The sequence below is a fragment of the Pseudomonas sp. R4-15 genome (assembly GCF_055768815.1).
Window position 1 is genome coordinate 895,076 of sequence record NZ_CM147293.1, and the last position, 222,265, is coordinate 1,117,340.

General features: G+C 65.5%; 219 protein-coding genes, 3 tRNA genes, 2 pseudogenes and 1 other annotated feature (2 of these 225 cut by a window edge). Of the genes and pseudogenes, 114 read left to right on the forward strand and 110 right to left on the reverse strand.

Annotation, left to right across the window (positions count from 1 at the left end; all coding sequences use genetic code 11):
- A protein-coding gene (locus ACYRGX_RS04235; RefSeq protein WP_473055367.1) for a secondary thiamine-phosphate synthase enzyme YjbQ crosses the window boundary here: on the forward strand, positions 1-127 show its 3' end. Its footprint begins 299 nt before the window's first position; only the last 127 of its 426 coding nucleotides appear in the window; its start codon lies off the left edge, out of view; its stop codon occupies positions 125-127.
- A gap of 62 nt (positions 128-189) precedes the next feature.
- Positions 190-504 (forward strand): transcriptional regulator SutA, encoded by a 315-nt coding sequence (sutA, locus tag ACYRGX_RS04240; RefSeq protein ID WP_473055368.1) that lies wholly within the window; start codon positions 190-192, stop codon positions 502-504.
- Positions 505-569: 65 nt separating this feature from the next.
- Here the strand turns inward: sutA and ACYRGX_RS04245 are convergent, their stop codons facing one another.
- From ACYRGX_RS04245 to lptM, 6 genes are read right to left on the reverse strand one after another with little or no spacing between them, the layout of a single operon-like run.
- Positions 570-1,283, reverse strand: a complete 714-nt coding sequence (locus ACYRGX_RS04245; RefSeq protein WP_473055369.1) for an HAD family hydrolase — start codon at positions 1,281-1,283, stop codon at positions 570-572.
- Complete coding sequence (gene xerC, locus ACYRGX_RS04250) at positions 1,280-2,176, reverse strand: tyrosine recombinase XerC (RefSeq protein WP_473056631.1); 897 nt, start codon at positions 2,174-2,176, stop codon at positions 1,280-1,282. Before xerC ends, ACYRGX_RS04245 begins: the two co-directional genes overlap by 4 nt.
- Before the next feature lie 29 nt (positions 2,177-2,205).
- Positions 2,206-2,889, reverse strand: coding sequence for a DUF484 family protein (locus ACYRGX_RS04255; RefSeq protein ID WP_473055370.1), 684 nt, complete (start codon positions 2,887-2,889; stop codon positions 2,206-2,208).
- Positions 2,886-3,716 carry a diaminopimelate epimerase gene (gene dapF, locus ACYRGX_RS04260; RefSeq protein WP_473055371.1) on the reverse strand — a complete coding sequence of 277 codons (831 nt, stop codon included), beginning with the start codon at positions 3,714-3,716 and terminating at the stop codon, positions 2,886-2,888. Before dapF ends, ACYRGX_RS04255 begins: the two co-directional genes overlap by 4 nt.
- 11 nt (positions 3,717-3,727) lie before the next feature.
- Positions 3,728-4,975 carry a diaminopimelate decarboxylase gene (lysA, locus tag ACYRGX_RS04265; RefSeq protein ID WP_473055372.1) on the reverse strand — a complete coding sequence of 416 codons (1,248 nt, stop codon included), beginning with the start codon at positions 4,973-4,975 and terminating at the stop codon, positions 3,728-3,730.
- A 42-nt stretch (positions 4,976-5,017) separates the two neighbouring features.
- The gene (gene lptM / locus ACYRGX_RS04270; protein ID WP_473055373.1) at positions 5,018-5,149 is read right to left on the reverse strand and encodes an LPS translocon maturation chaperone LptM; all 132 of its coding nucleotides are present in this window, start codon (positions 5,147-5,149) and stop codon (positions 5,018-5,020) included.
- Positions 5,150-5,311: 162 nt separating this feature from the next.
- On the opposite strand from lptM, the gene cyaY reads away from it, so the two are divergent.
- The 3 genes from cyaY (at position 5,312) to rnk (ending at position 6,451) form a co-directional block, all read left to right on the forward strand.
- A complete protein-coding gene (cyaY, locus tag ACYRGX_RS04275; protein ID WP_473055374.1) occupies positions 5,312-5,644 on the forward strand; it encodes an iron donor protein CyaY in 333 nt (110 codons plus the stop codon).
- Positions 5,616-5,819 carry a DUF1289 domain-containing protein gene (locus ACYRGX_RS04280; protein WP_473055375.1) on the forward strand — a complete coding sequence of 68 codons (204 nt, stop codon included), beginning with the start codon at positions 5,616-5,618 and terminating at the stop codon, positions 5,817-5,819. The genes cyaY and ACYRGX_RS04280 overlap by 29 nt, the downstream gene beginning before the upstream one ends.
- Before the next feature lie 227 nt (positions 5,820-6,046).
- The gene (gene rnk / locus ACYRGX_RS04285; protein WP_473055376.1) at positions 6,047-6,451 is read left to right on the forward strand and encodes a nucleoside diphosphate kinase regulator; all 405 of its coding nucleotides are present in this window, start codon (positions 6,047-6,049) and stop codon (positions 6,449-6,451) included.
- 176 nt (positions 6,452-6,627) lie between these two features.
- Here rnk and ACYRGX_RS04290 read toward each other — a convergent pair whose 3' ends face one another.
- Both ACYRGX_RS04290 and ACYRGX_RS04295 read right to left on the reverse strand, forming a co-directional pair.
- Positions 6,628-7,554: a substrate-binding periplasmic protein gene (locus ACYRGX_RS04290; protein WP_473055377.1), complete on the reverse strand. Its 927-nt coding sequence runs from the start codon at positions 7,552-7,554 to the stop codon at positions 6,628-6,630.
- Complete coding sequence (locus ACYRGX_RS04295) at positions 7,523-7,819, reverse strand: hypothetical protein (protein WP_473055378.1); 297 nt, start codon at positions 7,817-7,819, stop codon at positions 7,523-7,525. Before ACYRGX_RS04295 ends, ACYRGX_RS04290 begins: the two co-directional genes overlap by 32 nt.
- A 152-nt stretch (positions 7,820-7,971) precedes the next feature.
- On the opposite strand from ACYRGX_RS04295, the gene ACYRGX_RS04300 reads away from it, so the two are divergent.
- From ACYRGX_RS04300 to ACYRGX_RS04310, 3 genes are all read left to right on the forward strand, one after another.
- A complete protein-coding gene (locus ACYRGX_RS04300; protein ID WP_473055379.1) occupies positions 7,972-8,940 on the forward strand; it encodes a magnesium transporter CorA family protein in 969 nt (322 codons plus the stop codon).
- 149 nt (positions 8,941-9,089) lie between these two features.
- Entirely contained in the window at positions 9,090-9,914 is an 825-nt protein-coding gene (locus ACYRGX_RS04305; RefSeq protein WP_473055380.1) for an HDOD domain-containing protein, read from the forward strand.
- Positions 9,915-10,066: 152 nt separating this feature from the next.
- The gene (locus ACYRGX_RS04310; protein ID WP_473055381.1) at positions 10,067-10,309 is read left to right on the forward strand and encodes a DUF4282 domain-containing protein; all 243 of its coding nucleotides are present in this window, start codon (positions 10,067-10,069) and stop codon (positions 10,307-10,309) included.
- A gap of 78 nt (positions 10,310-10,387) precedes the next feature.
- On the opposite strand, the gene argH is transcribed toward ACYRGX_RS04310, so the two are convergent.
- Positions 10,388-11,782, reverse strand: coding sequence for an argininosuccinate lyase (argH, locus tag ACYRGX_RS04315; RefSeq protein ID WP_473055382.1), 1,395 nt, complete (start codon positions 11,780-11,782; stop codon positions 10,388-10,390).
- Positions 11,783-11,939: 157 nt separating this feature from the next.
- On the opposite strand from argH, the gene ACYRGX_RS04320 reads away from it, so the two are divergent.
- The 9 genes from ACYRGX_RS04320 (at position 11,940) to ACYRGX_RS04360 (ending at position 19,862) form a co-directional block, all read left to right on the forward strand.
- Positions 11,940-12,974 carry a sensor histidine kinase gene (locus ACYRGX_RS04320; protein ID WP_473055383.1) on the forward strand — a complete coding sequence of 345 codons (1,035 nt, stop codon included), beginning with the start codon at positions 11,940-11,942 and terminating at the stop codon, positions 12,972-12,974.
- 23 nt (positions 12,975-12,997) lie between these two features.
- On the forward strand, positions 12,998-13,744 hold the full coding sequence (locus tag ACYRGX_RS04325; RefSeq protein WP_473055384.1) for a LytR/AlgR family response regulator transcription factor: 747 nt from the start codon (positions 12,998-13,000) through the stop codon (positions 13,742-13,744).
- A 91-nt stretch (positions 13,745-13,835) separates the two neighbouring features.
- On the forward strand, positions 13,836-14,777 hold the full coding sequence (gene hemC / locus ACYRGX_RS04330; RefSeq protein ID WP_473055385.1) for a hydroxymethylbilane synthase: 942 nt from the start codon (positions 13,836-13,838) through the stop codon (positions 14,775-14,777).
- A complete protein-coding gene (locus ACYRGX_RS04335) occupies positions 14,774-15,529 on the forward strand; it encodes a uroporphyrinogen-III synthase (RefSeq protein WP_473055386.1) in 756 nt (251 codons plus the stop codon). The genes hemC and ACYRGX_RS04335 overlap by 4 nt, the downstream gene beginning before the upstream one ends.
- Positions 15,526-16,614: a uroporphyrinogen-III C-methyltransferase gene (locus ACYRGX_RS04340; RefSeq protein ID WP_473055387.1), complete on the forward strand. Its 1,089-nt coding sequence runs from the start codon at positions 15,526-15,528 to the stop codon at positions 16,612-16,614. The genes ACYRGX_RS04335 and ACYRGX_RS04340 overlap by 4 nt, the downstream gene beginning before the upstream one ends.
- The gene (locus ACYRGX_RS04345) at positions 16,611-17,813 is read left to right on the forward strand and encodes a heme biosynthesis HemY N-terminal domain-containing protein (RefSeq protein ID WP_473055388.1); all 1,203 of its coding nucleotides are present in this window, start codon (positions 16,611-16,613) and stop codon (positions 17,811-17,813) included. The genes ACYRGX_RS04340 and ACYRGX_RS04345 overlap by 4 nt, the downstream gene beginning before the upstream one ends.
- Positions 17,814-17,893: 80 nt before the next feature.
- Positions 17,894-18,385 (forward strand): disulfide bond formation protein B, encoded by a 492-nt coding sequence (locus tag ACYRGX_RS04350; RefSeq protein ID WP_473055389.1) that lies wholly within the window; start codon positions 17,894-17,896, stop codon positions 18,383-18,385.
- Positions 18,386-18,598: 213 nt separating this feature from the next.
- Positions 18,599-19,063 carry a sigma D regulator gene (gene rsd / locus ACYRGX_RS04355; RefSeq protein ID WP_473055390.1) on the forward strand — a complete coding sequence of 155 codons (465 nt, stop codon included), beginning with the start codon at positions 18,599-18,601 and terminating at the stop codon, positions 19,061-19,063.
- 64 nt (positions 19,064-19,127) lie between these two features.
- The gene (locus tag ACYRGX_RS04360; protein WP_473055391.1) at positions 19,128-19,862 is read left to right on the forward strand and encodes an AlgP family protein; all 735 of its coding nucleotides are present in this window, start codon (positions 19,128-19,130) and stop codon (positions 19,860-19,862) included.
- Here the strand turns inward: ACYRGX_RS04360 and ACYRGX_RS04365 are convergent.
- Complete coding sequence (locus ACYRGX_RS04365; protein ID WP_473055392.1) at positions 19,853-20,443, reverse strand: DUF6436 domain-containing protein; 591 nt, start codon at positions 20,441-20,443, stop codon at positions 19,853-19,855. The two genes, ACYRGX_RS04360 and ACYRGX_RS04365, sit on opposite strands and share 10 nt — an antisense overlap.
- A 96-nt stretch (positions 20,444-20,539) precedes the next feature.
- On the opposite strand from ACYRGX_RS04365, the gene bipL reads away from it, so the two are divergent.
- Positions 20,540-21,475, forward strand: a complete 936-nt coding sequence (gene bipL / locus ACYRGX_RS04370; RefSeq protein WP_473055393.1) for a phospholipase BipL — start codon at positions 20,540-20,542, stop codon at positions 21,473-21,475.
- On the opposite strand, the gene ACYRGX_RS04375 is transcribed toward bipL, so the two are convergent.
- Positions 21,476-22,207, reverse strand: coding sequence for a hypothetical protein (locus ACYRGX_RS04375; protein WP_473055394.1), 732 nt, complete (start codon positions 22,205-22,207; stop codon positions 21,476-21,478).
- A gap of 120 nt (positions 22,208-22,327) precedes the next feature.
- Here ACYRGX_RS04375 and ACYRGX_RS04380 point away from each other — a divergent pair, with 120 nt between their 5' ends.
- Both ACYRGX_RS04380 and ACYRGX_RS04385 read left to right on the forward strand, forming a co-directional pair.
- Positions 22,328-22,960: a 2OG-Fe(II) oxygenase gene (locus ACYRGX_RS04380; protein WP_473055395.1), complete on the forward strand. Its 633-nt coding sequence runs from the start codon at positions 22,328-22,330 to the stop codon at positions 22,958-22,960.
- 41 nt (positions 22,961-23,001) lie between these two features.
- Positions 23,002-23,499, forward strand: coding sequence for a 2-thiouracil desulfurase family protein (locus tag ACYRGX_RS04385; RefSeq protein ID WP_473055396.1), 498 nt, complete (start codon positions 23,002-23,004; stop codon positions 23,497-23,499).
- 841 nt (positions 23,500-24,340) lie between these two features.
- Here the strand turns inward: ACYRGX_RS04385 and ACYRGX_RS04390 are convergent.
- Positions 24,341-25,318, reverse strand: a complete 978-nt coding sequence (locus tag ACYRGX_RS04390) for an NADPH:quinone reductase (RefSeq protein ID WP_473055397.1) — start codon at positions 25,316-25,318, stop codon at positions 24,341-24,343.
- Between the two features lie 106 nt (positions 25,319-25,424).
- Here ACYRGX_RS04390 and hemF point away from each other — a divergent pair, with 106 nt between their 5' ends.
- The 7 genes from hemF (at position 25,425) to ACYRGX_RS04425 (ending at position 31,875) form a co-directional block, all read left to right on the forward strand.
- A complete protein-coding gene (gene hemF, locus ACYRGX_RS04395; RefSeq protein WP_473055398.1) occupies positions 25,425-26,336 on the forward strand; it encodes an oxygen-dependent coproporphyrinogen oxidase in 912 nt (303 codons plus the stop codon).
- Positions 26,337-26,365: 29 nt separating this feature from the next.
- Positions 26,366-27,190 (forward strand): shikimate dehydrogenase, encoded by an 825-nt coding sequence (gene aroE / locus ACYRGX_RS04400; protein WP_473055399.1) that lies wholly within the window; start codon positions 26,366-26,368, stop codon positions 27,188-27,190.
- A 68-nt stretch (positions 27,191-27,258) separates the two neighbouring features.
- Positions 27,259-27,492, forward strand: a complete 234-nt coding sequence (locus ACYRGX_RS04405; protein WP_473055400.1) for a hypothetical protein — start codon at positions 27,259-27,261, stop codon at positions 27,490-27,492.
- 176 nt (positions 27,493-27,668) lie between these two features.
- A complete protein-coding gene (gene coxB / locus ACYRGX_RS04410) occupies positions 27,669-28,799 on the forward strand; it encodes a cytochrome c oxidase subunit II (RefSeq protein WP_473055401.1) in 1,131 nt (376 codons plus the stop codon).
- A 10-nt stretch (positions 28,800-28,809) separates the two neighbouring features.
- The gene (ctaD, locus tag ACYRGX_RS04415) at positions 28,810-30,438 is read left to right on the forward strand and encodes a cytochrome c oxidase subunit I (protein ID WP_473055402.1); all 1,629 of its coding nucleotides are present in this window, start codon (positions 28,810-28,812) and stop codon (positions 30,436-30,438) included.
- Entirely contained in the window at positions 30,435-30,977 is a 543-nt protein-coding gene (locus ACYRGX_RS04420) for a cytochrome c oxidase assembly protein (RefSeq protein ID WP_473055403.1), read from the forward strand. The genes ctaD and ACYRGX_RS04420 overlap by 4 nt, the downstream gene beginning before the upstream one ends.
- A gap of 10 nt (positions 30,978-30,987) precedes the next feature.
- On the forward strand, positions 30,988-31,875 hold the full coding sequence (locus ACYRGX_RS04425; RefSeq protein WP_473055404.1) for a cytochrome c oxidase subunit 3: 888 nt from the start codon (positions 30,988-30,990) through the stop codon (positions 31,873-31,875).
- 6 nt (positions 31,876-31,881) lie between these two features.
- On the opposite strand, the gene ACYRGX_RS04430 is transcribed toward ACYRGX_RS04425, so the two are convergent.
- Entirely contained in the window at positions 31,882-32,085 is a 204-nt protein-coding gene (locus tag ACYRGX_RS04430) for a DUF2909 domain-containing protein (protein ID WP_473055405.1), read from the reverse strand.
- 28 nt (positions 32,086-32,113) lie between these two features.
- Between ACYRGX_RS04430 and ACYRGX_RS04435 the strand changes: the two genes are divergently transcribed.
- From ACYRGX_RS04435 to ACYRGX_RS04455, 5 genes are read left to right on the forward strand one after another with little or no spacing between them, the layout of a single operon-like run.
- The gene (locus ACYRGX_RS04435; RefSeq protein WP_473055406.1) at positions 32,114-32,845 is read left to right on the forward strand and encodes an SURF1 family protein; all 732 of its coding nucleotides are present in this window, start codon (positions 32,114-32,116) and stop codon (positions 32,843-32,845) included.
- Positions 32,842-33,417, forward strand: a complete 576-nt coding sequence (locus ACYRGX_RS04440; protein ID WP_473055407.1) for a hypothetical protein — start codon at positions 32,842-32,844, stop codon at positions 33,415-33,417. Before ACYRGX_RS04435 ends, ACYRGX_RS04440 begins: the two co-directional genes overlap by 4 nt.
- A 35-nt stretch (positions 33,418-33,452) precedes the next feature.
- Positions 33,453-34,493, forward strand: a complete 1,041-nt coding sequence (locus tag ACYRGX_RS04445) for a COX15/CtaA family protein (RefSeq protein WP_473055408.1) — start codon at positions 33,453-33,455, stop codon at positions 34,491-34,493.
- Positions 34,493-35,386: a heme o synthase gene (gene cyoE, locus ACYRGX_RS04450; RefSeq protein ID WP_473055409.1), complete on the forward strand. Its 894-nt coding sequence runs from the start codon at positions 34,493-34,495 to the stop codon at positions 35,384-35,386. Before ACYRGX_RS04445 ends, cyoE begins: the two co-directional genes overlap by 1 nt.
- The gene (locus ACYRGX_RS04455) at positions 35,383-36,018 is read left to right on the forward strand and encodes an SCO family protein (protein ID WP_473055410.1); all 636 of its coding nucleotides are present in this window, start codon (positions 35,383-35,385) and stop codon (positions 36,016-36,018) included. Before cyoE ends, ACYRGX_RS04455 begins: the two co-directional genes overlap by 4 nt.
- A gap of 1 nt (position 36,019) precedes the next feature.
- Here ACYRGX_RS04455 and ACYRGX_RS04460 read toward each other — a convergent pair whose 3' ends face one another.
- The 11 genes from ACYRGX_RS04460 to ACYRGX_RS04510 form a co-directional block, all read right to left on the reverse strand.
- Complete coding sequence (locus tag ACYRGX_RS04460) at positions 36,020-36,553, reverse strand: Mpo1 family 2-hydroxy fatty acid dioxygenase (protein WP_473055411.1); 534 nt, start codon at positions 36,551-36,553, stop codon at positions 36,020-36,022.
- Positions 36,554-36,654: 101 nt separating this feature from the next.
- Positions 36,655-37,968 (reverse strand): ATP-binding protein, encoded by a 1,314-nt coding sequence (locus ACYRGX_RS04465; protein WP_473056632.1) that lies wholly within the window; start codon positions 37,966-37,968, stop codon positions 36,655-36,657.
- Positions 37,969-38,028: 60 nt separating this feature from the next.
- Complete coding sequence (gene ompR / locus ACYRGX_RS04470) at positions 38,029-38,763, reverse strand: osmolarity response regulator transcription factor OmpR (RefSeq protein WP_473055412.1); 735 nt, start codon at positions 38,761-38,763, stop codon at positions 38,029-38,031.
- Positions 38,764-39,166: 403 nt separating this feature from the next.
- Positions 39,167-40,318 carry a radical SAM family heme chaperone HemW gene (gene hemW, locus ACYRGX_RS04475; protein WP_473055413.1) on the reverse strand — a complete coding sequence of 384 codons (1,152 nt, stop codon included), beginning with the start codon at positions 40,316-40,318 and terminating at the stop codon, positions 39,167-39,169.
- Entirely contained in the window at positions 40,315-40,911 is a 597-nt protein-coding gene (gene rdgB, locus ACYRGX_RS04480; RefSeq protein WP_473055414.1) for an RdgB/HAM1 family non-canonical purine NTP pyrophosphatase, read from the reverse strand. The genes hemW and rdgB overlap by 4 nt, the downstream gene beginning before the upstream one ends.
- Entirely contained in the window at positions 40,908-41,330 is a 423-nt protein-coding gene (locus ACYRGX_RS04485) for a DUF4426 domain-containing protein (RefSeq protein WP_473055415.1), read from the reverse strand. Before ACYRGX_RS04485 ends, rdgB begins: the two co-directional genes overlap by 4 nt.
- 13 nt (positions 41,331-41,343) lie before the next feature.
- On the reverse strand, positions 41,344-41,958 hold the full coding sequence (metW, locus tag ACYRGX_RS04490; RefSeq protein WP_473055416.1) for a methionine biosynthesis protein MetW: 615 nt from the start codon (positions 41,956-41,958) through the stop codon (positions 41,344-41,346).
- A gap of 2 nt (positions 41,959-41,960) precedes the next feature.
- A complete protein-coding gene (gene metX, locus ACYRGX_RS04495; RefSeq protein ID WP_473055417.1) occupies positions 41,961-43,100 on the reverse strand; it encodes a homoserine O-succinyltransferase MetX in 1,140 nt (379 codons plus the stop codon).
- A 72-nt stretch (positions 43,101-43,172) separates the two neighbouring features.
- A complete protein-coding gene (locus ACYRGX_RS04500) occupies positions 43,173-43,766 on the reverse strand; it encodes a YggT family protein (protein WP_473055418.1) in 594 nt (197 codons plus the stop codon).
- Between the two features lie 13 nt (positions 43,767-43,779).
- Positions 43,780-44,598, reverse strand: a complete 819-nt coding sequence (proC, locus tag ACYRGX_RS04505) for a pyrroline-5-carboxylate reductase (protein WP_473055419.1) — start codon at positions 44,596-44,598, stop codon at positions 43,780-43,782.
- 9 nt (positions 44,599-44,607) lie between these two features.
- Positions 44,608-45,303 carry a YggS family pyridoxal phosphate-dependent enzyme gene (locus tag ACYRGX_RS04510; protein ID WP_473055420.1) on the reverse strand — a complete coding sequence of 232 codons (696 nt, stop codon included), beginning with the start codon at positions 45,301-45,303 and terminating at the stop codon, positions 44,608-44,610.
- 70 nt (positions 45,304-45,373) lie between these two features.
- On the opposite strand from ACYRGX_RS04510, the gene pilT reads away from it, so the two are divergent.
- Positions 45,374-46,408, forward strand: coding sequence for a type IV pilus twitching motility protein PilT (gene pilT, locus ACYRGX_RS04515; protein WP_473055421.1), 1,035 nt, complete (start codon positions 45,374-45,376; stop codon positions 46,406-46,408).
- Between the two features lie 141 nt (positions 46,409-46,549).
- Positions 46,550-47,704 (forward strand): PilT/PilU family type 4a pilus ATPase, encoded by a 1,155-nt coding sequence (locus tag ACYRGX_RS04520; protein WP_473055422.1) that lies wholly within the window; start codon positions 46,550-46,552, stop codon positions 47,702-47,704.
- 5 nt (positions 47,705-47,709) lie between these two features.
- Here ACYRGX_RS04520 and ACYRGX_RS04525 read toward each other — a convergent pair whose 3' ends face one another.
- Positions 47,710-49,155, reverse strand: coding sequence for a UdgX family uracil-DNA binding protein (locus ACYRGX_RS04525; protein ID WP_473055423.1), 1,446 nt, complete (start codon positions 49,153-49,155; stop codon positions 47,710-47,712).
- Positions 49,152-50,363: a putative DNA modification/repair radical SAM protein gene (locus ACYRGX_RS04530; protein ID WP_473055424.1), complete on the reverse strand. Its 1,212-nt coding sequence runs from the start codon at positions 50,361-50,363 to the stop codon at positions 49,152-49,154. The genes ACYRGX_RS04525 and ACYRGX_RS04530 overlap by 4 nt, the downstream gene beginning before the upstream one ends.
- 98 nt (positions 50,364-50,461) lie before the next feature.
- On the opposite strand from ACYRGX_RS04530, the gene ACYRGX_RS04535 reads away from it, so the two are divergent.
- Entirely contained in the window at positions 50,462-50,863 is a 402-nt protein-coding gene (locus ACYRGX_RS04535) for an NINE protein (protein ID WP_473055425.1), read from the forward strand.
- A gap of 118 nt (positions 50,864-50,981) precedes the next feature.
- Here ACYRGX_RS04535 and pbpG read toward each other — a convergent pair whose 3' ends face one another.
- Positions 50,982-51,905, reverse strand: a complete 924-nt coding sequence (pbpG, locus tag ACYRGX_RS04540; protein ID WP_473055426.1) for a D-alanyl-D-alanine endopeptidase — start codon at positions 51,903-51,905, stop codon at positions 50,982-50,984.
- A 306-nt stretch (positions 51,906-52,211) separates the two neighbouring features.
- Here pbpG and ACYRGX_RS04545 point away from each other — a divergent pair, with 306 nt between their 5' ends.
- Together ACYRGX_RS04545 and ACYRGX_RS04550 are read left to right on the forward strand one after the other, a co-directional pair.
- Positions 52,212-52,526 carry an ElaB/YgaM/YqjD family protein gene (locus tag ACYRGX_RS04545; protein WP_473055427.1) on the forward strand — a complete coding sequence of 105 codons (315 nt, stop codon included), beginning with the start codon at positions 52,212-52,214 and terminating at the stop codon, positions 52,524-52,526.
- Positions 52,527-52,530: 4 nt separating this feature from the next.
- Positions 52,531-53,103: an NAD(P)H-binding protein gene (locus ACYRGX_RS04550; protein WP_473055428.1), complete on the forward strand. Its 573-nt coding sequence runs from the start codon at positions 52,531-52,533 to the stop codon at positions 53,101-53,103.
- Here the strand turns inward: ACYRGX_RS04550 and ACYRGX_RS04555 are convergent.
- Positions 53,097-54,014: a choline sulfate utilization transcriptional regulator gene (locus tag ACYRGX_RS04555; RefSeq protein WP_473055429.1), complete on the reverse strand. Its 918-nt coding sequence runs from the start codon at positions 54,012-54,014 to the stop codon at positions 53,097-53,099. The two genes, ACYRGX_RS04550 and ACYRGX_RS04555, sit on opposite strands and share 7 nt — an antisense overlap.
- A 101-nt stretch (positions 54,015-54,115) precedes the next feature.
- Here ACYRGX_RS04555 and betC point away from each other — a divergent pair, with 101 nt between their 5' ends.
- The gene (gene betC, locus ACYRGX_RS04560) at positions 54,116-55,660 is read left to right on the forward strand and encodes a choline-sulfatase (protein ID WP_473055430.1); all 1,545 of its coding nucleotides are present in this window, start codon (positions 54,116-54,118) and stop codon (positions 55,658-55,660) included.
- Positions 55,657-56,574 (forward strand): choline ABC transporter substrate-binding protein, encoded by a 918-nt coding sequence (choX, locus tag ACYRGX_RS04565; RefSeq protein ID WP_473055431.1) that lies wholly within the window; start codon positions 55,657-55,659, stop codon positions 56,572-56,574. The genes betC and choX (ACYRGX_RS04565) overlap by 4 nt, the downstream gene beginning before the upstream one ends.
- 36 nt (positions 56,575-56,610) lie before the next feature.
- On the opposite strand, the gene ACYRGX_RS04570 is transcribed toward choX (ACYRGX_RS04565), so the two are convergent.
- A complete protein-coding gene (locus tag ACYRGX_RS04570; RefSeq protein WP_473055432.1) occupies positions 56,611-57,036 on the reverse strand; it encodes an OsmC family protein in 426 nt (141 codons plus the stop codon).
- A gap of 175 nt (positions 57,037-57,211) precedes the next feature.
- Between ACYRGX_RS04570 and ACYRGX_RS04575 the strand changes: the two genes are divergently transcribed.
- The 6 genes from ACYRGX_RS04575 to ACYRGX_RS04600 all read left to right on the forward strand — a co-directional run bounded on the left by ACYRGX_RS04575 (position 57,212) and on the right by ACYRGX_RS04600 (position 66,384).
- Entirely contained in the window at positions 57,212-59,302 is a 2,091-nt protein-coding gene (locus tag ACYRGX_RS04575) for a type VI secretion system Vgr family protein (RefSeq protein ID WP_473055433.1), read from the forward strand.
- The gene (locus ACYRGX_RS04580; RefSeq protein ID WP_473055434.1) at positions 59,303-59,878 is read left to right on the forward strand and encodes a DUF4123 domain-containing protein; all 576 of its coding nucleotides are present in this window, start codon (positions 59,303-59,305) and stop codon (positions 59,876-59,878) included. It begins immediately after the preceding gene.
- Positions 59,875-62,556 carry a toxin VasX gene (locus tag ACYRGX_RS04585; RefSeq protein WP_473055435.1) on the forward strand — a complete coding sequence of 894 codons (2,682 nt, stop codon included), beginning with the start codon at positions 59,875-59,877 and terminating at the stop codon, positions 62,554-62,556. Before ACYRGX_RS04580 ends, ACYRGX_RS04585 begins: the two co-directional genes overlap by 4 nt.
- Positions 62,547-63,503: a hypothetical protein gene (locus ACYRGX_RS04590; protein ID WP_473055436.1), complete on the forward strand. Its 957-nt coding sequence runs from the start codon at positions 62,547-62,549 to the stop codon at positions 63,501-63,503. The genes ACYRGX_RS04585 and ACYRGX_RS04590 overlap by 10 nt, the downstream gene beginning before the upstream one ends.
- A 134-nt stretch (positions 63,504-63,637) precedes the next feature.
- A complete protein-coding gene (locus ACYRGX_RS04595) occupies positions 63,638-64,594 on the forward strand; it encodes a hypothetical protein (protein ID WP_473055437.1) in 957 nt (318 codons plus the stop codon).
- Between the two features lie 833 nt (positions 64,595-65,427).
- Entirely contained in the window at positions 65,428-66,384 is a 957-nt protein-coding gene (locus ACYRGX_RS04600; protein WP_473055438.1) for a hypothetical protein, read from the forward strand.
- 404 nt (positions 66,385-66,788) lie between these two features.
- On the opposite strand, the gene ACYRGX_RS04605 is transcribed toward ACYRGX_RS04600, so the two are convergent.
- Positions 66,789-68,011 (reverse strand): IS3 family transposase gene (locus ACYRGX_RS04605; protein WP_473055439.1). Its coding sequence is split into 2 segments (ribosomal slippage): positions 66,789-67,726 and positions 67,726-68,011, totalling 1,224 coding nucleotides; the frame shifts between segments, so codons are not numbered across the junction.
- Positions 67,617-67,733 (reverse strand) — a sequence feature (AL1L pseudoknot). (Overlaps the previous gene by 117 nt.)
- Positions 68,012-68,065: 54 nt before the next feature.
- Here ACYRGX_RS04605 and ACYRGX_RS04610 point away from each other — a divergent pair.
- On the forward strand, positions 68,066-68,791 hold the full coding sequence (locus tag ACYRGX_RS04610) for a hypothetical protein (RefSeq protein WP_473055440.1): 726 nt from the start codon (positions 68,066-68,068) through the stop codon (positions 68,789-68,791).
- Between the two features lie 17 nt (positions 68,792-68,808).
- Here the strand turns inward: ACYRGX_RS04610 and ACYRGX_RS04615 are convergent, their stop codons facing one another.
- The 5 genes from ACYRGX_RS04615 to ACYRGX_RS04635 form a co-directional block, all read right to left on the reverse strand.
- Positions 68,809-70,749 (reverse strand): DUF7844 domain-containing protein, encoded by a 1,941-nt coding sequence (locus ACYRGX_RS04615; protein ID WP_473056633.1) that lies wholly within the window; start codon positions 70,747-70,749, stop codon positions 68,809-68,811.
- 41 nt (positions 70,750-70,790) lie between these two features.
- Positions 70,791-71,108, reverse strand: a complete 318-nt coding sequence (locus tag ACYRGX_RS04620) for a DUF2388 domain-containing protein (RefSeq protein ID WP_473055441.1) — start codon at positions 71,106-71,108, stop codon at positions 70,791-70,793.
- A 21-nt stretch (positions 71,109-71,129) separates the two neighbouring features.
- Positions 71,130-71,423 carry a DUF2388 domain-containing protein gene (locus ACYRGX_RS04625; RefSeq protein WP_473055442.1) on the reverse strand — a complete coding sequence of 98 codons (294 nt, stop codon included), beginning with the start codon at positions 71,421-71,423 and terminating at the stop codon, positions 71,130-71,132.
- A gap of 148 nt (positions 71,424-71,571) precedes the next feature.
- Positions 71,572-71,784 (reverse strand): DUF1127 domain-containing protein, encoded by a 213-nt coding sequence (locus ACYRGX_RS04630; RefSeq protein ID WP_473055443.1) that lies wholly within the window; start codon positions 71,782-71,784, stop codon positions 71,572-71,574.
- A gap of 535 nt (positions 71,785-72,319) precedes the next feature.
- Positions 72,320-73,843 carry an acetyl-CoA hydrolase/transferase family protein gene (locus ACYRGX_RS04635; RefSeq protein ID WP_473055444.1) on the reverse strand — a complete coding sequence of 508 codons (1,524 nt, stop codon included), beginning with the start codon at positions 73,841-73,843 and terminating at the stop codon, positions 72,320-72,322.
- A 190-nt stretch (positions 73,844-74,033) separates the two neighbouring features.
- On the opposite strand from ACYRGX_RS04635, the gene ACYRGX_RS04640 reads away from it, so the two are divergent.
- A complete protein-coding gene (locus ACYRGX_RS04640; RefSeq protein ID WP_473055445.1) occupies positions 74,034-74,249 on the forward strand; it encodes a dodecin in 216 nt (71 codons plus the stop codon).
- A gap of 207 nt (positions 74,250-74,456) precedes the next feature.
- Here the strand turns inward: ACYRGX_RS04640 and ACYRGX_RS04645 are convergent, their stop codons facing one another.
- The 3 genes from ACYRGX_RS04645 to ACYRGX_RS04655 all read right to left on the reverse strand — a co-directional run bounded on the left by ACYRGX_RS04645 (position 74,457) and on the right by ACYRGX_RS04655 (position 76,394).
- Positions 74,457-75,458, reverse strand: coding sequence for an LLM class flavin-dependent oxidoreductase (locus tag ACYRGX_RS04645; protein ID WP_473055446.1), 1,002 nt, complete (start codon positions 75,456-75,458; stop codon positions 74,457-74,459).
- A 79-nt stretch (positions 75,459-75,537) separates the two neighbouring features.
- The gene (locus ACYRGX_RS04650) at positions 75,538-75,957 is read right to left on the reverse strand and encodes a PA0061/PA0062 family lipoprotein (protein ID WP_473055447.1); all 420 of its coding nucleotides are present in this window, start codon (positions 75,955-75,957) and stop codon (positions 75,538-75,540) included.
- A gap of 23 nt (positions 75,958-75,980) precedes the next feature.
- Complete coding sequence (locus ACYRGX_RS04655; RefSeq protein ID WP_473055448.1) at positions 75,981-76,394, reverse strand: PA0061/PA0062 family lipoprotein; 414 nt, start codon at positions 76,392-76,394, stop codon at positions 75,981-75,983.
- Between the two features lie 43 nt (positions 76,395-76,437).
- On the opposite strand from ACYRGX_RS04655, the gene ACYRGX_RS04660 reads away from it, so the two are divergent.
- The 13 genes from ACYRGX_RS04660 (at position 76,438) to ACYRGX_RS04720 (ending at position 92,915) form a co-directional block, all read left to right on the forward strand.
- Entirely contained in the window at positions 76,438-77,610 is a 1,173-nt protein-coding gene (locus tag ACYRGX_RS04660; RefSeq protein ID WP_473055449.1) for an aminopeptidase, read from the forward strand.
- A gap of 191 nt (positions 77,611-77,801) precedes the next feature.
- Positions 77,802-78,782: a FecR family protein gene (locus ACYRGX_RS04665; RefSeq protein WP_473055450.1), complete on the forward strand. Its 981-nt coding sequence runs from the start codon at positions 77,802-77,804 to the stop codon at positions 78,780-78,782.
- A gap of 162 nt (positions 78,783-78,944) precedes the next feature.
- Entirely contained in the window at positions 78,945-81,503 is a 2,559-nt protein-coding gene (locus ACYRGX_RS04670) for a TonB-dependent receptor (RefSeq protein ID WP_473055451.1), read from the forward strand.
- A gap of 47 nt (positions 81,504-81,550) precedes the next feature.
- Positions 81,551-82,084 carry a heme acquisition protein HasA gene (locus ACYRGX_RS04675; RefSeq protein ID WP_473055452.1) on the forward strand — a complete coding sequence of 178 codons (534 nt, stop codon included), beginning with the start codon at positions 81,551-81,553 and terminating at the stop codon, positions 82,082-82,084.
- Positions 82,085-82,183: 99 nt separating this feature from the next.
- Complete coding sequence (locus ACYRGX_RS04680; protein ID WP_473055453.1) at positions 82,184-82,684, forward strand: RNA polymerase sigma factor; 501 nt, start codon at positions 82,184-82,186, stop codon at positions 82,682-82,684.
- Positions 82,685-82,760: 76 nt separating this feature from the next.
- The gene (locus ACYRGX_RS04685; RefSeq protein WP_473055454.1) at positions 82,761-83,720 is read left to right on the forward strand and encodes a FecR family protein; all 960 of its coding nucleotides are present in this window, start codon (positions 82,761-82,763) and stop codon (positions 83,718-83,720) included.
- A 178-nt stretch (positions 83,721-83,898) separates the two neighbouring features.
- Positions 83,899-86,565, forward strand: a complete 2,667-nt coding sequence (locus ACYRGX_RS04690) for a TonB-dependent receptor (protein WP_473055455.1) — start codon at positions 83,899-83,901, stop codon at positions 86,563-86,565.
- A 100-nt stretch (positions 86,566-86,665) separates the two neighbouring features.
- Positions 86,666-87,289 carry a heme acquisition protein HasA gene (locus ACYRGX_RS04695; protein ID WP_473055456.1) on the forward strand — a complete coding sequence of 208 codons (624 nt, stop codon included), beginning with the start codon at positions 86,666-86,668 and terminating at the stop codon, positions 87,287-87,289.
- 152 nt (positions 87,290-87,441) lie between these two features.
- On the forward strand, positions 87,442-89,190 hold the full coding sequence (locus tag ACYRGX_RS04700; RefSeq protein WP_473055457.1) for a type I secretion system permease/ATPase: 1,749 nt from the start codon (positions 87,442-87,444) through the stop codon (positions 89,188-89,190).
- A gap of 77 nt (positions 89,191-89,267) precedes the next feature.
- Positions 89,268-90,524: an HlyD family type I secretion periplasmic adaptor subunit gene (locus ACYRGX_RS04705; protein WP_473056634.1), complete on the forward strand. Its 1,257-nt coding sequence runs from the start codon at positions 89,268-89,270 to the stop codon at positions 90,522-90,524.
- A 2-nt stretch (positions 90,525-90,526) separates the two neighbouring features.
- Complete coding sequence (locus ACYRGX_RS04710) at positions 90,527-91,852, forward strand: TolC family outer membrane protein (protein ID WP_473055458.1); 1,326 nt, start codon at positions 90,527-90,529, stop codon at positions 91,850-91,852.
- Between the two features lie 75 nt (positions 91,853-91,927).
- Positions 91,928-92,521, forward strand: a complete 594-nt coding sequence (locus ACYRGX_RS04715; RefSeq protein ID WP_473055459.1) for a biliverdin-producing heme oxygenase — start codon at positions 91,928-91,930, stop codon at positions 92,519-92,521.
- Positions 92,514-92,915, forward strand: a complete 402-nt coding sequence (locus ACYRGX_RS04720; protein ID WP_473055460.1) for a YbaN family protein — start codon at positions 92,514-92,516, stop codon at positions 92,913-92,915. Before ACYRGX_RS04715 ends, ACYRGX_RS04720 begins: the two co-directional genes overlap by 8 nt.
- A gap of 27 nt (positions 92,916-92,942) precedes the next feature.
- On the opposite strand, the gene ACYRGX_RS04725 is transcribed toward ACYRGX_RS04720, so the two are convergent.
- Complete coding sequence (locus ACYRGX_RS04725; protein ID WP_473055461.1) at positions 92,943-93,368, reverse strand: VOC family protein; 426 nt, start codon at positions 93,366-93,368, stop codon at positions 92,943-92,945.
- A gap of 104 nt (positions 93,369-93,472) precedes the next feature.
- Here ACYRGX_RS04725 and ACYRGX_RS04730 point away from each other — a divergent pair, with 104 nt between their 5' ends.
- Positions 93,473-94,399: a LysR family transcriptional regulator gene (locus tag ACYRGX_RS04730; RefSeq protein ID WP_473055462.1), complete on the forward strand. Its 927-nt coding sequence runs from the start codon at positions 93,473-93,475 to the stop codon at positions 94,397-94,399.
- Here ACYRGX_RS04730 and ACYRGX_RS04735 read toward each other — a convergent pair.
- From ACYRGX_RS04735 to ACYRGX_RS04780, 10 genes are all read right to left on the reverse strand, one after another.
- Entirely contained in the window at positions 94,349-96,679 is a 2,331-nt protein-coding gene (locus ACYRGX_RS04735) for an FdhF/YdeP family oxidoreductase (protein ID WP_473055463.1), read from the reverse strand. The two genes, ACYRGX_RS04730 and ACYRGX_RS04735, sit on opposite strands and share 51 nt — an antisense overlap.
- Before the next feature lie 29 nt (positions 96,680-96,708).
- Positions 96,709-97,503, reverse strand: coding sequence for a formate dehydrogenase accessory sulfurtransferase FdhD (fdhD, locus tag ACYRGX_RS04740; RefSeq protein WP_473055464.1), 795 nt, complete (start codon positions 97,501-97,503; stop codon positions 96,709-96,711).
- On the reverse strand, positions 97,500-97,697 hold the full coding sequence (locus ACYRGX_RS04745) for a hypothetical protein (protein ID WP_473055465.1): 198 nt from the start codon (positions 97,695-97,697) through the stop codon (positions 97,500-97,502). Before ACYRGX_RS04745 ends, fdhD begins: the two co-directional genes overlap by 4 nt.
- 64 nt (positions 97,698-97,761) lie before the next feature.
- On the reverse strand, positions 97,762-98,826 hold the full coding sequence (gene fba, locus ACYRGX_RS04750; RefSeq protein WP_473055466.1) for a class II fructose-bisphosphate aldolase: 1,065 nt from the start codon (positions 98,824-98,826) through the stop codon (positions 97,762-97,764).
- Positions 98,827-98,902: 76 nt separating this feature from the next.
- Entirely contained in the window at positions 98,903-99,220 is a 318-nt protein-coding gene (locus ACYRGX_RS04755) for an MliC family protein (RefSeq protein ID WP_473055467.1), read from the reverse strand.
- A 23-nt stretch (positions 99,221-99,243) separates the two neighbouring features.
- A complete protein-coding gene (locus ACYRGX_RS04760) occupies positions 99,244-99,438 on the reverse strand; it encodes a hypothetical protein (RefSeq protein WP_473055468.1) in 195 nt (64 codons plus the stop codon).
- A 70-nt stretch (positions 99,439-99,508) separates the two neighbouring features.
- Complete coding sequence (locus ACYRGX_RS04765; protein WP_473055469.1) at positions 99,509-100,672, reverse strand: phosphoglycerate kinase; 1,164 nt, start codon at positions 100,670-100,672, stop codon at positions 99,509-99,511.
- A 5-nt stretch (positions 100,673-100,677) separates the two neighbouring features.
- Positions 100,678-101,736 carry an erythrose-4-phosphate dehydrogenase gene (gene epd / locus ACYRGX_RS04770; RefSeq protein ID WP_473055470.1) on the reverse strand — a complete coding sequence of 353 codons (1,059 nt, stop codon included), beginning with the start codon at positions 101,734-101,736 and terminating at the stop codon, positions 100,678-100,680.
- Positions 101,737-101,810: 74 nt separating this feature from the next.
- Positions 101,811-103,808, reverse strand: a complete 1,998-nt coding sequence (gene tkt / locus ACYRGX_RS04775) for a transketolase (RefSeq protein WP_473055471.1) — start codon at positions 103,806-103,808, stop codon at positions 101,811-101,813.
- A gap of 65 nt (positions 103,809-103,873) precedes the next feature.
- Positions 103,874-105,016 carry a TDT family transporter gene (locus tag ACYRGX_RS04780; RefSeq protein WP_473055472.1) on the reverse strand — a complete coding sequence of 381 codons (1,143 nt, stop codon included), beginning with the start codon at positions 105,014-105,016 and terminating at the stop codon, positions 103,874-103,876.
- 107 nt (positions 105,017-105,123) lie between these two features.
- Here ACYRGX_RS04780 and ACYRGX_RS04785 point away from each other — a divergent pair, with 107 nt between their 5' ends.
- From ACYRGX_RS04785 to metK, 3 genes are read left to right on the forward strand one after another with little or no spacing between them, the layout of a single operon-like run.
- Positions 105,124-106,023, forward strand: a complete 900-nt coding sequence (locus ACYRGX_RS04785) for a LysR substrate-binding domain-containing protein (RefSeq protein WP_473055473.1) — start codon at positions 105,124-105,126, stop codon at positions 106,021-106,023.
- Positions 106,024-106,056: 33 nt separating this feature from the next.
- Positions 106,057-107,055 (forward strand): ArsR/SmtB family transcription factor, encoded by a 999-nt coding sequence (locus tag ACYRGX_RS04790; RefSeq protein WP_473055474.1) that lies wholly within the window; start codon positions 106,057-106,059, stop codon positions 107,053-107,055.
- Positions 107,056-107,067: 12 nt separating this feature from the next.
- Positions 107,068-108,258, forward strand: coding sequence for a methionine adenosyltransferase (gene metK, locus ACYRGX_RS04795; RefSeq protein ID WP_473055475.1), 1,191 nt, complete (start codon positions 107,068-107,070; stop codon positions 108,256-108,258).
- Positions 108,259-108,379: 121 nt separating this feature from the next.
- Here the strand turns inward: metK and ACYRGX_RS04800 are convergent, their stop codons facing one another.
- Together ACYRGX_RS04800 and ACYRGX_RS04805 are read right to left on the reverse strand one after the other, a co-directional pair.
- On the reverse strand, positions 108,380-109,144 hold the full coding sequence (locus ACYRGX_RS04800; RefSeq protein ID WP_473056635.1) for a methyl-accepting chemotaxis protein: 765 nt from the start codon (positions 109,142-109,144) through the stop codon (positions 108,380-108,382).
- A 90-nt stretch (positions 109,145-109,234) separates the two neighbouring features.
- Positions 109,235-110,275, reverse strand: a pseudogene (locus ACYRGX_RS04805) (HAMP domain-containing protein); the annotation flags it as partial.
- 235 nt (positions 110,276-110,510) lie between these two features.
- Here ACYRGX_RS04805 and ACYRGX_RS04810 point away from each other — a divergent pair.
- From ACYRGX_RS04810 to ACYRGX_RS04820, 3 genes are all read left to right on the forward strand, one after another.
- Positions 110,511-110,798: a hypothetical protein gene (locus tag ACYRGX_RS04810; protein ID WP_473055476.1), complete on the forward strand. Its 288-nt coding sequence runs from the start codon at positions 110,511-110,513 to the stop codon at positions 110,796-110,798.
- A 356-nt stretch (positions 110,799-111,154) separates the two neighbouring features.
- Positions 111,155-111,643, forward strand: a complete 489-nt coding sequence (locus ACYRGX_RS04815) for a DUF3015 domain-containing protein (protein WP_473055477.1) — start codon at positions 111,155-111,157, stop codon at positions 111,641-111,643.
- A 77-nt stretch (positions 111,644-111,720) separates the two neighbouring features.
- Positions 111,721-113,577, forward strand: coding sequence for an Lnb N-terminal periplasmic domain-containing protein (locus ACYRGX_RS04820; RefSeq protein WP_473055478.1), 1,857 nt, complete (start codon positions 111,721-111,723; stop codon positions 113,575-113,577).
- Between the two features lie 902 nt (positions 113,578-114,479).
- On the opposite strand, the gene ACYRGX_RS04825 is transcribed toward ACYRGX_RS04820, so the two are convergent.
- The 4 genes from ACYRGX_RS04825 to ACYRGX_RS04840 all read right to left on the reverse strand — a co-directional run bounded on the left by ACYRGX_RS04825 (position 114,480) and on the right by ACYRGX_RS04840 (position 118,229).
- Complete coding sequence (locus ACYRGX_RS04825) at positions 114,480-115,034, reverse strand: flavodoxin family protein (RefSeq protein WP_473055479.1); 555 nt, start codon at positions 115,032-115,034, stop codon at positions 114,480-114,482.
- A 141-nt stretch (positions 115,035-115,175) separates the two neighbouring features.
- On the reverse strand, positions 115,176-116,414 hold the full coding sequence (gene choV, locus ACYRGX_RS04830) for a choline ABC transporter ATP-binding protein (RefSeq protein WP_473055480.1): 1,239 nt from the start codon (positions 116,412-116,414) through the stop codon (positions 115,176-115,178).
- Positions 116,411-117,256, reverse strand: a complete 846-nt coding sequence (gene choW / locus ACYRGX_RS04835; protein ID WP_473055481.1) for a choline ABC transporter permease subunit — start codon at positions 117,254-117,256, stop codon at positions 116,411-116,413. Before choW ends, choV begins: the two co-directional genes overlap by 4 nt.
- 37 nt (positions 117,257-117,293) lie before the next feature.
- On the reverse strand, positions 117,294-118,229 hold the full coding sequence (locus tag ACYRGX_RS04840; protein WP_473055482.1) for a choline ABC transporter substrate-binding protein: 936 nt from the start codon (positions 118,227-118,229) through the stop codon (positions 117,294-117,296).
- Between the two features lie 421 nt (positions 118,230-118,650).
- Here ACYRGX_RS04840 and ACYRGX_RS04845 point away from each other — a divergent pair, with 421 nt between their 5' ends.
- Both ACYRGX_RS04845 and gbdR read left to right on the forward strand, forming a co-directional pair.
- Positions 118,651-120,027, forward strand: coding sequence for an L-serine ammonia-lyase (locus ACYRGX_RS04845; RefSeq protein ID WP_473055483.1), 1,377 nt, complete (start codon positions 118,651-118,653; stop codon positions 120,025-120,027).
- 270 nt (positions 120,028-120,297) lie between these two features.
- Positions 120,298-121,401, forward strand: coding sequence for a choline metabolism transcriptional regulator GbdR (gene gbdR / locus ACYRGX_RS04850; RefSeq protein ID WP_473055484.1), 1,104 nt, complete (start codon positions 120,298-120,300; stop codon positions 121,399-121,401).
- 49 nt (positions 121,402-121,450) lie between these two features.
- Here the strand turns inward: gbdR and ACYRGX_RS04855 are convergent, their stop codons facing one another.
- The 7 genes from ACYRGX_RS04855 to ACYRGX_RS04885 all read right to left on the reverse strand — a co-directional run bounded on the left by ACYRGX_RS04855 (position 121,451) and on the right by ACYRGX_RS04885 (position 127,912).
- Positions 121,451-122,746 carry an NAD(P)/FAD-dependent oxidoreductase gene (locus ACYRGX_RS04855; protein WP_473055485.1) on the reverse strand — a complete coding sequence of 432 codons (1,296 nt, stop codon included), beginning with the start codon at positions 122,744-122,746 and terminating at the stop codon, positions 121,451-121,453.
- Positions 122,747-122,756: 10 nt separating this feature from the next.
- The gene (locus ACYRGX_RS04860) at positions 122,757-123,488 is read right to left on the reverse strand and encodes an amino acid ABC transporter ATP-binding protein (protein WP_473055486.1); all 732 of its coding nucleotides are present in this window, start codon (positions 123,486-123,488) and stop codon (positions 122,757-122,759) included.
- Positions 123,485-124,135, reverse strand: a complete 651-nt coding sequence (locus ACYRGX_RS04865; protein ID WP_473055487.1) for an amino acid ABC transporter permease — start codon at positions 124,133-124,135, stop codon at positions 123,485-123,487. Before ACYRGX_RS04865 ends, ACYRGX_RS04860 begins: the two co-directional genes overlap by 4 nt.
- A 63-nt stretch (positions 124,136-124,198) precedes the next feature.
- Complete coding sequence (locus ACYRGX_RS04870) at positions 124,199-124,945, reverse strand: ABC transporter substrate-binding protein (RefSeq protein ID WP_473055488.1); 747 nt, start codon at positions 124,943-124,945, stop codon at positions 124,199-124,201.
- A 34-nt stretch (positions 124,946-124,979) separates the two neighbouring features.
- A complete protein-coding gene (locus ACYRGX_RS04875) occupies positions 124,980-125,609 on the reverse strand; it encodes a helix-turn-helix domain-containing protein (protein ID WP_473055489.1) in 630 nt (209 codons plus the stop codon).
- 227 nt (positions 125,610-125,836) lie between these two features.
- Positions 125,837-126,454 (reverse strand): helix-turn-helix domain-containing protein, encoded by a 618-nt coding sequence (locus tag ACYRGX_RS04880; RefSeq protein WP_473055490.1) that lies wholly within the window; start codon positions 126,452-126,454, stop codon positions 125,837-125,839.
- A gap of 42 nt (positions 126,455-126,496) precedes the next feature.
- Positions 126,497-127,912 carry an FAD-binding oxidoreductase gene (locus ACYRGX_RS04885; protein WP_473055491.1) on the reverse strand — a complete coding sequence of 472 codons (1,416 nt, stop codon included), beginning with the start codon at positions 127,910-127,912 and terminating at the stop codon, positions 126,497-126,499.
- A gap of 137 nt (positions 127,913-128,049) precedes the next feature.
- On the opposite strand from ACYRGX_RS04885, the gene ACYRGX_RS04890 reads away from it, so the two are divergent.
- Genes ACYRGX_RS04890 through dapA form a run of 4 tightly spaced genes read left to right on the forward strand, consistent with a single transcriptional unit; the run spans position 128,050 to position 133,017 of the window.
- Positions 128,050-129,141, forward strand: coding sequence for an ABC transporter substrate-binding protein (locus ACYRGX_RS04890; RefSeq protein ID WP_473055492.1), 1,092 nt, complete (start codon positions 128,050-128,052; stop codon positions 129,139-129,141).
- Positions 129,142-129,161: 20 nt separating this feature from the next.
- Entirely contained in the window at positions 129,162-130,277 is a 1,116-nt protein-coding gene (locus ACYRGX_RS04895; RefSeq protein ID WP_473055493.1) for an ABC transporter ATP-binding protein, read from the forward strand.
- Positions 130,274-132,082 (forward strand): ABC transporter permease subunit, encoded by a 1,809-nt coding sequence (locus tag ACYRGX_RS04900; RefSeq protein WP_473055494.1) that lies wholly within the window; start codon positions 130,274-130,276, stop codon positions 132,080-132,082. Before ACYRGX_RS04895 ends, ACYRGX_RS04900 begins: the two co-directional genes overlap by 4 nt.
- 32 nt (positions 132,083-132,114) lie before the next feature.
- A complete protein-coding gene (gene dapA, locus ACYRGX_RS04905) occupies positions 132,115-133,017 on the forward strand; it encodes a 4-hydroxy-tetrahydrodipicolinate synthase (protein WP_473055495.1) in 903 nt (300 codons plus the stop codon).
- Positions 133,018-133,087: 70 nt separating this feature from the next.
- Here the strand turns inward: dapA and ACYRGX_RS04910 are convergent, their stop codons facing one another.
- The 6 genes from ACYRGX_RS04910 to choX (ACYRGX_RS04935) all read right to left on the reverse strand — a co-directional run bounded on the left by ACYRGX_RS04910 (position 133,088) and on the right by choX (ACYRGX_RS04935) (position 137,713).
- Positions 133,088-133,339 carry a hypothetical protein gene (locus ACYRGX_RS04910; RefSeq protein ID WP_473055496.1) on the reverse strand — a complete coding sequence of 84 codons (252 nt, stop codon included), beginning with the start codon at positions 133,337-133,339 and terminating at the stop codon, positions 133,088-133,090.
- A 78-nt stretch (positions 133,340-133,417) separates the two neighbouring features.
- The gene (locus ACYRGX_RS04915; protein WP_473055497.1) at positions 133,418-134,344 is read right to left on the reverse strand and encodes an alpha/beta hydrolase; all 927 of its coding nucleotides are present in this window, start codon (positions 134,342-134,344) and stop codon (positions 133,418-133,420) included.
- On the reverse strand, positions 134,341-134,820 hold the full coding sequence (locus ACYRGX_RS04920) for a thioesterase family protein (protein ID WP_473055498.1): 480 nt from the start codon (positions 134,818-134,820) through the stop codon (positions 134,341-134,343). The genes ACYRGX_RS04915 and ACYRGX_RS04920 overlap by 4 nt, the downstream gene beginning before the upstream one ends.
- 2 nt (positions 134,821-134,822) lie before the next feature.
- A complete protein-coding gene (locus tag ACYRGX_RS04925; RefSeq protein ID WP_473055499.1) occupies positions 134,823-135,785 on the reverse strand; it encodes an L-carnitine dehydrogenase in 963 nt (320 codons plus the stop codon).
- 25 nt (positions 135,786-135,810) lie between these two features.
- Entirely contained in the window at positions 135,811-136,704 is an 894-nt protein-coding gene (gene cdhC / locus ACYRGX_RS04930) for a 3-dehydrocarnitine:acetyl-CoA trimethylamine transferase CdhC (RefSeq protein WP_473055500.1), read from the reverse strand.
- A 70-nt stretch (positions 136,705-136,774) separates the two neighbouring features.
- Positions 136,775-137,713: a choline ABC transporter substrate-binding protein gene (choX, locus tag ACYRGX_RS04935; RefSeq protein ID WP_473055501.1), complete on the reverse strand. Its 939-nt coding sequence runs from the start codon at positions 137,711-137,713 to the stop codon at positions 136,775-136,777.
- Between the two features lie 384 nt (positions 137,714-138,097).
- On the opposite strand from choX (ACYRGX_RS04935), the gene ACYRGX_RS04940 reads away from it, so the two are divergent.
- The 7 genes from ACYRGX_RS04940 (at position 138,098) to etfB (ending at position 147,467) form a co-directional block, all read left to right on the forward strand.
- Positions 138,098-139,081, forward strand: a complete 984-nt coding sequence (locus ACYRGX_RS04940) for a GlxA family transcriptional regulator (protein ID WP_473055502.1) — start codon at positions 138,098-138,100, stop codon at positions 139,079-139,081.
- Positions 139,082-139,246: 165 nt separating this feature from the next.
- A complete protein-coding gene (locus tag ACYRGX_RS04945) occupies positions 139,247-140,224 on the forward strand; it encodes a dipeptidase (RefSeq protein ID WP_473055503.1) in 978 nt (325 codons plus the stop codon).
- Positions 140,225-140,470: 246 nt separating this feature from the next.
- A complete protein-coding gene (locus ACYRGX_RS04950) occupies positions 140,471-141,001 on the forward strand; it encodes a DUF5943 domain-containing protein (RefSeq protein ID WP_473055504.1) in 531 nt (176 codons plus the stop codon).
- A 115-nt stretch (positions 141,002-141,116) separates the two neighbouring features.
- On the forward strand, positions 141,117-143,177 hold the full coding sequence (gene dgcA, locus ACYRGX_RS04955) for a dimethylglycine demethylation protein DgcA (protein WP_473055505.1): 2,061 nt from the start codon (positions 141,117-141,119) through the stop codon (positions 143,175-143,177).
- A 153-nt stretch (positions 143,178-143,330) separates the two neighbouring features.
- A complete protein-coding gene (dgcB, locus tag ACYRGX_RS04960; protein WP_473055506.1) occupies positions 143,331-145,304 on the forward strand; it encodes a dimethylglycine demethylation protein DgcB in 1,974 nt (657 codons plus the stop codon).
- 163 nt (positions 145,305-145,467) lie between these two features.
- Positions 145,468-146,694, forward strand: a complete 1,227-nt coding sequence (gene etfA, locus ACYRGX_RS04965) for an electron transfer flavoprotein subunit alpha (protein ID WP_473055507.1) — start codon at positions 145,468-145,470, stop codon at positions 146,692-146,694.
- 11 nt (positions 146,695-146,705) lie between these two features.
- Entirely contained in the window at positions 146,706-147,467 is a 762-nt protein-coding gene (gene etfB, locus ACYRGX_RS04970; RefSeq protein ID WP_473055508.1) for an electron transfer flavoprotein subunit beta, read from the forward strand.
- Positions 147,468-147,637: 170 nt separating this feature from the next.
- On the opposite strand, the gene rarD is transcribed toward etfB, so the two are convergent.
- The 3 genes from rarD to ACYRGX_RS04985 form a co-directional block, all read right to left on the reverse strand.
- Complete coding sequence (gene rarD / locus ACYRGX_RS04975; RefSeq protein ID WP_473055509.1) at positions 147,638-148,525, reverse strand: EamA family transporter RarD; 888 nt, start codon at positions 148,523-148,525, stop codon at positions 147,638-147,640.
- A gap of 46 nt (positions 148,526-148,571) precedes the next feature.
- Positions 148,572-149,543 carry a serine/threonine protein kinase gene (locus tag ACYRGX_RS04980; RefSeq protein ID WP_473055510.1) on the reverse strand — a complete coding sequence of 324 codons (972 nt, stop codon included), beginning with the start codon at positions 149,541-149,543 and terminating at the stop codon, positions 148,572-148,574.
- A 66-nt stretch (positions 149,544-149,609) separates the two neighbouring features.
- Complete coding sequence (locus ACYRGX_RS04985) at positions 149,610-150,344, reverse strand: ComF family protein (RefSeq protein ID WP_473055511.1); 735 nt, start codon at positions 150,342-150,344, stop codon at positions 149,610-149,612.
- Positions 150,345-150,421: 77 nt separating this feature from the next.
- Between ACYRGX_RS04985 and bioB the strand changes: the two genes are divergently transcribed.
- The 9 genes from bioB to ACYRGX_RS05030 all read left to right on the forward strand — a co-directional run bounded on the left by bioB (position 150,422) and on the right by ACYRGX_RS05030 (position 161,503).
- Entirely contained in the window at positions 150,422-151,477 is a 1,056-nt protein-coding gene (bioB, locus tag ACYRGX_RS04990) for a biotin synthase BioB (protein ID WP_473055512.1), read from the forward strand.
- 57 nt (positions 151,478-151,534) lie between these two features.
- Positions 151,535-152,704 carry an 8-amino-7-oxononanoate synthase gene (gene bioF / locus ACYRGX_RS04995; RefSeq protein WP_473055513.1) on the forward strand — a complete coding sequence of 390 codons (1,170 nt, stop codon included), beginning with the start codon at positions 151,535-151,537 and terminating at the stop codon, positions 152,702-152,704.
- On the forward strand, positions 152,697-153,395 hold the full coding sequence (locus tag ACYRGX_RS05000; RefSeq protein WP_473055514.1) for an alpha/beta fold hydrolase: 699 nt from the start codon (positions 152,697-152,699) through the stop codon (positions 153,393-153,395). Before bioF ends, ACYRGX_RS05000 begins: the two co-directional genes overlap by 8 nt.
- Positions 153,388-154,176, forward strand: coding sequence for a malonyl-ACP O-methyltransferase BioC (gene bioC, locus ACYRGX_RS05005; protein ID WP_473055515.1), 789 nt, complete (start codon positions 153,388-153,390; stop codon positions 154,174-154,176). The genes ACYRGX_RS05000 and bioC overlap by 8 nt, the downstream gene beginning before the upstream one ends.
- A gap of 779 nt (positions 154,177-154,955) precedes the next feature.
- Positions 154,956-155,633, forward strand: coding sequence for a dethiobiotin synthase (gene bioD, locus ACYRGX_RS05010; RefSeq protein ID WP_473055516.1), 678 nt, complete (start codon positions 154,956-154,958; stop codon positions 155,631-155,633).
- Positions 155,634-155,752: 119 nt separating this feature from the next.
- Positions 155,753-155,980: a hypothetical protein gene (locus ACYRGX_RS05015; RefSeq protein WP_473055517.1), complete on the forward strand. Its 228-nt coding sequence runs from the start codon at positions 155,753-155,755 to the stop codon at positions 155,978-155,980.
- Between the two features lie 442 nt (positions 155,981-156,422).
- On the forward strand, positions 156,423-158,228 hold the full coding sequence (locus tag ACYRGX_RS05020; RefSeq protein WP_473055518.1) for a phenylacyl-CoA dehydrogenase: 1,806 nt from the start codon (positions 156,423-156,425) through the stop codon (positions 158,226-158,228).
- A 110-nt stretch (positions 158,229-158,338) separates the two neighbouring features.
- On the forward strand, positions 158,339-159,628 hold the full coding sequence (locus ACYRGX_RS05025) for a GGDEF domain-containing protein (RefSeq protein ID WP_473055519.1): 1,290 nt from the start codon (positions 158,339-158,341) through the stop codon (positions 159,626-159,628).
- A 117-nt stretch (positions 159,629-159,745) separates the two neighbouring features.
- Positions 159,746-161,503, forward strand: a complete 1,758-nt coding sequence (locus tag ACYRGX_RS05030; protein WP_473055520.1) for an acyl-CoA dehydrogenase C-terminal domain-containing protein — start codon at positions 159,746-159,748, stop codon at positions 161,501-161,503.
- A 334-nt stretch (positions 161,504-161,837) separates the two neighbouring features.
- Here ACYRGX_RS05030 and dctM read toward each other — a convergent pair whose 3' ends face one another.
- From dctM to ACYRGX_RS05055, 5 genes are all read right to left on the reverse strand, one after another.
- Entirely contained in the window at positions 161,838-163,121 is a 1,284-nt protein-coding gene (gene dctM, locus ACYRGX_RS05035) for a C4-dicarboxylate TRAP transporter large permease protein DctM (protein WP_473055521.1), read from the reverse strand.
- Position 163,122: 1 nt separating this feature from the next.
- Positions 163,123-163,752: a TRAP transporter small permease gene (locus tag ACYRGX_RS05040; RefSeq protein ID WP_473055522.1), complete on the reverse strand. Its 630-nt coding sequence runs from the start codon at positions 163,750-163,752 to the stop codon at positions 163,123-163,125.
- A gap of 131 nt (positions 163,753-163,883) precedes the next feature.
- Positions 163,884-164,870, reverse strand: a complete 987-nt coding sequence (dctP, locus tag ACYRGX_RS05045) for a C4-dicarboxylate TRAP substrate-binding protein DctP (protein WP_473055523.1) — start codon at positions 164,868-164,870, stop codon at positions 163,884-163,886.
- A gap of 219 nt (positions 164,871-165,089) precedes the next feature.
- Positions 165,090-166,475 (reverse strand): sigma-54-dependent transcriptional regulator, encoded by a 1,386-nt coding sequence (locus tag ACYRGX_RS05050; protein ID WP_473055524.1) that lies wholly within the window; start codon positions 166,473-166,475, stop codon positions 165,090-165,092.
- The gene (locus ACYRGX_RS05055; protein WP_473055525.1) at positions 166,472-168,283 is read right to left on the reverse strand and encodes a sensor histidine kinase; all 1,812 of its coding nucleotides are present in this window, start codon (positions 168,281-168,283) and stop codon (positions 166,472-166,474) included. Before ACYRGX_RS05055 ends, ACYRGX_RS05050 begins: the two co-directional genes overlap by 4 nt.
- A gap of 139 nt (positions 168,284-168,422) precedes the next feature.
- Here ACYRGX_RS05055 and ACYRGX_RS05060 point away from each other — a divergent pair, with 139 nt between their 5' ends.
- Entirely contained in the window at positions 168,423-168,713 is a 291-nt protein-coding gene (locus ACYRGX_RS05060; protein WP_473055526.1) for a hypothetical protein, read from the forward strand.
- Positions 168,714-168,727: 14 nt separating this feature from the next.
- Here ACYRGX_RS05060 and ACYRGX_RS05065 read toward each other — a convergent pair whose 3' ends face one another.
- Positions 168,728-168,889, reverse strand: a complete 162-nt coding sequence (locus tag ACYRGX_RS05065; RefSeq protein ID WP_473055527.1) for a hypothetical protein — start codon at positions 168,887-168,889, stop codon at positions 168,728-168,730.
- Positions 168,890-169,084: 195 nt separating this feature from the next.
- Positions 169,085-169,603, reverse strand: coding sequence for a MarR family winged helix-turn-helix transcriptional regulator (locus ACYRGX_RS05070; protein WP_473055528.1), 519 nt, complete (start codon positions 169,601-169,603; stop codon positions 169,085-169,087).
- 668 nt (positions 169,604-170,271) lie between these two features.
- Here ACYRGX_RS05070 and ACYRGX_RS05075 point away from each other — a divergent pair.
- From ACYRGX_RS05075 to ACYRGX_RS05120, 10 genes are all read left to right on the forward strand, one after another.
- Positions 170,272-171,312, forward strand: coding sequence for a Rieske 2Fe-2S domain-containing protein (locus ACYRGX_RS05075; RefSeq protein WP_473055529.1), 1,041 nt, complete (start codon positions 170,272-170,274; stop codon positions 171,310-171,312).
- Positions 171,299-172,255 (forward strand): PDR/VanB family oxidoreductase, encoded by a 957-nt coding sequence (locus tag ACYRGX_RS05080; RefSeq protein ID WP_473055530.1) that lies wholly within the window; start codon positions 171,299-171,301, stop codon positions 172,253-172,255. The genes ACYRGX_RS05075 and ACYRGX_RS05080 overlap by 14 nt, the downstream gene beginning before the upstream one ends.
- Before the next feature lie 309 nt (positions 172,256-172,564).
- Complete coding sequence (locus ACYRGX_RS05085; protein ID WP_473055531.1) at positions 172,565-173,830, forward strand: amidohydrolase/deacetylase family metallohydrolase; 1,266 nt, start codon at positions 172,565-172,567, stop codon at positions 173,828-173,830.
- A 7-nt stretch (positions 173,831-173,837) separates the two neighbouring features.
- Positions 173,838-175,412: an oxalurate catabolism protein HpxZ gene (hpxZ, locus tag ACYRGX_RS05090; protein ID WP_473055532.1), complete on the forward strand. Its 1,575-nt coding sequence runs from the start codon at positions 173,838-173,840 to the stop codon at positions 175,410-175,412.
- Positions 175,409-176,608 (forward strand): amidase, encoded by a 1,200-nt coding sequence (locus ACYRGX_RS05095; RefSeq protein ID WP_473055533.1) that lies wholly within the window; start codon positions 175,409-175,411, stop codon positions 176,606-176,608. Before hpxZ ends, ACYRGX_RS05095 begins: the two co-directional genes overlap by 4 nt.
- A gap of 385 nt (positions 176,609-176,993) precedes the next feature.
- Positions 176,994-177,809, forward strand: coding sequence for a transporter substrate-binding domain-containing protein (locus tag ACYRGX_RS05100; protein WP_473055534.1), 816 nt, complete (start codon positions 176,994-176,996; stop codon positions 177,807-177,809).
- A gap of 9 nt (positions 177,810-177,818) precedes the next feature.
- Positions 177,819-178,463, forward strand: coding sequence for an amino acid ABC transporter permease (locus ACYRGX_RS05105; protein ID WP_473055535.1), 645 nt, complete (start codon positions 177,819-177,821; stop codon positions 178,461-178,463).
- Entirely contained in the window at positions 178,463-179,125 is a 663-nt protein-coding gene (locus ACYRGX_RS05110; RefSeq protein ID WP_473055536.1) for an amino acid ABC transporter permease, read from the forward strand. Before ACYRGX_RS05105 ends, ACYRGX_RS05110 begins: the two co-directional genes overlap by 1 nt.
- A complete protein-coding gene (locus ACYRGX_RS05115; protein ID WP_473055537.1) occupies positions 179,122-179,916 on the forward strand; it encodes an amino acid ABC transporter ATP-binding protein in 795 nt (264 codons plus the stop codon). Before ACYRGX_RS05110 ends, ACYRGX_RS05115 begins: the two co-directional genes overlap by 4 nt.
- Positions 179,917-180,035: 119 nt before the next feature.
- A complete protein-coding gene (locus ACYRGX_RS05120; RefSeq protein ID WP_473055538.1) occupies positions 180,036-181,241 on the forward strand; it encodes an N-acetylmuramoyl-L-alanine amidase in 1,206 nt (401 codons plus the stop codon).
- Between the two features lie 106 nt (positions 181,242-181,347).
- Here ACYRGX_RS05120 and ACYRGX_RS05125 read toward each other — a convergent pair.
- The 16 genes and pseudogenes from ACYRGX_RS05125 to ACYRGX_RS05200 form a co-directional block, all read right to left on the reverse strand.
- Positions 181,348-181,423 (reverse strand) — tRNA-Thr (locus tag ACYRGX_RS05125).
- 58 nt (positions 181,424-181,481) lie between these two features.
- Positions 181,482-183,014, reverse strand: coding sequence for a DHA2 family efflux MFS transporter permease subunit (locus ACYRGX_RS05130; protein ID WP_473055539.1), 1,533 nt, complete (start codon positions 183,012-183,014; stop codon positions 181,482-181,484).
- Between the two features lie 7 nt (positions 183,015-183,021).
- Complete coding sequence (locus tag ACYRGX_RS05135) at positions 183,022-184,212, reverse strand: EmrA/EmrK family multidrug efflux transporter periplasmic adaptor subunit (protein ID WP_473055540.1); 1,191 nt, start codon at positions 184,210-184,212, stop codon at positions 183,022-183,024.
- Complete coding sequence (locus tag ACYRGX_RS05140; RefSeq protein WP_473055541.1) at positions 184,205-185,698, reverse strand: efflux transporter outer membrane subunit; 1,494 nt, start codon at positions 185,696-185,698, stop codon at positions 184,205-184,207. The genes ACYRGX_RS05135 and ACYRGX_RS05140 overlap by 8 nt, the downstream gene beginning before the upstream one ends.
- The gene (locus tag ACYRGX_RS05145) at positions 185,695-186,168 is read right to left on the reverse strand and encodes a MarR family winged helix-turn-helix transcriptional regulator (RefSeq protein ID WP_473055542.1); all 474 of its coding nucleotides are present in this window, start codon (positions 186,166-186,168) and stop codon (positions 185,695-185,697) included. Before ACYRGX_RS05145 ends, ACYRGX_RS05140 begins: the two co-directional genes overlap by 4 nt.
- A 68-nt stretch (positions 186,169-186,236) precedes the next feature.
- A complete protein-coding gene (locus ACYRGX_RS05150; protein WP_473055543.1) occupies positions 186,237-187,448 on the reverse strand; it encodes a methyltransferase in 1,212 nt (403 codons plus the stop codon).
- Between the two features lie 7 nt (positions 187,449-187,455).
- On the reverse strand, positions 187,456-188,148 hold the full coding sequence (locus ACYRGX_RS05155; protein WP_473055544.1) for an ABC transporter permease: 693 nt from the start codon (positions 188,146-188,148) through the stop codon (positions 187,456-187,458).
- Positions 188,145-188,840 (reverse strand): ABC transporter permease, encoded by a 696-nt coding sequence (locus ACYRGX_RS05160; protein ID WP_473056636.1) that lies wholly within the window; start codon positions 188,838-188,840, stop codon positions 188,145-188,147. The genes ACYRGX_RS05155 and ACYRGX_RS05160 overlap by 4 nt, the downstream gene beginning before the upstream one ends.
- Before the next feature lie 65 nt (positions 188,841-188,905).
- Positions 188,906-189,658, reverse strand: a complete 753-nt coding sequence (locus ACYRGX_RS05165; protein ID WP_473055545.1) for an ABC transporter substrate-binding protein — start codon at positions 189,656-189,658, stop codon at positions 188,906-188,908.
- 13 nt (positions 189,659-189,671) lie between these two features.
- On the reverse strand, positions 189,672-190,445 hold the full coding sequence (locus tag ACYRGX_RS05170) for an ABC transporter ATP-binding protein (protein ID WP_473055546.1): 774 nt from the start codon (positions 190,443-190,445) through the stop codon (positions 189,672-189,674).
- A 255-nt stretch (positions 190,446-190,700) separates the two neighbouring features.
- Positions 190,701-190,768: transfer RNA gene (locus ACYRGX_RS05175), tRNA-Phe, on the reverse strand.
- A 180-nt stretch (positions 190,769-190,948) separates the two neighbouring features.
- Positions 190,949-191,875 (reverse strand): ImmA/IrrE family metallo-endopeptidase, encoded by a 927-nt coding sequence (locus ACYRGX_RS05180; protein ID WP_226915509.1) that lies wholly within the window; start codon positions 191,873-191,875, stop codon positions 190,949-190,951.
- Between the two features lie 135 nt (positions 191,876-192,010).
- Positions 192,011-192,151 (reverse strand): annotated as a pseudogene (locus ACYRGX_RS05185) (helix-turn-helix domain-containing protein); the annotation flags it as partial.
- Positions 192,148-192,795, reverse strand: a complete 648-nt coding sequence (locus tag ACYRGX_RS05190; RefSeq protein ID WP_473055547.1) for a hypothetical protein — start codon at positions 192,793-192,795, stop codon at positions 192,148-192,150. The gene ACYRGX_RS05190 and the pseudogene ACYRGX_RS05185, both read right to left, overlap by 4 nt.
- A gap of 143 nt (positions 192,796-192,938) precedes the next feature.
- Positions 192,939-193,766: a hypothetical protein gene (locus tag ACYRGX_RS05195; protein ID WP_016852236.1), complete on the reverse strand. Its 828-nt coding sequence runs from the start codon at positions 193,764-193,766 to the stop codon at positions 192,939-192,941.
- A 577-nt stretch (positions 193,767-194,343) separates the two neighbouring features.
- Complete coding sequence (locus ACYRGX_RS05200) at positions 194,344-194,565, reverse strand: hypothetical protein (RefSeq protein ID WP_123809162.1); 222 nt, start codon at positions 194,563-194,565, stop codon at positions 194,344-194,346.
- Between the two features lie 539 nt (positions 194,566-195,104).
- Here ACYRGX_RS05200 and ACYRGX_RS05205 point away from each other — a divergent pair.
- Positions 195,105-195,467: a hypothetical protein gene (locus ACYRGX_RS05205; protein WP_473055548.1), complete on the forward strand. Its 363-nt coding sequence runs from the start codon at positions 195,105-195,107 to the stop codon at positions 195,465-195,467.
- A gap of 298 nt (positions 195,468-195,765) precedes the next feature.
- On the forward strand, positions 195,766-198,030 hold the full coding sequence (locus ACYRGX_RS05210) for a DotA/TraY family protein (protein WP_473055549.1): 2,265 nt from the start codon (positions 195,766-195,768) through the stop codon (positions 198,028-198,030).
- Here ACYRGX_RS05210 and ACYRGX_RS05215 read toward each other — a convergent pair whose 3' ends face one another.
- Complete coding sequence (locus tag ACYRGX_RS05215) at positions 198,031-198,366, reverse strand: hypothetical protein (protein WP_473055550.1); 336 nt, start codon at positions 198,364-198,366, stop codon at positions 198,031-198,033.
- 268 nt (positions 198,367-198,634) lie between these two features.
- Between ACYRGX_RS05215 and ACYRGX_RS05220 the strand changes: the two genes are divergently transcribed.
- Entirely contained in the window at positions 198,635-199,678 is a 1,044-nt protein-coding gene (locus ACYRGX_RS05220) for a hypothetical protein (protein WP_473055551.1), read from the forward strand.
- 387 nt (positions 199,679-200,065) lie between these two features.
- Here ACYRGX_RS05220 and ACYRGX_RS05225 read toward each other — a convergent pair whose 3' ends face one another.
- The 10 genes from ACYRGX_RS05225 to ACYRGX_RS05270 form a co-directional block, all read right to left on the reverse strand.
- Positions 200,066-200,335, reverse strand: a complete 270-nt coding sequence (locus tag ACYRGX_RS05225) for a hypothetical protein (protein ID WP_473055552.1) — start codon at positions 200,333-200,335, stop codon at positions 200,066-200,068.
- A complete protein-coding gene (locus tag ACYRGX_RS05230; protein ID WP_473055553.1) occupies positions 200,335-200,556 on the reverse strand; it encodes a ribbon-helix-helix domain-containing protein in 222 nt (73 codons plus the stop codon). The genes ACYRGX_RS05225 and ACYRGX_RS05230 overlap by 1 nt, the downstream gene beginning before the upstream one ends.
- Positions 200,557-200,661: 105 nt before the next feature.
- Positions 200,662-201,042: a hypothetical protein gene (locus ACYRGX_RS05235; RefSeq protein ID WP_473055554.1), complete on the reverse strand. Its 381-nt coding sequence runs from the start codon at positions 201,040-201,042 to the stop codon at positions 200,662-200,664.
- 66 nt (positions 201,043-201,108) lie between these two features.
- Positions 201,109-201,468 carry a hypothetical protein gene (locus ACYRGX_RS05240; protein ID WP_473055555.1) on the reverse strand — a complete coding sequence of 120 codons (360 nt, stop codon included), beginning with the start codon at positions 201,466-201,468 and terminating at the stop codon, positions 201,109-201,111.
- On the reverse strand, positions 201,465-201,791 hold the full coding sequence (locus ACYRGX_RS05245) for a hypothetical protein (protein WP_473055556.1): 327 nt from the start codon (positions 201,789-201,791) through the stop codon (positions 201,465-201,467). Before ACYRGX_RS05245 ends, ACYRGX_RS05240 begins: the two co-directional genes overlap by 4 nt.
- Before the next feature lie 134 nt (positions 201,792-201,925).
- Positions 201,926-203,041: a site-specific integrase gene (locus ACYRGX_RS05250; protein ID WP_473055557.1), complete on the reverse strand. Its 1,116-nt coding sequence runs from the start codon at positions 203,039-203,041 to the stop codon at positions 201,926-201,928.
- 95 nt (positions 203,042-203,136) lie between these two features.
- A tRNA-Phe gene (locus tag ACYRGX_RS05255) sits at positions 203,137-203,212 on the reverse strand.
- 84 nt (positions 203,213-203,296) lie between these two features.
- A complete protein-coding gene (locus ACYRGX_RS05260; RefSeq protein ID WP_473055558.1) occupies positions 203,297-203,569 on the reverse strand; it encodes an oxidative damage protection protein in 273 nt (90 codons plus the stop codon).
- On the reverse strand, positions 203,566-204,633 hold the full coding sequence (gene mutY, locus ACYRGX_RS05265) for an A/G-specific adenine glycosylase (RefSeq protein WP_473055559.1): 1,068 nt from the start codon (positions 204,631-204,633) through the stop codon (positions 203,566-203,568). The genes ACYRGX_RS05260 and mutY overlap by 4 nt, the downstream gene beginning before the upstream one ends.
- Positions 204,630-206,843 (reverse strand): AsmA family protein, encoded by a 2,214-nt coding sequence (locus tag ACYRGX_RS05270; RefSeq protein ID WP_473055560.1) that lies wholly within the window; start codon positions 206,841-206,843, stop codon positions 204,630-204,632. The genes mutY and ACYRGX_RS05270 overlap by 4 nt, the downstream gene beginning before the upstream one ends.
- 272 nt (positions 206,844-207,115) lie before the next feature.
- Here ACYRGX_RS05270 and ACYRGX_RS05275 point away from each other — a divergent pair, with 272 nt between their 5' ends.
- The 6 genes from ACYRGX_RS05275 to hisF all read left to right on the forward strand — a co-directional run bounded on the left by ACYRGX_RS05275 (position 207,116) and on the right by hisF (position 211,998).
- Entirely contained in the window at positions 207,116-208,768 is a 1,653-nt protein-coding gene (locus tag ACYRGX_RS05275; protein WP_473055561.1) for an OFA family MFS transporter, read from the forward strand.
- Between the two features lie 103 nt (positions 208,769-208,871).
- The gene (hisB, locus tag ACYRGX_RS05280; RefSeq protein ID WP_473055562.1) at positions 208,872-209,465 is read left to right on the forward strand and encodes an imidazoleglycerol-phosphate dehydratase HisB; all 594 of its coding nucleotides are present in this window, start codon (positions 208,872-208,874) and stop codon (positions 209,463-209,465) included.
- The gene (gene hisH / locus ACYRGX_RS05285; RefSeq protein WP_473055563.1) at positions 209,465-210,103 is read left to right on the forward strand and encodes an imidazole glycerol phosphate synthase subunit HisH; all 639 of its coding nucleotides are present in this window, start codon (positions 209,465-209,467) and stop codon (positions 210,101-210,103) included. Before hisB ends, hisH begins: the two co-directional genes overlap by 1 nt.
- Positions 210,104-210,106: 3 nt before the next feature.
- Positions 210,107-210,364 (forward strand): DUF2164 domain-containing protein, encoded by a 258-nt coding sequence (locus tag ACYRGX_RS05290; protein ID WP_473055564.1) that lies wholly within the window; start codon positions 210,107-210,109, stop codon positions 210,362-210,364.
- Positions 210,365-210,399: 35 nt separating this feature from the next.
- Positions 210,400-211,143, forward strand: coding sequence for a 1-(5-phosphoribosyl)-5-[(5-phosphoribosylamino)methylideneamino]imidazole-4-carboxamide isomerase (hisA, locus tag ACYRGX_RS05295; RefSeq protein WP_473055565.1), 744 nt, complete (start codon positions 210,400-210,402; stop codon positions 211,141-211,143).
- 96 nt (positions 211,144-211,239) lie between these two features.
- A complete protein-coding gene (gene hisF / locus ACYRGX_RS05300) occupies positions 211,240-211,998 on the forward strand; it encodes an imidazole glycerol phosphate synthase subunit HisF (RefSeq protein WP_473055566.1) in 759 nt (252 codons plus the stop codon).
- A gap of 149 nt (positions 211,999-212,147) precedes the next feature.
- Here the strand turns inward: hisF and ACYRGX_RS05305 are convergent, their stop codons facing one another.
- On the reverse strand, positions 212,148-213,053 hold the full coding sequence (locus ACYRGX_RS05305; RefSeq protein WP_473055567.1) for a LysR family transcriptional regulator: 906 nt from the start codon (positions 213,051-213,053) through the stop codon (positions 212,148-212,150).
- Between the two features lie 100 nt (positions 213,054-213,153).
- On the opposite strand from ACYRGX_RS05305, the gene ACYRGX_RS05310 reads away from it, so the two are divergent.
- The 5 genes from ACYRGX_RS05310 to gcvH all read left to right on the forward strand — a co-directional run bounded on the left by ACYRGX_RS05310 (position 213,154) and on the right by gcvH (position 217,800).
- A complete protein-coding gene (locus ACYRGX_RS05310; RefSeq protein ID WP_473055568.1) occupies positions 213,154-213,912 on the forward strand; it encodes an MOSC domain-containing protein in 759 nt (252 codons plus the stop codon).
- Positions 213,905-215,089: an aspartate aminotransferase family protein gene (locus tag ACYRGX_RS05315; protein ID WP_473055569.1), complete on the forward strand. Its 1,185-nt coding sequence runs from the start codon at positions 213,905-213,907 to the stop codon at positions 215,087-215,089. The genes ACYRGX_RS05310 and ACYRGX_RS05315 overlap by 8 nt, the downstream gene beginning before the upstream one ends.
- On the forward strand, positions 215,089-215,796 hold the full coding sequence (locus ACYRGX_RS05320) for a type 1 glutamine amidotransferase (protein WP_473055570.1): 708 nt from the start codon (positions 215,089-215,091) through the stop codon (positions 215,794-215,796). The genes ACYRGX_RS05315 and ACYRGX_RS05320 overlap by 1 nt, the downstream gene beginning before the upstream one ends.
- Positions 215,797-216,117: 321 nt before the next feature.
- Complete coding sequence (gcvT, locus tag ACYRGX_RS05325) at positions 216,118-217,194, forward strand: glycine cleavage system aminomethyltransferase GcvT (protein WP_473055571.1); 1,077 nt, start codon at positions 216,118-216,120, stop codon at positions 217,192-217,194.
- 222 nt (positions 217,195-217,416) lie between these two features.
- Complete coding sequence (gcvH, locus tag ACYRGX_RS05330; protein ID WP_473055572.1) at positions 217,417-217,800, forward strand: glycine cleavage system protein GcvH; 384 nt, start codon at positions 217,417-217,419, stop codon at positions 217,798-217,800.
- Between the two features lie 68 nt (positions 217,801-217,868).
- Here the strand turns inward: gcvH and ACYRGX_RS05335 are convergent, their stop codons facing one another.
- From ACYRGX_RS05335 to ACYRGX_RS05350, 4 genes are all read right to left on the reverse strand, one after another.
- Entirely contained in the window at positions 217,869-218,186 is a 318-nt protein-coding gene (locus tag ACYRGX_RS05335) for a DUF2388 domain-containing protein (RefSeq protein WP_473055573.1), read from the reverse strand.
- A gap of 85 nt (positions 218,187-218,271) precedes the next feature.
- Entirely contained in the window at positions 218,272-220,053 is a 1,782-nt protein-coding gene (tfpB, locus tag ACYRGX_RS05340; protein WP_473055574.1) for a type IV pilus assembly ATPase TfpB, read from the reverse strand.
- A gap of 282 nt (positions 220,054-220,335) precedes the next feature.
- Positions 220,336-221,640, reverse strand: a complete 1,305-nt coding sequence (locus tag ACYRGX_RS05345; RefSeq protein ID WP_473055575.1) for an OprD family porin — start codon at positions 221,638-221,640, stop codon at positions 220,336-220,338.
- Between the two features lie 345 nt (positions 221,641-221,985).
- Positions 221,986-222,265: the final stretch of a CYTH domain-containing protein gene (locus ACYRGX_RS05350; protein ID WP_473055576.1), read on the reverse strand. Its footprint extends 1,073 nt past the window's final position; only the last 280 of its 1,353 coding nucleotides appear in the window; its start codon lies beyond the right edge, outside the window; the stop codon is at positions 221,986-221,988.

Here is a 222,265-nt window from a genome sequence, read left to right on the forward strand (position 1 = left end):
GCTCAGCCTGCCGGTGATGGACGGATCACTGACTCTGGGTACCTGGCAGGGCGTCTATCTCGGTGAGCATCGCGACCATGGCGGTGCCCGGCGGGTAGTCGCCACCCTGCATGGCGAAGGTTACTGACTTCCTCCGGCCGCCGTGGCCGGGCTATGACTAACCTGATTTTCGCGGATGCGAGGTCGAAGATGAGCGACGAAGAACTGGAAGACGATTTCGAAGGTGGCGAGGAAGATACCGAGGAGCTCGGTGCCGGCCCCGACAGCGACGAGGCTGAGGATGCCCAGGAGGGCGAGGAGGCGCCTGCCAAGAAAAAGGCCAAGGCCGCAGCCGAACCCGAGGAAGTCCCTAGCCTGGAGGCCAAGCAGCGCGAACGCGATGCCCTGGCGCGTGCCATGGAGGAATTCCTCGCACGGGGCGGCAAGGTGCAGGAGGTCGAGGACAACGTCGTCGCCGATCCGCCGAAGAAGCCGGACAACAAGTACGGCAGTCGTCCCATCTAGGGCCTGTTGCCTCTACGAAGACCCGCACTCGTGCGGGTCTTCGTGCATTCGGGCCGCGGATCGCCTCAGTCGTGCGCCGGGCCCGCGTTCCAGGCCTGCAGCAGCGCCGGCAATTCACCGAGGCGACGGATCTGCGCGTCCGGTGCGCCGTCGCCCTGCCAGGCGTGCCCCAGCGGGTTGAACCAGACCGCGCGCCAACCGGCGGCCTGGGCGCCGAGAATGTCGTCGCCGGGGTGGTCGCCGACGTGCACGGCCTGCGCCGCGCTCACCGCACCGCGGGCCAGTGCCTCGTCGAAGGGACGCCGGTCGGGCTTGCCGACACCCAGTTCCTCGGCACACAGGGCGAAGTCGAAATAATCCGCCAGGCCCAGGCGGCGTACATCCGCGTTGCCATTGGTGACCGCGCCCAGCAGGTAATACTGGGTGAGGTGCTCCAGGGTCGGCAGGGTATCCGGAAACAGATCGATGCGATGGCGGGCCTCGAGCATCGCCAGGAACGCCCCTTCGGCCAGTTGCGTGGCTTCGGCTTCCGGGTAGTCCAACTCCAGCAGCGCGCTGCGCAGGGTCAGCCGGCGCAGCGCGCTGAGGCGGTGGCGCAGCCCCGGGTCCTCGGCCAACACGCGGCGGCGTACCTGGGCATAGTGCTCCACCGGCAGTTCGCCCAGGCGTGGTGCGTGCAGTAGCAGCCAGTCGCGCATGGCCTGCTCGGCGGCGGCGATGACCGGGACGTTGTCCCACAGGGTGTCGTCCAGGTCGAAGGTGATCAGTGCGATGTTCATGAGTCCTCGCGGCGCCGGCGTGCCCGTGGATGGGCGCCATCGTAGACGCTGGCCAGGTGCTGGAAGTCCAGGTGGGTGTAGACCTGGGTGGTGGCGATATCGGCATGCCCGAGCAGTTCCTGCACGGCGCGCAGGTCGCCCGAGGATTCCAGCAGATGGCTGGCAAAGGAATGTCGGAGCATGTGCGGATGCAGGTGCTGGCCGAGTTCGCTGGCACCGGCCAGACGCACCCGTTCGCGTACCGCGCGGGCGCCCAGGCGACGGCCTTGGCGGCCGATGAACAGTGCCTCGTCTGCCGGGCCGGCCAGCCGGCGTAACGGCAGCCAGGCCTCTATGGCGGCGCGCGCCTTGCGCCCGACCGGCACTTCGCGGGTCTTGTTGCCCTTGCCGAGTACGCGGACCAGGCCGCCGCGCAGGTCCAGCGCCGGCAGGTCCAGGCCGACCAGTTCGGACAGGCGCAGCCCGGAGGAATACAGCAGTTCGAGCATGGCGTGATCGCGGCGGGCGAGGAATTCGTCCTCCACCGCGCCATCCAGCAGCTGTGCGGCGCGGTCCGTATCCAGGGTGCGCGGCAGGCGCTTCTCGCCCTTCGGGGGGCGCAGGCCGGCGGTGGGCTCGTGTTGTACGTCGCCGCGCTGACGCAGGAAGCCGTAGAGCCCGCGAATCGACGAGAGCAGGCGCGCCAGGCTGCGGCTGGAGAGGCCGGCGGCGTGGCGACGGGCGAGCAGGCGGCGCAGATCGCCGGGTTGCAGCCCCTGCAGGGTCAGGTGTTCATCCGTGAGAAAGCCGGCGAGCACGCGCAGGTCGCGGGCGTAGGCCTCCAGGGTGTGCGGCGAGACCTGTCGCTCGCGGCGCAGGTGCTCGAGGTAGGCGTCGATCCGGGCGAAGGGCATCGCTGCGTCCACGCGCCGCTCCCGTGCCGCTAGCGCAGCGCGCGGCGCGGGGCGCTGGCGTGGCGCGGCAACACCCGTGCGAGGACTTCGGCCAGATGGCTGAGGAACAGCGTACCGAAGCTGCTGCGGTAGTGCTGCGGGTCGTTGCTGCCCAGCGCGAGCAAGCCGTGGATGCCCTGGTGGCTGAGGGTGGCCACCGCCGCCGAGGCAACGCTGCTGGACTTGTCGCCGAAGAGGAATTCCAGCTCGTGGGGACGCAGGCTGCCGCACAGTGGCTTGCCGCCGCTGATCAGTCCGCCCGCGAGCTGTTGAGCCTCGCCCAGACTCAGGCTGCGACCGACGCCCAAGGGCGTGTCGCTGAACAGGATCAGGCTGACGAAAGGCACCTGGAAGTCATGCCGCAGGCTGTCCTCGACGGCGCCGACCAGCTCTTCCAGGCCGCTGGCGTCGAGGATGTCGAGGATCAGGCGGCGGCTCTTGTCGAACAGCCGGTCGTTGTCGCGGGCGACGTCCATCAACTGGGCCAGGCGCTGGCGTGCTTCCTCGTTGCGTGCGCGCAGCAGGCTGACCTGGCGCTGGACCAGGGAGACGGCGGTGCCGGATTCGTGGGGCAGACGCAGTTCCTCGAGCAGCGCGCTCTGCTGTTCGAAGAAGTCCGGATTCTGGCGCAGCCAGTCGGCGATCTGCGCGGCGTCCAGTGGGGTGTCGCTCATAAACGTACCTGGCCCTCGAAGACCCGGCTCGCCGGGCCTGTCATCATTACCGACTGGCCTTCGCCGGCCCATTCGATGTTCAGCTTGCCGCCGGGCAGCTCCAGTTGCACCGGGGAGTCCATCCAGCCCTGGCGGATCGCTGCGACCGCCGCGGCACAAGCCCCCGTGCCACAGGCGAGGGTTTCGCCCGCGCTCCGTTCCCACACGCGCAACCGCCCGCGCTTGCGGTCGAGCACCTGGAGGAAACCGACGTTGACCCGCTGCGGGAAGCGCGGGTGGTGCTCGATGCGCGGTCCCAGGGTCTGCACCGGTGCCTGGTCGAGGTCGTCGACACGCAGCACGGCGTGTGGGTTGCCCATCGACAGGGCCGCCAACCGGTGCTCCTGGCCGTCGACCTGCAGAGCGTAGCTCAAGGCCATCGCATCGGCCTGGAAGGGCACTTCGGCGGGCAGCAGGCGTGGTGCGCCCATGTCCACGGTGACCTGGCCGTCGTTGCGCACGTTGAGCTCGATGATGCCGCCGCGGGTTTCCACGCGGATGCGTTTCTTGCTGGTCAGGCGCTTGTCGATGACGAAGCGCGCGAAGCAGCGCGCCCCGTTGCCGCACTGTTCGACCTCGCTGCCGTCGGCATTGAAGATGCGGTAGCGGAAGTCCACATCCGGGTTGCTCGGCGGCTCGACGATCAGCAACTGGTCGAAACCCACACCGGTATGGCGGTCGGACCACTGCACCACGTGGCGCGGCTGGATGTGCGCGTGCTGGCTGACCAGGTCGAGGACCATGAAGTCGTTGCCGATGCCGTGCATCTTGGTGAAGCGCAGAAGCATGGTGCGCGCCCTCAGCTTGGCAGCAGGCTTTCGCCGGCGTAGAGCTCTTCGAGGGTTTCCCGGCGGCGTACTTCGTAGGCATTCGCGCCGTCCACCAGCACCTCCGCGGCGCGACCGCGGGTGTTGTAGTTGGAGCTCATGACGAAGCCATAGGCCCCGGCGGAACGCACGGCCAGCAGATCGCCCTCGGCCAGGCATAGCGAGCGGTCCTTGGCGAGGAAGTCGCCGGTCTCGCAGATCGGCCCGACCAGGTCGTAGTTGCGAGCCTCGCCATCGCGCGGCTGTACCGGCGAGACGTCCATCCAGGCCTGATAGAGCGCCGGACGGATCAGGTCGTTCATCGCCGCGTCGATCACGGCGAAGTCCTTGTGCGGGGTGTGCTTGAGGAACTCCACCTGGGTCAGCAGTACGCCGGCGTTGGCGACGATCGAGCGGCCCGGTTCGAACACCAGGGTCAGCTCGCGCCCGGCCAGGCGCTCGCGCACCGCGGCGATGTAGTCACCCGGCTGCGGCGGTTGCTCGTCGCGGTAGCGCACGCCCAGGCCGCCGCCGAGGTCCAGGTGGCGAATGACGATGCCGCGCGCGGCGAGGCGATCGACCAATTGCAGCAAGCGGTCCAGGGCATCGAGGAACGGTGCCTGGCTGGTCAGCTGCGAGCCGATGTGGCAATCGACGCCGACCACCGCCAGGTTCGGCAGCTCGGCGGCGCGGGCGTAGACCGCCTCGGCCTGCTCGATGTCGATGCCGAACTTGTTTTCCTTGAGGCCGGTGGAAATGTACGGATGGGTGCCGGCATCCACGTCGGGGTTCACCCGCAGCGACACGGCGGCGATCGCATCCTGCTCGGCGGCGACGTCCTGCAGGCGCTCGAGCTCTTCGCTCGACTCGACGTTGAAGCAGTGCACGCCGGCTTCCAGGGCCCGACGCATTTCGTCGCGGCTCTTGCCGACGCCGGAGAAGACCACCTTGGCCGGATCGCCGCCCGCGGCGATGACGCGCTCCAGCTCACCGGCGGAGACGATGTCGAAGCCCGCGCCGAGGCGCGCCAGCAGGTTCAGCACGGCCAGGTTGGAGTTGGCCTTGACCGCGTAGCAGACCAGATGCGGCACACCCGCGAGGGCGTCGGCGTAGGCGCGAAAACGCGCCTCGATGTGCGCGCGGGAATACACGTAGGTGGGGGTGCCGAAGCGCTCGGCGATCACCGACAGCGGCACGTCTTCCGCGAACAGCACGCCGTCGCGGTATTCAAAGGCTTCCATCATCTTCTCCTCGGACTGCGCCCGTGGACGCAGTGATACGGACTACAGCTCGAAACGGTCTTTGGCGTTGCCCGAGTGCGAGTCGTCCGGCAGGTACAGCGCGCCCTTCTGGCCGCAACCGGCAAGGCCGGCGAACAGCGTCAGGACGAGGAGGGGAAGCAGCAGGCGCTTCATGGGGGAGTCCTTGTTTCAAAGCGTGAATTGGTATCGAGTATACCGGCCACCCGGCGCCTTGCCTACGCAGGTGGACTCCCGCCCAGCGGGGCTTTGCAGGTAGCATGGCAGTCTGCACGCGCAGCATGCGCCTACCGTTTCCACTTAGATAAGGCTTATCCAATGACCCTTAGCGTCGCCCGCTACCACGACCTGATCGACAGCGCCCAGCAATACATCGAGGACGTGTTCGACGAAAGCGAGCTGGACGTCGACCTGGAGAACGCCGCCGGCGTGCTGACCATCGGCTTCGAAAACGGCAGCCAACTGATTCTCAGCCGCCAGGAACCGCTGCTGCAGCTGTGGCTGGCGGCGCGCTCCGATGGCTACCACCTCGACTACGACGAGGAAAACAAGCGCTGGCTGTGCGAGAACAGCGACGAGACCCTCGGCGAACTGCTCGCCCGGGCCGTGCGGGAGCAAAGCGGTGAAGAGATCGAGTTCGAAGAGCTCTGAAGACCTCCCGGCCTCGCCCTGCGTACGCAACTGCTGCCTGGACGGGCGCGACGTTTGCCTGGGCTGCGGTCGCCAGCTCGAAGAAATACTCGAATGGCACGCCGCCGACGGTCGGCGCCGCCTGGAAATTCTCGCCGCCGCCCGGGCTCGCCGGGCATCTCGCGGCAGGCCCTGAGCCGCTCCATGGGTTGCTTCTGCTGGCCGCTGTGGTAGGGTCGAGACATCGTTCGCCCATCGAACGTCGCAACCCCGCCGTTACCGATCCGTGCTGTTTTCGCCGCTGGCGCCGCAATGCGCCGCTCTTGTCGTTGCTGCGAAACGCCTAAGCACGGAGCCGCCCCGGCGGGGTTTTGCTTTTTTCGTTCCCCAGAAATGCTACGAGAACAGGAGAGCCGAAGCGCCATGAGCACCGCGCCCGCCATCACCATCACCCGTCCGGACCTGCAACGTCTGGAGAACCTGCTGGACAGTCTGGATTCCTTCGGACCTGCCGCCGAGGCCCTGGAGGAGGAGCTGTCGCGCGCGCAGATCGTCGAGCCGGAGGCGGTGCCGGCAGGCCTCGTGACCATGAATTCTCGAGTGCACTGCCGCGAAGAGACCAGTGGCAAGGATTATCACCTCACCCTGGTCTACCCCCACGAGGCAGGGCGCGATGGCACCGTCTCGGTGCTCGCGCCGATGGGCAGCGCACTGCTCGGCTTGTCCACCGGTCAGCACATCGACTGGCCCGGCCCCAGCGGCAAGACCCTGGTGCTGACCCTGCTGGCGGTCGAGTATCAGCCCGAGGCGGATGGCGTCAGGCACTGAGTTCGCTGTAGGTCCCCGCACGCCGGCCGGCCGTTGCCAGCCGGCGCGTTAGGGCACGTCGACTTGACCGGCCCGTGGGGGCCGACAGCAGCCATTCTCTTCGCCGCGCCTGCAGGTGGAGGCGCCGCTCAGCGTACTGACGGCCGCCGCTGCCTCGCCACGTTCGAGTCTCACTATCAGGTGCTGGGCTTGGTTGCCGGCCGAGTCTCCTGCGGCACGCCGTGTACCGCCTCCTGCCGATTGCCGGCGGCGTCTTCGACGTCCAGGCGGGTCGGCTGCGAATCGTCCAGTGGTTGCGCCAGGGTCGGGCCGCTATCGGGCAGGTGGTGCTGCCAGCGTTGCAGGATCGTGGCGTACTCGCCGTTGTCGTGCAGCGTGCGCAGGCCGGCGGCGAAGCGCTGGCGCAACCACTGGGCGTTGTCGAGGTGCCGGGAGAAGGACAGGTGCAGGTCCGTGCGCAGCAGGCGCGCCACGGGTACGAAGAGGCCCTGCAGGCCGGGGCGTTCGCGGAACAGTTGCTCGGCGGTGCCGCGATAGGCCGGGAAATAGTCCACCCGGTTGCGTGCCAGCATGAGAAAGCCGCTGATCTCACGGCGTACCGGCACCTTGTTCAGGTCTTCGCGGGCATCGAAGGCGGGGCCGTATTCGAAACCGATCACCGTCGCCACCGGATGCCCACGCAAGGCGTCCAGGCTCTGCAGCGTTTTTCCGTTCTCGCGGCGCGCCCAGAGCAGAATCTCGCCCTGGAACAGGGGTGGGGAGACCAGAAAACGCTGCAGCAGATCGGCATTGGGTGCGGTGTTGAAGCAGCCGGCCAGTTCGCCCCGTTCGGCCATGTGCATGCAGCGAGCATAGGGGTAGGCGACCAGCCTGACCGGAACTCCAGCAGCGTCGAAGGCCTCGCGGACGATGTCCACCGACATGCCGCGGACCACGCCGCCGCGCAGCGCGGTATAGGGATACCAGTCGTCCTCGGCGCCGATCAGGTAGGGCTCGGCCAGCGCCGGCAGGGCGCTCAGGGCCAGCAGCAGGCCTAGCCAGCGGCGTGCCCCGCCGCCGTGCGGCGGCGCGCTAGAGCGCCGCTTCGTCGTCGTCCACCGCATCTGGCAAGGTCGGTAGCGCGCGCAGGTTGCTCTCGTAGCTCGCCAGGTCGAAGGCGCGTTCGGTGGCGAGCATTTCACGGACTTCATGGGCTAGCACGCGGGCCATCAGCAATACGGCTTCCTCGCGGGCATAGCCGACCAGGGTCAGCTTGTTCAGCGTGGCCTGGGTGGCAGCCGGCTCGCCGGCTTCCAATTGGTTCTCAATGGCCTCGATCATCGCCGTTTCGGCGATCTCTTCGTCGGGACGTGAATCGTCGTCGTGCATGCTGCCTCCGTGGTTGTCCGGCAGTGTGCCATGAGTCACGCTGCGGCGGGATAGTCCTGCGTCGTCGGGCGCCGTGCTGGACGGGTGCTGGATGGCTCGTGAGCGGGCTTTCGTCCATGCTTGGCAGCAGTCCCGGATGCCGACGGTATTTCATGATCACTGCATATTTTCTGGAAGAGGGCGGCCTGCGCGCGCAGCCGCTGAACGATCTGCAGGCGCTAGGCGCCATCCAGCCGCTATGGCTGGACCTGTGCAATCCCAGCGAGGAAGAGGAGCGCGCGGTGGAACGCGCCCTGGGCGTGGACATCCCGGCTCGGGACGAACTCGCCGAGATCGAGGACACCTCACGCAACCGCCAGGTGGACGATGTGCTGTTCATGAGTTCTACCGTGATCAGCGGTATCGGCGAAGGGCGCCCGACCAGTGCAGTGGCCAGCTTCGTGCTCGCCCGCGAGTGGCTGGTCACGGTGCGCTATGCGCGCCTGAGCAGCTTCGACGGCTTCGCGGAGCGTAACGCCCGAAGCCTGCGGCATTGCAGTGCCGACCAGCTGTTGACGTTGCTGCTCGACGGGCTGATCGATCGCATCGCCGACACCGTGGAGGAACTGCAGGGGCAACTGGACAGCCTGTCGCGGCGCATCTTCGACGAATCCTCCAAGAGCGCCCAGCCTGCGGACCTGCAGCGGGTGCTCAAGCACCTGGGGCGCTGCAACGGCCTGCTCGCCCGGCTCAGCGAGAGCGCCCTGAGTCTGGGCCGGCTGATCGGCTATGCGCGGCAAAACGCGGCCTGGCTGGGCGACGCGGCGCGTGTCGGACTGAAGAGCGCCGAGCGTGACCTGCGCTCGCTGGGGGATTACCAAACGCGGATGTCCTCGGAGATCAGCTTCCTGCTCGACGCCACACTGGGGCTGATCAACATCGAGCAGAACTCGATCATCAAGGTCTTCTCCATCGCTGCGGTGCTGTTCCTGCCGCCGACCCTGGTGGGCACCGTCTATGGAATGAACTTCCGCCACATGCCGGAGCTGGATTGGCCCTGGGGCTATCCTCTGGCGATTGCCGCGATGTTCGGCTCGGCCGCGCTTTCCTACGCCTGGTTCAAGTTTCGCAATTGGTTGTAGCGCGTCGCTAGGGTCTGTTCCCGTTTCATTCGCGTCCCAATAGGCCTCGGCGCGGCCGTGACGGAAACGGCAACTGGTCCTAGGCTGCAACGAGGGCCGATTGAACGGCAGGACGGTCCTTCTTTCCCGTCGCGCGAAGAGGCGTTTCCATGGATATCGATTCGCTGTTTGCCAAGCTGCACAATCTGCCGACCATTCCCAAGGTCGCCCAGGATCTCATCCGCCAGTTCGATAACCCCTCCAGTAGCCTCGATCAGGTGGCGCACAATATCTCGCTGGACCCGGTGATCGCCGCCAAGGTGCTGCGCCTGGCCAACTCCGCGCGCTACCGGGGTACCCGCGAGTCCACCAGTGTGCAGGACGCGGCGATGCGCCTGGGCTTCGATACGCTGCGTACCCTGGTGCTGGCGTCGGCAGTGACCGGGGCCTTCCGCGGCACCGGTGATTACGACGTGCGCGGCTTCTGGGTACATGCCTTTCGCGTGGCCAGCATTTCCCGCGAAGTCGGCCGTCAGCATGGCATCGCTGCCGATACCGCCTTCACTTGCGGCATGCTGCACAACATCGGCGAACTGGTGATCGTGGTCGGCGCGCCGGACCTGGCGCCACGCCTGGGCGGCCTCGGCCAGGGGGGCGGTGCGCGCGCGGCCAGCGAGACGCTGCAACTGGGGTTCGGTTTTCCCGAGGTGGGCGCGGAGCTGGCGCGTCGTTGGCAGTTGCCGGCGAGCATCCAGCAGGCCATCGCCTTTCAGGGACGTCCGGGGCAGGCCCCCGAAGCGGGGCATGCGCTGGCACTGACCCTGGCCCAGGCCGGCGTCGTCGCCGATGCACTGGAGATGTCGGACGGCGAGATCGGCAAGGCTCGCGCCAGCTGTAACGGACCGCTGTTCGATGGCCTCGATCTGGACAGTCTGTTCGCCCGCCTGCCGGAAGTCCTGGAGGCCGACAAGGCGTTCGCCCAGGCACTCGTCTGATTCACTGCGAGGACCATTCCAGAGCCTCTGGCGTGGTAGTCTGAGGGCCGATCACGATGATCGGCCCCGGCGTGCGTGCGTCGGGAGACATTCGCCAGGAAGGCGTGCGTGTGCCGTGCGGTATCGCTTCCTGGCCCTTTCCAGGAGGCGTCATGCGCAATCTGTTCTTCTTCGACTCGATGCTCACCCCCAGCCTGATCGTGGTGATCTACTGGCTGGGTCTGGCGGGTGTGGTGATTTCCGGCTTCGGGATGATCTTCAGCCCCTATGGCTCGCTGCTCAGTGGCATCGCCACCCTGATCGGCGGAGCCATCGGCGTGCGCATCTGGTGCGAACTGCTGATCGTGGTGTTCAAGATCAACGAGAACCTGCAGAAGCTCGCCAACGACAAGTGAGCCGGGCTCCTGGCCTGGCGCCGGGAATCCGTGAACGAAACGGCCGCCCGCGGGCGGCCGTTTGCGTGGCGCCAACGCTCAGCGCGTGGCGAGGAGCTCGCGGCCGCGGGCGACGGCGGCGCGCACCTGGTTCGGTGCGGTGCCGCCGATGTGGTCACGGGCGCCCACCGAGCCTTCCAGGGTCAGCACGGCGAACACGTCGTCGTCGATCTGGTCGCTGAACTGGCGCAGTTCTTCGAGGCTCATCTCGGCCAGATCCTTGCCGCTGTCCACGCCGTATTTCACGGCATGGCCGACGATCTCGTGGCAGTCGCGGAACGGCAGGCCCTTGCGCACCAGGTAGTCGGCCAGATCCGTCGCGGTGGAGAACCCCCGCAGCGCCGCTTCGCGCATCATGGTCTTCTTCGGCTTGATCGCCGGGACCATGTCGGCGAAGGCGCGCAGGCTGTCGCGCAGGGTATCTGCGGCGTCGAACAGCGGCTCCTTGTCTTCCTGGTTGTCCTTGTTGTAGGCCAGCGGTTGGCCTTTCATCAGCGTCAGCAGGCCGGTCAGGGCGCCGAACACCCGGCCGGACTTGCCACGTACCAGTTCCGGCACGTCGGGGTTCTTCTTCTGCGGCATGATCGAGGAGCCGGTGCAGAAACGGTCCGGCAGGTCGATGAACTGGAATTGCGCTGAGGTCCACAGCACCAGCTCTTCGGAGAAGCGCGACAGGTGCATCATCGCCAGCGAGGCGGCGGCGCAGAATTCGATGGCGAAGTCGCGATCGGAAACGCCGTCCAGCGAGTTGCCGCCCACGGCGTCGAAGCCCAGCAACTGGCAGGTGATCTCGCGTTGGATCGGGTAGGTGGTGCCGGCCAGGGCCGCCGAGCCGAGTGGCATGCGGTTGACCCGTTTGCGGCAATCGACCAGGCGCTCGTAGTCGCGGCTGAGCATCTCGAACCAGGCCAGCAGGTGGTGGCCGAAAGTCACCGGCTGCGCGGTCTGCAGATGGGTGAAGCCGGGCATGATGGTGTCCGCTTCGGCTTCGGCCAGGCCCAGCAGGCCCTGCTGCAGGCGGGTGATCTCGGTGAGGATCAGGTCGATCTCGTCACGCAGCCAGAGGCGGATGTCGGTGGCCACCTGGTCGTTGCGCGAACGCCCGGTGTGCAGCTTCTTGCCGGTGATGCCGACGCGCTCGGTCAGGCGCGCCTCGATGTTCATGTGCACGTCTTCCAGGTCCACGCGCCAGTCGAATTGACCCGCCTCGATCTCGACCTGGATCTGTTGCAGGCCATCGATGATGGTGTCGCGCTCGGCATCGCTCAGTACGCCGACCTTGGCCAGCATCGTGGCGTGGGCGATGGAGCCCATGATGTCGTGGCGGTAGAGGCGCTTGTCGAAGTCGACGGAGGCGGTGAAGCGGGCGACGAAGGCGTCCACGGGTTCGCTGAAGCGGCCGCCCCAGGACTGGTTGGTTTTCTCGGCACTCATGGCATCTCTCGGCATGGGCAGGGCCCGGCGCGGCCGGGCGAGGAACGTGGCGGCGATGATACCAGCCCCGGCGCCGGCTGACTTCGGCCACGCCGGGGTGCCGGAATGATGAATGCCGGCTAGCATGATTACCGTTCGTCGGTCTTTCGGTAATCCCATGCCCCAGCGCAGCGCTAACGATCTTCCTGTCGATGACTTCTTCGTGCCCGCCCTGTGTGAGCCCGAAGCGTTGTTGACCCTGGTGCTGCTGGCCGAACTCCTGGTGCTGCTGCTGGTGCTTGCCGAGCCGATCCAGGGTGGTTTCGACTGGCTGCGTCTGGCGCTGTCCTCGCTCTACGTACAGTGGGTGGTGCTGCTCTCGGCGGCGCTGCTGTGCCGTCTCCGGCCTCTGCTGGCGCGGCTCTCGCCGCTGCGCGCGGGGGCCAGTTGTTGCAGCATCGTGGTCCTGCTGACCCTGGGCTGCAGTGCCGTGGCCGATCATTTCGGACTCGGTACCCGCGATGGCGAATTCAACCTCTACCTGCGCCACGGGCTGATCGCGCTGATCATTTCGGCGCTGCTGCTGCGCTATTTCTACCTGCAGAGCCAATGGCGGCGGCAGCAGCAAGCCGAGTTGCGTGCGCGGCTGGATGCCCTGCAATCACGCATTCGCCCGCATTTCCTGTTCAACAGCCTGAACAGCATCGCCAGCCTGGTGGCGCTGGATCCGCCCAAGGCGGAACAGGCCGTGCTCGATCTTTCCGACCTGTTCCGCGCCAGCCTGGCGCGCCCCGGCACGCTGGTCACCTGGAAGGACGAACTGGCTCTGGCGCGGGGCTACCTGTCCATCGAGCAATATCGGCTCGGCGATCGACTAAGGTTGAATTGGGCGGTCGACGAAGTGCCGGATGACCTGCCGATTCCGCAGTTGACTCTGCAGCCGTTGCTGGAGAACGCACTGCTGCATGGCATTCAGCCGCGGGTCGAGGGTGGCCTGGTGGAGGTTCGCGCGCATTGCCGGGGCGGCGTATTCGAGCTGTCCGTCAGCAATCCCTACGACATGACGGTCACGGCGCCCGCGGGACGGGGCACGCGACAGGCGCTGAACAACATCGAAGCGCGACTAACGGCACTTTTCGGTCCGGGTGCGAGTCTCAGCGTGGAACGCCGTGAAGGACGGCACACCACCTGCCTTCGCTATCCATGTGTATGACTCACGCAGGAAGCCAGAGCGATATGAATGTTCTTGTTGTCGATGACGAACCGCTCGCTCGCGAGCGGCTTAGCCGAATGATCGGCGAGCTCGACGGCTACAGCGCGCTCGAGCCCGCCGCCAGCAACGGGGAGCAGGCGCTGCAACTGATCGAGACCCTGAAGCCGGACATTGTCCTGCTGGATATCCGCATGCCGGGCCTGGACGGTCTGCAGGTCGCCGCCCGGCTGTGCGAGACGGATGCGCCTCCGGCGGTGATCTTCTGCACCGCCCATGATGAATTCGCCGTCGAGGCCTTCGAGGTGAGCGCGGTCGGCTACCTGGTCAAACCGGTACGTCCGGAAGCGCTGGCGGACGCCCTGAAAAAGGCCGAGCGGCCCAACCGCATGCAACTGGCGGCACTCTCACGCGGGCCAGTGGATACCGGCACCGGGCCGCGTAGCCACATCAGCGCGCGGACCCGCAAGGGCATCGAGCTGATTCCCCTGGACCAGGTGATGTTCTTCATCGCCGATCACAAGTACGTGACGCTGCGCCACGAGGGCGGTGAGGTGCTGCTCGACGAACCCCTCAAGGCGTTGGAGGACGAGTTCGGCGATCGCTTCGTGCGTATCCATCGCAACGCGCTGGTCGCCCGCGAGCGCATCGAGCGTCTGCAACGTACTCCGCTGGGGCATTTCCAGTTGCACTTGCGTGGACTGGAAGGCGATGCGTTGACGGTCAGCCGGCGCCACGTAGCCGGCGTACGCAAGCTGATGAACGCCCTCTGACGGCAGCGATCGCGGCGCAGGGACGCGCCGTCGCGTCGGCGCCCGGCAAAGCCCTGTTATTATCGCGGCTTTCCGTTTGCCGAGAGTCGCCATGTCGTTACGCGAAATTCGCATCGCCACCCGCAAGAGTGCCCTGGCCCTGTGGCAGGCCGAATACGTGAAGGCCTGCCTGGAGCAGGCTCACCCCGGCCTGCAGGTGAACCTGGTGCCGATGGTCAGCCGCGGCGACAAGCTGCTCGACGCACCGCTGGCGAAGATCGGCGGCAAGGGCCTGTTCGTCAAGGAGCTGGAAACCGCGCTGCTCGAGGGGGACGCCGATATCGCCGTGCACTCGATGAAAGACGTGCCCATGGACTTCCCCGAGGGGCTGGGCCTGTACTGCATCTGCGAGCGCGAGGATCCCCGCGATGCCTTCGTCTCCAACACCTTCGAGAGCCTCGACGCGCTGCCCGCCGGCAGTGTGGTCGGCACCTCCAGCCTGCGGCGCCAGGCGCAGTTGCTGGCGCGCCGGCCCGACCTGAAGATCCGGTTCCTGCGCGGTAACGTGAACACCCGCCTGGCCAAGCTGGATGCCGGTGACTACGACGCCATCATCCTCGCTGCCGCCGGCCTGATTCGCCTGGGCTTCGAGGCGCGTATCCGCTCGCGCATCAGCGTCGAGGACAGCCTGCCGGCCGGTGGCCAGGGCGCCGTGGGCATCGAGTGCCGCAGCGCCGATACCGAGCTGCATGCGCTGCTGGCGCCCCTGCACCACCGCGAGACCGCGTTGCGCGTGCAGGCGGAGCGGGCGATGAACAAGCACCTCAACGGCGGCTGTCAGGTGCCCATCGCCTGTTTCGCCGAGCTGGAGGGCGATGCCCTCTGGCTGCGTGGCCTGGTCGGTCAGCCCGACGGCACGCAGTTGCTGCGTGCGGAGTCGCGCGCAGCAGCGGTGGATGGTGAAGCGCTCGGCGTGAGCGTCGCCGAAGCGCTGCTCGCCCAGGGCGCCGGGGACATCCTGCGCGCGGTCTATGGCGAGGCCGGCGAGCCGTGAGCGAAGGCTGGCGCCTGTTGTTGACGCGCCCCCGCGAGGAGTGTGCGGCGAGCGCCGCGTTCCTCGCGGCCCACGGCGTGTACAGCGCCAGCCTGCCTTTGCTGGAAATCGAGCCGCTGGCCAAGGTCGCTCTGCCGCATCCATTGCACCGCTACGCAGCGTTGATCGTGGTGAGCAAGCCGGCTGCGCGTCTGGTCCTGGATCGGCTGGACGAAGCCGGGGCCAGCGACACGCCCTGGTTCTGCGTCGGCGCAGCCAGCGCGGCGATTCTCGCCGAGCGCGGCCTGCCCGTCGCGTATCCGGTCGATGGCGACGACAGCGAGGCGCTGCTGCGCCTGCCGGCCTTGCAGGCGGCACTGCGGGGCGCTGCGCCGCGGGTGCTGATCCTGCGGGGAGAAGGTGGGCGCGAGCTGCTCGCAGATACGCTGCGTGCCCGCGGCGTGACGGTCGACTACCTTGAACTCTACCGTCGGCGACTGCCCGAATACCCGCCGGGCACCCTCGCTGCGCGGGTTGCTGCGGAACGCCTGAACGGCCTGGTGGTCAGCAGTGGGCAGGGTTTCGAACACCTGCTGCGACTCGCTGGAGATGCCTGGGCCGGCCTGTCTCGACTACCCTTGTTCGTACCGAGCCCCCGCGTTGCCGAGTTGGCGCGCGCGGCAGGCGCGGGTCATGTCATGGATTGCCGCGGCGCCAGCGCCGAGGCCTTGCTGGCCACCCTTGGGCCGGCGCCAGAAAGGATCGACACGTGAGCGAAACCGACCTGCAAAACACCCCCACGCCGAAACCCGCCGAGGCTCGGGCAGAGTCCGCGCCGCGGCGTAGCCCGCTGGCCGCGCTGGCGCTATTGCTGGCCCTGGTGGCGCTCGCCCTGGGCGCCTGGAGCGCCTGGCAGGCCTACCATCAGCAGCAGGCTACCCAGAAGCTGGAAAGTACAGCCAGCGGTCGCCTGGCCGAGAGCGGAGAGCGCCTGGAGGCATTCTCCCGGCAGTTCGACGCGCGCTTGGCGGGCATGCCTCAGGCTGCGCAGATCGACGAACAGCGCCGCTTGCTCGCCGATCTGCAGAGCAACCAGCAGCGCCTGGCCGCGAACCTCGACAAGGTCCTCGGCGCCAGCCGCGAGGATTGGCGCCTGGCCGAGGCCGAACACCTGTTGCGCCTGGCCATGTTGCGCCTCTCGGCGATGCATGACATCGCGGGCGCCAAGGCCCTGCTGCAGGGCGCCGACGACATCCTCAAGGCGCAGCATGACCCGCTCGCCTTCGCCGCCCGGCAGGCGTTGATCGATGCGCTGGAGCGCCTGCGCGCATTGCCCGAGCCGGATCGCGAGGGCCTCTATCTGCAGCTCGCTGCCCTGCGCGAGCAGGCCTCCGCTCTCACGGCGCTGAACCCGAACTTCCGCCCGGCCGACGAGGACGCCGCCGCTCAGGCCGAGACCAGCCGTTGGCAGCGTTGGTGGCACAAGCTGTCGGGCTACCTGCGCATCGACCTGCACGCCGACCAGGACATCCACCCGCTGCTCGACGGGCAGCGTCTGGCAGAAGTGCGCCTGACGCTCGCGCTGACCCTGGAGCAAGCCCAGTGGGCAGCGCTGGAAGGCCAGGGTGAGGTCTATCGCACGGCGTTGGAGCAAGGGCAGCAAGTGCTCGGCGACTACTTCTCCGCGGAGAACCGTGAAGTCGCGGCACTGGGGCAGCGCCTGGGCGAACTCGCCGAGGAGCCCGTCGCGGTCGAAGTGCCCGATCTGCGTCCGGCGCTCGACGCCCTGCAGGGCTACCTGGCGCAGCGCCAGCGCGACCTGGGCGAGCCGGCGAAGGACGCGGAGGACGCGCAATGATTCGCCTGGTACTGCTCGCCGCCGTGGCCGTCGCTGCGGCAACGCTGCTGGGCCTGGCCATCGCCCATGGCAGCGGCTACGTGCTGATCGCCTATGGTGGCTTTCGTTTCGAGTCGAGCCTCTGGCTGTTCCTGTTGTGCCTGGCTTTGCTCTGGCTGGTGCTCTACCTGTTGCGCCAGGTATTGCGTGCGCTCGGCGTTTCCGGGCGTTGGCTGAATCCCTGGTCGCGTCGTCATCGCAGCCGCCGTCGGCGTCGCGCCGCCGAACGCGGGGTGCTGGAACTGGCGGAAGGTCGCTGGCAGGCTGCCCAGCAGCATCTGGCGAAGGCGGCGGCCGATGAGCCGCAGCCGTTGCTCTACTACTTTGGCGCGGCCCGCGCCGCCAACCGCCGTGGCGATCTGGAGGGGCGTGATCGACTGCTCACCGAGGCCCTGCGGCGTGAACCGCGCGCAGAGCTGGGCATTGCCTTGGAGCATGCCGAGCTGCAGCAGCAGGCCGGTGAGTTGGAGCGCGCGCGCGCGACCCTGGAAGTGATGCACGAGCGGCACCCCCAGCATGGCGAGGTCTTGCGACGTCTAGCGCAGGTGCTGCTGGCACTCGACGACCGTGACACGCTCGGCAGTCTGTTGCCCGAGCTGCGTCGCCAGCGGCTGTTCGACGAGGCGCGCCTGAGCGAACTGGAGCGTCAGGCGGCGCTGCGCCGCCTGGCTCGCGCGGACAGTACCGAAGGCCTGCAGCAGAACTGGAAGCAGCTCGCGGCCGCCCAGCGCGGCGACCCGCTGCTGCTGCGCGCTTACGCCGAGGCGTTGCAGCGCCTGGGAGCCGGTGCGCTCGCCGAGGAAGCGTTGCGCGGCAGCCTGCGCAAGCATTACGACCCCAGCCTGGTGGATCTTTACGGGCGCGTCGAGGGCAGCGATCCCGCCCGGCAACTGAGCACCGCTGAAGGTTGGCTGCGCGAGCACCCGGAAGATGCCCTGCTGTTGCGCTGCCTGGCGCGGCTGTCGGCGCGCAACCGGTTGTGGGGCAAGGCTCGCGACTATTACGAGGCAAGCCTGCGTTTCGCCCGCGATCCGCAGAGCTGCGCGGAATTGTCTCGGCTGCTCGATGAACTCGGCGAGAGCGAGCGTAGCCGGCAGCTGTTGCGCGAGAGTCTGCAACTGATCGGTACGCCTTCGCCCAATCTGCCGGTGCTTCGCTAGGGCGCTTTGCCTCGCTGCGTTGTTGAAACAGCGCAGCGTTATCCTCTACCGTATCGCGTCTTTTCTCCTCGGGTGTCCCCATGCCTTCGGCCAGTTCCCGCGCACTTTTCCTGCTCGCCTTCATCGCCTGCGTTCTGGTGATGGCCGGCGCGCTCTACCTCGAGCACGTGGTCGGTCTCGAACCCTGTCCCCTGTGCATCGTGCAGCGTATCTGCGTGATCGCCTTCGGTCTGGTCTGCCTGATCGCCGCGCTGCATGGTCCGGGCAAGCTGGGGCTGCGCGTCTACTCGGTACTGGCACTGCTCTGCGCCGTGGCCGGTGCCGGTACCGCGGCACGCCAGGTGTGGTTGCAGAGCGTGCCGCCGGACCAGCTAGATGCCTGCCTGCCCGGTCTCGAGTACATGATCGAGGCGTTTCCGTTGCAGGAAATCGTCAGCAAGGTATTTCGCGGCACGGCCGATTGCGCGGAGGTCAACTGGACGCTGTTGGGTCTCAGCCTGCCGGAGTGGAGCCTGCTGGCGTTCGCCGGATTGATCCTGTTCTCGCTGTTCCAGCTGCTGCGTCGCGACTGAGTGAGCGAAAGGGCGTGGACGAGTACTGAACGTCCGCGCCCGGCGTCGATCAGATACCCACCGGTCTGCCCATCTGGTACTTGATGGCGGACGACGGGCAGCTTAGCCTGAGCACGAGTGTCGGACTTGGCGCTCGTCGGCATACGGTCCCAAATCGTCCGCCGGCATGTTGTACTGGCGGCAATCGACGTATTCACGAGGGGAACGAGGATCATGCTGGAGAGCTGCAAGAGCGCCCAGGAACGTTGGGGAGGGGTGCACCGCCTGATCGATCGCTGGCTGCAGGATCGCAACGCACTGGTCGGTGCCTTCGACACCCTGCAACACGACCCGCACGCACGGACCTCGACGGCATTGCAGGACTTCTGCCAGTGCCTGGTGGACTACGTTTGCGCCGGACATTTCGAAATCTACGAGCAGTTGCTCGGTGAAGCCCGGGCTTTCAACGACCGAGGTGCGCTGGAGTTGGCCGACCAGGTATATCCGCGCCTGCAATCGCTCACCGAGTCCGCCCTGGCCTTCAATGACAGCTGCAACGACGGTGCCTGCGCCAGCGATCCGAGCCTGGGCCAGCGCCTGATCCAGCTCGGCGAGTTGCTACATGAGCGCTTCGAGCTGGAAGATTGTTTGATCGAGGTTCTGCATACGGCACACCAGGCTACAACTGCGGCGGTGTAGGTCGCGCCGTATCGCTAGCAGCCTGCTAACATCAAGGCTCTTCGCATTCATCGAGGAGCCAGTGATGGCCACCAAGAAGTCTCCAGTGCCGACCCCACTTCATCTGTTGCAGCAACTTTCCGCAAGCTTGCTCGAACATCTGCACAAGGCCTGCGAGCAGGCGCTGAGCGATGTCGAGGCCACCCTCGCCAAGCTCGAGAAGCAGCGCGCCAGGGGTCAGGAAAAACTCCAGCAAACCCAGGAAAAACTCGAAAAGGCCGCCAGTGCCGGCAAGGCCAAGGCGCAGGCCAAGGCGCGCGCGCGCGTCGAGGAGCTGGAAGCCACACTGGCCACTCTGCAGGTACGCAAGGCGCAGACCCTCGACTATCTCGCCGGCCTGCGCGCCAACGTGGCGCGTAGTCTGGAGCTTGCCGGTGGTGTCGATGCGGTGCGCAACTCGGCCAGCGAGGCGCTGGATACACCGCCCGCGCCCGCGACGAAAACCGCTGCACCGGCCCGCAAGCGTGCCACCGCCAAGCCGGCGAGCAAGGCCTCCAGCCCCGCCAATGCTGCGTCAAGCAGCCCGCGAGCGCGCAAACCGGCGGCCGCCAAGCCCGCTGCTGCCAAGTCGCCGAGCAAGCCCCGCGCAGCGGCGGCCAAGCCCGCGGCCAGTGCCAAGTCCGCATCGCGTCGTAGCGCGGCGGAAAAAGCCAGCGCGACCCCCGAGCCGGTCGCCGCGGCGCAAGCCGACAGTACGCCGCCCGCCAAGCCCACACGCAGTCGCCGCAAGCCGGCCGCCAAGCCTGCCGATCAGGGCTGAGTGGTGCCACGGGCTGCCTGCCAGTCGCAGTAGCAGCCCACCGCCAGGCCGCTGGCCGCTCGTACCGGGCGCCCGGCGGCCAGCGCCTCCAGTACCGGCTCGATGAAGCTGTTGCTCGATGAGCAGGTCGCGCCCTCGCTGTAGGGGCCGAAGTAGGCGAGTTTGCCTTGCGCGTCCCAGATGCCCACCGCCGGGCTCGCCGGCAGGTGCTCGCTACCCGGAAGCGACTCCAGTGGGGTGAGCGCCGACAAGTCATCCGGCAGTTTTGCGTGGCTTCCCGGACGCTGTACCGCATAGAAGCGCACACCCTGGGGCGCGAAGCGTTCGACCAGTTCCCGCAGGTGTTGCTGGTTGCCGACGTTGCAGGGGCAGGCCGGGTCCCAGAAATGCACCACGCGGATCGGCCCAGCACCGCCGAGCGCTGTCGGCAGGCGCAGTTCGCCGGCCTCGAAGACCAGCGCGCGATCGGCGAAAGGTCGCAGATAGCGCTCATGGAACCAGGTGAAGGCGGCGTACATCACCAGTAGCCAGGCGAGGCCCGCCAGGCCGTAGGCGAGAGGGTTGCGGTAGCGCTCGATCATCGTTGCGGACAGCTGGAAAAGGAACAACCGCTAGCTTGCCATGCGCGGCCCGTCGGCAGAACATGCCCGTATCCCTTTGCTGCGCCACGTCAATCGATGATCCTGCAACCCCCCTTTGCCGACGCCGTTTCCCCGCATCCGCTCTCGGCAGGTGCTGCCGAACCGCCGGGCATCGGCGTCTGGCGGCGCCACTACGGCCTAGACCTGGCCGGCCATCCGGCGGCCGCGCAGATGCGCAGCGGCAGCTTCCAGGCCGCGGGCTATCGCATCGCCGCGCACGCCTGGCTACCTGACGAACCGCGAGCGACCCTGCTCGTGTTGCATGGCTACTACGACCACATGGGGCTGTACCGCCACGTGATCGACTGGGGCCTGCAGATGAAGTTCGCGGTAGTCGCCTGCGACCTGCCAGGCCATGGCTTGTCGGAAGGTGCGCCGGCCAGCATCGGCGACTTTGCCGAGTACCAGGCGGTGCTCGACGGCCTGTTCGCCGAGGCGGCGGCACTGGACCTGCCACAGCCCTGGCATCTGCTCGGGCAGAGCACTGGCGGGGCGATTCTCATCGAACGCCTGCTGCTCGGCGAGACGCCGGCGCAACTTGGTCAGAGCATTCTGCTGGCGCCGTTGGTGCGCCCCCGTGACTGGTTCCGCGGCAAGCTCAGCTACCACCTGCTGTCGCCCTTCGTGCGGCAGATTCCCCGGCGTTTCAGCGTCAACTCGGGTGATCCGGCCTTCATCGACTTCGTCCAGCGCAACGATCCGCTGCAGCCGCGGGTGCTGCCGACCGCCTGGGTCGGCGCGCTGGCACGCTGGATTCCGCGCATCGAAGCGGCGCCGCGCAGCACCGCCAGTCCGTTGATCGTCCAGGGCGATGCGGATATGACGGTGGCCTGGCAGCACAACCTGAAGGTCTTGCAGGACAAGTTCGCGCAACCGCAGTTGCTGATGCTGCCGGGCGGGCAGCATCACCTGGTCAACGAGCGCGAGGCGCTACGCGCGCGCTACTTCGACTTCCTGCGTGAACGGCTCTGACTACTGCGCGCCGAGACCGGCGCGCAGGGCGGGCAGTGCGGCCTGGTAGTAGGCCTGGCCGGCGGGGGATTGGGCGAATTCCACGTATTCGTCGAGTTCGGGATCGGACAGCTCGCGATAGACGTAGAGCAGGGTGTTGTCCAGATCGTTGTCGATGCGTTGCACCAGGCGCTGGCGTTGGCCTTCCATCAGGCCATCGGCCTGGCCGTTGGCGAATAGCCCGGGAAGCATACCGCTGAGGCTGTCAGCGGCGATGCCGGCCAGCGCCAGGCTCACTTCCGCGCCGGCCTGGCTGAACGGCACGGCCTGGGCCAGACGGCGGATCAGCAGCGCGCGGGTGCTCTCGGCCTGGATGCGTGGCAGGCCATTGGCGTTGCGTGCCAGTTGGTCGGCACGGGTCGCGTTGAGTTCGGCGGCGACCACCTTGCGCCCCGTCGCCGAGCCGAAGAAGGCCAGCGCCGGCGCCGGGTCCGCCAGGTGTGCGCGCAGCGCCTGCTCGGCGCGCTCGTCCATCGCCGTCGCGGCGAAGCGCCGGTTGCTGTTGTCCACCAGGGCCTGATACACCGCCGGCGGCAGGCTCTGCCGGTAGCGCTGCTGCGCCGCCGAGAGCGCGTCGAGGAAATGTGCGCGCTGTTGCGGCCAGCCGGCCAGGCGATACAGATCGGCGTGTTCGTCGGCGCGCAGCGGCTGGCTTACGAACATGAATACGAGCAGGGCAAGAATGGCGCGCATGACGGCTCCTTGGGGACGTGAGGACTATTCTCTGCGGCGTTATGCAGCGTTGCTAGGGCCTCACGCGAAATTTTCTAATGATGACGGTGCAACGACTGGGCACTGCTAGACTCCGCCGCCATGTACGAACCCGATGACGAAAGCCTGCTGGTGCTGATCGACGACTTGGCCGAACACGGCTGGTCCTTGCGCCGCGATTTCCTGCCGCAGACTCTGACCGCGCAATTGGCGCGGGAGTGCCGCGCGCAGGCGGCTGCTGGTGAAATGAATCCGGCGGCCATTGGCCGCGCGGCCGGTCAGCAGATCGTCGAGGGCATCCGTGGCGACCAGATCCTGTGGATCGAACCCGGCCAGTCCGAGGCCTGCGACCGCTACCTGGCGCTCATGGACCGCGTGCGCCAGCAGCTCAACCGGCACCTGTTCCTCGGTCTCGAAGACCTCGAATGCCACTTCGCCTTCTACCCGCCGGGCGCCTTCTACCAGCGTCACCTGGATCGTTTCCGTGACGATGATTGCCGTACCGTCACCGTGGTGCTCTATCTCAACGAGGCGGACTGGAGCGACGCCGATGGCGGCGAGCTGCGCTTGTGGCTACGCGGCGGCGAGGTGCGTGAACTGAGCCCGCTGGGCGGCACCTTGGCCTGCTTCCTGTCCGGCGAATTTCCCCACGAGGTATTGCCGGCGCACCGCGATCGACTGTCACTGACCGGCTGGTTCCGCCGGCGCGCGGAAAACCCGCTGAACGCCGCCTGAGGGCGTGTAAGATCACGGCAGTCCTTGCCGTTGCGAGCCCCATGCAGAAGATCCTCGTCAGCCGTTGCCTGCTCGGCCATCCGGTGCGTTACGACGGCGGTGCCCACGGGCCCTTCGATCGGCTTGCCCGCTGGCAGGCGGAAGGTCGTGTGGTGGCGCTCTGTCCGGAGGTGGCCGGTGGGCTGCCGACCCCGCGACCGCCCGCGGAAATCCCTGGCGGCCAAGGCGCGGCGGTGCTCGATGGCGTGCTGCCGGTGCTCGACATCGATGGTGTGGACGTCTCCGCGCAGTTCGTCGCCGGTGCACGCCGCGCCGAGGCGCTGGTGCGCGAGCTGGGCCTGCGCCTGGCCGTACTCAAGGCGCGCAGCCCCTCCTGCGGCAACCTGGAAAACTACGACGGCACCTTCAGCGGCACCCGCGTAGCGGGCGAGGGCGTCACCGCCGCGGCGTTGCGGCGCCTGGGCGTGCAGGTGTTCAACGAGTCTCAGCTGGAGCAGACCGCTGAGGCGCTGGCGCGCTTGGAGGCGGAGCCAGATTAGGCGTGCGGATTGAGGTGTTAGTGTTGCGCTGGTCTTTTGGCCCTGAAGGCCCGCTGCACCGGCTCTAATCCTGAGCCGCAGCCTGTGGTCTCTGTGGCTTGTGGTTTTCTGCCTGGGCGTGGGAGCGTGGCGCTTTCCTCGGGTGGGACTACAGGTTTCGCCTTGCACGGCGAGTCACTTTCTCTTGTCTCGCCAAGAGAAAAGTAACCAAAGAGAAGGCGACCCCAGCATCCGGCCCCAACCGCTGCGCGGCTGGGGTTCCCTCGCTCCGGCGTTGCTCCGGGGGCCGGCCCGTACGGTCCCTCCCTGGACCGCACAGGCCTCTCGCCGCCGTCCTGGCGGCTCACTCCCCTACGCAACACCTGCACTCGGCCTCCTGAAGGGGCCCCGGGTGCAAGCCGCACCGTCAGTGATCGCTCTGGCTCTGGCTTTTCTTGCGCGGACTTGCAGACGGCGCCGAAGCGCCCCGTTGGTCCGGGTGAACGGAATCGTCGTGTAGGGGGGTGAGCGGCCAGGACGGCCGCGAAAGCCGCGAAGGGGCAGGACGCCCCTTGGCGGCGACCCCCGGAGCGGCGATGGAGTGAACGCACCCCGTCCGCGACAGCGGGCGGGGCCGGATCGCCGGGGCAGGAGTTTTGGCTACTTTTGCGATCAAAAGTAGCTCGCCCAGGAGGGCGAAACCGGGAGTCTCGGAGGAATGCCGACAACCGTCTTTTGGCACCGAAGGCCTGGTGCACTGGAGACGCGGAGCGTCTCGGGAGGCATGCCCACGCGGGAGCATGGGCACGATCAAAATCGCCGGGGAACACCGGGCGGTTCGGACGTATACCGACAGCAGCCTTTAGGGCAGCAGAATCGTCGAGCCGGTGGTACGCCGCTCGGCCAGGTCGGTCTGTGCGCGGGCGGCGTCGGCAAGGGCGTAGCGCTGGCCGATCTCGACCTTCACCTGGCCGCTGGCGATCACCTCGAAGAGTTCGTCGGCCATCATCTGCAGGCGCTCGGCGGTGTCCGCGTAGCCAGCCAGCACCGGGCGGGTGACGTACAGCGAGCCTTTCTGCGCCAGGCTGGCGAGGTTGACGCCAGTGACCGCACCGGAGGCGTTGCCGAAGCTGACCAGCAGGCCGCGCGGGGCCACGCAGTCCAGCGAGACCTCCCAGGTGTCCTTGCCGACCGAGTCGTAGACCACCGGGCATTTCTTGCCGTCGGTGAGCTCCAGCACCCGCGCGCGGATGTCTTCGTGGCTGTAGTCGATCACCTGCCAGGCGCCCAGGGCGCGCGCGCGTTCGGCCTTTTCCGGCGAGCCGACGACGCCGATCAGGCGCGCGCCGAGGGCGTTCGCCCACTGGCAGGCGAAGGAGCCAACACCGCCGGCGGCGGCATGGAACAGCACGGTTTCGCCGGCTTGCAGGCGATGCGTCTGGCGCAGCAGGTATTGCGTGGTGAGGCCCTTGAGCATGGCTGCCGCGGCCTGTTCGAAGCTGATCGAGTCGGGCAGCTTGACCAGCTTTTCCGCCGGTAGCACGTGCAGTTCGGCATAGGCACCCAGCGGTCCGGTGGCGTAGGCCACGCGTTCGCCGACTTTCAGGTGGCTGACTTCGCTGCCCACCGCATCGATCACCCCTGCGCCTTCGGTTCCCAGGCCGGAGGGCAGTGCCGGCGGCGCGTAGAGCCCGCTGCGGAAGTAGGTGTCGATGAAGTTCAGGCCAATCGCATGGTTGCGTACGCGGACTTCGCGCGGGCCCGGCTCGACGGCCTGGACGTCGACCCGCTCGAGGACCTCGGGACCGCCATGGCGGCTGAACTGGATACGCTGGGGCATGGGACTCTCCTGCTGAATGAGGGCTCTCATCCAAGCGCCGTGGCGAGCCTGCGTCAACTGCCGGTATGCTATTGCCCCCTTTCGCCAGTCACTAGAAGGCATTCCGATGAGCGATCGCTCCGCAGCCGTGAAGGCATTTCTGCTCGACCTGCAGGACCGCATCTGCGCCGGCCTGGAGGTCGAGGACGGCCGCCATTTCGCCGAAGACGCCTGGCAGCGGCCGGAAGGTGGCGGTGGGCGGACGCGGGTGCTCGCGGACGGCGGTCTGATCGAGAAGGGCGGGGTGAACTTCTCCCATGTACATGGCGCCGGCCTGCCGCCTTCGGCCAGCGCGCATCGGCCCGAGCTGGCCGGGCGCGGCTTCGAGGCCATGGGCGTGTCGCTGGTGATTCACCCGCACAACCCTTATGTGCCCACCTCGCATGCCAACGTGCGCTACTTCTGCGCGGAAAAGGACGGTGAAGCGCCGGTCTGGTGGTTCGGCGGCGGCTTCGACCTGACGCCCTACTACGCCTTCGAGGAGGACTGTGTGCACTGGCACCAGGTCGCCCGCGCGGCCTGTGCGCCGTTCGGCGCGGAGGTCTATCCGAAGTTCAAGGCCTGGTGCGACCGCTATTTCCACCTCAAGCACCGCAACGAGCCGCGCGGCATCGGCGGGCTGTTCTTCGATGATCTGAACGAGTGGGATTTCGACACTTGCTTCGCCTTCATCCGTGCGATTGGCGACGCTTACCTGCAGGCCTACCTGCCCATCGTGCAGCGGCGCAAGGCGCTGCCCTATGGCGAACGCGAGCGCGAGTTCCAGGCCTTCCGCCGGGGCCGCTACGTGGAGTTCAACCTGGTCTACGACCGTGGCACGCTGTTCGGCCTGCAGTCGGGCGGGCGTACCGAGTCGATCCTCATGTCGCTGCCGCCGCAGGTGCGCTGGGGTTACGACTGGCAGCCGCAGCCCGGCAGCGCCGAGGCGCGCCTGACCGAAGAATTCCTCACCGACCGTGACTGGCTGGCGGGCGCCTGAGCCCCGGCCACGATTTCCAGGACGTTCCCATGGACCGCTACGCCGTCTTCGGCAATCCCATCGGCCACAGCAAGTCGCCGCTGATCCATCGCCTGTTCGCCGAGCAGACCGGCCAGGCCCTCGACTACCAGGCGCTGCTGGCGCCGCTGGACGGATTCGCCGAGACGTTGCGCGAGTTCTTCCGTGACGGGCTGGGGGCGAACGTCACCGTGCCGTTCAAGGAAGAGGCCTGGCGTCTGGCCGATGAGTTGAGTGAACGCGCACGCCGCGCCGGGGCGGTGAATACCCTCTCGCGCCTGGCGGACGGACATCTGCGCGGCGACAACACCGATGGTGCCGGTCTGCTGCGCGACCTCACGGCCAACGCCGGCTTGGCGCTGCAGGGTAAGCGCGTGCTGCTGCTGGGCGCAGGCGGCGCCGTACGTGGCGTGCTGGAGCCGCTGCTGGGCGCCGAACCGGCACTGCTGGCCATCGCCAACCGCAGTGCGGACAAGGCGCTGGCCCTGGCCGAGGCGTTCGCCGACCTCGGCCCGCTGTGCGCCATCGATGCCGCTACGGCCGACGAGGACGCTTTCGACCTGGTCGTCAACGGTACCTCGGCGAGTCTTTCCGGCGCCCTGCCGGCGCTCGCGCCCGGGCTGCTCGAGCCGGGTCGCACGCTGTGCTACGACATGATGTACGGTCGCGAGCCGACCGCCTTCTGCCGCTGGGCCGAGCGCCATGGCGTCGAGGCGATGGATGGGCTGGGCATGCTCGTCGAACAGGCCGCGGAGGCCTTCAGACTGTGGCGCGGCGTGCGCCCGGACAGCGCGCCGGTGCTGCTCGAACTGCGTCGTCAGTTGCTCGCCGGCTGATCGAGGCGGGGGAACCCCGGACGGCTTTCTCGCACCCAAATGCCAGTACCTATGCCATCGGGGGGCGAATGGACTGGATCGATCTACTGCAATGGCCGGCCATGCTGGCGACACTCGGTGCCGCCTGGCTGATCGGCTCGTTGCAGCCGCGGCGACGCCTGGTCGGCTTCTGCGTGTTTCTGTTGAGCAACCTGCTGTGGGTGATCTGGGGGCTGTCCGCCAGCGCCTGGGCGCTGATCGTTCTGCAGGTCGGCCTGGCCCTGCTGAACCTGCGTGGATTGCGCAAGAACGAACAGGCGTGATTCCGTTGGCGCGTCACGTTGCCACATCCTTGACCCTGTCTATACTCCGATCGAAAGCCTGCGTTGAGGAACGAACGGTCGCCTGGCGGCCGTCCACGACGTCGAGCCGAGCAGTATCGACGCCACGCCCTTGAACGCCCTCGCGGCGGAATAACAAGAACAAGGGGAACCGCGCTATGCGACAGCCACGCCTGTGGATGGGTTTGTTGGCGTTCATGCCCGCGTCCGAGCTGCATGCGGCCTGGGACATGAACATGCGCCGCGGCGTGACCGAGGTCAGCCGCTCGGTGTTCGACCTGCACATGATCATCTTCTGGATCTGCGTGGTCATCGGCGTGATCGTCTTCGTGGCGATGTTCTGGTCGATGCTCATGCACCGCCGTTCGCTCGGCCAAGAGCCGGCGAAATTCCACGAGAACACCCGCGTCGAGATTCTCTGGACGGTGATTCCGCTGCTGATTCTGATCGCCATGGCGGTCCCCGCTACCCGCACCCTGCTGCACATCTACGATGCCTCCGAACCGGACCTGGACGTGCAGGTCACCGGCTACCAGTGGAAGTGGCACTACCGCTATCTGGGGCAGGAGGTCGAATTCTTCAGCAACCTCGCCACCCCGCGCGAGCAGATCGGCAACCGCGACGACAAGGGCGAGCACTACCTGCTGGAAGTGGATGAGCCGCTGGTGCTGCCGGTGGGCAGCAAGGTGCGCCTGCTGGTCACCTCCAGCGACGTGATCCATTCCTGGTGGGTGCCCGAGCTGGCGGTGAAGAAGGACGCCATCCCTGGTTTCGTCAATGAGGCCTGGACGCGCATCGAGCAGCCGGGCATCTACCGCGGCCAGTGCACCGAGCTGTGCGGCAAGGACCATGGCTTCATGCCAGTGGTGGTGGATGCGCGCAGCCCCGAGGACTTCGCCGACTGGCTCGACGAGAAGAAGGCGGAGGCGGCCAAGCTGCGCGAGCTGACCAGCAAGACCTGGACCCGCGAAGAGCTGGTGGCGCGGGGCGAGAAGGCCTACCTGACCAACTGCGCTGCTTGCCACCAGCCGACCGGTACCGGGCTGCCGCCGATGTTCCCGGCGCTCAAGGGCTCACCCATCGCCACCGGGCCGGCGGCGGCGCACATCGACATCGTCCTGCACGGCAAGCCGGGGACGGCCATGGCCGCCTTCGGTCCGCAACTTTCGGAAGTCGACATCGCCGCGATCATCACCTACGAGCGCAATGCCTGGGGCAACGCCGTCGGCGACATGGTCACGCCCCAGGACATCCTGGCCGCCAAGCAGGCCGCCGCAGCCAGCCAGTGAGGACGCGAACATGAGTGCAGTGATCGACCACGGCCACGCGGAACACGCCCACGGTCCGGCACGCGGGCTGTCGCGCTGGCTGCTGACCACCAACCACAAGGACATCGGCTCGATGTACCTGTGGTTCAGCTTCTGCGCCTTCCTGCTCGGCGGCTCGATGGCGATGGTGATTCGCGCCGAGCTGTTCCAGCCCGGGCTGCAGATCGTGCAGCCGGAGTTCTTCAACCAGATGACCACCATGCATGGCCTGATCATGGTCTTCGGCGCGGTGATGCCGGCCTTCGTCGGCCTGGCCAACTGGATGATCCCGCTGATGATCGGCGCGCCGGACATGGCCCTGCCACGGATGAACAACTTCAGCTTCTGGCTGCTGCCGGCGGCCTTCGGCCTGTTGGTGTCGACGCTGTTCATGGAGGGCGGCGGGCCGAACTTCGGCTGGACCTTCTACGCGCCGCTGTCGACCACCTATGCGCCGGAGTCGGTGACCTTCTTCATCTTCGCCATCCACCTCATGGGCATCAGCTCGATCATGGGCGCGATCAACGTGATCGCCACCATCCTCAATCTGCGCGCGCCGGGCATGACCCTGATGAAGATGCCGCTGTTCGTCTGGACCTGGCTGATCACCGCCTTCCTGCTGATCGCGGTGATGCCGGTGCTGGCCGGCGTGGTGACCATGATGCTGATGGACATCCACTTCGGCACCAGCTTCTTCAGCGCGGCCGGCGGCGGCGACCCGGTGCTGTTCCAGCACGTGTTCTGGTTCTTCGGCCACCCCGAGGTGTACATCATGATCCTGCCGGCGTTCGGCGCGGTCAGCTCGATCATCCCGGCGTTCTCGCGCAAGCCGCTGTTCGGCTACACCTCGATGGTCTACGCCACCGCGGCCATCGCCTTCCTCTCGTTCATCGTCTGGGCGCACCACATGTTCACCGTTGGCATCCCGGTGACCGGCGAGCTGTTCTTCATGTACGCGACCATGCTCATCGCGGTGCCGACCGGGGTGAAAGTGTTCAACTGGGTGAGCACCATGTGGCAGGGGTCGATGACCTTCGAGGCGCCGATGCTGTTCGCCGTGGCGTTCGTCATCCTGTTCACCATCGGCGGCTTCTCCGGGCTGATGCTGTCCATCGCTCCGGCGGACTTCCAGTACCACGACACCTACTTCGTGGTGGCGCACTTCCACTACGTGCTGGTGCCGGGCGCGATCTTCGGCATCTTCGCCTCGGCCTACTACTGGCTGCCCAAGTGGACCGGGCACATGTACGACGAGACCCTGGCGCGCCTGCATTTCTGGATGAGCTTCGTCGGCATGAACCTGGCGTTCTTCCCGATGCACTTTCTCGGCCTGGCCGGCATGCCCCGGCGTATTCCCGACTACAACCTGCAGTTCGCCGACTTCAACATGATCTCCTCGATCGGCGCGTTCACCTTCGGCAGCACCCAGTTGCTGTTCCTGTTCATCGTCATCAAGTGCATTCGTGGCGGCAAGCCGGCGCCGGCCAAGCCCTGGGACGGCGCCGAGGGGCTGGAGTGGAGCGTGCCGTCGCCAGCGCCCTACCACACCTTCCAGGTGCCGCCGGACATGCATGACGTGCATGCCCATCGCACAGGCCCCGGCGAGGAGCTCAAGCCATGAACGGCCCCTTGCCGCTGCGCCGGCTGGTAGCGCGTCTGCTGTTGCTGGTGGTGCTGATGTTCGCCTTCGGCTTTGCTCTGGTACCGCTCTACGACGTCATGTGCCGGGCGTTGGGCATCAATGGCAAGACCGCCGGCGATGCCTACCAGGGGACGCAGACGGTGGATGCCTCGCGCAGCGTGCAGGTGAGCTTCCTGACCAACAACGCCGAGGGCATGGGCTGGGAGTTCCGCCCGTTGAGCGGCGCGTTGCGGGTGCACCCCGGCGAGACCCACGATGCGTTGTTCCTTGCCTACAACCCAGGCGACCAGGCGATGACCGCGCAGGCGATTCCCAGCGTGGCGCCGGCCGAGGCGGCGGCCTATTTCCACAAGACCGAGTGCTTCTGTTTCAGCCAACAGCACCTGGCGCCCGGTGAGCGGGTGGAGATGCCGGTGCGCTTCATCGTCGACCGCGACCTGCCGGCGAGCGTCACCCACCTGACCCTCGGCTACACCCTGTTCGACGTCAGCGCCCGCGTGGCGCACGCCGGGCAATGAGGAGAGCGCCATGGATTCGCATCCGAACTACTACGTCCCGGCCCAGAGCAAGTGGCCGATCATTGCCACCCTGGCGCTGCTGACCACGGTGTTTGGCCTGGGCAGTTGGTTCAACGACCTCTCCGCCGGGCGCGGCAGCTCCAACGGGCCATGGATCTTCTTCGTCGGCGCGCTCGGCATCGCCTACATGCTCTTCGGCTGGTTCGGCGCAGTGGTGCGGGAGAGTCGTGCCGGACTCTACAGTGCGCAGATGGATCGTTCGTTCCGCTGGGGCATGGGCTGGTTCGTGTTTTCCGAGGTGATGTTCTTCGTCGCCTTCTTCGGCGTGCTTTTCTACGTGCGCTACTGGGCCGGTCCGTGGCTCGCAGGGGAGGGCGACAAGGGCGTCAGTCACATGCTCTGGCCCGACTTCGTCTATCACTGGCCGCTGCTGGACAACCCCGATCCGAAGCGTTTCCCGGCGCCCAGCGGGACCATCGATCCGTGGACGTTGCCGCTGCTCAATACCGTGCTGTTGGTCACCTCAAGCTTCACCCTGACCTTTGCCCACCATGCGCTCAAGCGCGGTGACCGCAAGCGGCTCAAGATCTTCCTGGGGCTGACCCTGCTGCTCGGCGCGAGCTTCCTGGCGCTGCAGGCCGCCGAATACGTGCATGCCTATCACGAGCTGGGGCTGACTCTCGGCTCGGGCATCTACGGCGCCACCTTCTTCATGCTCACCGGCTTTCATGGTGCCCACGTGACCATGGGGGCGCTGATCCTCACGGTGATGTTGCTACGCATCCTGCGCGGGCATTTCGACGCGCAGCAGCATTTCGGTTTCGAGGCGGCGAGTTGGTACTGGCACTTCGTCGACGTGGTCTGGATCGGCCTTTTCGTCTTCGTCTACGTGCTCTGAAGCGGATCACCATCGGGCATGGCTGACCAGTTGCCCGCTGTACAGGCCCCAGGCGACCAGCGCCAGGGTGAGGCCGGCGAGGCCTACGCGCCACCACAGGGCATGCACCAGGCGGCGCCCCTGGTCCTGGTCTCGCACCAGCAGTGCCAGGCCACTGAACAGCGCGCCGAGCATTGCCAGCAGGCAGAGGAGGATCGCCGTCTTGAGCATCGTCTTTCTCCCGCTCACGGAGGGTGAAATGCAGTATAGCCAGGTCCTGTACCGGTCCCGCTTCCGCCCCGGCTGGCTGCCCAGCCTGGCGGTTGCGGTGCTGCTGCCGTCGTTCATGGGCCTGGGCTTCTGGCAACTCGACCGTGCGGCACAGAAGAGCGAATTGCTCGCCGCCCAGGCGAGTCGCCGCGTCGCGCCGCCCCAGGCGCTCGACGAAGTGGAGGCGCTGGAGGCGACGGCCTACCGGCGGGTGCGCTTGCGCGGCTACCTGGACGACGCGCACAGCGTGCTGCTGGACAGCCGCAGTCATGCGGGACAGGTCGGCGTCGAGGTATTGCAGCCCTTTCACGACGAACTCAGCGGCCGCTGGGTATGGCTCAATCGCGGCTGGCTGGTGTGGCCGGACCGTCGGGCGGCGGTGCATTTCGACACCCCGAGCGAATCGCTGACGCTGACCGCCTGGGTTCACCAGGGGCCGGCCGCACCCTTCGAGTTCGCATCTCCGAAGGCCGAGGGTTGGCCGCGTCTGGTCAATCGCCTGGAGCCGGCGGCGCTGTGGCAAGCGCTCGGGCGCACCGGCAGTGCGCTGGAGCTGCGCCTGGAGCCGGGGCCGGCGGCTTTCGCGGTCGACTGGGCGGTGGTGACGAGTGGCCCGGAGCGGCACTACGGCTATGCCGCGCAGTGGTTCGCCATGGCCGTCGCGCTGGCAGCGATGTTCGTCTACCTGGGACTGCACAACGCACGGGAGCTACGCCGATGAACGCTCTTCCCTTGGCGGCACGCCGCCCGCTGCGCTGGCGTGGCCGTCTGCAACTGCTGGCCATTCTCGCCGTGGTGCTGGGGCCGATCCTGCTGGCCAGCGGCATGTACCGCTATAGCTTCTGGGTGCCCGAGGGGCGCGCCTGGCATGGCGAGCTGATTGGCGACGGCCGCGATCTGGCGAGCCTGGGCGTGACCTCGACAGCCAGCGGCCACTGGCAACTGCTGGTCAGCGCGCCCCAGGGCTGCGCCGAGGATTGCCGACAACTGCTCTACCTGGCGCGGCAGATCAACATCGGCCTGGGCCGCGAGGCGGATCGCGCAGGTCACGCGCTGGCGCTTCCCGGCAGCCTGCCGGCTGAGCTGCAGACACAACTGCGCGAGGCTTATCCACAACTGCAGTACAGCGCGCTGGATGCCGAGCGCTACCGGCGCAATGGCTGGCCTTCGGGCGCGCAACTGTGGTTGGTCGACCCCCACGGCAACCTGGTACTGCGCTATGCGGACCCGGCGCAGGGCAAGGGCGTGCTGGAGGACCTGCGACGGCTGCTGAAGCTGTCACGCATCGGCTGAAGGTGCGCACCGATAAGAACAACAAGGAGACGTCCATGGCTCGTCCTTGCTATCGATTGGCGCTGTTCGCCACTTTTCTCGCGCTGTTCGTGGTGCTGCTGGGGGCCTATACCCGACTCAGCCACTCGGGCCTGGGTTGCCCCGACTGGCCGGGTTGCTACGGCTTCATCCACGTACCACAGAGCGAGGCGCAGCTGGCGCGCGCCGAGGCGCTGTTTCCCCACGCCCCGGTGCAGGCCGGCAAGGGCTGGGTCGAGATGATCCATCGCTATTTCGCCAGCCTGCTCGGTCTGCTGATCCTGCTCCTGGCGCTGCGCAGTCTGGTGCGCCGCGACGCGGCCCAGCCGCGCCGCCTGCCGTTGGCCCTGTTGCTGCTGGTGATCGCCCAGGGCGCCTTCGGCGCCTGGACGGTCACCCTGCAGCTGTGGCCACAGGTGGTCACCGCGCACCTGCTCGGCGGTTTCTCCACCTTGGCCCTGCTGGCGTTGCTCAGTCTGCGGTTGTCGGGACGCTATCAGGCGCGCTGCTGGAGTCCGCGACGCCTGCGCCTGCTCGCCGGCGTGGTGCTGGGGCTGGTGTTTGGCCAGGCGGCGCTGGGTGGCTGGGTCAGCGCCAACTACGCGGCGATGGCCTGCATCGACCTGCCCACGTGCCATGGCCAGTGGTGGCCGTCGATGGACTTCGCCAACGGCTTTCACCTGACCCAGCACATCGGGCCTAACTACCTGGGCGGACAACTCGACAGTGAGGCGCGTACCGCCATCCATGTCACCCATCGCCTCGGCGCGGTGCTGCTGAGCGTGGCGTTGCTGTCGCTGGCCTGGCAGCTGTGGCGCATGGGCCTGCAGCGTCTCGCCGGATTGCTCGGCGTGCTGCTGGCGCTGCAACTGGCGCTGGGGGTCGGCAACGTTCTGCTGCACTTGCCGCTACCCCTGGCGGTGGCGCACAACGCCGGCGCCGCGGCACTGCTGCTGACCCTGGTCGGGGTGAATTTCCGCCTGCGCCACCTGCCGCTGCTGCAGGTCAGGCGCCCGTCTGCACGGCCCTTCTGGAGCCCCGTGCTGGGAGTACGCTGATGAACCCATTGGTCGAAAGTACCCGGGCCGGCTGGCGCGACTATGTAGAGCTGACCAAGCCGCGGGTGGTGGCGCTGATGCTGATCACCTCGCTGGTGGGGATGTTCCTCGCGACCCGTGCCGGGGTGCCCTGGACGGTGCTGCTGTTCGGCAACCTGGGCATCGCCCTGTGTGCCGGATCGGCGGCGGCGGTGAACCATGTCGTGGACCGTCGCATCGATGCGCTGATGGCGCGCACCCGGCGCCGGCCGCTGGCCCAGGGGCGGGTGTCGCCCAGCGCGGCGCTGCTCTTCGCCCTGTTGCTGGCGCTCGCAGGGCAGGCGCTGTTGCTGATCTTCACCAACGCCCTTGCGGCCTGGTTGACGCTCGCCTCGCTGCTTGGCTATGCGGTGATCTACACCGGCTTTCTCAAGCGCGCGACGCCGCAGAACATCGTCATCGGCGGACTGGCCGGCGCCGCGCCGCCCCTGCTCGGCTGGGTGGCGGTGCGCGGACAGGTGTCCGCCGAACCCCTGCTGCTGGTGCTGATCATCTTCGCCTGGACGCCGCCGCACTTCTGGGCCCTGGCCATCCACCGCAAGGCCGAATACGCGCGGGCGGACATCCCGATGCTGCCGGTCACCCATGGCGAGCGCTACACCAAGCTGCACATCCTCTTCTACACGGTGATGCTGTTCGCGGTGAGCCTGCTGCCCTTCGCCATCCACATGAGCGGGCCGTTCTACCTGGTGTGCGCGAGCCTGCTGGGTGCGCGTTTCCTGTACTGGGCGTGGGTGCTGTTGCGCGACAGCAAAGCCGGTGCGGCGATGGGGACCTTCAAGTACAGTATCGGCTACCTGTTCCTGCTGTTCATCGCACTGCTGGTGGACCACTACCTGTTGCCGAGCCCATGACCCGTATCCATGCCACCGTTCTCGTTCTCGCCGCTTTCGTCGCTCTGGTCATCGGCCTCACCGTCCACAAGGTGCTGGAATCGCAGCGTGGCGTGGATGCTGCCGGCCTGATCGAGGCCGGTGTCATCCTGCTGCCGCAGAGTCGTGCGCTGCCGGCGCTGACGCTGCTCGACGAGAATGGCGAACAGGCTCCACTGACGGACCTGACCGGCAAGTGGACGCTGCTGTTCTTCGGCTACACCTTCTGCCCGGACATCTGCCCGACCACCCTGGCGGAGCTGCGCGACCTGCAGAGCAAGCTGCCTCCCGAGGCGCTGAGCAAGCTGCGCGTGGTGCTGGTGAGCGTCGATCCTGCGCGCGATACTCCCGAGCAACTCAAGCGCTACCTGGGCTACTTCAAGGCCGGTTTCGAGGGCCGTACCGGCGAGCTGGCGGACATCCAGACGCTCTCCTCGGCGGTGAGCATTCCCTTCATACCGGCAGACACCAGCAAGCCGAACTACACCGTCGACCACAGCGGCAACCTGGCGCTGATCGGTCCGGACGGCCGCCAACGGGGCTTCGTGCGGGGGCCGCTGAAAACCGACAAGCTCGCCGAGAAGCTACCGGCGCTGTTGCTCAGCGAGGACTGATTCAGGTGGATCGAGTGGTGCCGCCGCGACGGATATGCGTGGGTCCAGCGATGCGCTCCACGTCCTGGCGCAGCTCGTTGCGCAAGCCCAGCAAAAAGGCGGCTTCGGCGGCGACGAACAGCGGGCCGATGGCCAGGCCCATGACGTCGTCGAGGAACGCCGGCTTGCGCCCCTCGAAGGCATGCCCGATGAACTGCACGATCCAGCCGATGACGAACAGGCCGACGCCGCTGGCCAGCCAGAGCCCGGTTCTGGCCCCGGCAAGCTGTGCGCCCAGGCCCAGGCAGAGCAGCAGGAAAGCCCCCATCAGAACGCCCAGCGGGCGGTCCAGGCGCAGGTAGAACAGCGTCATCGCCGCGGCCAGCAAGGCCGCCGGTGACAGCCACAGGCCGCCCAGCACCAGGCCCGGACGCGACAGCAGAACCGCCACGGCGAGGACGATCAGCGGGATGCCGATGAAGTGGGTGAGGATGTTGCGCCGGTCTCGGTGGTAGGCCGCGTACTGCGCGAGATGATCGACCAGGTTCTTGTGCATTGTCGTGGTCCTCGGGGCAGGAGCCAGGCTAGGTCCATTGCTCAGCTTAGCCCCATGAGGCGGCACGCCGCAGGCGACATATCCGCCGAGCCCGGCGGTATTCAGGCCGCGTCGCGCGGCAGCAGCAGGCCCAGTGGCAGGCACACGCGAGCCTCGACGCCTCCGCCCTCGCGGTTGCGCAGCTCCACGCTGCCGCCATGCAGTGCGGCGATGCGGCGGACGATGGCCAGACCCAGGCCGGTGCCCTTGCCGCTGCGTGCGCGATCGCCACGGGTGAAGGGGTTGAACAGGCCGGCCAACTCCGCCGGGTCGATACCCGGGCCGCGGTCGAGCACGCTGAGCACGATGTAGGGCGCGCTGGTGTCGCTGGCCAGGTAGGCGGCAACCTCGACGCCATGACCGGCGTGGCGCAGGGCATTCTCGATGAGGTTGGCCAGCAGGCGCTTGATCGACACCCGGCGCAACGGTAAGGCCGGCAGCTCTTCGAGTAGCAGGCGTACCTGCTCCTGCTTCTGATTGAACGGCGCGGCGACCTCGCGCACCACGCTCGCCAGGTCGAGCAGCTCGACCGGCTCGTCACGGCCATCGCGGATGAAGGCGAGGAACTGGTCGAGGATCTGGTTCATGTCCTCGATGTCACGGACCATGTCCTCGGTCAGCTCGCTGTCCTGCTCCATCAATTCCAGCGACAGACGTAGACGCGTCAGGGGCGTGCGCAGGTCATGGGAAACCCCGGCGAGCATGAGTTCGCGCTCGCGGGCGGCCTGCTCGACGTCCTCGGCCATCTGGTTGAAGGCGCGGTAGACCTCTTCCATCTCGCTGGGGGTGTCGCTCACCGGCAGGCGCACGCTGCGTCCTTGGCCCAACTGGCGGGTGGCGTTGACCAGGCGCTTGTGCGGCGCATTGAGCTGGCGCACGAAGATCCAGGCGGCGCCGGTGGAGAGCACGCCGATGGCGAGGAACCAGCCGAGCACGTGCCAGATGCGCTGGCCGCGCAGCGGGTGCGGGTACATCGGCACCTTGATCCAGTCCTCGCCCAGGCTCGGTGCGCGCACCCACAGCGACGGCGGGCTCTGTACGCGGAAGCGCACTTCCGTATCCGGGCCGAGCTCGGTCTGCATCTGCCGCTCGAAGATCTCGCTGTACGGCCAATGGTACTCGCTGGGCGGCACCGTACCGCTGGGCACGACCTTCAGTCCGGCGGCATCCGCGATGTGCGGACGGTCGGTGGGGGAGGCGGCCCAGTAGGCGCGCAAGGTCAGCGCCGCGCCGTGGCTGTACTGGCGGTCGACGAGCATGTCCTCGTTGGCCATCAGGTAGACCAGGGTCAGCGCCTTGGAGAACATCACCACCACCAGCACCAGCCAGAGGGTGCGGGCGAAGAAGCTCTGCGGGAACCAGACCGGCGCTTTCATCGGCATGCGCGCGGACCGTCAGTCGGTGCGCGTGGAGAGGCTAGTGTCACGACACTCAACTCAACGGGCATCGCCGTCGGGTACGAACACGTAGCCCACGCCCCAGACGGTCTGGATGTAGCGTGGCTTGGACGGATCCGGTTCGATCAGCCGGCGCAGACGCGAAATCTGCACGTCGATGGAGCGCTCCAGTGCATCCCATTCGCGACCGCGCGCCAGACTCATCAGCTTGTCGCGGGTCAGCGGCTCGCGGGCGTGCTGCACCAGCGCCTTGAGCACGGCGAACTCGCCCGTGGTGAGCATGTGCACTTCGCCGCCCTTCTTCAGCTCGCGGGTGGCCAGGTTCAACTCGTAGTCGCCGAAGGTCACGGTTTGCTCCGACGCCGAAGGCGCGCCGGGAACCAGTGGCGCCTGGCGGCGCAGCACGGCCTTGATGCGTGCCAGCAGTTCGCGCGGGTTGAACGGCTTGGCCAGGTAGTCGTCGGCGCCGCCTTCCAGGCCCTGGATGCGGCTGCCTTCATCGCCCTTGGCGGTGAGCATGATGATCGGGATCTGGTTGCCGGCCTCGCGCAGCCGGCTGCAGGCGGAAAGACCGTCCTCGCCCGGCAGCATCAGGTCCAGCACCAGCAGGTGGAACAGCTCGCGCGACAGCAGGCGGTCCATCTGCTCGACGTTCTCCACTGCGCGCACACGGTAGCCCTGCTCGTCGAGGAAGCGTTCGAGCAGGCGGCGCAGGCGGGCGTCGTCATCGACGATGAGGATCTTTTCGCCTTCGTTGGCAACGGTGCTGTTCATGGAAACTCCGGCAGTGGGGAGGCGGCATTATCGCCCAGCGAGAGCGCGGCCACCGACCGGGCCATTGTTAGCAGATTTTTCGGTTGCGTAGGTACGGCGGGGGCATCTCGGCGGTGCGGTAGTGCTGCGATGGGTATCGGGCTGCGCCCTCAGCCTACGCGGCCCGCCCCATCCTACGGCTGGAGCCAGCAGGAGGAAGTTGATCGTATGCTCCCGCGTAGGAATGCAGCCCCGGACGCTCTGCGTCCGTGACTTCGGTGCCGGGAACGGGTGGATGCGTAGGATGGGTTGAGTCGCATAGCGACGATACCCATCGCGGGCGAGGCCGATGGGCATCGGGCTGGGCCCTCAACGGCATCCTATGGTTGGAGCCAGCACCCCGTTGTAACCAGCGGCGATGGCGTCAATCGAGGAAGTGCTGCAGCAGGTCGTTGAGGAATAGCTGGCCGCGGGCGGTGGGTTGCAGGCGCGTCGGGTCATCGACCAGCAGGCCCTGCTCGCGGGCGGCGCGGCAGCCGGCTTCGAGGGCGCTCTGCGGCAGGCCGGTGCGCTGGCTGAACAATTCCGCCGGTACGCCGTCGACCAGGCGCAGGGCGTTCATCAGGAACTCGAACGGCAGCTCGCCGGCCTCGAGCAGCCGCTCGCCGGCGCGGAATGCCTTCTGCGGGTCGAGGTAGTCCTTCGGCAGGCGGGTCTTCCAGCGGCGCAGGATGCGTCCATCCGAGGCGCTGAGCTTGGCGTGGGCGCCTGCGCCGATGCCGAGGAAGTCGCCGAAGCTCCAGTAGTTCAGGTTGTGCCGGGCGCGGCGACCGTCGCGGGCGTAGGCGCTGGTCTCGTACTGGACGAAGCCGTGCTCGGCGAGCAGCGCGGCGCCGGCTTCCTGGATGTCCCACAGCGTCTCGTCTTCCGGCAGCACCGGCGGCTGGCTGTAGAACACGGTGTTGGGTTCCAGGGTCAGCTGGTACCAGGACAGGTGCGTGGGATTCTGGGCGATGGCGGTGGCGAGGTCTGCCAGGGCGCCGGCGAGGTCCTGGCCGGGCAGGCCGTGCATCAGGTCCAGGTTGAAGTTGTCGAAGCCCGCCGCGCGCGCCATGTCGGCGGCGCGGATCGCCTCATCGCCGTCGTGGATGCGTCCGAGTGCCTTGAGCTGGGCGCTCTGGAAACTCTGCACGCCGATCGACAGGCGATTGATGCCGAGCCGGCGGTAGTCGCGGAACTTGGCCTGTTCGAAGGTCCCGGGATTGGCTTCCAGGGTGATCTCGATATCGTCGGCGAAGCGCAGGCGGCGCTGCACGCCTTCCAGCAGCCGGCCAAGGGCGCGGGCACTGAACAGGCTCGGCGTGCCGCCGCCGAAGAAGATCGAGGTCAGTTCACGGCCGTGGGCATGCGTGAGGTCGGCGTCGAGGTCGGCGAGCAGCGCGTCGACGTAGGCTTCTTCGGGCAGGGCGTCGCCGGCGGCATGGGAGTTGAAGTCACAGTACGGGCACTTGCGCACGCACCAGGGAATGTGGACGTACAGCGCCAGCGGCGGCAGGACGAGGTGCGGCGTGCTCAAGCGATTCCCAGGCGCTGCTTGAGCAGCACCATGGCCCGTGCGCGATGGCTCAGGCGGTTCTTCGTTTCGGGGTCCAGCGCGGCGCTGGAGCAGCCGGCTTCCGGCACCCAGAACAGCGGGTCGTAGCCGAAGCCGTGTTCGCCCTGGGCGGCATGCAGGATGCGCCCCGGCCAGAGGCCTTCGCAGAGGATCGGCAGTGGGTCGTCGGCGTGCCGCACCAGCGCCAGTACGCAGACGAACTGGGCGCCGCGTTCGGCATCCGGCACGTTCTTGAGCGCGTCGAGCAGCTTGGCGTTGTTCGCCGCGTCGCCCTGGCCCTCGGCGTAGCGCGCGGAGTAGATGCCCGGCGCGCCGCCCAGGGCGTCGACCGCCAGCCCGGAGTCGTCGGCCAGCGCCGGCAGACCGGACAGGCGCGCCGCGTTGCGTGCCTTGAGGATCGCGTTCTCGACGAACGACAGGCCGGTTTCCTCGGGCTCCACCTGGCTGAACTCGCCGACCGCGCGCAGTTTCACCGTGGCGCCGAGCATGGCCTGGAGTTCCTTGAGCTTGCCGGCGTTGTGGCTGGCAAGGACGATTTCGCTGAGGTCACTCATGGGTCGGGAAACACTTCCTGGTCGAAGGTCAGCGGGTGGCTGGCGCCGTCCGGGCCGCGCACCTGCAGGTCGAAGGTCAGTACCTCGCGGGATTCGATGGGGTACTGGGTCAGATAGTAGATGGCGTCGCCGTCGCGCACCTGGCGGAAGTTCAGCGCTTTGCTGCGCCCGGTGAGGTCCTTGAGCTGGCCGCTGACGCTACCGGCCACCGGCTTGCCGTCCTGCACCAGGGCGACGTTGAGCACGCCCTGGGTCTTGCTCCGCACCAGGCCGCTGTTGGCGGCGATCTGCGGTTGCAGGAAGCTGGAATTGAAAGCGCTGTAGTGCACCGTCAGTTCGCCGAAGCTGTGGCTGCGCTCGATGGCGGCGGCTGACAGGCTCAGGCAGAGGGTGAACAGGGCAGCGATCAGGCGTGACATGGCGTTCCTCCTTTTACGGGTGATTGGCGAGGGCGCCCGACGAGGCGATGCGATAGATGCCGATCTCGCCGAACAGGTTGGGCCAGGCGCGGCTGGCCCAACCGTGCCGGTGCTCGCGGTCCACCGCCAGGCGATCGGTCACCTTGGCGCCGAGTTCGCGGCACAGGCGCTCGAAGTCCTCGAAGGTGCAGAAGTGGATGTTCGGCGTGTTGTACCAGGTGTACGGCAAAAAATCCGAGACCGGCATCCGTCCTTTGCCGGCGAGGTACCAGCGGCAGCGCCAGTGGCCGAAGTTGGGGAAGGTGATGACGCAGCTCTTGCCGACCCGCAGCATCTCTTGCAGGACCTTGTCCGGGTAGCGCAGTGCCTGCAGCGACTGGGTCATCACCACCACGTCGAAGCTGTCGCTGGCGAAGTTGCCCAGACCGTCGTCGAGGTTCTGCTCCAGTACGCTGACACCGCGCTCCAGGCAGCGTGCGATCTTCTGCCCGTCGATCTCCAGGCCGTAGCCGGAGACGCCCTTGTGGCGGCCGAGCCAGTCCAGCAGCTCGCCATCGCCGCAGCCCAGGTCGAGAACCCGGCTACCGGCAGGAATCCAGTCCTGGATGATCTCCAGATCCGCTCGCATGCTCATACCTCGATGCGCTGCAGGTAGGCGCCGAAACCCTGCAGGTAGCGCGGGATCGGCAGGAGGAAGGCGTCGTGGCCCTGGGGCGCGTCGATCTCCAGGTAGCTCACCGATTTGTCGGCGGCGACCAGCGCATCGACGATCTCCCGCGAGCGCGCCGGGGAGAAGCGCCAGTCGGTGGTGAAGGACATCAGGCAGAAGCGCGCCTGCGCCGGGGCGAAGGTCTGCGCCAGGTCGCCGCCGTGGGCGCGTGCCGGGTCGAAGTAGTCCAGCGCCTTGGTCATCAGCAGGTAGGTATTGGCGTCGAAGCGCCCGGAGAATTCCTCGCCCTGGTAGCGCAGGTAGCTCTCCACCTGGAATTCCACGCTGGTGAAGTCATAGGCGAGCTGGTCGGTCTTCAGCTCGCGGCCGAATTTCTCGCCCATGGCGTCATCGGAAAGGTAAGTGATGTGCCCGACCATGCGCGCCAGCATCAGTCCGCGCTTGGGGATCACGCCCTGTTCCTGGAAACGGCCGCCATGGAATTCGGGGTCGGAGAGGATCGCCTGGCGTGCCACCTCGTTGAAGGCGATGTTCTGCGCCGACAGTCGCGGGGCCGAGGCGATGGCTACGCAATGACGCACCCGCTCGGGGTGGCTGATGGTCCACTGCAGCGCCTGCATACCGCCCAGGCTGCCGCCGATCACTGCCGCCCATTGCGTGATGCCCAGGCGGTCGGCCAGGCGCGCCTGGCTGTTCACCCAGTCCTCCACGGTGACCACTGGAAAGTCCGCGCCGTAGGGCTTGCCGGTCTCCGGGTTGGCGCTGCTCGGGCCGGTGGAGCCGTTGCAGCCGCCGAGATTGTTCAGTGAAACGACGAAGAACTTGCGCGTGTCGATCGGCTTGCCCGGCCCGATGCAGGCGTCCCACCAGCCCGGCTTGCGCTCGTCGGTATGGTGGTAGCCGGCGGCATGGTGGTGGCCGGAGAGGGCGTGGCAGATCAGCACCGCGTTGCTGCGGGCCGCGTTGAGTTCGCCATAGGTCTCGTAGACCAGGTCGTAGTCGGCCAGGCTGCGGCCGCAGGCCAGCGGCAATGGCTCGGAAAAGTGCGCGACCTGGGGCGTGACCAGGCCGACGGAATCGGCGGGGAAATCGCTGGACATCGTCCTGCTCGTGAGCGGTGGAGGCGAGATTCTAAAGGAAAACGCGCGGCGGCAGGACCGCCGCGCGGGGGATCACATGAACGGGCTGAGCACGCGCGGCATGCCACTCATGGCCGCCAGGTTGTTGATCACCAGCATGTCGAACAGGTTGATCGCGATGAAGGCGAAGATCGGCGAGATATCCAGACCGCCGAGGTTCGGCAGCAGGCGGCGGAACGGTGCCAGCAGCGGTTCGCAGATCTGGTTGACCAACTCGGCCGCCGGATTGTGGCTGGCTGGTGCGACCCAGGAGAGGATCACGCTGACGATCAGGGCGAAGAAGAACACCTTGACGAACAGCGCCGTCACGCCGATTACCGACCACACCAGCAGGTGGCCGACGAAGCCGGCGACGCCGTAGCCCATCAGCAGCAGGGTGATGATCATCAGCACCAGCTGGACCAGGATCGCCAGCACCAGTGAGGCCAGGTCGACGCCGCCGAAGCCGGGGATCACCTTGCGCAGTGGGCGCAGCAGCGGCTGAGTAGCGCGCACGATGAACTGCGACAGCGGGTTGTAGAAGTCGGCGCGGACCATCTGCAGGATGAAGCGCAACAGCACGATCAGCAGGTACAGGCTGCCGAGGGTCTGGATCACGTAGATCAGGGCGGTATTGAACCCGTTCATGGAATGGCTTTCCTCACTTGCCCAGTTGTTCGGCGAGCTCCGCGGAGCGATTCGCCGCTGCGTTGAGAGCGGACTCTACCAGCGACTCGAAGCCGCCGGCCTGGAAGGTTTCGATGGCGGCATGCGTGGTGCCGTTCGGCGAGGTGACCCGGCGCCGCAGTTCGGCGGCGTCGACATCGCTCTCGCAGACCATGCGCGCGGCGCCCAGGGCGGTCTGGCGGGTCAGTTCGGCGGCGGTCTCGCGGGGCAGACCGAGCTTCTCGCCGGCGGCGGTCATTGCCTCGACCAGCAGGAAGAAGTAGGCCGGGCCGCTGCCGGAAACGGCGGTCACCGCGTCGATCTGTTTTTCCTCGTCCAGCCATAGAGCCACCCCGACCGCGCCCAGCAGCGCTTGCGCCTGTTCGCGCTGCGTGGCGGAGACCTGGGCGTTGGCGTACAGGCCACTGACGCCCTGGCGCAACAGCGCCGGGGTGTTCGGCATGCAGCGCACCAGTGCGCGTTCGCCGAGCCAGCTCTGCAGGCTGGCGCAGGTGATGCCGGCGGCCACCGAAACCACCAGCGTGTCGGCACGCAGGTGCGGCGCCAGGGCGCGGCAGACGTCGGCCATGACCTGTGGCTTGATCGCCAGCACCACGATATCGGCGCTGGCGACCGCCTCGGCATTGTCGGCGAAGGTTGCGATGCCATGCTCGGTTTCGACGCGTGCGCGGGTGGCGTCGCCGGGGTCGGCGGCGCACAGACGCTCTGCCGGTACGCCCTGGGCGCGCAGGCCGCCGATCAGGCTGGCGGCCATGTTGCCGGCACCGATGAAGGCGATACGGGGAGTGTTCATCTAGGTTCCTTAGCGTGGGGAGGTGGCGGAATAGTCACGGGCGCCAAACAGTGCGGTACCGATGCGCACCCAACTGGCACCCTCGGCGATCGCCGCTTCCAGGTCATGGCTCATGCCCATGGAAAGCGTCTCCAGGGGCGGGTTCAGCTCACGCGCCAGCTCGCGCAGGCGGGCGAAGGCGGCGTGCTGGGCGGCGGCGTCCTCGGTGGCCTCGGGGATCGCCATCAGTCCGCGCAGCGTCAGTCGCGGCAGCGCCGCCACGGCGGCGGCGAGCGCCGGCAGCTCATCGGGCGCGCAGCCGGACTTGCTGGCCTCGCCGCTGACGTTCACCTGCAGGCACACGTTGAGTGGCGGAAGGTGCTCCGGGCGTTGGGCCGACAGGCGTTCGGCGATCTTCAGGCGGTCCACCGAGTGCACCCAGGCGAAATGCTCGGCGATCGGTTTGGTCTTGTTCGACTGGATGGGGCCAATGAAGTGCCAGTTCAAGGGCAGGTCGGCCAACTCCAGTTGCTTGGCGAGGGCTTCCTGCAGGTAGTTCTCGCCGAAGTCGACGAGCCCGGCGGCGTGCGCCTCGCGGATCGCCGCGGCGGGTTTGGTCTTGCTCACGGCGAGCAGCCCGACGCTCTGCGGCGGCCGCTTCGCGGCGGCTTCGGCGGCGCGGATGCGCGCCCGAACCTTTGCAATATTCTCTGCTATCGTGGACATTACTCGCGCTCCAGGGCCCGGCGTCGCGGGCTCTGGCATTCTACCTGCTCGTTCATGATTGGGGAGTCCCATGGATATTACCGAGCTGCTGGCGTTCAGCGCCAAGCAGGGCGCATCCGACTTGCACCTGTCCGCAGGCCTGCCGCCGATGATCCGCGTGGATGGCGACGTGCGCCGCATCAACCTGCCGCCGATGGAACACAAGCAGGTTCATGCGCTGATCTACGACATCATGAACGACAAGCAGCGCAAGGATTTCGAGGAATTCCTCGAGACCGACTTCTCCTTCGAAGTGCCTGGCGTTGCGCGTTTCCGCGTCAACGCGTTCAACCAGAACCGTGGCGCCGGCGCGGTGTTCCGTACCATTCCTTCCAAGGTGCTGACCATGGAAGAACTGGGCATGGGCGAGGTGTTCAAGAAGATCGCCGACGTACCGCGCGGCCTGGTGCTGGTCACCGGTCCCACCGGTTCGGGCAAGTCCACCACCCTGGCGGCGATGCTCGACTACCTGAACAACACCCGCTACGAACACATCCTCACCATCGAGGACCCCATCGAGTTCGTCCACGAGTCGAAGAAGTGCCTGGTCAACCAGCGCGAGGTACATCGCGACACCCTGGGCTTCTCCGAGGCCCTGCGCTCGGCGCTGCGCGAGGACCCGGACATCATCCTGGTCGGCGAGATGCGTGACCTGGAGACCATCCGCTTGGCGCTTACCGCCGCGGAGACCGGTCACCTGGTGTTCGGCACCCTGCACACCACCAGCGCGGCGAAGACCATCGACCGCGTGGTCGACGTGTTCCCCGCCGAGGAAAAGTCGATGGTGCGCTCGATGCTCTCCGAGTCGCTCACCGCGGTGGTTTCGCAGACCCTGATGAAGAAGGTCGGCGGCGGGCGCGTCGCGGCCCACGAGATCATGATCGGCACGCCGGCGATCCGGAACCTGATCCGCGAGGACAAAGTGGCGCAGATGTACTCGGCGATCCAGACCGGCGGCGCGCTGGGCATGCAGACCCTCGATATGTGCCTCAAGGGCCTGGTGCAGCGCGGCGTGGTCACGCGCGAGTCGGCGCGGGAGAAGGCCAAGGCACCCGAGATGCTCTGAGGGCTGTACAGGGTTCGCCCTTGCGCCAGCGGGATCGAAACAGGTTCCGAGCCCGACCGTGCGGCACTTTCTTGAGCTGGATGCGTGCATGCGCGCGTCCAGCTGGGCATGCTATCGCCATTGCCAGCCACGGGTGAGTCCATGGAATTCGAGAAACTGCTGCGCCTGATGGTCGAGAAGGGCGCTTCCGACATGTTCGTCACCGCCGGCGTTGCGCCGTCGATCAAGATCAACGGCAAGCTGCATCCGGTGGGCGAGCCACTGACGCCGGAGAAGACCCGGGAGACGGTGCTCGGCGTGATGAACGAGCAGCAGCGCCGCGATTTCGCCGCCAGTCACGAGTGCAACTTCGCGATCAGCGCGCGCGGCATCGGGCGCTTCCGCGTCAGTGCCTACTACCAGCGCAACCTGGTGGCCATGGTGCTGCGGCGTATCGAGACGCGCATCCCTACCATGGAGGAGCTGCGCCTGCCCGAGGTGCTGAAGAAGCTGGCGATGACCCGTCGCGGCCTGGTGATCTTCGTCGGCGCCACCGGCACCGGCAAATCCACCTCGCTGGCGTCGATGATCGGCTTCCGCAACAAGAACTCCAGCGGCCACATCATCTCCATCGAAGACCCGATCGAGTTCATCCACCAGCACCAGGGCTGCATCGTCACCCAGCGCGAGGTGGGCATCGACACCGACTCCTTCGAGGTGGCGCTGAAGAACACCCTGCGCCAGGCGCCGGACGTGATCATGATCGGCGAGGTGCGTACCCGCGAGACCATGGACTACGCGGTGGCCTTCGCCGAGACCGGCCATCTGTGCCTGGCCACCCTGCATGCCAACAACGCCAACCAGGCGCTGGACCGCATCATCCACTTCTTCCCGCCGGACCGGCACCCACAGGTGTGGATGGACCTGTCGCTGAACCTGCGCGCCATCGTCGCCCAGCAGTTGGTGCCGACGCCGGACGGCAAGGGCCGCCGCGCGGTGATCGAGGTACTGCTGAACACCCCGCTGGCTGCCGACCTGATCCGCAAGGGAGAGGTGCACGAGCTCAAGGCGCTGATGAAGCGCTCCACCGAGCAGGGCATGCAGACCTTCGACCAGGCACTTTACAACCTCTTCGCCGCCGGCGAGATCAGCTACGAGGATGCCCTGGCGCATGCCGACTCGGCCAACGACCTGCGCCTGATGATCAAGCTCGGTGCCGATACCGGTGCAGACGCCATCGAGGAAGCGGGGCAGAGCGCCACCGGCCTGTCCCTGGAGATCGCCGAGGACCTGGACGGCCCGTCGCGCCTGCGCTGAAGCGTTCAGCGCGGGGCTTCGTCCGCCAGCTCACGGGCCAGGCTCAGGGCCGCGAGCAGTTCGGCGCGCAGGGCCACTCCGCCCTGGGCGTCGCGCAATATCGCCGCGGGATGCGGCGCGCCGATCAGCAGATGCTCGCCCTGGGCGAAGGCCTGGCCGGCGAAGTCCGCCAGGCGCACCCGCGCGGCGTCGTGTACCCCAAGCAGCGAGGCGAGCGCGGTGCGCCCCAGGGCGACCACCACGCGCGGCTTCACCCGCGCCAGTTCCTCGACCAGCCAGGGGTGGCAGGCGCGCACTTCGGCAGGCTTGGGCGTGGCGTGCTTGCGCAAGGCACCGCGTCCCTGTGGTCCGCCGCGCGGCTGCCACTTGAAGTGCTTCACCGCGTTGGTCAGGTAGAGCGCCTCGCGCGCCAGCCCGGCCTCGGCCAGCGTGCGCCCCAATAGTTGACCGGCCGGGCCGACGAAGGGCCGTCCGGCGAGGTCCTCGTGATCCCCCGGCTGCTCGCCGACCAGCATGATGCGTGCATCCAGGGGGCCTTCGCCGGGCACCGCCGCAGTGGCCTGGCGCCAGATCTCGCAATCACGGCAGGCGTCCAGGCGCTGCGTCGTCGGACGTTGTGGCGCCGCCTTCTCCTGGGCGATGAGCACCGCGTGCCCTTCGCGCCGGGCGACCTCGCCGGCCTGCGCCAGGCGCCGGCCACCGGCACGTGCCTGGCGGGTCAGCTCGGCGATCAACGGCGCCTCCGGCAGGTCCCTCCAGAAGCGTGCCGGCATGTGCCCGCGCATCACCTTCTCGTTGAGCCGGGCGGGGTTGAAGGTGCTGGCGTAGTAGGCCTTCCACAACTCGTCGCAGGCGTCTTCACGGCCTTCGGCATAGGCGCGCAGGGCCGGGTCCAGCGGGCGCTGATAGCGTACCTGGCCGTTCTCGCCGAAGGCGGCGCCCTCGGGCGTGACGATCAGCCAGCTGTGGCGCCCCATGCGTCGGGCGAAGTGCTCGGCGCCGAGGTCGAGTACGTCGTGGGCGCTGGCGTGCCAGGCGACGAATTCCGGCGTGCCCGCTTGCTGGCGAAAACGCAGGAAGGCGTGCATATGGTGGGCTTCGCGGGTCACCGTCTTGATCCGTCGCTGCAGTTCGGAACCGTCCGGGTCGCCGGCGAGCATCGCCTGCCGTTCGCCCTGAGCCACCCGCCAGAGTACCCGGTAGAGCAATGCCCAGCGTCCTTCGCCGCGGTAGCGCGCGGCCAGCGACAGGCGCTCCGGCAGTTCGCGCGGCACCCGGGCGGGGCGGGCGTCGTAGCGTGCCGGAGACTCGCCGATGCTCGCCAGCAGGTCGTCGGGCGCATCGGCGTCCGTCCAGGTCACTGCGTCGGGCGGGATGCCGGCGGCGAGCAGTTCGCGGGCGCGTGCGCGCCAGTCGGCGAAGCCGTTCACGCACTGCGCCAGGCGGTTCACCACAGGCTCAATTGAGTGGCTGGCGCCGCCAGCCGCGCATGCAGCGCGGCGGACTCGATACCGTCCTGGCGTGGCCGATAGTCCTGGGTGACGACGAAGGGCGCGACCTTGTCCATCGAGCAGCGCAGGCGCAGCAGATCGGCGTAGCGGATGCGGCGCTCGCGGCGTAGCGCCGCCAGCCGCTCGGCGTTGCGCACGCCGATCCCCGGCACCCGGGCGATCAGCGTGACATCGGCGCGGTTGAGGTCCAGCGGGAAGCGCTCGCGATGGCGCAGTGCCCAGGCCAGTTTGGGGTCGATGTCCAGCGCCAGGTCGCCGCTGCCGGGCAGCAGTTCCTCGGCGGCGAAGCCGTAACCGCGCAGCAGGAAGTCCGCCTGGTACAGGCGATGTTCGCGCAGCAGCGGGGGCGCCGCCGCCGGTACGCTGGCCGGGCTCTGCGGGATTGGACTGAAGGCGGAGTAGTAGACGCGCTTCAGGCCGTAGCTGCGGTACAGGCGCTGGGCGCTGGCGAGGATGCTGGCATCGTCGCTGGCGTCCGCGCCGACGATCATCTGCGTGCTCTGTCCGGCCGGGGCGAAGCGTGGTGCGCGACTTTCCGCGGCCGCCTCCTCGTGGCCCAGGCGAATACGTCCCATCGCCTGGCGAATGCTGGCGCCATCCTTTTCCGGCGCCAGGCGCGTCAACCCCGCTTCGCTGGGCAGCTCGACATTGACGCTCAGGCGGTCGGCATGTCGCCCGGCCTGCTCGATCAGTCGCGGGTCGGCATCGGGAATGGTCTTCAAGTGGATGTAGCCACGGAACAGGTGGTCCTCACGCAGGCTGCGCGCCACCTCGACCAGCTGTTCCATGGTGTAGTCCGCCGAACGGATGATCCCGGAGGAGAGGAACAGTCCGCTGACCAGATTGCGCCGGTAGAAATCCAGGGTCAGCGTGACCACCTCGGCCGGGCTGAAGCGCGCCCGCGGCACGTCGCTGGAGCGTCGGTTGACGCAGTACTGGCAGTCGTAGAGGCAGAAGTTGGTCAGCAGCACCTTGAGCAGCGATACGCAGCGCCCGTCGGGGGTGAAGCTGTGGCAGATGCCCATGCCGCTGCTTGCGCCCAGGCCGTCCTTGCCGCGGGAGTCCCGGCGCGGGGCGGCGCTGCTGGCGCAGGAGGCGTCGTACTTGGCGGCATCGGCGAGTACGGTAAGCTTGGCGATGAGGTCCATGGGCATTGCTTGACTGTATTTATGTACAGTATCACCATGCCGCCGCGCCTCTTCAAGCCGGCCAGCGCGCCGGTCGTCGCCCTTTCTGGAGGTCACGCATGACGCAACACGACACCCACAGCAAGGTCATCGGGTATCTGCTGTGGATATTCGGCTTTACCGGCTCGCACCGCTTTTACTATGGGAAACCGGTGACCGGGACAATTTGGTTCCTGACCTTCGGCCTGTTCCTGATCGGCTGGATCATCGACCTGTTCCTGATTCCGGCGATGGACCGTGAGGCGGACCTGCGCTTCGCCAGCGGCAAGCTGGACTACAACGTCGCCTGGATCCTGCTGACCTTTCTCGGCATCTTCGGCGTGCACCGCATGTACCAGGGCAAGTGGATCACCGGCATCCTCTATCTGTTCACCGGTGGTCTGTGCTTCGTCGGCGTGCTCTACGACTTCTGGACGCTGAACGACCAGGTGTCGATCGCCAACCGCCAGAGTCAGGCGTAGCTGCAGAACTCAACAGGTGGGCGCCGAAGTCATGTTGCAATGGCTTTACCCATTGCGAAGAGTCTCTTCCCCCGACGCCTTGGGCGTTCTCCTCCCAGGCGTCGAGGAATGCCCCGAATTATTTGGCGGCCTGGGTCAGCGCGCTCTGCGCGCTCTTGCGCTGTGCAAGGCGCTGCTGCTTGTAACTCAGCGCGGAAGCGGGCACGGGGCTGACCTGGCCCGTCTCCAGCCACTTCTTCAAGCGATTGGCGTCGGCCATGTGGGTGTACTTGCCGAAGGCATCGAGCACCACGAAGGCGACCGGCTTGCCGTTCATGGTGGTGCGCATCACCAGGCAGTGGCCGGCGGCGTTGGTGAAGCCGGTCTTGGTCAGCTGGATGCTCCAGTTGGACTTGTCCACCAGGCGGTTGGTGTTGCGGAAGCCCAGGGTGTAGTTGGGCTTGCCGAAGGCCACGGTTTTCTCACGGGTAGTGCTGAACTGGCCGATCAGCGGGTAGTTCTGGGTCGCCTTGAGCAGTTTGACCAGGTCCTGGGCGCTGGAGACGTTCTGTTCGGAGAGGCCGGTGGGTTCCACGTAGCGGGTGTTGCGCATGCCCAGTTGACGCGCTTTGGCGTTCATCGCCTTGACGAAGGCCGGCACGCCGCCCGGGTAGTACTCGGCGAGCGTGGTGGCGGCGCGGTTTTCCGACGACATCAGGGTGATCAGTAGCAGCTCGCGGCGGCTCAGGGTGCTGCCCAGGCGCACGCGGGAATAGATGCCGCGCATCTGCGCCACGTCGTCGATCTTGACCGCCAGCTTCTCGTCCATCGACTGCTTGCCGTCGAGCAGGACCACGGCGGTCATCAGTTTGGTCACCGAGGCGATCGGTACCACCATGTCCGGATGGCTGGAATACAGCTCTTTGCCGCTGCTCAGGTCGACCAGCAGGGCGCTGCCGGATGCCAGTTCTTGGACTTTGGGTGCGCCTTGGCTGGCCAGGCTGGCGCCAAGCAGTGCAAGACCGAAGAGGGGAACCAGGGTTTTGCGAAACAGCGATTTCATCGTACCGACCCAGGCAGGGAAACCCCGCGGTAATGAGCGAGGCGGCGCCTCGCGGAATGCGCCGTAAGATACGCGCTCGCCAGCGCGGCGGCCAGTCGCAGGGCACCACTGATCGTCGCTGCGGTCAGAGTTAGGGCGTGTTGCCATTTCATTCGAAAACCCCGTGGTTGCCAGAAATGACCGGCGATTAGGTGCTGGTCATTTCTGGTTCGGCCTCGGCGGCACCACCCTCCGGGTCGATCCTGCTGAGGCGGCCACGAATGAAACGTCACAGACCCTAACCCCTAGTCAGCCACGGAGCCCGCCATGAGCCTCATGAAACGCGAAAAAGCCCTCGACCGCGACGAGATCGGCCGCCAGATCGAACAACTGCTGGCTGCGCTGGACGACCTGCGCGACGATGCCAGCGAAGAGTCGCACAAGGCCTTGCGCTCGCTGCGCCAGCGCACCGAGCGTCTGTGGAACGATCATCACCTGGACGATACCTACCGCGAGCTCTACCGCCGCGGCCGCCAGGCCGGCCTGGCCGCGCGTGATTGCGTGCGCGAGCATCCGACCTCCAGCGTGCTGCTGGGCGTCGGTGTCGCCGCGCTGGTCGGCTGGCTGGTCTGGCGTCGCTGAAGCGATGCGCAACGCGGAAACCGCTCTACGCAAGTACGCCGTCTATGGCGTGCGGGGCAGCCTGGGGACAGCGCTGCTCGCCGAACTGCTGGCACGTCAGCACGAGGTGGTCGCGGTCGTCGGTGAACTCAACGCACTGGAGGCAATGCCGGGCTTGAGCGCCAAACCGGGCGATCTCTATCGAGCCGAGAGCGTGGCGATCAGTATCGCGGGCAGCGACGGCGTGCTCTGCTGCCTGGCGGATGGCCCGCTTCCGGTGGGGGATCGGGACCTGCCGCCAGATACCCTGGTCGGCGCGTTGCGCGCATTGCTCGCGGGTCTGCCAAAAGCCGATACCCGGCGTCTGTTGGTGATCCACGAGGATGCGAGCCTGGACGCGGACTGCCGCAGTGCGTTGCTCGATAGCAGCTTGGACTGGACGCTGGTACAGGCGCCGGAAGGCGCCCAGGTGAGCCTCGCACAACTGCGCGATCCCGAGCATTGCGCGGAGGCGATGCGTTTGCGGCGCTTCGCCGCTGGCGTCGTCGATGAGTTGGAGCGTCCCCAGCACTTGCGTGCGCAGGTGCGTTTTCATTGAGCCGAATCGTTGCCGTCAGTCCCCGCCGCCAGTTCGCTCTGCAGCCATTCGGAGAAGCGCGCCACCAGGCGCTGGCGTCTCTTGCGCGTGGGGGTGAAGGCGTAATAACCGTACGCCGAGTATGCGCTGGCCGCAGTCACCCGTTGCAGCACGCGGCGCTCCAGCAATTCGTCGACCAGGTGTCGCCAGCCGATGGCCAGGCCCTGACCGGCGATGGCGGCCTGGATCAGCAAGGTGTAGTTGTCGAAGCGCAGTGCGCCCGGTGTGCTCGGGGGCGCCAGGCCCAGAGTGGTGAAGAGGGTCGGCCAGTCGAACCAGCGTGCCTCCGTCGGGGGCTGCAACTGCAGCAGCGGCAGATGGCTCCAGTGACCGTTGTGGCGCTCCAGCAGCAGCGGGCTGGCGACCGGGAAGACTTCCTCGCGGAACAGCAGCAGCCCGTCGCTGCGCGTCGAGCGACCGTCGCCGAAATGGATGGCGATGTCTGTCGGCGCGCGCAGCTGCGCCGTGCCGCGTTCGCCGCTGAGCAGGCTGACGTGAATGTCCGGATGACTCTGGTGGAAGCGCGGCAGGCGCGGCATCAGCCAGAAGGCGGCGAAGGCGGAGTCGCAGGCGACCTGCAGGACTTCGTTGTGCGCTCCGCCGTCGAGTGCCTCCAGGCCCTCGCCGAAAGCATGCAGGCCACGCTGTACGTGTTCGAGCAGGGTGGCGCCCGCCTCGGTGAGCAGGATGCCGCGGTAGACGCGGTCGAACAGGCGCGCGCCCAGCTGGGCCTCGAGCCGCTTTACCTGCTGGCTGATCGCCGGTTGGGTCGTCCCCAGTTCCAGCGCCGCAGCGGTGAAGCTGAGCTGGCGGGCAGCGGCCTCGAACACCCGCAGGCTGTCCAGGGAAATGCTCGCGGCAGGCATTGGCATAAGCACTCCTTATACAAGGCATGTCCCGCCATGAGGTTTACCCAGGAACGCGGCAGGTCCGATGATGCGCTACACCGTATCGCATAAACCGGACGAATGAGATGTCGAAATCGCAACGCCCCAATATCCTGTTCATCATGGCCGACCAGATGGCCGCGCCGACGCTGCCTCTGTATCGCGCGGATTCGCCGGTGCAGTTGCCGAACCTGATGCGCCTCGCCGAGCGCGCGGTGGTGTTCGACTCCGCTTACTGCAACAGTCCGTTGTGCGCGCCCTCGCGCTTCTCGTTGGTCAGCGGGCAGTTGCCGTCGCGCATCGGCGCCTACGACAACGCCGCCGAACTGGCGGCCGACACCCCGACCTACGCGCACTATCTGCGCCGCCTGGGGTATCGCACCGCGCTGTCCGGCAAGATGCACTTCTGTGGTCCGGACCAGTTGCACGGTTACGAGGATCGGCTGACCAGCGACATCTACCCGGCCGACTTCGGCTGGGCGGTGAACTGGGACGAACCCGATGTGCGTCCGAGCTGGTACCACAACATGAGTTCGGTGCTGCAGGCCGGCCCCTGCGTGCGGACCAACCAGCTGGATTTCGATGAAGAGACGGTGTTCAAGGCGCGCCAATACCTCTACGACCATGTGCGTGAGGACGACGGTCGGCCCTTCTGCCTGACCGTGTCGATGACCCATCCCCACGACCCCTATGCCATTCCCAAGCGCTGGTGGGACCTGTACCAGGACGAGGACATCCCGCTGCCGGAGCTGGAGATTCCCCAGGTCGAGCTGGACCCGCACTCCCAACGCTTGCTCAAGGTCATCGACCTGTGGGGCCAGACGCTGCCCGCTGAGCGTATACGCGCGGCGCGGCGCGCTTATTTCGGAGCCTGCAGCTACGTCGACGCACAGATCGGCAGCCTGATGCAGACCCTGGAGGAATGCGGACTGGCCGAGGACACCATCGTGGTGTTCTCCGGCGACCACGGCGACATGCTTGGCGAGCGCGGCCTCTGGTACAAGATGCACTGGTTCGAGATGTCCGCCCGTGTGCCCTTGCTGATCCACGCGCCGCAGCGCTTCGCCGCTCGCCATGTGAAGGCGTCGGTATCGACCCTCGACCTGTTGCCAACCTTCGTCGCCCTGGCCGGTGGTGAACTCGAGCCGGGCCTGCCACTGGACGGTCGCTCGTTGCTGGCGCATCTCGACGGTGGCGAGGGCCATGACGAGGTGATCGGCGAATACATGGGCGAGGGCACCGTCAGTCCGCTGATGATGATCCGCCGCGGGCGCTACAAGTACGTGCATTCGGAAATCGATCCGCCGTTGCTGTTCGACGTGCAGGCCGACCCACGCGAGCGCGAGAACCTCGCCGAGTCCGCCGAGCATCGCGCGCTACTCGCTGCCTTCGTCAGCGAGGCGCGCGAGCGCTGGGACATTCCGGCGATCACCGCCGCCACCCTCGCCAGCCAGCGTCGCCGCCGGCTGGTGGCCGAATCCCTGAAGCAGGGCAAGCTCAAGAGCTGGGACCACCAGCCGTGGGTCGATGCCGGCGCGCAGTACATGCGCAACCACATCGACCTGGACGATTTGGAGCGCAAGGCGCGCTTCCCCGTTGCTGCCACCATCCCTACAGAGGAAAGCCGATGAACAAGACATTCGCCGCCGCGTCCGTCGCCGCGCTGGTCGCCTTCAGTTGTGCAGCCCGTGCCGAGCAGTGCGCCTCGGTGACCCTGGCCGACCCCGGCTGGAGCGATATCGCCGCCACCAACGCCACCGCCGGGCTGCTGCTCGAAGGCCTGGGCTACACCAGTACCGTGCAGACACTCGGTGTGCCGATCATTTTCGGTGGTCTGCGTGACGGCCAGGTGGACGTATTCCTCGGCAACTGGATGCCGGCGCAGCAGGGCTACCACGACAAATTCGTCGCCACGGGCGACGTCGCGGAGCTGGGCAAGAACCTGGAAGGCACCGAGTTCACCCTGGCGGTGCCGACCTACGTCTACGAGTCCGGCGTGCATGATTTCGCCGACCTGGCCGCGCGCGGCGACGATTTCGGCAAGCGCATCTATGGCATCGGCGCGGGCGCGCCGGCCAACCAGTCGCTGCAGAAGATCATCGACGAGAAGCGCTTCGACTTGGGCGACTGGAAGCTGGTGGAGTCCAGCGAGCAGGCGATGCTCGCCGAAGTCGGCCGCGCGACCCGCCGCGAGAAGCCGATCGTCTTCCTCGGCTGGACGCCGCACCCGATGAACGTCGACTACGACATCCGCTACCTCTCCGGTGGCGAGGAGTGGTTCGGCAGCGCCGGTAGTGTGCACACCCTGGCGCGCAAGGACTTCGCCCAGAGCTGCCCGAACCTGGGCAAGCTGTTCGCCAACCTGAGCTTCACCCTGGACATGGAGAACGCGGTGATGGCTACGGCGGCGAGCAATGGCGGCGACTACCGTGCCGCGGCGCTGGCCTGGCTCAAGGCCAATCCGCAGGCGCTGGATGGCTGGCTTTCCGGGGTCACCGACAAGCAGGGCGGCGACGCCGTCGTGGCGGTGAAGAAGCTGTTGTGAGTGATGCGCGGGGCGCGCCGGCGCCCCGCTCGGGCTTCAGCCCTGCAGGGTCGCCTGCAGGCTGATGTCCGCGTTGAGCACCCTGGAAACCGGGCAGCCGGCCTTGGCCTTGGCGGCGATTTCCTGGAAACGCGCGTCGTCGATGCCGGGCACCTTGGCCTGCAGGCTCAGGGCGACCGCGGTGATGGTGAAGCCCTGCTCGAGCTTCTCCAGACTCACCTGGGCGGTGGTCTCGATACGCTCGGCGGTGAAACCGGCCTCACCGAGCATCATCGACAGCGCCATGGAAAAACAGCCCGCGTGCGCCGCGCCGATCAGTTCCTCCGGATTGGTCCCCGGCTCGCCCTCGAAACGCGTGTTGAAGCCATAGGGCTGCTCCGACAGCGCGCCGCTCTCGGTGCTGATGCTGCCCTTGCCGTCCTTCAGTCCACCTTGCCAGACGGCCGATGCGGTTTTCTTCATGGTGTCTCTCCTTCAATGGGACTGGTTTGCATGGGAGGCATCGGCGGGCAGACAAGTTCAGTGGTTCTGGCTGGCGGTTTCTGCCGAGTGGCACGAATGCGAACTGTTCGGTCGAACCCGTTCAGGCTCCTCCGGCACCCTGCGCAGCACGCCTGCCACCGCCGAGGAGCAACGGATGCTCGCCCCCGCCAACCAGCCGCATTTCTCCCTCGAACTGCCCGGCCTTACCCATGACCTGCAGGTGCTCGCCTTCAGCGGCCACGAGGCGCTTTCCGAGCCCTTCGCCTTCGATCTGGAACTGGTCAGCGAAAACCCGGCACTGCCCTTGGAAGACTTCCTGCAGCAGCCGGCCTACCTGCAACTGGGCGCCGAACAGGGTATCCATGGCTGGGTTCACGCCTTCACCCAGGGCGACTCCGGCCGCCGCCTGACCCGCTATCACCTGCAACTGCGCCCGCAACTGGCCTGGCTGGGCTGGCGGCGCAACGCGCGCATCTTCCAGCACCTGAGCGTGCCGCAGATCATCACCCGACTGCTCGACGAGCATGGCCTTGGCGACTACCGCTTCGAGCTGGGTGGCGAACATCCCGCGCGCGTCTACTGCACCCAGTACGCCGAGAGCGACCTGCACTTTCTCCAGCGCCTGTGCGAAGAGGAAGGCATCCACTATCACTTCCGGCATTCACCCGACGGCCACCTGCTGGTGTTCGGTGACGACCAGACGATGTTTCCGCGCCTCGGGCAGACGCGCTACCACCCCGGCAGCGGCATGCAGGCCGAGGAGGCGGTGATCGAGCGCTTCTCCCTGAGCGCCGCCGTGCGCACCGCCAGCGTCAGCCGCCGCGACTACGACTTCGAGAAACCGCGCCTGCGCCTGGAGGCCACGCTCAGCGATGACGAGCTGGGCCTGGAAGACTACGCCTTCCCCGGCCACTTCAGCGACCGCGAACGCGGCCGTCAGCTCGCCCGCCTGCACCTGGAAAGCCACCGCCACGACCGCCTCCAGGCCCACGGCCGCAGCGACCAACCCAGCCTGCGCAGCGGCCACCTGCTGCCCCTCGCCGAACACCCACGCCAGGACTGCAACGACCTCTGGCTACTCGGCAAAATCCACCACGAAGGCAAGCAACCGCAGGTACTGGAAGAGTCGATCACTAGCAGTGTCGGCGACCCGCTCGGCTTTTCCCCCTCTCCCCTCGCGGGAGAGGGGGATCAACAACCCACAGACTTCACCCAGGGCTACCGCAACCACTTCACCGCCTTTCCCTGGACCCTTCCCTACCGCCCCACACCCAACCACCCCAAACCGCGCCTGCTCGGCGCCCAAAGCGCCGTCGTCACCGGCCCCGAAGGCGAGGAAATCCACTGCGACGAATACGGCCGCATCAAGGTGCAATTCCACTGGGACCGTGAGGGCCAGGCCGACGACAACACCAGTTGCTGGCTGCGCGTTTCCAGCAGTTGGGCCGGTGATCGCTACGGCGGCATCGCCATCCCGCGCATCGGCATGGAAGTGCTGGTCAGTTTCCTCGAAGGCGACCCCGACCAGCCGCTGGTCACCGGCTGCCTCTACCACGCCGAGAACCAGGTGCCCTACGAGCTGCCGGCCAATCGCACGCGCAGTGTGTTCAAGACCCTCAGCTCACCCGGCGGTGGCGGCTACAACGAACTGCGCATCGAAGACCGCAAGGGCGCCGAACAGATCTACCTGCACGCCCAGCGCGACTGGGACGAGAACATCGAGCACGACCAGAAGATCCGCGTCGGCCACCAGCGCCACGACCGCGTCGAAGCCAACAGCTACACCGAGCTCGAAGCCGAGGAGCACCGCATCACCCACGCCGACCGCAAGGTGGAGCTGCGTGCCGACGATCACCTGACGGTGACCAACGACCAGCACGTGAAACTGGGCAGCGGGCAGTTCGTCGAAGCGGGCAACGAGATCCACCTCTCCAGCGGCCTCAAGGTCGTCCTCGAAGCCGGTGCCGAACTCACCTTCAAGGCGGCCGGTAGCTTCATCAAGCTCGATGCCAGTGGCGTCACCCTGGCCGGCCCGCAGATCCAGATCAACTCCGGCGGGCGCCCCGGAAAGGGCACGGGGGCTGCGCCATTGCTGCCGGGGGAAGTGAAGCCGGCGGATGCCGACGTGCCTGGGATCCCTTTGGAGGCGCTGCTCAAGCAGAACTGGCTTTTCCGCACGACGCGCTCTGGTGTTTGTGAGGTTTGCGAAGCCGCCAAAAATGCACAAACGACAGGAAGTCACTAGATGAGTAGCAGCATTCCTGAGGGACATGGGCATGTGTTGCTGGATGGTGCTCGCTTCGTGGATGCCATCGCCTGGCTTTATCAGCAGCATCCCGAGCATGAACCGTGGCCGCTCCTGCACGGTACTGCTTACCAGGCGATCGCCGAGGCAGGCCCCATCTTGCTGGAGGCGCCGCTGGGCAGCTCGGTCTACCGGGCCTGGGCATCCGGTAATGGAATTCAGGATGCCTTGTGGCTGCGCAGCGACTTGTCCGTGTCGGCGCTCCATAACCTGCTGCAGCGCCGCTTGAAGGTATTCAGCCCGGATCGCCGGGAATTCTGGCTGCGCCTGGGCGATGCTCGGCCGCTCTATCATGCATGGCGCCAGGGCGCGATCTGGCCCAAGGGCTTCTGGGCGGGCGTCGACCAGGTTTGGCTGCAGCACGAACGGCAGATCACCCTGGCCTGGGAGAATGCTGAGCCCGAGGCGGACGTCGCTCCCCGGGCATCGGGGCTGGCTGCCCAGGTGGTGCTCGATTGGACTCTGCTGGAGGCCTTGGCCCAACAGCCTGAAACGACTCCCGAGGTGGCCGTATGACTGTTCTGTCCGCGCCATCCTCTCAGTCTTTGGCGGCGGCCTGCCCCTTGCTGAACGCCGTCATTCCGCTTCGTTACGCCCTGGGGCCGAGCCTGCCGGTGGATGTTTCAGCCTTCGGCCTGCCGCCCGTAGCGGGTGGGTTTCCGGAAATTGGCGACTACTTCGACTCACTACGCAGTCGCGATCTCAACTACACCGCCCGTTTGCTTCGCGATGGCTGGCTGTACGTCTGGCAGGACGATCTGCAGCGACTGGCCGAATATCGCGTCCGCCAGACCAGGCTGTTGCAGACCCCGCGGGGTGGAAAGGTCATCGATAGCCGAACGTTGCCCTATCTGTTGCTGCCTGCGGGGGCCTCCGCGAGCCTGGTGTGGTCCCCCAGCCAGTGGAGCGATGAGCAATTCGCGGCAGCCAAGGGCGACGCCTCCGTGCGGACGCGGGTGATGCGTAGCATTACCCCAGGGGCCGGGCCTTACAGCGGTCCGGCGCGGTCCATCCACGAGCACATCGGCGACTACATGGATGCCGAGGGCTACGGCTGGAGTTGCGAGCCCTCGACCTCCCATCGCCCCCCGTGGCCGCAGCTACTGGAGGACATGCAGCGTTGCGAGCAGCAATCCTACGCGCTGATCGACGATCCCTGGGGAGTCGTTCTTGATATCGCTGAACTCTTGCGCGCATGCCAGCAAGCCTTCGAGGTAACGCGGCAGATCTACGGCGAAGACTGGGCTATGGCCGGGGTGCTGAAGTCCCTGGCTGAAAGCGACCAGCAGGTCAACGCGCAACTGCGCAGTATCACCGACTACGAAAAACTACGGTCGACCTGGCAGGCACAGCAGCAACAGGAAGACCGGTACAGCGCCGATGTACGTCGTCTCAGCGAGTTCTGGGCATCCTGGCTCGCCACCTTGACCCAGCGCGGGCCAGCCAGCCTGGACACCGCCTGCGGTCATTTCGACATTACCCAGCCCATGGCCCGCACTGAACTGGAGCTGCATTTCGCAGCAGCCTGCCTAGGGCCGGCAACCACGGGGCCCGGTGCGAGTGCCATAGAAAGTGCCCTGGCCTTGCAACAAACGGATGGGAAACCCTGGCTCGTCTGGGCGTTGCTGGGGCTCGGCAAGCGAATGGGTATCGGTGAGATCAATGCCTTGGTCGGCCTGGCCGACGGTATCAAGGACAACGGCTCGGCGACGCTGGACGAAGCGCGCAAACTGGCCGAGCTTCTCAACAAGGCCGCCGAGAACACGGCAGGACATGTGAAGGGCTCACCGCTGGATGCCTTGTTCACCGCGCTAGCCCCCATCGCCGGACTAGGGCTGAAAACGGCAAACGAGGGTGGCAAGGTCGCAGGGCGGTTGTATCTGGCCGCAGCATTGGCGCGCAGCCAGCAACGCCTGGCCATCGAGGCGGTCACCCAGCGTCAGCTCGGCGAGTGGATGAGCGACCTGATGGACACCCGCCCGAACTTACCCAAGCGCATCAAACCCACGAAGCTGAGCATAGCGGTCGGCGATGCCCTACCGTTCTTTCGCCTCCTGCCACCCAAGGACCTGCCTGCGCTGACCGGCCATTTGGCTGCGGACGTGAACCTCAAGGGGATGCTGGACCTCAGCAAGGACGCCCTGGAAAAGGCGCCGGTTAAATGCCTGGTGGCGCTGGTTGCAGGGGTGAACTTTGCGTGGGGAGGGGCGCAATTGCTTGATAACGCCTCAGGTAAGAGTTGGTTGAACGTTTTTGGTGGTGGATTTGCCGTTTCCTCAGCAATAGCTTCTGTTATCCAGAAAGTAGCCGAAGTTAACTGGGAGCAAACTGTAAACTCTACCGGTGCATTAAAGGTCAGCTCACAGAAGGCATTGCTTGACGCATTAAGCATTGGATCGAAAACTGCAGTCCTTCAGTCAATCACCTCTGGATTTGACGTATTGATTTATGGCGTCGACGCTTTCGATTCCTATAATCTCGGTGATTTTGATACGGCTGCGATTAACGTCGGGCTCAGCGTGGCATCCGCCGCCAACCTGACGCTATACGTGCAGAGCTTTCGAGCCATTCGTGCTGCCAGGGCCGCCGTCATCGCTGGAGAGGCCGCCGCCATCGGACGCGGAGTCGCGGTAGCACCCCATCTGGCAGCTCGCGCCTTGGGATGGACCATCGTGATTGTCGGCGGAGTGATCGCTCGACAGTACACCCAGGACACGCCGCTGGAAGCTTGGATTAAACAGACCCGTTTTGGCACCCGCCCGGCCGACTGGTCCGATAGCTACGAGCAATCGATGACTGAGTTCTACAAGGTCGTATTCCCCATCAGCTTTCAGGCCACCCGGCTCAATGAGCTCAATCCATTTCAGGGGATGCTGGTCACCACCTATGTCTTTCTACGGCTGCCGGGCAAGAGCGCACTAACCGACGACATGATCCACTTCAAAGGGTACGAAACCTGGGGAACCTTCCTGGGGTTTGGCGGGCGGCGTAAAGACGTGGAGTGGACCGGTAAGGACTTCGATCAGCACGGTGGTACGCATGTGGCCTCCGAACCTGGCGTTGCGGTCTACCGGCGCGTTTATCACGAGAATAACGGCGAGGAGTTGGATGCCATTCATGGCGAACTGATCTACTCGCCACTTGAGGGACTTCGACTGCCTCCTATTGAAATCAAGGAGCTGACATGGGTGTGAGCGAGTTAATACGGCAAGCACGCGGTCGCTACGGGCGTACGAATAGTTTGCTTCTGAATTCGGAAGAGGATACTGGGGAAACACCTTCGGAATTGTTCGTAACAGATGAGCATACTGAAAATTACTTGGCACTAAAGTCGGGAGGGGGAGAAGAGAGGGGTGTCGTAACAGGGCTCCTTGGAGGAACGAGTTCTCTAGTCGGCTTGGTGATGATTTCAATATTGATAGTTAATGGTAAAACAGGTGGTGTCTGGATCGGGATCCTATGGTCGGTGGCTCTTTTTGTATTTCCATTTTTCTGGGAAACCCGCCGCCCGTTACCACTCCCCATTCTATTCAATCGCCGGACGCGCGAGGTCTATTTCGACCATGACGGGGAGCTCTTTCACACTCCTTGGGATGGCATTCAGGCGATCGCCGGTGAGTTCACGCTGGTAGGTCCCCATACGGGCGCTATGCGCAATGCCTCGCTGGAGATTCTGGTGCGCCGTTTGGGTGAGCCGGAAAACGCGCTCTTGGTGAGTCTTGGGCTTCCCATGGGTAAGACGCTGCAGATGCAGAAAGGGTTCTGGGAGTGGTTGCGTGCCTATATGAACAACGGGCCTTGGTTCGATGAGAACGGGCAGCACAGCGAGTCCGATGCTTACGTCAAGGAAATGCTGTCGGCACATATGAAACCCACGGAATTTCTCCCTTGGCGCAAGCAGATCATCGCCGAAAAGAAAGCGGCCAGCGGCGGAAAGAACTATTTGGAGTGGACTGATCTCGTGCTTTATCTAGGGCACCTGTTTTTCTACCCCATGAACGTCATTCAAGAATTCACCTACAACGTCGCCAAGCGCCGCTCACGCAATCGCTGGCCGAATATCGTGCTCGAACGGCTCCGTCCCGATGGGCCCACGTCTCGGTTGATCGATCTCGAGCGTGAGCGGGGGCTAGATGTGTGAGTTTCCCTCTGGGAAATCTCTCAAGCCGCCTCTTTGAAATGAAGACCTCTGAAATTTTGCATGTGAGTCCCCGCCTTGGCGTGATTGAACATGTAAGGGCCTCACCGGCTGCGAGTTGAAATCAAGGAGCTGACATGGCTGTAAATAATCCAATTCAGCAGGCTCGCGCTCGATTTGGTGCCACCAATAGCCTGGTTTTGAGTTCGGACCGCTTTACTGGGGAAAAACCTTGGGAGATGTTCGTAACGGATGAACACACTGAACATTACTTGGCGTTAAAGGCGGGGGGCACTGATAGAGGAATGATGACTGGAGTGCTGGGGGGCACACTCTCACTAGTTGGATTGGCGATGAGTGCGTTATTAATACTAAATGGAAAAGTAGAGGGTGTTTGGATTGGGCTGATGTTGTCTATCGCTTTCTTTGTCGTGCCTTTCTACTGGGAAACCCGCCGCCCGTTACCACTCCCCATTCTGTTCAATCGCCGGACGCGCGAAGTTTATTTCGACCATGACGGAAAGCTCTTTCATACACCTTGGGATGGCATTCAGGCGATCGCCGGTGAGTTCACGCTGGTAGGCCCCCATACGGGCGCCATGCGCAATGCCTCGCTGGAGATTTTGGTACGTCGTTTGGGCGAGCCAGAAAACGCACTCCTGGTGAGGCTTGGACTTCCCATGGGCAAGACGCTGCAGATGCAGAAAGGGTTCTGGGAATGGTTGCGTGCCTATATGAACAACGGGCCCTGGTTCGATGAGAACGGCCAGCACAGCGAGTCGGATATTTATGTGAAGCAGATGATCAAGGCGGGCCGAGTTAAAGGTACGGATTGGCATAAACACACCTTGGCACAGATAGCAGAGAAGAAAGCTGCCAATGGCGGGAAGAATTACCTGGAATGGACGGATGCGTTTAGCCTCGTGGCTGAAATCATGTTTTACCCTACGCATTGGTTGCAAGAATTCACCTACAACGTCGCCAAACGCCGCTCCCGAAATCGATGGCCCAAGATTGTCCTCAAGCGTCTTCAGTCCGCTGGCCCGACTACCCGTCTGATTGATCTTGAGCGCGAGCGTGGGTTGGATGTGTGAGTAACCGGGCTTACTTTTTCCGCTGTTTCTGGCTCTCCGATAGCCCAATGTAAAGCATGGCGAAAAGTTCTACGATCAACCCCTCCAAGGCCACGGGAACCCACCGACCAATTTGGTCTGCCACCCATCAAGCGCCCCAACACCGCTGACGGGGAACACGCTCTACCCAAAGAGTACATAGCTTCGTCTATGGCAAACCTGGATGGTTTACCAGCCTCCCCGCGCCGGAGCTGAAAGTTCGCAACTCGTAGCCGATTCTGCAAAACGCCAACGGCTACCTGTTCCGCGTGCATATAGGTACTTCTTCCTCCGGGGCGGATCTGAAAAGTGCTGCGTGCAGCAACGTACTCGGGAGCGAATTGGTGTTCTCTTCACAACGTAGTCACTGCTCTCCTTGCAGGTGCCACATACGAGTGAATGATTAATTATGAGCAGTACGTTTAAAAACTTGCCCAGACTCTCCCTTGGAGCTAGTCCATCGAGCTTCCAAGTTGCCATCAGTGGAAGTGCACCCCAAAACCTACCTTATTGGAGTTTAGGCGCAGCACCACTACAGGCACGTCCTTGCATTAACGGCACAAGATCCACTTAAAAGGGTACGAAACTTGGGGAGCCATCCTGGGGTTTGGCGGGCGTCGTAAAGACGTGGAATGGACGGGCAATGACTTCGATCCGCACGGTGGTACCCATGTGGCCTCCGAACCTAGAGTCGCGCTCTACCGGCGCGTTTATCACGAAGAAAATGGTGATGAATTAGATGCTATCCATGGCCAACTAACGTACTCGCCGCTTGAGGGGCTGAGTTTGCCAGCTATAGAAATTAAGGAGTTAGCATGGGTCTAAGCGACGTAATAAAAAAAGCGCGTGCTCAATTTGGAAGCGCTAATAGCTTGGTCCTGAGTGCAGATAAATCTACTGGCGAGAAGCCATTGGAGCTGTTCTTAACAGATGAGCACACGGAGCATTATCTCGCGTTAGCCGCAGTAGGTGATAGCGATAGAGGAATGATCACCGGGACGCTAGGTGGGACTATGGGGCTCTTGAACCTAGTGTTGGCCGCGGTGTTAGTGCTGCGTTGGGATTTCGAGGGTATATGGATGGAGCTAGTGTCGGCGGTAGGTTTTTTTCTTGTCCCCTTCCTTTGGGAAATCAGCCGTCCACTACCCCTGCCTATTTTGTTCAATCTCCGGACGCGCGAAGTCTATTTCGACCATGACGGAGAGCTCTTTCATACACCTTGGGATGGCATTCAGGCGATCGCCGGTGAGTTCACGCTGGTAGGTCCCCATACGGGCGCTATGCGCAATGCCTCGCTGGAGATTCTGGTGCGTCGTCTGGGGGAGCCGGAAAACGCGCTACTGGTAAGCCTTGGGCTTCCCATGGGCAAAACGCTGCAAATGCAAAAGGGATTATGGGAGTGGTTACGGGCCTATATGAATAATGGGCCCTGGTTCGATGAGAATGGCCAGCACAGCGAGTCCGATGCTTTTGTCAAAGAGATGCTGTCGGCGCATATGAAGCCCACGGAGTTTCTCTCTTGGCGCAAGCAGATCATCGCCGAAAAGAAGGCGGCCAGCGGCGGAAAGAACTATTTGGAGTGGACCGACCTAGTGCTTTATCTAGGGCACCTGTTTTTCTATCCCATGAACGTGATTCAAGAATTCACCTACAACGTCGCCAAACGCCGTTCGCGCAACCGCTGGCCGAATATCGTGCTCGAACGGCTTCGTCCCGATGGGCCCATGTCTCGGTTGATCGATCTCGAGCGTGAGCGGGGGCTAGATGTGTGAGTTTATCTCTGGCAAATATCTAAAATTGTCTTTTTGAGGTGTATGCCTCTGAAGTTTTTTGTGAGCCCATGTATTGGAGTTATTAGGCTTGTAAAGACCTCATCTGCCGTAAGTTGAAATCAAGGAGCTGACATGGCTGTAAATGATCCAATCCAGCAGGCTCGCGTTCGATCGGGTGCCACCAATAGCCTGGTTTTGAGTTCAGACCGCCCTACTGGAGAAAAACCTTGGGAAATGTTCATAACAGATGAACACACTGAGCATTACTTGGCATTGAAGGGCGTGTGGGACCATAACAGAGGGATGATTACTGGGACGCTAGGAGGGACCTTAGGGATTATTAGTCTATTAATGGCCGGGGTGTTTGAACCGCCCCGGCTTTTGTGGAGGCCGTTTCGTTTAAGTCAGGCCGCCATGGCCTGACTTGCTTGTTGCTGGTGGAAGTTTGCCTCAGCCTCCGCGGGCGGGATATATCCGATTGAGCTCAGCAGGCGTTGGTGGTTGTACCAGTGCACCCATTTCAAAGTCGCCATCTCAACAGCTTCGCGGCTCTTCCATGATTGACGGTAAATCAGCTCGGCCTTGTACAGCCCGTTGATGGTTTCGGCCAAGGCGTTGTCGTAGCTATCGCCCTTGCTGCCAACTGAGGGCTCAATGCCGGCCTCTGCCAGCCGCTCGGTGTAGCGAATAGAGACGTACTGGCTGCCACGGTCGCTATGATGGATCAGGCTCCCCGTGCGATGTGGCTGGCGGGCATACAGGGCTTGCTCCAGGGCATCCAGTACGAAGTCGGTCTTCATGCTGGTACTGACTCGCCAGCCGACGATGCGCCGCGCAAAGACATCAATCACGAAGGCCACATACAGCCAGCCCTGCCAGGTCGAGACATACGTGAAGTCCGACACCCACAGCTGATTTGGGCGGTCGGCATGGAACTGGCGTTGCACACGATCCAGCGGGCAGAGCGACTTGTCGCCGGCCACCGTTGTGCGCAGGATCTGGCCGCGCCTTATGCCCTGTAATCCAGCCAGACGCATCAATCGCTCTACCGTGCATCTGGCAGCCTCGATGCCTTCTCGCCGCAGCTGCTTCCAGACCTTCACCACGCCATAGCACTGCATGTTGTCGTCCCATACGCGCTGGATTTCCAAGATCAATGCGTCATCGCGTCGAGCACGGCAGCAGCGCAGTGCCGGGTTGCGCTGCTGCGCCGCATGCTTGCGGTAACCGGACGGGGCGATCCGCAAGACACGGCAGATCGACTCGACCCCGAGACGGTCACGATGCTGATCGACAAAGGCCCTCAGGACTTGGTGCGGCGGTCGAGCTCCGCCTGGGCAAAATACGCACTGGCCAGGCGCAGAATCTCGTTGGCTTTTCGCAGCTCGCGATTTTCGCGCTCCAGGGCTTTGATGCGTTCACGCTCTTCAGTGGTCGGCCCAGGACGTTGGCCGGCGTCGGTCTGATGGCGACGAATCCAGCCATGCAGGGTTTGTGCGGCGCAGCCAATCTTCGGCGCTATGGCTTCAATGGCAGCCCACTCGGAGGGGTAGTCGTTCAGGTGCTCCAGAACCATGCGTACGGCACTTTCACGGACTTCAGGGGAGTAGGTCGTGGTCTTTCTCATGGCCTCATCTTCTCAAGAGTTGAGGCCTCCACGAAACCCGGGGCAGTTCAGTTCGTGCTGCGTGGGGATTTCGAGGGTATATGGATGGAGCTAGTGGGGGCGGTAGGTTTTTTTCTTGTTCCCTTCCTTTGGGAAACCCGCCGCCCGTTACCACTCCCCATTCTGTTCAATCGCCGGACGCGCGAAGTCTATTTCGACCATGACGGAGAGCTCTTTCATACACCTTGGGATGGCATTCAGGCGCTCGCCGGTGAGTCCACGCTGGTAGGCCCCCATACGGGCGCCATGCGCACTGCCTCGCTGGAGATTCTGGTGCGTCGTTTGGGCGAGCCGGAAAACGCACTCCTAGTGAGGCTTGGACTTCCCATGGGCAAAACGCTGCAGATGCAGAAAGGGTTCTGGGAGTGGTTGCGTGCCTATATGAACAACGGGCCCTGGTTCGATGAGAACGGCCAGCACAGCGACTCGGATGTTTATGTGAAGGAGATGATCAAGGCTGGCCAAGTCAAAAGTACGGATTGGCACAAACACACCCTGGCACAGATAGCAGAGAAGAAAGCTGCTAATGGCGGGAGGAACTACTTGGAGTGGACGGATGCGTTCAGCCTGATGGCCGAAATCATGTTCTACCCGGCGCACTGGTTGCAGGAGTTCACCTACAACGTCGCCAAGCGCCGCTCACGCAATCGCTGGCCGAATATCGTGCTCGAACGGCTCCGTCCCGATGGGCCCACGTCTCGGTTGATCGATCTCGAGCGTGAGCGGGGTCTGGATGTGTGAGTGTCACGGGCGCGGGCTCATTTGGCATCTTGGAGGCGCAGGCCTCCTGCCTGTTCGTTGAGTGCGCGCAGATGCTTGCCGATTGCTTCGACATTGGCCTGTCCGGCCTCCAGTTCATGGCGGCGCTCGGGCAGTAGTAGCTTCTGCAAGTCGCCATCGAGGCTTTCATTCAGTTCGCGCAGGGTCTGTAGGTGCGCCTGGCTGTTGCGCTCCAGGTTCTCCCACTCGTCCGGTTGGGGAATGCCGTAGCCCACGTCGAGCAATTGGGCGGGACTGCTGAGAAATCCGCTGTTGTCGATGACTTCTTGAAGCGTCTTGCCGACCTGATCCAGGCGTTCGTCCGGGTCCCCGGCCAGGTAACGTTGCTTGAGTTCGTCCTGCGCGCGCAGTAGCTGCTGCCGGTAGGCCGCCTGCTCCAGCAGCAGCAACGCTGCGCTGGCGCGCAGGTCGGCGCGTTCGATCCAGGGGGTTCGCTCATCCGCGGGTAGCTCCAGCCAGGTGCGCACGTCCTGCTGCGGAAGCGGCAGACGTTGGCGTAGGACCTCGAACATCGCCTGGTAGCGGTCACGGAAGGAATCGAAGCGATAGCCCAGGCGCAATGCCTCCGCGGGGTCGTCGAGAACGCTGGAATCCGCGAGGCCCATACCGATCAGAAGCTCCAACAGGCCATTGGGCATGATGCTGTCCAGGCTGCGCAGGGCCGGCAGGTCGGTGCCGCCACGCAGCAGTTTGAGGGTTTCCACTGCGCAGTTATTGGACAGAAAGTAGTAGTGCCCGTCGTAGCTCCAGTGCAACTCCACCGCACGCCGCACCAGCGCTTCCAGTTCATCGCGCGAGAGCTTCAGCGGAACCGAGGAGAGTGAGCGCAGCTCGACCTTGGTGTATTCGTCGATCACCTGCGATAGCGGCAGGATGAACAGGCGCGAGGGGTAGTTGCCGGTCAGGCCGTCCCAGCTCGACAACTGCAGGTCGTCGACGAAGGCGCGGAAGGAGAGTACCAGGTGCTGGTCGAGGTCCAGCCGGCAGTCCGGTCCCCGGGGTCGGCCTGGGGCGCAGACCACCAAACGCAACATGCTGTGCCCCCAGCGGCTGACCCAGGCGTCGTTGGCTTCTGCGAACAGGTAGTCCACGGCGTATACGCGGGAGGGGTCGAGCTTGCCCAGGGCCTCCTGTTGGTAGTCGTTGCCGGCATCCAGGTAGGGCAGTTGCGCTGGGCAGCGTGCCTCGTTCGACGGGCTCCAGCCGAAGTGCCGAGTGAAGTAGGCGAACAGCGATGGACGGCGACAGGCATAGTGCGGATCAAGGAGAAAGTACTCCATGTTCACCGCAGCGAATTCCTGGGGGTCGGTAAGCTCGTAGCTGTCCGGACTGCGGGTACGCAGGCCGTTGCTCGGTTCACGAGCGCCGCGCTGGCCTACGGCTTGTTGCCAGCCGGCGAGGTCGAGCAGGCGTGGATCGTCGGAAAGGCTGTAATGGCGCTCGGTCTCGCCACGGCAACGGGCGGGCAGGCCGATTTCGCCGTTGATCCGGCGCTGGCGCGTGCAGCGTTGCTGCAGGACCAGCGCAGCCTCCGGACCCCAGTGCTCGCGGTCATAGAGATGGGTCAGCTCATGTAGTACGGTGGCCAGCAGTTCGCGGCGTTGGGTGCCGTGAGTGCGGCCCGTCTGCGCACGTGCAGCGCTGCCGTCGGCCAGGGCCGGCAACAATGCCCGGTTGAGGGCGAGCGCGTCGGGGCGGGTTACACGACCGTAGCCGTGTTCGGGCAGGTCACTCTCCCAGGTCACCTGAATCGTGCGATCCAGGCGCTCACGAAAGCTCGGTGGCAGGGCCTGGAGCGCCTCGTCCAGCAGTGCGCGGGAGGCCGAATACTGTGCAGGTGTCAGACCGTCCCGGGAAATATCCAGGCGTAGAGCTGCTTGCGCCGAAACGCTGCTGGCGAGTAGCAGCGCGGCCAACAGACAAAACCTGCCTAGGCGCCCTCGACTCCGCTCACGCAACCTTATAGCGCCAATATCGCCTGAGCCAGTTCGCGGTCGCTGGCCTGGCGTGCTTGCTCCGAGTGCTCGCGCAACCGCCGCAGGGCGGCTTCAAGCTGGGCGCCACGGATGCCACCGTCGCTGGCGACGAAACTGGCCGCATCGTCACGGGCCTCTACCACCATCTTCATGTCGCGTATCGAGGTGGTGGTATCCGAGGTGAAGTCGATGCTGCGGCCGAGCGCTCGCACGAAGATATCGCTGGTCGCTTCCAGAGTGCGTGCCTGGGCGTGGGTGCCCGCGAGTAGTCCCAGGCAGAGCAGGGCGAAAGTCTTGCGCATGGTGTCGCTCCTTGAGGTCGCTTATTGGACGAGAATCGCCTGCGCCAGTTCGCTATCGCTGGCGGTCAATTCGGAATCTTGTTCGCGCAGCCAGTGCAGTGCCGCTTCCAGGCGCGCACCGCGTTGGGTGCCGTCACTGGCGACGAATACCGCGGCATCGTCGCGGGCGTCGCGGACGATCTTGTTCTGGAAGGGCAGGCTGGTGATCTGACTGGTGACGTAGAGCGCGCCCGCAACCACGTCGGTGGTCAGATCGAAGGCCGCCGCAGGTCTGGCACAGAGGAGGGCGAGAAGCAGGAGGGCAGGGTAACGCATGTCGAGCCGTGGTAATGAATTCAGTCGCCTAGGCTAGCGCAAGCATACCTTCAGGGCCAGGCGGGCGCTCTGGAACGAGGGCTGAATAAAGAAAAGCCCGTCGCAAGCGACGGGCTTTTCAAGGCAGGCCAGGGACCTAAAAACGTGCTTAGCGCCAGAACGGTTTGTTCAGCTCTGCAAAGCGCTGTGCTTCGCTGATGCCGGCGTCCGCGAGCAGGCGGGCATCCAGGCGTGCCAGCTGGCGGCGGCTGACCATACGGCGCTGCCACAGCAGCAGGGTGCTCAGTGCGCGAAGGGCCAGCGGGGCTTTGGCTGCGGATTGGGTGCTAGCGAAGAGGTCGGAACTAAGGGTGCGTTCCATGATGTTTTCCTTCCGCCTCTGGGCGGGGTTAGCTCGATTCACGGTGCCTATGATGAGCTCCTCGCAAATCTGCCAACAGAGACAGCTATTCAGAATTGTTGTGTTTTTCGACGGCCAAGACGGTAACTGTACTGTTACCGAAGGGAGCAACTGTTACGTTTTGATCCACTTTGGGGCAGTATTTCACCGATATTGGGTCTGTGTGCGCCCTATTGAGGCCGCCATTCATTACAGTTTTCAGATAAATAACAGGTACAGTTTTGGTTGAAGGGAGGCTTGCAGGCAAAAAGACTAGTTTGTGGCGCATGTATCAGTGAAAAACACTGCTCCGATGCGATCTGGCTTGGGGACCAATACAGTGCTCGCCGTTGAGCCAGTGAATATGACCAGGCAGAGTCACTTCCCGCAGCAAGTACCCCCTCCTGGCGAGGATCGAGGGCGTGTTTCGATACGCCCCTTCACTCGCTGAGTGTGTGCCTGCCGCCGAGTGTGTTACCGGGGTGTTACGGTGCGGAGAGCGGGGTCCGCGCCTGCCTCAAGCCACGTGGCTGTCCTGCTCCAGTTCGGTGTAGGCCAGCATGTGCCCACGCTCTTCCAGGTTGATGTGCCAGTCGAGGGCTTCGCGCAACAGGTGAGGGGTATGCCCGCCCTTGGCGCAAGCGGCTTCGAAGTAGTTCGAGAGCGCATCGCGATAGCCGGGATGTACGCAGTTGTCGATGATCACGCGTGCGCGTTCGCGCGGAGCCAGGCCGCGCAGGTCTGCCAGGCCCTGCTCGGTCACCAGGATGTCCACGTCGTGTTCGGTGTGGTCGACGTGACTTACCATCGGCACCACGCTGGAGATGGCGCCCTCCTTGGCGATCGATTTGGTGACGAAGATCGCCAGGTGTGCGTTGCGGGCGAAGTCACCGCTGCCACCGATGCCGTTCATCATCCGCGTACCGCCGACATGGGTGGAGTTGACGTTGCCGTAGATGTCGAATTCCAGAGCGGTATTGATGCCGATGATTCCGAGCCGGCGAACCACCTCCGGATGGTTGGAAATCTCCTGCGGGCGCAGCACCAGCTTGTCCTTGTAGCGCTCCAGGTTGCCGAAGACGTCGGCATTGCGCCGCTGCGATAGGGTGATGGAGCTGCCTGAGGCAAAACGCAGCTTGCCGGCGTCGATCAGGTCGAAGGTGGAGTCTTGCAGGACTTCCGAATACATCGTCAGGTTGTCGAAGGGCGAATGAATCAACCCGCACATCACCGCGTTGGCGATGCTGCCGATGCCCGCCTGCAGCGGAGCCAGACTGTTGCTCATGCGTCCCGCGGCCACTTCTTTCTCGAAGAAGCCGATCAGGTGGTCGGCGATCGCCTGGGTCTCGGCATCCGGCGGCAGTACCGTGGACGGGGAGTCCGGTTGTTTGCTGATCACGATCGCTGCGATCTTCTCCGGCGGAATGGGAATCGCAGTGCTGCCAATACGGTCGTCCACGCGCGTCAGCGGGATCGGAGTGCGCGTGGGGCGGTAGGTCGGAATGTAGACATCGTGCAGCCCTTCGAGGTTGGCATCGTGGGCGAGGTTGATCTCGACGATGACCCGTTTGGCGAAGATGGCGAAGCTGGCGGAGTTGCCCACCGAGGTGGTGGGGACGATATGACCTTCCTCGGTGATGGCGACGGCTTCGATCACTGCAATGTCGGGCAGCTTTAGCTGGTGATTGCGCAGTTGCTCGACGGTTTCCGACAGGTGTTGGTCAATGAACATCACCGAGCCGTCGTTGATCGCACGGCGCAGCGTGGCATCGACCTGGAAGGGCATGCGACGCGCCAGTACGCCCGCCTCGGTAAGCTGCTTGTCGAGGTCGTTGCCCAGGCTGGCGCCGGTCATCAGGCTGATCTTCAACGGGCTGCGGCGGGCGCGCTCGGCCAAAGCCTGGGGCACAGCCTTGGCTTCCCCCGCGCGGGTGAAGCCGCTCATGCCCACGGTCATGCCGTCCTCGATGAGGCTCGCCGCGACCTCGGCGCTGACGACGCGCTTGAGTAGATCGGGCAGGCGAATTCGATCGGCGTACATGGCAAGACCTCAAGGGAAGCAGGGGTAATGCGCGCCAGTCTAGGGTTTCGCAGCGGATTCGCCCTCTATACCAAGGTCGAATTGGCCGCGCTAGGGCGCCTACGTCGCGAGGCGGCGCGGTGCTGGCTGAACTTTCCTGTGCCCCACCAGGCCTGAAAAAGAACAGCCCATACGCACTTTGGAGATTGCCATGTCCGACCATCACACCTACAAGCTGATCGAACTCGTCGGCTCCTCGACCACCAGCATCGAGGATGCGATCGGGAATGCCATCGCCGAGGCGGCGAAGAGCGTTGAGCTGATGGAGTGGTTCGAGGTGGTGGAAACCCGCGGCCATCTGCGCGATGGCGCCGTGGCGCACTACCAAGTCACGCTCAAGGTAGGCTTTCGCATCGCGCAGAGCTAACGACTGCTGAGGTGTCGCTCACGCTCGCATCAAGACAGGCACCGGCCCCCAACGGGGTGTCAGCGATAAGCTGAGTGGGTGCTGCCGGGCTTGCCAACGGGCGACAGGGCCTGTCGGGTCATCGCCGGCGCGCTGCGCCTCGATAGCGGTGAGTTCGCGCGGCACCCATCCGCGGCTCGCGAAAGAGCGCCAACACCTCCGTCCGGATCACTCTCGCAGGGACGCGAGGATCTCGAAGGAACGCAGCCGGTCGGCGTGCTCGTAGAGATCGCAGGTGAAGATCAGTTCGTCGGCATCGGTCTGCTCGAGAATGACCTCCAGGCGCGCGCGTACCTTTTCCGGGCCGCCGATTACCGCCATGCCAAGGAAGTTGCCTACGGCGTCTTGTTCATGGGGTAGCCAGAGCCCCTGCATGCTCGAAACGGGCGGCTGCAGCACCAGACTCTGTCCGCGAATCAACGCGAGGATGCGCTGGAACACCGTGGTCGCAAGATGCTCGGCGCGCTCGTCGCTTTCCGCTGCCACCAAAGGTACGCCCAGCATCACGTAGGGCTCCTGCAGAACCGGCGAGGGGCGGAAGTTCTCCCGATACAGGCGAATGGCGTCATGCATGTAACGCGGCGCGAAGTGCGCGGCGAAGGCGTAGGGCAGCCCCTTGGCCGCGGCGAGCTGGGCGCTGAACAGGCTGGAGCCGAGCAGCCAGATCGGGACGGCGGTGCCGCAGCCGGGCATCGCCACCACGCGCTGGCCCGGTTGGCGTGGGCCGAGCAGTGCTTCCAGTTCCTCGACGTCCTGAGGAAAGTCTTCAGCGCTACCCATGCGCTCCCGGCGCAACGCATAGGCGGTGGCCTGGTCGGCACCGGGTGCGCGGCCCAGGCCGAGGTCGATGCGGCCGGGGAACAGGCTCTCCAGCGTGCCGAATTGCTCGGCGATCACCAGCGGTGCGTGGTTGGGCAGCATGACGCCGCCTGAGCCCACGCGGATGCGGGAGGTGCCCGCCGCCAGGTGAGCGAGCAACACGGCGGTCGCCGAACTGGCGATGCCGTCCATGTTGTGGTGCTCGGCAACCCAGAAACGGGTGAAGTTCAGGGCCTCGACATGCTGGGCGAGTGCCAGCGACCGCATCAACGCCGGGCGGGCGCCTTGATCGTCGTTACGTACCGGTGCGAGATCGAGGACGGAGAATCGAGTGTCTGCAAGTCGGCTCATGGGGACTCCATTGGGGGCGCCGACGCCAGGGACGGACAGGGACGACGCGGAGGGTCAGTGCGCAAACAGCGAGCTGCGCTCAGAAGGGGCCGCAGCGTAGCTCTTCGGCACGTGCGAGGGGCTCGCGGCCGGTGCCGTAGAGCCAGCCCATCGGGCGCATCGCGGCATTGCGCGTTTCCAGGCGATAGCGTTGCCCGGCGCGAAAGTCGTCATAGCGTATCCGTAGGTAGCAGGTCAGCCGCGTCGGCTCTCGCAGGGCACCGACCGCGCCGCCGGCGGAGATGTCGTATTGATAGCGCACCTCCAGCTCATGGGCCCCCGGCGTCACCTGGAAGTAGCGACCGTCCGGCCAGCGCTTGCCATCGAGGTTTTCGGCCATCAATAGATCGCTGGCAGTGGTGTAGAGGTCGATCCACGCCATGCCTGGATCGGCAGGGGGGAGAGGGCTGCTGCAACCGCCCAGCAAAAGGGCCAGCGGTGCGAGAAACGACAGGCGCATGAGCGGCTCCGGCAAGCGCGGCCCTAGATCAGGCCGCATCGTTGTTCGTGGCCTCGCGCAACGACCTGGCCTTGCGCATCGCGCAGCTCGAGCCAGGGACGGAAGCCCACTGCACCGGCCTTGAGCGCGTAACGCTGGCCGGCGGTGAAGTCAGCGTACTGCAAACTGACCTCGCAGTCGCGCGGCAAGCCTTGGGTGCTACCAAGATTCACCGGCTGTACCTCGAAGCGGTAGCTCAGCAGCAGTTCGTGCTCGCCCGGCGTCACCTGAAAATAGCGAGGATCGTCCCAGGCGCTGTCGTCGACTTGCCGCGCCTGCAAGGCGTCGCGTTGAGCCTCGTCAAGATCGACCCAGGCCTGGGACGGATCCGCCGAAGGTGGCCAGAGGGAGCAGCCGTGCAGGAGCAGGGGAGCGAGGCAGTAGTACAGCGGGCGCATGGTGGACTTCCGGCCGGGAGGGCGTGGTGATAGCGTGGCGCTCATGCCCACGCTCGAATGTCCGACTCTGGACCCCCGCACCTGGCGCTGGGTTCCCGTGTTCCTGATCCTGCTGCTCAGCGGTTGCGCTGCCTATTATGGTCAGCTCGCGCAGGGGCAGTTGGACCTGCTCTGGTCTCGGGAGCCGATCCCGCGCATCCTTGCCGATGCGCATCGCGACCCGGCGTTGCGCGAGCGCCTGGCGCTGGCACTGCAAGCTCGCCGCTTCGCCAGTGAAAGCCTGGCCCTGCCGGACAATGGCAGCTACCGGGACTACGTCGAGCTGGGCAGGCCCTACGTGGTGTGGAATGTCTTCGCAACCGAAGAGTTGTCGCTGGAGCCGGTGACCCACTGCTTTCCCATCGCCGGCTGTGTGGCCTATCGCGGCTATTACCAGGAAGCACGAGCGCGCGGCGCGGCTGCCGAGTTACGTTTGCAGGGCAAGGATGTGTATGTGGCAGGGGTCGAGGCCTATTCGACCCTGGGCTGGTTCGACGACCCGCTACTGTCGAGCATGTTGCGCTGGAGTGATGATCGCCTGGCGGCGGTGATCTTCCACGAGCTGTCACACCAGCGTCTGTATCTGCCGGGGGACACGGCGTTCAATGAGTCCTACGCCAGCTTCGTCGAGCATGAAGGGCTCCGCCAATGGCGGCGCAGTCGAGGGCTTCCGGATACCGACGATCTGCGCGCCGCGCAACGCAGCGCCTTTACCGGTTTGGTCCTGGAGAGCCGTGAGCGCTTGCGGGCGCTTTATGCCAGCGGCCAAGCCGTGGCGACGCTACGTGCCGGCAAGCAGGCCGAGTTCACCCGGCTAAGGCGCGAATACCATGCCCTGTGGGCCGCGCGATTTCCCGGGGACCACCGCTACGATGGCTGGTTCCAGGCGCCCCTGAACAACGCCAGGCTGCTGCCCTTTGGTCTGTATGATCGCTGGACTGCAGCCTTCGCCGCGCTTTACCGCGATGAAGGGGGCAATTGGAGGCGTTTCCACAGGGCCGTCGCCGGATTGGCGGCGCTGCCTGCGAAGGAGCGCGAAGCACGTCTGATGGCCCTGCAGGCAAAGGACCTCGGAAGCGCTGCGGCAGGGCGCGCGGGTGACGCGAGGAAAATGCCACAAGCCCCGCCGGCTCTGATTTCAGCGGGCACTCGTCGGAATGCCGGGGACGTGCATTGAAAGGCACGGCAAGCCTGGCTAGTATGCATTCATACGCATGAATCCAGGCAGGGACGCGCCGGATCGACAGCGGGGTTCCCGCAACTGATCACCCCATCGCGCCCAATGTGTTTGCCTCTTTTGTCATGCCGCGGTGCCGCGCTTATTTTGGGCGGCGATCGATTGCCCGTGTCGACCTGCGAACATTGCCTGTGACCCACGAAGAGCAGCAACGGATGCGCCAGGAGGCCGCCACTTGGGCGGTGCGTCTGGCCGAGGATGAGCCCAGCGCCAAGCTGCTCGAAGAGCTGCAGCGCTGGCTGTCCGTCGACCGTCGCCGGCCGGATGCGCTGCGCGAGGCACGTCGTCATTGGGTCGAATTGCGTTCGCAGGCTGCCAGCCCTTCCTCCTATGTCTTTCCCGTCTCGGATCGCTTGCCCAGCGTCTCCGCCCGGTCCCATCGTGGCCGTTGGCTGGCGGTCGCGGCCGTGCTTTGCATCGCGTTGCTGGGCGTACTGAAAGGGCCGGACATGCTCCTGGCGCTACGGGCCGATGAGCTCACGTCTGTCGGCGAGGTTCGTCGCGTCTCGTTACCCGATGGCAGCGTTGCCGAACTGGATTCCCGCAGCGCCCTGGCGCTTGCCTATAACGATCGCGAGCGACGTGTTCGTCTGCTTAGCGGAGAGGCCTATTTCGAAGTTGCGCCCTTGACCGGGGAGGAACCCAGGCCGTTCATCGTCGAGAGTGCCGGTGGTGAGGCTCAGGCGCTAGGGACGCGCTTCGTGGTCGGTGAGCGTGGTTCCGAGACCTGGGTCGGGGTTCTGGAACACAGTGTCGCGGTCAGTTTGCAGCAACCCGTGGCATTCGGTGACTCGCGCCTCGTGTTGCAGGAAGGCCAGAGCGCTCGCTACGAAGCCGGTCGTGGGCTGCGTCGCGGTGTTCAACCCGACTTGGCGCAGGCGACCGGTTGGCGCCGCGGGCTGCTGGTCTTCGAAAAGCAACCGCTTGCCGATGTGGTACAGCGCATCGGTCGTTACCGCAGTGGCCGTATTCTGGTCGCCGACAGCACCCTCGCCAACCGCCGTGTCAGCGGTGTCTTGCACCTGAACGACCTCGACCGTGGCCTCGACATGCTGGTTGCCGAGCTCGGCGCCCGTTCCCTTGATCTTCCCGGATTAACGCTCATTCGATAAGGTTATGGCACACTGCCCACTTGAGGCTTTCTGCCGTTTCCGGGAAAGGATCTCCGGTAATTTTTCTTTTATAAAACGCTACCTTAGAAGACATGACCGTCGTGGTGGCAGCGCCCGTCCAGGAATCCACTGGGGTGGGCGCATCGGGGATTTGGGGATCTGATGAAACGCTGCGGGCGCGATTCTGCCATGCAGGGATGGTCTTTTGGGGGCAGGGAATTCGCCCTCTTTGGTTGCCTTCTGGGCTCTCTGGTTTCAGCCGTTCCCGCCTGGGCGCAGAGCCCGGCGGCGGAGCAGTCGGCCGAGCAGTTCGACTTCGATATTCCGCCGCAACCCCTCGAAACCGCCGTGCTGCTGTATGCCCAGCAAGCCTCGGTACAGATTTTCTTCGATAGCGAGCGTCTGGCTGGCCTGCAGGGCAGTGCCGTGCACGGTCGCCTCGACTATCGCGAGGCGCTGCGGCAATTGCTGGCGGGATTGCCGGTGAGCTACCGCTTCGATCCCGATCGTCGCGTTGCGCTCAGCCGCAGGCTGGACAGCGATGCCACTGAGTTGGCTTCCCAGGTGATCCAAGCGCGTCCGCTGAGCGAGCGTGATGCCTTGGCGATGCTGCCGCGTTCGGCGTCGGTCATCGAGCGGCAGCAGATCGAGCGCCTGCCACCGCGTGACGCCGCGGCGCTGCTGCAGCAGAGCGCCGGCGTGTATACCGCTGTCAGCGGGCAGGACCCGGGCACCTCGGTGAACATCCGCGGTATCCAGGACTTTGGCCGGGTCAACCTGTCGATCGACGGCATGCGCCAGAATTACCAGCAAACCGGTGACCAGCAGCGCAACGGCACCCTGTACATCGATCCCGAGTTGCTCTCCGGCGTCATGCTGGAAAAGGGGCCTTCCTCCACCCAGGGTGGCGCTGGCGTGATCGGCGGCGTGGCGGACTTCCGCACGCTGCAGGCGGGGGACTTCCTCGAGCCCGGCAAGGAAATCGGCGGCCGCCTGCGCGCCACCACCGGCCTGGGCGCCTACGCCAACGGTACGCATTTCATCGGTAGCGGGGTGTTTGCCGCGGGCGACGCCCGGGGTGATCTGCTGCTCGCCGTGGCGGAACGGCATCTGGGGGACTATCAGGCGGGGAATCACGGTGACCTCGGTCAGTTGCGGACCTTTGGTCTGAGTGATCTGCTCAAAGGGCAGGAGGTCGATAGTTCCGCTTACCTCATGCGTTCCCGTTTGGCCAAGGTCGGCTTCAACCTGGATGCAGACCAGCGCCTGGAATTGAGTTACCTGCAAACCAGTACGCATTACGATGATGCCTACCAACTGGATTACAACGGCGAGAACTTGTATTGGCCGAAGCAGGGTACCAGCGCTATCGAGTCGAGCACTCTGGGGCTGGATTACCACTACGATCCGGACTCGCCGCTGATCGATCTGAATGCCAAGATCTATCGGGTCAATACGCGTAACGATCAGTACGTCACGGCAGTGAGCCCCGCGTACAGTGTGCGCTACCAGACACGCAGCTACGGTCTGCAGTTGAATAACAGCAGTCGTTTCGAGGTCGGCTCGTTGGCGGAGGCGACCCTCACCTATGGTGTCGAGGCTGTCCAGGATCGCACCGATCCGGACACCGACGCCCAAGGCGATTACGTGGGCGTTGCAAGCACGACGCCTGAAGGACAACGCACCCTGGCCAGCCTGTTCGGCAACCTGGAGTACGAATACGACGCCTGGTTGCTGCTCAGTGCCGGGCTGCGCTACGACCGCTATTGGTTGAAGGGGGACGCCAGTTTCCAGAGTCCGTCCTTCAATGATTACGCCTACGATATGAGCGAGCAGCAGGGCAAGCTTTCGCCGACCCTGGGTTTCGCGATCAAGCCCGGTATCGAAGGTTTGCAGCTCTACGCCAACTGGGGCAAAGGTTGGCGGCCGCCGGCGATTACCGAGAGCCTGGCTAGCGGGCAGCGTTTCGGCTCGCCGGGTTCGTCACAAACCATCTACCCTAACCCCTTTCTGGCACCCGAGCGCTCTACCTCCTGGGAGGTCGGTGTCAACCTGTTGCGCGACGATCTTTGGGTCGAGGGGGATCGCCTGACCGTCAAGGTGGCCTATTTCGATACCAAGGTGGATGACTTTATCTATTTTTCTCGAGATCGTCGGCTTCCCGATGATCCTATGGGTGACGAGGCTGATGCTCTTTCTGGATCGTACGCAAATAACCTGCGGAAAACGCGCTTCAGGGGCATGGAGTACAGCCTCTCCTACGATGCGGGCAGCTTTTATGGCGATTTGTCCTATACGCACATGATTGGCAAGAACGACTTTTGCTCACGACAAAACTGGTTGGTGCCGGCCGCCGAGGGAGATACGGTAAGTTGCGCGATCCAGGGAACCGCCGAATACCTGCCTATGGATCGTGGAGCCCTTGCCCTGGGGGTCCGCCTATTGGATCGACGCCTGGATCTCGGCGGGCGTGTGCGTTATAGCCAGGGGATGTCTATCGGCACCTCAACTGATGACGTCGACTATTTTTACCCGCCGGACTGGAAGCGCTACATGGTCTACGACCTCTACACACGATTGCAGGTCAGCGAATCGCTTTCCCTTGGTTTGTCGTTGGATAATCTGACCGATCGTGCCTACCTGGTGCCGCTGGGAGACGTCGTCGCCTTCACCTTGCAGTCGGGACGCACGCTAGAAGGGACGCTCGAGTATCGTTTCTGATAGGGTCGGACCGATGGCGAGGTGCCATTTCACAAAGGGAGCAAGTCATGACGGTATACCTGCAGTACGCCTCTTCCTATGCGAACACTAAGGTCGTGGACTATCTCGCTGGGTGGGCAACGGCGGCTGGCAGTGGCAGCACTGCTACGGGATCTTTCTACCCCGGTACGATGAATGGCTCGGAATACGCCATCAAGCCAAGCGCTGCGACCTGTTTCGTGGGGACAGGCACTTTGTATATGAACAACTGGGGAACCAAGTACCTCTATGGCTCGCTGGATAGCGTTCAGTTGGACGAAACTTATTCCAGGACGGCGAGCGGCTTCATCATTCAGTCACCCCAGGTCAACTTCATCAACCTGGGCGTAAGCTCAATGGTAACTGAAGCCAATAATGGCGAAATACAAAAGCTCCTCTATCTCGGACTGCGCAAAGGTAACGTCAGCGAAATGCAGAGCCTGCTGCAGACCCTGCTGGCCAGCGCGGTGACGGCCTACAACACGGCCAACGGCACCAGCCTGACCTTCGCCGACATGACCTTCGCGCAGTTCCTGTCGGTCGGTGCAGCCAGCACGCTCTAGCGCGTTTTGATCGGGCGGCCGATGCCGCTCGGTCCAATTGAAAATAATTCTCGATAAAAATAAGATACCTCTCCCGGCTACGCCGCAGGGAGAATCCGGGTGACCGACGTCAACCTCAAGGGCCTGTTCCAGAAGTACGCGAAGACGCTGCAGCGGATGCTCGCCAGCCGTACCCGCGATCCGCAACTGGCGGCCGATCTGACCCAGGAAAGCTTCCTGCGCCTGGCCGAGCAGACTCGCGAAGCCCCCATCGACAATGTTCCGGGCTATCTCTTCCGTACCGCGAGCAACCTGTTGATCGATCATCGTCGCCAGCAGGCGCGGCGACGCACCGACAGCGTGACCCATGAGGAACTGGCGCTCGTCGAGGACGAAGCCCCCGATGCCGAGCGTCAGCTCGATGCCCATCAGCGCCTGCTGCGCATCCATCAGGCGCTGGCGGAGCTGCCAGCGCGTACGCGGCAGATCTTCACGCTCAATCGCCTGCAAGGCCTGACCTACGCCGAGGTGGCCGAGCGCCTGGGGATTTCCGACAGCTCGGTGCAGAAGCATCTCGCGCGGGCCCTGCAGCACCTCACCGAGCGGCTGCGCGACGCTTGATGACATCGCGGATTACCGTATTTTCCCGCTTCGGACGTCCTTATCATTGAGCCTACGAATAGAACGGGATTGGCACGTGACCAGCCACGATGAACAGCAGCGAATCCGCGCGCAGGCGGCGCAGTGGGTGGTGCGCATCGGCGAGCAATCGCCGCAGGCAGCCTTGCCGGAAACGCTGCGTTCCTGGCTCGACGCGGACCCTCGGCATGCCCAGGCGTTCGCCGAGGCCCGGAGTACCTGGCTGGAACTGGGGGCCCTGAGCTTCCCGGCGGAGACTGCGCCTGCGTTGCCGAGCCGTGGTCGACGCAGGCGTTGGCGTCGGCTGGCCAGCGCCGCGGTGCTGCTGATCGCAGTTGGCCTGCTGATGGCGCCGATGCAGCCACTCGTTACCCCCTTGCTCGCGGATCACGCCAGCGGCGTGGGCGAAATCCGCCATATCCAGCTGGCCGACGGCAGCCAGGTCGAACTCGATGCCCAGAGCGCCATCGACGTGGATTTCGATGGGCAGACTCGGCGCATCCGTTTGCTCTCCGGCCAGGCGATCTTCACAGTCGCGCCGATGGGACCGGACGAGCCCCGGCCCTTCGTGGTCGAGAGTGCCGGAGGCAGCACCCGTGCCCTGGGTACGCGTTTCGTGGTGGAGGAACGAGAGCAGGGTGCCTGGGTCGGCGTACTCCAACACAGCGTCGAAGTGCGTGTCGCCCAAGCGCCGGGCGCAGGGGCTTCGCGCGTCCTGGCGGAAGGCCAGAGCGCCTGGTACGACGCCAGCGGCGTTCATCCTTTGCGTCGGGATCTCGCCAACGCTACCGCGTGGCGCGAGGGCCTGCTGGTGTTCGAGGATCGTCCGTTGAGCGAGGTCGTCGCGCGTCTTCGGCAGTATCGCCACACGCCGTTGCTGATCCTCGATGGCGAGCGGGCGAGCCGCCGCGTCAGCGGTGTTTTCCGTACGGACGACCCGGATCGCTCGCTCGATCTGCTCGCCAGCGAGCTGGGCATGTCCCGCGTGGAGCTGGGTTTCCTCACGCTGCTGCGCTAGCGGCCCGTTGAACACGCGGCCGTGTTTCGCATCGGTCGGTGATCGGCGTGCCTGCGGAAAATAATTTCCTAGCTTTTTACTGAGTCACCCCGACTCGCGCGTCTGTTCTTGATGAGAGTGATTTTCATTGGCGTCACTCTTTCACAAGATCAGCCAACACGAGTCATGGGGAAGGGAAATGAGTACGCGGCACAGGAGCGTCCAGCGCAGTCGCCTGGCATTGATGATCGGCCTCGCCATGGGCGCCAGCCAAGTAGTGGTTCCGGCAACTCCGGCATGGGCACAGGACCTTCCGGCCAGCGAAGCGGCTGGCGCCGTGATCGTCTTCGACATCCCGGCGCAGGCGCTGAACCGCGCAGTACTGGCCTATGCCCGGCAAAGTGGTGTCGAGGTGTTCTTCGACAGCGAGCGCCTGGCGGGCCTGCGTGGCGCAGAGCTGCAGGGCCGCTACACCGCGCAGGAGGGCCTGCGCCGGCTATTGGCGGCGGCGCCGGTGAGTCATCGCTTCTCCGCGGACGGACGCCAGGTGACGCTCAGCCGTAGTCTCGAGGAGGGGGTCGTCACGCTGGCTCCGGTCAGCGTGGAGGCCCGCGCACTCGGGAGCGATCCGTACGTCAGCCCTCACTCATTCACCCACCTAGATCGCGAGCACCTCGATCGTGTACCGGCGCGCCATATCGGCGATCTGTTGCAGGACACGGCGGGGGTCTACAGCGCGACCAGTTACCAGGAGCCGGGCCTGGCCGTGAACATCCGGGGTATCCAGGATTACGGGCGGGTGAACATGAGCATCGATGGCGCCCGCCAGAACTTCCAGCAAAGCGGGCACCAGCAACGTAACGGCGAGATATTCCTCGACCCCGAACTGCTCTCGGGCATCGACATCAGCAAGGGCCCGAACTCCGGCATGGGCGGCGCCGGCGTGATCGGCGGGACGGCGAACTTCCGTACCCTGGATATCGAGGACATCGTCGAGCCCGGTCGCGACGAGGGGGTTCGCCTGAGGGGCAGTACCGGGTTGGGTGGCTATGCCAACGGCAACCACTTCGCGGGCAGCTTCGCGGCCGGCCTGCGTGCCAGCGAGCAGATCGAACTGCTCGCCGCCTTCAGCCGCAAGCGTATGGGGGAGTACGCACCAGGCAGCCGAGGCGAGTCGTTTCCGGCCAGCACCACCACCAGCGAGGATCAATACCAGGACATCGTCAGCCTGTCCGGTCAGGACATGGACTCCCAGCTGTTCAAAGTCTACTGGCGTATGGCCGACGGGCACGACCTGAAACTCACGCACCTGGCCACCGAGGTGGACTACACCTCAGGCGGCACCTATGACTCGGTGAGGAACGACGAGGGCTGGGAGGCCGTGACGCGCAACGAAGTGGAGTCCAGCACGACGTCGCTGGATTACCACTGGAGTGAGGGCAGTCCCTGGTTGGACCTGGAGGCGAAGCTCTACTTCGCTCGCACCCGGAATCATGAACAGGCGGATGCCGTCGCGCCGGATTACTCGGGGCTATTGCCTCCGGTGGCGGCCTATTGCACGGCCAACCCCACGGGAAGCATCTGCCCGCAGGGCAGCGATGCCTACACGCTGGTCTATGAAACCCGTACATGGGGTCTGAACCTGCAGAACACGGCGCATTTCAGCCTGCCGCTGTTCGAAGCGAGCTGGAACTACGGTAGCGAACTCAGCTACGACAAGACCGATCCCAAGACCCGGGGCGTGGAGAACCTCGATAGCTACGGCAACGAGACGGCGGGCACCACGCCGCCTGGCGAGCGATGGCTGGCGAGTCTGTTCAGCAATCTCACCCTGCTGCATTCCGATTGGCTGCAACTGGACGCAGGACTGCGCTACGACCGTTACCGGCTCTGGGGGGATACGGGGTTCACCACCATCGACTCGCGTGGCGAGATCACCGGGGTGGCCAATTCGCGTGTTCCGGTCGAGTATTCGGTGAATGACCAACGCGGCCACCTTTCGCCGACGCTGGCGCTGGCGATCACCCCGCTCCAGGGAGTGCAGTTCTATGCCAATTACGGAGAGGGCTGGCGCCCGCCGGCGATTACCGAGACGCTGATCTCGGGGCAGCACCTCGGAGTCAACGACGGCACCATCATGCTGCCCAACCCTTCGCTCAAGGCCGAGGAGTCGCGTACCTGGGAGGCTGGGGTCAACCTGAAGTTCGCCGACCTGAGGGTCGCCGGCGACAGCTTCCGCGCCAAGCTGGCCTACTTCAGTACCAAGGTGGAGAACTACATTCGCCTGGCCAATGTTGGCCGTCCCGGCGCGGCCTATGCCTCGGTCAGTAACTTCGCACCGGTGAACATGCTCGACCCGGTGCGTCTGCGTGGCTTCGAGCTGGAGGCCGAGTATGACGCAGGGCGCTGGTACCTGAAGGGCAACGCGACCCGCATCGACTACCACACCGGGCAGAACAGCTACCGGCTGTTCTATCTCGGTGGCGCCCAGGGCGACACCGCGGACTACTGGAACAACTTCATCTCCCACGATGGCAGCGGCCAGGGCTACCCGTTCTACAGCATGTTCCCACCGCGGGACAGCGCGAGCCTGACGGGTGGAATGCGCTTCTTCGAGCGTCGTCTGGAGTTGGGATCACGCCTGCGCTACGCCTCCGAGAACGAATCCAACAGCATTACCCGAGGCTCGCTCGCCTACAGCGTGATCGATCTGTTCGGCAGCCTGCGGGCAAGCGAAAACCTGACCTTGCGGCTGTCCCTCGAGAACCTGCGCGACCGGCGTTACCTGGTACCCATGGGCGACCTGCTGGCGCGTACCGAGGGGCCGGGACGCACCGTGATCGGCTCCTTCGAACTGAAGTTCTGACGTGTCGGCGCCTTCCCGAATGGGAATGCGCAGTCCAACGGCCGGGCGCGCCCGGCCAAAACCTCAGGCCGGTGTCACCGGCCATCAGTGGAGATAAAGCATGAGCGTTGAAATCAGCTACACCTCGAGCCTCTACAGCACCCTGCAATCCGCCGGCTATGCGACGACGCTGCAGGGCTACCTGGATTACTACGAGTACACCTTCTCGCTCGAGGACCACTCCAGCACCGGTGGCTTCAATAGCACCAGTTTCACGCCGGACTTCCAGATGTATGGCTCGCAGTACGCCAACGAAACCGAGGCGACGGGCTACACCTCCGCGTTCATTGCCGAGGCGGCCGCCGGGGAAAGTCTCTACTACACCTTCTTCACCAGCCCGACCCACACCCTGCACGGAGAGCTGGACAGCCTGAGCTTCGGCGCTGGCCTGAGCAACGTCAGCAGCGAGTGGAGTCTGGCGGCCAATCTGCTCGAGATCACCGGCCTCGGCGAAATCATCAACGACGGTCTGGATGCCAATGGCGACGTCATCGCCGGCAACTCCACCTACGACAGCGGCAACGATGTCCACGATATCGTCTGGGGTCTGCTCAATGGCGAGACCGACGCCCTGGCGGCGGTGCTCGACGACTACTTCGACCTGGACGCCAGCCTCGATGCCAGCGGTGGCGAGCTGGTCGGCGTCGCCTCCACGAGCGAGGCCGAGCTGAGTCTGGCTGCCTGATGAAACGCTGAAAAGGCGGGCCGGGTTTGCCCCGGCCGCCGACGAAACACCGCCAGGGCTGGCCTCGAAAACTCGCCCTGGCGGCCCTTCGCATTCTCTGCAGGGCAGGCACTACGCGTCAATGACGTAGCGCCTGCTCCGAGGTTTCCCGCATGCCCTCCAAGCGCCGTTCCAACGAGATCATCGATGCGCTGCTCAAGGTGCGCCGCGGCTTGCTGGGCGTAGCCCTGTTCAGTGCGATCATCAATCTGCTGATGCTGGCGCCCGCACTCTACATGTTGCAGGTCTACGACCGGGTGCTGGCCTCCGGCAGCGGCATGACGTTGGCGATGCTGACCCTCATGTTGATCGGTCTCTATGCCTTCATGGCATTGCTGGATGCCTTGCGCGGTCTGGTGGTGATCCGTCTGGGAACCCAGGTCGACATGGGCCTGAACGAGCGTGTTTATAGGGCCGCCTTCGAGGCGGCGCTCAAGTCCGGGCGCAGCGATACCGGGCAGGCGCTGAAGGACCTGACGCACCTGCGCCAGTTCGCCAGTGGCAGCGCCTTGTTCGCCTTCTTCGATGCACCCTGGTTTCCGCTCTATCTGCTGGTGCTGTATTTCTTCCACCCCTGGCTGGGGGCGCTGGCGACGGTAGGCGCCGCGTTGCTGCTGGGGCTGGCCTGGTTCAATCAGCACTGGTCGAGCGCGCCGCTGGCGGAGTCCGGGCGACTGTCCGCCTTGGCCAGCCGGCACGCGGAGGGCGATCTGCGGCATGCGGAGGCCTGCGAGGCCATGGGCATGCAAGCGGGCTTGCGTCAGCGCTGGCAGGCGCTGCACCACGGCTTTCTGGTTCAGCAGGGACTGGCCAGCGACCGTGCGGCCGTGTTGAGTGCCTGGACCCGTAGCCTGCGTCTGGCTCTGCAATCGCTGGTGCTGGGGTTGGGGGCATTGCTCGCGATCGACGGCGAGATCACCCCAGGCATGATGATCGCCGGCTCCATTCTGGTGGGACGGGTACTCGGGCCGCTCGATCAGGTCATTGGCGCCTGGCGTCAGTGGCTCCCCGCGCGCCTGGCCTATCAGCGCCTGTCGGCGTTGCTGCAGGAGTGCCCACCGGTGGAGGCCGGGATGTCCTTGCCCGTTCCCCGCGGGCAATTGCGGGTCGAGCAGGTCTGTAGCTCGGTTTCGGACGCACGCAAGGCGACGCTGGGGCCACTGAGCTTCTCCCTCGAAGCCGGCGAGATGCTGGGTGTCCTCGGCCCTTCGGGGTCGGGCAAGTCGAGCCTGGCGAGGGTGCTGGTCGCGGCGCGCCCCGTGCTGAGCGGCCACGTTCGACTCGATGGCGCCGACCTGCATGCCTGGCGCGCGGAAGAGCGCGGCGCGCACGTCGGCTATCTGCCCCAGGACGTGCAACTGTTCGCCGGTAGCGTGGCGCAGAACATCGCGCGCTTCGGCGCGGCTTCCTCCGCGGACGTGATCGACGCGGCGCGGATGGCGGGCGTCCACGAACTGATCCTGCAACTTCCCCAGGGCTACGACACGTTGCTGGGTGAAGGCGGCGCGGGCTTGTCCGGTGGTCAACGCCAGCGCATCGGCCTGGCGCGTGCGCTCTACCGGCTACCCGCGCTGATCGTGCTCGACGAACCCAACGCCAATCTCGACGAGGCCGGCGAGAAGGCCCTCCTGGGCGCCATCGCCAGCCTGCGCCGCGAGAAACGCACGCTGCTGGTGATCACCCACAAGCCTGCCTTGCTGGCCTGTGCCGATAAGCTGTTGCTGATGCGCGAGGGGCGCGTGCAGGCATTCGGCCCTGCGCAAGCGTTGCTGGCCGAGCGGGCGCAAGCCGCTCGCACCGCCGCGCGTCCGGCGGTCAGCAGCCGCTTTTCGCTGGGCATTCCAGCGGGAGGTCAGTCATGAGTCGTGCGGCGTTGCATCTGGTCGAGCCGCGCGTGACGGAGGATTTCCCCGCGGGTAATGCCCGCCGTCACCTGGGTATGGGGTTGTGGTTGGTGGCCGCCGGCTTCGGTGGCTTCCTCGTCTGGGCCGCCCTGGCTCCGCTGGACAGTGGCACCGCGGTTTCGGCGCAGGTGGTTGTCAGCGGTAATCGCCAAGCGGTGCAGCATCCCGAGGGCGGTACGGTGCGGCGGATCCTCGCGCGTGATGGCGACCAGGTGCGGGCCGGCCAGGCGTTGCTGGAACTGGACGACGAGGCGTTGCGCGCCCAGGCCGAGGCGTTGCGTGCGCAGTTGATCGGCAGCCTGGCCAGCGAAGGGCGGTTGATCGCCGAGCGTGACGATCGAGAGGCGATCGCCTTCGATCCCTGGCTGTTGGCCCGACAAGGGGATGCACAGGTCGCTGCGGCCCTGCAGTTGCAACGGCAACTGTTCGACAGCCGGCGCCTGGCGCAACGGTTGGCACTCGATGGACTGGCACAGAACCTGGCGGGTACTCAGGCCCAGCTCGCGGGGCTGCAGGCGCTGCGTGCCAGCAAGCAGGCCCAGCTCCGGGTGCTCGATACGCAGCTCAGTGGCCTGCGTGAGCTGGCGGCGGGAGCGTACATTCCGCGTAATCGCCTGCTCGATGCCGAGCTACGGCGCGCCGAATTGCAGGGGTTGCTGGCCGACGACAGCGGCCGTGTCGGGCAGTTGCAGCGCCAGGTCGCCGAGCTGCGCTTGCGGGGTGAGCAGCAGCGCGCGCAGTTCCAGGAGCAACTCCGCGGCCAGTTGGCCGAGGCGCAGGTGAGCAGCGCAGACCTTCGGCATCGTCTGGCGGGTGTCGAAGTCGCGTTGCGCCGCAGCGTCCTGCGTGCGCCGGCCAGCGGGCTGGTGGTCGGCCTCAGTGTGTTCACCGAGGGTGGTGTCGTCGCGCCGGGACAGGCGCTGATGGAGATCGTCCCGCAGGATCAGCCCCTGCTGGTCGAGGGACGACTGAGTCCGGCGCTGGTGGACAAAGTGCATGCCGGGCTGCCAGTGGAACTGCTGTTCAGTGCCTTCGAACAGAGCACCACGCCACGGGTGCCGGGCACGGTACAGTGGGTCTCGGCCGATCGCCTGGAAGACGAGCGCAGTGGCGACGCCTACTACGCCGTGCGCATCCGCGTGGATGACCAGGGCATGCGGCAGCTCGACGGCTTGAGCATGCGTCCCGGCATGCCGGTGGAGGCCTTCGTGCGCACCGGCGAGCGCTCCTTGCTCAACTACCTGTTCAAGCCGTTGCTCGACCGTACCCACCTGGCGTTGGCGGAAGAGTGAGCATGCGTGCGATCTGTTTCCTGCTGCTGTCCTGCCTGGCGCTACCGGTGCAGGCCCTGGCGCTGCTCGATGCCTACGCCCTGGCGCTGCGCAACGATCCGAGCTTCCAGGCGGCCATCGCCGAGCGCGATGCCGGACTGGAGAACAAGGCGATCGGCCGCGCCGGCCTGCTGCCACGGCTGTCCTGGAGCTACAGCAACCAGGAGAACGACTCCGAAGTGAGCAGTGGCGAGCAGTCCGTGCAGCGGCGCTATCGCAGTTACGCCTCGGTGATCAGCCTGCAGCAGCCACTCTTCGATTACGCCGCCTGGGCTTCTTACCGGCAGGGCGTGACGCGCATGCTGATGGCCGACCAACGTTTCCGCGCCCAAACCCAGGCACTCGCGGTACGTCTGCTCGATGCCTACTCCCAGGCGCTGCTGGCGGACGAGCGTATTGGTCTGGCGCGCGCGGAACGGCGCGCGCTGGTCGAGCGCCTGCAGCTCAATCGCCAGTTACTCCGAGGTGGGGAGGGTACGCGTACCGACGTGCTCGAAACCGAGGCGCGCCTGGCGCTGGCCGAGGCCGAGCTGATCCAGGCCCAGGACGACCAGGATCTGGCGTTGCGCAGCCTGGAAACCCTGGTGGGTGAGCCGCTGCACGCCAGCGACCTGCGTCCGCTGCGTGAGGACGTACCGATCCAGCCACCGCAGCCTGCGCGCTTCGAGGCCTGGCGCGAGCTGGCGCAGGGCAACAATGCCGAGTTGGCGACGCAACGCCAGGCGGTCGAAGTGGCGGCGCAGGAGATCCAGCGCCAGCGCGCCGGTCATCTGCCCAGTCTCAATCTGGTGGCGAGCAGCCGGCTGACCCGCTCGGACTCGGAGAGCAGCTACGAGCAGCGTTACGATACCCACAGCATCGGTATCCAGCTCAGCGTGCCGCTGTTCGCCGGGGGTGGTGTTTCCGCCGCCACGCGTCAGGCGGCCGCCGCGCACGCCCAGGCCGGCTTCGAGCTGGATGCCCAGCGTGCCGAGGTCTTCACCCGTCTGCGGCAGCAGTTCAACCTGTGCAATAGTGCCGCGCAGCGGGTGCGGGCCTATCGCCTGGCGGTGGATTCGGCGGCGGCCTTGGTGGAGGCCACACGCAGGAGCGTGAGCGGCGGCGAGCGGGTCAACCTCGACGTGCTGGATGCCGAGCAGCAGCTCTATGGCGCACGCCGTGACCTGGCGCAAGCGCGCTACGGCTGGTTGCAGGCCTGGCTTGGCTTGCGCCAGGAAGCCGGCATACTGGAGGAAAGCGACGTACACGAGCTGGCGAGCTATTTCGCCGAGGGCGGTGGGGAAAAATAGTTACTGTTGTACTGCGACTGATTCGTCTTTATCAGGTGTAGTCCCTCTCATCATCGAATTGCGAGACCACCCCGAATGAGCGCATCCGAGTCCCAACTGTCCCATCCGCTGCGTTCGCAGCGGCTGAATGCCCTGACCCACGAACCCCATGACCGCATCGAGGCCCTGGTGAAAGCCCGCGAGCCGTTCGCCAGCCGTGAGAACTTCGCTCGCTTCGTTGCCGCGCAGTACCTGTTCCAGTACGACCTGCAGCCGCTCTACGCCGATCCGGCGCTGGGCGAGTTGGTCGAGGACCTGCCGGCACGCTGCCGCGTGGACGCGGCGCGCCTCGACCTGGCCGACTTCGGTAGGGCGATTCCCGCGGGCGATGAAAGCATTCGCCAGCGGGCGATGGGCACCGGTGAAGCCTTGGCCTGGCTGTTCGTTTCCGAGGGCTCCAAGCTGGGCGCCGAGTTCCTCTTCAAGAAGGCCGCCGCGTTGCAGCTGGACGAGACCTTCGGCGCACGCCACCTGGCGGCACCGGCGGGCGGTCGTGCGCAAGGCTGGAAGCGCTTCGTCAAGGTGCTCGATGCCGTGGAGCTGGATGCGGAGCAGGAGCGCCTGGCCGATGCCGCCGCCATCGAGGCCTTCGAACGTTTCGCCACCCATCTGGAGCGCTGCTTTGCCTGACGCGCCGCGCAGCCGGCTGCGCTGGCTCTGGCTGATCGTCGCCTACCTGGCGATCGGCCTGGCCGCGCTCGGCGTCGTGCTTCCCGGCCTGCCGAGCACCGAGTTCGTGCTGCTCGCGGCCTGGGCGGCGTCGCGCAGTTCGCCGCGGCTCGCCGCCTGGCTGGAGAACCATCCCTGGTTCGGCCCCAGCCTGCGCAACTGGCATGACGGCGGCGTGATCGCCCGCCGTACCAAGGTCATCTCGCTCACCGCCATGCTGTTCAGCCTGGCGATCCTCACCCTTACCGTCAGCCACCGTCCCTCGGTGTACTTCGCCGCCGCCGGCATGGCCTGTGGCGCGCTATGGATATGGAGTCGTCCGGAGCGCCCGCGCCAGTTACCGGCACGGCCGTGACGGACGCGGGAGCACACTTTCAGCGCCTCACTTGGCGAAAAGCTGGCCGATGTCCTTGAAGGCCTTGAACTCCAGGGCGTTGCCGCAGGGGTCGTAGAGGAACATGGTCGCCTGTTCGCCGACCTGCCCGGCAAAGCGCACGTAAGGTTCGATGACGAAGGCCGTGTTCCGCGCGCGCAGGCGGTCGGCCAGCGTCTGCCAGTCGTCCCAGGCCAGCACTACGCCGAAGTGCGGCACCGGTACATCGTGTCCGTCCACCGCGTTGGTATGCGCGTGCGCCTGGCTGGCGGTCTTCGGATGCTCGTGGATTACCAACTGGTGACCGAAGAAGTCGAAGTCGACCCAATGCTCGCTGCTACGGCCCTCGGGGCAGCCGAAGGTCTCGCCGTAGAAGTGCCGGGCGGCAGCCAGGTCGTAGACGGGAATGGCCAGGTGGAAAGGAGCCAGTGCCATGGGGCGAGCCTCTGTGATGGAATTCACAAAGCCTAGCATTCAGCTCTTTGCTGAAAAGCGAATATCCTTGCGTTCGAGCTCAAATAATTTCGATGGATGGACGGATGCTGCGGGAGCTGAAAACCTTCGTCAACGTGGCCCGCACGGGGACCTTCGCTGCCGCCGGGCAGCGCGTTGGCCTGACGCAGTCGGCGGTCAGCGCGCAGATGCGCGTGCTGGAGGTGCAATTGGGCGTGCGTCTGTTCGACCGCAGCGGGCGTAGCGCACGGCTGAATGCGGCTGGGCAGCATGCGTTGCCGTTGGCCGAGCAGATGCTAGCGCTCTATGCGCAGATGGCGTTGTCGCCGGGGGCTGAGCACTGCGCCGGAGCGCTGCGCGTGGGCGCGATCGCCTCGCTGCAGAGTGGCTTGCTGGCCGATGCGCTGGCGCCGTTTCGCCAGCGCGCACCGCAGGTCGAGTTGAAGCTGGTGCCGGGCGTCTCGTTGCAGTTGCTTGGCCAGTTGGACGCCGGTGAACTGGATCTGGCGCTGATGATTCGCCCGCCGTTCGCCGTGCCCAAGGAGCTGCTGGAGGTCTCCCTGGCGCGCGAGCCCTTCGTCTTGATCGTGCCCGAGGCATTGGCGGGTGACGATCCCTTGCAACTGCTCGCCGAGCAGCCCTTCGTGCGTTATGACCGTACGTCCTTCGGAGGGCGCCAGGTCACCCGTTTCCTCCGCGAGCAGCGCCTGGAGGTGCGCGAAGCGCTGGAGCTGGATGAGCTGGAAGCCATCGTGCGTCTGGTGGAGAACGGCCTGGGCGTCGCCCTGGTACCGCGCGCCGGACTCTGGTTGCAGCGCGAGACACGCCTGCGGGTGATCGAGCTGGGCGCGCTGACCTTCCATCGCGAGCTGGTCGCGCTGTTGCGACGAGCCCAGCGCAAGCCTGCGCTGGACTGTCTGCTCGACTGCCTGGGCGTGCCGCCCGGGCGTTGGGCGCTGCCGTCAGGCGATGCGCTGGGCGACGGCGCTCGGCGAGAGGCGGATGGCGAGTAGCTTGGAGGTCGGCGTGAAGCTGCCCTCGCCGTAGCTGGACAGCGGTACCAGGGGGTTGGCTTCGGGGTAGTAGGCGGCGGCCTGGCCGGGCGGGATGTCGAAGGCGAGCAGGGTGAAGCCCTGCACGCGGCGCTCGATACCGTCGTCCCAGAGCGACTCGATGTCCACCTGCTGGCCCGGCGTCAGGCCCAGGCGGGCGATGTCCTCGGCGTTGGCGAACAGTACCTCGCGCTGGCCATGTACGCCGCGGTAGCGGTCGGACAGGCTGTACACCGTGGTGTTGTACTGGTCGTGGGAGCGTAGCGTCTGCAGCAGCAGGTCCGGCTGCTGGCCGCTGGCACGGGCGCGGGCGTCGATCAGGTCCGTCGGCAGTGCATGTCGCATGAAGCGCGCCTTGCCCACGGCGGTGTTCCACTGGCGCGCACCGGCGGCGTTCCCCAGGTAGAAGCCCCCCGGATTGCGCACTCGCTCGTTGAAGTCGCTGAAGCCGGGGATGGTGTCGGCGATCAGTGTGCGAATACGCGAGTAGTCGGCGACCAGCGCCTGCCAGTCCACCGGGAAGTCACCGAGGGTGGCGCGGGCGATGCCGGCGATGATCGCCGGCTCCGAGCGCATCTCGCGGGACAGCGGTTCGAGCTGGCCGTAGGAGGCGTGGATCATGCTGAACGAATCTTCCACGGTGACCGCCTGTGGGCCATTGGCCTGGCGGTCGATGTCGGTGCGCCCCAGGCACGGCAGGATCAGCGCGTCGCCCTGGTCCACGCAGAGGTGGCTGCGGTTGAGCTTGGTGCTGATCTGCACGGTCAGTGCGCAGCTGGCCAGCGCCTGGTGGATGCGCGGGCTGTCCGGGGTGGCTTGGGCGAAGTTGCCGCCCAGACCGACGAAGACCTTGGCGCGGCCTGCGAGCATCGCCTCGATGGCGTGTACCACGTTGTCGCCATTCTTGCGCGGCACGGCGAAGCCGAAGCGTTTTTCCAGGGCATCGAGCAGCGCCACCGGCGGCTTCTCGTTGATGCCCATGGTGCGGTCGCCCTGCACGTTGGAGTGGCCGCGCACCGGGCACAGGCCGGCGCCCTGGCGGCCGACGTTGCCGCGTAGCAGTTGCAGGTTGACCAGCTCCTGGATGGTCGCCACCGAGTGGCGGTGCTGGGTGATGCCCATCGCCCAGCAGACGATCACCCGCTCGGCGCGGGCATACATGCGCGCCGATTGTTCGATCTCGGCGAGACTCAGTCCGGACTGCGTGACGATCTGTTCCCACGGCGTGGCGTCGACTTCCTCCAGGTAGCCGTCCATGCCGTCGGTGTGCTCGGCGATGAAGGCGTGGTCGAACAGCGCCGGGCGACCTTCGGCCTGGGCTTCGCGCTCCCACTGCAGGAGGAACTTGGCCATGCCGCGCACGGCGGCCATGTCGCCGCCCAGGGCCGGGCGGAAGAACGCGGTGTTCAGCGGCTCGGAGCCGTTGCTGAGCATCTCCAGCGCATTCTGCGGATGCTGGAAGCGCTCCAGACCGCGCTCCTTGAGCGGGTTGAAGGCGACCACCTGGGCACCGCGCTTGACCGCCTCGCGCAGCGGTTCGAGCATGCGCGGGTGGTTGGTGCCGGGGTTCTGGCCGAACACGAAGATGGCGTCGGCGTGCTCGAAGTCGTGGAAGGTCACGGTGCCCTTGCCGACCCCGATGGAACCGCCCAGGCCCACGCCGCTGGCCTCGTGGCACATGTTCGAGCAGTCCGGGAAGTTGTTGCTGCCGAAGGCGCGGACGAACAGCTGGTAGAGGTAGGCGGCTTCGTTGCTGGCCCGTCCGGAGGTGTAGAACTCGGCCTGCTCGGGGTTTTCCAGCGCTTTCAGGTGCTGCGCGACGAGGGCGAAGGCGTCGTCCCAGGAGACCGGCACATAATGGTCGCTGGCGGCGTCATAGCGCATCGGCTGGGTCAGGCGGCCCTGGTATTCGAGCCAGTAGTCGCTCTGCTGGCGCAGCTGGCTGACGCTGTAGCGGGCGAAGAAGGCGGCGTCCACGCGACGCTTGGTGGCTTCCCAGTTGACCGCCTTGGCGCCGTTCTCGCAGAACTTCACCATGCCGTCTTCCGGCGAGTCACCCCAGGCGCAACCGGGGCAGTCGAAGCCGCCGTTCTGGTTGGTCTTGAGCAGCGCGCGCAGGTTCTTGAACGGCTGCTTGCTGTCGAGCCAGAAGTGCGCCACGGCGCGCAACGCGCCCCAGCCCGCCGCGGGGCCCCGGTAGGGACGATAGTTCGGGGTGGACTGTTCGGGCTGCACGCTCATGGCTTCTCTCTTTTCTCGATGTCCCCCGCTCAGGGCTCGGGGGCATATACCCGCGGCGCACTGCGCTGCGGGACGTGGATCAGGTTCAATCGATGGCGGCGTGCCCACTGCACGGCCAGGCCGGTGGGGGCGGACAGCGTTACCAACGTGTGCAACCCGGCACGCAGCGCCTTGTGGATCAATTCCAGGCTGCAGCGGCTGGTGACGATCGCCAGACCGTCGTGACTGTCGATACGCTGGCGCGCCAGCGCGCCGATCAGCTTGTCCAGCGCGTTGTGCCGGCCAATGTCTTCGCGGCACAGGCGCAGCTCGCCCTGGCCGTCCATGTACAACGCGGCATGCACCGCGCCGCTGCGCTTGCCGAGCACCTGCCAGTCGCCAATGCGCTCGCGCAGATCGGCGAGCCAGGCCACGGGCGGCAGCGCGGCGGATTCCAGCACCGGCAACGCCGGCAGCGCCTGCTCCAGCGCCTCGACACCGCACAGCCCGCAACCGCTGGCACCGGCCAGTTGCCGGCGCTGCTGCTTGAGGCGCCAGAACACGCGGTTGGCGATCTCCACCTCGGCGTTGCGCGCTTCTCCGTCGCCGGAGAGGCGTATGTCATAGAGGTCGTCGATCGAATCGACCAACCCGCTACCCAGGCTGAACCCGACGACGAAGTCTTCCAGGTCCAGCGGCGTGACCAGCATCACCGCCTGGCTGATGCCGTTGTAGGCCAACGCCAGGGCGCACTCCTCGGCCAGCACCACCGTTTCCGGCGTGCCGTCGTCCAGAGGCTGGAAGCGGTATTCGCCCGCTGCATTCTCGGGTCTGGAAGCGCTCATGTTCTGGTATCGCTCTGCTTGAGGATGAGGCTAGGCATTTTGTCGCACCTCGTCCAATGGAGGTTGGCGATGCGCTGATAGGCCGCGTCGATGATGGAGCGGTTCAGCGTCATGCGTAGGAGGCGCTTGAGCGTCACGATACCCCTCGCATCATGCGCCGCGGATATCGAAAACGGTTCTCCATACTCAGCCATCGGCCTCTCGCGGTTCAACGAAAAACGGCGCCCGCAGGCGCCGTCATCGGTCTCTCACGAAGGCTTAGTTGACCTTCGGATCCAGCTCGCCGCTGGCGTAGCGCTGGAACATCGCTTCGAGCGAGATCGGCTTGATCTTGCTGGCGTTGCCGGCGGTGCCGAAGGCTTCGTAACGAGCGATGCAGATGTCGCGCATGGCGGCGACGGTCTTCGCCAGGTACTTGCGCGGGTCGAATTCGCTCGGGTTCTTCGCCATGAATTCGCGGATCGCGCCGGTGGAGGCCAGGCGCAGGTCGGTGTCGATGTTCACCTTGCGCACGCCGTACTTGATGCCTTCGACGATTTCCTCGACGGGCACGCCGTAGGTTTCCTTGATGTCGCCGCCGTATTCGTTGATCACCTTCAGCCATTCCTGCGGCACGCTGGAGGAGCCGTGCATCACCAGGTGGGTGTCGGGGATGCGCGCGTGGATCTCCTTGATGCGCTGGATCGACAGGGTGTCCCCGGTCGGCGGCTTGGTGAACTTGTAGGCGCCGTGGCTGGTGCCGATGGCGATGGCCAGGGCGTCGACCTTGGTGGCCTGGACGAACTGCGCGGCTTCTTCCGGATCGGTGAGCAGTTGGCTGTGGTCCAGGGTGCCTTCGGCGCCGACGCCGTCTTCCTCACCGGCCATGCCGGTTTCCAGGCTGCCCAGGCAACCCAGTTCACCTTCCACGGAGACGCCGCAGGCATGGGCGAAAGCGACGGTCTGCTGAGTCACGCGGACGTTGTAGTCGTAGTCGGACGGGGTCTTGCCGTCTTCCTTCAGCGAGCCGTCCATCATCACCGAGCTGAAGCCCAGCTGGATCGAGCGCTGGCAGATGTCCGGACTGGTGCCGTGGTCCTGGTGCATGACCACCGGGATGTGCGGGAATTCTTCCACCGCCGCGAGGATCAGGTGGCGCAGGAAGGGCGCACCGGCGTATTTGCGCGCACCGGCCGAAGCCTGGACGATTACCGGTGAGTCGGTCTTGTCCGCGGCTTCCATGATGGCGCGCATCTGTTCGAGGTTGTTGACGTTGAACGCCGGCACGCCGTAGCCGAACTCGGCGGCGTGGTCCAGCATCTGGCGCATGCTGATCAGGGCCATGGGGTGTTGCTCTCCCGGTTGGAGGTTATGCAGGAAGCCTGCCCCAGGGGCAGGCCGGATTCAAGTGATGACTCGCTCACAAATTGACCAGCGAGCCCTTGCAGTCCTGGGCCAGGGGCTGTCCGTCGCTCTCGCGATAGACCAGCCCCGCATTGCCCTTGTCGTGAAAGCCCAACTGGCCGTCACTGTAGAAACGGCCGAAGGTGGAGGGCGCGCGTTGCAGGCGGTGCACCTCGCCGTTCTCGCCCAGGCGTAGTTCGACCTGCTGGCGCTCGCGGTCCAGCGCGCGCCACTGCAGTTCTACGCCGCCCTGGCACTGCCAGCTCAGCCAGGGTGCATCCTCGCCCCAGCGCAGTTCCGCGCAGCCGGTGAGCGAGCCTATGACCAGCAGCATTGCGATACATCTCATGGGGCGTTTCAACAATCCTGTGCCGATGGATCCTGGAGCGTCGGGTCGCCGCTGCTCTGCATTTCCACCCGCTGGTCGTTCTGGGTGGTCGGGCTGACGGCGGGCGGCGGGCTGAACACCTCGCAGGCCGAGCCGCTACCTCCGGCACAACCGGCGAGCAGCAACAACGAAGCAGCGAGGGGCAAGATAGCGATTCGGTTCATGGCGGCGTTCCCTTGGCGATGAGTCCAACCCTGTGGACCACGGATTACGCCAGGGGTTGCCGCCGTCGACTCAGGCCTTGGCGCGCTGTTCGAGTATTTCCACCGCCGGCAGTACCTTGCCCTCGACGAACTCGAGGAAGGCGCCGCCGCCGGTGGAGATGTAGGACACGCGCTCGGCCACGGCGTACTTGTCGATGGCCGCCAGGGTGTCGCCGCCACCGGCGATGGAGAAGGCATCGCTGTCGGCGATGGCCAGCGCCAGGGCCTTGGTGCCTTCGCCGAACTGGTCGAACTCGAACACGCCGACCGGACCGTTCCAGAGGATGGTCTTGGCCGACTTCAGCAGCTCGGCGAACTGCGCGGCGGTCTGCGGGCCGATGTCGAGGATCATGTCGTCCTCGGCGACCTCGGCGATCGGCTTGACGGTCGCGGCGGCGCTCTCGGCGAATTCCTTGGCGACCACCACGTCCACCGGCAGCGGCACGCTGACCTTGGCGGCGATGGCGCGCGCGGTATCCACCAGATCCGGCTCGTAGAGCGACTTGCCGACCGGGTGACCGGCCGCGGCGAGGAAGGTGTTGGCGATGCCGCCGCCGACGATCAGCTGGTCGCACAGTTGGCTCAGGGAGTTGAGCACGTCGAGCTTGGTCGACACCTTGGAGCCGGCGACGATCGCCGCCAGCGGGCGCGCCGGGCTCTTCAGCGCCTTGCCCAGGGCGTCCAGTTCGGCGGCCAGCAACGGGCCGGCGCAGGCGACTTTGGCGAACTTGGCGACGCCATGGGTCGAGCCCTGGGCGCGGTGCGCGGTGCCGAAGGCGTCCATCACGAAGACGTCGCAAAGCGCGGCGTACTGCTGTGCGAGTTCGTCGGTGTTCTTCTTCTCGCCCTTGTTGAAGCGCACGTTCTCCAGCAGCACCAACTGGCCGGGGGCGACGTCGACGCCAGCCAGGTAGTCGCTGACCAGCGGCACCTCGCGACCCAGCGCACGGCTCAGGTAGTCGGCCACCGGCTTGAGGCTGTCGGCCTCGCTGTAGACGCCTTCCTCGGGACGCCCCAGGTGCGAGCAGACGAGCACCGCGGCGCCTTTTTCCAGCGCCAGCTTGAGCGTCGGCAGCGCGGCGAGGATGCGCGCGTCGCTTTTCACGACGCTATCCTTCACCGGCACGTTGAGGTCTTCGCGGATCAGTACGCGCTTACCGGCGAGGTCGAGGTCGGTCATCTTCAACACGGTCATGGCCATCAGTCCTTGTCAGTCTGGTTGTGGGCGACGCCGAGGAAATGGTCGGCGACGTCGAGCATGCGATTGGCGAAACCCCATTCGTTGTCGAACCAGGCCAGCAGGTCGATCATCCGAGGGCCGGCGGCGCGGGTCAGGCTGCCGTCGACGATCGCCGAGTGCGGGTCGTGGTTGAAATCGCAACTGGCATGGGGCAGTTCGGTGTAGTTGAGCAGGCCGTGCAGCGGGCCGGCCTCGGCGGCCTGGCGCAGCACCCGGTTGACCTCCGCGGCATCGCTGTCGCGGGCGGTCTGCAGGGTGATGTCCAGGCAGGAGACGTTCACCGTCGGCACCCGAATGGCTTTGGCCTGGATGCGCCCGGCAAGTTCCGGCAGCAGCCGCTCGATGCCGCGCGCCAGTCCCGTGGATACCGGAATCACCGACTGGAACGCCGAGCGCGTGCGGCGCAGGTCGTCATGGTGGTAGGCGTCGATCACCGGCTGGTCGTTCATCGCCGAATGAATGGTGGTGATGGATACGCGCTCCAAACCGACCGCCTCGTTCAGCAGCTTGAGCAGCGGCACGCTGCAGTTGGTGGTGCAGGAGGCGTTGGAGACCAGCCGCTCGTTGCCGGACAGGCACTCCTGGTTGATGCCGAAGACCACCGTGGCGTCGACGTCCGCCTCGCTGGCCATCGGCTGGGAGAACAGCACCCGCGGCGCACCGGCGGCGAGGAAACGCTCGCCATGGGCGCGGGTGGAGTAGACCCCCGAGCATTCCAGTACCAGGTCGATGCCCAGTGCCTGCCAGTCGATGGCTTCCGGCTCGGCGGCGCGCAGCACCTTCACGCACTTGCCGTCCAGATGCAGGCAGTCGCCGTCGACGGCAACGTCCGCCGGAAAGCGGCCGTGGGTGGAGTCGAAGCGGGTCAGGTACTCGACGCTGGCCAGATCGGCCAGGTCGTTCAGCGCGACGATCTCGAAGTTCGTCGGCAGGCGCCGTTCGTACAGCGCACGCAACACGCAGCGACCGATGCGGCCGTAGCCGTTGAGGGCGACGCGGAAGGGGCGGGCATTGGGCATGGGCAGCTCGTCGGGACGGCAGGCGAAAGCGCAAGGGTAGGGTGGATGGCCGCAGCCATCCACCCCCGCGCAGATCAGTCTTCCAGCAGTTCGCCGGCGACCGCCAGGACGTTGTCGACGGTGAAACCGAACTCCTCGAACAGCGCGCCGGCCGGCGCCGATTCGCCGTAGGTGGTCATGCCGATGACGCGACCCTCGAGGCCGACGTACTTGTACCAGAAGTCGGCGTGGCCAGCCTCGATGGCGATGCGCGAAGCGACTTCGACGGGCAGCACGCACTGTTTCCAGGCCGCATCCTGCTGGTCGAAGACATTGCTCGAAGGCATCGAGACCACGCGCACGCGCTTGCCCTGTTCGGCCAGCTTGGCCTGGGCGGCGATCGCCAGGCCGACTTCCGAACCGGTGGCGATGAGGATCAGCTCCGGCTCGCCGGCGCAGTCCTTGAGCACGTAGGCGCCACGGGCGATCGCCGCTTCGGTCTCGTGGTCACGCAGGTTGTGCGGCAGGTTCTGGCGCGAGAACACCAGCGCGCTGGGGCCGTCCTTGCGCTCGATGGCGTATTTCCAGGCCACCGCGGCTTCCACCGCGTCGGCGGGGCGCCAGGTGTCCAGGTTCGGCGTCAGGCGCAGGCTGGCCAGCTGTTCCACCGGTTGGTGGGTCGGGCCGTCTTCGCCCAGGCCGATGGAGTCGTGGGTGTAGACGAACAGCACGCGCTGCTTCATCAGCGCGGCCATGCGCACGGCGTTGCGCGCGTATTCCATGAACATCAGGAAGGTGGCGCCGTAGGGCACGAAGCCGCCGTGCAGGGCGATGCCGTTCATCATCGCGCTCATGCCGAATTCGCGCACGCCGTAGTACATGTAGTTGCCGGAGGCATCTTCCTGGACGACCGGCTTGCAGCCCTTCCACAGGGTCAGGTTGGAGCCGGCCAGGTCGGCGGAGCCGCCGAGCAGTTCCGGCAGCAGCGGGCCGAAGGCGTTCAGGCAGTTCTGGCTGGCCTTGCGACTGGCGATGGTCTCGCCTTTCTCGGCGACTTCACGGATGAACGCGGAGGCTTTCTCGGCGAAGTCCGCCGGCAGCTCTCCGGCCATGCGGCGGACGAATTCGTTGGCCAGCTCCGGGTGTGCGGCGGAGTAGGCGGCGAAGCGCTGGTCCCACTCGGACTCGGCGGCCAGGCCGGCTTCGCGGGCGTTCCACTCGGCGTAGATGTCTTCCGGGATCTCGAACGGTGCGTGGCTCCAGCCCAGTGCGGCACGGGTGGCGGCCACCTCGTCGTGACCCAGGGCGGCGCCGTGGCTCTCTTCCTTGCCCTGCTTGTTGGGCGAGCCGAAGCCGATGATGGTCTTGCAGCAGATCAGCGTCGGGCGGTCGCTCTTGCGCGCCGTCTCGATGGCCATCTTGATCTCTTCCGGGTCATGCCCGTCGACCTTGCGGATCACCTGCCAGCCGTAGGCTTCGAAGCGCGCCGGGGTGTCGTCGGTGAACCAGCCGTGTACTTCGCCGTCGATGGAGATGCCGTTGTCGTCGTAGAAGGCGATCAGCTTGTTCAGGCCGAGGGTGCCGGCCAGCGAGCAGACCTCATGGGAGATGCCTTCCATCATGCAGCCGTCGCCGAGGAACGCGTAGGTGTAGTGGTCGACGATGGCGTGGCCTTCGCGGTTGAACTGCGCGGCCATGATCTTCTCTGCCACGGCCATGCCGACGGCGTTGGCGATGCCCTGGCCGAGCGGGCCGGTGGTGGTCTCGACGCCGGCGGTGTAGCCGTACTCGGGGTGCCCCGGGGTCTTGCTGTGCAACTGACGGAAGTTCTTCAGGTCGTCGATCGACAGGTCGTAGCCGGTCAGGTGCAGCAGCGAGTAGATCAGCATCGAGCCGTGGCCGTTGGACAGCACGAAGCGGTCGCGGTCGGCCCATTTCGGGTTCGCCGGGTTGTGCTTCAGGTAGTCGCGCCAGAGCACTTCGGCGATGTCGGCCATGCCCATCGGGGCGCCCGGGTGGCCGCTGTTGGCTTTCTGCACGGCATCCATGCTCAGGGCACGAATGGCGTTGGCTCGCTCACGACGGCTGGGCATCGCTGATCTCCTGCGGGGGCATTGCGTAGAAAAAGGGCGGCTATTTTCGCCCAGCCCACCCCGACCTAGCAATGACGGATTGGTTCCTGGGCCGCCTTTTCCTGGCGCGGCGGCTGCGCCAGGCAGGGTGCCTGGAACAGGTGCCCGTGCCAGAGACCGGCCAGGGTCAGGCGGAACACCTGCAGCCAGATCATCGCCAGAGCCACGCTGAGCAGGCTGGCGAGGTGGCCAAACACCGCCAGGCCGGTCTGCCGTTGCAACTCGAAGGTGGCCAGGGTGAATACCCCCAGCGGGAAGGTGAAACCCCAGGCGCCGAGATTGAAGTGCAACCGTCTGCGCACGTAGTGCAGGGTGCAGGCGCTGGCCAGCAGCAGCCACCACAGGCCGGCGCCCCACAGCGCCAGGCCACCGATCAACCCCAGGCTGGCGGCACCGTTGGCCAGCGGTCCGGTGGGCAGCAGCGTGGCGGCATCGCGGCCGAGTACCAGGAGTCCCAGGGCGCCTGTGCCCAGCGGGCCGAGGGGTAGCCAGCAGGTGGCGGCGAAGTCGATGTCCGGCAGCTTGTGGATGGCCAGGCGCAGCAAGACCAGGGCGATCAGGGGCAAGGCCAGCGACAGCGAAATGCCCCACAGCGCGTAGCCGGTCAGCAGCAGCGTCTGCGCCGCCTGCGCCGGCAAGTGCGGTGCCAGGGTGCCGGCGGCGGCCGCCGCCACCTCTGGGGCGACGATCGGCAGCAGCCAGACGGCGGTGAGCTTTTCCAGGGCATGCTCCTGGCGGGTGAACATCAGGTAGGGCACCAGCAGCGCGCTGGTGACCGCCAGGAGTGCATCCAGCCACCAGATCAGGTGCGCCATGTCGATCAGCGCGGGGCCCCAGAGTGCGGCGCCGAATACCACGCAGCCGTTGCCGACGGTGGCCAGGCCCATGGGAATGGCGCCGAGGAACATCGACTGCACCGGGTGGCCGAGCATCGGCGCGAGGGTTTCCGGGTAGATCACCAGGCGCGCGATGAACAACACGGCGAACAGCGTGAACAGCGCGACGTTCAGCAACCACAGCGCGCAGGCCAGCGGCCAGAATGCCGCCCCTTGCTGGGCGAGCACCAGCGCTAGCACGCCGGTGCCCATGGTCACGGCGAACCAATTGGGGGTGAAGTGACGGACGAAGGCCCAGGGTTCGGGCTGGCGAGTCAGCGGGAGGAGGGTCATGGCTGCTCCGGTCGGGTGGTCCCGTGGCGAAAGAGGCCTGGCCAGAGTAGGGCGGCTCAATGCATATTAAAAATACATGTCTGGTATCTGATGGATGCCTTCTATTTATGAATATGCATCACCTGCGGGTGTTCATGACCGTGGCCGAGTGCGGCGGCATCGGTGCCGGCGCCGCTGCATTGCACATCAGCCAGCCGGCGGTGACCCGTGAGATCCGCGAATTGGAGGCGCGCCTGGGGCTGGCGCTGTTCGACCGTCTGCCGCGTGGCGTGCGCATCACCGAGGCCGGCGAGCGGCTGCTGCAGTACGCGCGGCGCATCTTCGCCCTGGAGCAGGCGGCCGAGCAGGAGCTGCGAGGGTTTGCCGACCTGGCCCTGGGCGATTTGCGCCTGGGCGCCAGCGCGACGCTGGGCGCCTACCTGTTGCCGGCCTGGATCGACACCTTCGCCCGCACTCATCCGACGCTGCGGGTGGAGCTACAGGTGAGCAACACGCAGCAGGTGGTCGAGGCGCTGGAGCACGGCCGGGTGGCGCTGGGCTTCGTCGAAGGGCCGTTCGCCCGCGAGGCCTACGAGCATCGCCTGGTGGCGGTCGATCCGCTGTTGCCGCTGGTCGGGCCGGGGCACCCGTTGGCGGGACGCGAGGACCTGCGCGCCGCCGACCTGGATGGCCAGCCGCTGTTCCTGCGCGAAGAAGGCTCCGGTACGCGCGCGACTCTGGAGGCAGTCTATCGCGAGCATGGCCTGCGCCTGGACGCGCGCATGGCGGTGGCCAGCAGTGAGGCGCTAAAGCGTCTGGTCGCGGGCGGACGCGGCATCGCCTGGCTGTCGCCGCTGATGGTCGCCGGCGAACTGGCGCGGGGCGAATTGCTGCATCTGCCGCTCGCGGACCTGCGGGTCAGTCGCGAGCTGCATGCGGTCTGGCGCGGCGGTGAGCGCTTGAGCCCGGCACCGGCGGCGTTTCTCGAGCAGGCGATGGCCTTGTCGTCCAATATCAAAACTTTTTGATATTGCTGAGGGTGCGGTCTAGACTTGCGCCCCATGGACTTGCGCGCCCCCCTGCTCAGCGATGAGCCCGTCGACGAACTCGCCGCCCTTTGCAAGGCTGGCGGCGACGTGCTGCGCCTGAACGTTTTGCGCGCTCTGGCCAACGACTCTTTCGGCGTACTGGAGTTGGCGCAGATCTTCGCCACCGGTCAATCCGGCATCAGCCACCATCTCAAGGTCCTCGCCCAGGCCGGGCTGGTCGCCACCCGCCGCGAAGGCAACGCGGTGTTCTACCGTCGCGCGTTGCCACAGGCCGAGGGCCCCGGTGCGCGCCTGCACGCCGCCCTGCTAGAAGAAGCCGACCAGCTTGCCCTGCCTGCGCCCGTCGAGGCGCGCATCGCCGCCGTGCATGTGCAGCGCGCCGCGGCCAGCCGGGACTTCTTCGCCCGCTGCGCGGAACGCTTCCAGGCCAGCCAGGACCTGATCGCGGGACTTCCGCAATACCGCGACAGCGTGCTCGCGTTGCTCGATGCCCTGCCGCGCCCGGCCGACGCCACGGCGCTGGAGGTCGGGCCGGGCGACGGTGGCTTCCTGCCCGAGCTGGCCAGCCGCTTTGCCCGCGTCATCGCGCTGGACAACAGTCCGGCGATGCTCGAACTGGCCCGCGCGCGTTGCGTCGAGGCCGCGCTCGACAACGTCGAACTGCGCCTGGCCGATGCCCTCGAAGAACAGGCACCCAGTGCCGACTGCGTGATTCTCAACATGGTGCTGCATCACCTCGCCGAGCCGGCCGAGGCCCTGCAGCGCCTGGCACGACGGGTGAAGGCCGGCGGCAGCCTGCTGGTGACCGAGCTGTGCAGCCACGACCAGAGCTGGGCCAGGACGGCCTGCGGCGATCTCTGGCTAGGCTTCGAACAGGACGACCTGGCCCGCTGGGCCGGCGCCGCCGGCCTCGCCATCGGCGAGAGCCTCTACATCGGCCTGCGCAATGGCTTCCAGATCCAGGTTCGGCACTTCGCCAAACCCGAAATACCCACATCCACCGGTCAATGAAGGAACCGATAGATGAGCGAATATTCCCTGTTTACCTCCGAATCGGTCTCCGAAGGCCATCCCGACAAGATCGCCGACCAGATATCCGATGCGGTGCTCGACGCCATCATCACCCAGGACAAGCACGCCCGCGTGGCCTGCGAGACCCTGGTGAAGACCGGTGTGGCGATCGTCGCCGGTGAAGTCACCACTTCCGCCTGGGTCGACCTCGAAGACCTGGTGCGCAAGGTCATCCTCGACATCGGCTACGACAGCTCCAACGTGGGCTTCGACGGCGCCACCTGCGGCATCGTCAACATCATCGGCAAGCAGTCGGTGGACATCGCCCAGGGCGTCGACCGCAGCAAGCCGGAAGACCAGGGCGCCGGCGACCAGGGCCTGATGTTCGGCTACGCCTGCAACGAGACTGACGTGCTGATGCCGGCGCCGATCACCTTCTCCCACCGGCTGGTCGAGCGCCAGGCCGAGGCGCGCAAGTCCGGCCTGCTGCCGTGGCTGCGCCCGGACGCGAAGAGCCAGGTCACCTGCCGCTACGAGAACGGCAAAGTGGTCGGTATCGACGCCATCGTGCTGTCCACCCAGCACAACCCCGAGGTGAAGTATTCCGACCTGCGCGAAGGCGTCATGGAGCTGATCGTCAAGCACGTGATCCCCGCCGAACTGCTGCACAAGGACACCCAGTTCCACATCAACCCGACCGGCCAGTTCATCATCGGCGGCCCGGTGGGTGACTGCGGCCTGACCGGGCGCAAGATCATCGTCGACTCCTACGGCGGCATGGCCCGTCACGGTGGCGGCGCCTTCTCCGGCAAGGACCCGTCCAAGGTCGACCGTTCCGCCGCCTACGCCGGCCGTTACGTGGCGAAGAACATCGTCGCCGCCGGCCTCGCCGAGCGCTGCGAGATCCAGGTGTCCTACGCCATCGGCGTGGCCCTGCCGACCTCCATCTCGATCAACACCTTCGGCACCGGCAAGGTCTCCGACGAGAAGATCGTCCAACTGGTGCGCGAGCACTTCGACCTGCGTCCCTACGCGATCACCAAGATGCTCGACCTGTTGCACCCGATGTACCAGGCCACCGCCGCCTATGGTCACTTCGGGCGCATCCCGCAGCAACTGACGGTGGGCGACGACACCTTCACCACCTTCACCTGGGAACTCACCGACAAGGCCGAAGCGCTGCGCGCCGCCGCTGGTCTCTGAAACGCCCCGGTTGAACGCAAAGGCCCCGCATTCGCGGGGCCTTTTTGCTGGGCGGTGCAGGGGCTGTCGCCGTGAATGAAACGGCGCCCCGAGGCGGACAGGGCGCCCGCCCGGGGCCTGCTCAGATACGGAAGCTGCCGACCAGTTGCTTGAGCAGCGTCGCCTGCCGCTCCAGCTCGCTGCAGGCGCGCAGGGTGGATTCCAGGTTGTTCACGCCGTCCTGGTTGAGCACGTTGATCTCGGTGATATCCATGTTCAGCGCCTCGATCACCGAGGTCTGTTCCTCGGTGGCGGTGGCGACCGACTGGTTCATCCCGTCGATCTCGCCGATGCGCGCCGTGACGCTGCCCAGGCGCTCGCCGGCGGTGTTGGCGATCTCCACGCTCTGCTCGCTGTAGCGCTGGCTTTCCTGCATGGTCGTCACCGCTTCGCGGGCGCCGACCTGCAGGGCTTCGATCATCGTGTGGATTTCCTGCGCTGATTCCTGGGTGCGGTGCGCCAGGTTGCGCACCTCGTCGGCGACCACGGCGAAGCCGCGTCCGGCGTCTCCGGCGCGGGCCGCCTCGATGGCCGCGTTGAGGGCGAGCAGGTTGGTCTGCTCGGAAATGCTCTTGATGACCTCGAGGATCTGCCCGATGTTGGCGGTCTTGTGGTTGAGCGCTTCGATGTTGCCGCAAGAAGTGCTGATCTTGCCGGACAGCTCGCTCAACGCGGCAATGGTGCGTTGCACCACCTGGCGGCCGTCCTCGGCCTGCTGGCGGGCGGCGCTCGCCTCGCCCGAGGCATCGGCGGCGTTGCGTGCGATTTCCTGGGCGGCTGCGCCGAGCTGGTTGATCGCCGCGGCGACGCTGTTGGTGCGGCTGGCCTGTTCGTCGGAGTTGTGCATCGAGGCGTTGGACACTGCCAGCACCTGGCTGGCGACCTCGTTGAGTTGGCCGGTGGAGCTGGCCACCTCGCGGATCGAGGCATGGATACGTTCGACGAAGCGGTTGAAGGCACCGGCCAGCTCCCCGAACTCGTCGCCGCTGTGTACGTCCAGACGCCGGGTCAGGTCGCCCTCGCCCTGGGCGATGTCGCCCATGGCGCGGCTCATCAGGTTCAGCGGACGCATCAGCACGCGCATCAACAGGCCAAGCAACAGCACGATGCTGAGCACCGCGACCAGGGTGGCGATGGCGGCGGACAGGCGGAAGGCGCCCAGCGGAGCGAAAGCGGCGGTTTCGTCGATGGACAGCCCGACGTACCACTCGGCGTCCGGCAGGCCCTGCACCGGGGCGAAGGCGAGCAGGCGTGTCTGGCCGTTCTGCTCGACCGCGCTGATGTGCCCATCCATGACGATACGCTGGCCCGGATAGAGCTCGGCGAGGTTCTTCATCACCAGCTCGTCCTGGGGGTGAACCAGCACGGTGCCGTCCTTGCTGACCAGGAAGGCGTGGCCGAGACCGCCCAGATCCAGGCGGTTGATGATCCTGTCCAGGGCGTCCAGGCTCAGGTCGCCGCCGGCCACGCCGTAGAGCTGGCCGTTCAGGCGAATGGGCGCTAGGACCGAGACCACCAGCGCGTTGGTGATCTTGTCGACGTAGGGCGCGGTGAGCGTACTGCGCCCGGCGCGCACGGTGTCCTGGTACCAGGGGCGCTTGCGCGGGTCGTAGTCCGGCGCCATCTGCGCCGGCGGCGCGACCTGGAAGCGGCCGTCGCCGTCCACGCCGAAATAGCTGGAGAGGAACGCCTGGGCGAACACCGGCTGGGCGAGCACCGCCTGGGTGTCGCCGCCGGCGGCGAGGGTGCGTTCCAGGCTCTGCGCCATGCTCTCGGCCAGCAGGATGCGGCCGCCCAGCCAGCTCTGGATGTTCCCCGCGGCCGCCTCGCTGGCGAGATCCAGGCGCGCCTGCAGGTCGTCGCGGATGCTCGCCCGTTGTCGAACGTCGTTGTAGAGGCTGAACAGGGCGAAGGCGGCGATCACCACCAGGGTGGCGGCGAGCAGGATCTTGTGGCTGAACTTGAGATGACGGGGCATAGCGGACGTATCCACGGGCTAAGTAACGGGATTCTGACGGGGGCTTTTCGGGAGGCTGTATCTGTCAATGCATTGTCGCCGGAGCCGTGTCGGCAAGCCAGCGAAAAGCCTGAGTCCGTTCGCCCTGCGCACACCTGTCGCACCGCGCGTTGCCGTCGGTCGATACGGGCTGGCACACTGACTGCCCCTCGCACGCCGCCCAGGCGCTGCCTTTCCCGTTCTAACGAGGTCTCCGATGCGCATGCGTGCCTACCTGAGCCTGGCGACATTGCTGTGCGCCACTACCCTAGCGTCCCACGTCGCGGCTGCGACGCCGTCTCCCTGTGGGGAAGACCGGGTCTGTCAGGCGCAGCAGCGGGTGAGCGAGTTGGAGCAGGAGCAGGAGAAACGCCGCATCGAGCTGCGCGAATCCCTCGATCGGGGCTCCCAGGACAAGGTCAAGACGCTCAACCAGCGCCTGCAGCAGACCCACGCCGAGCTCGAGGAGGCCCGTCGGCAACTGAAGGCTGTCGAAGAGCACTGAATTGGCCTGCGGTCCTGGTGATTGACCGTAGGCGGATGGCGCACGATACATAGGCCCTCGCGCCCGAGGGGCGTGCTTTTCCTATCGGCCAGCAGGGTGCGCGTCGCGCCGGGCGAAGCGGCATCGGGCGGCACCTCGGGGCCCGCAGCGCATAGCCGCGAAGTGGCGGTCCAGAGGGGTTCTCGGCCGACGCTCTTCTGTGACCCGGCACGCGCCGTCGATCGCTTAGCGTGAAACAGACTTGAAACATGTGGGTTCCGCTAACCATGATGCGTCTGCGGGCAGGTGGATGCCTGCCGTGCTTGTGCTGGCTATTTGATAGCCATTCCTAACGATTACAATCGAGAGAACGAGCTATGAAACGGATTCTTCTGGGTGCCCTTCTGACTGCAGCCTCCCTCCACGCGATGGCCGATGCTCCTGGCGGCCCGAACTGCGGCTGGGGCAACATGCTGTTCGAAGGCGAAAGCGGAACACCTGCACACTTCCTCGCTTCGACCACCAACGGCACCTCGGGCAACGCCACCTTCGGCATGACCTCCGGTACCAACGGCTGCTCCACCAGCGGCAGGCTGACCTATGGCGGCAAGTCGTGGCTGGCGCAGAGCGGCAACATGAACGAGCTGTCCGAGGACATGGCCAAGGGACAGGGCGAGGTGCTGACCACCTATGCCGTCGTCCTGGGCGTAAAACCCGAGGATCGCGCCTATTTCGCCGAATTCACCCACAAGCACTTCCAGCAGATCTTCAGCAGCGCCGACGTGACTGCTGAGCAGGTGCATGACAACACCCTCGCCGTCCTCAAGAGTGACGCGCGCCTGGCCCGGTACGCCGTCGAGGCTTGAGTCAGGAATTTCCGCCCCGCTTGCGGGGCGGAACTTTGCCGGCCCGTTCTCGGCACTCTCGGACACAGTTGCTGCCCATGTTCAGACGCCTTGCCAGCCTCGTGTTGTGCTGCGCTCCGCTTTCCCTGCACGCCTTCGAACTCCCGGCTCCGGCACGCCTCCAGCAATTGGCGGGCACCGCCTACTGGATCGCCCTGGGGCACTATGAAGCCCGCTCCCTGGGAGGGTGGCGCAGCTATGTGGATGACGACCACTTCTTCCTCGACAAAGACGGCGCGCATGATCCCGAGGCAGAACTGCGTGCCACGCTGGAGGCGCTGTACGCCCCTCCCAGTCTCGGCGATCGCCACGCCCAATGCGTCTATCCCGCGCGTACGCGCTGGTTGCGCGAACAATTGCAGTTGACCGACCTGCCCCAGGTCGAGTGCGAGGAGTTCACCCGCTGGTATGCGGACGTGGCGCCCTACAGCACGACCCTGGTGTTTCCGGCGGCCTATCTGAATAGTCCGTCCTCCATGTTCGGCCATACCCTGCTGCGCATCGACAAGGCGGAAACGCGCAGCAACGACACCACCCTGTTGAGCTATGCGATCAATTTCGGCGCCTACGTCGAGGGCAGCGACAACAGCATCCTCTATGCCTGGAAAGGCCTGATGGGCGGCTATCCCGGGGTGTTCGCGCTGATGCCCTACCAGGAAAAGCTGTCCGAATACCGCAGTCTGGAAAACCGCGACCTGTGGGAATACCAGCTCGATCTGACCCCCGAGGAAACCGGGCGCATGATCGAGCATGTCTGGGAGCTCAGGCAGGTCCGCTTCGATTATTACTTCTTCGATGAAAACTGCTCCTATCGCTTGCTCGAACTGCTCCAGGTGGCGCGACCGTCACTGGATCTGACGGCGCAATTCCCCCTCACCGCGATTCCTACCGACACCGTCAAGGCCGTCCGCCAGAGCGGCCTGGTCGCGGACGTGCGCTACCGGCCCTCGCGTGAAGGCGAGTTGCTGGCGCGCGCGAAGGACTTGGACGAGGCCGAGCAGCGGCAGGTCTTGGCCCTCAGCGCCGACACCGCCACCCTGCAGAGTCCTGTATTCGAGGCGTTGTCGCCCGAGCGACAGGCCTTGGTGCAAGACGCGGCCTACCGTCTGGAGCGCTACCGCGCGAGCGGGCACGCGCGTGATCCGGCCCAGGCGCGGCGCAGCTTCGAGCTGCTCAAGGCGATCAATGCCAATCCGCCGCCGCCGCTGGAGATGACCCCGCCGGGGTTGCCGGAGAACGGCCATCAGTCGCGCACCTGGCAGCTCGGCCTGGGAAGTCGCGGCGACCGCGCCTATGCCGAATACGGACTGCGCATGGCCTATCACGATCTAACCGACAACCTGGAGAGCTTCCCGCTCGGCGCGCAGATCGAGATCTTCCAGCTCAAGCTGCGCCAGTACGAGGACAACGACTGGAAGCTGCAGCGGCTCGACCTGGCTTCCGTGCGTTCGCTGACGCCGCGCGGCATCCTGCTCAAACCCTGGTCCTGGCAGGTCTCAGGCGGTCTGGAACGGGTGCCTGGCGAGCACGGCGACGAAGTCCTGGTGAGCCATCTCAACGGCGGCGCCGGAGGCAGTTGGCAGTGGGGGGAGGGCCCGCTCTACTACGCGCTGGCCACCGCGCGGGTCGAGCACAACGCGGATTTCGCCGCGTTCCTCGGCGCTGCCAATGGTTTCGATGCAGGAGTGCTCTGGCGCAATCCGTTGGGCACCTTGAACCTGTCCGCCACCGGCGATTATTTCTACAACGGTGAAGTGCGCCGGCGCCTGGCGCTGCAACAGAATTGGGAGCTGGGGCGGGACCTCGCCCTGCGCGTTTCGGCGCAACGGGACTTCAGCCACCTGGCCGGAAACGACAACACCCTCATGCTGCAACTGCGCTGGTATCACTACTGACGCGGGTTGCGCGGCTGATGGTGTGGCGAGCCGGTATCTACAATCACCCGAATGGGCAGATGGCGCTGAAGTGCCTCCGTGGGGCCCGGTGGTTCGGAGCACCGGCGTTAATCCTGAGCCGCTGCGGCTGCCGTTGCCTGGAGTCTCTGTGGTTTGTGGTTTGGGTGTGTGAGCGTCGCGCTTTCCTCGGTTGGGACTACAGGTTTCGCCCTGCACGGCGAGTCACTTTCTCTTGCCTGCGGATCGCCGCCCGCGCCAAGCAAAAGTAACCAAAGAGAAGGCGACCCCAGCATCCGGCCCCAGCCGCTGCGCGGCTGGGGTTCCCTCGTTCCGGCGCTGCTCCGGGGGCCGGCCCGTACGGTCCCTCCCTGGACCGCACAGGCCTCTCGCCGCCGTCCTGGCGGCTCACTCCCCTACGCAACACCTCCACTCGGCCTCCTGAAGGGGCTTCGGGTGCAAGCCGTGTCATCGGTAGCCGCGTTGCCCTGGTTCGGCCCCGTGGATGGGTATCGCTGCGCTCAACCCATCCTACAGTGGCAACCATGCGGACTTGCAGACGGCGCCGAAGCGCCCCGTTGGTCCGGGTGAACGGAGTCGTTGCGTAGCAGGTTGAGCCGCTTGGATGGCGGGGAAAGGCGTATACGCCGGGCCTGTGGAGCGACGATGGAGTGAACGAACCCCGTCCGCGTTAGCGGGCGGGGCCGGATCGCCGGGGCAACGGTTTTGCGTCCTTTTGCCGCGGCCGGCGAGGCAAGACAAAAGGACGTCGCCCAGGAGGGCGAAACAGGGAGTTCCGGAGGAACACCGACAACCGTCCTTTTGGCACCGAAGGGCCGGTGCACCTGATCTAATCCTGAGCAGCTACAGCTACCAGCCTCTCGGGGGTCGGCTTGGGCGTGGGATCAGCCCTTGAAGCGGGCGGCGATGGCGGCGACGCGCTGGCCGTATTGCACGGCGGTGTCCAGGTCGCCCTGGACCATCTCGTCGACACCGGCGTCCGCCGGGGTCTGCACCATCAGCGCGCCGGAGCCGCCGAGGCTGTTGAGGTCGTTGCGGGTGGCTGCCTTGGTGTTGCTCGGCAGCAGGCCGAGGCTGACCCACAGGCCGCCGTGCTGGGCGGCGAGGGTCTGCAGGTAGAGGGCGGTGACGCCCTTGTCGCCGATCAGGCTGGCGCTGTTGGTGAAGCCACCGAAGACCTTGTCCTGCCAGGCGCGGGTGAACCAGGCCTTGGAGGAGGCGTCGGCGAACTTCTTGAACTGCCAGCTCGGTCCGCCCATGTAGGTGGGGGTGCCGAAGATGATCGCGTCGGCGGCCTGCAGGGTTTCCCAGGCGGCTTCGGGCAAGTTGCCCTCGGCGTCGATGGCGACCAGCTCGCCGCTCGCGCCTTCGGCGACCTTTTGGGCAACGCGTTCGGTGTGGCCGTAGCCGGAGTGATAGACGATGACGACCTTGCTCATGACGATTCCTTGTGGGATCTGAAACGGAAGCGTCAGGCTAGCAATTGAACTAACTTCTGGTAAGTACTTACCTGGAGGTTATCGCGCTGCGGGTATCCATGAAAAGGCCGCCCGGAGGCGGCCTGTGTGCAGCTGGCGGGCTCAGCCCGCCTGGCTGAAGGAGGGTTGGATCTTCACCGGTGAGCCGTCGTCCTCGTCGGACTTCTCCAGGTTCTTGCCCAGCAGTGCGTGGTACAGCTCGCTGTCGCCGAGGATACCGACCACCTGGCCGTCCTTCTGCAGGACCAGCTTGTGGCCGGTCTGGTAGCGCACTTCCAGGGCTTCGCGCATGCCGATGCGGGCGTCGACCAGGGTCGGCTCGCGCCGCAGGCGGGACACCTCCTCGCCGGCGCTCCAGGTCTGCATCTGCAGTTCCTGAACGCCCTGGCGGGCGCACTCCAGGCGCTGCTCGCCATCCAGGCCGAGCCAGCAGTCGCGACCCTGGTCCAGGCAGACTTCGCTGCCGTGGTGGCGGCACTGCTGCAACGGGCGCATCAGGCTCTCGCCGCGCAGCACGTTGAGCGGGTTGGTGTGGGCGACGAAGGTGCGTACGTAGTCGTCCGCCGGATTCAGCACGATCTCTTCGGGCTTGCCGTACTGGACGATCTTGCCGTCCTTCATGATGGCGATGCGCGAACCGATCTTCAGCGCTTCGTCGAGGTCATGGCTGACGAAGACGATGGTCTTGGAGAGCTTCTGCTGCAGTTCCAGCAGTTCGTCCTGCAACTGCTGGCGAATCAGCGGGTCGAGGGCCGAGAAGGGTTCGTCCATCAGCAGGATGTCGGCGTCCATGGCCAACGCGCGGGCCAGGCCGACACGCTGCTGCATGCCCCCGGAGAGCTGGTCGGGACGCTTGTCGCGCCACTGCGCCAGGCCCACCAGTTCGAGTTTCTCGTCGATCAGCTTCTTGCGCTCGTTGGCCGGACGGTGCTGCATCTCCAGGCCGAAGCCGACATTCTCTTCCACGGTCAGCCAGGGCATCAGGGCGAATTTCTGGAAGACCATGGCGATGCGTTTGGTACGCATGGCCTTGAGGACTGCGGCGGAGCAGTTGGCGATGTCCACCTCCTGGCCCTCGTGCTCGATCAGCAGGCGTCCACGGCTGACCGTGTTGAGCCCGTTGATGCAACGCAGCAGGCTCGACTTGCCGGAGCCGGAGAGCCCCATCAGCACGCAGATCTCGCCGCGCTCGACTTCCAAATTGGCCTTTTCGACGCCGACCACCTGGCCGGTACGCTCGATGATTTCGCTGCGCGAGTGGCCCTGGTCGAGCAGTTCGAGGGCCGCCTTGGGCGACTTGCTGAAGACGACGTCGACGTCTTCGAAGCGGATCATGCTCATGCTTCGCTCCTGCGCTTGGTTTCGGGTTGCTTGCAGATGCGATCGAGCAGGATCGCCAGCAGTACGATGGCCAGGCCGGCTTCGAAGCCGAGGGCGATGTCGGCGGTGTTGAGTGCGTTGACCACCGGGCGGCCGAGGCCGTCGGCGCCGACCAGCGCGGCGATCACCACCATCGACAGCGAGAGCATGATGCACTGGGTGACACCGGCGCCGATGCTGGGCATGGCGTGCGGCAGCTCGATGCGCGTGAGCAGTTGCCAGCGCGAGCACCCGAAGGCCTTGCCGGCATCCATCAGCTCTTCCGGTACGTCCTGGATGCCCAGGTAGGTCAGGCGGATCGGCGCGGCGATGGCGAACACCACGGTGGAGATCAGTCCCGGCACCACGCCCAGACCGAAGAGGGTCAGGGTGGGGATCAGGTAGACGAAGGTCGGCACCGTCTGCATCAGGTCGAGTACCGGGCGCATCAAGGTGAACATCAGCGGCCGGTGCGCCGCGGCGATGCCAAGGGGCACGCCGATGGCGATACACACCAGGGTGGCGAAGAGCACCTGGGCGAGGGTTTCCAGGGTCGCCTGCCAGTAGCCGAGGTTGTAGATCAGCAAGAACGAGGCGATGGTGAAGAGCGTCAGCCCCCAGCGGCGCTGGATCAGGTGGGTGATTGCCGCGAAGATGCCGATCAGCACCAGGGGGTGGAACCACAGCAGGCCGCCGGTGACGCCCTGGATGATGCCTTCCAGGGCCATGGCGATGTAGTCGAAGACGTTCGCGCCGTGCAGGGTCAGCCAGTCGACGAAGTCGGCAATGACCTGCCCCAGCGGCAGTTTATGCTCGGTAAACATGGGTTAGTCGTCCATAGCAAAGCTAGTGGGGGCGTCCTCAGGGCGCCAGTTTGGCTTTCACGGCCTCCAGGCCGGGCTTGCCGTCACGCGTTTGCACGCCGTCCAGCCACTGCTCGAGAATCTGTGGGTGCTGCTTGAGCCAGGCCTGAGCGGCCGCTTCGGGCTTCTGGTTTTCGTTGAGCACGGCGTCCATCAGCTGGTTTTCCATCTCCAGGCTGAATTCGAGGTTCTGCAGTAGCTTGCCAACGTTGCCGCATTCGCTGGTGTAGCCGGCGCGGGTGTTGGTGTAGATGGTGGCGCCCCCGTAGTTGGGGCCGAATACGTCGTCACCGCCCTCGAGGTACTTCATCTTGTAGCGGGTGTTCATCGGGTGCGGCTCCCAGCCGAGGAACACCATCCACTGCTCGCGGCGTTCGGCGCGCTGCAACTGGGAGAGCATGCCGGCTTCGCTGGACTCGACCAGCTTGAAGTCCTTCAGGCCGAACTGATCGGCGTCGATCATGCCCTGGATCAGGCGGTTGCCGTCGTTGCCCGGCTCGATGCCGTAGATCTTGCCGCCCAGCTTGTCCTTGAACTTGGCGATGTCGGCGAAGCTATGCAGGCCGGCTTCGTAGACATAGTTCGGTACAGCCAGCGTGTACTTGGCGCCTTCGAGGTTGGCGCGAACGGTGTCTACGGTGCCGGCCTCACGATAGGCCTTGATGTCGTTTTCCATGGTCGGCATCCAGTTGCCGAGGAAGACGTCGAGATCCTTGTTGGCCAGGGACTTGTAGGTGACCGGGACCGACAGCATGTTGGTCTTGGTCTCGTAGCCCAGGGCTTGCAGCACTTCGCTGGTGATCGCAGTGGTTACGGTGATGTCGGTCCAGCCCACATCGGAAAACCGTACCAGACTGCAGGATTGCGGCTCGGCGGCGTGGCCGAGAAGGGGAAGGCCAAGACCTGCCAGCAGTAACGCGGCGGGAGTCTTCATGCGTTGAGCTCCTTGTTCGGTTCGTCGTCGGCGTCCCGTCGTGGAACACCTGGTGTCGATCGCCATGGCGCTTCGTCTGGGGCAAATGGCCCTGTTCGGAGCGGGGTCGTCCGGATCATCTAACAGCTCCGGGCACCCGCCTACTGGCTGGGTCGCAACCAGTGCAGGGCGAGTCGTATCCAGTGTCGGCCGGTGTCGTATTCCGCGCCAGGCAGCCCAGGGACCATAACATTTATGGCCTGTGCCTGCCGGTGCCAGAGCCGCGCAGCGCGGCGCTGGGCGGGGTTGCGGCGGTCGTTCGGTGACATGTCCGGATGCGTCAGGCGGCGTGCGCTGGCAAGCCCGTGTCGTGTCCAGAAGGCGGCAACGCCAGCCCTCGGAGGATCATCCGGCGCATTTGCCGAGTGGAGGAGCTGCGACGATGGCCATCAGCGTTTTCGACCTATTCAAGATCGGTATCGGGCCGTCGAGTTCCCACACGGTGGGACCGATGCGCGCTGCCGCCACCTTTCTCCAGGAGCTCAAGCAGGCCTGGCCGCTGCCGGCGGTGCGGCGCATCGAGGTGCGCCTGTATGGCTCGCTGGCCGCCACCGGCATCGGCCATGGCACCGACAACGCCACGCTGATGGGGTTGATGGGCGAGTGGCCGGAGCAGATCGACCCCCGTCAGGTGCTGCCGCGCATCGAGGACCTGCGTCAGCGCGGGCGCCTGCTGCTCGACGGCCAATGGCCGCTACCCTTCGAGTGGGAGCGCGACATGCGTCTGCTCGCCGAGAACCTGCCCTACCATCCCAACGCCATGACCCTGTGCGCCGAGGCCGAGTCGGGTGCGCACTTCGAGCGCACCTACTATTCGGTCGGCGGCGGCTTCGTGGTGGACGAGGCGCAGGCCGCCAGCGGCGTGCTGGACGCCGACCAGACGCGTCTACCGCATCCGTTTTCCAGCGGCCGCGAACTCCTGGTGCGTTGTCGCGAGAGTGGTCTGTCGATCTCCGCCGTGATGCGTGAAAACGAGCGCGCCTGGCGCAGCGACGAGGCCATTGGCGAGGGCTTGCGCGGGCTCTGGCAGGCCATGCGCGATTGCGTGGAGAACGGACTGCGGCATGAGGGTGAACTGCCGGGCGGGCTGCGTGTGAAGCGCCGCGCGGCCAAGCTTTACCGCAGCCTGCAGGAACTCGGGAGGCCCAACGTGATCGGCTCCACGCTCAGCGCCATGGAGTGGGTGAACCTGTTCGCACTGGCCGTGAACGAAGAGAACGCCGGCGGCGGGCGCATGGTCACCGCGCCGACCAATGGCGCCGCCGGCATCATCCCGGCGGTACTGCACTACTACATGAAGTTCAATCCCGACGCGCAGCCTGGCGATGTCGAACGCTTTCTGCTGGCCGCCGCCGCCGTGGGAATCCTGTGCAAGACCAACGCATCGATCTCCGGCGCCGAGGTCGGTTGCCAGGGCGAGGTCGGCTCGGCCTGCGCAATGGCCGCGGCGGGGTTGGCCGAAGTCCTCGGTGGCACGCCCGAGCAGGTGGAAAATGCCGCCGAGATCGGCCTCGAGCACAATCTCGGGCTGACCTGCGACCCGGTCGGCGGGCTGGTGCAGGTGCCGTGTATCGAGCGCAATGCGATCGCCGCGGTGAAGGCCATCAACGCCGCGCAGATGGCCCTGCGCGGTGACGGTGAACACTTCATTTCGCTCGATCAGGCCATTCGGACCTTGCGCGATACCGGGGCTGACATGCACGACAAGTACAAGGAAACCTCTCGGGGCGGCTTGGCCGTCAGCATCATCGAATGCTGAAACTGCTCGCTCTTTGTGCATTCCGCCATGTTTTAGCGCACTTTTTCGTGCGTCGGCTGTTACTGCCTGACTCAGGATGGCCCTTGGCTAGCAATTCTGCGGCGTCCTGCCGCAGCGCTGCCGCCCGCAGAACAGAAGGGTTTCCGCGTTTAAGTTGAATGCCTATTCAAGTTAGGCATGGCAATTGCCTGATCCAGATCAATCCGGACGTAGATCCGGGTACCTGCCTCAACTTGGATCGAGGCAACCGTAAGCGCGAGGAGACCCCCGATGTCGCAGTTCATGCCCGGCGTTGCATCCCAGAATCCCGCTCCACAGTCCGTCGGCTTCCTGCTGCTGGACAGCTTCACGCTGATCTCCCTGGCTTCGGCCGTGGAGCCGCTGCGCATGGCCAACCAGTTGTCCGGTCGTGAACTCTATCGGTGGTGCACGCTGACCCTCGACGGCAGCGCGGTGATGGCCAGCGACGGCCTGCAGATCACCCCGGACCTGCCGGTGAGCCAGGCGCCGCGCCTGGACACCCTGATCGTTTGCGGTGGCGTCGGCATCCAGCGCGCGGTGACTCGCGAACACCTGCACTGGCTGCAGGGCCAGGCGCGCCATGTGCGTCGCCTGGGCGGTGTATGCACCGGTAGCTGGGCGCTGGCCGCGGCCGGACTGCTCGATGGCTTCGAGTGCAGCGTGCATTGGGAATGCCTGGCGGCGATGCAGGAAGCCTTCCCGCGGGTGACCATGAGCACCCGCCTGTTCAGCCTCGACCGCAACCGCCTGACCAGCTCCGGCGGCACCGCGCCGCTGGACATGATGCTGCAACTGATCGCCCGTGAGCATGGCCGTGAGCTGCCGGCGGCGATCTCCGAGATGTTCGTCTACGAGCGCATCCGCAACGAGCAGGATCACCAGCGCGTACCGCTCAAGCACATGCTCGGCACCCAGCAGCCGAAGCTGCAGGAGATCGTCGCGCTGATGGAGGCCAATCTCGAAGAGCCCATCGACCTCGACGAACTGGCGGTCTACGTCAGCGTCTCCCGTCGCCAGCTCGAGCGCCTGTTCCAGAAGTACCTGCACTGTTCGCCGTCGCGCTATTACCTGAAGCTGCGCCTGATCCGTGCGCGCCAACTGCTCAAGCAGACGCCGATGTCGATCATCGAGGTGGCCTCGGTGTGTGGCTTCGTCTCCACCCCGCACTTCTCCAAGTGCTACCGCGAGTACTTCGGCATTCCGCCGCGCGACGAGCGCACCGGCCAGGCACCCGCCAGCCAGCACGTGGCGATGGTTGCACTGCCGCAGTCGATCGTCACGCCGATGTCCGGTGCGCTGACGGCACTCTCGCGCGCCAGCGGCGAATCCACCTTCGCCAGCGTGCGCGTCTGACGGCCTTTCCCGTTTCGCGCCGAGACGAAACGGGAAGCCCCGAGGCCGGTCAGACGGCGCCGTCGGTCAGCCGATACCAGCCGATCACCGCCGACACGTAGAGCCGGCGCAGGCCATACAGCGGGAATGGGCGAATGCCGCTGAGCGGGACGGGCAGCGCGCTGCTCTCGCCGCTCACCAGGTAATCCGCCAGCGCTTGGCCCATGCGCGTTTGCAGGCCGACGCCGCGTCCCTGGCAGCCTATGTCGATGAGTATTCCCGGCGCCGGCTCGTGCAGGTGCGGGAGGTAGTCGCGGGTCACCGCCACGTGGCCGCACCAGCGGTACTCGAAGGGTATTCCCACGGTTTGGGGAAACAGCTTGTGTACCGCTCCTTCGAGGTGCGACCAGTGATCGATGCGTGACGGGTCCGGCTCCTGGAAGGTGCCGCGACCGCCGAGCAGCAGGCGACCGCTGTGGTCGATGCGGTAGTACAGCAGCAGGTTGCGCGCATCCGAGGACACATGCCCCTGGGGCAGGATGCTGTGCCGTACGGACTGCGGCAGCGGCGCGGTGGCGACCTGGAAGGAGTTGGCGTCGATCACCGTCTTGCGCAGGTCCGGCCAGAGGTCGTCGCTGTAGCCGTTGGTGCACAACAGCACGCGTTCGCAGTCGATCAGTCCGGCATCGCCCACCTTCACCTGCCAGCCGCGACCACCGCGCTGCAATGCGCTGACCCGGGAACGGGTGAAGATCCGCGCCCCGGCGTGGAGTGCCGCGCGGCCCAGCTCGCGGGTGTAGCTCAGCGGTTGCACGCCGCCGCCGCGGGGGTCGACCCAGCCGCCGAGGTACTTCTCGCTGCCGAGCAGTTCCGCCACCTGCTGGCGGTCGAGCAGGCGGGTCGGCACACCCTGCGTGGCCCAGTCGTTCGCTCGTTGCTCGGCCAACTGCAGCGCCTGGGCGTTGTGCGCGCCCTGGATCCAGCCCTGGCGCACCGTGGGCACCTGCATCTGGTGCTTCTCGATCAGATCGAAGACCGAATCGGCGGTCCCCGCGGCGAAGTCGATCATCGCCTGGCCGCGTTTCTCGCCGAAGCGCACCCGCAACTCGCTGGGGTCGAACTTGAGGCCGGGGATGACCTGCCCCCCATTGCGCCCGGAGCCGCCGAAACCCAGCTCCTCGGCTTCCAGCAGCACCACGTCGACGCCGCGTTCGGCCAGGTGCAGGGCGCTGCTCAGGCCACAGTAACCACCGCCGACGATGACCACGTCGGCCTGCAGGTGTTCGTTCAGGGTGCCGGTTGGCGGCGCATCGACAGCGGTGTCGGCCCACAGGGAGTGGCGTAGCGGGTAGTAGTCGCGGGACATCATCAGGCCCTTACATGGGATGCAGCACGCGGCGCAGGAAATCCTGGGTGCGTGGCTGCTGGGGATTGTTCAGGACGTCCTTGGCCGGTCCTTGCTCGACGATCACGCCGCCGTCGATGAACAGCACACGGTCGGCGACTTCGCCGGCAAATTGCATTTCGTGGGTCACCACGACCATGGTCAGGCCGCTTTCCGCCAGGCGCCGCATGACGTCGAGCACGTCGCCGACCAGCTCCGGATCGAGCGCCGAGGTGGGCTCGTCGAAGAGGATCGCCTTGGGCCGCATGGCCAGCGCGCGGGCAATCGCCACGCGTTGCTGCTGGCCACCGGAGAGTTCGTTGGGCCTGGCATCGGCCTTGGCCTCCAGGCCGACGCTGGCGAGCAACTCGCGGGCATGGGCGATGGCCTGCTTGCGGTTCTCGCGCTTCACGTGGACGGGCCCTTCGATGACGTTCTCCAGTACCGTGCGGTGGGGGAACAGGTTGAAGCGCTGGAACACCATGGCGACTTCCGTGCGGATCGCCTTGATGCTCTTGGAGCGGCGCTCGACCTTCTGCCCGTCGATCTCGATGCTGCCGTCCTGGTACTCCTCCAGGCCGTTGATGCAGCGCAGCAGGGTCGACTTGCCCGAACCCGAGGGGCCGATGATGCAGACCACTTCGCCCCGCTCGATGCGCGCGTCCACGCCCTTGATGACCTGGACGTCGCCGTAGGCCTTTTGCAACGCCTTGATTTCGATCATTTGCGCCCCCGCTTTTCGAAGTGTCGTACGAACAGGATCAGCGGTACGCACATCACCAGGTAGAGCAGTGCGACCAGGGTGAACACCGTGGCGTTCTGGAAGGTGGAGGTGGCGATCAGCTTGCCCTGCAAGGCCAGCTCGGCGACGGTGATGGTGGAGGCCTGGGAGGAGTCCTTGAGCATCATGATCATCAGGTTGCCGTAGGGCGGCAGGACGATGCGTAGCGCCTGGGGCAGGATCACCCGGCGCATGGTCATGCCCCAGCCCATGCCCATCGACTCGGCGGCCTCGGTCTGGCCGCGGTCGATCGCCTCGATGCCGGCGCGGAAGTTTTCCGCCTGGTAGGCCGAATAGGCGATGCCCAGGCCGATGATGGCGGCCTGCACGGCGCTCAGTGAGAGGCCCAGGTCCGGCATGACGAAGTAGATGTAGAACAGCAGCACGATGATCGGAATGCCGCGCAGCAGGTTGATCAGCGAGGCACTGATCCACACCAGCAGCGGCACGCCGGATACGCGCATGCCGGCCCAGACCAGGCCGAGCAGGGTGGACAGGATCAGCGATCCCAGGGTCACCTGGATCGTCAGCCAGGCACCTTGCAGCAAGATCGGCAGGTATTCGGCGGAACGTTGCAGAAACTCGGACATGAACACCTTCTCGGGCGAGCCGACGCGACCCGGTGGGCGCGTCGGCGGAGCGGGCGGACGGCCTCAGAGGCCCCATTTGTGGATGATGCCGTCGAGGGTGCCGTCGGCCTTGAGGGTGGCCAGCGCGGCGTTGACCCGTGCCAGCAGCTGCGGATTGCTCTTGTCGGTGGCCATGCCGATGCTGTTGACCATGGTCGGCTTGAAGCTATGCACCAGGCGCAGGCCGGGCATGGTCTTCTGGCCGATGGCATAGGCAGCGATGGGGTAGTCGAGGATCGCGCCGTCGACGCGTCCGGCGCTGGTATCGCGGAGCATGTCGGCGGTGGTTTCGTAGAGCTTCACATCGCTGAACAGGCCGCTGTTCTGTACCGGTGCGACGAACGCCGTGCCGACCTGCACGCCAATGCGCTTGCCCTTGAGGTCCGCCAGTTGGGTGTAGTCATGGGTGTCGCCGGAGGGCACAACCAGGCCTTCGCCGTAGCTGTAGACCGGCTCTGAGAAGTCCACCACCTTCTTGCGCTCGTCGGTGATGAACATCGCCGCGGAGATCATGTCGACGCGCTTGGCCTTGAGCGAGCCGATCAGCGAGGAGAACTGCATCGGTTCGATCTGCACCTCGAAGCCGGCCTGCTTGCCGACCGCTTTGACGATGTCGACCATCACGCCTTCGATGCTGTTGGTCTTGGTGTCGAGAAAGGTGAACGGGCTGCCCGTGGGCGTCGAGGCGACTTTCACCGTTTCCGCCTGGGCGGCGCCGTTGGCCAGGGATAGCGCGGAAAACAGCGCGGCGATCATCAGCGTGCGTTTCATGATGCGGTTACCTCGTAGCAAGGGGAGTGTCGTATCAGACGGATTTCGGGGTGATGCCCCAGATGATGGTTGTTTGGCTTTCGCCGGGATTGCGCCAACGGCGAGGGGTGTCGCCGTCGTAGCAGAAGCTGTCTCCGGCACTCAGGCGTAGCAGGCGATCCTCGATGACCAGTTCCAACTGGCCCTCGACGAGATAGCCGACCTGGGTGCTGCGGCGGGTCGTGAACAGCGTGTCGCCGGTGGAGCCGCCAGGCTCGATCACCGCGCGATAGAGTTCGATGTCGCCTTGCACGCCGGGCGGGGTGAGGTTTTCCTTGCGGATGCGTTTGCTCTGCACCTCGATGCGCGGGTGCTGCCCGGCGCGTACCACGGTGCCGCCGGCTTCGGCCTCGGTGTGCTGGGCGTTGCGGATCAACTGCTCCATGGGCAGCTCCAGCTCGTGCGACAAGGCGCTCAGGGTGCGCAGCGAGAGCGAGCGCAGGCCCCGCTCGGCCTGGCTGAGCAGGCTCACCGAGATGCCGGCGGCCTGGGCCACGGCCTTCAGCGGCTTGCCCAGCTTCTTGCGGCGGTGGCGTAGCTGTTCGCCGAGCCAGATGTCGATGAACGTGTTGATGCGCTGTGCGCCGGGGTCTTTGTCAGCGCGGGGCGGTGAAACCTCGGTCATACCCGTTCCCATGTGAAAATTTTACAGATGTGTAAATTTCACAAGGCAAGACCTGGGCCAGAACTCCGGGGGCCGCGTGGATCGCTGCGTTGGGTGCGTGGGCGCGCGATCCGAGTGAACGGATGCCCGTTGCGGGGGCGTCATTGCAGGGCGCGATGCGCGCTCATGCACGCCTGTCGAGCACGCGGGGGCGCACGCCGGGCGCTGGCCAGTGTCGCGGGCGGGTGTCAGTCGGCGTAGACCCAGAGCACTTCGGCGTCCTCTTCGCCCTTGGAGGTCCACTTGTGCGGCGCCTTGGCGTCGTAATACAGGCTGTCGCCCGGATTCAGCGTCACCGGTGCATAGAGCTTGGAATGCACGATCAACTGGCCGGAGAGGACATAGACGAAGATTTCCCCCGGATGCACCGGCCATTCGCTGTAGTCGCCCAGCTCGCGCGCAGTGACCCGCGTCTTCAGCGGCAGCATGCGCTTGTGGGTCAGGTCGGTAGCCAGCCAGACGTTCTGGCAGGTGCGCGTGCTGACCTGCGGGCCGCCGGCATGGCGATTGATGCTGCGGCGGCCGATGGGAACGTCCTGGCCATTGTCGGAGAGCAGCGTCACCACGTCGATGCCGAAGCCCTTGGCGATCTTGCTCAGGCTGCTCAGGGTTGGCGACAGTTCGCCGCGTTCGATCTTCGACAGCGCCGAAAGCGACAGGCCGGTACGCTCACTGGTCTGCACCAGGGTCCATTTGTGCGCTTTGCGCAGGCGCTTGAGGCGCGCGCCGATGTCGATGTTGTCGGCGCCCACGAAGGCGTCCTCGTGGTCCGGCTGGGGCCTGTCGATGTCGAGATCTATGTCCATGGCAGATTGAACCTGAAATGAAGGGCTCTTGAGCGGTTGTGGTTAATCGAAGACCTTGCCCGGATTCATCAGGTTTTCCGGGTCCAGGGCGGCTTTGACGCGTTTCATCAGCTCGATCTGCTGGTCGCCCTTGGCGTTGAGCAGGCGCCGCTTGTTGGACTGGCCGATGCCGTGCTCGGCGCTGATGGTACCGTGCAGGGCCAGGGTTTCCTCGTCGACGATCTGGTTAATGCGCGCGGCGGCTTGCTTGAGGTCGGGGGCTGTATAGCGGGTCGGGTCGAGCATGTGAATCACGTGCAGGTTGCCGTCGCCGATGTGTCCGACCATCAGCATGCGGCCTTCGGGAAACTCCTCTGCCAGGCGCCGTTCGACCTGGCGAACGAAGGTGGCCTGGTGGCGCAGTGGCACCGCGGTGTCGTGGGTCACACCGTAACCGGCGCGCTTGTTTGCTTCCGAGACGCTGTGGCGAATGCCCCAGAGGGTCTCTTGCTGGGCCTGGGAGGAGGCCAGTACGGCGTCGTCGATCAGGCCGAGTTCCAGGGCTTCGCCCAGTTGTTGTTCGAGGGCGGCGCGCAGGTCGTAGTCGGCCAGTGTATCGCTGACCTCGATCAGCAGCGCCCAGGGCGCCGGCTCGGCGAATGGCCAGCTATGGCCCTCGGTGTACTGCAACACCGTCTCGACCTGCGCCCAGTTGATGATCTCGAACGATAGCAGGCGCTCGCCGAGCGAGCCGCGCAGCCGGCCGAGCAACGTGAGGGCCTGCTCGACGTCCCGCAGCGTCACCATCGCCAGCTCGCGCACGCGCGGGGCGGGGAACACCTTGATCGTCGCCGCGGTGATCACGCCCAGGGTGCCTTCGGCGCCGATGAACAGCTGCTTGAGGTCGTAGCCGGTGGTGTTCTTGCGCAGCGGCGTCAGCCAATCGCAGATGCTGCCATCGGCGAGCACGACCTCCAGGCCCAGCACCAGGTCGCGCATCGGCCCATATTTGATGACCGCGGTGCCGCCAGCATTGGTGGAGATGTTGCCGCCGATCTGGCAACTGCCCTCGGCGCCCAGGCTCATGGGCAGCACCTGGCCGCGCTCGGCGGCGTACTCCTGCAACGTTTGCAGTACGCAGCCGGCGTCCACCACCAGGCAGCCATCGACCTCGTCGAAGCTGCGGATGCGGTTCATGCGTCCCAGCCAGAGCACGATCGATTCGCCCCCGTTCGGCGTGGCCGCGCCACAGAGCCCGGTGTTGCCGCCTTGCGGCACCACGCGAATGCCGCGCTGGGTGCATAGCTGCAGCAGCGCCGAGACCTCCTCCGTGGAACCGGGACGGGCGACCAGACGGGCCTCGCCAACGTAGCGATCACGCCAGTCGTTGAGGAAACCGGCCATATCGGCGGGAGAGCTGAGCACATTTTCGGCACCGACGATATGCCCTACGGCTTCAATTAAATCGCTGTATTTCAAAGCTATTTCTCCCGTCGATAGAGACCGTGCAGAGCAGCGCGGCCGACATTTAGAAAAATAAGGCTTGCATGCACTAAAAGCGATAATTATCACTATAGGGGAATTTATGCACTACTGGAAAACTGGAGGAAAGGCTCATGTCCGACGTAAAGAAAGACTCAAGTTCCACCGACCAGACCCGACGCAAGGTGCTCAAAGGCATGGGCCTGGCGGGGATCGGCCTGGCGACCGCGCCCTATTTCATCGGCTCGGCACGCGCTGCCGAGAAACGCATCCTGGTGCGCGACGCCGGCGGCACCTGGACGCAGGGCTTCAAGGAAGCCTACTTCGATCCCTTCTTCCGCGAGACCGGCATCGAGGTGGTGGGCATTACCTCCGCCGCCGAGCCCACCGCGGAAATCCGCAGCATGGTGGAAACCGGCAACTACACCTGGGACATGGCCGGTGCCATGAGCCTGGCGGCGGTGAACCAACTGGCCGCCGCCCAACTGATCGAGCCGCACCGGCTGGAAAACGACCCGGTGGTGAAGACCATTCCCGCCGAGTACTGCAGCCCGTATGCCGTGGGGTCGGACATCTATGCCACCGCCCTGGGCTACAACACCGAGAAGGTGAAAGCGGTGCCGCAGTCCTGGGCGGACTTCTGGAACGTGGCCGACTTCCCCGGTCGTCGCGGCATGCGTCGTTATCCGTTCGATACCATCGAGCAGGCGCTGATGGCCGACGGTGTCGCGCCGAAGGACGTCTATCCGTGCGACTTCGAGCGGGCCTTCGCCTCCCTCGACAAGATCCGCGACGACATCTCCGCCTGGTGGACCTCCGGCGCCCAGGCGACGCAGATGTTCAGCAGCGGCGAGGTGGACATGATGCCGAGCTGGACCTCGCGCATCCTGGCGGCGCGCGATGCGGGCGCTCCCGTCGGGATTTCCTGGGGCCAGCACATCTGGGGCGTGGATGTCTGGACCATCCTCAAGGGCACACCGAAGGCGGACCTGTGCCGACGCTTCATCGCCTTCGCCTGCGATCCCAAGCGGCAGGCCAAGCTCACCGAGTTCGTGATGAACGGGCCGACCCAGGCCGAAGCCTTTTCCTACATTCCCGAGGAGCGCGCACGCGATCTGCCGACCCATCCGGACAACGTCAAGCGCGGGATCGGTATCGACAACGCCTTCTGGGCGCAGAACAAGGCTGAAGCACTCGACCTGTTCAACGAATGGGTCCTGGGTTGAAGCCAGGCCCGGGAGGCAGCATGACGGCAGTTCACACCCCTCACTCGCCGCGCACGGCGAAACTTCGCGTCGATGACGTGCACAAGCGCTTCGGTTCTTTCGTGGCGCTGGAGCCCACCAGTCTGGAGCTGCGCGAGGGCGAGTTCATGACGCTGCTCGGGCCTTCCGGATCGGGCAAGACCACGCTGCTGATGATGGTCGCGGGCCTGCTCGAGCCCGATGGCGGCAACATCTGGATCGACGACACGCTGGCCACCTATGCACCGCCCTATGTGCGTGACATCGGCATGGTGTTCCAGAGCTATGCGCTGTTTCCGCACATGACCATCGCCGAGAACATCGCCTTTCCGCTGCGCATGCGCCGGCGGCCGGCGGCGGAGATCAACCGGGCGGTGGCCGATGTCCTGGAACTGGTGCAGTTGCCGCACGTCGCGCAGCGTCTGCCCCGCGAGCTGTCCGGCGGGCAGCAGCAGCGCATTGCCCTGGCGCGCTGCATCGTCTACCAGCCGAGCATCATCCTCATGGACGAACCGCTGGGCGCGCTGGACAAGAAACTGCGCGACCAGTTGCAGATCGAGATCAAGCGCCTGCACCGGCAGTTGGGCACGACGATTCTCTACGTGACCCACGATCAGCAGGAAACCCTGACGATGTCCGACCGGGTGTGCCTGATGAACCATGGTCGCATCGAGCAACTGGGCACCCCCAACGACCTCTACTTCCGTCCGCGCACGGTGTTCGCCGCCGACTTCCTCGGCGAATCGAACATCCTTCCCGGTCGTGTCGTCGCCAGCGAGGCGGGCATGCTGCGGGTCGCCTGCGCCGAGTTGAACGGCGAGTTGCGCGTGCCGGGTAGCGCCGAGGGCGAGCTGAACTGGATGGTGCGTCCGGAGCGCATGCGCCTGGCCGATGCACCGGTAGACGGATTGAACGCGGTGCAGGGCGTGGTCGCCGACACCATCTTTACCGGCGGCGTGACCCGCTCGATCGTCAACACCGCCGGTGGCGGCAGCCTGAGTGTCGCCGGGCTGACCTTCGAGCAGGGCCTGCTGGTACAGCCGGGGCAGCCGGTGTGGGTGCTCTGGGAGCCGGGTGACACCGTGCTGCTGCCGCTCGAGCGCAAGGAGGCGGCATGACGGAGCAGATCGCCCTCGCGCAGAACGCCTTGTCGCAGGGGCGCCGCCCGCTGCGGCTGCGCCCGTGGATGCTGTTGTTGCCGGCGGTGGCTTTCCTGCTGGCGCTGATGGTCTATCCGGTGGCGGACTTCCTCGGCCTGAGCTTCGCCCATCGCGATGCGCTCTCGCTCTACAACTACGAGCGTCTGGTCTCCCGCGACGTCTACTGGCGGGTGCTGGGCATCACCTTGCAGTGCGCCGGCTGGACCACGCTGTTCGCCGTGCTGTTCGGCTATCCGGTGGCCTACCTGATCGCCACCAGTCATTCGCGGACGCGGGGCTGGCTGGTGTTCTGGCTGATGCTGCCGTTCTGGACCAGCTTCCTGGTGCGCACCTTCGCCTGGATCGCCCTGCTCGGACGCAACGGCCTGTTCAATCAGTGGCTGCAGGCGGTCGGCCTGCTCGATGCGCCGGCCGAGCTGCTCTACAACTTCGGCGCGGTGATGATCGGCATGCTGCACGCGCTGATGCCGTTGTGCGTGATCACCATGCTCTCGGTGCTGGACAACATCGACGGCAACCTTTCGCGGGCGTCGATGACCCTCGGCGCGCCGCCGGGCAGCACCTTCTGGCGGGTGTACTTTCCGCTGTCGCTGCCGGGCGTGGCCGCCGGTGGCCTGCTGGTGTTCATCACCGCGCTGGGCTTCTTCATCACCCCTGCATTGCTCGGCAGCCCGCGCGACATCCTGTTGCCGCAGTTGATCATCCAGCAGGTCCAGGAGCTGTTGAACTGGGGCTTCGCCGGCGCGCTGTCGATGTTGCTGCTGGTCGTGGTGCTGGTGGTGTTTCTGCTCTACGACCGCATCTTTGGCCTCTCGACCCTGGCGGGCGGCGAGCGCACCGCTCGGCGCAGCTCGCGCTTCGACTGGCTGGCGGCGAGCGGCAACCTGCTGCTGGCCGGCCTGGGCCGTACCAGCGACCTGCTGATCCGCTTGCTGTCGCCGCTGGCCGGACGCTCGGCGGCGCGCCCGAGGCATCGCATCGGCCGCTGGGCGCTCTGGGCGCTGGTGGCGCTGGTGCTGTTCTTCCTGGTGGCACCGGCGTTCATCATGCTGCCGATCTCCTTCACCACGACGCCGGTGCTGGACTGGCCGCCGCATGGCTTCAGCCTGGAGTGGTACCAGGGCTACCTGGAATCGCCGGCCTGGGTCGCGGCGACCCTGCGTTCGCTCCAGGTGGCGCTCCTCACCGCGCTGCTGTCGATGCTGCTCGGCCTGCCCGCCGCGTTCGGCCTGATGCGAGGGCTGCGGCGTGGCAACGCGCTGGTGCTGGCGTTCCTGCTGTCGCCGCTGATCGTGCCGCGCATCGTCGTTTCGGTGGCGCTGTTCTACCTGTTCTCCAAGCTGGCGCTGGTGGGCAGCGTCACCGGCCTGGTGCTGGGGCACACCATCCTGGCGATGCCCTACGTGGTGGTCAGCGTGATGGCGGTGCTGAAGAACTACGACCAGCGCTACGACAACGCCGCCTGGAGCCTCGGCGCCAACCGCTGGCGCACGCTCTGGCACGTGACCCTGCCGCTGCTGCGTGGCGGGCTGATGGCGGCCTTCCTGTTCGCCTTCGTGACCTCCTTCGACGAGCTGACCCTGTCGCTGTTCATCAGTGGCGGCCTGCAGTCGACGCTGCCCAAGCAGATGTGGGACAGCGCCATCCTGCAGGTGAACCCCATGCTCGCCGCCGTCTCCACGCTGCTGTTGCTGTTGGTCGCCGCCCTGTTGCTGCTCGCCAACCGGCTGGGTGGGCGTGACCGCGCGCGGCAGATCCGTTGATGACCTTTTGTACGACCGATAGGAACCCGAACATGTCCATCCCCCAGTTGAGCGGCATCCTTCCTCCCTTTCCTACGCCGATAAGCGCCTCGGGCGAGATCGACGAAGCCGCCCTGCGCCAGCTCGTCGAGCGGCAGATCGAGGCCGGTGTCGGCGGCCTGGTGCCGATCGGTGGCACCGGCGAATACACCGCGCTGTCGCCCGCCGATCGCGAGCGGGTGGTCGCGATCACTGTGGAGGTGGCGGCCGGGCGCGTGCCGGTGGTCGCCGGCATGGTTTCTCCGGGCTTTGCCGAGGCCGTCGAGGCCGGCCTGTCGTTCAAGCGTGCCGGCGCCGATGCGCTGCTGGCGATCACGCCCTTCTACGTCACGCCGACCCAGCAGGGCATTCGTGAGTACTTCCGGGCCTACCGCGCCGCGGTCGATCTGCCGATCCTGTTCTACGACATTCCCTACCGCACGCGGATCGTCACCGAGGCGCGGACCATCGCGCAGATGGAAGCCGACGGTTCGATCTTCGGCATGAAGGCGTGCAACACCGACATGGCGCACTTCAACCAGGTCGCCAGCCTGACCAGCGACGCCTTCCAGTTGCTCGCCGGGGAAGACACGCTGTTCCCGGCGCAGATGGCGCTCGGCGCGCGGGGCGGCATCCTCGCCTCGTCGCCACTGTTGCCCGGCTACTGGGTGGAGATGTACGAGACGCTCAAGGCGGGGCGCCTGGACGAGGGCATCGCCGCGCAGCGGCGCTTGCTGCCGTTGCTCGACGCGATCTTCGCGGAGGCCAATCCCGGCCCATTGAAAGCCGCGATGCAGATGCTCGGGTACGGTTGCGGCGAGGTGCTGGCGCCGCTGCAGGCACCGAGCGAGAGCACCCTGGAAAAACTGCGCACGGCGCTGGGCGAGCTACGTCTGACCGGCATCCTGCCGGCCTGAGGCGGGGCGTCGCCTGAGTGAGTCTCCCGGACGGCCCGCCGAGCGGCTGGGCGTCCGGGCGAGGCGGCGCTCAGCGCGGCGCGTTGGCCAGTGCCGGCAGCAACTGCCGGCTGATCGCCTCGCGCACCGCCGGCAGCAGGGTGGCGCCGCTGCGCAGGATGTCCTCGATCATCCGCCGCAACTGCTGCGCGCGCACGGCGTCGAGGCCGACCAGCACGCGCTCGCAGGCCTGCTCCGGCGTGGCTCCGGGGGGGATGGTGAAACCCAGCGCCAGCAACTGGTCGCGGAAGTCGTCCTGGTCGATCAGATCGGCATGCATCATTTCGGCGCGCTCCTGTTCATCGCTTTGCGCGATCCTCGTCGATGCCCGCGGGGCGAGACAAGTGCCCGTCGTCCGCGCCTACGCGCAGGTCGTTTTCTCGCGCAGCGCACGCAGCAGCGCATCGATCAGCGCTTCCACCTCGGTGCCGCCACGCGCCCGCAGGCAGCCGTGCAACAGGCCCGCGCCGCGATGTAGCTGGGCGCCGACGCCGTCTGCGCGCAGGCGTTCGACGTAGTGCAGGCCGTCGTCATGCAGGGGGTCGATCTCAGCGACTGCGACGAAGGCACTGGCGAGGTCGGAGAAGTCGCGTGCGGCCAGTGGCAGGGCCCGTGGGTCGCGGCGCGCGGCGGGGTCGGGCAGGTAGGCGTCGAGACAGGCGTACAGTTCGGAGAGGCTCAGCAGCGGCGCCTGGGAGTGGCGTCGCTGGCTGGCCGTGAGCGCATCGCCGAGCAGCGGATAGATCAGCGCCTGCACCCGCGGCTGGCTTTCGCCGGCCTGGCGCAGGGCCCGGCAGAGCGCCGCCGCGAGGTTGCCGCCGGCACTGTCGCCGGCTACCGCCAGGCGTTGCGGGTCGACCTCCGGCAGGCCGCCCTGGCGCAGCCAGCGCCAACTGGCGAGGGTGTCTTCGAGGGCGGCGGGGAACACCGCCTCCGGGGCCAGTCGGTAGTCCACCGAGAGCACCTGTAACCGGGCGCGTGCGGTGATCTCGCAGCAGATGTCATCGTGGGAATCCAGGTCGCCGAACATCCAGCCGCCGCCGTGCAGGTAGAGCACGGCGGGCCAGCCGTGCGGCGGAGGCGCGCCGCTCGGTCGATAGCCGCGCAGGGGCGGCAGCCCGGCGGGCAGTAGCTCCTGCACATGGATACCGGGCGGACGCGGCCGGGCGAAGGCCCGGTACATCCGCTGGTAGGCCGCGCGCTGTTGTTCGAGCGCGGGGCTATCGCTGGCGAAGGCCTGGCTGCGCGCGGCGAACGCGGCCATCTCTGGCGACAGTGGCGTGCTCACCCGCGACGTTCTGGCAGGCCGATGCGCCGGCCGACGTACTCCGGCGCAGGCAATGGCGCCTGGGCCTCGGCCTGCGCGGCCACCCGCTGCGCCACTTCGGCGGTGAACGGCGCCGCCTTGGGGCCGGCCAGGTCGACGTGCAGCAGCATCTGCTCGCTGGCGGCGAGCAGGGTATCTTCGCCGACCGGGTACAGCCCGTGGTAGATGTGCAGGCGCTTGGCATCATGCGCGAGCAGTTGCGTGCGTACTTCCACGTCGCGCTCGGCGTGCACTTCCTGCAGGTAGTTCAGGTGCACCTCCAGGGTGAACAGCGAGTGGCCGGCGCGGCTCCGCGCATCGGTGCTCAGGCCGAGGTGCTCCATCAGACCGTCGCTGGCGAAGCTGAAGATCAGCAGGTAGTAGGCGTCGCGCAGGTGGCCGTTGTAATCGGTCCAGTCGGCGTGCACCGGACCGCTGTAGGTTTTCAGGGCGCTCATGCTCAGGCCTCCGTCAGACCGTGCGCCTGGCGCGTGCGCTCGATGGCGTCGAGTACCGCCAGCAGGCAGTCGTCACGGAACTGTTCGAGCTGGCCGATGGAGTGCTCGCCTAGCTGTTCGCGGGTGCCTTCGACCACCTGATCGATCAACGCCTCGCTGAGTTCCGGCGCCTTCAGGTAGGTCCAGGGTAATTGCAGCGCCGGGCCGAACTGGGCCATGAAGTGGCGCATGCCGGCATCGCCACCGGCCAGCGTGTAGGTCAGGAAGCTGCCCATGAACGACCAGCGCAGGCCGGCGCCGAAGCGGATCGCATCGTCGATTTCGCCGGTGCTGGCGACGCCGTCGTTGACCAGGTGCAGCGCCTCGCGCCAGAGCGCTTCGAGCAGGCGGTCGGCGATGAAGCCGGGGACTTCCTTGCGCACGTGCAGTGGGCGCATGCCCAGGCGCCGATAGACCGTCTGGGCGGCTTCGATGGCGGCGGCCGAGGTGCGCTGTCCGCCGACCACTTCCACCAGCGGCAGCAGGTACACCGGGTTGAACGGATGACCGACCAGGCAGCGCTCGGGGTGCGGCGCGTCGGCGTAGAACTCGCTGGGCAGCAGGCCCGAGGTGCTTGAGGCGACCAGCACATCGGGGCGCGCGGCGGCGCCGATGCGGGCGTGCAGCTCGCGTTTGAGGTCGAGACGCTCGGGGGCGCTTTCCTGGATGAAGTCGGCGTTGGCGACACAGGCTTCCAGGGTTTCGGCGAAGTGCAGGCGGCTCAGCGCCTCGTCCGCGTCCAGGCCCTGCTGGCGTAGCGCCGGCCAGGCGTTTTCCAGGCGCGCGCGCAGCGCCGCCTCGGCGCCGGGCGCCGGGTCCCAGACGCGCACCTGCAAGCCGTGGGCGAGCGCACGGGCGACCCAGCCGGCGCCGATCACGCCGCTGCCGATGGCGGCAAAAGTCTTGGGTTCGAGGATGTAGTTCATGGGGCTCTCCAGACTGCGCTGCTGTTCAACCACGAGCCCGCAGGCCCATGCGTTCGCGACCTTCGGCCGGGGTCAGGGCGCGGCCGCCGAGACGCTGGATGATTTCCACCGCGCGCTGCACCAGGCTGGCGTTGCTCGCCGGCACGCCGCGTTCGAGCCAGAGGTTGTCTTCCAAGCCAACACGCACGTGGCCACCGAGCAGCATCGCCTGGGCGAGCATCGGCATTTGCAGGCGACCGATGCCGAAGCCGGCCCAGGTGGCGCCGACCGGTAGGTTGTCGACCATCGCTTTCATGGTGGTGGTGTCCGCCGGCGCACCCCACGGGATACCCAGGCAGAGTTGGAACAGCGGGTCTTCGAGCAGGCCCTCCTTGAGCATCTGCTTGGCGAACCAGAGGTTGCCGGTGTCGAAGACCTCCAGCTCCGCCTTCACTCCGAGCTCGGTGATGCGGCGGGCGCCGGCGCGCAGCTGCGCCGGGGTGGACACGTAGATGCTGTCGCCGTCGCCGAAATTCAGCGTGCCGCAATCCAGGGTGCAGATCTCCACTTCGTCGCGCAGCGCTTCGATGTGCTTGAGGCGCTCCAGCGGGCCGACCAGATCGCTGCCGGCACCGAACTCCAGCGGCTGTTCGCCGGGGCCGATTTCCAGGTCGCCGCCCATGCCGGCGGTGAGGTTGATGATGACGTCCGTGCCGCTGGCGCGGACGCGCTCGACCACCTCGCGATAGAACGCGGTGTCGCGGCTGGGCTTGCCGGTCTGCGGGTTGCGCACGTGGCAATGGGCGACGGTGGCGCCGGCCTGCGCCGCTTCGATGGCGGCGTTGGCGATCTGCTCGGGGGTGATCGGAACGTAGGGGTTGCGACCGACGGTGTCGCCGGCGCCGGTGACCGCGCAGGTGACGATGACTTCGTAGTTCATGGCAGTTTTCTCGGGTTGAGCGCCGCCGTCACCGCCCCGACGGGGACGGCGAACGTTGGCTGGGTAAGGGTTACTTGAGCGCGGCGCCGACTGCGCTCTGGGCGTCGCCGCCGTCGAAACGGGTCACCCCGGCGAGCCAGTTCTTTACCTGCTCGGGGTGCTTGGCGAGCCAGGCGCGGGCGGCGTCCTTGGGCTCGCTGCGGTCGAGGATCGGTTCCATCACCTGGCTGACCTGGGCGGCGTCGAAGTGCAGGTTTTCCAGCAGTCGGTTGACGTTCGGGCAGCGCTGCGGATAGCCCGTGGTGGTCAGCACCGAAACGGTGGCGGCGCCTTCGTTGGGACCGAACACATCTTGGCTGCCGTCCAGGTAATGCATCGAGATCTGCAGGTTCATCGGGTGCGGTTTCCAGCCGAAGAACAGGATCCATTCCTTGCGTTTTACCGCGCGGCGCACGGCGGCGAGCATGCCGGCTTCGCTGGATTCCACCAGTTGGAAGTCCTTCAGGCCGAACTGGTTGTCCTTAATCATCTGTGCGGTGACGCGGTTGGCGCCGCTGCCCGGTTCGATGCCGTAGATCTTGCCGCCGAGCTTGTCCTTGAATTTGGCAATGTCGGCGAAGCTGTGAAGGCCGCCTTCGTAAACGTAGTCGGGGACTGCGTAGGTGGATTGGGCATCGCCCAGCAGCGGCGGCGACACCAGGCGCACCTGGCCTTTCTCTATATACGGGGTAACCACAGGTTGCATGGTCGGCTGCCAGTAGCCGAGGAAGGCGTCGAGCTGGTCGTCGCCCATGCCGCCGAGGATGATCTGCTGTGATGCGCTGGTCTCTTTCACCTCGTAGCCCAGGCCGCTAAGCAGTACTTCGGCGACTGCGCTGGTGGCGATCACATCGCTCCAGTTGACCACCCCCAGGCGTACGTTCTGACAACTCGCCGGTTCGGCTGCGAGTGCGGATTGTCCGGCCAGCAACAACAGCCCGGCGCCGATTCCTCGTAGATATCGCGTCATGCATTTTGCTCCTCATCAGGGCGCGTACAGCCCTGGCGGGCCGCCGAGCGGTTGTGATGGAGAACAAATTACGCAGTCGTCATGGGGATAAAACGCTCTGTAGCGACGCTATTTTGACCAGTGGCGACATTCTGCTTGCACGTGGCATTGCGAGTGACGACAGTCGACCTTGCACAACCCTTCAGGGCGGTGCCTGTATTGGCGCGATGCGGCGTTGCTCCCCTTGCCTAGGGCCGGTGCCTGTTTTGCCGCGATACGGCGTTGCTCGTCTTGGACGTACCCCAGTAAGCCCTACGACTCGCGCCTTGTCTCGCGGCAAAACAGGTACCGGCGCGGTCGTGAATGAAACGGCAACAGGCCCTGGCGATCTCTTGGAGTGCCCGTATGTCACGAACCTTCTGCTTCCTGCTGTTGCCCGGCTTCTCGGCGCTGGGTTTCATTTCGGCGGTGGAGCCTCTGCGTGTGGCCAACCGCTTCCGCGCCGATGCCTATCGCTGGCAATTGCTTAGCCTGGATGGCGAACCGGTGCAGGCGAGCAACGGTATGTCGGTCAATGTCGACAGCGGGCTGCAGCGCCCGTCCGCTGGTGACGCCCTGCTGGTGGTCGCCGGTTTCGATCCACTGGCGCATTGCTCGTCCATGCTGCTCAGTTGGCTACGGCGCCTCGATCGCGAGGGTGTGGTGCTGGGAGGGCTGGACACCGGCGCCTTCGTACTCGCCGAGGCTGGATTGCTCGATGGGCACCAGACCACGCTGCACTGGGAGGCGCTGGATGCCTTTCGCGAGCGTTACCCGCATCTGCGTGCCAGCCAGGAACTGTTCGAGACGGATGCCGGACGCATTACCTGTGCCGGTGGCACGGCCTCCATCGACCTGATGCTGGAGCTGATTTCCCGGCAGCACGGCAGCGAGCTGGTGGTGCAGGTCTCAGAGCAGTTCGTGCTGGGTAGCATTCGCCCGCAGAAGGAGCGTCAGCGTTTGCAGGTGGCGAGCCGCTACGGCGTCACCAATCGCAAGCTGGCACGGGTGATTACGGAGATGGAGCGGCATACCGAGCCACCGTTGAGCAGCGAGGCACTGGCGGTCTGTGTGCAGGTTTCTACCCGACAGCTGGAGCGGTTGTTCAGTGAGCATCTGGGGCAGACGCCCCTGAGCTTTTACCTGGGCCTGCGCCTGGACAAGGCACGACTACTGCTGCAACAAAGCGATCTGAGCGTGCTGCAGGTGGCGCTGGCCTGTGGTTTCGAGTCGGCCTCGTATTTTTCCCGAGCCTATCAGCGGCGCTTCGCAGTGCGTCCCAGTCGGGATCGCCTGTCCCATGCCACGGCTGCACGGAGCGCTGAGCGCGAAGCTGCGCAACGCCAGTGAGTCGCTTTCGACAGCACATGTCGTTCCTGGGCATGTCGGTCGCTGATTGACGCTTCTGGTAAATCGCCGGTCGTTTTTGCGTCCGGGCGGGTTCGGGCGGCGGCATAAGCTGGCCCCCATCGAGCGCCGGCAGAAGACCCGGCGCCACCGAACCGGAGCAACGCCGTGAACGCCGCCGAACTGCACGCCGACAGCATCGTCATCGATGGGCTGATCATCGCCAAGTGGAACCGCGAACTCTTCGAGGACATGCGCAAGGGCGGCCTGACCATGGCCAACTGCACCGTGTCGGTGTGGGAGGACTTCCAGGAAACCGTGGACGCCATCGTCGCCAGCCAGAAGCTGATCCGCGAGAACAGCGACCTGGTGCTGCAGGTGCGCAGCACCGCCGACGTGCGCACCGCCAAGGCGCAGGGCAAGACCGGCATCCTCTTCGGCTTCCAGAACGCCCACGCGTTCGAGGACCAGCTGGGCTACGTCGAGGTGTTCAAGCAGCTCGGCGTGGGCATCGTGCAGATGTGCTACAACACCCAGAACCTGGTCGGCACCGGCTGCTACGAGCGTGACGGCGGGCTCTCCGGCTTCGGTCGCGAGATCGTCGGCGAGATGAACCGCGTCGGCATCATGTGCGACCTGTCCCACGTCGGCAGCAAGACCAGCGAGGAAGTCATCCTCGAATCGAAGAAACCGGTCTGCTACTCCCACTGCCTGCCGTCGGGCCTGAAAGAACACCCGCGCAACAAGTCCGATGAAGAGCTGAAGTTCATCGCCGACCACGGCGGCTTCGTCGGCGTGACCATGTTCGCCCCGTTCCTCGCCAAGGGCATCGATTCGACCATCGACGACTACGCCGAGGCCATCGAGTACGTGATGAACATCGTCGGCGAGGATGCCATCGGCATCGGTACCGACTTCACCCAGGGCCATGGCCACGACTTCTTCGAGTACCTGACCCACGACAAGGGCTACGCCCGCCGGCTGACCAACTTCGGCAAGATCGTCAACCCGCTGGGCATCCGCACCGTCGGCGAATTCCCCAACCTCACCGAGACGCTGCTCAAACGCGGCATGTCCGAGCGCACCGTGCGCAAGGTCATGGGCGAGAACTGGATGAGGGTGCTGGCCGACGTCTGGGGCGAGTAATGAATACCTGTGGAGCCTACTGCGCGCACCGATAGCGGCGTCGCGTCCTCGCGGCAAGCTCGCCGTACTCGCGTACTGCTCTCGCTTGCCGCTGCGGGGCTCCTTGCTCTTGGCACGCTCGCTACGGCTCCACAGGCATTCATCCACATTTTTGAACACGTAAGTCTTCGTAGGGTGGGGCGGGCCGTGCAGCCTGAGCAAGGCGATCCCCACCAAGCAATCCCCTGAATTCTGGAGCTACAACCCATGGCTACCCACGCCCCCGACATGCCTATCCAGGTCGACGACGAAACCGGCGTCTGGACCACCGACGCGCTGCCGATGCTCTATGTGCCGCGGCACTTCTTCGTCAACAACCACATGGGCATCGAGGACGTCCTCGGTGCCGACAAGTACGCCGAGATCCTCTACAAGGCCGGCTACAAGTCCGCCTGGCACTGGTGCGAGAAGGAAGCCGAGTGCCATGGCCTGTCCGGCGCGGCGGTGTTCGAGCATTACATGAAGCGCATCTCCCAGCGCGGTTGGGGCCTGTTCGACATCGAGCAGCTCGATCTCGAGACCGGCCACGCCCAGGTGCGTCTGCGCCATTCGGCGTTCGTCTACGTCTACGGCAAGGTCAACCGCAAGGTCGACTACATGTTCACCGGCTGGTTCTCCGGCGCCATCGACCAGATCCTCGCCGCCGCCGGCAGCCCGATCCGCACCGTCACCGTGCAGGAATACAGCGGGTCCGAAGAAGGCCACGAAGACGGCCTGTTCGTCACCCGCCCGCTTTGAGTCCGCAGGGTGGCTGGCCGTGGCCAGCCACCCGCCAAGTCGCCGCCGAAAACCCGGTCACCCGTACCACCCCAGCGCACACCGTGAGCGCCGCTGCCGAATCGAGGAGAAGGTCATGGCCTTCGAAGCAATGTTCCAGCCGATCCAGATCGGCAAGCTGACCATCCGCAACCGGGTGCTTTCCACGGCTCACGCCGAGGTCTACGCCACCGACGGCGGCATGACCACCGAGCGTTACGTGAAGTACTACGAGGAGAAGGCCAAGGGCGGTATCGGCCTGGCCATCTGCGGCGGCTCATCGGTGGTCGCCATCGACAGTCCGCAGGAGTGGTGGAGTTCGGTGAACCTGTCCACCGACCGCATCATTCCGCACTTCCAGAATCTCGCGGACGCCATGCACAAGCATGGCGCCAAGATCATGATCCAGATTACCCACATGGGCCGCCGCTCGCGCTGGGACGGTTTCAACTGGCCGACCCTGATGTCGCCGTCCGGCATCCGCGAGCCCGTGCACCGCGCCACCTGCAAGACCATCGAAGTCGAGGAGATCTGGCGCGTGATCGGTAACTACGCCCAGGCGGCACGGCGTGCGAAGGAGGGCGGCCTGGACGGCGTCGAGCTGTCCGCGGTGCACCAGCACATGATCGACCAGTTCTGGTCGCCGCGCGTGAACAAGCGCACCGACGAGTGGGGCGGCAGCTTCGAAGGCCGCATGAAGTTCGGCATGGAAGTGCTCAAGGCGGTACGTGCCGAGGTCGGCGACGACTTCTGCGTGGGCATGCGCATCTGCGGTGACGAGTTCCACCCGGACGGCCTCACCCATGACGACATGAAGCAGATCGCCAAGTACTACGCCGACACCGGCATGCTGGATTTCATCGGTGTGGTCGGTTCGGGTTGCGATACCCACAACACCCTGGCCAACGTCATCCCCAACATGACCTACCCGCCGGAGCCGTTCCTGCACCTGGCCGCCGGCATCAAGGAAGTGGTCAACGTGCCGGTGCTGCACGCGCAGAACATCAAGGACCCGAACCAGGCCACGCGCATCCTCGAAGGCGGCTACGTGGACATGGTCGGCATGACCCGTGCGCACATGGCCGACCCGCACCTGATCGCCAAGATCAAGATGGGCCAGGTCGATCAGATCCGTCAGTGCGTCGGCGCCAACTACTGCATCGACCGCCAGTACCAGGGCCTGGACGTGCTGTGCATCCAGAACGCCGCGACCAGCCGCGAATACATGGGCGTGCCGCACATCATCGAGAAGTCCACCGGGCCCAAGCGCAAGGTGGTGATCGTTGGCGGTGGCCCCGCCGGGATGGAAGCCGCGCGCGTCTCCGCCGAGCGCGGGCATGACGTCACCCTGTTCGAGAAGCAGGAGCAGCTTGGCGGGCAGATCACCCTGGCCTCGAAGGCGCCGCAGCGCGAGCAAATCGCCGGCATCACCCGCTGGTTCCAACTGGAGCTGGCGCGCCTGAAGGTCGACCTGCGCCTGGGCACCGCCGCCGACGAGGCGACCCTCATGGACCTGCGTCCGGACATCGTGATCCTCGCCAACGGCGGCCATCCGTTCCTCGAGCAGAACGAACACTGGGGCTCCGAAGAAGGCCTGGTGGTGAGCAGCTGGGACATTCTCTCCGGCAAGGTCGAGCCGGGTCGCAACGTGCTGATCTACGACACCATCTGCGAATTCTCCGGAATGTCGGTGGCCGACTACCTGGCGCAGAAGGGCGCCCAGGTGGAGATCGTCACCGACGACATCAAACCGGGCGTGGCCATCGGCGGCACCACCTTCCCCACCTACTACCGCAGCCTGTACCCCAAGGAAGTGGTCATGACCGGCGACCTGATGCTGGAGAAGGTCTACCGCGAGGGCGACAAGCTGGTGGCCCGCCTGGCCAACGAATACACCGGCGCCGAAGAGGAGCGGGTGGTCGACCAGGTGGTGGTGGAGAACGGCGTGCGTCCCGACGAGCGCCTCTACTACGCACTCAAGGAAGGCTCGCGCAACAAGGGCCAGATCGACGTGGAGGCGCTGTTCGCCATCCAGCCGCAGCCGGCGCTGTCGCAGCCCGGAGACGGTTACCTGCTGTATCGCATCGGCGACTGCGTGGCCCAGCGCAACACCCACGCGGCGATCTACGACGCGCTGCGGCTGTGCAAGGACTTCTGATGCGTATGGCCTAACCCTCTCCCGCGAGGGGAGAGGGGACTAAGCCCCTCCAGGCTGTAACTCCCTTTTCCCTCGTGGGAGAGGGCCGGGGAGAGGGGGAGCGATCTCCCGATCATCGCGCCTGACTGTCATGGTTTTACCGGAGCTGTGCTCATGCTCAACACGCTTCTCCCCATCCTGCTCTTCGCCGCCCTCGGCCTCGCCGTGCTGGGCGCCGTGAAGCGCTTCGCGATGTGGCGCCGCGGCCGGCCTGCGCAGGTCGACTGGATCGGCGGCCTGCTGAAGATGCCGCGCCGCTACCTGGTGGACCTGCACCACGTGGTCGAGCGCGACAAGTACATGTCCAAGACCCACGTGGCCACCGCCGGCGGCTTCGTCCTGGCGGCGCTGCTGGCGATCTTGGTGCACGGCTTCGGCCTGCACAGCCGGATCCTCGGTTTCGCCCTGCTGGCGGCCACGGTGCTGATGTTCTGCGGCGCGCTGTTCGTCGCCAAGCGTCGCCTCGACCCGCCCGCGCGGCTGTCGAAAGGCCCGTGGATGCGCCTGCCCAAGAGCCTGCTGATGTTCTCGGCGAGCTTCTTCATCGCCACCTTGCCGGTGGCCGGGATTCTTCCCGAGGGCTTCGGCGGCTGGCTGCTGGCGGCCGTGCTGGCGCTCGGCGTGGCCTGGGGCGTGTCCGAACTGTTCCTCGGCATGACCTGGGGCGGGCCGATGAAGCATGCCTTCGCTGGCGCCCTGCACCTGGCCTGGCACCGCCGCGCCGAGCGCTTCGGCGGCGGTCGTTCGACCGGCCTCAAGGCACTCAAGCTGGATGACCCCAAGGCGCCGCTGGGGGTGGAGAAACCCACCGATTTCACCTGGAACCAGTTGCTCGGCTTCGACGCCTGCGTGCAGTGCGGCAAGTGCGAGGCGATGTGCCCGGCGTTCGCCGCCGGCCAGCCGCTGAACCCGAAGAAGCTGATTCAGGACATGGTCATCGGCCTGGCCGGCGGCAACGACGCGCGCTTCGCCGGCAGCCCCTATCCGGGCAAACCGCTGGGTGAACATGCCGGCGGCCCGCACCAGCCAATCGTGGCCCGGCCCATCGTGGCCCGCGAGGGCAAGGCGCTGGTGGATGCCGACACGCTCTGGTCCTGCACCACCTGCCGTGCCTGCGTCGAGGAATGCCCGATGATGATCGAGCACGTCGACGCCATCGTCGACATGCGCCGGCACCTGACCCTGGAGCGCGGCGCCACGCCGAACAAGGGCGCCGAGGTGCTGGAAAACCTGATCGCCACCGACAACCCCGGCGGCTTCAACCCCGGCGGCCGGCTCAACTGGGCCGCGGACCTCAACCTGCCGCTGATGAGCGACCAGCGCGAGGTCGAGGTGCTGTTCTGGGTTGGCGACGGTGCCTTCGACATGCGCAACCAGCGCAGCCTGCGGGCCTTCGTGAAGATCCTCAAGGCCGCCGAAGTCGACTTCGCCGTGCTCGGCCTGGAAGAGCGCGACAGCGGCGACCTGGCGCGCCGCCTGGGTGACGAGGCGACCTTCCAGCAACTGGCCAGGCGCAACATCGAAACCCTGGCGCGGTATCGCTTCCAGCGCATCGTCACCTGCGATCCGCACAGCTTCCACGTGCTGAAGAACGAATATGGCGAGCTCGGCGGCCACTACCGCGTCCAGCACCACAGCGGTTTCATCGCCGAGCTGGTCGAGGCCGGGCGGCTGAAACTGGCGCCGAGCAGGGCCGGCGCGCTGACCTATCACGACCCGTGCTACCTCGGCCGCTACAACGGCGAATACGAGGCGCCGCGCAAGGTGCTCGCCGCCCTCGGCATCGAGGTGCGCGAGATGGTCCGCTCCGGCTTCCGTTCGCGCTGCTGCGGCGGTGGCGGCGGCGCGCCGGTGACCGACATCCCCGGCACCCAGCGCATCCCCGACATGCGCATGGCGGAAATCCGCGAGACCGCCGCCGAAGTGGTCGCCGTGGGTTGCCCGCAGTGCGCGCTGATGCTCGAAGGCGTGGTCGAACCGCGTCCCGAGGTGAAGGATCTGGCCGAGCTGGTCGCCGAAGCGCTGATCGAGCGTGAAGCGCCGGTACGCCCCTCCGGCAGCCGCAGTGCCAGCCCGGAGGTGGCGTGATGAGCCTTGTCCTTGGTCGATGGGTATCGCTGCGCTCCACCCATCCTACGCATGACGGCGATGGGTATCGGGCTTCGCCCTCAACCCATCCTACGGGGTGGTCAACCGTAGGATGGGTGGAGCGCAGCGATACCCATCAATTCAGAGATAAGGGAGCCTCGTCATGAGTGACGTGATCCGCCGCGATCCCCATGCCGAGTGGATCGCCCGCAACCGTCTGCACCCGCTGCATGCGTCCCTGCAGGTGCAGGAAGCGCGCTGGCATGGGCCGGACGGCACCCTGCGCAAGAACCCCCACGCGATCGGCTTCATCGGCCCCAACGGGCTCAAACGCATCGACCGCTCCGGCGCTTCCCAGGGCACCGGCGCCCGGCGTGGCGCGACCTCGGCGGTCGAAGTGCAACTGCCGCTGCTGCGCATCGAACATCCGGCGTTTCTCGTCGCGGTGGTGCCGGACATGCCCGGTGGGCGACTCTCGGCCCACGACCGCGACCTGCTCGGGCTGGCCCGGCAATTGGCCGGCAACGACGGTGCGGTGTTGCTGGTGGCCTTCGGTGAACACCGCGAGGACGGCTTCGCCCTGGCCGGTGTCGACCGCCTGCTGGAGCTCTCCGACGAGATTTACGCCGGCTACGCGCCGGAGCAGCGCCTGCTCGCCCTGGAGGCGCTGGAACGCGAACAGGCGCCGTGCCACTGGCTGCTGCCGGACAGCCGCAGCGGTGGCGGCGAGCTGGGTCGGCGGCTCGCCGCGCGTCTCGGCGAGCGCGCCGCCACGCGCGTCTGGCAGGTGGCCGAGCAGCGTTGCACCGGCCGTGCCGGTGCCGGCCTGCAGGACCTGGCGCGGGAGCTACCGCGGCTGATCCTGGCCGCCGCCGAATGCGCCGAGCCGGTCTCCGAGACCCGTCACGAAGCCCTGCCGCTGGCGCTGGAAAACCCGCCGCCGCGCGCGATGGCACGCATCGAAGACCTCGGCGCGGTGGCCGTGGACCCCTCGGCCATCGCCCTGGGCGAGGCCGAGTTCATTCTTTCTGCCGGCAACGGCGTGCACGACTGGGCGCAGTTCCACCGCGCCGCCGTCGAGCTCGGCGCCACCGAGGGCGCCTCGCGCGTGGCGGTGGACGAAGGGCACATGCCGCGCCACCGCCAGGTCGGCGCCACCGGCACCTGGGTCACCGCGCGGGTCTACCTGGCAGTGGGGATTTCCGGGGCTGTGCAGCACCTGCAGGGTATCGCCGCCTGCGACAAGGTGATCGCCATCAACAGCGATACCGGCTGCGACATGATCAAGCGTGCCGATCTCTCGGTGATCGGCGATTCCGCCGAAGTGCTCGCGGCGCTGTTGGCCAAAGTCGCCGCCTGGCGCGCCAATGACCAGCGCGACGCGGCTTAGGAGTGGTTGCCATGTCTGAACTGAAGATCGTCGCGCTGGTTTCGGTCGGCGCGCACCCGGCCTCCGGGCGTCCGCGGCGGGCCGAGCAGGATGCCCGCGCGGTCGAACTGGGGCTGCGCCTGAGCGCCTCCCAGTTGCGCCTGCTGCATGCCGGCGACCCCGGCGAGGAGGCGCTGCGTGGCTATCTGGGCATGGGCCTGGAGCGCCTCGAGGTGCTGCACTGCGCCAGCGGCGTGGATGCCCTGCCGCTGCTCGCCGAGGCCCTGCAGGGCAGCGACGCGCAACTGGTGTTGACCGGCAGCCAGGCCGAAACCGGCGAAGGCTCCGGGCTGCTGCCGTTCCTGCTCGCCGAGCGCCTGGGCTGGCCAATGGTGGTTGGGCTGGTCGACGTGGAGCGCGTGGTCGACGGCTGGGCCGAAGTGCTGCAGGCACTGCCCCGTGGCCAGCGCCGGCGTCTGCGGGTGCGCCTGCCCTGCGTGGCCAGCGTCGATACCGCCGGCCCGTTGCCGCGCCAGTCGGCGTTCGGCCCGGCGCGCCGTGGCGAACTGGCGGCGCAGGCGGTGGACGGCGCGGTAGACCCGCTGCTCGCCGGCCTGCAACCGGCCAAGCCGCGGCCCAAACGGCTCAAGGTCATCAAGGCGAAGACCGCCGCAGACCGCTTCAAAGCCGCCACCGCCAAGGCCTCCGGCGACGGCGGCCAGCAGGTGCAGGGTGCCGAGGCCGGCGCCGAGGCGATCTTCAAGCTGCTGCAGGAAGAGGGCGTGCTGCGCTGAGGCGCGGCATCGACTGCGGAGGGGTGGAAGGCGCTGCGCGCGTTTTCCACCCGACGCGGATGCAGCGGCTTTCGTGTGTGTAGGATGGGACGAGTCGCGCAGCGACGATACCCATCGAGTGCACAGGAGCCGATGGGTATCGCTACGCTCCACCCATCCTACCGACTGGCTCAGCCTCTGCGGCGCAGCAGCAGCCAGATGTCCAGGCTGTACACCGCCAGACCCGCCCAGATGCAGGCGAAGGCCGTCAGGCGCTCGGCGGGCAGCGGTTCGCCGAACAGCAGGGTCGCCTGCAGCAGCACCAGGGTCGGCGCCACGTACTGCAGGAACGCCAGGTTGGCGTACGGCAGGTGGCGCGCGGCGGCGTTGAAGCACACCAGCGGCACGAGGCTGATCGGCCCGGCCAGCGCCAGCAGCCAGGCCTGCGGGGTGCTCCAGAAGTCGGCGTGATGGCTCTGCATGCCGGAATCAAGCAGCAGCCAGAGCAGCGCCAGGGGCGCGAACAACCAGGTTTCCACCACCAGGCCCGGCAGCGCCGCCACTGGCGCGCGCTTGCGCAGCAGGCCGTAGACCGCGAAGGACAGCGCCAGGCCAAGGGAAATCCACGGCAGGTTGCCCAACTGCCAGACTTGCTGCAACACACCCAGCGCGGCCAATCCCAGAGCCACCCATTGCAGCCGGCGCAGGCGTTCGCCGAGCACCAGCATGCCCAGCAACACACTGACCAGCGGGTTGATGTAGTAGCCCAGACTGGCCTCGAGCATATGTCCGTTGTTCACCGCCCAGACGTAGAGCAGCCAGTTGCCGGCGATCAGGCAGCCGCACAGCGCCAGGGTGCGCAGCCGCGCGGGATGCTCGCGCAGCGCGCGCCACCAGCCGGGGTGCTTCCAGACGAGTAATAGCAGGGCGCCGAACAGCGCCGACCAGAGTACCCGGTGGATGATGATCTCGTTGGCCGGCAGCGCCTGCAGGGTCTTGAAGTAGAGCGGAAACAGGCCCCAGAGGGTGTAGGCGATGAGGCCGAGGAGATACCCGCGGCGCGGGTTTGCGGCAGTCATGGGATTCCTTGCTGAACGGCGTTGGGCCGGTGTGTGGTGAGGCGCCTCAGAGGCGCAGGGGAGCTTCGTCGAGGGCGGAGAACTGTTCCTTGAGGGCGAGGATCTGCTCGCCCCAGTAACGTTCGCCGCCGAACCAGGAGAACGCCTTGGGGAACGCCGGGTCGTCCCAGCGTCGGGCGATCCAGGCGCTGTGATGCAGTTGGCGCAGCGCCCGCAGCGGTTCGATCAGGTCCAGTTCGCGAACGTCGAAGTCATGGAATTCGCCATAGCCGTCGAGCAGTTCGGAGAGCTGGCCGAGCCGTTCGTGGCGATCGCCGGCGAGCATCATCCACAGGTCCTGCACCGCCGGACCCATGCGGCAGTCGTCGAGGTCGACGATGTGGAAGCTGTCGTCGCGGCACAGCAGGTTGCCCGGGTGGCTGTCGCCGTGCAGGCGGATCGGCGTGTGGCGGCTGGCGGCGAAGGCCGCGTCGAGACGCGCGACCAGCGGTCGGGCGATGGCCTCGTAGGCCGGCGCCAGACTGTTCGGCACCACGCCGCCGGCGAGCAGGGTATCCAGCGAGGCGTGGCCGAAGCCGGCGACATCGAGGGTCTCGCGGTGGGCGAAGGGGCGCATCGCGCCGACCGCATGCAGGCGTCCGAGCAACTGGCCGAGGCGATAGAGCTGGTCCAGGTTGCCCGGCTCGGGGGCGCGACCGCCTCGCCGGGGAAAGAGGGCGAAGCGAAAGCCGGCGTGCTCGAACAGCGTCTCGCCGTGCCGCTGCAACGGCGCGACCACCGGCACCTCGCGCTCGGCCAGTTCCAGGGCGAACGCGTGTTCCTCGCGGATCGCCGCATCGCTCCAGCGGTCCGGGCGGTAGAACTTGGCGATCAGCGGCTCGGCGTCCTCGATACCCACCTGGTAGACGCGGTTCTCGTAGCTGTTGAGCGCGAGAATGCGCATGTCGCTGAGGTAGCCGAGGCTTTCCACGGCGTCGATGACGCAATCCGGGCTGAGGCTATCGAAGGGGTGGGACATGACGGCTCCGCGGCCGGTGGCTGGGCAGGCATTGTAGCTCCAGCCGAGGGCGGTAGCCGGCTCTTTTCAATCGCCTGGCGCCGCTGTGCGCGCCACGCAGTAGACGTCCACGCGCCGGGCGCCAGCGTGCAGCAGCAGGCGTGCCAGGGTATCGGCGGTGCTGCCGGTGGTGAGCACATCGTCGACCAGCGCCAGGTGCCTATCGTGTACTTCGGTCCCGGGCGCCAAGGCGAAGGCACGCCGTAGGTTGCGGCGCCGGCTGCGGGCGTCCAGGCCCTGCTGGCTGTGGGTGTCGAGCAGGCGCAGCAGTACGCCGTCATCGACCGGCAGGCGCAATTCCCGGCCCAGGCGTTCGGCGAGCATCGCCGCCTGGTTGAAGCCGCGCTGGCGCAAGCGCCGGCGTGACAACGGCACCGCCAGCAGGGCGTCGGGGCGGGGCAGTCCCTCGTCAAAGGCGGCGCCGAGGTGGCGTGCCAGCAGTTCGCCGAGCAGGCGCCCCGCCGGCCATTGGCTCTGGTGCTTGAAGCGGGTGATCAGCGTGTCGACCGGGAAGGCGTAGCGCAGCGGCGCCTCGACCCGCTCGAAGGCCGGACGGCGCTTCTGGCAGGCACCGCAGAGCGTGCCTTGCAACGGCAAGGGCAGGGCGCAGCCGCTGCAGTGTGTGCCTAGCCAGGGCAGGTCGAGTTCGCAGGCGTTGCACAGGGGAAGCGGATTATCGGCCGGCGCGCTGCAGAGCAAACAGTCCTGTTTGTTTTTTATCCATCTGTAAACCTCGATTATCTTTTCGAGTTGACAGATCATGGGGCGCTCCCGAAGATGCCGGCATTCCATTGCGTCGCCAATGTAGCAGGCGCCGTTCGTCCAGCCAGGAATCCGCGATGAGCCTTTCCCAGAATTGCCCGACCCGTCACGACTGGAGCCTCGCCGAGGTGCGCGCGCTCTTCGAGCAGCCGTTCAACGACCTGCTGTTCCAGGCGCAGACCGTGCACCGTGCGCATTTCGATGCCAACCGCGTGCAGGTTTCCACGCTGCTGTCGATCAAGACCGGAGCCTGCCCGGAGGACTGCAAGTATTGCCCGCAGTCCGGCCATTACGACACCGGCCTGGACAAGCAGAAGCTAATGGAAGTGGAGAAGGTGCTGCAGGCCGCCGCCGACGCCAAGGCCATCGGCTCGACGCGCTTCTGCATGGGCGCCGCCTGGAAGCATCCTTCGGCCAAGGACATGCCCTACGTGCTGAAGATGGTCGAGGGCGTGAAAGCGCTGGGATTGGAAACCTGCATGACCCTGGGCAAGCTGACCCGCGAGCAGACCGTCGCGCTCGCCGAAGCCGGCCTGGACTACTACAATCACAACCTCGACACCTCGCCGGAGTTCTACGGCCAGATCATCACCACCCGCACCTACGCCGAGCGCCTGGAGACCCTGGCCCACGTGCGCGAGGCGGGGATGAAGATCTGCTCGGGCGGCATCCTCGGCATGGGCGAGTCGCTGGACGACCGTGCCGGCCTGCTGATCCAACTGGCCAACCTGCCGGAGCACCCGGAGAGCGTGCCGATCAACATGCTGGTGAAGGTCGAGGGCACGCCGCTGGCGAATGCCGAGGTCGTCGATCCGTTCGACTTCATCCGCACCCTGGCTGTGGCGCGGATCATGATGCCGAAGTCCCATGTGCGCCTGTCCGCCGGGCGCGAGCAGATGAACGAGCAGATGCAGGCGCTGGCGTTCTTCGCCGGGGCCAACTCGATCTTCTACGGCGAGCGCCTGCTGACCACCGGCAACCCCCAGGCCGAACGCGACATGCGCCTGTTCGCGCGCCTGGGTATCCAGCCGGAAGCGCGCGAGGAACACGCCGACGAGGTGCACCAGGCGGCCATCGAGCAGGCGCTGATCGAGCAGCGCGATTCCAGGCTGTTCTACGACGCTACTGCCTGATCCTCCCGGTGGATAACCGCACTTGCGGTTATCCACCGCCTGCCACGCCGAGTGTCCATGTCCTTCGATCTCGCCTCCCGCCTGGCCGCGCGCCGGGCTGCCGACCTCTACCGTCACCGGCCGCTGCTGGAGAGCCCGCAGGGGCCGCACGTGCGGGTGGACGGCCAGTGGCTGGTGAATTTTTCCTCCAACGACTACCTGGGCCTGGCCAATCACCCCGAGGTGGTCGCCGCGCTGCGCGCCGGCGCCGAACGCTGGGGCGCTGGTGGCGGGGCCTCGCACCTGGTCATCGGCCACAGCGGCGCCCATCACGCGCTGGAGGAGGCGCTTGCCGCCTTCACCGGGCGTCCTCGCGCGCTGCTGTTCTCCACCGGCTACATGGCCAACCTGGCGGCGGTCACCGCGCTGGTCGGGCAGGGCGACACGGTGCTGGAGGATCGCCTCAACCACGCCTCGCTGTTGGACGCCGGGCTCTTGTCCGGCGCGCGCTTCTCGCGCTACCTGCACAACGATGCCGAGAGTCTCGGCAAGCGCCTGGCCAAGGCCAGCGGCAATACGCTGGTGGTGACCGACGGCGTGTTCAGCATGGACGGCGACCTGGCGCCGCTGCCGGCGCTGTGCGCAACCGCGCGTGCGACGGACGCCTGGGTGATGGTCGACGACGCCCACGGCATTGGCGTGCTCGGTGAGACCGGCGCAGGGATCGTCGAGCACTTCGGCCTGGGCCTGGATGAGGTGCCGGTGCTGGTCGGCACCCTGGGCAAGGCCTTCGGCAGCGGCGGCGCCTTCATCGCCGGCAGCGAGGAGCTGATCGAAACCCTGATCCAGTTCGCCCGCCCGTACATCTACACCACCAGTCAGCCGCCGGCGGTGGCCTGCGCTACCCTCGCCAGCCTGCAACTGATGCAGCGCGAAGGCTGGCGGCGTGCGCATCTGACCCGCCTGATCACGCGCTTCCGTGACGGTGCGCAGCGCCTGGGGCTGACGCTGATGGACAGCCCGACGCCGATCCAGCCGATCGTCGTCGGTGAGGCCGCCGCTGCATTGCGCCTGTCGGCGCTGCTGCGCGAGCGCGGCCTGCTGGTCGGCGCGATCCGTCCGCCGACGGTGCCCGCCGGTAGCGCGCGGCTGCGGGTGACGCTCTGCGCCGCCCACGACGAGGCGCAGGTGGATCGTCTGCTCGATGCGCTGGCCGAGTGCTGGCCGCAGGTGCAGCGCGATGACTGAGTTGGTATTGCTGCCCGGCTGGGGGTTCTCCGCGCAGGTGCTGGCGCCGCTGGCGGCCGCGATGCGCACGCCGGCGCGGTTTGTCGAACTGCCGACCTCCGGGGATTGGCGCGACTGGCTGGATCAGCTCGATCAGCAACTGCCGGCCGCTGCCTGGCTGGGTGGCTGGTCCCTCGGCGGGATGCTGGCCGCAGCGCTGGCCGCACGGCGCGGCGCGAGCTGTCCGGGGCTGATCGGTCTGGCCAGCAATGCGCGTTTCGTCGCCGATCAGGCCTGGCCCGAGGCGATGCCGGCGGCCGATTTCGCGGCGTTTCAGCAAGCCTACGCGACTGCGCCGGCGGCCACGCTCAAGCGCTTCTGTGCCCTGGCTGCGCGTGGCAGCGCCGATCCGCGCGCCCTGGCGCGCACGCTGCAAGCCGCGCAGCTACCCGCCTCGGCAAGCCTGGCGGAAGGGCTCGAGGCGCTGGCGCAGTGGGACAATCGCGCGGCATTGGGCGCGTTTGCCGGGCCGCAGTTGCATCTGTTTGGCCGCCACGATGCGCTGCTGCCGGTGGCCGCGGCGGCGGCGCTGGACGAATGCCTGCCGCACGCGCAGATCACAGTGCTCGACGCCGCGCATGCCGTGCCGCTGGAGCGGCCGCACGATGTCGCCGGTCTTATCGATGCCTTCATCGGAGGCGCGCATGCCTGAGGCCGCCGTCTTGCCGGACAAGCGCCGGGTCGCCGCCGCCTTCTCGCGCAGCGCCGCCGCCTACGACGGCGTGGCCGGCTTGCAGCGCAGCGTCTGCGATTCGCTGCTGGCGGGGCTGCCGGGCGAGCATGCGGCGGTTGACTGGCTCGATCTGGGCTGCGGTACCGGCTACGCCACGCGGCGGCTGCAGGCGCGTTATCCACAGGCGCGGGGGCTGGCCGTCGATCTCGCCGAAGGCATGCTGCGGCATGCGCGTGGGGCGGGCGTCGAGGCGGCTTGCATCGCCGGCGATGCCGAAGCGCTGCCGCTGCGCGAGGGCTGTGTTGACCTGCTGTTCAGCAGCCTGGCGCTGCAATGGTGCGGCGACTTCGCCGGCGTGCTCGGCGAAGCCGGGCGGGTGCTGCGGCCGGGTGGCGTGCTGGCGTTCAGCAGTCTTTGTGCCGGCAGCCTGGGCGAGCTGCGCGAGGCTTGGGCGGCGGTGGACGGCTTCGTCCACGTCAACCGCTTCCGCGGCTTCGACGACTATCAGCGGCTCTGTGCCGAGTCTGGCCTGGAGCTGCTGAGCCTGCAGCGCCGGGCGCACACGCTGTATTTCCCCGACCTGCGCGCGCTGACCCATTCGCTCAAGGCGTTGGGGGCGCACAACCAGAACCCCGGGCGCCGCGAAGGCCTCGGCGGTCGGGCCCGCCTGGCGGCACTGGCCGACGCCTACGAGCGCCTGCGCGAGCCGACGGGGCTGCCGTTGACCTATCAGGTGGTCTACGGGGTTTTGCGGCGATGAGTCGTTGCGCTGTGCTGTATGGGGAGCACCTGGCCCAGGTCCGCGAGAATGCCCCCTGTCCCCTCGCGGGAGGGGGCTGGGGGGAGGGGGATTGGCCGGGGGCTGCAGCGGCGCTCTCGTGCAGAGTACGGACGCCGCACTTTCCTCGGCTGAAACGACAGATTTCGCCTTGCACGGCGACCTACTTCTTCTTGCGTGCCCAAGAAGAAGTAGGCAAGAAGAAGGGCACCCCGTCATCCGGCCCCGACCGCTACGCGGCCGGGGTTCCTTCGCTACAGCGTCGCTTCGGAGGCCGGCATATACGGGCCATCCATGGCCCGCTATGCCTCTCGCCGCCATCCGGGCGGCTCGCTCTCCTGCGCGACGCTTTCGCTCAGCCTCCTGAAGGGGACGGGGGTGTGAGTCGATGCCAAGGCGGCACCTTGAGAAGAAAGCCGTATGCGGCAAGCAAAAGTGCCGGCCTAACGCTGCAAAGTCGGTGAGCACCCCGAATCCCCTACAGGAGGCCGAGCGCAGGCATTGCGCAGGGGGATGCGAGGCAGGACGCCGAGCAAGGAACGAAGGGACAGGGACGTCCCTTCGTGACGGCCCCCGGAGCGATGCCGGAGCGAGGGAAGCCCGTTCGCAAGGCGAACGGGCCCGGATGTCGGGGTGGCCTTCTCTTTGGTTACTTTCTCTTGGCCAGGCAAGAGAAAGTGACTCGCCGTGCAAGGCGAAACCTGTAGGTCGGCACCAGGAAAGCGCGACGTTGGTAAACCAAGTTCGAACTGGAGTGCTCCATGAGCAAAGCCTACTTCATCACCGGTACCGACACCGAAATCGGCAAGACCACCATCGCCGCCGGCCTGCTCCACGCCGCCCGCTGCGCGGGGTTCTCCACCGCCGCGAGCAAGCCGGTCGCCTCCGACTGCCAACTGACGCCCGCCGGCCTGCGCAATGGCGACGCCCTGGCGTTGCAGGCCGAATGTTCGCCGCCGCTGGACTACGACACCCTCAACCCATTGGCCTTCGCGCCTGCCATCGCCCCGCACCTGGCGGCGCGGGAGGTCGGCGTGCGGCTCGATCTGGACGCCTTGCTCGCCGGTGTTCGCCCGGTGCTGGCACTGGGCACGGACCTCACCCTGGTCGAAGGGGCCGGCGGTTGGCGAGTGCCGCTGGAAGAGGGGTGGCTGTCGGACCTGCCGATCGCCCTCGGGCTGCCGGTGATCCTGGTGGTGGGCGTACGCCTGGGCTGCATCAACCACGCACGCTTGAGCGTCGAGGCCATCGAGCGGGATGGGCTGCGCCTGGCGGGCTGGGTGGCGAATATCGTCGATCCGCAGACTTCGCGGCTGGAGGACAACCTGCTGACCCTGGAGCAATGCCTGCCTGCGCCCTGCCTCGGGCGAGTTCCCCGCCTGCCGCATGCGAGCGCCGCAGCGGTCGCTGCTCACCTCGGGTTATCCGGCTTGATGTGAGATCTGCCCATGTGATCGTGAAAGGCTCTAAGCGCTGTCGCGCTCATAGCCTTTTGTCGGTATCCCTCCGCGCGTGAGTCTGCTTCAATGAAGGCCCACCCCACTTCAGGAGTCATATCGTGCAGATCAACGCCTTCAGCGCCGGTCTGAGCGGTATCCAGTCCGGCCAGCAGCGCGTCGACCGCGCCGCCAGCGACATCGCCCGTAGCGCTCAGCCTGAACAGGACGTCGACCTCGCCCAGAGCATGGTCGACATGGAGCTCGGCAAGGTCGAGGTCCAGGCCAACGTGCGCAGCGTGGACAGCGCCGAAGAAGTGCTCGGCAGCCTGCTCGACATCCACGCCTGATTCGCTAGGGCCTGTTCCCGTTTCATTCGCGAACCGCGGATGGCCGCCCCGCGTTCTCGCCAGAAATGGCCTGCGGTTAGGCGCAGGACGCAGCCAATGGCCACTCCCTTGGCAAGTCCTGTAACGACAGCGCAGGCCATTTCTGGCACAACCCTACAGGCAACGGCGCGGCCGTGAATGAAACGGGAACAGGCCCTAGCGGTACGCCGGCCGCACAACCTTTCCTCTCATTCATTTCGCGTGCGCCGCGGCAGGCGTGCGCTTGCGTGCGTCCGTCGTCGCCGTGCCTGCGACGGCTTGACAAGGGGGAAGGCGCGAACGTATGTTTCAAACGCCTGTTTAATACCTCGAGGCGGCCGTTCGCCGCCCGCCATTCCTTCCGGGATGGGTGCGACGTCCAGCGGGCGTCGTCCTTACAAAACCAATGCAGAGGTTTACCGCTATGCCCGATTACAAGGCCCCCTTGCGTGATATCCGCTTCGTCCGCGACGAACTGCTCGGTTACGCCGATCACTACGCCAGCCTGCCGGGCTGCGAGGACGCGACGCCAGACATGGTCGACGCTATCCTCGATGAGGGCGCCAAGTTCTGCGAGCAGGTGATCGCGCCGCTGAACCGCGTGGGTGACCAGGAAGGCTGCACCTGGAGTGCCGAGGGCGTGAAGACGCCGACCGGCTTCAAGCAGGCCTACGAACAGTTCGTGGAAGGTGGCTGGCCGAGCCTGGCGCATGACGTCGAGCACGGCGGCCAGGGCTTGCCCGAGTCGCTGGGTATGGCCATCAGTGAGATGGTCGGCCAGGCCAACTGGTCCTGGGGGATGTACCCCGGTCTGTCCCATGGCGCGATGAACACCCTGCACGCCCACGGCACCGCCGAGCAGCAGCAGACCTACCTGACCAAACTGGTCTCCGGACAGTGGACCGGTACCATGTGCCTGACCGAGCCGCACTGCGGCACCGACCTGGGCATGCTGCGCACCAAGGCCGAGCCCCAGGCGGACGGCAGCTACAAGGTCACCGGCACCAAGATCTTCATCTCCGCCGGCGAACACGACATGGCGGAGAACATCGTGCATATCGTGCTGGCCCGTCTGCCTGACGCACCCGCTGGGACCAAGGGCATCTCGCTGTTCATCGTGCCGAAGTTCCTGCCCGACGCCAGTGGCGAGAAGGGCGAGCGCAACGCCGTCTCCTGCGGCTCGCTGGAACACAAGATGGGCATCCACGGCAACGCCACCTGCGTGATGAACTTCGATGCGGCGACCGGCTACCTGATCGGCCCGGCGAACAAGGGCCTGAACTGCATGTTCACCTTCATGAACACCGCGCGTCTGGGCACCGCGCTGCAGGGCCTGGCGCATGCCGAAGTGGCCTTCCAGGGCGGCATCACCTATGCCCGCGAGCGTCTGCAGATGCGTTCGCTGTCGGGTCCGAAGGCGCCGGAGAAGGCCGCCGACCCGATCATCGTGCACCCCGACGTGCGTCGTATGTTGCTGACCATGAAAGCTTTCGCCGAGGGTAACCGGGCGATGCTCTACTACGCCGCCAAGCAGGTGGACATCGTCCAGCGCAGCAACGACGAGGAGCAGAAGAAGGCCGCCGATGCGATGCTCGCCTTCCTCACGCCGATCGCCAAGGCATTCATGACCGAGGTCGGTTTCGAGTCCGCCAACCACGGCGTGCAGGTCTTCGGCGGGCATGGCTTCATCGCCGAGCACGGCATGGAGCAGAACGTCCGCGACAGCCGCATCTCGATGCTCTACGAGGGCACTACCGGCGTGCAGGCGCTCGACCTGTTGGGCCGCAAGGTGCTGATGACCCAGGGTGAGGCACTCAAGGGCTTCACCAAGGTCGTGCACAAGTTCTGCCAGGCCAACGAGGGTAACGAAGCGCTCAAGGGCTTCGTCGAGCCGCTGGCCAAGCTGAACAAGGAGTGGGGCGAACTGACCATGAAGATCGGCATGGCGGCGATGAAGAATCGCGAGGAAGTCGGGGCCGCTTCGGTGGACTACCTGATGTACTCCGGTTACATCTGCCTGGCCTACTTCTGGGCCGACATGGCTCGCGTGGCCGCTGCCAAGCTTGCCGAGGGCAGTGGCGACGAGGCCTTCTACCGGGCCAAGTTGCAGACCGCGCGGTTCTACTACGGTCGCCTGTTGCCGCGTACCCGCGCGCACATGGAGGCGATGCTCTCCGGTGCCGACAACCTGATGGAGATGGCCGAGGAAGACTTCGCGCTCGGCTTCTGACATCCGCTGCGGCAAGACGCCCGCCAATTGGCGGGCGTCTGCGCTTTCGCCCCAGCTCAAGATGATGTCAATATGACGAGCTTGTCTCCCTCCTCCGAGCGTTACAGCGCGTGCCGAAATCGGCTCCCCCCAGACTGCAGCATTTCCTCGTGCCTTTGGCGCTGGTCGCCGCCGCGGTCGTGGTGGCGCTGCTACCCCGCCTGAGCGAGTTCTTCGTCTCGCTGTTCAATGTGCTGCCGACCCTCGCGCTATTGCTCGGTGGCCTGTTGTGCCTGGCCTACGCCCGTGTGCGCGAGGCGGCCCTGCTGGTTTCGCTGTATCTCGCCTATTACCTGCTCGACGACCAGATAGACCTGTATCGCAGCCAGGGTGTGCCTGGGCCTCAAGCGGCACTGATTTACCACCTGGGCAGTCTGCTGTTGCCGTTGCTCTACGGGCTCTACGCCTGCTGGCGCGAGCGTAGCCAGTTGCTGCAGGACCTGCTGCTGCGTGCGGCGGTGCTTGGGGGCGTGTTGGGGCTGGCTTCGGCAGTGGGGAACTCCCATTCCCCCGGATGGGTGGCGCTGCTCGCTGATGCCCCCTGGCCGACGCTCTATGGCCGCTGGATGGGCGTGGGGCAGTTGGCGGTCTTTGCCTATATCGGCGTGCTGTTGGCACTGGTCATTCAATACCTGCGTGCGCCGAGGCCGTTGCATGCGGCCTGCCTGGTTGTGTTGGCGGGGATGTTCTGGATGTGGCCGCGGATCTTCCTGCTGCCCCATGCGCTGGGTGCAATGACCAGCCTGGGTATGCTCGCGCTGGTCGCCGCGCTGGCCCATGAGGCATACCTGATGGCCTATCGCGACGAGCTCACCGGATTGCCGGGGCGGCGCGCGCTGAACGAGCGGCTGCAGCGACTGCCCCGGCAGTACGTCATCGCCATGTGCGACGTCGATCACTTCAAGCGTTTCAACGATACCCATGGGCACGATGTCGGTGACCAGGTGCTGAAGCTGGTCGCCGCGCAGTTGCGTCGGGTGGGCGGCGGAGGGCGCGCCTATCGTTGGGGCGGCGAGGAGTTCACCCTGCTGTTTCCTGGGCGTGACCTGGATGAATGCCTCGCACATCTGGAAAGGGTGCGCCGGGTCGTGGCCAACTATCGCATCCAGTTGCGTGATCGCGAGCGTCGACCGAGTGGCGCTCGCGAGGGGCGTGAACTGCGGGGCAAGGCGAGCGGGGAGGCCGTGGAGGTTTCCGTGACCATCAGCATCGGCGTGGCCGAGCGCAGCGAACGCCAGCGTACGCCGGAGGCGGTGGTGAAAGCGGCCGACCAGGCACTTTACGGCGCGAAGAGCGCGGGTCGTGATCGTGTCTTCGTGCATGGCGCGAATCGCAGCGGCGCCGTGCGGGTGACAAGCTGAGCGGGAACGCGCAGAACTTTTCGGTCACAACATGAACCTATGGCTCTGTTGGCGTGTTCGGCTAGACTCAAGGGCTTCCCGGCCACTGGCCGTCTGCCGTCCTCGGAGGTCCGCACCATGGCTGATTATCACGCCCCCCTGCGCGACATGCGCTTCCTGCTCAACGACGTTTTCGCCCTGCCGCAACTGTGGTCGCAGCTGCCGGCCCTGGCTGAGGTGGTCGACGGCGAAACCGCCGAGGCCATTCTCGAGGAAGCCGGCAAGGTCACCGGTGGACTGATCGCACCGCTCAACCGCAGCGGTGACGAAGAGGGGTGCCACTGGCAGGACAGCGTGGTCACCACGCCGGCCGGTTTCATCGAAGCCTACCGGGCCTATGCCGAAGGCGGCTGGGTCGGGGTCGGTGGCAATCCGGATTTCGGCGGCATGGGCATGCCCAAGGTGATCGGCGCGCTGGTCGAGGAAATGGTCAACTCGGCCAACCTGTCCTTCGGTCTCTACCCGATGCTGACATCCGGCGCCTGCCTGGCGATCAACGCCCATGCCAGCGATGCCCTGCGCGAGAAGTACCTGCCCAACCTCTATGCCGGCACCTGGGCGGGCTCCATGTGCCTGACCGAGCCCCACGCCGGCACCGACCTGGGGATCATCCGCACGCGCGCGGAGCCCCAGGCCGACGGCAGCTACAGCATCAGCGGCACGAAGATATTCATCACCGGCGGCGAGCACGACCTGACCGAGAACATCATCCATCTGGTGCTCGCCAAGCTGCCCGATGCCCCGCCGGGTCCCAAGGGCATCTCGCTATTCCTGGTTCCCAAGTTCCTGGTCGAGGAAGACGGCTCGATCGGTGCACGCAACGCGGTCGCCTGCGGCTCGATCGAGCACAAGATGGGCATCAAGGCCTCGGCGACCTGCGTGATGAACTTCGACGGCGCCACCGGTTGGCTGGTCGGCGAGCCGAACAAGGGCCTCGCGGCGATGTTCACCATGATGAACTACGAGCGTCTGGGCGTGGGCATCCAGGGCCTGGCCGCCGCCGAACGCTCCTACCAGAGCGCCGTGGAGTATGCCCGCGAGCGCCTGCAGAGCCGTTCGCCGCGCGGTCCGCTGGCCAAGGACAAGGTGGCCGACCCGATCATCGGCCACCCCGACGTGCGCCGCATGCTGCTGACCATGAAGGCCTTCAACGAGGGCGGGCGAGCCTTCTCTACCTATGTGGCGATGCAACTGGACCTGGCCAAGTACAGCGAGGACCCGCAGCAGCGCTCCCGTGGCGAAGCGCTGGTGGCACTGCTGACGCCAGTCGCCAAGGCGTTCCTCACCGACCTGGGGCTGGAGACCTGCGTGCATGGCCAGCAGGTCTTCGGCGGTCACGGCTACATCCGTGAATGGGGCCAGGAACAGCTGGTGCGTGATGTACGCATCACGCAGATCTACGAGGGTACCAACGGCATCCAGGCGCTGGACCTGATGGGCCGCAAGGTGGTCGGCAACGGTGGCGAGTTCTACCGGTTGTTCTCCACCGAGGTGCATGAGTATGCCGCTTCCGCGGCGGGTGAATTCGCCGAGCCGCTGCGTCGTGCGATCGAGCGCCTGGACGGGGTGACGGCCGGTGTGCTGGAGCGCGCCAAGGATGATCCGGCGGAGATCGGTGCCGCTTCGGTCGAATATCTGCATGCCTTTGGCTACGTCGCCTACGCCTATCTTTGGGCACGCATGGCATCGGCGGCGGGCGATGATGAGTTCGGGCGTGGCAAGCAGGCCACTGCGCGTTTCTACTTCGCACGCCTGTTGCCGCGCATGGAGTCGCTGTGCCTGGCGGTGGAGGCGGGGGCCGAACCACTCTACGCCCTGGACGAGGCGCAGTTCTGAGTCGTTCGCGTCGTGTAAGCCATGGCTTACACGACGTGGTGGCATTGTGCGTCTAGGCCGAACCCCGGCATCTGGATAACCTGTGCTCCAAGGACATCGCGCAGGAAGCGCACACGGAAGAATCAGGGCGCACGGAAGAGCCCAAGGACAGAACGAGGATGGCCACCACGGATTGGTGGATGATCAGGGATGTAAGCATCACTAAACCCCGCTTCGGCGGGGTTTTTCTTTTTCCGGGCCGCTTTCCTGGCGGGCGTGGCCGCGCGCTGGGCGGCCAGGCAATAAAAAGCCCGGCGCTAGGCCGGGCGAAAATGCAGGCAACCGGTTGTTCCGGTCAGGGCATGCCCAACCAGTTGGGCAGTGCCAGGGACACGGCCGGTACGTAGGTGATCACCATCAGGAAGCCCAGCAGCATCAGCAGCCAGGGCGTGGCGGCGCGAATCACCTGCGGCAGGGTCATGCCGGTCACCGCCGAGGTGACGAACAGGTTCAGGCCCACCGGCGGGGTGATCAATCCGATCTCCATGTTCACCACCATGATCACGCCCAGATGGATCGGGTCGATGCCCAGTTGAATGGCGATGGGGAAGAGGATCGGTGCAAGGATCAGGATGATCGCCGAGGGCTCCATGAAGGCGCCCGCCACCAGCAGCACGACGTTCACCACCAGCAGGAACATCCAGGGCTGCAGGCCGGCCTCGATGACCCAGGCGGTGATCTGCTGGGGAATCTGCTCGGTCGTCAGCACATGGGCGAACAGCATCGCGTTGGCGATGATGAACATCAGCATGATCGACAGCTTGCCCGACTCCAGCAGTACCTTCGGCACTTCGCGGATGGTCATGTCCTTGTACACGAACAGCGCGATGAAGGCTGAGTAAACGGCGGCCACAGCGGCGGCCTCGGTCGGAGTGAACATGCCCGAGTAGATGCCGCCGAGGATGATCACCATCAGCAGCAGGCCCCACACCGCACGGCGAGCGGCGGTCAGCCATTCGCGCAGCGAGGCGCGCGGCAATGCCGGCAGGTTCTTTTTCACCGCGACCAGGTAGATCGCCACCATCAGTACCAGGCCAAGCAGGATGCCGGGGATCACACCGGCCATGAACAGCTTGCCGACCGACTGCTCGGTGGCCGCGGCGTAGACCACCATCACGATCGACGGCGGGATGAGGATGCCCAGGGTCCCTGCGTTGCAGACGATGCCGGCGCCGAAGGCCTGCGGATAGCCCGAGCGGACCATGCCGGCGATGGCGATGGAGCCGACCGCGGCGACGGTCGCCGGCGAAGAACCCGACAACGCGGCGAATAGCATGCACGCCAGCACGGCGGCGATGGCCAGGCCACCACGGATGTGGCCGACGCAGGCGTTGGCGAAGTCGATCAGGCGCCGCGCCACGCCACCGGTGGTCATGAAGGCACCGGCGAGCAGGAAGAACGGAATCGCTAGCAGGGTGTAGTGCTCGGACGTCTCGAACAGCTTGATCGCCAGCGAGCGTACCGAATCAGGGCTGAAGAAGATGATCGTCAGCGAACCGGCCAGGCCCAGCGAGACGGCGATGGGCACGCCGATGAACATCAGCGCGAACAGCGCGAGGAAGAGGAACAGGATGGTCATGTTACTTGCGCTCCTCGTGCTCGGTGAGCTTCACCGCTTCGGCGGCCTCGTCGGCCAGGCCCAGGCCGGTCTGCTGGCCGCGCAGGATGCGCACCAGGATCTCGGCGAAGCGAATGAACACCAGGCTGAAACCGATGGGCACGATCATGCCGATCATCCATTGCTGGACGCCAAAGTGGCCCAGGTCCTCGGCGCCGATGCCGGCGCTGAACAGGGTCGCCACCCACTCGTAGCTGGCGGTGGCCAGCAGGCCGGCGTAGCCCAGGCAGAACAGGCAGGCGATCACGCCGATGATGCGCTGCACCGGGCGCGGGGTGAGCTTGACCAGGGCATCGACGCCGATGTGACCGGCGGTACGCACGCCATAGGCCAGGCCGAGGAAGATCAGCCAGGCGAACAGGGCGCGGGTAAGAGCGCTACTCCAGGTCATCGCCTGGGCCCACTCGAGAATATGGTCGCCAATGGCGAAGAAGAAATCGGCGGTGGTATCGGACTGGTCGCCGAACCAGTAGAACACGCTATAGAGGTTGTTGAGCATGACGTAGGTGAAGGTCACCAGCGTCATTGCCGCGAGAAGAAAAGCGATCGCGGCTTCTTCGAAGCGGTCCCATAACTGCCGCAAGGCATTCATGTGGGTCTCCCGGAAATCTGATCAGGGACAGGAAAGAGGCGGCCGGCAACAAGCGGCGCCGCGAACGCCGCGCCCCAGCCGGGGCGCGGCGTCTTCGTTGGCCACGGGCGTACCCGTGGCTTCGCGGATGATTACTGGTTGGCGGCGTCGGCGGCCTTGATCAGGTCCGGACCGATCTCACCCTCGAACTTCTTCCACACCGGCTGCATGGCTTCGCGCCATTCGTTGCGCTGCTCCGGAGTGAGGGTCAGGATTTCGGTGGTGCCGGCATCGAGGATCTGCTGCTTGGCGTGCTGGTTCAGCTCGTCGGCCTGCTTGTTCACCTCGACGGTGACTTCGTCGACGATCTTCGACAGCTCACCGCGGACGTCATCCGGCAGGCCGTCCCAGAACTTGGTATTGGTGATCAGCATGTAGTCCAGCAGGCCATGGTTGGACTCGGTGATGTACTTCTGCACCTCGTGCATCTTCTGGCTGTAGATGTTCGAGTAGGGGTTCTCGGCACCGTTGACCACGCCCGTCTGCAGGCCCTGGTAGACCTCCGCGAAGCTCATCTTGCGCGGGTTGGCGCGCACGGCCTTGAACTGCTCCTCGAGCACGGCCGAGGCCTGCACGCGGAATTTCAGGCCACGGGCATCCTTGGGTTCGAGCAGCGGCTTGTTGGCCGACAGTTGCTTGAGACCGTTGTGCCAGTAGGCCAGGCCGGTGATGCCCTTGCTCTGCATGGAGGTCAGCAGTTCCTGACCTTGGGGGCTCTTCTGGAAGCGATCCACGGCTGCCATGTCCTTGAACAGGAAGGGCAGGTCGAACAGCTGCAGTTGCTTGGTGTACTGCTCGAACTTGGCCAGCGACGGCGCGATGATCTGCACGTCGCCCAGCAGCAGCGCTTCCATTTCCTTGCCGTCACCGAACAGCGAGGAGTTCGGGTAGACCTCTACCTGCACCTTGCCCGGCAGACGTTCTTCGGCGAGCTTCTTGAACAGCAGCGCACCTTGGCCCTTCGGCGTGTTGTCGGCGACGACGTGGGAGAATTTGATGATGATGGGGTCAGCGCTGGCCAGGCCGGCGATACCCAGGGACAGGGCGCAGAGCAGCGCCTTTGCGGACTGCTTGAACATGGATGCTACCTCTTTTGCTTGTTGTGTTTGTTTTTCAGGATCCCGCTACAGTCTAGGCCGATCCGGAGCGGACCGTGTGCTGTTGGGCGTGGAAACTGCGAGTAACCGCAGCAACCGGCGTGCCAGTCTGCGTCAATCCGGCGCGGAGCGCTCTACAGCGGGAACTGAGCATCTTGGGCGAGGCCGGGTGCCGCCGCGATGTGGCGAAATGTCGCCAAATCAGTCGTTATCGTCTGGCGTAATTCCGCCAGTATCCGGGCCGCTCAGGCCCAGACGACGCATCTTGTCATGCAGCGTCTTGCGCGGCAGACCGAGCGCCTCGGCGACGCTGCGTAGCGAGGTGTGTGGGCGCGTCAGTTCGGCGGCGATCAGTGAGCGCTCGAAGGCCTCGACCTGTTCGTTCAGACCTCCCGCGTGATGGCCCTGCTCCAGCGGCGCCTGCCCATCCAGCGCCAGGCCCAGCCCCAGGGCGAAACGCTCGGCGGCGTTTTGCAGTTCACGCACGTTGCCTGGCCAGGCATGGCGCAGCAGTTGCGCGCGCTGCCCGGGTTGCAGGGTCCGCGGCGGCAGGCCATGGCGGCTGGCGGCGGTCTCGGCGAAGTGCTGGAACAGCAGGAGGGCATCCTCGCCACGCTCGCGCAGCGGCGGGATGCTCAGCGGCGCGACATTCAGCCGATAGTAGAGGTCGGCGCGGAAGCGTCCGGCGTCGGCCGCCTTGCGCAGGTCCTCCTTGGTCGCCGCGACCACGCGGATGTCCAGCGGGATCAGTTGGTTGGAGCCCATGCGTTCGACCGAGCGCTCTTGCAGCAGGCGCAGCAGCTTGACCTGCACGTCGAGGCTCATGCTCTCGATCTCGTCGAGGAACAGGGTGCCGCCATTGGCGTGCTCGAACTTGCCGACTCGGCGCTTTTGCGCGCCCGTGAAGGCACCGGCCTCATGGCCGAAGAGTTCGCTTTCCACCACCGATTCGGCGAGCGCGCCGGCGTTGATCGCGACGAAGGGCCCGCTGCGCCGATTGGACAACTCATGCAGGGCGCGTGCGACCACCTCCTTGCCGGCGCCGGTCTCACCGAGGATCAGCACGTCGGCCTGGGTCGCCGCCAATGCGCCGACCTGCTCGCGCAGCCGGGCCATTGCCGGGGATTGTCCGAGCAGGCGCCCGGACAGCTCGCGGCGATCGGCCAGGGCCATGCGCAGGCTGCGGTTCTCCAGCACCAGGCGGCGCATTTCCAGGGCGCGGCGCACCGAGTCGAGCAGGTGTTCGTTGGCGAAGGGCTTCTCTAGGAAGTCGTAGGCGCCCGCGCGCATCGCCTGCACCGCGAGCGGGACGTCACCGTGCCCGGTGATCAGCAGCACGGGCAACTCGGCGTCGTTCTCGTGCAGGCTGCGCAGCAGTTGCAGCCCGTCGATGCCGGGCATGCGGATGTCGCTGACCACCACACCGGACCAGTCCTGTGGCAAGCACTCGGCCAGGCCCTGGGCATCGGCCAGGCTCTGTACCCGCAGGCCCGCGAGGTCCAGGGTCTGAGCCAGGGCCTGGCGCAGATGTACGTCGTCGTCGATCAGCAGCACCTGGGCGCGGGCGTCGATGGCGGTGAGGGTCATGCGGTGTCCTCGGGAGGGTGGGGGTCCACGCCAGGTTCGGCGCGCAACAGGCGCAGGCGCAGCTCGGCGCCGCCGGTGGCATGGTTGCCGAAGACCAGTTCGCCGCCAAACGCACGCACCAGCGTATCGCAGATGGCCAGGCCCAGCCCCAGCCCCTGGGCGCTGGTCTTGGTCGTGAAGAAGGGTTCGCGGGCATGCTCCAGTGCGTCCTTGGAGAAGCCCGGGCCATTATCGCGCAAATGCAGTTCGATGCTTTGTGCATCCCACTTGGCCGACAGCCACAAGCGGCGTGGCGTGGCGCGCTCGGAGAGGGCATCGAGCGCATTGGCGAGCAGGTTGGCCAGCACTTGCCGCAGGCGTGTCTCGCCGGCCTGCACCCACAGCGGTGCATCCGGCAGGTCGCGGATCAGCTCGACGTCCAGCGCCCGGCGACGTTGCGCGACCAGCGCCAGGGCATCTTCCAGCGCCGGCTGCAGGGCGACGCTCTCCGGGGCGTGACGGTCGCGCCGGGCGAAGGCGCGCAAGTGCGCGATGATCGAGGCCATGCGTCCGGTGAGCTCGCCGATCAGCTTCAGATTGCCGCGGGCGTCTTCGCTGCGGCCATGGTCGAGCAGGGTCGCGGCGTTCTCGGCATAGCTGCGGATCGCCGCCAGCGGCTGGTTCAGCTCGTGGCTGATGCTGGCGCTCATGGTGCCGAGGGCGCTCAGCTTGCCGGCCTGGACCAGTTCGTCCTGGGTGCGTACCAGCTCCTGCTGGGCATGCTCGCGTTCGAGCACCGCTTCCTTGAGGCGGCTGTTGAGTGTCTCCAGGTCGCGGGTGCGCTCGTGGACGCGGCTTTCCAGTTCACGCCGGGCGCCGGCATCCAGGGCGATGCGCTCCAGGTAGTGGCGACGCCGCTGGATCAGCAGGCCGAGCAGCAGCAGCAAGACCAGCAGGGTCGCACCACCGACGGCCACCGCGGTGCGTACCGGCCGATCCAGCAAGGCCCTGGGCACCAGCACCCGGGCTCGCCAGCCGACCCGGTCGAGCTCGGTGGTCTGCACCAGCCAGTCGTTCATGTCCAATTCCAGCGGGCGCGGCTCCAGGGTCGGGTAGGGCTGGTTGTCGGCGATCTGCTCGAGCTCCAGTGCGCTCAGCGGGCGGGTGGCGCGGAACCGCCAGTCGGGGTTGGAGGTGAGGATCACCACGCCATGATGGTCGGTAACCATCAACTGCTCCGGGGTCTTGCCCCAGAGGAACTCGGTGTGGTCCAGGTCGACCTTGACCACCAGTACGCCGAGCACCTGTTTGCCATCGCGGATCGGTGCGGCGAAATAGTAGCCACGCTTGCCCGACGTGGTGCCCAGGCCGAAGAAGCGCCCCTGGCCGCCGGCGATCGCCTGGCGGAAGTAGGGACGGAAGGTGAAGTTGCGGCCGATAAAGCTGTCTTCCTGGTCCCAGTTGGAGGCGGCCAGCGTGGTGCCGTCGGCAAGCATCAGGTAGATCACATCGGCGCGGGTCTGCCGCTTGATACGCTGCAGCAACTCGTTGGCGTCCTGTCGGCGCGCGGGATCGTTCGGTGCTATGAGCGCCGCCTGCAGCGCCGGCAGACCGCCGAGCAGTTGGGGCAGGACCTCGTAGCGGCTGAGCACGCCGAGCAGGTTGGCCACGTAGAGATCCAGCGTCTGACCGTTCTGCTCCACCAGTTCGTTGCGGTAGTAGCGCTCGGCGAGACGTTCCAGCGGCCACAGCAAGGGCGCCAGCAGCAAGGCCAGCAGCAACAGTCCCCGCCAGCGCAGGCGGTGGGGTTTGTGGACGGGATCGGACATGCGCAGGGCCAGCGGACGCGTAGAGGTGGCATAGCGTGGCGGCTTGGTCGCCGTGGATCAAGCCCGCCGGTCCCGGCGATGGCGCAGTCAGCGCGTGGCTGGGGTCAACCCTCTACCCATGGTGGACAGGAGAATACCCATGCAACGCAGCACCTTGATCCTCGCCCTATGCCTTGGACTCGCCAGCGGTGCGGGCTGGGCCCAATCCCAGAGCGGTGCGCCGGTCGATCGTGCCGCGGGCAACGGTTCGATGGGCACCGGCGAAGGCATCCCACTGCCTTCCGAAGAAGGCGATGCGGACAGCCCTAGCGTCCCCAGCAGCGAAGCGGAGATGCACGGGGAGACCGTGCGCAATGAGCGGGCACCCGCCAGGGATGAGGGCGACGATGCTCGCGGGGACAAGCCGCGAGACGAGCGAGCCAAGGACTGACGACGGGCGGATGATCAGGCCGCCAGGTCCTGGCTGATCAACATGCCATGGCTGACCGTATAGACGTTACCGCGTACGTCCAGGCGCAGCGGCGTGCGTCCGAGAATACGCGCGCCGTCGGCCAACAGTTCGTCGATATGGGCTCTTAATGCGTGGAACTTCCGTTGTTCAGTCATCGCAATCGCTCCGGAATGAGGTGGGCCAGAGTGTGAACGAGAGCTCGGCGAAAAAGTGAGCTGGCGCACTATGCACAGTGCGCCAGGGCTTGTCGAGGCATTCGGCAGCGACATCTCGCCACGCCGCAGGGGTCGGTGCCGGGGCTTCAGTCTCCGCGCTCGGGCCGGCGGCGCACACGGCTGGAGGACGGGTGACTATTCCTTGTCGCGCGGAAGGTTGAATGGCACGCTGCCCAGGTGATTGTTCGCCTCGACGAGCTTGATCAGTTGCAACAGGAACAGGCTGCGCTGTTCTTCCGGAATGCCTTCGATGGTGCGGTCGTGGGCGCGTTGGACGCCGGCCGCCATCTTCTTCAGCAGGTACACGCCCTTGCGGGTCAGCTTGACCCGTTTCACCCGGCGATCGCTGGTGCTCTGCCGTCGCTCCAGCAGGCCGCGGGTCTCCAGGCGTGGGATCACTTCGGCCACGCTGGTGCGCTCCAGCCCTATCTCGTGGGCGAGGGTGTTCTGATCCATTTCGCCGTGGGTGTGTAGCGCCGTCATCAGGCTGTATTGCACCGGCGTGATGTTGTTCTCGCGGGTCTCGTCGAGAAACAGGCTGGTATGGATCTGGTGCAGGCGGCGGATCAGGAAGCCGGGCCGCCCCAGCAACGCGGAGCGGGCCACGGCGGCATCCAGCTCGACCTGTGTATCGGGAGTATCGAAAGTGCTCATGGTGACTCGTGAAGCGCAGCGGGGTTAATTGAGCGCAAAGAAAAACCTTTGCGACGGTAATGTCAATGTCATCAGAGGCATGCCCCGCAATGCGGAAGCCGCGCTTGCAGGTTCCGGCGAGTTGCCCTCGGTTGGCGACGATGGTCAGCGGTGGTGCATTTCCCGTACCAGTCGCTACTCGCCGTGCGCTCGGGCCCTCGCTCGATAATCCCTTCGGATCGACGCCCAAATAAGAGGCATGCCACCTAATTTGTGCGTCGTCTTGTGGCAAGCATGCCGCCTTTGCCGGGCTTGGCCGACGTCTCCTGGGCTGAGGCGCTTGTCCGGTGCTGGACTGTAACGACCCGGGCGCAAGGCCCGCGGCCGGATGGCTTTAACTCAGCATTAAACGTGGCATACCACTTGCTTTTGCAGGTGTCGGATTCCACGGCCGCCACGAGGCGGCAGTGGTTCGGTTCTTGCGTCGAACGCCATGGGCGCTGGCAGCACCCGCCCAGGATGGGCAGCAGATGATGGCTGCCGTTTGCGGTCGTCTGCGGGAACACCACAGCGAGCAGCGCGACAGCGCCTTGCCGAACACCGCGTCAAATCTTCCGTCGAGTGCATCCGGGGCCGTGCCTGGCATTCGGCGGCCATGCTCATCAAGACCGATGAAAAGGAACAGACTGATGAACTGCAGAGAACACCTCAACTCACTCGATGCGCCCCTGGCGCCGGCCCTGCTGAACGACTGGCACGTGGTGGCCAGCAGCGAGGAGCTGATCGAGGGCAAGCTGGTGCCGACCACGCTGTTCGATCGCGACCTGGTGCTGTGGCGCGATGCCAGCGGTGCGGCGCATGTCTGGGAGGACCTGTGCATTCACCGCGGCGCTCGGCTGTCGAAAGGCTTCATCGCCAATGACCGCGTGGTCTGTCCCTACCATGGCTGGAACTACGACGGTACGGCGCAATGCACGCTGATCCCGGCCTCTCCCGACGAAACGCCGATGAAGAAAGCCAAGGCCGTGGCCCATCACGTGCGAGAAGCCTACGGGCTGGTGTGGGCCTGCATCGGTGAGCCGGAGCACGAGATTCCCGCGTTTCCCGAGTGGGACGACGCCAGCTACAAGAAGGTCGTGTGCGGACCCTACACCTTCAAGTCCGGCTACCGGGCGCTGGAGAACTTCATCGATCCCACCCATTTCCCCTTCGTGCATGCCGGTGTGAACGGTTTGCTGGACGATCCGGACCCCATCGGGGCCTACGAGGTCTGGGAGGAAAATGGCGGCCTGGCGACCTCCGAGGTGCGCGTCACCCAGCCCTATGGCGACCCCCGCGAGATTCCGGTGATCGCCTACTACGCCTACAAATGCCTGCGCCCGGGCGTGGCCTACTTCAAGAAGCGCGTGGTGATCAGCGATCCGGCGCGGGCACACGAAGGCAACGACAACGACCGCTTCTGCACCTTCTTCACCATGCAGCAGGTGAGCGAGACGGAAAGCATCGTGCGCATCTGTTGCGCGGTGAACTTCGATCCGCTGCCGAGCGACGCCGACGTGCGGCGGCGCCAGGACCTGGTCTACGAGCAGGACGCCTGGATCGTCGATACCCAGCGCCCGGAGCGCATTCCCACCGACCTGCGCCAGGAGCTGCACCATCGTACCGACCTGCTGGGCATGAAGTACCGCGCCTGGCTGCGGAGCATGGGGATCAACTATGGAACCATCTGAGCGCCGCGAGGCACGCCTGGTCGCGATGCGCTATGGCGCCGAAGACATCCTGCTCTACGAGTTCGCCCCCACGGACGGGGCGGGGTGCGAGGCGGTCACGGCGGGCGCGCATCTCGACCTGGTACTGCCCGGCGGGGAAATTCGCCAGTATTCGCTGATCAGCACGCTATGCAGTGCCGAGCACTACGTGGTGGCGGTGAAGCGCGAGGCTGCGGGCCGTGGCGCATCCCGATGGTTGCACGACAGCGCGCGGGTCGGCGGGGTGTTCCAGATCGGCCGGCCACGGAATCTCTTCGCGCTCGAAGAAGGTACGACACCGGTGTTGCTGCTGGCGGGCGGTATCGGCATCACGCCCCTCTATGGGATGTACCGCGAGCTGCGCGCCCGCCAGGTTCCGGTGCATTTGCACTACTGGTGCAAGGGCCCGCAGCAGGCGCTGTTTCACCGGGAGCTGGTGGATGATCCACAGGTCAGCCTGCATTACTCGCGCAGTGCAGAGCGGACAACGGCGCTACCCCTGGCGCGGGTGCTGGCCGATGCAGCAGTGCAGGCGCGGATCTACTGCTGTGGCCCGGAACGCATGATCGCGGAGCTGGACCAATTGACCCAGGACTGGGCTCCGGAGCGTGTGCGCGTGGAGCGCTTCAAGGCCGCCGAGGCTCCGCCGCCGAGCGAAGGGGATTTCACCGTCGTGCTCGCCCGGTCCGGGCGCGAGCTCGACGTGAAGGCGGGCGAAAGCGTGCTCGATGTCCTGCGCGATGCGGACGTCGACGTCATGTACTCCTGCGAACAGGGCCTCTGCGGCGCCTGCGAAGTGAAGGTGCTGGAGGGCACGCCGCTGCACCGTGACAGCGTTCGTTCGGCGCAGGCCCATGCGCAACTCGGAACCATGATGATCTGCTGCTCGGGCGCGGCTTGCGCGCGCCTGGTGCTGGATCTCTGAGCAAGCCCTAACGCATCGATGAATGCTGGGCAACGCCTGGCGTCGAGCGTCGCTGGGCGCTCTTTCCTCGCTAAAAGATGGTATGCCACATAATGCGCCGCGGCAGTGCGGTGCGTTTGCTTTTGGTGCGATCCGGGGTGCTCAGCGCGCGCTCTTATCCATCAATAAATGTGGCGTACCACTGATATTTTTAATTATTAAAGTCATTTAAAAACATTAACTTATGGATTTTCATTGACGGCAATTTGGGGTGATTGGCATGGCGATTGCGTTGCCGCTCAGCAACTGAAACCACCCGTGAAGACTGTCATGAAAAAGATCCTGCTCCAGGGCGGTCGGGTCATCGACCCGGCCAACGGCATCGACGAAATCTGCGATCTGTTGATCGAAGGCGAGCGCATCGCCGCCGTCGGCGCCCTGCGCTATACGGACGCGGTCGCGCAGGCGGAGATCATCGACTGCCAGGGCAAGCTGGTGCTGCCGGGTTTGATCGATACCCACAGCCACATCTTCCAGTACGTATCCGGCCGCTTCGGCCTGAATGCCGACCTGTGCGGCGTGCATTCCGGCGTCACCACGCTGGTGGACCAGGGCGGCGCCAGTTGCATGACCTTGCCGGGCTTTCGCAAATTCATCGCCGAGCCGGCGGAGAGTCGCGTACTGGCGTTCATCTCCGCCTACCTGGTGGGGGGACTGGAGGGACACTTCTACCCCGAGCTGTACCGTCCGGAGTGCGCGGACGTGGCGGCCACGGTGAAGGCCGCGCTGGCCAACCGCGACCTGGTGAAGGGCATCAAGGCCCACGCCGAGCTCGGCGGCTTTGCCCGCTGGGGGCTGGATGTGATGAAGAAGGCCGCGCAGATCGGCGAGCAGACCGCGTTGCCGGTGTACATCCATTTCGGCCAGCTCTGGCCGATGCCGGAAGAGGGCGGTCGGGAGATCGATCCGGACAGCATCTTTCCGCAGGTCCTGGAGGTGCTCAAGCCAGGTGACGTGCTGGCGCATCCGTTCAGCCGTCATCCCGGTGGGTTCGTCGAGCAGAGCGGTGCGGTCCACCCGCTGGTCGCCGATGCGGTGGCGCGTGGCTTGAAGGTGGATGTCGGCCACGGCTCTCACTTCAGCTACAAGATGGCGCGCAAGGTCCTCGAGGCGGGCATCCTGCCGGACACCCTGGGGTCGGACATGCACGGCTACAACACCGAGGTTCCTGCGCCCGCCGGCACGCCGGACGAGCACCCGGACGAAGAGCACCTGTTCAAGGGCACCTCGCGCTTCAGCCTGGTTTCCACCATGGTCAGCATGATGGCGCTGGGTTTGACGCTGGAACAGCTGGTGCCGATGGTCACCTGCAATGCCGCACGCCTGCTGGACATGGAGGACGAACTGGGGACCCTCGGCGTCGGTCGCATCGCGGATGTGTCGGTGCTTTCCGACGAACAGGGTCGCTGGTTGCTGCGCGACAACGAAGGCACCGAGGTCTACGCCCAGCGGATGCTGCAACCCGTGTTCTGCCTGCGCGCCGGCAAGCGCTTCGACGCGACGTCGCCGATCCTTCCCGTTCCTCTCGAGGCCTGATGCCGCCATGACTTCCGAACGCGCGCGAGTCCTGGCCAACCAGGCGGCCTTGGCCCGTCTGCATGCGGTGCGTCCGCAGTGGTCGAATGTCTGCAGCGCCGGCGAGGCCGTCGGCTTGTCGGGCATGACCCTGCTGCACGCCGGACCGCCGTTCCGCGAGGGCCAGCGACCCAGCGAGGTGGTCCTGTCGTCCGCGGTGATGGCGTGTCTGCAGGAGGGCTGGGCGCCCGATGAGGCAGAGGCGGAACGGCTGATTCTCGATGGTCGTGTGCAACTGCGGTCCGCGCAGGAGCTGGGCGTCGTCACGCCGCTGGCCGCGGTGATTTCGCCGCGTACCGCACTGGTCGAGATCAGCGACGCCCAAGCGCCGGAGGCACGTCCGGTGTGGTCGCTGCTGGGCAGCGGCGCCGGCGTGCAGATCCGCTTCGGCACCCGCGCCCCAGGCCTGCTCGAACGTCTCGACTGGCGCGACCAGGTGCTTGCGCCGGCCCTGCGCAAGGTGCTTGCACAGGGCCCGCTGGAACTGATTCCCCTGGCCCGGCAAGGCCTGGAGGGCGGCGATGACCTGCATGCCTGCACGACCGCCGCCACGCGCGCGCTGGTCGATCTGCTCAGAGAACGCCTGGCGGCGGACGCGCAGGTACTGGGCATGCTGGAGGCCACGCCGCTGTTCTTCCTGACCCTATGGATGGGCGCGTGTCACTTGATGCTGTCCCGCGCGGTGGGCGATGTGCCCGAGCCTGCCGGGAGTCTGGTCGTTGCGCTGGCCGGCAACGGTGTGGATGCGGGCTTTCGCCTGTCCGGCGCCCCGCACCTCTGGCATCGGGCGCCGGCACCGGTACCCTGCGGTCCCCGGATCAAGGACGGCGCGGTGCCGGCGGCGCCGATGACCGGCGACAGTGGGGTCATCGATGCCGCAGGTTTCGGCGCCCAAGCCTGGGGCCTCGCCACGCAGGTGGCCGAGGGCATGGCCGGTTGGCTGCCCGGTCCGATACCGCCGCGTTGCGCCTGGTTGGTGGGCGAGCATCCCGCCTTCGCCGATTTTGGCCTGGGCAGTGCGATCGACGTGGAGGCCATTACCCTGGAGCAGCATGCGCCTCGCGTGGCGATCGCCATGCTCGCGGCTGACGGACGCCAGGGTTTGCTCGGCCGGGGCTTCTGCCCGATCAGCACCGACTGGTTGCAGCCGCGCCTGTGCCAGGGGCCGGCGATCAACGCCGCGGCCGCGCTGGACGAGCTGACCCGCAGCTTCGAGCGCTACGAGCAGGCTCTGGTCAGCAACGATACCGCGGTACTCGACGAACTCTTCTGGGGCAGTGCGCATACCTTGCGCTATGGCGCCACCGAAGAGCTGTACGGCATCGAGGCGATCCGCGCCTTTCGCCAGCAGCGTCCGGGCGTGGGCCTGGCCCGGCAGATTCTGCAGCGCTCCGTGGTCACCTTTGGCGATGACTTCGGCGTCGCCAACATGAGTTTCCGGCGCGAGGGCAGCCCGCGCATCGGCCGCCAGACGCAGACCTGGGCGCGCCTGCAGGGGCGCTGGCAAGTGGTCGCCGCCCACGTCAGCTGGAGCGATGCATGAACGGCCTGCTGGTGGACGGCCTGCATGGCGCCTTCGTCGCGGACGGCTTCGGCGCCTCGCCCCACGCTTCGACGCAGCATTCGCAGCGCCCGCTGGAGGGCCTCCGTCTGGCGGTCAAGGATGTCTATGACGTACGGGGCATGAGCACCGGGGCCGGCAATCTCGAATGGAAAGCCGACGCTGGCGTCGCCAGCCGCACCGCCATCAGCGTGGACCTGCTGCTGGGCGCGGGCTGCCGCTGGATCGGTAAGACCGTCACCGATGAGTTGACCTACAGCCTCGCCGGCATCAACCGCCACTACGGCACACCGCTGAATCCGGCCGCGCCAGGACGCCTGCCTGGTGGTTCGTCCTCCGGTTCCGCGGCCGCCGTCGCCGCAGGGCATGCCGACCTGGCGCTGGGCACCGATTGCGGTGGCTCCGTGCGGCTACCGGCGAGCTACTGCGGTATCTGGGGCCTGCGCCCGAGCCATGGGCGTATCGCCGCAAACGGCTGCTTCACGCTGGCGCACAGCTTCGACACGGTAGGTTGGTTCGCGCGCGATGGGGCGACGCTGGCGCGGACCTTCGGCTGTCTTGCCCATGAGTCACCCGGCACGCCAGCGCCGGGGCAACTGCTGGTCAGCGAGGACGTACTCGCACAGCTCGACGGCAACTGCCGGAGTGCCTTCGAGGACTGGTTGCAGTGTGCCGGCATACCGCACCGGCGCCTGCCGCTCGGCAGCCTGCCCCTGGAGGACTGGGCGCAGGCCCTGCGGGTGCTGCAGGCGGCGGAGGTCTGGCAACAACTGGGCAGTTGGATCGATCACCGCAAGCCGCTGTTTGGTGACGATATCGCGGCGCGCTTCGCTGCTGCGAAGGCGGTCGCGCCGGCGCAGGTGGCCGCGGCGAATTGCCAGCGAATCAGCGCCCAGGCACGACTCTCGGCGCTGCTGGCCGACGGCAGTCTATTGCTGATGCCGCCGGTGCCGGGCGTGGCTCCGAGGCTGGATGCGCCGGGTGATCAGGTGCAGGAAGCCCGCCTGCGCTCGCAGCGGTTGTTGTGCATGGCCGGGCTGGCCGGACTGCCCCAGGTGGTGATGCCATGGACGAGGCTGGAGGCTGCGCCCGTGGGGGTATCCCTGATCGGCGCACGTTTCGCCGATGCTGCGCTGCTGGCTCGGGCCCAGGCTCTGCACGCGGATCGCATTCGCTGACGCGCCTGCGTGCCGCGTACTGAAACCACCTTATTCCAGCGCCTGACTCCGGCTGAAGACGTGCCATGGGCGATGCATCGTGGCGATGTCCGGGGGTATCGCGCGGCGAGGTCTTCATCTCACCGCCCGGCTTTTTGCTCATTCATGTGGCATACCACTTATATCTCGTTCGTTCATGGGGCGGGGGTCACGATCAATACACTAATAATTTGTAAAATATTCTCTTATCTTTATGAATTAAAAGGATAAAAATTAAATGGCATACCCCTTGCTCTATCTCTCTTGCCTTGTTGGGGCAACGCCCCCTACGCCGTGTTACATCCATAACTAGAGGGATTCCTGCATGACCGTCACTCGCTTTTTTCTGAGCAGTACCACGACCGCTATGGGCAAAGTGCTCCCTGCGCTGGCGCTGACGTTGGCCAGCACGCTGGGGGTGGTGTCGGCGGCGCATGCGCTGACCCTCGACGAGGTGAAGAGCCGGGGCTACGTGTCGGTCGCTACCGAGGACGACTACCGGCCCTTCGAGTTCATCGAGAACGGCAAGGCGACCGGCTACGACAATGAACTCAAGGACCTGGTGGAGAAGGAAACCGGTCTTGAGCTGCGCCAGGAAGTCATGCCCTGGGCCGGCATTCTCTCCGGGGTCTCCAGCGGCCGCTTCGACATGGCGCTGTCGGCGGTGATGGTCACGCCCGAACGCAAGAAGGCGTTCGATTTCACGACCCCGACGGCCGAGTCCGCCACCTTCTATGCGGTGAAGAAGGGCAGCGACATCGCCAGCCCGGATGACCTGATCGGCAAGGTCGTCGGTGCGGAAACCGGCAGCGCCTTTCTCTCCGAACTCAAGGCCTTCGATGCGAAGCTCAAGGAGACCAAGGGCGAGGGGGTGAAGAAGATCGTCGAATACCACGGCTATCCCGAGGCCTATCAGGATCTTGCCCAAGGCCGCATCGACGCGGTGGTGAACACCGACCTGACTCTGCGTGCGCTGGTCAAGGAACGCGGTGACGTGTTCGCGCTCGGTCAGCCCATCGGCAAGACCGGCTACAAGGGATGGGCCGTCAAGAAGGGCAACGAAGGCGTGCTGAAGGCCGTCAATGATGCCCTGCTGAAGATTCGTGAAAGCGGTGAGATGTATCGCCTGCAGGAGAAATGGCTGGGCGTGCGCTTCGAAAACATGCCGCTCGACGTGAACTGATCCACCCCCATGAATGCATACGACTACTGGGGCATTCTGCAGGGGGCGTTCACCACGGTGGGCGCCTCGCTGGTCGGCATCATGGTCGGCATTCCCCTGGGGCTTGGGCTCGCGCTACTGCGCTGGGCCCGGCTTCCGGTGGCCCGGCAACTGGCCTGGATGTACGTCAGCCTCATCCGTTCCTGTCCGGCCGTCACGCTGATCCTGCTGGTGTACTTCGGCCTGCCGCAGTTCGGCGTCACCCTCGAGCCGCTGGTGGCCGCGTTCATCTCGCTGTCGCTCACCGCCGCCGCCTTCAACTGCGAGGTCTGGCGGGCCGCATTGCTGGCCTTCGACCGCCAGCAGTACGACGCGGCGCTCGCCTTCGGTATGAGCCGCTGGTTGCGCGTCACACGCATCGTACTGCCGCAGGTCTGGCGCTCCAGCCTGCCCGGCCTGGTGAACGAGATGACCATGCTGGTGAAGTCCAGCCCGGCGATCGCGGTGATCGGCCTGGTGGAAATCACCCGTGCTGCCCAGCGCGTCGGTGCGCGGACCTACGATCCGCTGCCGCCGCTGCTGGTCGCGCTGGTGATCTACATCCTCATCGTGCTGCTGCTGATCCGCTTGCAACGGCGGTTGGAGCGACTCCGTTTCGCCATGGGAGAGGCCTGATGAACCTGAGCGATTTCATCACCGTCTGGCAGAACTACCCGGATATCCTCGAAGGTTTCCTCAACACGCTGGTGTTCATCGCCGTCGCCACCTTCGCGTCACTCGGGCTGGGGATACTGCTGACTCCGCTGCTGATGTCCGGGCAGCGTTTCTTCAATCGCCTGACCACGTTCTATTGCGAGTGCATGCGCTGCACGCCCTTCCTGCTGCTCCTGTACCTGGTGTATTTCGGGCTGCCCTCGCTGGGCCTGGAACTGGACAACTGGACCTCGGGCATCGTGGCACTGATCGCCTATAACACGGCGTACATGGCGATCGTCCTGCAGGGCACCTGGAAGGACCTGCCCGCGGAAACCATCGAGGCCGGCCGGGCCTTCGGCTACCACGGTTTCAAGCTGGTGCGCCGCATCATCATGCCGCCGGTGCTGCTGCGGGCGACGCCGATGATCGGCAACCAGGTCATCCAGATCATCAAGGACAGCGCCTTTCTCGGGATCATCGCGGTCACCGAACTCACCGCCGCGTTCAACGGCATCCAGTCGACCTATTTCATCCCCTTCGCCAGCTTCCTCTCGGCGGTGCTGATGTACTGGATCATCTGCCTCGCCGTCGAACTGATCACCTCCGTGTTTACCCGCTATGCCGAGGTCTGCCGCGCATGAACAGCTACAGCAACTCCCTACAGTCCAGCGCGGAAAAAGTGCTTCAAGTGCAGGGCATCTCCAAGTCTTTCGGAACCAACCAGGTGCTGCGCGACGTGTCGCTGGATCTGGAGCGTGGCGAGGTACTCTGCCTGTTGGGGCCGTCGGGCTGCGGCAAGTCCACGCTGCTGCGCTGCATCAACTGGCTGGAGGTGCCGGACGCCGGCAGCATTCGCCTGAACGCCCAGCGCTTCGGCGTCCACAAGGGCGGCGTGAAGTTCGCCGATGCGGAGCTTGCGCAGATGCGCGCGCGCATCGGCATGGTCTTCCAGCACTTCGCGCTCTGGCCGCATCTGACGGTGCTCGGCAACGTGATGGAAAGCCCGGTGCACGTACAGAAGCGCAACCGCCAGGAGGTGAAACAGGAGGCGCTGGAATTGCTCGCCAAGGTCGGCCTGGCGGACAAGGCGGACATGTACCCGTCGCGCCTCTCCGGCGGCCAGAAGCAGCGGGTCGGCATCGCCCGGGCACTGGCGATGAAGCCCGACATCCTGTTGTTCGACGAACCGACCAGCGCGCTCGACCCGATGCTGGTCGGCGAGGTGCTGGAAGTGATGCGCGGGCTGGCGGCGGAAGGCGCGACCATGGTGATCGTCACCCATGAAATGGAGTTCGCCCGGCATGTCGCCAGTCGCGTCATCTTCATGGATGGCGGCCACATCGTCGAGAGCGGCACGCCCGAGGCGTTCTTCGGCGCCCCCGAAACCCCACGCGCGCAGCAGTTCCTGGCGCGCTTCCGTCAGCGGGAGTGAAACAAGGTCGATAGGTAAAAGAGCGCTGCGGCTGAATGAAACCGGCGAATCAATGGAAAAAACGCCAATCGATTGTTATGTTGTAACTAGACTTTGCTTTATCCGGTAGTCGCAAGCTCATGAAAAGACGACATATGCTCAATCTGCTACTGGCGGGCATGGCCCTGCCGGTGGCCTATCGGGCGTCCGCTGCGGAGCAAATCCTCGCGCTGCGCAAGTGGGCCAGTAGTGACCGCCTGCGGATTGTCTTCGATCTCAGTGGACCGGTGACCTTCAAGACGTTCAGCCTGGAAGCTCCCCAGCGCCTCGTGCTCGATATCTCCCGAGCCCGGCTGGCGCGTCCGGCGCAGGCGCTGGTCAGCCCGGGTGGGGTGATCAAGGACGTACGCAGTGGCGCGCACGGCAGCGGCACGCGGATCGTGCTGGAGCTGACGCAGAAGGCCGAGGCGAACGTATTCACCTTGGCGCCGAGCGGCGACAAGGGTCATCGTCTGGTGCTGGACCTGCTCGACGAGAATGCGGCACCTGCCGTGGCCGATACGGCGACCACGGCAGCCGTTCCCGTGGCTAAGGTGGCGGCCTCCAACCGCGACCTGATCGTGGTGGTGGACGCCGGTCACGGCGGCAAGGATCCCGGCGCAGTTGGCCAGGGTGGCGAAAAGGAAAAGGTCGTGGCCCTGGCCATTGCCCAGGCGTTGGCCAAGCAGATCAATGCGCAGAAGGGCTACAAGGCCAAGCTGGTGCGCAACGACGACTTCTTCGTGCCGCTGCGCAAACGGGTGGAGATCGCCCGGCGATACAAGGCCGATATGTTCGTCTCCGTGCATGCCGATGCCGCGCCACGGCGCAGTGCCTCGGGCGCCTCGGTGTTCGCGCTGTCGGAAAAGGGCGCCTCCTCGACCATGGCGCGCTGGATGGCCAAGCAGGAAAACAGCGCGGATCGCTTCGGTGCCGGACAGGTCCTTTCGCTGAAGGATACCGACCCCATGGTCGCCGGAGTGATCCTCGACATGTCCATGACCGCCACCATCGGCACCAGTCTGGACCTGGGGCACAGCGTGCTGAAGAACGTCAGCAAGGTCGCCGGTACGCACCAGCGGCGTGTCGAGCAAGCCGGCTTCGCCGTGCTCAAGTCGCCGGACATTCCCTCGATCCTGGTCGAGACCGGGTTCATGAGTAACCCCCAGGATTGCCGTCGCCTGCAGAACGGCCGCCATCAGCAGCAGGTGGCGGCAGCGATTTTCGACGGAATCCAGGGCTACTTCGGCGAGAAGCCGCCGGCCGGCACCTACCTCAGCGCGCTCAAGGCACAGCGGACGGGGTAGCGGCGACTTCCGCAACGACAGGCGTCATTGCAACGGCGCCGGGCATCAACAGGCCCGGGGCGCTGAAAAAGAAAAAGGCCCGCATCGCTGCGGGCCTTTTTTCGTATGGTGCCGGCACCAAGAGTCGAACTCGGGACCTACTGATTACAAGTCAGTTGCTCTACCAGCTGAGCTATACCGGCTAAATCGGCTGGCTATTATAGCGGCGCGAACGGCGCTGTAAACCTCGAGGCAGCGGCCTTAATGGCCGCCGCCTGCTGCGGGACCGGCCTTGCCGGTGAAGGGGGGGCGGGCGAACCAGATCAGTACCAGCAGGGCGAGGAACAGCCAGCCCAGCAGGGTGAAATAGTCGATGGTGGACATCATGTAGGCCTGGCCTTGCAGTATCTGCTCGAGCTGCGTGGCCTGGCTCTGGGTGCTGCCTCCGAGGCTGTCCAGCGCGCTGCGTGTGGCAGGGTCGTAGAGGCTGATGTGCTCGGACAGGGTGGCATGGTGGAAGCTTGCCCGGCGATCCCAGATCCAGGTGGTCAGCGATGCCGCGAAACTGCCGCCGAGGGTGCGCAGGAAGGTCGCGACCCCCGAGCCATCGGCGATCTGCGCCGGGGAAAGCCCGGAGAGCAGGATGCTCAGCACCGGCATGAAGAACAGCGCCACGCCAATGCCCATGATCAGCTGGACGAAGGCGATGTGGTCGTAGTCCACCTGGGTGGTGAATTCGCCGCGCATGAAGCAGGTGAGTCCAATCACTAGGAACGAACCGCCGGCGAGCAGGCGCAGGTCGAACTTGTTGGCGTAGCGGCCCACCAGCGGCGAGAGGAACACCGGCAGGATGCCCAGCGGCGCGGCCGCCAGGCCGGCCCAGGTGGCGGTGTAGCCCATCTGCGTCTGCAGCCATTGGGGCAAGAGCAGGTTGATGCCGAAGAAGCCCGCGTAGCCGCCCACCAGCGCCAGGGTGCCGATGGTGAAGTTGTGGTTCTGGAACAGCCGCAGGTTGACGATCGGATGGCGGTCGGTGAGCTCCCAGATGATGAACACCACCAGTGCGATCGCCGAGATGATGGCGCCGGCGATGATGAAGTTCGACTCGAACCAGTCCAGGTCGTTGCCTTTGTCGAGGATCACCTGCAGTGCGCCGACGCCGATCATCAGGGCGATCAGGCCCACGTAGTCGATCGGTTGGCGAACGATGCGCTCTTCACGGCCGCCCATCTGTTGCCAGACCACCAGTACGGCGAACAGGCCAATGGGGATGTTGATGTAGAAGATCCAGGGCCAGCTGTAGTTGTCGGTGATCCAGCCGCCAAGGATCGGTCCAGCGATAGGCGCCACCACCGTGACCATCGCCAGCAGCGCCAGGGCCAGCGGTCTTCGCGAGGGCGGGTAGATGGCGATCAGCAGCGCCTGGGTGATCGGATACATGGGCCCGGCGACGAATCCCTGCAGGGCGCGGAAGCCCACCAGCAGGCCCATGTTGTGGGCCAGGCCGCAGAGCAGCGAGGCCACCACGAAGAGCAGTACCGCGCTAATGAACAGGCGCACCTCGCCGAAGCGACGACCCAGCCAGCCGGTGAGCGGCAGGGCGATGGCGTTGCTCACCGCGAAGGAGGTGATGACCCAGGTGCCCTGCTCGGCGCTCACCGCCAGGTTGCCGGCGATGGTCGGCAGGGCGACGTTGGCGATGGTGGTGTCGAGCACCTGCATGAAGGTCGCCAGCGACAGGCCGATGGTCGACAGTACAAGGCTCGGCGGAGTGAAGTTGGCTTGGTCGCTCATGGCTGGCTCAGCGCGCCCCCTGGGCGTCGGCTTGGGGAGAGTTTTCCTGGATCAGGCGTGCGATCAAGGCGTCGGCGTCGGCCGCCTGGCGGGCATAGACGTCGGTCGAGAAGGCCGCCTGCGGACGCGGCTGCGCCGCCAGGACCGGGCCATCCTGATCGTGCAGGTTGACGCTCACGCGGGTCGACAGGCCGATACGCAGCGGGTGGTCCTGCAACTGCTTCGCGTCTAGGGCGATGCGTACCGGCAGGCGCTGGACGATCTTGATCCAGTTGCCGCTGGCGTTCTGCGCCGGCAGCAGGGAGAAGGCGCTGCCGGTTCCCACGCCCAGGCTCTCGACGTGGCCCTGGTAGGTGACATCGTCACCGTAGAGGTCGGCGTGAATCTCCACCGGCTGGCCGATGCGCATCTGGCGCAGTTGGGTTTCCTTGAAGTTGGCGTCGATCCACACCTGTTCCAGCGGGATCACCGCCATCAGCGGGGTGCCCGGTTGCACGCGGCTGCCGACCTGCACGGTGCGCTTGGCGACATAACCGGTGACCGGTGCCGGCAGCGTCGTGCGTGCCCGGTCGAGGTAGGCCTGGCGCAACTGGGCGGCGGCCGCCTGGACGTCGGGGTGGTTGGCGATCTGCGTGCCATCGACCAGCGCATGGCCGGTCGAGAACTGCTGGCGCGCGCTGCGCAGCGCACTTTCGGCGGCGGCCAGGGCGTCACGGGCGTGGGCCAGCTCCTCCTTGGAGATGGCGCCGGTGGCGGCCAGCTTCTGACGGCGCTGGAAGTCGTTGCGGGCGCGTTGCAGGTCGACCTCGCGGCTCTCCACCTCGGCCTGGTAGCCGTCCACGTTGCTGAACAATCCGCGCACGTTGCGCACCGTGCGCGCCAGGTTGGCTTCGGCGCTGCGCAGGGCGACCTCGGCGTCAGCCGGGTCCAGTTCCACCAGCGGCTGGCCGGCCCGTACCAAGTCGCCGTCGTCGGCGTGGATACTGACCACGGTGCCCGCCACCTGCGGGGTGATGTCCACCACGTTGCCGTCCACGTAGGCGTCGTCGGTTTCCTCGTACCAGCGTCCATAGAGCAGGTGCCAGGCGGCGAAGGCGCCGCCACCGAGGATCACCAGGACCGCCAGCAGCGTCAGCAGGCGCTTGCGGCGGCGGGGGTTGGCGGTGTTCTGCGCGGCGTTGTTGTCGCTGTCACTCATGGGTGGAACCCTCTTGCGTCGAGGCGAATTCGTTGGGGTCGACCTGGAAGCCGCCACCCAGGGCCTGGGTCAGCAGTACGCTGGCGTCGATCTGTTGTTGGTAGAGGCTGGCGAGGGTACGTTCGGCCTGCAGCAACTGCTGTTCGATGCTCAGTGCATCGAGGTAGTTGCCGATGCCCGATCCGTAGCGCTGCATGGCCAGGTCGAAGGAGTTGCGCGCGATATCGCGGGCGCGCTGCTGGCTGTCGATCTGCCGGCGCAAGGAGGCGAGGCGGCTGATGCCCTGGCTGACGTCGCCGAGGGCGCGCACCAGCGTCTGGTTGTATTGGGCCACCGCGACGTCGTAGTCGGCATCGCGCGAGGCGAGATCGGCGCGCCGACGACCGGCGTCGAAGATCGGCAGCGACAGCGCCGGACCGATGTTCCAGAAGCGGCTGGCGGTGCCGAACAGGGCGTCGCCCAGCAACGACTCGGCACCGATGCCGGCGTTCAGGTTGAGGTTGGGGTAGAAGTTCGCCTTGCTCACGTCGATGTCACGCGCAGCGGCTTCGACCCGCCAGCGTGCCGCGACCAGATCCGGGCGGCGGCCGAGCAACTGTGCGGGCAACTGCGAGGGCAGCGCCAACTGGCCGGGGTCGAGCAACTGCGGGTCGGCGATGTCCAGGCCGCGGTCCGGCCCCTTGCCGAGCAGCACGGCCAGTTCGATGCGCGCACTGCGTACCTGCTGTTCTGCGCTCGCCAGGCTTTCCTCGGCGCTGGCTTGCAGACTGGCGGTCTGCTCGTACTGGTACTGGCTGTCGAGTCCGGCCTCGAGGCGTCCCTGGCTCAGGTCGAGCATCTGCCCGGTGCGCTTGAGATCGTCCTGGGCCAGTTGTTCCTGGCGCTGGGCGTAGGCCAGTTCGTTGTAGGCGCGCACCACGTTGGCGGATACCGTCAGGCGTGCCGCCTGGCGGTCGATCTCGGCGGCCCGCGCTTGGCCCAGGGCGGCTTCCCAGGCAGCGCGCTTGCCGCCCCAGAGATCGAAGCTGTAGTCGAAGGTCAGGCCGACCGAGCGCAGGGTGCTCAGGCGATCGCCTTGGCCGGTCGGGTCCTGGCTGCGCGATAGACGCGAGCGGGTGACGCTGGCGTTGGCGTCGAGGCTGGGGCCGCGGTCGGCATCGTAAGCTTGTGCCAGGGCGCTGGCCTGATCGGCACGCGCCTGCGCCAGTTGCAGGTCGGGGCTGTCGGCCAGGGCTTCGCGCACCAGACGGTCGAGCTGCGCATCGCCCAGGCGTTGCCACCAGTCCTCGCGTGGCCAGGCGCTGGGGGAAAGCGTGACGTCGGCGAAGCTGCGTGCGCCGCTCAGTTGGCTGGCATCGCTGAGGCGACCCTGGGGTGCCAGGCCCTGGCTGCTGGCGCAGCCGGCAAGGGTGATCAGCGCGATCGTCAGGACGAGTGTCCTGGCCGTCGAGGGATGGCTAGGCACGGGGAGTCTTGCGGATTTCATTGATGCGTCTCCGGCAGCGTGACGTGGGGTCCGCTGGCATTCACGATGCGCCGCAGCAGGCGCTCGAAGAGCTGCAGTTCTTCCGGGTCCAGGCAGGCCAGCAGCTCGTTGAGCGCGGCAGAACCGATCTCCGGCAGGCTCGCATAGAGCGCCTGGCCGCTGGCGGTGAGGCGCAGCCGTACGCTGCGACGGTCTTCCCGGCATTGGTGACGTTCGAGCAACTGCTTGGCGACCAGCCGATCGAGCATGCGGGTCATCGAGCCACTGTCCACCGAGAGCGCCCGGCACAGCTCGGCGGGGCTGCTGGCCAGGCCGTTGCCGATCAGCAGCAGCACCTTGAACTGCGCGGCGGTCACCTGCTGGTCGGCGAGCTGGGCATCGAGCAAGCGGTCCTTGAGCTGCGTGACGATGCTCAGCAGATGGCCGATGGAGCCGAGTGGGGGATAGTTTTCCGGCGTGTAATGCGACATTGCTAATATCTGCCTAGGCAGCAAAGAGTCGCCATTCTACTGCCTAGGCAGTCATTTGCAACAGCTTGTTACATTCGCCCGGCGAGGATCATCAGGTTGCGGGGGGTGAGCTGGGGGGGGCAAAAGCTGCCCAGGCGTACGCGGTAGCCGTGCTCGCTCAGGTAGAGCGCCAGGTCCAGTTGCAGCCAGAGCTCCAGCGGACGCCGGAACAGGCCGCGCAGCAGTTCGAGGTTGCGCACCTCGGCGAGTCGGCGCCAGCCGTCCGCTTCCAGCGCGGTCCAGTCCTGCTCGGGGATTTCGAGTGCCTTGCGTTGGCCCAGTTCCCGGCAGTAGTCGGCGTAGGGGCGCTGCAGCCAGGTGGCCGACAGAGAAGGCGTGGGCAGGTAGCTGTCGACGCCGCGTAGGCGCCGTTGTAGCAGGTCGAAGCCCAGGCGGCGCGCCATCGACAGGTCACGCTGGCGCCGCACGCGCTGGCCGGCGGTGACGGTTTCACTGAGCGGTAGGCCGAGGTCGTCGCGGTCCAGGCGCAGCGCCGAGGCGCCACCGGGCTTCGATAGCGGTTGGTACACCTCGGCCTGGCAGCGGTTGTAACAGCAGGGCGCCACGGCGAGCGCCGGGCTGCGCGCCTGGGTGGCATCGCGCAGCAGCTTGCGATGCAGGTCGCCGCAGGCGTGCAGCGCCACCGGGGTGCGGCCTTCGAGCAGGGCCGCGCAGTCCTCGGCGAGCACGTCCTGGCAGCGGTGTTCGGTGTGCGCGAGGCCTTGGCGGCGGGCCAGGCGGATGCCTTCGTCGACCAGTGCGTGGTCGTACTCCAGGCACGTCAGCGGTGTACCGGCGGACGCCAGCAGGTGGCCGAGATGCCCCTTGCCCGAGCACCAGTCGAGCCAGTGGCTGGGGGGCGAGGTGAACCTCAGGCGTTCGGCGAACGCGGTGATCTGCTGCCATTTGCGCCCGGGTACGTCGTTGGGCGCGGTGGGCGCCTCGCCGCGGGTGTGGGAGGGTAGCGAGCCGACGCTGGCGAGCGTTGCGGCGCGCCTGGCCCAGTCAGGGAAAGGTGCGGGCGCGTCGAGTTCCGTGGGCGCGTTGTGCGCGGCGTCCGCCTGCGCCAGGCTGCGCGAGCGCAACCAGCGGGCGAGGGCCGCGTGCTCCGGCTCCCAGGGCAGTTGCAGATAGGTGAACGGACGGGGCCGCCAAAGCGCCTGGTGCTCGATGAGGAAGGCGTCGAGCTGGGCGAAGCGCTCGGCGAAGTCCCTTTCGTCGAGCGGTCGTGGCGTGCTCAAGCGGGCCTCAGCGGCCGCCGTGCAGCGCGTCCACCCGCAGCCAGCGCTCCAGCAGGCGGAACAGCCGTACCAGGATGAAGGTGATCACCAGGTAGTACAGTCCCGCGGCGAAGAAGATCTCCACCGGCAGGTAGGTGCGGGCGATGATGGTCCGCGCCATGCCGGTGAGGTCGAGCAGGGTGATGGTGCTGGCCAGGGCGCTGGCCTTGAGCATCAGGATCACTTCGTTGCTGTAGGCCGGCAGGCCGATGCGCGCGGCGCGCGGCAGGATGATACGCAGCAGCGCCTGCGACTTGCTCATGCCCAGCGCGCGGGCGGCTTCGATCTCGCCCGGCGGCACCGCCTGGATCGCGCCGCGGATGATCTCGGCGATGTAGGCGGCGGTGTGCAGGGTCATGGTCAGCACCGCACACCAATAGGCGTCGCGCAGGTAGGGCCAGAGCGGCCCTTGGCGGATGAAGTCGAACTGCGCCGCGCCGTAGTAGACGAGGAACAGCTGCACCAGCAGCGGCGTGCCGCGGAAGAAGAAGATGTAGCCGTAGGGCAGCACGCGAACCCAGAAATGCCGGGAGGAGCGGGCGATGCCCAGGGGCAGCGCCAGCAGCAGGCCGGCAACGACCGAGAAGCCGACCAGTTCCAGCGTCAGCACGGCGCCTTCGGAGAGTCGCGGCAGCCACTTGATGATGACTTCCCAGTTCATGCGTTGCTCCTGACGAAGCCCCGTGCGGCGCGCCGCTCGAGGAAATGCATGCCGGTCATCGCGATGATGGTCAGGCTCAGGTAGATGAGTGCGGCGACGAAGTAGAAGGTAAAGGGTTCCTTGCTCGCCGTTACCGCGATCTGCGATTGGCGCATGATCTCTTCCAGGCCGATCACCGAGACCAGCGCGGTGTCCTTCATCAGGATCATGAACAGGTTGCCCAGGCCGGGCAGGGCGACGCGCCACATCTGCGGCAGGATCAGGCGCCAGAGAATTCTCGGGCGGCTCAGGCCCAGTGCCAGGCCGGCCTCGCGATGGCCCTTGGGTATGGCGAGGATGGCGCCGCGGAAGACTTCGGTGGCGTAGGAGCCGAAGCACAGGCCCAGGGCGATGGTGCCGGCGGCGAAGGGCGACAGCTCCAGGCTGCGCATGCCCAGCAGTTCGGCGAGGTGGCCGAGGATGCCGACGGTACCGAAGTAGATCAGCAGTACCCAAAGCAGCTCGGGAATCCCGCGAACGATGGTCGAATAGGCTTCGCCCAGCCAGTGCAGGGGGCGATAGGGGGATGTCTTGGCCAGTGCGCCTAGCAGGCCCAGCACCAGTCCCAGGGCCAGCGCCGAAAGCGCCAGGCGGATGGTCATCAGGGTTCCGGCGAACAGCGCCGGACCGAATCCGTAGAGGTCGAAAATCATCGGCAGGGGCATGTTGGTGGAGCGACGCGGTCAGGCTCGGCCTGGCCGCATCGCTCCGGAGCGGATCAGTAGATGCTGAACGGGAAGTACTTGGCGTTGATCTTCTCGTAGGTACCGTCGGCGACGATTTCCTTCAGCGCGGTGTTGAGCTTCTCGCGCAGCGGGTCGCCCTTGCGCACGGCGATGCCGATCTTGTCGTTGTCGAACACCGGCTTGCCCTTGAACTCGAAGTCCTTGCCGGCGTCGCTCTTGAGCCACTCGTACTGCACGAAGGTATCGGCCAGCACGCCGTCGATACGGCCGGCAGCGAGGTCGAGGTAGGCGTTTTCCTGGGTGTCGTACAGCTTGATGTCGACGACGCCGTCCAGGTTGTCTTCCAGCCAGGTGCCGGCGATGGTCGCGCGCTGGGCACCGATCACCTTGCCCTCAAGGCTGTCCTTGTCGCTCTTGAAGTCACTCGACTTGGGCGCCACGAACTGCAGCTTGTTGGTGTAGTAGGGATCGGTGAAGTCCACCGCCTGCTTGCGTTCGTCGGTGATCGACATGGAGGCGACGATGAAGTCGAATTTCTTCGCGTTCAGCGCCGGGATGATGCCGTCCCAGTCGGAGGTGACGACTTCGCACTCCTCGCCCATCTTCTCGCAGAGCGCGTGGGCGATGTCCAGGTCGAAGCCGACCACTTCACCGCTGGAGTCGATCAGGTTGAAGGGAGGGTAGGCCCCCTCGGTGCCGATGCGCAGTTTGTCGGCGGCGCTGGCAGCGGTTGCGAACGTCAGTGCGGCGAAACCCGCCAGCAGAATTTTCTTGTAGCTCAGCATCTGGTGTTGCTCCTTAGCGATGGCTTGACATGAACTGTTTGCAGCGGGCCGATTGGGGGGTTTCGAAGACCTGCTGTGGCGTTCCCTGCTCCTCCACCAGGCCCTGGTGGAGGAACACCACCTCGCTGGAAACCTGGCGGGCGAAGTTCATTTCGTGGGTCACCAGCAGCATGGTGCGGCCTTCCTCGGCCAGTGCTCGGATGACGTTAAGCACTTCTTGTACCATTTCCGGGTCGAGCGCGGAGGTCGGCTCGTCGAATAGGATCACCTTGGGTCGCATGGCCAGGGTCCGGGCGATCGCGGCACGCTGCTGCTGGCCGCCGGAAAGCTGGTTGGGGTAGGCGTGACGTTTGTCGGCGATGCCGACCTTGGCGAGCAGCGCCTCGGCAACCTCGCTGGCCTCGGCCTTGCTCTGGCCGAGCACCCGGCGCGGCGCCTCGATGATGTTGTCCAGCACGCTCATGTGCGGCCACAGATTGAAGTTCTGGAAGACGAAACCGATCTCGCTGCGCATGCGGTTGATCTGGCGGTTGTCGGCGGCGACCAGCTCGCCGTTCTTGGCGGGCTTGAGGCGCAGCTCTTCGCCGGCGACGATGATCTGGCCCTGGTGCGGGTTTTCCAGCAGATTGATGCAGCGCAGGAAGGTGGACTTGCCGGAACCGGACGAGCCAAGGATGGAGATGACGTCTCCGTCGCGAGCGGTCAGCGAGATGCCCTTGAGGACCTCGAGATCGCCATAGCGCTTGTGCAGGTTGCGGATTTCCAGCGCGGGCGTGGCCTCGGCCATGGGGTCTCCTCTTCTGACGGGGGGATTACGCAACGGCCGCCGCCTCGCGTGGCGCCAAGCTAGCATAGCGACATGACAGCGCCAAGACCGCGTGGGGCGGGCGCTACGGGCCTTGCGGCGGGGTGTCGCATCGTTGCAAGACGCTGTCGCGGCGCCCCTGTGACGGGTGCACGGAGCGCCCCGATATGGTGCGCCCGGCTTTCCCGCAGCAGAAAAACAAAAGGCCCGCCGAGTGGCGGGCCTTTCGAGAAATGGTGGTGCCCAGGGACGGAATCGAACCGCCGACACGGGGATTTTCAATTCGCCAGTGTCACCATTTCACCAGGTACCAGTAAGGCTCCAGCGAGTCACGGTACATTACAGTAAATCACTATAAAATCAACGCATTAGGTCTCGATGCGTCACAGTCGGGAAAATCAGTACTGTACCGGTAGTGTACCTCCAGACACCACCTCTTAGGGAGAGTATGTCCTTGGGGCAACAGGCACTGGATGACTCATCTTTCAGCGGCGATTGAACGGGATGATGCTAGCCCCGTCAGCAGTAGTGTTGGCAGGTGCCTTACGGGCGAGTCCTGCTTTGAGTCTGGATAGGTTTACGACAGATGCTCTCTGACTCAGATAGCCATCAGGCAAACCTGTAAGCCGCTCGATATCAGTTGCCGCCAGCCCTATGTGGTTTGGTACTGACTCCACCGGCATAACGCCCGAGGACGCTAACAGTTCGATTGTCCTTTTCAGCAGACGAGGTTGTTCGGGGGCTCGTGCATCATCACCCGGTTCGGATTTGACTCCCCAACGGGCAGAGCGCCGTTTGAAGAGCAGTGTCTTTGCCTCCTGGTCAATGATCCCCAATGCCTCCAGCCGCATAATGATCGCGGCTACAGAGACCCCCCAGCGCTGCTTCAGCAGGAGCAAACTGTCCAAGGTAACTGGAGTCTTCACTTCTGCTGCAAACGCTTCTGCAGGCAGTAAAAAGGCTCCAGCAAAGCGATGTGCCTGCGACTCCATCTGCTTGTATCGAACTGGATCTGTTGAACGGTCAATGCCCTTGTGTAGTACGAGGTGTCCCAATTCGTGCGCTAGATCGAATCGGCTGCGGAAGCCGTTTGCCTTGTCTGCGGACAACAGAACCATTGGACGCTGCAGCGCTGCACTCCACGCGGATAGGCCTTCAATAGGTGCAATCCCTGTTTCTTCGCGGATTAGAATGACCCCTGCGCCTTCGACTGCAAGGGCGAGATCTGGAATTGCCCGCCGGCCGAGGTTCCACAGATCTCGGCACTCACAGGCCGCCTCTTCGATGTCAGCATCACTGATTTGCTCTGGTGCTTTGAACTCCCGGATAGGCAGGTTCACTTCCGGGAAGTCCACAAACTCTTCAAGCGCGATTGAAATATCTTGAGCCCACTCAAGACGCGCTTCGAGCATATCGCGTGCAGCCACATGGGCAGATGCGTTACTACGAAAAAGCGGTACAGACACCTTCGTGGGCAACGGTCGTGTAAACCACTCCGGGCTAACATTTATGACGGATGCGAGCCGTTCCAACGTCTCTGCCTCCGGTGCCTGTTGCCCCGACCTCCACTTGCTAACGGTTGCGGGCGAAACGCCGACCATTGCCGCAAGCTGTACTTGAGGTAAACGACGGGCCGCGAGAGCTTGGCTCAGGCGGCCCGGGTTGAAACCATTAACTCCCCGACTCATGACTGATCTTTCCGTTTTTTTGCTGCCACACCAGGCTTGAGCTTCGGTTTCGCCGTATCTGGCTGTAGTGGGTTTTCGATCTCGAAGTAGCGAGAGCAGAAACGCTCTAAGGGTTCCTGGAAGATCCAGGACTTCATCTCTTTGTCCGGTACCGCAACATAGATAACCTGTGGCGTATCTGGCTGAATCTCCATCGATCCGCTGAAGGCAGCCACGAAAAACAGAGACGCCTGTGAGACTGGCTGAGCATCAAAAAGTGCTGGCTGTATGAATTGTTCAATTGCCCGGTTGGCCTCAGCCAGATGTCGACGTGTGATGCTTCGGCGAGCGTTGTTCCAAACTCCAGCAGAAATGTTGAATCGGCTCAAGGCAATCACGCCAGAGCGACCTACAACAAGGCCATTGCCTCTGATCGGAGTCGGATTGGCATTTCCAGCAACGAGCGCATCATTGAAAGCTTCGTTCATATGGAAATGACGCATCTGACCTACGGCGTTCTTCACATGCCCCTTATTCATGCCCTTTGCAGATGCGTAGCCCCGCATAGCTCCAGTGTTCAGCGCGTCCTCAACGCCCAGCATGAGATCGCGGGGAACGTTTCGCATGATGAATTCAGCAATAGCCTTGCTACTACGTTGGGACATTTGGAGTGCTCACTAGGTTTCGTTATGCGGGATTCTACACTCAAAAAGTTTCGTGTAAAGCGTTCTTGAGTCGCGGTAGCTTTCTTGTGGTTCGGCTTGGTGCGTCTCGCAGCCACCTAGCGCCAGACCGCAGCGGATGCGTGTCAGAACCCAAACCCTTGGTACCATCCGATCCCTCGGGCGAGTAGCAGGCCAAACACGAATGTCACAATGCAGAGTGGCCAGTTCAGCATCGTAGTGATGGCAGATAGGCGCTTGGATACGCTGTTATAGTGCTTGCGATAGTAGGCTTTGGATGCCTTCAGTCCGGAAGCTTTCTCCCGGATAACGTCCAGTTCGCGCCAAGCCTGGCTAAGTGCAGAAAAGCCATAGTACGGCTCGATGTTCGGCCAATGGCTGTAGGGGGCGAGATCTGCCACGGTGAGATCGGGGGCGGAGCGGCCGCCTGCACCAGGTGTATCGGTCCAGATAAACCTGATTCCAGAATTGGTGTAGAGCTTGTTACGGCGCTCACGATTTTCTGGCCCTGCATCTCCAGCGATTACCATGATTGGGACGATCCGGGCAGACGGATCAAAGCTTTTTGCCCAGCTAGTTATCTTATGGAATAGGTAGGTGCCTATGTGCAGGCCACGGAGGGCAGATTCAATCATTACGCTTCCGTTGGTCAGCTTTACGCTATTGTTATAGCTCCTAAAGTTTCCGCCCATGGTACTGACCACCATACCTTCTCGGTGGCCATAAGGATGCCCATATAGGTAGGTAGCCTTGACATCTATGCTGGCCTCGACATGTGTTTGGTCGCCCACTTGCTGTACGTACTCGCGCGTTTGGGTCTCAACGAGAAGGAAATGCACGCGTTTACTGTGGGACAGAGACTCCGTTACGGAGATGATCTCGAAGTCGCTATTGTCCCTTTTATGGGTGGCGTTGATCTGTACGCAGACAGCTGGAGACGTTATCTCTGACATGCTGAAGCTATTCCTTATGAAACTGAACCGAATCCTGGCTTCGGATGAAACCCATCCGATCTAAAGCTACCCTTTCTGCCGATTTTCGGCGAGTTATTGGCGCGATCATGGTCAGACCGCTCGTAATTAGCGGGGCATTCATTTGGAGTTGACGAGAATGGCGAGCAAAGTCGTCCAACTTGTGTCGATAAGCGAGCGAGAGCCGCCACCACGATTTCGCTGCCCTCTACCGGAGACGATGCATTCAGAGGTGGAGTCAATAGGTCTAGAGGAGCGGTTGGGGGCCTGTGCTGTGAAATTTCAAATAGACAGCGTGCAGTACCAGGATATCTTTTCATGTTTAGACGAGGCTCTGCTTGTTGCAGGGCTGCTGCGCTCGCCGGCGGTGGGGGCAAGTGACATTAGGATTCTGGCTTCTAAGAGTGTGGAGGGGAGCTACGGTTCGGCGACAGAGTGGGGCCGCTCCAGATTAGGTGATGCAGCTCTGCGCGATTTGTTGAGTTGGTGGGCGTTGTAAAGAATACAGTTGGCTGGCCCCATCTGGCCGATAGTTAGATGAGGCCAAGAGTGTTGCTGCCTAAGTTGCTGAAATCATATTTTGCAAAAAGCGTTTGAAGGCGCGCTCAGCGCTTTTATGGTTGGCGACTTCGGCATATGCCCCGACAACCTTTTCGCAAGCCGGGGCAAGAAGGTTTCGTAAGGCTTTGAGCTCGGATTCAGCCCGAGGGCTCTCCAATCGTGGGTTGGCGCTTACTAGTACATCGTCCAATACAAGATCGGGTATAGTTTTCTTAGCCATTTGGGACCCTCCTTCGGTCTCGGGTGGTAGGTGCTGGTCTGGGTTGCCGCCCTGACCAGCACCGCTTCCTTACTCTACTTTCCCTCCTTGTTTCCGTCCAGTCTGTCTGTATGTTTGTTTTTCTTTTTTAAAAAAAGAGCAGACATACAAACAAAGAGATAAATTTGCCGTGTTTAAGCTGTTGTTATTTAAGGGCTTTTTGTTTTTATGGTGAACGTTTATGGGGTGTAAGGTGAACGTTTATGGGGCAAAGGTGAATAGATATGGGGCGCAAGGTGAAAGCTTATGGGGTGGAGAGTGAAAATTTATGGGGAGCCATGGTGAAAGGATATGGGGCGAAAGGTGAATGTTTATGGGGTGGACGGTGAAAGGATATGGGATGAAAGGTGAAAACTTATGGGGTATTGTGGTTTTTTATTGATTCTGTGATGTTGATAAAAATAAATTCTATTCGGGGTTTGTGATGCATTTTATTGGGCTAAAGCCCGAGCGATTTCGGTGTGGCGGAATTTTCCTCGGGGTTTAATAGGTCTTTTCCCATGGAAAACCCCGAGTGGGACAAAAGTCACTTAATTTTGCGCTTGTTGACTTACTGCTTGGCTATCGTGAGCATTTTAGCACCTGTCGAGATTTTACAAAGGTTGCTCCAAATGAATGCGGTTACGATGACTCAGCAGAACCAGAAAGCAAAATTTGAACAAGACTTTTTGAATCGATTTGGTCCGTTAGTTTCCCAAAGCCAGCTTGCTGATCTATTGGGAATGACTGCCAGAGGGTTGAGCACATTTCTATGGCGCAAAACTGAGTTAGCTATAGGCATTCGAGAGTGTCGAGTTAAAGTTGGTCGAAGAGTGCTTTATCGCACTGTAGAAATTGCGGGGCTACTCGCATGCCAACAGTAAATTTCGATGCGATTCTAGGTTCTCCTGCATTCACGCGATTTACTCATCGTGCCTTTTATCTGCTGTTGCTACTGACTAACCTGGGAGCTCCACTAGGCCAGCATCGCGTATGGGGTGGATTACCAGGCTGGTGGGTGTTCCCCATAACTGCCGTACTGGCCCTTTTTGCCGTGCAGCAGTACTTGTCCGGCGGAAGTCAGTTTTATGCTCTCGCCGGCATCCCGTATGCCCTGCTGTATGTGCATGACGCTCTTTGCACTCCTTTAGTTCTACCGCCAGCACAGCGGAGAGCGGCCAGATGAGAAAATCACTGCTGCTCTGCCTATTCCTGGCCGTGGTTCTTGGGGGAACAGCACATGCTGACTCCCCTGGAGGACTGAGCCAATTCACCCCGCCACCAGGTGACACGTCAGTCGACTTTCTGGAAGAAGTATTCGGCTCAATCGTGGGCACCATCCACTCCGGCGGAAACGTGGAGGGCGGTGAGACCGAGGACGTGCTGGGCAGCATGATGTCCGTGTTCGGTGGTGCCGTCATGTTCTTGGGCATGCTCTTTATCGCCTACACCACGATCAAAGGCACCGTCGATTCCGCTCAGGATGGCGAGGTCCTCGGACGGAAGATGAGCGACATCTGGATTCCATTGCGTACCGCTGCAGGCGGCGCCCTGCTGCTACCGCTTGGGCATGGCTATTCGCTTATCCAGATCATGGTGCTATGGCTTGCTATTCAAGGCGTCGGGGTTGGGGATGCAATCTGGAGCCAAGCCGTCGACCAGATCGGCAAGGACGGGATGCTGTCGCGGCCGCTGATCCCTGACTCCCGACCGCTCGCGGCCAACATCCTGAAATTCGAAGTCTGCACCGCGGCAATGAACAAGCAGTTCGAGGCCTCTGGCCGGTCAACTCGCATCCAGGCTGTCGCATCCACCCGCAAGGTCGTCAATACCGGGGAGATCGACGTCGACATCACCGATGCCATACCGGTCTACGGCGGCATCAACATGGTGCAGAAGTACAACAAGGCGAGTTACAACGTCACCGACTACAAGTGGAAGGCTAACGACAACTCCTACATCAACCCAGATGTGTGCGGCGCCCTCACCTGGAAGCAGTCCTGGGAGGCCTCGGAGGGCAACAGCAACACTAAGGTCATCAAAGAACCGATTCTCGCGGCACACGCCAAAGCCATCCAGCAGATGATCCAGGATATCCGGCCGACGGCACAGCAGATCGTCGCCGGGCAAAAACCTGCCCCGGGCGTAATAGACGCCGCGGCGAACACTTACGAAAACTCACTTCGCGCCGCCGCCAAGACCGCTGTGATGCAAACCAGTGATCGCGCTGCAGCGGACTTCCTCAAGGCCGCCAAGGACGGCGGCTGGCTGTTCGCCGGCACCTGGTACAACCACATCGTCAAAATGAACGACGTGATGCAATCCACGTTGAACGGACTGCCGGCAGCCGATCCTATCGCCATCGTCGACAAGGAGACCAAGGAGACACTCCAGACATACGCCGACGTCATGCTCACCGCCGACGAATATGCCAAGCACCGCGTCGACTCGGTCCGGAACACCTACTACGCCGAGACCAACGTGCGGGAGCCCCGTGACGGAGAAGGCGCCTGGGAGTACGTCAAAAAGATGATGTCCGCCCCGTTCATGGGCGCGATCAACCAGATGACGCAGAGCATCGCTGGTTCCAACCTCAACCACATGAGCCAGATGAAAAGCTTCGGTGACGTTATCGTCACTATAGGTGAGGTAATGCTCGCTGCGATGGCCGGAGTGAGTGGAGCTGCAAATTCGCTGGCGGCCAAGGTCACTGTGGGAAGCGTCTTCGACGTAGGAGCCGTAATTCAGTTCGCGTCTGGCCTCGTGACAACGTTGGTGCTGTTGCTGTTCTTTTTCGGTGTGACGTTGAGCACCTATGTGCCCATGATCCCCTTTATCACCTGGACGACCTCAATCGTGAACTGGTTCGTTCTGGTGCTGGAGTCTGTTATTGCCGCTCCGCTGTTCGCTGTCGCGCACATTCACCCGGACGGTGATGACACGGTCGGACGTGCGGGCCAGGGTTACATGATGATCCTCTCGCTCGTGATGCGGCCTGCCCTGATGCTATTCGGCCTGGTTGGAGGGATATTGCTCACCCAGCCTATCGTCGGCTACATCAATGCGGCCTTCATGTCTGTCGTCTCGGGGATCCAGGCGGACAGCATGACCGGCATGGTGAGCTTCATCGCCTACGTGGCCATCTACGTTGTGATCATGACTACGGTCGTGCACATCGTCTTCAGCTTGATTCACTGGGTACCGGACAACATTCTGCGTTGGATCGGCCAAGGCGCTACCGGGGGCATCGCGGACGCTGAGCGCACTGGCGATGGTGGGCAGGACGTGTTTGTGGCCGGTGTTAGGGAAAGCAAGCACGGGGCCGCTGGTGGCCTGGGTGGTGGAGCGAGACACGGCAAGGGACCAGACAACTCTAGTCCTGGCACTTCTGGCCGAGGCATGCCAGACAACAACACACTGCTGGGTGGGCCGCCACCTGGAGGTTAATTACCTCCGGGGGCGTGAACTTGGCCCCTCATATCCGCGATCTTCCAGATATCTATCAAAAGCCTTCTGACGAAGCGAGTCTCTGTTTTCTTTTGCCAGTAATGGAGAGTTAGGAGAGGTCTTTCTTAACTCTTCCAACAGCAGAAGCAAAACGTAGTTATTCGCCTCAAAGTGGCCCTGCATAATTTCGATGCGTTCATTCAGTGCGTTCACTTGATGTTTCAGATTCTCTGAATGCGAGCGCCATTCATTAATTGCAGCTTCGTATGATGCTTGGGTTGCACGAGAGTGCGCGTAACCAGCAGATAGGCCAACTTGATATCCGGAGGATGACATTGAAAGTCTCCTTGCGTAAGGCGATGAGAGTATTCAAGCAAAGTGATCTCAGATGTACAAGGATCAGACAAAGAAAAAGTCGCATGTGACCTAAAAGTTGATGAGCCATGTGTGACCTAAAAAGGATAGGTCGTAAGTGACCTAAAAATAAAACACATTCACGCAGCTGCGTGAATGTGGGCACCGGTCGCCGGAACGGCGATTCGCGTAGCGAAAGGTGCCCTTTCAGCCAACCGGTTCAAGCGACTTAGGTCACTGGAGAAGCGTTATGAAGACCCAGGAAGAGATTTTTGAGCTCATAAGGACAGCCCGCCAACGAATGAAGGCGCTGCCATCCAAGAGGCTAATCAAGTCGACTGACGATGGTTATGTGCGCGAATTCAACCGTATGGTTGGCGATGAAGGGGCTAATCCAGAGAAACTATGGTCAGCAATCTGCGCGACTCAAAGTAAGTCCACATATCGGAGAAGAGTGGCCGCAACAATGCATTGTTGCCGCGTTCAGCTTCAGGAAGCATTGCGGAGCCAAGATGTGGCCCAGCGTGCGGGTGATATGAGCGCCCTCAGATACCAAGTAGCAGTGATCGAAGAGGTAATCGGAATCCTGAATATTGTTGACAGGCACAAAGGGCAGTGTCCTCTCGAAAATACGGTAAGGCGGAAGTCGAAACGATCTGACTTGAAATACCTGCCTGGCAATTGGCGGAATCAATTGTATAAGCAACTTGAGGGGAGCAAGTACGAACTGGCTTATCTGGTGGAGGCAGTGTCGGGTTGTCGGCCTGGTGAGCTCGAAAAAGGCGTAAAAGTGATTTGCTCCAAAGAAAGCGGGCTGTTGACTATCCGGGTCGACAGCGGGGTCAAGGTGACTGAGCAGAAAGGCCAGCCCTGGCGCGAGATCACATATCGCTTCGATCAGAATCCGTTGGTCAGGGCTCTTTTTGAGACTTGCACAAATGTTGTGCCGGGAGCAGAAAGAATCGAGACGACAGTTATCGGCATCGAGAAAAGTACCAACTGGCGTGCAGCGCTGTCGTCGGCCGGGCAGACGCTATGGCCGACACTGAAATTCAGGGTCTGTCCGTACCACCTCCGAAATGCCGCAGCCAGCGACTGGAAACGGGCCGGGCTGAGTGAAGAAGAGATCTCGGCTGCTCTAGGCCACTGCGTAACCAAGACCTCCAGCAACTATGGTCAGTTCCAGATTGGGCAGGGTAGTGGCGGATTGAGCCCTGTTGCGGTAAGAGCTGCACGGCCCGTCCTACAAACCCGCAGTCCCACACCTCGAGAGCATGTGCGGATAAATTTATAGCGTTCCGTGGAAGCAGGCTCTGATCCTCTTAGGTAGATTCAGTACTCATGAGCAACGATAAAGATGCGGACAGCTTTGCCCTCAAAGGTGAGTCTAAAAATACTTGGCGAGTAGCCTGCGAGCATACGAATGATGGTAGTGGAGACGTAATCCTCTCCTTACCCGATGAACTCTGCGATGCTCTGGGCTGGACGGTAGGCGACGTTCTGACAGTCGAGTTCGGGCACGAAAACACATGGGTTCTCTCGAAGAAAAAATGTACGTAGGATCGGTAACGGCCTCCGATCGGCCGCGAGCTCCCTTTCCGGCGTCCCTGCCGACGCTGGTGGCCTAGCCCGGGCAAAAAGCCGCCCGGGCTAGGCGCGGCATCCATGCCTCACCAGCTCACTATTTCGTTGAGCTATTCGGGAAGTAGAACGAGATCACCAAGGTGACCAGGGGCAGTGCACCGATTTTGACCAGTTCGAAAATCTGGCTGACCCCCTGATTCTCAGGCCAGATACCGTGGGCAGTGAACACGCCGACACAGATCAAGGCCAGCCAGAACAACACCTGCCGAGCGAAGCGTAGGCGTTCACCTTCGTTGATGCTCACGCCCCCTGGGGAGTCAAAGACCTTCCCCAGGTCGATATCTCCGGATGCATTGTCCTCAGCCATCAGATGCCGACCACCCGGCCGACCGCTTCAAGCTTGTGGTCTTCGTTTTCTCGCACGATCCCGAGAGAAAACCCCTTACCTTTCCGTTTCTCCTGGTCAGCAACCGCTAGGAGAGCGAAGGCGCGGCGCATGGCCTCTGCCTTTGTAATGCCGTTGCGTTTAGCGATCTCGGTCAGTTTTTCATCGATCTCTTGGGAGAGGTCGAGCGTCAGTCGAGACATGATTCACCTCCGTTGGTAGGGCGGAAATTTTACTGACAAATGCAGTATAACCAGAGAAAGCGGGAAAATGGGGAAAACCGACGAAACCCCGAGAAGCCTGGAAAACTAAGGGTGATAGTGTCGGCGCTGGTAGGGGAGCAAGGACTTGGTGTCCAGGCGGTCAGCTTCGTCCAGGCCCCAGGCGTGGAGTAGGTCCGTCAGCGGGCCACCTTGAAAACTAACTTTTAGGCGCACCAGGTCGCGCAGCGCCTGGCTGCGCTCTGGCAGCGTGCAGGGGTAACGGCGGAGTACGTCCAGGGCGAACCTGGCGCGGCGCTGCTGGATGCCCTCCAGAGCTTCCAGGGCGCGTTTCAGCGAGGGGAGAGGGTCGGGGTCGTACCAGACGAACAATGCGACCTCGATCAGCGTCTCAGGCACAGCCTGGCCCAATGGTGCCCTGGCCAAAGTAGTCAGCGCGGCTATCAAATTCTCTGACTGCTCAGTCATGAAGGAGGACCTTCGGTATGTTTGGCTCGCTGAGCATACGGAACCGCCGAAATTTTCGTCAGTCGATCAACCTGACTTATCGATGCGCCCCCGCATTGCCTGCATGACTTCTTCGTGCGTGAACGCTCTGGCGTTGGGGGCATCGGCTTCCCGGAGGGCTTCCTCTACCTCGCGGATCATGCGCTCGTAATCTTCCGGGTACAGCACTTGCTCCATACGCAGCGATGCTTGACCTAGCAGATGCAATAGGCCGAACAGGCGCATGTCATTGCTGGCAACAATATGCTCACGAATCCGCTCTTGGATCAGCTCGCTGGCTCGATGCGCCTCCGGCGTTGCCGTGCCCTCGTACTCGGCTGGCAAGGCGGCTTCCTTGGCGACCTGTGCCCAGGCGCTGGCCAGCGCTTCGATGCTGGAGGCGCTCATTTACTCATCCACTTGCGCAGCAGGCGCTTTTTCAGGCTGGCGCGCTCCTGCGGATTGCGTCCCTTACGGTTGGCGATGCGCTCCGCCGTAGCGATCTGGTGCTTGATGGGCCAGTACGAGCGGCCATCCTTGCCCATCGACCAGACGTTACTGACCTGGTTTTCCCGCAAGGTCAGATGGGCGCTCAGGACTTCCGCCGATGCGCCGGCCAGTGCTGTACGCTCGCGGGTTCGCCAGCGCTGATGCCAGAGCTTCTTGTCCTCGCTCTCGCTGCGGCAGGTCGTGTGTCCAACAATGGGCGTCTTGCGACGACTGCGGCTCATGGTTTGGTTACCTCCACGAACATTCATAGCTTCGATCGAGCTGGTGAGGCATGGATGCCGCGCCAGGCGCCGGGCGGCTTTTTGCCCGGGGCCTGGCCACCAGCGCCGGCAGGGAGGCCGGATGTGGATCTGAGTCAGGCGCTAGTTCTTGAGTCCTGGCGCGATTGATCGATGTTATCTAGTGCGTTGACCAGGTCTTCTGCTCGCAGGTGAGTGTAGCGCTTGAGCATTTGCATCGACTTGTGCCCGCTGATTGCTGCAACTTGCTGATCACTGAGCTGGCCGCTTTCTACGAGCCTGCTCACGGCTTCGTGCCTGAGGTCATGGAACCGGAGGTCTGCCATGCCGAGTCGCTTCTTCATCCCGTTCCAGACTTTCGAGAAGACATAGGGCCTTCTCTTCTCATCCTTGCCTGGCTCGCCGAAGAAGATGAGATTGGTATCGATGGGGCGTATGGGGTTCTCCAGGGCCTCTTTGAAGGCTTGGGTCGCTGCTTGACTCAGGGGTACGGTGCGGCTTTCCCCGTTTTTCGTGTCCAGGAGCTTCACCACACGCTTTTTGACGTCTACCTGGTGCCTGCGTAGCGAGGTGATCTCTGAAGAGCGCATGCCGGTCTCCAAGGCGATCCTGACGATCCATCCGAGCATTGGATTGTGGTAGGCGTTCACGACCTGGAACAGCTTCCGTTCTTCATCCTGGCTGAGTCGTCGGTCGCGTCCCTCCCCGGGGCTTGGTTTGCGGATATTCAGTACGGGATTTTGGGGGAGTCCGATGCGCCACTCTTGGATGGCCACCGTGAAGAGGTTGCTGAGTAGGGCCAGCTCGAGGCGGACGGTGTTGGCGCTGACGGTTCTAACGGCAACGTCGCTGCCTTCCTTGTATTTCGTGCGGACGGTTTCCTTCAGGCGCTTGTCGCGGTACTCGGCGATCACATCGGCCGAGAGGGCGGCGAGGGAATATTTGCCGAGGTGGCGGATGAGCGGGGCGGCCTTGGTCTGCTCAGCTTTTTGCGTGGAGGCTTTCTTGGTCGGAGTGACTTCCTCCAAGTAGCGACCCAGGGCTTTCTCTAGAGTGGTCTTTTCGGAAGGGGAGCGACGCAGGTATACGCCGCGGACCATCTCGTCCTCGGTGGAGCGAGCCCAGTCATCGGCGTCACGCTTGGTGCGAAAGGTCTTGGAAGCCGTGGGCCATCCTTGCTTGCGGATGACGGCTTTCCAGGTACCAGAGGGAGTTTTTACGATTGTCGCCATCATCATCTCCAGTAGCAAAGTGCCGGCACTGTACCGAAACTGTACCACTGGAGCGTGGGACTGAACCAAGCGTTGCGCTAAGTCCTTGAAATTAGTGGTGCCCAGGGACGGAATCGAACCGCCGACACGGGGATTTTCAATCCCCTGCTCTACCAACTGAGCTACCTGGGCAACGGGGCGCAATTAAACGGATTTGCCGCCGGAGTGTCAAGCGAGGTTCCGAAAAAATTTCAGAAAAACCGTCGCTTACGACTTTCAAGCGCTCGGCGGCACGTAGCCTTCGGCCTGCGCGTAGTCCTCGCCGGAGAGGAATTTGTCCATCTCCGCCTGGAGGAACTTGCGGTCTTCGGCGTTCATCATGTTCAGCCGACGCTCGTTGATCAGCAGGGTCTGGTGCGCCTGCCACTCGTCCCAGGCCTGCTTGGATACGTGTTCGTAGATGTCCTGGCCCTTGGCGCCGGGATAGGGCGGACGGTCCAGGCCGGGCAGTTCCTGCTTGTGTTTGCGGCAATGGACGGTACGGGTCATGCGAGCTCTCCTGCACTGAACGCTGTGGCCGCGCGTTTGAGCAGGGTCTTGACCGGTGCGGCGAGGCCCAGGCGCGGCGGGGTGGCGAGGTTATACCAGAGCCAGTCGGCCTCGGCCACGCCGGCGCCCGTGACTTCGACGGGGACCAGCAGTGGCTCGATGGCGAGTTGGAAATGGCTGAAGGTGTGGGTCAGGCCGGGCAGCGCGCGGCCTTCGCCGAGTTGTAGCGCGTGGCGCTCGGCGAGCGCGGCGAGGCCGCTGGCGTCGTCCAGTTCCGGCAGGCTCCAGAGTCCGCCCCAGAGCCCGCTGGACGGGCGCCGGTAGAGCAGGATGGCGCCCTCGGCGTCGATCAGCAGCGGCATCAGCGTACGTTTCTTCGGTAGCTCCTTGCGCGGCTTGGGACTGGGGAAGTCGGTCTCGCGACCGAGCAGGTGTGCCTTGCAGCCTTCGCGCACCGGGCACAGCAGGCAGCTGGGTTTGCTGCGGGTACACAGGGTTGCCCCCAGATCCATCATCGCCTGGGTGTAATGGCCGAAGCGCGAGCTGGGCGTCAGTTGCTCGGCCAGCGCCCAGAGCCGCTTGCCGACGGCCGTTTCGCCAGGATAGCCATCGACTGCGGCGTAGCGCGCCAGCACGCGCTTGACGTTGCCGTCGAGGATCGGGGCGCGCACGCCCAGGGCGATGCTGGCGATGGCGCCGGCGGTGGAGCGGCCGATACCGGGCAGCTCGGCGAGCGCCTCGACGCTGCGCGGGAACTCGCCGCCATGGCGTTCGACGATCAGCTTCGCCGCCTTGTGCAGGTTGCGCGCGCGGCTGTAGTAGCCGAGCCCGGTCCACAGGTGCAGCACCTCGTCCTCCGGTGCCATGGCGAGTGCCTCGACGTTCGGCAGCGCCTGCATGAAGCGTTCGAAGTAGCCAAGCACGGTGGCGACCTGGGTCTGCTGCAGCATGATCTCCGAGACCCACACCCGGTAGGCGTTGATGCCGCGCTGCCAGGGCAGGTCCTTGCGCCCGTGGATGTCGTACCAGGCGAGTACCGCGTTGCCGAATTGCTCGGGAGTCATCGCTTGAACAATCCGCGCAGCGCGTCCTTGAGTTCCGGGCTGACCTTGTCGCCGAATTTCTCTTCCAGCTTGTCGCCCAGGCGCTCGCCGGCCTTGCGGGTGGCGATGCGGGTGAGTTCGTCGCGGTCGATGCGGCAGGCCTTGGCGCCCAGCTCCAGCGGGCCGCGGCAGCGCAGCGGCCAGGCCACGTCGGCGAGGTGCTCGTTGACCTGGCAGGCCGGATCGGCGTTTGCCCCGCGTTCGCCCTGCACGGTCACCCCGACGCGGTAGTCCATGCCGAGCACGCGCAGGTCGACGCTGCCGGCGCCGTCCACGGCGAGTCCGGGCAGGCGCACGGCGAGGTCGCGGTTGCTGGCCACCCCGTTGTCGATGCGCAGCGAGCCGCGCAGGGTCTGGAAGGGCGTGTCGCGGCGCCGGGGCTCGTCGGCGAGGGTCTTGCGATTGAGGGTGGCGATGGCGCTGCAGAGTTGCTGCTCGAGGTTGGCGTCGAGCAGCACGCCGTCGTCGACGAGGAAGCTGGCGGTGCCATCGAGTGCGTCGACCCAGGCCTTCTGGCTGTTGCCGCGGGTGCTCAGGTCGGCGTCCAGGGTGAGCAGGCCACGCAGCGGCAGGGGCTCGCCCTTGCTACGCGCGACCCGCTCCACGGGAACGCGCGAAAGCTGGCTGCGCAGTTTCAGCAGCGGCTGGTCGCTGCGTGCGTCGATGCTGCCGCTGGCCTGGATGCGACCGTTGTCGAGGTCGCCGCTCAGCCGTTGCAGGTCGAGCATGCCGTCATTGGCGCTGGCCTGCAGGCGTGCGTCACGCAACGGCTGCTTGTCCCAGGTCAGGCGCGCAAGGCTCAGGTCAAGCTGCGCGTCGAGTTTGCGCAGACGCTCCAGCGGCAGCACCTTTTCATCGTTCCAGGCCTGCTGGGAGGGCTGCTCTGGCAGCTCGCTGGTGCCGCTGCCGGTGGCCGCGGCAACGCTGGCCTGGACTTCCTGGCGGCGCGCCGAATCGTCATCGGCGCTGCTCGGCGGCAGGTAGCGGTCGAGGTCCAGCGTATCGCCCTTGAGGCTCACACGCAGGGCGCGACGGGCAATGTCGGGGCTGGCGATACGGCCCTTGAAGTGGCTGTCGTCGACCGTCAGCTTGAGGTCATCCAGCGCCAACGAATTGCGCGCAGCGGTCAGCCGGGTCGCCAGTTCGACCTGCTTGAGGGTGTTGCCGTCGGCCATCGCCGGCAGTGGCTGGCCGATGCCTTCGAGGAAGGCGCGCAGGTCGAACTCGGCGATCGACAGGCCGCCGGAGAGGCGCGGTTCGCTCTGCAACTGGTCGATCTTCAGTTCGCCCAGGCCGCGCAGGTCGTTGGCGGTGAATTTCAGGCTGTTCCACTGCGCCACCTGGGCGGCGAGGTCGGCGAGCAACTCGCCATGGGCGGTGAAGGCCAGCGTCTTGCCGGACAAGGGTTCGCCGGAGGCCTCGCCGGAGAGGCGGGCGTTTTCCAGCGCGTAGCGTTGCAGGGCACGGTCGAAGCGCAGATCTGCCTGCAGTTCGGTGCGCGCGCGCAGCACCGGCTGGTTGCTGCCGAAGAACGCGGAGAGCTTGAACGGCACCGCCTCCTTCTCGCGAATCGCTCCAGTGGAGAGCTCGATGCCGTCGGCGCTGTACTGGCGGCCGCTGGCCTCGTCCTGATAGAGCACGCGGGCGTCGTTGATGCTCAGGCTATCGATGTCGATGCTCAGCGGGCGCGAAGGCTCGGCGCGTTGCTCGGCTTCCACCGCCGGCGGCGCCTCGTCTTGTCCCGCGTCGCCGTTGCTGGCGGTTTGCGGGCTGCGGCCGACGCCTTCCCAGTTGCCGTGGCCCTGGGCGTCGCGCTGCAGGTGCAGGTCGAGGCCATCGACACGGATGTCGCTCATCTCCACCTTGCGTCGCAGCAGCGGCAGCACGCGCACGGAGAGGCCGAGCAGGCGCAAGTCGGCGAACGGCTTGTCGGGCGTGTCGGCGCTGGCCAGGGTGGCGTCGTGCAGTTCGATGCCCAGCCAGGGGAACAGGCTCCAGCCGATGTCGCCATCGAGGGTCAGCTCCAGGTTGGCGCGTTCGCGGGCCAACTGGCGGATCTCGTCCTTGTAGTCGTTGGGGTCGAACAGATGGGTCAGGGCGAAACCCAGTGCCACCACCAGCAACAGCAGGCCAAGGGCCAGGAGGCCGAGGATCTTGCCGAAGGCTTTCATGGTAGGTCCTCGTAGAGACAAAGGGCGCCAGTATAGCTGGCGGGGGTGGCCGGGCGCTGCTCTCGGGTGCGTGCGCCGGCGCACAGCATGGACCCTGGACGTCGGGGCGACGTTCCTCTGACGGGGGATGCCTCAGTCGAGAGAACAGCAGTGGTTCTCATTGGGGAGGTGTGGACGCTCAGGCCGAGTGATAAGCTCCGCGACCGTCTGACGCACCCCCTCTTTCGCGACAGCGGCCTTGCTCTGCCAATCAACCCCATAAAGAGAAAAACATGACTGACGCACTCGTTCTCGACGGCGCCGAGGCGAAACCTGCTTTCCTGTCCAGGGACCGGATCATCGCCCGGCCCGGTTTCAACCGCTGGCTGGTGCCGCCGGCGGCCCTCGCCATCCATCTCTGCATCGGCATGGCCTATGGCTTCTCGGTGTTCTGGCTGCCGCTGTCCAAGGCCATCGGCATCGATGCGCCGGTGAGCTGCGCAGCGGACATGGGCTTCTTCGCCCAGGTCTTCTCCAGCACCTGCGACTGGCCGATCTCCATGCTCGGCTGGGTCTACACCCTGTTCTTCGTGTTCCTCGGCTGCTCGGCGGCGATCTGGGGCGGTTGGCTGGAACACGCCGGGCCGCGCAAGGCCGGCGTCGTCTCGGCGCTGTGCTGGTGTGGTGGTCTGCTGATCTCTGCGCTGGGCGTGTACAGTCACCAGATCTGGCTGCTCTGGCTGGGTTCCGGCGTGATTGGCGGCATTGGCCTGGGGCTGGGCTACATCTCTCCGGTGTCGACCCTGATCAAGTGGTTCCCGGACAAGCGCGGCATGGCCACCGGCATGGCGATCATGGGCTTCGGCGGTGGCGCGATGGTCGGTGCGCCGCTGGCGGCGCTGCTGATGAAGCACTTCGCCAACGAGTTCGAAGTCGGCGTCTGGCAGAGCTTCGTGGTGATGGCGTTGATCTACCTGGTGTTCATGCTCGGTGGCGCGCTGGCCTACCGCGTGCCGCCGGCCGGCTGGAAGCCCGAGGGCTGGAAGGCGCCGCTGAAGCAGGGCGGTAGCGGCATGATTACCCATGGTCACGTGCATGTCAGCGTTGCCAGCAAGACGCCGCAGTTCTGGCTGGTCTGGGCGGTGCTGTGCCTGAACGTCTCCGCCGGTATCGGCATCATCGGCATGGCTTCGCCGCTGCTGCAGGAGGTCTTCGCCGGTCAGTTGATCGGTCTGGATCTGGCCTACAACCAGCTCAGCTCCGCGCAACTGGCGGAGATCGCCACGATCGCCGCCGGCTTCACCGGGCTGCTCAGTCTGTTCAACATCGGCGGGCGCTTCTTCTGGGCGACCTGCTCGGACCATATCGGCCGCAAGAACACCTACTTCGTCTTCTTCGCCCTGGGCCTGGCGCTCTACGCCGCGGTGCCGGCGCTCGCTCACCTCGGCAGCCTGGCGCTGTTCGTGCTCGCCTTCTGCGTGATCCTGTCGATGTACGGCGGTGGCTTCGCCACCGTGCCGGCCTATCTCGCCGACCTGTTCGGCACGCAGATGGTCGGTGCCATCCACGGTCGCCTGCTCACCGCCTGGGCCGCCGCCGGCGTGCTCGGTCCGGTGCTGGTCAACTACCTGCGCGAGTACCAGCTGAGCATCGGCGTGGAGAAGGCCGCGGCCTACGACATCACCCTCTACATCCTTGCCGGCCTGTTGCTGCTGGGGCTGCTGTGCAATGCCCTGGTGCGTCCGGTGGACGAGCGGCATTTCATGGGCGAGGCCGAGTTGGCGGCGTTGCGCGCCAAGGGTGACGGTGGCGAATCCGCCGCCGCGCTGGAGTGGTCCACGGACCCGGCGAGCCGCCCGCTGGCGGTAGCGGCCTGGCTCGCCGTGGGCATTCCGCTGGCGTGGGGCATCTGGATCACCCTGCAAAAGACCGCTGCACTGTTCTGAGGCACAGCCGGCGCGGCGTACGCACGTCCGTCGCCGGTAGCCGCTCGGGTCAAGGGCCGCCTATAATGCGGCCCTTTTCCGTGATGAGTCTGGAGCTGGAGCGATGGCCGAACGTACGGCGTCCGTCGAGCGCAACACCCTGGAGACCCAGATCAAGGTCTCGATCAACCTGGATGGCACGGGCAAGGCCAAGTTCGACATCGGCGTGCCCTTCCTCGAGCACATGCTCGACCAGATCGCCCGCCACGGGCTGATCGACCTGGACATCCACTGCAAGGGCGACCTGCACATCGACGACCACCACACCGTCGAAGACGTCGGCATTACCCTCGGCCAGGCGTTCGCCAAGGCCGTCGGCGACAAGAAGGGCATGACCCGCTACGGGCATTCCTACGTGCCGCTGGACGAGGCGCTGTCGCGGGTGGTCATCGACTTCTCCGGGCGGCCTGGCTTGCAGATGCACGTGCCTTTCACCCGCGCGGTGGTTGGCGGCTTCGACGTGGACCTGTTCCAGGAGTTCTTCCAGGGCTTCGTCAACCACGCCCTGGTGAGCCTGCACATCGACAACCTGCGTGGCACTAACACCCACCACCAGATCGAGACGGTGTTCAAGGCCTTCGGCCGCGCCCTGCGCATGGCCATCGAGCTCGATCCGCGCATGGCTGGGCAGATGCCGTCGACCAAAGGGTGCCTGTGATGCAGACCGTTGCCGTCATCGACTACGGCATGGGCAACCTGCATTCGGTGGCCAAGGCGCTGGAGCACGCCGGTACCTCGAAGGTGCTGGTGACCGCCGATCCGGCGGTGATCCGCGAGGCCGACCGCATCGTGCTGCCGGGCGTGGGCGCGATCCGCGACTGCATGGCCGAGATCCGTCGTCTGGAGATCGACAGCCTGGTGCGCGAAGTCAGCCGCGACCGGCCGTTCCTCGGCGTCTGCGTCGGCATGCAGGCGTTGCTCGAACGCAGCGAGGAGAACGGTGGCGTCGACTGCATCGGCCTGTTCCCCGGCCAGGTGCGGCGCTTCCCCGATGGCATGCAGGAAGACGGCGATGCGCTGAAGGTGCCGCACATGGGCTGGAACCAGGTGCGACACGCCCTGGCGCACCCGCTCTGGCACGGCATCGACGACGATGCGCGCTTCTACTTCGTGCACAGCTACTACGTCGAGGCCGGCAATCCGCGGCAGGTGGTCGGTCGTGGCCACTACGGCGTGGATTTCGCCGCCGCGCTGGCCGACGGCTCGCGCTTCGCCACCCAGTTCCACCCGGAGAAGAGTGCCAGTTGCGGCCTGCAGCTGTACGCCAACTTCCTCGCCTGGGACGGTCGTTGGTAAGCCATGGCACGCCAGCCCAAGGCTTCCGTCCTGCAACTCGACGCCAGCCAGCGCGAGCAGGCCGGCGCCTTGCTCAAGCGTTTTCTCGATGAGCGTTTCGAGCTGCAGGTCGGCGCCTTCGAGGCGCTGGAAGTGCTCGACCTGGTCATGGGCGAGTACGCGCCACTGATTTACAACCAGGCGATCTCCGATGTTCAGGCGCACCTCAAAGACAGGTTCGAGAGCATCGAGAGCGACCTCTGGGCGCTCGAAAAGAGCTGACCCATCCTCCTTTCACTGAATTACAGGTTGACCCGATGCTGATCATCCCCGCTATCGACTTGAAGGACGGCGCCTGCGTACGCCTGCGCCAGGGCCGCATGGAGGATTCCACGGTGTTCTCCGACGACCCCGTGGCGATGGCCGCCAAGTGGGTCGAAGGGGGCTGCCGCCGCCTGCACCTGGTCGACCTCAACGGCGCCTTCGAAGGGCAGCCGGTGAACGGCGAGGTGGTGACCGCCATCGCCAAGCGCTACCCGAACCTGCCGATCCAGATCGGCGGCGGCATCCGCTCGCTGGAAACCATCGAGCACTACGTCAAGGCGGGCGTCAGCTACGTCATCATCGGCACCAAGGCGGTGAAGCAGCCGGAATTCGTCGGCGAAGCCTGCCGTGCGTTCCCCGGCAAGGTCATCGTCGGCCTGGACGCCAAGGACGGCTTCGTCGCCACCGACGGCTGGGCGGAAGTCTCCGGCGTGCAGGCCACCGAGCTGGCCAAGCGCTTCGAGGCCGATGGCGTCTCCGCGATCGTCTACACCGACATCGCCAAGGACGGCATGATGCAGGGCTGCAACGTCGAGGCCACCGTGGCCCTGGCGCGCGCCAGCCGCATCCCGGTGATCGCCTCCGGCGGCATCCACAACATCGGCGACGTGCAGGCACTGCTGGACGCCGGCGAGCCGGGCATCATCGGCGCCATCACCGGCCGCGCGATCTACGAAGGCACCCTCGACGTCGCCGAGGCCCAGGCACTCTGCGACCTGCGGGTGAAGGACGAATAAAGCGTAGGGTGGGTTAGCCGCGCCGCGGCGTAACCCACCGACACCGGCGCAACGATGGCTATCGCTGCGCTCAACCCATCCTACGAGTGCATTGTCATGGCATTGGCCAAACGCATCATCCCCTGCCTGGACGTGGACAACGGCCGCGTGGTCAAGGGCGTCAAGTTCGAGGACATCCGCGACGCCGGCGACCCGGTGGAGATCGCCCGCCGCTACGACGAGCAGGGCGCTGACGAGATCACCTTCCTCGACATCACCGCCAGCCACCAGGAGCGTGACACCACGCTGCACACCGTCGAACGCATGGCCAGCCAGGTGTTCATCCCGCTGACCGTGGGCGGTGGCGTGCGTACCGTGCAGGACATCCGCAACCTGCTCAACGCCGGCGCCGACAAGGTCTCGATCAACACCGCCGCGGTGTTCACTCCCGAATTCGTCGGCGAAGCCGCCGCGCGTTTCGGCTCGCAGTGCATCGTCGTCGCCATCGACGCCAAGCAGGTCGGGCCGGGCCGCTGGGAAATCTTCACCCACGGCGGGCGCAAGCCCACCGGCCTGGATGCCGTGGCCTGGGCGGCGAAGATGGCCGAACTGGGCGCCGGCGAGATCCTCCTCACCAGCATGGACCAGGATGGCGTCAAACGCGGCTACGACCTGGGCGTGACCCGCGCCGTGAGCGAAGCGGTGAACATCCCGGTGATCGCCTCCGGCGGCGTCGGCAACCTGCAGCACCTGGCCGACGGCATCCTCCAGGGCAAGGCCGACGCGGTGCTCGCCGCGAGCATCTTCCACTTTGGCGAATACAGCGTGCCCGAGGCCAAGGCCTACATGGCCGAGCGCGGCATCGTCGTTCGCTGAGGCTTCGGTTCCCCCTCTCCCCAACCCCTCTCCCGCGAGGGGCGAGGGGCTTCTTGGTGCGGCTTTCGAGGCCGTGCGCTGGGAGCAGCCATGATGTGGTGCCAGGCATTCCCTCTCCTTTGACGGGAGAGGGTGATCCACATGTGGCGTCAGCTCAGCGGCAGCCCCGGCGTCGGATTGGACACCCCCTCCAGTGCCGAGCGCAGCAGCTCGATGGTGGTTTGCTGGCGCTGGGCGTCGCGGTAGACCAGGCCGACCTTGAGGGGAATGCGCGGCTCCGACAGGGGTTTCCAGAGCAGATCGTGGTCGCCCACCGACTGCCGGGTGCGGCCTGGCAGCACGGTGGCCAGCTGGGTGTTCGGCAGGCTGTCGAGGATTGCGCTCATGTGGTTCAGTTCGGCCTGCACCCGCGGGCGACGGCCCAGGGTGCTGAGTTGCTCCTGCCAGATCTGCCGCACGCGGAACTCCTCGCCCAGCAGCAGCATCGGCAGCTCCGCAGCCTGCGCCAGGGAAACCTTCTTGAACTCCTTCAACGGGTGCTCCGGCGCGACCACCAGTTGCAGTTCGTCCTCATACAGCGGCAGGTAGTGCAGCCCCGGTTGGCGCGGCGGCAGGAAGCCGATGCCCAGATCGAGATTGCCGGTCAGCAGGCGCCGCTCGATATCGATCCCGGACAGCTCGTAGATCTGCACCACCAGTTGCGGCTGCGCCTCGCGCAGGCGCTCCAGCAGCAGCGGCACCAGGCTGGCGTTGACCGTCTGCAGAACCCCGATCGCCAGGCTGCGCGGGGCCTGGCCACGAAAGCCGCGCAAGGCCTCGCGGGCGCGTTCCAGGCCTTCCAGCAGGGCGGTGGCATGGTTGTACAGGGTGTGCGCGGCGAGGGTCGGCAGCAGGCGTTTGCCACTGCGCTGGAACAGGCTCACGTCCAGGCCTTGCTCCAGTTGGCGTATCTGCTGCGACAGCGCCGGTTGCGACAGACTGAGGCGTTCGGCAGCGCGCCCGACGTGGCCTTCTTCGTAGAGCGCGACGAAGTAACGCAGTTGTCGAAAATCCATAAGTAAACCTTATCGAAAATGCTGGAAAAACGAAATGTCGCAGGTCCCCTGACGTCCTTATTCTAAGCCCGTCCACAGTGCTTTCCAGTATGGGGGAGCGATGAAAGCGGTAGAGCTGAAGGGGCTTTTGATAGGAAAAGCCGAAGAAATTGGTCCCGGTTTGAGTACGGCCATGGACAAGGGGCCGGTGGCGCACCGGCTCTGGTTGTGGCCGCAGGGGCTGGGCAGCGACGAACAGGGCGATGCGCGTTATCACGGCGGCCCCGAACGCGTGCTGCACCATTACCCGGTCGAGCACTATGCCCACTGGCGGCGCCTGTACCGGGACATCGACTGGCAGATGGGCGCCTTCGGCGAGAACATCTCCACCCATGGCCTGAACGAAGATCGCGTGTGCATCGGCGACCTGTTTCGCTGGGGCGATGCGCTCATCCAGATCAGCCAGCCACGTCCGCCGTGCTACCGCCTGAGCTATCGCTGGGGCCATCCGGAGCTACCCCAGCGGGTGCAGGAAAGCACCCGGATGGGCTGGTTCTACCGGGTCGTGAAGCCGGGTTTCGTCACCCCGCAGAGCAATCTGCAACTGATCCAGCGTCTTTATCCGGGGCTCACCGTGGCCCAGGCGATTCGCAGCTTCTATCACACCCCGGACAACCGCGCTGGCCTGCAGCAACTGGTCAGCTGTCATGCGCTGAGCAGCCGCTGGCGTGACCTCGCCGCACGGCGCCTGGCCACCGGTTGCGTCGAGGACTGGCAGCCGCGCCTGCATGGGTTGCCGCCGGAAGGCGTGCAACCGCAACCGGTGCCTGGCGCGCTGGGCATGCCCTTGACGCGCACGACGCAGGTGCAACATGCGTGACGTCCAGGCTCACCTGCGCTTGATGCCTACCGTCGAACGGCCGGACCAGGTGTTCGTCCGCGGCCAGGGCTCCTGGCTGTGGGACAACGGCGGGCGCGCCTACCTGGATTTCAACCAGGGTGGCGCCGCCAACAGCCTTGGGCACAGTCCCAGCGTGCTGGTCGAGGCGCTGCAGCGGCAGGCCGAGAACCTATTGAACCCCGGCCCGAATTTCTACAACCGCAGTCTGATCAAGCTGGCCGCGCGGCTGTGCCAGGCCAGCGGCAGCGACCAGGCCTATTTCCTCAACAGCGGCGCCGAGGCCAATGAGGCCGCGGTGCAACTGGCGCGCAAATGGGGTCGCCAGCACCGTGGCGGGGCGCAGCGCGTCATCAGCGCGCGGCAGAGCTCCCACGGCCTGGCCTTCGGCGCGCTGTCCGAGCACACCGAGGGCCAGGAAGGCGAGCAGGGCAGCGGTTTCGCCAGCGTCCCGTTCAATGACCTGGAGGCCCTGCAGGCAGAGATCGACGAACGCTGCGTAGCGGTGATGCTCGAGCCGGTGCAGGGCGATGCCGGGGTGATTCCGGCGACCCTCGAATACCTGCAGGGCGCCGAGCGGCTGTGTCGCGAGCACGGGCTGCTGTTGATCCTCGACGAGGTACAGACCGGCGTCGGGCGCTGCGGCACGCTGCTGGCGGAAGAGCTCTACGGCGTGCGCGCCGACATCGTGACCCTCGGCAAGGGGCTGGGCGGCGGTGTGCCACTCGCGGCGCTGTTGGCGCGTGGCAATGCTTGCTGCTTCGAACCGGGCGACATCGGCGGCACCCTGCATGGCAATCCGCTGATGGCCAGCGTCGGACTCGCGGTGCTGCATGCGGTGCTCGAAGGCGGCTTCATGGAGCATGTGCGCGACGTCGGCGAGCACCTGCGCGAAGGACTCGCGCGGCTGGCCCGGCAGCACGGTCACGGGCCGTTGCGTGGTCACGGGCTGCTGGTCGGCCTGACCCTGCACGGCGCCTCGGCCCAGGCCGTGGCCCGCGCGGCCCTGGACGAAGGTCTGCTGATCGGTGCGCCGCAGCGCGACAGTCTGCGCCTGAGTCCGGCACTCACCGTCAGCCACGGCAATGTGGAGGAAATGCTCAGGCGCCTGGGCCGCGCCCTGCAGCAGGTCGCAAGAACGTCCCTGGAGGTAGCCTGATGCGCGTTTCGATCATTCAGCATGCGCCCTTCGAAGGGCTCGGCCGTATCGCCGAGTGGCTCGAATGGCGAGGTCTCGGTGCCCGGGTGCACGCGCTGTATGACGATGCTCCCCTGCCGCGGGTCGAGGACTTCGATCTGCTGATTCTGCTCGGCGGACCGATGGGCAGCGACGAGGAAGAGCATTACCACTGGCTGGCGGATGAAAAGCGTCTGGTCGCCGAAGCGCTGGGTTGCGGCAAGCGCCTGCTCGGCATCGAACTGGGTGGCCAGCTGATCGCCCAGGCGCTCGGCGCCAACGTGCGTCAGCTCGATAGCCGGCAGGTCGGCTGGTGGCCGCTGGAGCAGTATCCCCAGGCCAAGCGCTCGCCGCTGGGACGCATGCTGCCGCAGCACCTGGTGGCGCTGCACTGGCACGAACGGGTCTTCGAACTGCCCGACGGCGCCATCCCGCTGTACGGCTCGGCGGTGTGCGATTGCCTCGGCTTCATCTGGCAGGAGCGGGTCATCGCCCTGCAGTGCCACTTCGAGAGCACCGCGCAAAGCGTGGAAAGCCTGCTTGCCGCCTGTGGCGACGGTCTGGCCGCCAGCGGCTGGTTGCAGGACGCCAGCGTGATCCGCCAGGGCGAGGGGTTATGCAACGTCCTGCGTACCAGCGTCTATCGCATTCTCGACTATCTCTCGGGGCCGCACGCGGTGCTGCGCTGAGACCTGCATGAGCGACGGGCAAGGGCGCCCGGACAACGACCCTCGCTTGGCCCCGCCTCCCTGTACGGATGCGGGGCATTTTTTTCCGGCGCCATCTGTTGGTAACCACCTGCGCGTAGCGTGCGCGGCGGAAAATCGTCAGCGAATCTTTCTCGCGCCGCGTGGGGATGCCTTGCAGGTCGCGGCTTTGGCCGGTCCGCCCTGACGTTGGAGCGGCACCCCTCGTCGCACCCGGTCGCCGCACCGTCGCGTCGCCGCTACAATGCGCGCCACGCGACGCCCGGTGACCCTGGGTGTCACCCGACCCAGAAGGAGAAACCCATGGGTAAGCGTACTGTCCTGTTCGATCGTCACCTGGCGCTGGGCGCGCGGATGGTCGACTTCGGTGGCTGGGAGCTGCCGTTGCACTACGGTTCGCAGGTCGAGGAGCATCATCAGGTCCGCCGCGACTGCGGCGTTTTCGATGTCTCGCACATGACGGTGGTCGACGTGCGCGGTGCCGCCGCCGGCGGTTGGCTGCGCGGTCTGCTGGCGAACGACGTGGCCCGCCTGGAGCGTGACGGTCAGGCCCTCTACAGCGTGATGCTCAACGAGCACGGCGGGGTCATCGACGACCTCATCGTCTGGCGCATGGCGCAGGGCTACCGACTGGTGCTCAATGCCGCCTGCCGTGACAAGGACCTGGCCTGGCTGCGCGCGCAGGCCGGTGCCCAGGCGCTGAGCATCGAGCCCCGCGACGACCTCGCCATGCTCGCCGTCCAAGGCCCCCAGGCGCGGGCACGTTGCGCGGAGCTGTTCGGCACCACGCGTGCCGCACTGGTGCGCGAGCTCGACAGCTTCCAAGGCCAGGTCGACGGCGAGTGGTTCATTTCGCGCACCGGCTACACCGGTGAGGATGGCCTGGAGATCATGTTGCCGGCGGCCCAGGCCGCCGAGCTGTTCGGCGACCTGGTGGCCGCCGGCGTGGCGCCGATCGGCTTGGGCGCACGGGATACCTTGCGCCTCGAGGCCGGGCTCGACCTGTATGGCCAGGAAATGGACGAAAACACCTCACCGCTGGCGGCCAACCTGGGCTGGACCGTGGCCTGGGAGCCGGACTCGCGAGACTTCATCGGACGTGCCGCCCTTCAGGCTCAGCAGGGGCAGAGCCTGCCGCGTCTGGTCGGCCTGGTGCTGGAGGAGCGTGGCGTGCTGCGCGGCCGGCAGGCGGTGCGGGTGGAGGGCGGCAGTGGCGAGATCACCAGCGGCAGCTACTCGCCGACGCTGAACAAGGCCATTGCCCTGGCGCGTCTGCCGGCGGGCGTCGTTGAGCGCGCTGAGGTCGAGATTCGCGGACGCTGGTACCCGGTGCGGGTGGTCAGCCCGCGCTTCGTGCGCCATGGTCGCGTGCTGATCTGATCGACGAACCCGTGTCGCGACACGTGTCGGATGTCGAAGCGCGCACGCCGCCATCGGCGGACAGCGCAAGGCGCTTCGCGTCGCCAATATTGGAGTATTGGCAAACGGAGCAACGCAGTGATGTCTGTCGAGGGCCAGTGCGGGTCGGCATTTGATGCGTGTCGCGACACTGGGCTAGAGTATCGCGCAAACCCGCAAGGCCCTATTTCAGAGGAAACCAGCATGAGCGAAATTCGAGACGACCTCCGCTACGCCGCCAGCCACGAGTGGGCTCGCCTGGAGATGGACGGTAGCGTCAGCGTGGGTATTTCCGATCACGCCCAGGCGGCCTTGGGCGATGTGGTGTTCGTCGAGTTGCCGGTGGTCGGCCAGCAACTGACGGCCGGCCAGGAGGCCGGGGTGGTGGAGTCGGTGAAGGCCGCCTCGGATATCTATGCTCCGGTCAGCGGTGAGGTCATCGCGGTCAACGACGCGCTGGCCGACACGCCGGAAAGCGTCAACCAGGACCCGTACGGTAGCTGGTTCTTCAAGCTCAAGCCCAGCGACGAGAGCGAGCTCGAAGACCTGCTCGACGCCGACGGCTACCGCACCGAGATCGACGAATAATTCATCGCATCCCAACCAAAAGGGCCGCTGTATAGCGGCCCTTTTGGTTTCTGCACGGCCCGCGTCGATCAGCGGGCTTCGCCGAATTGCTCCGGTGCGCTGAGGATGGCAGTGGCCAGAGCCATGTCGTCCGCCTGCAGTTGCGGGTTCTCGCTACGTACGCGTTGCAGCGCCGCTTCGAGATAAGGGCCGCGGATGGCGCCGCCGCTGGCGACGAAGCTGGAGGCATCGTCCTGGGCGGCGTAGACCAGCTTGTTGCGGTCGATGGTCGAGTAAACGGATGCCGATACGGCACCGGTGGTGGCGACGTCGCGCCAGCCCACCGCCAGGGCGGACGTGGCGGGCAGGCACAGGGCCAGCGACGCGACGAGTAGTTTCTTGCGCATGTCAGTCTCCTGTCGAACAGACCCCTATCGGGTAAAGGTTCAGAGCGCTGCGATGCCGCGCAAGTTCCGGCGACGCGAACGGCCCCTAGAGCTGTTCGCTCTGCGGGGTCACCCGCAACACCTCCTCGACCGTGGTCATGCCGGCGGCGATCTTCTGCGCACCGGAGAGGCGCAGGGAGCGCATGCCGTCCTTGAAGGCCGCCCGGCGCAGTGACACCAGGTCGACGTCGGCGCTGATGTGGCTCTTCAGCCCGTCGCCCAGCAGCATGATCTCGTAGACCCCGGCACGGCCCCGGTAGCCGGTGTCGCGACACTCCGCGCAGCCCACGGCGCGGTGCGCGCCGCTGGGCACGGGGGCGTTCCACGGGCGCGTGAGGGTCTGCCAGTCGCTTTCCTCGAGCTGCGTCGGCGCCTTGCAGTGCGGGCACAGGGTGCGCACCAGGCGTTGCGCCATGACGCCCAGCAGGGTGGCCTTGAGCAGGTAGTGCGGAACCCCCAGTTCGAGCAGGCGGGTGATCGCGCTGGGCGCGTCGTTGGTGTGCAGGGTGGAGAGCACCAGGTGTCCGGTGAGCGCCGCCTGGATGGCCATTTCCGCGGTTTCCAGGTCACGGATCTCGCCGATCATGATGATGTCCGGGTCCTGGCGCATCAGTGCGCGCACGCCGGAGGCGAAGGTCAGGTCGATGTTGTGCTGCACCTGCATCTGGTTGAACGCCGGCTCGATCATCTCGATCGGGTCCTCAATGGTGCAGACGTTCACTTCCTCGGTGGCCAGTTGCTTGAGGGTGGTGTACAGCGTGGTGGTCTTGCCCGAGCCGGTCGGCCCGGTGACCAGGATGATGCCGTTGGGCTGGCCGGTCATGCTCTGCCAGCGGCGCAGGTCCTCGGCGGAGAAACCGAGCTGGTCGAAGCTCTTGAGCAGCACCTCGGGGTCGAAGATACGCATCACCATCTTCTCGCCGAAGGCGGTGGGCAGGGTCGACAGACGCAGCTCCACCTCGCCGCCGTCCGGGGTGCGGGTCTTGATGCGACCGTCCTGCGGCTTGCGTTTCTCGGCGACGTTCATGCGGCCGAGGTTCTTCAGCCGGCTGATCACCGCCATGCTCACCTGGGGCGGGAACTGGTAGACGTTATGCAGCACGCCGTCGATGCGAAAACGCACGGTACCGGCTTCGCGGCGGGGCTCGATATGGATGTCGCTGGCGCGCTGCTGGTAGGCGTACTGGAACAGCCAGTCGACGATGTTGACGATGTGCGCGTCGTTGGCGTCCGGCTCCTGGTCGCTGGCGCCGAGGCTGGTGAGCTGTTCGAAGTTGCCGATGTTGCTGAGCTTCTGCTCGCTGGCGTTGGCGCCGCTCACCGAGCGTGCCAGGCGGTAGAACTCGTTGGTGAAGCGGGCGATGTCCACCGGATTGGCCACCACCCGCTCGATGGGCCGCTTGAGCACGTGGGTGAGGTTGGCCTCCCAACTGGAGACGAACGGCTGGGCGCTGGCCACCACCACGGCGTCCGGGCGCGCCTGCACGGCGAGGATGCGGTGACGCTGGGCGAAGGCGTGGGACATCAGCGGGGTCACCGCGGCGACGTCGATCTTCAACGGGTCGATGCGCTGGTAGGCCTGGCCGGCGTATTCGGCGAGCCACTGGGTCAGGGTTTCCAGGTCGAGCTTGCGGCCAGGACGCAGCGGGTCGTCCAGTTGCTGGCCGGCGATCGTTTCCAGCGGATGCTGCGCGCTGGGTGCGGCGACCCGTGCCGCCAGGCAGCGATCGGCGCCGTCCTGGTCGATGCGTTTTTCCGCGAGAAGGGTGCGCAGGACTTCGTTGATGTCCAGCCAGCGGTCCGGAGTGTGCGGCGCCAGGACGGGCATGACGGGCTCCTCGATGCCAGGTTTGAGCCCGCCGCAAAAAAAAAGGGGGCCGGAAAGGACTAGGGCCTGTTGCCGCTTCATTCACCGGCCCAGAGGGTTGTGCCAGAAATGACCTGCGCTGTCGTTGCAGAACTTGCCAAGGGAGTGGCCATTGGCTGCGTTCTGCGCCTAATCGCAGGTCATTTCTGGCGACAACGTGGCTCGCGAATGAAGCGGCAACAGGCCCTAGTGTCCCGCGAGCGACGGCGGCTGTCGAACCGCTCGTCGCTACGTCGGTATTTTTTACAGGATGCTCAGCGGGTATTCGACGATCAGGCGGACCTGGTCGGAATCCACGTCGGAGGTGCCTTCGATGCGATGGGTCGCCTGACGCAGGCGGAACATCAGGTCCTTGGCCGGACCGGACTGAACCACGTAGCGGGCCTCCAGGTCGCGTTCCCAGTGCTTCTCGCCGTCTGCGTAGTGGTCGTAGGGGCTACCGGCCGCAGCCGCGTCGACGCCGCTGCCGCGCACGTACTTGGCGGCGAAGCTCAGGCCGGGCACGCCGTAGGCGCCCATGTCCAGGGTGTAGGTCGCGCGCCAGGAGTGCTCGCCAGGACCGTTGAAGTCGGAGATCTGCATGGAGTTGGCCAGGTAGATCGAGTCCTGGTAGCCGCCGCCGTTGAGCACCAGGTAGTCCATCGGCGTGTCGCCGTTGATCTTCTGGTAGGCCAGGGTGAAGGCGTGCGCGCCGAGGCTGTAGGTAGCGGCCAGCGAGTAGGCGTTGTTGTCGATGTCGCCCGCGTTGGCGTCGCCGTCGTCCTTGGTCTTGTAGTAGTTGCCGTCCAGCGTCAGGGACTGATCCTCGGCCAGCGGGATGACGTAGTTCAGGTTGGCGTAGTACTGCTTCCAGACGTCCTCGAAGCGCGAACCGTAGAGGGTGGCGCTGAGCTGGTCGCTGAACACGTAGCTGCCGCCGACGTAGTCGACGGTGTTGCTGGCGACGCCCGCGTAGCCGGCGTAGAAGTCACCGTTGGCGTGGCCGGAGCGGTTGAAGTCCTTGCCGGAGGTGAAGTGCCCGGCGTCCAGGCTGAGGCCGTCGATCTCGTCGCTGAGCAGTTGGAAGCCGGTCGCGGTGGACGGCACGATGCGTGCGTCGGCCAGGGCGAAGACCGGGTTGTAGGGACGCAGCTCACCGTATTTGAGCACGGTGTTGGACACGCGCATTTTCACCGCGGCCGCGACCGAGGAAATATCGTCGTGGGTACGGCCGTCTTCATCGGTAGGGAAGAGCGGCGAACTGGCGCCGTCAGTCAGGCTGCTGTCGAGCTTCATCGCGACATAACCGGCCACGTCCACGCCAAATCCCACGGGACCCTGGGTGAAGCCCGATTCGTAGCTCAACTGGGCGCCGAGGCCAAAGTCCTTGGTGTCGGCACCGCCGTTGTGGCGATCCATGTTCCAGTAGAGGCTGCGCACCAGCAGGTTGAGGGTCGAGTCTTCGACGAAACCATTGGCGTCGGCTTGCGAAGCGTTGGCCTGGGGCAGGCCGCAGGTGAGAGAACCGAGCGCGATGGCGGCGGCAAGGCTGCGATGAGTGGGTGTCATGGAGGAATCCCTATGGTCCGGAGTGAAGGCAAAAGTGAACGCCGGCGAGCCGGCACTGAGGCGTTTCGCCTCGACCGCGATGCTGTCTCGCATCGTTCGGCCGTTTCCTTTCACGATTGCCGCATAGGGCGCGGCGGCGGAGTGTGCGCGTAGCGACCCCTGCCTGTCCGAGAGCGCCCCGGACTACGACTACAGGGCGCTATTTGGCATTCCATTAGAATTGCCGATAATTCGTTCGCGCTCGCGGCGAACCCGGCTCCGGTCCTCCGGGAGGCGCCGCCGAGGCGGGGCCAGCAAGGCCCCTTGTGGCGACGACGCGGCTCGCGAACGAAGCCTTGGCGGGCTCTAGCGTTGCAATTCTTTCCAGGGACGCAACTGGGTGACCTGGGCGATCTGTCCGGGGATGGCGTCCAGGTCCGCGTTCTGGGCCAGCTCCGCCAGCTTGGCCAGTTCTCCGTAGAGGCGGTCGAGCTCGCCCAGTTCGAGCGCCTCGCGGGCCTGGCGCAGCCAGGCGAGGATGCGTTCCAGGCGCGGCAGTTGGTCCGCCAGGTCCTGGGGTTGATTACGCAGGCGTTCCAACGGCAGGGCTTGCGCCTCTTCCTTGAGCGTACGCTCCAGCCAGCGC

Coding starts and splice junctions, on each gene's coding strand:
- ACYRGX_RS04820 (WP_473055478.1), top strand. CDS start 111,721: ATGTTCAGACGCCTTGCCAGCCTCGTGTTGTGCTGCGCTCCGCTTTCC.
- sutA (WP_473055368.1), top strand. CDS start 190: ATGAGCGACGAAGAACTGGAAGACGATTTCGAAGGTGGCGAGGAAGAT.
- ACYRGX_RS05345 (WP_473055575.1), bottom strand. CDS start 221,640: ATGACACCCACTCATCGCAGCCTTGCCGCCGCCATCGCGCTCGGTTCT.
- ACYRGX_RS05220 (WP_473055551.1), top strand. CDS start 198,635: ATGAAGACCCAGGAAGAGATTTTTGAGCTCATAAGGACAGCCCGCCAA.
- ACYRGX_RS04985 (WP_473055511.1), bottom strand. CDS start 150,344: ATGATCTGTCAACTCGAAAAGATAATCGAGGTTTACAGATGGATAAAA.
- rsd (WP_473055390.1), top strand. CDS start 18,599: ATGCTGGAGAGCTGCAAGAGCGCCCAGGAACGTTGGGGAGGGGTGCAC.
- choX (WP_473055501.1), bottom strand. CDS start 137,713: ATGACGCGATATCTACGAGGAATCGGCGCCGGGCTGTTGTTGCTGGCC.
- etfA (WP_473055507.1), top strand. CDS start 145,468: ATGAGTGACGTGATCCGCCGCGATCCCCATGCCGAGTGGATCGCCCGC.
- ACYRGX_RS04430 (WP_473055405.1), bottom strand. CDS start 32,085: ATGCTCAAGACGGCGATCCTCCTCTGCCTGCTGGCAATGCTCGGCGCG.
- ACYRGX_RS04950 (WP_473055504.1), top strand. CDS start 140,471: ATGGCTACCCACGCCCCCGACATGCCTATCCAGGTCGACGACGAAACC.
- ACYRGX_RS05050 (WP_473055524.1), bottom strand. CDS start 166,475: ATGACCCTCACCGCCATCGACGCCCGCGCCCAGGTGCTGCTGATCGAC.
- ACYRGX_RS04845 (WP_473055483.1), top strand. CDS start 118,651: ATGGCCATCAGCGTTTTCGACCTATTCAAGATCGGTATCGGGCCGTCG.
- ACYRGX_RS04825 (WP_473055479.1), bottom strand. CDS start 115,034: ATGAGCAAGGTCGTCATCGTCTATCACTCCGGCTACGGCCACACCGAA.
- ACYRGX_RS05095 (WP_473055533.1), top strand. CDS start 175,409: ATGAACGGCCTGCTGGTGGACGGCCTGCATGGCGCCTTCGTCGCGGAC.
- ACYRGX_RS04405 (WP_473055400.1), top strand. CDS start 27,259: ATGGACTGGATCGATCTACTGCAATGGCCGGCCATGCTGGCGACACTC.
- ACYRGX_RS04440 (WP_473055407.1), top strand. CDS start 32,842: ATGAACGCTCTTCCCTTGGCGGCACGCCGCCCGCTGCGCTGGCGTGGC.
- epd (WP_473055470.1), bottom strand. CDS start 101,736: ATGCCCAATGCCCGCCCCTTCCGCGTCGCCCTCAACGGCTACGGCCGC.
- ACYRGX_RS05105 (WP_473055535.1), top strand. CDS start 177,819: ATGAATGCATACGACTACTGGGGCATTCTGCAGGGGGCGTTCACCACG.
- ACYRGX_RS05020 (WP_473055518.1), top strand. CDS start 156,423: ATGCCCGATTACAAGGCCCCCTTGCGTGATATCCGCTTCGTCCGCGAC.
- ACYRGX_RS04380 (WP_473055395.1), top strand. CDS start 22,328: ATGTACGAACCCGATGACGAAAGCCTGCTGGTGCTGATCGACGACTTG.
- ACYRGX_RS05085 (WP_473055531.1), top strand. CDS start 172,565: ATGAAAAAGATCCTGCTCCAGGGCGGTCGGGTCATCGACCCGGCCAAC.
- ACYRGX_RS04545 (WP_473055427.1), top strand. CDS start 52,212: ATGAGCCTCATGAAACGCGAAAAAGCCCTCGACCGCGACGAGATCGGC.
- rnk (WP_473055376.1), top strand. CDS start 6,047: ATGAGCACCGCGCCCGCCATCACCATCACCCGTCCGGACCTGCAACGT.
- betC (WP_473055430.1), top strand. CDS start 54,116: ATGTCGAAATCGCAACGCCCCAATATCCTGTTCATCATGGCCGACCAG.
- ACYRGX_RS05040 (WP_473055522.1), bottom strand. CDS start 163,752: ATGAATGCCTTGCGGCAGTTATGGGACCGCTTCGAAGAAGCCGCGATC.
- ACYRGX_RS04295 (WP_473055378.1), bottom strand. CDS start 7,819: ATGCACGACGACGATTCACGTCCCGACGAAGAGATCGCCGAAACGGCG.
- bipL (WP_473055393.1), top strand. CDS start 20,540: ATGATCCTGCAACCCCCCTTTGCCGACGCCGTTTCCCCGCATCCGCTC.
- ACYRGX_RS04755 (WP_473055467.1), bottom strand. CDS start 99,220: ATGCTGCTGGTCATAGGCTCGCTCACCGGCTGCGCGGAACTGCGCTGG.
- metX (WP_473055417.1), bottom strand. CDS start 43,100: ATGTCCAGCGATTTCCCCGCCGATTCCGTCGGCCTGGTCACGCCCCAG.
- ACYRGX_RS04375 (WP_473055394.1), bottom strand. CDS start 22,207: ATGCGCGCCATTCTTGCCCTGCTCGTATTCATGTTCGTAAGCCAGCCG.
- ACYRGX_RS04890 (WP_473055492.1), top strand. CDS start 128,050: ATGTCCGACGTAAAGAAAGACTCAAGTTCCACCGACCAGACCCGACGC.
- dctP (WP_473055523.1), bottom strand. CDS start 164,870: ATGTTCAAGCAGTCCGCAAAGGCGCTGCTCTGCGCCCTGTCCCTGGGT.
- ACYRGX_RS04690 (WP_473055455.1), top strand. CDS start 83,899: ATGAGTACGCGGCACAGGAGCGTCCAGCGCAGTCGCCTGGCATTGATG.
- ACYRGX_RS04785 (WP_473055473.1), top strand. CDS start 105,124: ATGAATATGCATCACCTGCGGGTGTTCATGACCGTGGCCGAGTGCGGC.
- pbpG (WP_473055426.1), bottom strand. CDS start 51,905: ATGAAATCGCTGTTTCGCAAAACCCTGGTTCCCCTCTTCGGTCTTGCA.
- ACYRGX_RS04860 (WP_473055486.1), bottom strand. CDS start 123,488: ATGATCGAAATCAAGGCGTTGCAAAAGGCCTACGGCGACGTCCAGGTC.
- ACYRGX_RS05080 (WP_473055530.1), top strand. CDS start 171,299: ATGGAACCATCTGAGCGCCGCGAGGCACGCCTGGTCGCGATGCGCTAT.
- fdhD (WP_473055464.1), bottom strand. CDS start 97,503: ATGAGCGCTTCCAGACCCGAGAATGCAGCGGGCGAATACCGCTTCCAG.
- ACYRGX_RS04520 (WP_473055422.1), top strand. CDS start 46,550: ATGGAATTCGAGAAACTGCTGCGCCTGATGGTCGAGAAGGGCGCTTCC.
- ACYRGX_RS04765 (WP_473055469.1), bottom strand. CDS start 100,672: ATGACCGTGTTGAAGATGACCGACCTCGACCTCGCCGGTAAGCGCGTA.
- argH (WP_473055382.1), bottom strand. CDS start 11,782: ATGAGTGCCGAGAAAACCAACCAGTCCTGGGGCGGCCGCTTCAGCGAA.
- ACYRGX_RS05030 (WP_473055520.1), top strand. CDS start 159,746: ATGGCTGATTATCACGCCCCCCTGCGCGACATGCGCTTCCTGCTCAAC.
- ACYRGX_RS04580 (WP_473055434.1), top strand. CDS start 59,303: ATGAGTAGCAGCATTCCTGAGGGACATGGGCATGTGTTGCTGGATGGT.
- ACYRGX_RS04880 (WP_473055490.1), bottom strand. CDS start 126,454: ATGGACATAGATCTCGACATCGACAGGCCCCAGCCGGACCACGAGGAC.
- ACYRGX_RS04500 (WP_473055418.1), bottom strand. CDS start 43,766: ATGAACGGGTTCAATACCGCCCTGATCTACGTGATCCAGACCCTCGGC.
- coxB (WP_473055401.1), top strand. CDS start 27,669: ATGCGACAGCCACGCCTGTGGATGGGTTTGTTGGCGTTCATGCCCGCG.
- ACYRGX_RS04350 (WP_473055389.1), top strand. CDS start 17,894: ATGCCTTCGGCCAGTTCCCGCGCACTTTTCCTGCTCGCCTTCATCGCC.
- ACYRGX_RS04895 (WP_473055493.1), top strand. CDS start 129,162: ATGACGGCAGTTCACACCCCTCACTCGCCGCGCACGGCGAAACTTCGC.
- ACYRGX_RS05000 (WP_473055514.1), top strand. CDS start 152,697: ATGACTGAGTTGGTATTGCTGCCCGGCTGGGGGTTCTCCGCGCAGGTG.
- ACYRGX_RS04640 (WP_473055445.1), top strand. CDS start 74,034: ATGTCCGACCATCACACCTACAAGCTGATCGAACTCGTCGGCTCCTCG.
- ACYRGX_RS04735 (WP_473055463.1), bottom strand. CDS start 96,679: ATGAGCGTGCAGCCCGAACAGTCCACCCCGAACTATCGTCCCTACCGG.
- ACYRGX_RS04325 (WP_473055384.1), top strand. CDS start 12,998: ATGAATGTTCTTGTTGTCGATGACGAACCGCTCGCTCGCGAGCGGCTT.
- ACYRGX_RS04390 (WP_473055397.1), bottom strand. CDS start 25,318: ATGCCCCAGCGTATCCAGTTCAGCCGCCATGGCGGTCCCGAGGTCCTC.
- ACYRGX_RS04635 (WP_473055444.1), bottom strand. CDS start 73,843: ATGTACGCCGATCGAATTCGCCTGCCCGATCTACTCAAGCGCGTCGTC.
- ACYRGX_RS05100 (WP_473055534.1), top strand. CDS start 176,994: ATGGGCAAAGTGCTCCCTGCGCTGGCGCTGACGTTGGCCAGCACGCTG.
- ACYRGX_RS05235 (WP_473055554.1), bottom strand. CDS start 201,042: ATGACTGAGCAGTCAGAGAATTTGATAGCCGCGCTGACTACTTTGGCC.
- ACYRGX_RS04595 (WP_473055437.1), top strand. CDS start 63,638: ATGGCTGTAAATAATCCAATTCAGCAGGCTCGCGCTCGATTTGGTGCC.
- ACYRGX_RS04710 (WP_473055458.1), top strand. CDS start 90,527: ATGCGTGCGATCTGTTTCCTGCTGCTGTCCTGCCTGGCGCTACCGGTG.
- ACYRGX_RS04900 (WP_473055494.1), top strand. CDS start 130,274: ATGACGGAGCAGATCGCCCTCGCGCAGAACGCCTTGTCGCAGGGGCGC.
- ACYRGX_RS04645 (WP_473055446.1), bottom strand. CDS start 75,458: ATGAGCCGACTTGCAGACACTCGATTCTCCGTCCTCGATCTCGCACCG.
- ACYRGX_RS04815 (WP_473055477.1), top strand. CDS start 111,155: ATGAAACGGATTCTTCTGGGTGCCCTTCTGACTGCAGCCTCCCTCCAC.
- ctaD (WP_473055402.1), top strand. CDS start 28,810: ATGAGTGCAGTGATCGACCACGGCCACGCGGAACACGCCCACGGTCCG.
- ACYRGX_RS04730 (WP_473055462.1), top strand. CDS start 93,473: ATGCTGCGGGAGCTGAAAACCTTCGTCAACGTGGCCCGCACGGGGACC.
- ACYRGX_RS04425 (WP_473055404.1), top strand. CDS start 30,988: ATGGATTCGCATCCGAACTACTACGTCCCGGCCCAGAGCAAGTGGCCG.
- dapA (WP_473055495.1), top strand. CDS start 132,115: ATGTCCATCCCCCAGTTGAGCGGCATCCTTCCTCCCTTTCCTACGCCG.
- ACYRGX_RS04530 (WP_473055424.1), bottom strand. CDS start 50,363: ATGGACCTCATCGCCAAGCTTACCGTACTCGCCGATGCCGCCAAGTAC.
- ACYRGX_RS05160 (WP_473056636.1), bottom strand. CDS start 188,840: ATGATTTTCGACCTCTACGGATTCGGTCCGGCGCTGTTCGCCGGAACC.
- cyaY (WP_473055374.1), top strand. CDS start 5,312: ATGACCCTTAGCGTCGCCCGCTACCACGACCTGATCGACAGCGCCCAG.
- ACYRGX_RS05170 (WP_473055546.1), bottom strand. CDS start 190,445: ATGGCCGAGGCCACGCCCGCGCTGGAAATCCGCAACCTGCACAAGCGC.
- aroE (WP_473055399.1), top strand. CDS start 26,366: ATGGACCGCTACGCCGTCTTCGGCAATCCCATCGGCCACAGCAAGTCG.
- ACYRGX_RS05335 (WP_473055573.1), bottom strand. CDS start 218,186: ATGCGCAAGAAACTACTCGTCGCGTCGCTGGCCCTGTGCCTGCCCGCC.
- ACYRGX_RS04420 (WP_473055403.1), top strand. CDS start 30,435: ATGAACGGCCCCTTGCCGCTGCGCCGGCTGGTAGCGCGTCTGCTGTTG.
- choX (WP_473055431.1), top strand. CDS start 55,657: ATGAACAAGACATTCGCCGCCGCGTCCGTCGCCGCGCTGGTCGCCTTC.
- ACYRGX_RS04660 (WP_473055449.1), top strand. CDS start 76,438: ATGCCCACGCTCGAATGTCCGACTCTGGACCCCCGCACCTGGCGCTGG.
- ACYRGX_RS05110 (WP_473055536.1), top strand. CDS start 178,463: ATGAACCTGAGCGATTTCATCACCGTCTGGCAGAACTACCCGGATATC.
- ACYRGX_RS04920 (WP_473055498.1), bottom strand. CDS start 134,820: ATGAGCGCCCTGAAAACCTACAGCGGTCCGGTGCACGCCGACTGGACC.
- fba (WP_473055466.1), bottom strand. CDS start 98,826: ATGGCCCTGATCAGCATGCGCCAGATGCTGGACCACGCCGCCGAGTTC.
- hisH (WP_473055563.1), top strand. CDS start 209,465: ATGCAGACCGTTGCCGTCATCGACTACGGCATGGGCAACCTGCATTCG.
- ACYRGX_RS04590 (WP_473055436.1), top strand. CDS start 62,547: ATGGGTGTGAGCGAGTTAATACGGCAAGCACGCGGTCGCTACGGGCGT.
- ACYRGX_RS05215 (WP_473055550.1), bottom strand. CDS start 198,366: ATGTCATCCTCCGGATATCAAGTTGGCCTATCTGCTGGTTACGCGCAC.
- lysA (WP_473055372.1), bottom strand. CDS start 4,975: ATGGAAGCCTTTGAATACCGCGACGGCGTGCTGTTCGCGGAAGACGTG.
- bioF (WP_473055513.1), top strand. CDS start 151,535: ATGTCCTTCGATCTCGCCTCCCGCCTGGCCGCGCGCCGGGCTGCCGAC.
- ACYRGX_RS04555 (WP_473055429.1), bottom strand. CDS start 54,014: ATGCCAATGCCTGCCGCGAGCATTTCCCTGGACAGCCTGCGGGTGTTC.
- dapF (WP_473055371.1), bottom strand. CDS start 3,716: ATGCTTCTGCGCTTCACCAAGATGCACGGCATCGGCAACGACTTCATG.
- hemF (WP_473055398.1), top strand. CDS start 25,425: ATGAGCGATCGCTCCGCAGCCGTGAAGGCATTTCTGCTCGACCTGCAG.
- ACYRGX_RS04810 (WP_473055476.1), top strand. CDS start 110,511: ATGCGCATGCGTGCCTACCTGAGCCTGGCGACATTGCTGTGCGCCACT.
- ACYRGX_RS04620 (WP_473055441.1), bottom strand. CDS start 71,108: ATGCGCAAGACTTTCGCCCTGCTCTGCCTGGGACTACTCGCGGGCACC.
- ACYRGX_RS04650 (WP_473055447.1), bottom strand. CDS start 75,957: ATGCGCCTGTCGTTTCTCGCACCGCTGGCCCTTTTGCTGGGCGGTTGC.
- ACYRGX_RS04550 (WP_473055428.1), top strand. CDS start 52,531: ATGCGCAACGCGGAAACCGCTCTACGCAAGTACGCCGTCTATGGCGTG.
- ACYRGX_RS05290 (WP_473055564.1), top strand. CDS start 210,107: ATGGCACGCCAGCCCAAGGCTTCCGTCCTGCAACTCGACGCCAGCCAG.
- ACYRGX_RS04725 (WP_473055461.1), bottom strand. CDS start 93,368: ATGGCACTGGCTCCTTTCCACCTGGCCATTCCCGTCTACGACCTGGCT.
- ACYRGX_RS04360 (WP_473055391.1), top strand. CDS start 19,128: ATGGCCACCAAGAAGTCTCCAGTGCCGACCCCACTTCATCTGTTGCAG.
- dctM (WP_473055521.1), bottom strand. CDS start 163,121: ATGACCATCCTGTTCCTCTTCCTCGCGCTGTTCGCGCTGATGTTCATC.
- ACYRGX_RS05205 (WP_473055548.1), top strand. CDS start 195,105: ATGGAAAACCCCGAGTGGGACAAAAGTCACTTAATTTTGCGCTTGTTG.
- xerC (WP_473056631.1), bottom strand. CDS start 2,176: ATGCCCTTCGCCCGGATCGACGCCTACCTCGAGCACCTGCGCCGCGAG.
- hisB (WP_473055562.1), top strand. CDS start 208,872: ATGGCCGAACGTACGGCGTCCGTCGAGCGCAACACCCTGGAGACCCAG.
- pilT (WP_473055421.1), top strand. CDS start 45,374: ATGGATATTACCGAGCTGCTGGCGTTCAGCGCCAAGCAGGGCGCATCC.
- ACYRGX_RS04465 (WP_473056632.1), bottom strand. CDS start 37,968: ATGAAAGCGCCGGTCTGGTTCCCGCAGAGCTTCTTCGCCCGCACCCTC.
- ACYRGX_RS04790 (WP_473055474.1), top strand. CDS start 106,057: ATGGACTTGCGCGCCCCCCTGCTCAGCGATGAGCCCGTCGACGAACTC.
- ACYRGX_RS04800 (WP_473056635.1), bottom strand. CDS start 109,144: ATGCACAACTCCGACGAACAGGCCAGCCGCACCAACAGCGTCGCCGCG.
- ACYRGX_RS05180 (WP_226915509.1), bottom strand. CDS start 191,875: ATGCTCGAAGCGCGTCTTGAGTGGGCTCAAGATATTTCAATCGCGCTT.
- ACYRGX_RS05135 (WP_473055540.1), bottom strand. CDS start 184,212: ATGAGTGACAGCGACAACAACGCCGCGCAGAACACCGCCAACCCCCGC.
- ACYRGX_RS04290 (WP_473055377.1), bottom strand. CDS start 7,554: ATGCGGTGGACGACGACGAAGCGGCGCTCTAGCGCGCCGCCGCACGGC.
- ACYRGX_RS05065 (WP_473055527.1), bottom strand. CDS start 168,889: ATGACTGAACAACGGAAGTTCCACGCATTAAGAGCCCATATCGACGAA.
- ACYRGX_RS04670 (WP_473055451.1), top strand. CDS start 78,945: ATGAAACGCTGCGGGCGCGATTCTGCCATGCAGGGATGGTCTTTTGGG.
- ACYRGX_RS04855 (WP_473055485.1), bottom strand. CDS start 122,746: ATGTCCCGCGACTACTACCCGCTACGCCACTCCCTGTGGGCCGACACC.
- choV (WP_473055480.1), bottom strand. CDS start 116,414: ATGAGCATGATCCGCTTCGAAGACGTCGACGTCGTCTTCAGCAAGTCG.
- hisF (WP_473055566.1), top strand. CDS start 211,240: ATGGCATTGGCCAAACGCATCATCCCCTGCCTGGACGTGGACAACGGC.
- ACYRGX_RS04780 (WP_473055472.1), bottom strand. CDS start 105,016: ATGACCCTCCTCCCGCTGACTCGCCAGCCCGAACCCTGGGCCTTCGTC.
- ACYRGX_RS04300 (WP_473055379.1), top strand. CDS start 7,972: ATGATCACTGCATATTTTCTGGAAGAGGGCGGCCTGCGCGCGCAGCCG.
- cdhC (WP_473055500.1), bottom strand. CDS start 136,704: ATGAACTACGAAGTCATCGTCACCTGCGCGGTCACCGGCGCCGGCGAC.
- ACYRGX_RS05055 (WP_473055525.1), bottom strand. CDS start 168,283: ATGTCCGATCCCGTCCACAAACCCCACCGCCTGCGCTGGCGGGGACTG.
- choW (WP_473055481.1), bottom strand. CDS start 117,256: ATGTTTACCGAGCATAAACTGCCGCTGGGGCAGGTCATTGCCGACTTC.
- ompR (WP_473055412.1), bottom strand. CDS start 38,763: ATGAACAGCACCGTTGCCAACGAAGGCGAAAAGATCCTCATCGTCGAT.
- ACYRGX_RS04980 (WP_473055510.1), bottom strand. CDS start 149,543: ATGTCCCACCCCTTCGATAGCCTCAGCCCGGATTGCGTCATCGACGCC.
- ACYRGX_RS05195 (WP_016852236.1), bottom strand. CDS start 193,766: ATGTCAGAGATAACGTCTCCAGCTGTCTGCGTACAGATCAACGCCACC.
- cyoE (WP_473055409.1), top strand. CDS start 34,493: ATGAACCCATTGGTCGAAAGTACCCGGGCCGGCTGGCGCGACTATGTA.
- ACYRGX_RS05165 (WP_473055545.1), bottom strand. CDS start 189,658: ATGCTGAGCTACAAGAAAATTCTGCTGGCGGGTTTCGCCGCACTGACG.
- proC (WP_473055419.1), bottom strand. CDS start 44,598: ATGAACACTCCCCGTATCGCCTTCATCGGTGCCGGCAACATGGCCGCC.
- ACYRGX_RS04715 (WP_473055459.1), top strand. CDS start 91,928: ATGAGCGCATCCGAGTCCCAACTGTCCCATCCGCTGCGTTCGCAGCGG.
- ACYRGX_RS04435 (WP_473055406.1), top strand. CDS start 32,114: ATGCAGTATAGCCAGGTCCTGTACCGGTCCCGCTTCCGCCCCGGCTGG.
- ACYRGX_RS05275 (WP_473055561.1), top strand. CDS start 207,116: ATGACTGACGCACTCGTTCTCGACGGCGCCGAGGCGAAACCTGCTTTC.
- rdgB (WP_473055414.1), bottom strand. CDS start 40,911: ATGAGTGACCTCAGCGAAATCGTCCTTGCCAGCCACAACGCCGGCAAG.
- ACYRGX_RS05245 (WP_473055556.1), bottom strand. CDS start 201,791: ATGAGCCGCAGTCGTCGCAAGACGCCCATTGTTGGACACACGACCTGC.
- ACYRGX_RS04345 (WP_473055388.1), top strand. CDS start 16,611: ATGATTCGCCTGGTACTGCTCGCCGCCGTGGCCGTCGCTGCGGCAACG.
- hpxZ (WP_473055532.1), top strand. CDS start 173,838: ATGACTTCCGAACGCGCGCGAGTCCTGGCCAACCAGGCGGCCTTGGCC.
- ACYRGX_RS04745 (WP_473055465.1), bottom strand. CDS start 97,697: ATGGCTGAGTATGGAGAACCGTTTTCGATATCCGCGGCGCATGATGCG.
- ACYRGX_RS04585 (WP_473055435.1), top strand. CDS start 59,875: ATGACTGTTCTGTCCGCGCCATCCTCTCAGTCTTTGGCGGCGGCCTGC.
- ACYRGX_RS04925 (WP_473055499.1), bottom strand. CDS start 135,785: ATGAACTACATCCTCGAACCCAAGACTTTTGCCGCCATCGGCAGCGGC.
- ACYRGX_RS04870 (WP_473055488.1), bottom strand. CDS start 124,945: ATGAAACGCACGCTGATGATCGCCGCGCTGTTTTCCGCGCTATCCCTG.
- ACYRGX_RS04675 (WP_473055452.1), top strand. CDS start 81,551: ATGACGGTATACCTGCAGTACGCCTCTTCCTATGCGAACACTAAGGTC.
- ACYRGX_RS04535 (WP_473055425.1), top strand. CDS start 50,462: ATGACGCAACACGACACCCACAGCAAGGTCATCGGGTATCTGCTGTGG.
- ACYRGX_RS05140 (WP_473055541.1), bottom strand. CDS start 185,698: ATGAAATCCGCAAGACTCCCCGTGCCTAGCCATCCCTCGACGGCCAGG.
- ACYRGX_RS04305 (WP_473055380.1), top strand. CDS start 9,090: ATGGATATCGATTCGCTGTTTGCCAAGCTGCACAATCTGCCGACCATT.
- etfB (WP_473055508.1), top strand. CDS start 146,706: ATGTCTGAACTGAAGATCGTCGCGCTGGTTTCGGTCGGCGCGCACCCG.
- gbdR (WP_473055484.1), top strand. CDS start 120,298: ATGTCGCAGTTCATGCCCGGCGTTGCATCCCAGAATCCCGCTCCACAG.
- ACYRGX_RS04940 (WP_473055502.1), top strand. CDS start 138,098: ATGTCACGAACCTTCTGCTTCCTGCTGTTGCCCGGCTTCTCGGCGCTG.
- ACYRGX_RS04630 (WP_473055443.1), bottom strand. CDS start 71,784: ATGGAACGCACCCTTAGTTCCGACCTCTTCGCTAGCACCCAATCCGCA.
- ACYRGX_RS05155 (WP_473055544.1), bottom strand. CDS start 188,148: ATGAACTGGGAAGTCATCATCAAGTGGCTGCCGCGACTCTCCGAAGGC.
- ACYRGX_RS05320 (WP_473055570.1), top strand. CDS start 215,089: ATGCGCGTTTCGATCATTCAGCATGCGCCCTTCGAAGGGCTCGGCCGT.
- tkt (WP_473055471.1), bottom strand. CDS start 103,808: ATGCCCAGCCGTCGTGAGCGAGCCAACGCCATTCGTGCCCTGAGCATG.
- ACYRGX_RS04875 (WP_473055489.1), bottom strand. CDS start 125,609: ATGACCGAGGTTTCACCGCCCCGCGCTGACAAAGACCCCGGCGCACAG.
- ACYRGX_RS05060 (WP_473055526.1), top strand. CDS start 168,423: ATGCAACGCAGCACCTTGATCCTCGCCCTATGCCTTGGACTCGCCAGC.
- ACYRGX_RS04695 (WP_473055456.1), top strand. CDS start 86,666: ATGAGCGTTGAAATCAGCTACACCTCGAGCCTCTACAGCACCCTGCAA.
- ACYRGX_RS04385 (WP_473055396.1), top strand. CDS start 23,002: ATGCAGAAGATCCTCGTCAGCCGTTGCCTGCTCGGCCATCCGGTGCGT.
- ACYRGX_RS05200 (WP_123809162.1), bottom strand. CDS start 194,565: ATGGCTAAGAAAACTATACCCGATCTTGTATTGGACGATGTACTAGTA.
- ACYRGX_RS04760 (WP_473055468.1), bottom strand. CDS start 99,438: ATGAACCGAATCGCTATCTTGCCCCTCGCTGCTTCGTTGTTGCTGCTC.
- ACYRGX_RS04310 (WP_473055381.1), top strand. CDS start 10,067: ATGCGCAATCTGTTCTTCTTCGACTCGATGCTCACCCCCAGCCTGATC.
- ACYRGX_RS04840 (WP_473055482.1), bottom strand. CDS start 118,229: ATGAAGACTCCCGCCGCGTTACTGCTGGCAGGTCTTGGCCTTCCCCTT.
- ACYRGX_RS05115 (WP_473055537.1), top strand. CDS start 179,122: ATGAACAGCTACAGCAACTCCCTACAGTCCAGCGCGGAAAAAGTGCTT.
- hemC (WP_473055385.1), top strand. CDS start 13,836: ATGTCGTTACGCGAAATTCGCATCGCCACCCGCAAGAGTGCCCTGGCC.
- bioB (WP_473055512.1), top strand. CDS start 150,422: ATGAGCCTTTCCCAGAATTGCCCGACCCGTCACGACTGGAGCCTCGCC.
- ACYRGX_RS05240 (WP_473055555.1), bottom strand. CDS start 201,468: ATGAGCGCCTCCAGCATCGAAGCGCTGGCCAGCGCCTGGGCACAGGTC.
- dgcA (WP_473055505.1), top strand. CDS start 141,117: ATGGCCTTCGAAGCAATGTTCCAGCCGATCCAGATCGGCAAGCTGACC.
- ACYRGX_RS05130 (WP_473055539.1), bottom strand. CDS start 183,014: ATGAGCGACCAAGCCAACTTCACTCCGCCGAGCCTTGTACTGTCGACC.
- ACYRGX_RS04600 (WP_473055438.1), top strand. CDS start 65,428: ATGGGTCTAAGCGACGTAATAAAAAAAGCGCGTGCTCAATTTGGAAGC.
- metK (WP_473055475.1), top strand. CDS start 107,068: ATGAGCGAATATTCCCTGTTTACCTCCGAATCGGTCTCCGAAGGCCAT.
- ACYRGX_RS05225 (WP_473055552.1), bottom strand. CDS start 200,335: ATGGCTGAGGACAATGCATCCGGAGATATCGACCTGGGGAAGGTCTTT.
- ACYRGX_RS05230 (WP_473055553.1), bottom strand. CDS start 200,556: ATGTCTCGACTGACGCTCGACCTCTCCCAAGAGATCGATGAAAAACTG.
- bioC (WP_473055515.1), top strand. CDS start 153,388: ATGCCTGAGGCCGCCGTCTTGCCGGACAAGCGCCGGGTCGCCGCCGCC.
- tfpB (WP_473055574.1), bottom strand. CDS start 220,053: ATGCCCGTCCTGGCGCCGCACACTCCGGACCGCTGGCTGGACATCAAC.
- ACYRGX_RS04245 (WP_473055369.1), bottom strand. CDS start 1,283: ATGAACATCGCACTGATCACCTTCGACCTGGACGACACCCTGTGGGAC.
- ACYRGX_RS05260 (WP_473055558.1), bottom strand. CDS start 203,569: ATGACCCGTACCGTCCATTGCCGCAAACACAAGCAGGAACTGCCCGGC.
- hisA (WP_473055565.1), top strand. CDS start 210,400: ATGCTGATCATCCCCGCTATCGACTTGAAGGACGGCGCCTGCGTACGC.
- bioD (WP_473055516.1), top strand. CDS start 154,956: ATGAGCAAAGCCTACTTCATCACCGGTACCGACACCGAAATCGGCAAG.
- ACYRGX_RS05210 (WP_473055549.1), top strand. CDS start 195,766: ATGAGAAAATCACTGCTGCTCTGCCTATTCCTGGCCGTGGTTCTTGGG.
- ACYRGX_RS04365 (WP_473055392.1), bottom strand. CDS start 20,443: ATGATCGAGCGCTACCGCAACCCTCTCGCCTACGGCCTGGCGGGCCTC.
- ACYRGX_RS05305 (WP_473055567.1), bottom strand. CDS start 213,053: ATGGATTTTCGACAACTGCGTTACTTCGTCGCGCTCTACGAAGAAGGC.
- ACYRGX_RS04865 (WP_473055487.1), bottom strand. CDS start 124,135: ATGTCCGAGTTTCTGCAACGTTCCGCCGAATACCTGCCGATCTTGCTG.
- rarD (WP_473055509.1), bottom strand. CDS start 148,525: ATGACTGCCGCAAACCCGCGCCGCGGGTATCTCCTCGGCCTCATCGCC.
- gcvH (WP_473055572.1), top strand. CDS start 217,417: ATGAGCGAAATTCGAGACGACCTCCGCTACGCCGCCAGCCACGAGTGG.
- metW (WP_473055416.1), bottom strand. CDS start 41,958: ATGCGAGCGGATCTGGAGATCATCCAGGACTGGATTCCTGCCGGTAGC.
- ACYRGX_RS04705 (WP_473056634.1), top strand. CDS start 89,268: ATGGGGTTGTGGTTGGTGGCCGCCGGCTTCGGTGGCTTCCTCGTCTGG.
- ACYRGX_RS04655 (WP_473055448.1), bottom strand. CDS start 76,394: ATGCGCCCGCTGTACTACTGCCTCGCTCCCCTGCTCCTGCACGGCTGC.
- ACYRGX_RS05315 (WP_473055569.1), top strand. CDS start 213,905: ATGCGTGACGTCCAGGCTCACCTGCGCTTGATGCCTACCGTCGAACGG.
- ACYRGX_RS04455 (WP_473055410.1), top strand. CDS start 35,383: ATGACCCGTATCCATGCCACCGTTCTCGTTCTCGCCGCTTTCGTCGCT.
- ACYRGX_RS04910 (WP_473055496.1), bottom strand. CDS start 133,339: ATGATGCATGCCGATCTGATCGACCAGGACGACTTCCGCGACCAGTTG.
- ACYRGX_RS04255 (WP_473055370.1), bottom strand. CDS start 2,889: ATGAGCGACACCCCACTGGACGCCGCGCAGATCGCCGACTGGCTGCGC.
- ACYRGX_RS05120 (WP_473055538.1), top strand. CDS start 180,036: ATGAAAAGACGACATATGCTCAATCTGCTACTGGCGGGCATGGCCCTG.
- ACYRGX_RS04700 (WP_473055457.1), top strand. CDS start 87,442: ATGCCCTCCAAGCGCCGTTCCAACGAGATCATCGATGCGCTGCTCAAG.
- ACYRGX_RS05075 (WP_473055529.1), top strand. CDS start 170,272: ATGAACTGCAGAGAACACCTCAACTCACTCGATGCGCCCCTGGCGCCG.
- ACYRGX_RS04485 (WP_473055415.1), bottom strand. CDS start 41,330: ATGTCACGCCTGATCGCTGCCCTGTTCACCCTCTGCCTGAGCCTGTCA.
- dgcB (WP_473055506.1), top strand. CDS start 143,331: ATGCTCAACACGCTTCTCCCCATCCTGCTCTTCGCCGCCCTCGGCCTC.
- ACYRGX_RS04625 (WP_473055442.1), bottom strand. CDS start 71,423: ATGCGTTACCCTGCCCTCCTGCTTCTCGCCCTCCTCTGTGCCAGACCT.
- ACYRGX_RS04320 (WP_473055383.1), top strand. CDS start 11,940: ATGCCCCAGCGCAGCGCTAACGATCTTCCTGTCGATGACTTCTTCGTG.
- ACYRGX_RS05070 (WP_473055528.1), bottom strand. CDS start 169,603: ATGAGCACTTTCGATACTCCCGATACACAGGTCGAGCTGGATGCCGCC.
- ACYRGX_RS05310 (WP_473055568.1), top strand. CDS start 213,154: ATGAAAGCGGTAGAGCTGAAGGGGCTTTTGATAGGAAAAGCCGAAGAA.
- ACYRGX_RS04570 (WP_473055432.1), bottom strand. CDS start 57,036: ATGAAGAAAACCGCATCGGCCGTCTGGCAAGGTGGACTGAAGGACGGC.
- ACYRGX_RS05145 (WP_473055542.1), bottom strand. CDS start 186,168: ATGTCGCATTACACGCCGGAAAACTATCCCCCACTCGGCTCCATCGGC.
- ACYRGX_RS04575 (WP_473055433.1), top strand. CDS start 57,212: ATGCTCGCCCCCGCCAACCAGCCGCATTTCTCCCTCGAACTGCCCGGC.
- lptM (WP_473055373.1), bottom strand. CDS start 5,149: ATGAAGCGCCTGCTGCTTCCCCTCCTCGTCCTGACGCTGTTCGCCGGC.
- ACYRGX_RS04460 (WP_473055411.1), bottom strand. CDS start 36,553: ATGCACAAGAACCTGGTCGATCATCTCGCGCAGTACGCGGCCTACCAC.
- ACYRGX_RS04510 (WP_473055420.1), bottom strand. CDS start 45,303: ATGTCCACGATAGCAGAGAATATTGCAAAGGTTCGGGCGCGCATCCGC.
- ACYRGX_RS05250 (WP_473055557.1), bottom strand. CDS start 203,041: ATGGCGACAATCGTAAAAACTCCCTCTGGTACCTGGAAAGCCGTCATC.
- ACYRGX_RS05270 (WP_473055560.1), bottom strand. CDS start 206,843: ATGAAAGCCTTCGGCAAGATCCTCGGCCTCCTGGCCCTTGGCCTGCTG.
- gcvT (WP_473055571.1), top strand. CDS start 216,118: ATGGGTAAGCGTACTGTCCTGTTCGATCGTCACCTGGCGCTGGGCGCG.
- mutY (WP_473055559.1), bottom strand. CDS start 204,633: ATGACTCCCGAGCAATTCGGCAACGCGGTACTCGCCTGGTACGACATC.
- ACYRGX_RS04445 (WP_473055408.1), top strand. CDS start 33,453: ATGGCTCGTCCTTGCTATCGATTGGCGCTGTTCGCCACTTTTCTCGCG.
- ACYRGX_RS05190 (WP_473055547.1), bottom strand. CDS start 192,795: ATGTCCCAACGTAGTAGCAAGGCTATTGCTGAATTCATCATGCGAAAC.